At 60.5% G+C, this 225,445-nt stretch carries 223 protein-coding genes and 2 pseudogenes (2 of these 225 cut by a window edge); 121 read left to right on the forward strand and 104 right to left on the reverse strand.

The window, feature by feature from the left end; genetic code table 11:
- The 3 genes in view from N8H71_RS06230 to N8H71_RS06240 are tightly spaced (at most 33 nt apart) and all read right to left on the reverse strand, a layout consistent with a single transcriptional unit that may run on beyond the window.
- Positions 1-869, reverse strand: the 5' portion of a protein-coding gene (locus N8H71_RS06230) for a FecR family protein (protein WP_262193311.1). The gene continues 70 nt to the left of window position 1, outside the view; the window shows 869 of its 939 coding nt (coding positions 1-869); it begins with the start codon at positions 867-869; the stop codon falls past the left edge of the window.
- 33 nt (positions 870-902) lie between these two features.
- The gene (locus N8H71_RS06235; protein ID WP_011334580.1) at positions 903-1,454 is read right to left on the reverse strand and encodes an RNA polymerase sigma factor; all 552 of its coding nucleotides are present in this window, start codon (positions 1,452-1,454) and stop codon (positions 903-905) included.
- On the reverse strand, positions 1,451-2,125 hold the full coding sequence (locus N8H71_RS06240) for an STN domain-containing protein (protein WP_262193488.1): 675 nt from the start codon (positions 2,123-2,125) through the stop codon (positions 1,451-1,453). The genes N8H71_RS06235 and N8H71_RS06240 overlap by 4 nt, the downstream gene beginning before the upstream one ends.
- A 195-nt stretch (positions 2,126-2,320) precedes the next feature.
- Between N8H71_RS06240 and N8H71_RS06245 the strand changes: the two genes are divergently transcribed.
- Positions 2,321-2,635 (forward strand): hypothetical protein, encoded by a 315-nt coding sequence (locus N8H71_RS06245; RefSeq protein ID WP_262193312.1) that lies wholly within the window; start codon positions 2,321-2,323, stop codon positions 2,633-2,635.
- A gap of 133 nt (positions 2,636-2,768) precedes the next feature.
- On the opposite strand, the gene N8H71_RS06250 is transcribed toward N8H71_RS06245, so the two are convergent.
- Complete coding sequence (locus N8H71_RS06250) at positions 2,769-3,212, reverse strand: carboxymuconolactone decarboxylase family protein (RefSeq protein ID WP_262193313.1); 444 nt, start codon at positions 3,210-3,212, stop codon at positions 2,769-2,771.
- A gap of 310 nt (positions 3,213-3,522) precedes the next feature.
- On the opposite strand from N8H71_RS06250, the gene N8H71_RS06255 reads away from it, so the two are divergent.
- The 4 genes from N8H71_RS06255 (at position 3,523) to N8H71_RS06270 (ending at position 6,970) form a co-directional block, all read left to right on the forward strand.
- Positions 3,523-4,956, forward strand: coding sequence for a PLP-dependent aminotransferase family protein (locus tag N8H71_RS06255; RefSeq protein WP_262193314.1), 1,434 nt, complete (start codon positions 3,523-3,525; stop codon positions 4,954-4,956).
- A gap of 123 nt (positions 4,957-5,079) precedes the next feature.
- On the forward strand, positions 5,080-5,373 hold the full coding sequence (locus tag N8H71_RS06260) for a putative quinol monooxygenase (RefSeq protein ID WP_085690341.1): 294 nt from the start codon (positions 5,080-5,082) through the stop codon (positions 5,371-5,373).
- Between the two features lie 225 nt (positions 5,374-5,598).
- Complete coding sequence (locus N8H71_RS06265) at positions 5,599-6,018, forward strand: cupin domain-containing protein (protein ID WP_262193315.1); 420 nt, start codon at positions 5,599-5,601, stop codon at positions 6,016-6,018.
- A gap of 241 nt (positions 6,019-6,259) precedes the next feature.
- The gene (locus N8H71_RS06270; protein WP_262193316.1) at positions 6,260-6,970 is read left to right on the forward strand and encodes an ATPase; all 711 of its coding nucleotides are present in this window, start codon (positions 6,260-6,262) and stop codon (positions 6,968-6,970) included.
- A 93-nt stretch (positions 6,971-7,063) separates the two neighbouring features.
- Here N8H71_RS06270 and N8H71_RS06275 read toward each other — a convergent pair whose 3' ends face one another.
- Positions 7,064-8,362 carry a hypothetical protein gene (locus N8H71_RS06275; RefSeq protein WP_262193317.1) on the reverse strand — a complete coding sequence of 433 codons (1,299 nt, stop codon included), beginning with the start codon at positions 8,360-8,362 and terminating at the stop codon, positions 7,064-7,066.
- Between the two features lie 244 nt (positions 8,363-8,606).
- On the opposite strand from N8H71_RS06275, the gene N8H71_RS06280 reads away from it, so the two are divergent.
- Positions 8,607-9,020 carry a hypothetical protein gene (locus N8H71_RS06280; RefSeq protein ID WP_262193318.1) on the forward strand — a complete coding sequence of 138 codons (414 nt, stop codon included), beginning with the start codon at positions 8,607-8,609 and terminating at the stop codon, positions 9,018-9,020.
- Positions 9,021-9,082: 62 nt separating this feature from the next.
- Here the strand turns inward: N8H71_RS06280 and N8H71_RS06285 are convergent, their stop codons facing one another.
- Positions 9,083-13,969, reverse strand: coding sequence for an NAD-glutamate dehydrogenase (locus tag N8H71_RS06285; RefSeq protein ID WP_262193319.1), 4,887 nt, complete (start codon positions 13,967-13,969; stop codon positions 9,083-9,085).
- Between the two features lie 516 nt (positions 13,970-14,485).
- Between N8H71_RS06285 and N8H71_RS06290 the strand changes: the two genes are divergently transcribed.
- The 7 genes from N8H71_RS06290 (at position 14,486) to N8H71_RS06320 (ending at position 21,965) form a co-directional block, all read left to right on the forward strand.
- Positions 14,486-14,839, forward strand: a complete 354-nt coding sequence (locus N8H71_RS06290) for a hypothetical protein (RefSeq protein WP_262193320.1) — start codon at positions 14,486-14,488, stop codon at positions 14,837-14,839.
- Positions 14,840-15,119: 280 nt separating this feature from the next.
- Complete coding sequence (locus tag N8H71_RS06295) at positions 15,120-16,079, forward strand: AAA family ATPase (protein WP_085690337.1); 960 nt, start codon at positions 15,120-15,122, stop codon at positions 16,077-16,079.
- Between the two features lie 5 nt (positions 16,080-16,084).
- Entirely contained in the window at positions 16,085-17,029 is a 945-nt protein-coding gene (locus tag N8H71_RS06300) for a DUF58 domain-containing protein (RefSeq protein ID WP_262193321.1), read from the forward strand.
- Positions 17,026-17,523 (forward strand): DUF4381 domain-containing protein, encoded by a 498-nt coding sequence (locus N8H71_RS06305; RefSeq protein WP_262193322.1) that lies wholly within the window; start codon positions 17,026-17,028, stop codon positions 17,521-17,523. The genes N8H71_RS06300 and N8H71_RS06305 overlap by 4 nt, the downstream gene beginning before the upstream one ends.
- Positions 17,516-18,595 carry a vWA domain-containing protein gene (locus N8H71_RS06310; RefSeq protein ID WP_262193323.1) on the forward strand — a complete coding sequence of 360 codons (1,080 nt, stop codon included), beginning with the start codon at positions 17,516-17,518 and terminating at the stop codon, positions 18,593-18,595. The genes N8H71_RS06305 and N8H71_RS06310 overlap by 8 nt, the downstream gene beginning before the upstream one ends.
- The gene (locus tag N8H71_RS06315; RefSeq protein WP_262193324.1) at positions 18,592-20,328 is read left to right on the forward strand and encodes a tetratricopeptide repeat protein; all 1,737 of its coding nucleotides are present in this window, start codon (positions 18,592-18,594) and stop codon (positions 20,326-20,328) included. The genes N8H71_RS06310 and N8H71_RS06315 overlap by 4 nt, the downstream gene beginning before the upstream one ends.
- Complete coding sequence (locus tag N8H71_RS06320; protein WP_262193325.1) at positions 20,325-21,965, forward strand: BatD family protein; 1,641 nt, start codon at positions 20,325-20,327, stop codon at positions 21,963-21,965. Before N8H71_RS06315 ends, N8H71_RS06320 begins: the two co-directional genes overlap by 4 nt.
- 146 nt (positions 21,966-22,111) lie before the next feature.
- Here N8H71_RS06320 and N8H71_RS06325 read toward each other — a convergent pair whose 3' ends face one another.
- From N8H71_RS06325 to N8H71_RS06340, 4 genes are all read right to left on the reverse strand, one after another.
- Positions 22,112-22,414 carry a hypothetical protein gene (locus N8H71_RS06325; protein ID WP_262193326.1) on the reverse strand — a complete coding sequence of 101 codons (303 nt, stop codon included), beginning with the start codon at positions 22,412-22,414 and terminating at the stop codon, positions 22,112-22,114.
- A 215-nt stretch (positions 22,415-22,629) separates the two neighbouring features.
- Positions 22,630-22,935 (reverse strand): hypothetical protein, encoded by a 306-nt coding sequence (locus N8H71_RS06330; protein ID WP_262193327.1) that lies wholly within the window; start codon positions 22,933-22,935, stop codon positions 22,630-22,632.
- A gap of 301 nt (positions 22,936-23,236) precedes the next feature.
- Positions 23,237-24,037 (reverse strand): contact-dependent growth inhibition system immunity protein, encoded by an 801-nt coding sequence (locus tag N8H71_RS06335; RefSeq protein ID WP_262193328.1) that lies wholly within the window; start codon positions 24,035-24,037, stop codon positions 23,237-23,239.
- Complete coding sequence (locus tag N8H71_RS06340) at positions 24,034-24,531, reverse strand: hypothetical protein (protein WP_262193329.1); 498 nt, start codon at positions 24,529-24,531, stop codon at positions 24,034-24,036. Before N8H71_RS06340 ends, N8H71_RS06335 begins: the two co-directional genes overlap by 4 nt.
- Before the next feature lie 264 nt (positions 24,532-24,795).
- Here N8H71_RS06340 and N8H71_RS06345 point away from each other — a divergent pair, with 264 nt between their 5' ends.
- From N8H71_RS06345 to N8H71_RS06355, 3 genes are read left to right on the forward strand one after another with little or no spacing between them, the layout of a single operon-like run.
- Positions 24,796-26,040: an exonuclease SbcCD subunit D C-terminal domain-containing protein gene (locus tag N8H71_RS06345; protein WP_262193330.1), complete on the forward strand. Its 1,245-nt coding sequence runs from the start codon at positions 24,796-24,798 to the stop codon at positions 26,038-26,040.
- A complete protein-coding gene (locus tag N8H71_RS06350; protein WP_262193331.1) occupies positions 26,037-29,678 on the forward strand; it encodes an AAA family ATPase in 3,642 nt (1,213 codons plus the stop codon). Before N8H71_RS06345 ends, N8H71_RS06350 begins: the two co-directional genes overlap by 4 nt.
- A complete protein-coding gene (locus N8H71_RS06355; protein ID WP_262193332.1) occupies positions 29,675-30,259 on the forward strand; it encodes a glutathione S-transferase in 585 nt (194 codons plus the stop codon). Before N8H71_RS06350 ends, N8H71_RS06355 begins: the two co-directional genes overlap by 4 nt.
- Positions 30,260-30,264: 5 nt before the next feature.
- On the opposite strand, the gene N8H71_RS06360 is transcribed toward N8H71_RS06355, so the two are convergent.
- From N8H71_RS06360 to N8H71_RS06395, 8 genes are all read right to left on the reverse strand, one after another.
- Positions 30,265-30,522: a hypothetical protein gene (locus tag N8H71_RS06360; RefSeq protein WP_085603086.1), complete on the reverse strand. Its 258-nt coding sequence runs from the start codon at positions 30,520-30,522 to the stop codon at positions 30,265-30,267.
- Positions 30,519-30,731: a hypothetical protein gene (locus N8H71_RS06365; RefSeq protein WP_262193333.1), complete on the reverse strand. Its 213-nt coding sequence runs from the start codon at positions 30,729-30,731 to the stop codon at positions 30,519-30,521. The genes N8H71_RS06360 and N8H71_RS06365 overlap by 4 nt, the downstream gene beginning before the upstream one ends.
- Positions 30,732-30,986: 255 nt before the next feature.
- Complete coding sequence (locus N8H71_RS06370; RefSeq protein ID WP_011334602.1) at positions 30,987-31,166, reverse strand: hypothetical protein; 180 nt, start codon at positions 31,164-31,166, stop codon at positions 30,987-30,989.
- Between the two features lie 156 nt (positions 31,167-31,322).
- Positions 31,323-32,498: a lactonase family protein gene (locus tag N8H71_RS06375; protein WP_262193334.1), complete on the reverse strand. Its 1,176-nt coding sequence runs from the start codon at positions 32,496-32,498 to the stop codon at positions 31,323-31,325.
- Positions 32,495-32,803 carry a DUF5629 family protein gene (locus tag N8H71_RS06380; RefSeq protein WP_262193335.1) on the reverse strand — a complete coding sequence of 103 codons (309 nt, stop codon included), beginning with the start codon at positions 32,801-32,803 and terminating at the stop codon, positions 32,495-32,497. The genes N8H71_RS06375 and N8H71_RS06380 overlap by 4 nt, the downstream gene beginning before the upstream one ends.
- 165 nt (positions 32,804-32,968) lie before the next feature.
- On the reverse strand, positions 32,969-34,549 hold the full coding sequence (locus tag N8H71_RS06385; protein WP_262193336.1) for an aldehyde dehydrogenase (NADP(+)): 1,581 nt from the start codon (positions 34,547-34,549) through the stop codon (positions 32,969-32,971).
- Positions 34,550-34,558: 9 nt separating this feature from the next.
- The gene (gene araD1, locus N8H71_RS06390; protein ID WP_262193337.1) at positions 34,559-35,551 is read right to left on the reverse strand and encodes an AraD1 family protein; all 993 of its coding nucleotides are present in this window, start codon (positions 35,549-35,551) and stop codon (positions 34,559-34,561) included.
- A gap of 144 nt (positions 35,552-35,695) precedes the next feature.
- Positions 35,696-37,018 (reverse strand): MFS transporter, encoded by a 1,323-nt coding sequence (locus N8H71_RS06395; protein ID WP_262193338.1) that lies wholly within the window; start codon positions 37,016-37,018, stop codon positions 35,696-35,698.
- 193 nt (positions 37,019-37,211) lie between these two features.
- Here N8H71_RS06395 and N8H71_RS06400 point away from each other — a divergent pair, with 193 nt between their 5' ends.
- Both N8H71_RS06400 and N8H71_RS06405 read left to right on the forward strand, forming a co-directional pair.
- Positions 37,212-38,948, forward strand: coding sequence for an IlvD/Edd family dehydratase (locus tag N8H71_RS06400; RefSeq protein ID WP_011334608.1), 1,737 nt, complete (start codon positions 37,212-37,214; stop codon positions 38,946-38,948).
- A 186-nt stretch (positions 38,949-39,134) separates the two neighbouring features.
- The gene (locus N8H71_RS06405) at positions 39,135-39,854 is read left to right on the forward strand and encodes a FadR/GntR family transcriptional regulator (RefSeq protein WP_262193339.1); all 720 of its coding nucleotides are present in this window, start codon (positions 39,135-39,137) and stop codon (positions 39,852-39,854) included.
- 263 nt (positions 39,855-40,117) lie between these two features.
- On the opposite strand, the gene N8H71_RS06410 is transcribed toward N8H71_RS06405, so the two are convergent.
- On the reverse strand, positions 40,118-42,502 hold the full coding sequence (locus tag N8H71_RS06410; RefSeq protein WP_236195428.1) for an efflux RND transporter permease subunit: 2,385 nt from the start codon (positions 42,500-42,502) through the stop codon (positions 40,118-40,120).
- A 28-nt stretch (positions 42,503-42,530) separates the two neighbouring features.
- Positions 42,531-43,559 (reverse strand): WD40/YVTN/BNR-like repeat-containing protein, encoded by a 1,029-nt coding sequence (locus N8H71_RS06415; RefSeq protein ID WP_262193340.1) that lies wholly within the window; start codon positions 43,557-43,559, stop codon positions 42,531-42,533.
- Positions 43,560-43,883: 324 nt separating this feature from the next.
- Between N8H71_RS06415 and N8H71_RS06420 the strand changes: the two genes are divergently transcribed.
- From N8H71_RS06420 to N8H71_RS06450, 7 genes are all read left to right on the forward strand, one after another.
- A complete protein-coding gene (locus N8H71_RS06420) occupies positions 43,884-44,474 on the forward strand; it encodes an amino acid synthesis family protein (RefSeq protein ID WP_007957412.1) in 591 nt (196 codons plus the stop codon).
- Positions 44,475-44,507: 33 nt separating this feature from the next.
- The gene (locus N8H71_RS06425) at positions 44,508-45,341 is read left to right on the forward strand and encodes an alpha/beta fold hydrolase (protein WP_262193341.1); all 834 of its coding nucleotides are present in this window, start codon (positions 44,508-44,510) and stop codon (positions 45,339-45,341) included.
- Positions 45,338-46,819 (forward strand): aldehyde dehydrogenase, encoded by a 1,482-nt coding sequence (locus N8H71_RS06430; protein ID WP_262193342.1) that lies wholly within the window; start codon positions 45,338-45,340, stop codon positions 46,817-46,819. The genes N8H71_RS06425 and N8H71_RS06430 overlap by 4 nt, the downstream gene beginning before the upstream one ends.
- 12 nt (positions 46,820-46,831) lie before the next feature.
- On the forward strand, positions 46,832-47,317 hold the full coding sequence (locus tag N8H71_RS06435; RefSeq protein WP_085690313.1) for a flavin reductase family protein: 486 nt from the start codon (positions 46,832-46,834) through the stop codon (positions 47,315-47,317).
- Between the two features lie 132 nt (positions 47,318-47,449).
- The gene (locus N8H71_RS06440; RefSeq protein WP_262193343.1) at positions 47,450-47,839 is read left to right on the forward strand and encodes a carboxymuconolactone decarboxylase family protein; all 390 of its coding nucleotides are present in this window, start codon (positions 47,450-47,452) and stop codon (positions 47,837-47,839) included.
- Positions 47,840-47,897: 58 nt separating this feature from the next.
- Positions 47,898-48,650 (forward strand): GntR family transcriptional regulator, encoded by a 753-nt coding sequence (locus tag N8H71_RS06445; protein WP_085603063.1) that lies wholly within the window; start codon positions 47,898-47,900, stop codon positions 48,648-48,650.
- 1 nt (position 48,651) lies between these two features.
- Entirely contained in the window at positions 48,652-49,215 is a 564-nt protein-coding gene (locus tag N8H71_RS06450; RefSeq protein ID WP_085711336.1) for an NUDIX hydrolase, read from the forward strand.
- A 124-nt stretch (positions 49,216-49,339) separates the two neighbouring features.
- Here the strand turns inward: N8H71_RS06450 and N8H71_RS06455 are convergent, their stop codons facing one another.
- On the reverse strand, positions 49,340-49,636 hold the full coding sequence (locus N8H71_RS06455; protein ID WP_262193344.1) for a DUF1330 domain-containing protein: 297 nt from the start codon (positions 49,634-49,636) through the stop codon (positions 49,340-49,342).
- Between the two features lie 65 nt (positions 49,637-49,701).
- Between N8H71_RS06455 and ribBA the strand changes: the two genes are divergently transcribed.
- The 5 genes from ribBA (at position 49,702) to N8H71_RS06480 (ending at position 54,932) form a co-directional block, all read left to right on the forward strand.
- Positions 49,702-50,811 carry a bifunctional 3,4-dihydroxy-2-butanone-4-phosphate synthase/GTP cyclohydrolase II gene (gene ribBA, locus N8H71_RS06460; RefSeq protein WP_064380429.1) on the forward strand — a complete coding sequence of 370 codons (1,110 nt, stop codon included), beginning with the start codon at positions 49,702-49,704 and terminating at the stop codon, positions 50,809-50,811.
- A 166-nt stretch (positions 50,812-50,977) separates the two neighbouring features.
- Positions 50,978-52,003 carry an ABC transporter substrate-binding protein gene (locus tag N8H71_RS06465; protein WP_262193345.1) on the forward strand — a complete coding sequence of 342 codons (1,026 nt, stop codon included), beginning with the start codon at positions 50,978-50,980 and terminating at the stop codon, positions 52,001-52,003.
- Positions 52,000-52,944: an ABC transporter permease gene (locus N8H71_RS06470; protein ID WP_262193489.1), complete on the forward strand. Its 945-nt coding sequence runs from the start codon at positions 52,000-52,002 to the stop codon at positions 52,942-52,944. Before N8H71_RS06465 ends, N8H71_RS06470 begins: the two co-directional genes overlap by 4 nt.
- 6 nt (positions 52,945-52,950) lie before the next feature.
- Positions 52,951-53,760 carry an ABC transporter permease gene (locus N8H71_RS06475; RefSeq protein WP_262193346.1) on the forward strand — a complete coding sequence of 270 codons (810 nt, stop codon included), beginning with the start codon at positions 52,951-52,953 and terminating at the stop codon, positions 53,758-53,760.
- 17 nt (positions 53,761-53,777) lie between these two features.
- Entirely contained in the window at positions 53,778-54,932 is a 1,155-nt protein-coding gene (locus N8H71_RS06480) for an ABC transporter ATP-binding protein (protein WP_262193347.1), read from the forward strand.
- A gap of 141 nt (positions 54,933-55,073) precedes the next feature.
- On the opposite strand, the gene map is transcribed toward N8H71_RS06480, so the two are convergent.
- Both map and N8H71_RS06490 read right to left on the reverse strand, forming a co-directional pair.
- The gene (map, locus tag N8H71_RS06485) at positions 55,074-55,865 is read right to left on the reverse strand and encodes a type I methionyl aminopeptidase (protein ID WP_262193348.1); all 792 of its coding nucleotides are present in this window, start codon (positions 55,863-55,865) and stop codon (positions 55,074-55,076) included.
- The gene (locus N8H71_RS06490; protein WP_011334623.1) at positions 55,862-56,122 is read right to left on the reverse strand and encodes a ParD-like family protein; all 261 of its coding nucleotides are present in this window, start codon (positions 56,120-56,122) and stop codon (positions 55,862-55,864) included. The genes map and N8H71_RS06490 overlap by 4 nt, the downstream gene beginning before the upstream one ends.
- A 295-nt stretch (positions 56,123-56,417) precedes the next feature.
- On the opposite strand from N8H71_RS06490, the gene N8H71_RS06495 reads away from it, so the two are divergent.
- The 6 genes from N8H71_RS06495 (at position 56,418) to yecR (ending at position 62,331) form a co-directional block, all read left to right on the forward strand.
- Positions 56,418-57,353, forward strand: a complete 936-nt coding sequence (locus N8H71_RS06495) for a Ppx/GppA family phosphatase (RefSeq protein WP_262193349.1) — start codon at positions 56,418-56,420, stop codon at positions 57,351-57,353.
- A gap of 259 nt (positions 57,354-57,612) precedes the next feature.
- Positions 57,613-58,989, forward strand: a complete 1,377-nt coding sequence (locus N8H71_RS06500) for a cystathionine beta-synthase (RefSeq protein WP_262193350.1) — start codon at positions 57,613-57,615, stop codon at positions 58,987-58,989.
- Positions 58,986-60,164: a trans-sulfuration enzyme family protein gene (locus N8H71_RS06505; protein WP_207983022.1), complete on the forward strand. Its 1,179-nt coding sequence runs from the start codon at positions 58,986-58,988 to the stop codon at positions 60,162-60,164. Before N8H71_RS06500 ends, N8H71_RS06505 begins: the two co-directional genes overlap by 4 nt.
- Before the next feature lie 548 nt (positions 60,165-60,712).
- Positions 60,713-61,477 carry a hypothetical protein gene (locus N8H71_RS06510; RefSeq protein WP_262193351.1) on the forward strand — a complete coding sequence of 255 codons (765 nt, stop codon included), beginning with the start codon at positions 60,713-60,715 and terminating at the stop codon, positions 61,475-61,477.
- A gap of 179 nt (positions 61,478-61,656) precedes the next feature.
- Positions 61,657-61,971: a hypothetical protein gene (locus N8H71_RS06515; RefSeq protein WP_262193352.1), complete on the forward strand. Its 315-nt coding sequence runs from the start codon at positions 61,657-61,659 to the stop codon at positions 61,969-61,971.
- 51 nt (positions 61,972-62,022) lie between these two features.
- Positions 62,023-62,331, forward strand: a complete 309-nt coding sequence (gene yecR, locus N8H71_RS06520; protein WP_262193353.1) for a YecR-like lipofamily protein — start codon at positions 62,023-62,025, stop codon at positions 62,329-62,331.
- On the opposite strand, the gene N8H71_RS06525 is transcribed toward yecR, so the two are convergent.
- A complete protein-coding gene (locus N8H71_RS06525) occupies positions 62,303-63,940 on the reverse strand; it encodes an ATP-binding response regulator (protein WP_262193354.1) in 1,638 nt (545 codons plus the stop codon). The genes yecR and N8H71_RS06525 overlap by 29 nt on opposite strands.
- Before the next feature lie 113 nt (positions 63,941-64,053).
- Here N8H71_RS06525 and N8H71_RS06530 point away from each other — a divergent pair, with 113 nt between their 5' ends.
- Entirely contained in the window at positions 64,054-64,656 is a 603-nt protein-coding gene (locus N8H71_RS06530; protein ID WP_262193355.1) for a LuxR C-terminal-related transcriptional regulator, read from the forward strand.
- 15 nt (positions 64,657-64,671) lie between these two features.
- Here the strand turns inward: N8H71_RS06530 and N8H71_RS06535 are convergent, their stop codons facing one another.
- Complete coding sequence (locus tag N8H71_RS06535) at positions 64,672-65,670, reverse strand: bile acid:sodium symporter family protein (RefSeq protein ID WP_262193356.1); 999 nt, start codon at positions 65,668-65,670, stop codon at positions 64,672-64,674.
- Positions 65,671-65,755: 85 nt separating this feature from the next.
- Between N8H71_RS06535 and N8H71_RS06540 the strand changes: the two genes are divergently transcribed.
- Positions 65,756-66,544: an AraC family transcriptional regulator gene (locus N8H71_RS06540; protein ID WP_262193357.1), complete on the forward strand. Its 789-nt coding sequence runs from the start codon at positions 65,756-65,758 to the stop codon at positions 66,542-66,544.
- Between the two features lie 138 nt (positions 66,545-66,682).
- Complete coding sequence (locus N8H71_RS06545; RefSeq protein WP_262193358.1) at positions 66,683-68,395, forward strand: amidase; 1,713 nt, start codon at positions 66,683-66,685, stop codon at positions 68,393-68,395.
- Positions 68,396-68,431: 36 nt separating this feature from the next.
- Here N8H71_RS06545 and N8H71_RS06550 read toward each other — a convergent pair whose 3' ends face one another.
- On the reverse strand, positions 68,432-69,415 hold the full coding sequence (locus N8H71_RS06550) for a Dyp-type peroxidase (RefSeq protein ID WP_279309530.1): 984 nt from the start codon (positions 69,413-69,415) through the stop codon (positions 68,432-68,434).
- 159 nt (positions 69,416-69,574) lie between these two features.
- Between N8H71_RS06550 and N8H71_RS06555 the strand changes: the two genes are divergently transcribed.
- Complete coding sequence (locus N8H71_RS06555; RefSeq protein WP_262193359.1) at positions 69,575-70,564, forward strand: TerC family protein; 990 nt, start codon at positions 69,575-69,577, stop codon at positions 70,562-70,564.
- Positions 70,565-70,671: 107 nt separating this feature from the next.
- Here N8H71_RS06555 and N8H71_RS06560 read toward each other — a convergent pair whose 3' ends face one another.
- Positions 70,672-71,772 (reverse strand): polyamine ABC transporter substrate-binding protein, encoded by a 1,101-nt coding sequence (locus N8H71_RS06560; RefSeq protein ID WP_262193360.1) that lies wholly within the window; start codon positions 71,770-71,772, stop codon positions 70,672-70,674.
- Positions 71,773-72,024: 252 nt separating this feature from the next.
- Complete coding sequence (locus N8H71_RS06565) at positions 72,025-73,431, reverse strand: purine-cytosine permease family protein (RefSeq protein WP_262193361.1); 1,407 nt, start codon at positions 73,429-73,431, stop codon at positions 72,025-72,027.
- Between the two features lie 325 nt (positions 73,432-73,756).
- On the opposite strand from N8H71_RS06565, the gene N8H71_RS06570 reads away from it, so the two are divergent.
- Positions 73,757-74,242 carry a flavin reductase family protein gene (locus N8H71_RS06570; RefSeq protein ID WP_007950450.1) on the forward strand — a complete coding sequence of 162 codons (486 nt, stop codon included), beginning with the start codon at positions 73,757-73,759 and terminating at the stop codon, positions 74,240-74,242.
- Positions 74,243-74,309: 67 nt separating this feature from the next.
- Positions 74,310-75,353, forward strand: coding sequence for an LLM class flavin-dependent oxidoreductase (locus tag N8H71_RS06575; RefSeq protein ID WP_262193362.1), 1,044 nt, complete (start codon positions 74,310-74,312; stop codon positions 75,351-75,353).
- A gap of 75 nt (positions 75,354-75,428) precedes the next feature.
- On the opposite strand, the gene N8H71_RS06580 is transcribed toward N8H71_RS06575, so the two are convergent.
- Positions 75,429-75,875 carry a winged helix-turn-helix transcriptional regulator gene (locus N8H71_RS06580; RefSeq protein WP_262193363.1) on the reverse strand — a complete coding sequence of 149 codons (447 nt, stop codon included), beginning with the start codon at positions 75,873-75,875 and terminating at the stop codon, positions 75,429-75,431.
- 181 nt (positions 75,876-76,056) lie between these two features.
- Here N8H71_RS06580 and N8H71_RS06585 point away from each other — a divergent pair, with 181 nt between their 5' ends.
- The 7 genes from N8H71_RS06585 to N8H71_RS06615 all read left to right on the forward strand — a co-directional run bounded on the left by N8H71_RS06585 (position 76,057) and on the right by N8H71_RS06615 (position 83,286).
- Complete coding sequence (locus tag N8H71_RS06585; protein ID WP_262193364.1) at positions 76,057-76,875, forward strand: alpha/beta fold hydrolase; 819 nt, start codon at positions 76,057-76,059, stop codon at positions 76,873-76,875.
- Between the two features lie 259 nt (positions 76,876-77,134).
- Entirely contained in the window at positions 77,135-78,442 is a 1,308-nt protein-coding gene (locus tag N8H71_RS06590; RefSeq protein WP_262193365.1) for a flavin-containing monooxygenase, read from the forward strand.
- A 58-nt stretch (positions 78,443-78,500) separates the two neighbouring features.
- Entirely contained in the window at positions 78,501-78,917 is a 417-nt protein-coding gene (locus N8H71_RS06595) for a RidA family protein (protein WP_007950460.1), read from the forward strand.
- Between the two features lie 119 nt (positions 78,918-79,036).
- Positions 79,037-79,714, forward strand: coding sequence for a DUF1028 domain-containing protein (locus N8H71_RS06600; RefSeq protein ID WP_039766940.1), 678 nt, complete (start codon positions 79,037-79,039; stop codon positions 79,712-79,714).
- Positions 79,711-80,859, forward strand: coding sequence for an acetylornithine deacetylase (gene argE, locus N8H71_RS06605; RefSeq protein WP_262193366.1), 1,149 nt, complete (start codon positions 79,711-79,713; stop codon positions 80,857-80,859). Before N8H71_RS06600 ends, argE begins: the two co-directional genes overlap by 4 nt.
- A 288-nt stretch (positions 80,860-81,147) precedes the next feature.
- Positions 81,148-82,563 (forward strand): purine-cytosine permease family protein, encoded by a 1,416-nt coding sequence (locus N8H71_RS06610; protein WP_262193367.1) that lies wholly within the window; start codon positions 81,148-81,150, stop codon positions 82,561-82,563.
- Positions 82,564-82,662: 99 nt separating this feature from the next.
- Entirely contained in the window at positions 82,663-83,286 is a 624-nt protein-coding gene (locus N8H71_RS06615; RefSeq protein WP_262193368.1) for a glutathione S-transferase family protein, read from the forward strand.
- Between the two features lie 6 nt (positions 83,287-83,292).
- Here N8H71_RS06615 and N8H71_RS06620 read toward each other — a convergent pair whose 3' ends face one another.
- Entirely contained in the window at positions 83,293-83,790 is a 498-nt protein-coding gene (locus N8H71_RS06620; protein WP_262193369.1) for a winged helix-turn-helix transcriptional regulator, read from the reverse strand.
- 99 nt (positions 83,791-83,889) lie between these two features.
- On the opposite strand from N8H71_RS06620, the gene N8H71_RS06625 reads away from it, so the two are divergent.
- The gene (locus N8H71_RS06625) at positions 83,890-84,528 is read left to right on the forward strand and encodes an isochorismatase family cysteine hydrolase (protein ID WP_262193370.1); all 639 of its coding nucleotides are present in this window, start codon (positions 83,890-83,892) and stop codon (positions 84,526-84,528) included.
- Positions 84,525-86,090: an aldehyde dehydrogenase (NADP(+)) gene (locus tag N8H71_RS06630; protein ID WP_262193371.1), complete on the forward strand. Its 1,566-nt coding sequence runs from the start codon at positions 84,525-84,527 to the stop codon at positions 86,088-86,090. The genes N8H71_RS06625 and N8H71_RS06630 overlap by 4 nt, the downstream gene beginning before the upstream one ends.
- 57 nt (positions 86,091-86,147) lie before the next feature.
- Here the strand turns inward: N8H71_RS06630 and N8H71_RS06635 are convergent, their stop codons facing one another.
- From N8H71_RS06635 to ptrR, 6 genes are all read right to left on the reverse strand, one after another.
- Positions 86,148-86,576 (reverse strand): TOBE domain-containing protein, encoded by a 429-nt coding sequence (locus N8H71_RS06635; protein WP_007950468.1) that lies wholly within the window; start codon positions 86,574-86,576, stop codon positions 86,148-86,150.
- A gap of 115 nt (positions 86,577-86,691) precedes the next feature.
- Positions 86,692-87,354, reverse strand: a complete 663-nt coding sequence (locus N8H71_RS06640) for a M24 family metallopeptidase (RefSeq protein WP_262193372.1) — start codon at positions 87,352-87,354, stop codon at positions 86,692-86,694.
- A gap of 142 nt (positions 87,355-87,496) precedes the next feature.
- Entirely contained in the window at positions 87,497-88,813 is a 1,317-nt protein-coding gene (locus N8H71_RS06645) for a hypothetical protein (protein ID WP_262193373.1), read from the reverse strand.
- Between the two features lie 62 nt (positions 88,814-88,875).
- Positions 88,876-89,523, reverse strand: a complete 648-nt coding sequence (locus N8H71_RS06650) for a hypothetical protein (RefSeq protein ID WP_262193374.1) — start codon at positions 89,521-89,523, stop codon at positions 88,876-88,878.
- Positions 89,520-90,281, reverse strand: a complete 762-nt coding sequence (locus N8H71_RS06655; protein ID WP_262193375.1) for a hypothetical protein — start codon at positions 90,279-90,281, stop codon at positions 89,520-89,522. Before N8H71_RS06655 ends, N8H71_RS06650 begins: the two co-directional genes overlap by 4 nt.
- Before the next feature lie 118 nt (positions 90,282-90,399).
- Positions 90,400-91,287, reverse strand: coding sequence for a putrescine utilization regulator PtrR (gene ptrR, locus N8H71_RS06660; RefSeq protein WP_262193491.1), 888 nt, complete (start codon positions 91,285-91,287; stop codon positions 90,400-90,402).
- A gap of 103 nt (positions 91,288-91,390) precedes the next feature.
- On the opposite strand from ptrR, the gene N8H71_RS06665 reads away from it, so the two are divergent.
- Positions 91,391-92,782, forward strand: coding sequence for an aldehyde dehydrogenase family protein (locus tag N8H71_RS06665; RefSeq protein ID WP_262193376.1), 1,392 nt, complete (start codon positions 91,391-91,393; stop codon positions 92,780-92,782).
- Between the two features lie 118 nt (positions 92,783-92,900).
- Here N8H71_RS06665 and N8H71_RS06670 read toward each other — a convergent pair whose 3' ends face one another.
- Complete coding sequence (locus tag N8H71_RS06670; protein WP_262193377.1) at positions 92,901-93,731, reverse strand: oxidoreductase; 831 nt, start codon at positions 93,729-93,731, stop codon at positions 92,901-92,903.
- Between the two features lie 130 nt (positions 93,732-93,861).
- Here N8H71_RS06670 and N8H71_RS06675 point away from each other — a divergent pair, with 130 nt between their 5' ends.
- Positions 93,862-94,767, forward strand: coding sequence for a LysR family transcriptional regulator (locus N8H71_RS06675; RefSeq protein ID WP_262193378.1), 906 nt, complete (start codon positions 93,862-93,864; stop codon positions 94,765-94,767).
- Here N8H71_RS06675 and N8H71_RS06680 read toward each other — a convergent pair whose 3' ends face one another.
- Positions 94,768-95,937: a DUF1624 domain-containing protein gene (locus N8H71_RS06680; RefSeq protein ID WP_262193492.1), complete on the reverse strand. Its 1,170-nt coding sequence runs from the start codon at positions 95,935-95,937 to the stop codon at positions 94,768-94,770. It abuts the gene before it with no gap.
- A 115-nt stretch (positions 95,938-96,052) separates the two neighbouring features.
- The gene (gene ydiJ / locus N8H71_RS06685) at positions 96,053-99,082 is read right to left on the reverse strand and encodes a D-2-hydroxyglutarate dehydrogenase YdiJ (protein WP_262193379.1); all 3,030 of its coding nucleotides are present in this window, start codon (positions 99,080-99,082) and stop codon (positions 96,053-96,055) included.
- A gap of 159 nt (positions 99,083-99,241) precedes the next feature.
- On the opposite strand from ydiJ, the gene N8H71_RS06690 reads away from it, so the two are divergent.
- Entirely contained in the window at positions 99,242-100,126 is an 885-nt protein-coding gene (locus N8H71_RS06690) for a LysR substrate-binding domain-containing protein (protein ID WP_262193380.1), read from the forward strand.
- 108 nt (positions 100,127-100,234) lie between these two features.
- Here N8H71_RS06690 and N8H71_RS06695 read toward each other — a convergent pair whose 3' ends face one another.
- Together N8H71_RS06695 and N8H71_RS06700 are read right to left on the reverse strand one after the other, a co-directional pair.
- Positions 100,235-101,509, reverse strand: coding sequence for a glucarate dehydratase family protein (locus tag N8H71_RS06695; protein ID WP_007950478.1), 1,275 nt, complete (start codon positions 101,507-101,509; stop codon positions 100,235-100,237).
- Positions 101,510-101,531: 22 nt separating this feature from the next.
- Positions 101,532-102,899, reverse strand: coding sequence for an MFS transporter (locus tag N8H71_RS06700; protein ID WP_262193381.1), 1,368 nt, complete (start codon positions 102,897-102,899; stop codon positions 101,532-101,534).
- A 126-nt stretch (positions 102,900-103,025) separates the two neighbouring features.
- Between N8H71_RS06700 and N8H71_RS06705 the strand changes: the two genes are divergently transcribed.
- On the forward strand, positions 103,026-103,925 hold the full coding sequence (locus tag N8H71_RS06705; protein ID WP_064379392.1) for a LysR substrate-binding domain-containing protein: 900 nt from the start codon (positions 103,026-103,028) through the stop codon (positions 103,923-103,925).
- Positions 103,926-104,064: 139 nt separating this feature from the next.
- Here the strand turns inward: N8H71_RS06705 and N8H71_RS06710 are convergent, their stop codons facing one another.
- The 6 genes from N8H71_RS06710 to N8H71_RS06735 form a co-directional block, all read right to left on the reverse strand.
- Positions 104,065-104,670: a DUF6338 family protein gene (locus N8H71_RS06710; RefSeq protein ID WP_258711886.1), complete on the reverse strand. Its 606-nt coding sequence runs from the start codon at positions 104,668-104,670 to the stop codon at positions 104,065-104,067.
- Between the two features lie 123 nt (positions 104,671-104,793).
- Positions 104,794-106,407, reverse strand: a complete 1,614-nt coding sequence (locus N8H71_RS06715; RefSeq protein ID WP_262193382.1) for a GMC family oxidoreductase — start codon at positions 106,405-106,407, stop codon at positions 104,794-104,796.
- A gap of 174 nt (positions 106,408-106,581) precedes the next feature.
- Positions 106,582-107,799 carry a mandelate racemase/muconate lactonizing enzyme family protein gene (locus tag N8H71_RS06720; protein WP_262193383.1) on the reverse strand — a complete coding sequence of 406 codons (1,218 nt, stop codon included), beginning with the start codon at positions 107,797-107,799 and terminating at the stop codon, positions 106,582-106,584.
- Position 107,800: 1 nt separating this feature from the next.
- Positions 107,801-109,120, reverse strand: a complete 1,320-nt coding sequence (locus N8H71_RS06725) for an MFS transporter (RefSeq protein WP_262193384.1) — start codon at positions 109,118-109,120, stop codon at positions 107,801-107,803.
- Between the two features lie 82 nt (positions 109,121-109,202).
- Positions 109,203-110,627, reverse strand: a complete 1,425-nt coding sequence (gene aldA / locus N8H71_RS06730; protein WP_262193493.1) for an aldehyde dehydrogenase — start codon at positions 110,625-110,627, stop codon at positions 109,203-109,205.
- Between the two features lie 107 nt (positions 110,628-110,734).
- Positions 110,735-111,667, reverse strand: coding sequence for a LysR substrate-binding domain-containing protein (locus N8H71_RS06735; RefSeq protein ID WP_262193385.1), 933 nt, complete (start codon positions 111,665-111,667; stop codon positions 110,735-110,737).
- A 185-nt stretch (positions 111,668-111,852) separates the two neighbouring features.
- Here N8H71_RS06735 and N8H71_RS06740 point away from each other — a divergent pair, with 185 nt between their 5' ends.
- A complete protein-coding gene (locus N8H71_RS06740) occupies positions 111,853-113,031 on the forward strand; it encodes a hypothetical protein (protein ID WP_262193386.1) in 1,179 nt (392 codons plus the stop codon).
- Between the two features lie 202 nt (positions 113,032-113,233).
- A complete protein-coding gene (locus N8H71_RS06745) occupies positions 113,234-114,109 on the forward strand; it encodes a LysR substrate-binding domain-containing protein (RefSeq protein WP_262193387.1) in 876 nt (291 codons plus the stop codon).
- A gap of 39 nt (positions 114,110-114,148) precedes the next feature.
- Here N8H71_RS06745 and N8H71_RS06750 read toward each other — a convergent pair whose 3' ends face one another.
- From N8H71_RS06750 to N8H71_RS06775, 6 genes are all read right to left on the reverse strand, one after another.
- Positions 114,149-115,681: a hypothetical protein gene (locus N8H71_RS06750; RefSeq protein WP_262193388.1), complete on the reverse strand. Its 1,533-nt coding sequence runs from the start codon at positions 115,679-115,681 to the stop codon at positions 114,149-114,151.
- Positions 115,682-115,905: 224 nt separating this feature from the next.
- Positions 115,906-117,270: an MFS transporter gene (locus N8H71_RS06755; protein WP_262193389.1), complete on the reverse strand. Its 1,365-nt coding sequence runs from the start codon at positions 117,268-117,270 to the stop codon at positions 115,906-115,908.
- A 157-nt stretch (positions 117,271-117,427) separates the two neighbouring features.
- On the reverse strand, positions 117,428-118,861 hold the full coding sequence (locus N8H71_RS06760; protein ID WP_262193390.1) for an NAD-dependent succinate-semialdehyde dehydrogenase: 1,434 nt from the start codon (positions 118,859-118,861) through the stop codon (positions 117,428-117,430).
- Positions 118,858-119,892 carry an aldo/keto reductase gene (locus N8H71_RS06765; protein ID WP_207983053.1) on the reverse strand — a complete coding sequence of 345 codons (1,035 nt, stop codon included), beginning with the start codon at positions 119,890-119,892 and terminating at the stop codon, positions 118,858-118,860. Before N8H71_RS06765 ends, N8H71_RS06760 begins: the two co-directional genes overlap by 4 nt.
- A 10-nt stretch (positions 119,893-119,902) precedes the next feature.
- Positions 119,903-120,415, reverse strand: coding sequence for a formaldehyde-activating enzyme (gene fae, locus N8H71_RS06770; RefSeq protein ID WP_262193391.1), 513 nt, complete (start codon positions 120,413-120,415; stop codon positions 119,903-119,905).
- A 250-nt stretch (positions 120,416-120,665) separates the two neighbouring features.
- Positions 120,666-121,232 (reverse strand): MarR family winged helix-turn-helix transcriptional regulator, encoded by a 567-nt coding sequence (locus tag N8H71_RS06775; RefSeq protein ID WP_262193392.1) that lies wholly within the window; start codon positions 121,230-121,232, stop codon positions 120,666-120,668.
- Positions 121,233-121,349: 117 nt separating this feature from the next.
- On the opposite strand from N8H71_RS06775, the gene N8H71_RS06780 reads away from it, so the two are divergent.
- Genes N8H71_RS06780 through N8H71_RS06790 form a run of 3 tightly spaced genes read left to right on the forward strand, consistent with a single transcriptional unit; the run spans position 121,350 to position 122,630 of the window.
- Positions 121,350-122,090, forward strand: coding sequence for a hypothetical protein (locus N8H71_RS06780; RefSeq protein WP_262193393.1), 741 nt, complete (start codon positions 121,350-121,352; stop codon positions 122,088-122,090).
- Positions 122,090-122,347 (forward strand): DUF2024 family protein, encoded by a 258-nt coding sequence (locus N8H71_RS06785; RefSeq protein WP_262193394.1) that lies wholly within the window; start codon positions 122,090-122,092, stop codon positions 122,345-122,347. Before N8H71_RS06780 ends, N8H71_RS06785 begins: the two co-directional genes overlap by 1 nt.
- Before the next feature lie 4 nt (positions 122,348-122,351).
- A complete protein-coding gene (locus tag N8H71_RS06790) occupies positions 122,352-122,630 on the forward strand; it encodes a Rho-binding antiterminator (protein ID WP_262193395.1) in 279 nt (92 codons plus the stop codon).
- Between the two features lie 55 nt (positions 122,631-122,685).
- On the opposite strand, the gene N8H71_RS06795 is transcribed toward N8H71_RS06790, so the two are convergent.
- Positions 122,686-123,891, reverse strand: coding sequence for an NAD(P)/FAD-dependent oxidoreductase (locus tag N8H71_RS06795; RefSeq protein WP_262193396.1), 1,206 nt, complete (start codon positions 123,889-123,891; stop codon positions 122,686-122,688).
- A 338-nt stretch (positions 123,892-124,229) separates the two neighbouring features.
- Here N8H71_RS06795 and N8H71_RS06800 point away from each other — a divergent pair, with 338 nt between their 5' ends.
- Positions 124,230-124,778 carry an RrF2 family transcriptional regulator gene (locus N8H71_RS06800; RefSeq protein ID WP_262193397.1) on the forward strand — a complete coding sequence of 183 codons (549 nt, stop codon included), beginning with the start codon at positions 124,230-124,232 and terminating at the stop codon, positions 124,776-124,778.
- Between the two features lie 64 nt (positions 124,779-124,842).
- Here N8H71_RS06800 and N8H71_RS06805 read toward each other — a convergent pair whose 3' ends face one another.
- On the reverse strand, positions 124,843-125,178 hold the full coding sequence (locus tag N8H71_RS06805) for a hypothetical protein (protein WP_085602948.1): 336 nt from the start codon (positions 125,176-125,178) through the stop codon (positions 124,843-124,845).
- A 176-nt stretch (positions 125,179-125,354) separates the two neighbouring features.
- On the opposite strand from N8H71_RS06805, the gene N8H71_RS06810 reads away from it, so the two are divergent.
- Positions 125,355-125,594: a hypothetical protein gene (locus N8H71_RS06810; RefSeq protein ID WP_085687791.1), complete on the forward strand. Its 240-nt coding sequence runs from the start codon at positions 125,355-125,357 to the stop codon at positions 125,592-125,594.
- A gap of 59 nt (positions 125,595-125,653) precedes the next feature.
- On the opposite strand, the gene N8H71_RS06815 is transcribed toward N8H71_RS06810, so the two are convergent.
- The gene (locus tag N8H71_RS06815; protein WP_007950503.1) at positions 125,654-125,842 is read right to left on the reverse strand and encodes a hypothetical protein; all 189 of its coding nucleotides are present in this window, start codon (positions 125,840-125,842) and stop codon (positions 125,654-125,656) included.
- Positions 125,843-126,039: 197 nt separating this feature from the next.
- Here N8H71_RS06815 and N8H71_RS06820 point away from each other — a divergent pair, with 197 nt between their 5' ends.
- Complete coding sequence (locus N8H71_RS06820) at positions 126,040-126,402, forward strand: NUDIX hydrolase (protein WP_262193398.1); 363 nt, start codon at positions 126,040-126,042, stop codon at positions 126,400-126,402.
- Between the two features lie 3 nt (positions 126,403-126,405).
- Here N8H71_RS06820 and N8H71_RS06825 read toward each other — a convergent pair whose 3' ends face one another.
- From N8H71_RS06825 to N8H71_RS06835, 3 genes are all read right to left on the reverse strand, one after another.
- Positions 126,406-126,648, reverse strand: coding sequence for a DUF1652 domain-containing protein (locus tag N8H71_RS06825; protein WP_085687787.1), 243 nt, complete (start codon positions 126,646-126,648; stop codon positions 126,406-126,408).
- A 122-nt stretch (positions 126,649-126,770) separates the two neighbouring features.
- Positions 126,771-127,670: a polysaccharide deacetylase family protein gene (locus tag N8H71_RS06830; protein ID WP_262193399.1), complete on the reverse strand. Its 900-nt coding sequence runs from the start codon at positions 127,668-127,670 to the stop codon at positions 126,771-126,773.
- Between the two features lie 134 nt (positions 127,671-127,804).
- Positions 127,805-128,752: an ABC transporter substrate-binding protein gene (locus N8H71_RS06835; RefSeq protein ID WP_262193400.1), complete on the reverse strand. Its 948-nt coding sequence runs from the start codon at positions 128,750-128,752 to the stop codon at positions 127,805-127,807.
- A gap of 293 nt (positions 128,753-129,045) precedes the next feature.
- Between N8H71_RS06835 and N8H71_RS06840 the strand changes: the two genes are divergently transcribed.
- From N8H71_RS06840 to N8H71_RS06855, 4 genes are all read left to right on the forward strand, one after another.
- Positions 129,046-130,032 carry an aliphatic sulfonate ABC transporter substrate-binding protein gene (locus N8H71_RS06840; RefSeq protein WP_262193401.1) on the forward strand — a complete coding sequence of 329 codons (987 nt, stop codon included), beginning with the start codon at positions 129,046-129,048 and terminating at the stop codon, positions 130,030-130,032.
- A gap of 61 nt (positions 130,033-130,093) precedes the next feature.
- Positions 130,094-130,933: an ABC transporter permease gene (locus N8H71_RS06845; protein ID WP_262193402.1), complete on the forward strand. Its 840-nt coding sequence runs from the start codon at positions 130,094-130,096 to the stop codon at positions 130,931-130,933.
- Between the two features lie 53 nt (positions 130,934-130,986).
- Positions 130,987-131,667: an SOS response-associated peptidase gene (locus tag N8H71_RS06850; RefSeq protein ID WP_262193494.1), complete on the forward strand. Its 681-nt coding sequence runs from the start codon at positions 130,987-130,989 to the stop codon at positions 131,665-131,667.
- A 271-nt stretch (positions 131,668-131,938) separates the two neighbouring features.
- Positions 131,939-132,211 carry a hypothetical protein gene (locus tag N8H71_RS06855; RefSeq protein WP_262193403.1) on the forward strand — a complete coding sequence of 91 codons (273 nt, stop codon included), beginning with the start codon at positions 131,939-131,941 and terminating at the stop codon, positions 132,209-132,211.
- A gap of 46 nt (positions 132,212-132,257) precedes the next feature.
- Here the strand turns inward: N8H71_RS06855 and N8H71_RS06860 are convergent, their stop codons facing one another.
- Genes N8H71_RS06860 through N8H71_RS06870 form a run of 3 tightly spaced genes read right to left on the reverse strand, consistent with a single transcriptional unit; the run spans position 132,258 to position 133,454 of the window.
- Positions 132,258-132,404 (reverse strand): hypothetical protein, encoded by a 147-nt coding sequence (locus N8H71_RS06860; RefSeq protein ID WP_007950514.1) that lies wholly within the window; start codon positions 132,402-132,404, stop codon positions 132,258-132,260.
- 40 nt (positions 132,405-132,444) lie between these two features.
- Positions 132,445-132,756, reverse strand: coding sequence for an AzlD domain-containing protein (locus N8H71_RS06865; protein ID WP_262193495.1), 312 nt, complete (start codon positions 132,754-132,756; stop codon positions 132,445-132,447).
- Positions 132,756-133,454: an AzlC family ABC transporter permease gene (locus tag N8H71_RS06870; protein ID WP_045121617.1), complete on the reverse strand. Its 699-nt coding sequence runs from the start codon at positions 133,452-133,454 to the stop codon at positions 132,756-132,758. Before N8H71_RS06870 ends, N8H71_RS06865 begins: the two co-directional genes overlap by 1 nt.
- A 155-nt stretch (positions 133,455-133,609) precedes the next feature.
- Between N8H71_RS06870 and N8H71_RS06875 the strand changes: the two genes are divergently transcribed.
- A complete protein-coding gene (locus tag N8H71_RS06875; RefSeq protein ID WP_262193404.1) occupies positions 133,610-133,996 on the forward strand; it encodes a DUF2784 domain-containing protein in 387 nt (128 codons plus the stop codon).
- Here the strand turns inward: N8H71_RS06875 and N8H71_RS06880 are convergent.
- Positions 133,993-134,514, reverse strand: a complete 522-nt coding sequence (locus N8H71_RS06880) for a DUF3087 domain-containing protein (RefSeq protein WP_007950518.1) — start codon at positions 134,512-134,514, stop codon at positions 133,993-133,995. The two genes, N8H71_RS06875 and N8H71_RS06880, sit on opposite strands and share 4 nt — an antisense overlap.
- Positions 134,515-134,724: 210 nt before the next feature.
- On the opposite strand from N8H71_RS06880, the gene ppnN reads away from it, so the two are divergent.
- The 5 genes from ppnN to N8H71_RS06905 all read left to right on the forward strand — a co-directional run bounded on the left by ppnN (position 134,725) and on the right by N8H71_RS06905 (position 138,779).
- Positions 134,725-136,098 carry a nucleotide 5'-monophosphate nucleosidase PpnN gene (gene ppnN / locus N8H71_RS06885; RefSeq protein ID WP_007950520.1) on the forward strand — a complete coding sequence of 458 codons (1,374 nt, stop codon included), beginning with the start codon at positions 134,725-134,727 and terminating at the stop codon, positions 136,096-136,098.
- Between the two features lie 157 nt (positions 136,099-136,255).
- Positions 136,256-136,993: a response regulator gene (locus N8H71_RS06890; protein WP_085687766.1), complete on the forward strand. Its 738-nt coding sequence runs from the start codon at positions 136,256-136,258 to the stop codon at positions 136,991-136,993.
- Between the two features lie 152 nt (positions 136,994-137,145).
- On the forward strand, positions 137,146-137,523 hold the full coding sequence (locus N8H71_RS06895) for a hypothetical protein (protein ID WP_262193405.1): 378 nt from the start codon (positions 137,146-137,148) through the stop codon (positions 137,521-137,523).
- A gap of 161 nt (positions 137,524-137,684) precedes the next feature.
- Positions 137,685-138,419: a substrate-binding periplasmic protein gene (locus N8H71_RS06900; protein ID WP_262193406.1), complete on the forward strand. Its 735-nt coding sequence runs from the start codon at positions 137,685-137,687 to the stop codon at positions 138,417-138,419.
- Between the two features lie 108 nt (positions 138,420-138,527).
- Entirely contained in the window at positions 138,528-138,779 is a 252-nt protein-coding gene (locus N8H71_RS06905) for a hypothetical protein (RefSeq protein WP_262193407.1), read from the forward strand.
- A 64-nt stretch (positions 138,780-138,843) separates the two neighbouring features.
- Here the strand turns inward: N8H71_RS06905 and N8H71_RS06910 are convergent, their stop codons facing one another.
- The 3 genes from N8H71_RS06910 to N8H71_RS06920 form a co-directional block, all read right to left on the reverse strand.
- Positions 138,844-140,259: an FAD/NAD(P)-binding protein gene (locus N8H71_RS06910; RefSeq protein ID WP_262193408.1), complete on the reverse strand. Its 1,416-nt coding sequence runs from the start codon at positions 140,257-140,259 to the stop codon at positions 138,844-138,846.
- Positions 140,260-140,318: 59 nt separating this feature from the next.
- Complete coding sequence (locus N8H71_RS06915; RefSeq protein WP_262193409.1) at positions 140,319-141,722, reverse strand: LLM class flavin-dependent oxidoreductase; 1,404 nt, start codon at positions 141,720-141,722, stop codon at positions 140,319-140,321.
- Positions 141,723-141,938: 216 nt separating this feature from the next.
- Entirely contained in the window at positions 141,939-142,502 is a 564-nt protein-coding gene (locus N8H71_RS06920) for a helix-turn-helix domain-containing protein (RefSeq protein ID WP_262193410.1), read from the reverse strand.
- A gap of 85 nt (positions 142,503-142,587) precedes the next feature.
- Between N8H71_RS06920 and N8H71_RS06925 the strand changes: the two genes are divergently transcribed.
- The 7 genes from N8H71_RS06925 (at position 142,588) to N8H71_RS06955 (ending at position 149,672) form a co-directional block, all read left to right on the forward strand.
- Positions 142,588-143,526: a DMT family transporter gene (locus N8H71_RS06925; RefSeq protein ID WP_262193411.1), complete on the forward strand. Its 939-nt coding sequence runs from the start codon at positions 142,588-142,590 to the stop codon at positions 143,524-143,526.
- A 106-nt stretch (positions 143,527-143,632) separates the two neighbouring features.
- Complete coding sequence (locus tag N8H71_RS06930) at positions 143,633-146,533, forward strand: monovalent cation/H+ antiporter subunit A (RefSeq protein ID WP_262193412.1); 2,901 nt, start codon at positions 143,633-143,635, stop codon at positions 146,531-146,533.
- Positions 146,533-146,877 (forward strand): Na+/H+ antiporter subunit C, encoded by a 345-nt coding sequence (locus tag N8H71_RS06935; protein ID WP_003192163.1) that lies wholly within the window; start codon positions 146,533-146,535, stop codon positions 146,875-146,877. The genes N8H71_RS06930 and N8H71_RS06935 overlap by 1 nt, the downstream gene beginning before the upstream one ends.
- Positions 146,874-148,553, forward strand: coding sequence for a monovalent cation/H+ antiporter subunit D (locus tag N8H71_RS06940; protein ID WP_262193413.1), 1,680 nt, complete (start codon positions 146,874-146,876; stop codon positions 148,551-148,553). The genes N8H71_RS06935 and N8H71_RS06940 overlap by 4 nt, the downstream gene beginning before the upstream one ends.
- Entirely contained in the window at positions 148,550-149,038 is a 489-nt protein-coding gene (locus N8H71_RS06945; protein WP_007950533.1) for a Na+/H+ antiporter subunit E, read from the forward strand. The genes N8H71_RS06940 and N8H71_RS06945 overlap by 4 nt, the downstream gene beginning before the upstream one ends.
- Positions 149,035-149,313 carry a K+/H+ antiporter subunit F gene (locus N8H71_RS06950; RefSeq protein WP_003225959.1) on the forward strand — a complete coding sequence of 93 codons (279 nt, stop codon included), beginning with the start codon at positions 149,035-149,037 and terminating at the stop codon, positions 149,311-149,313. Before N8H71_RS06945 ends, N8H71_RS06950 begins: the two co-directional genes overlap by 4 nt.
- Positions 149,310-149,672, forward strand: coding sequence for a Na+/H+ antiporter subunit G (locus N8H71_RS06955; protein WP_262193414.1), 363 nt, complete (start codon positions 149,310-149,312; stop codon positions 149,670-149,672). Before N8H71_RS06950 ends, N8H71_RS06955 begins: the two co-directional genes overlap by 4 nt.
- On the opposite strand, the gene N8H71_RS06960 is transcribed toward N8H71_RS06955, so the two are convergent.
- Entirely contained in the window at positions 149,669-150,109 is a 441-nt protein-coding gene (locus N8H71_RS06960; RefSeq protein ID WP_262193415.1) for a DUF3995 domain-containing protein, read from the reverse strand. The two genes, N8H71_RS06955 and N8H71_RS06960, sit on opposite strands and share 4 nt — an antisense overlap.
- Positions 150,110-150,203: 94 nt before the next feature.
- On the opposite strand from N8H71_RS06960, the gene N8H71_RS06965 reads away from it, so the two are divergent.
- Positions 150,204-150,590 (forward strand): DUF2946 domain-containing protein, encoded by a 387-nt coding sequence (locus N8H71_RS06965; RefSeq protein ID WP_085602912.1) that lies wholly within the window; start codon positions 150,204-150,206, stop codon positions 150,588-150,590.
- Positions 150,591-150,683: 93 nt separating this feature from the next.
- Positions 150,684-152,816 carry a TonB-dependent receptor gene (locus N8H71_RS06970; RefSeq protein ID WP_262193416.1) on the forward strand — a complete coding sequence of 711 codons (2,133 nt, stop codon included), beginning with the start codon at positions 150,684-150,686 and terminating at the stop codon, positions 152,814-152,816.
- A 37-nt stretch (positions 152,817-152,853) separates the two neighbouring features.
- Here the strand turns inward: N8H71_RS06970 and N8H71_RS06975 are convergent, their stop codons facing one another.
- The 3 genes from N8H71_RS06975 to N8H71_RS06985 form a co-directional block, all read right to left on the reverse strand.
- The gene (locus N8H71_RS06975) at positions 152,854-153,867 is read right to left on the reverse strand and encodes an ABC transporter substrate-binding protein (protein WP_262193417.1); all 1,014 of its coding nucleotides are present in this window, start codon (positions 153,865-153,867) and stop codon (positions 152,854-152,856) included.
- 128 nt (positions 153,868-153,995) lie between these two features.
- Entirely contained in the window at positions 153,996-154,193 is a 198-nt protein-coding gene (locus tag N8H71_RS06980) for a hypothetical protein (protein ID WP_262193418.1), read from the reverse strand.
- Positions 154,190-154,660: a hypothetical protein gene (locus N8H71_RS06985; protein WP_007950541.1), complete on the reverse strand. Its 471-nt coding sequence runs from the start codon at positions 154,658-154,660 to the stop codon at positions 154,190-154,192. Before N8H71_RS06985 ends, N8H71_RS06980 begins: the two co-directional genes overlap by 4 nt.
- Positions 154,661-155,066: 406 nt before the next feature.
- Between N8H71_RS06985 and N8H71_RS06990 the strand changes: the two are divergent.
- Positions 155,067-155,297 (forward strand): annotated as a pseudogene (locus N8H71_RS06990) (hypothetical protein); the annotation flags it as partial.
- A 68-nt stretch (positions 155,298-155,365) separates the two neighbouring features.
- Complete coding sequence (locus N8H71_RS06995) at positions 155,366-155,602, forward strand: DUF2789 domain-containing protein (protein WP_262193420.1); 237 nt, start codon at positions 155,366-155,368, stop codon at positions 155,600-155,602.
- A 6-nt stretch (positions 155,603-155,608) separates the two neighbouring features.
- On the opposite strand, the gene N8H71_RS07000 is transcribed toward N8H71_RS06995, so the two are convergent.
- The 3 genes from N8H71_RS07000 to N8H71_RS07010 all read right to left on the reverse strand — a co-directional run bounded on the left by N8H71_RS07000 (position 155,609) and on the right by N8H71_RS07010 (position 158,162).
- On the reverse strand, positions 155,609-155,812 hold the full coding sequence (locus tag N8H71_RS07000; protein WP_262193421.1) for a hypothetical protein: 204 nt from the start codon (positions 155,810-155,812) through the stop codon (positions 155,609-155,611).
- Between the two features lie 113 nt (positions 155,813-155,925).
- Positions 155,926-157,530, reverse strand: a complete 1,605-nt coding sequence (locus N8H71_RS07005; RefSeq protein WP_262193422.1) for a methyl-accepting chemotaxis protein — start codon at positions 157,528-157,530, stop codon at positions 155,926-155,928.
- A 227-nt stretch (positions 157,531-157,757) separates the two neighbouring features.
- The gene (locus N8H71_RS07010; protein WP_262193423.1) at positions 157,758-158,162 is read right to left on the reverse strand and encodes a TraR/DksA family transcriptional regulator; all 405 of its coding nucleotides are present in this window, start codon (positions 158,160-158,162) and stop codon (positions 157,758-157,760) included.
- A 409-nt stretch (positions 158,163-158,571) separates the two neighbouring features.
- Between N8H71_RS07010 and N8H71_RS07015 the strand changes: the two genes are divergently transcribed.
- The 5 genes from N8H71_RS07015 to N8H71_RS07035 all read left to right on the forward strand — a co-directional run bounded on the left by N8H71_RS07015 (position 158,572) and on the right by N8H71_RS07035 (position 162,866).
- Entirely contained in the window at positions 158,572-159,177 is a 606-nt protein-coding gene (locus tag N8H71_RS07015; protein WP_262193424.1) for a glutathione S-transferase, read from the forward strand.
- Between the two features lie 2 nt (positions 159,178-159,179).
- Entirely contained in the window at positions 159,180-160,286 is a 1,107-nt protein-coding gene (locus N8H71_RS07020; protein WP_262193425.1) for a DNA alkylation repair protein, read from the forward strand.
- A gap of 222 nt (positions 160,287-160,508) precedes the next feature.
- Positions 160,509-161,630: an SMP-30/gluconolactonase/LRE family protein gene (locus N8H71_RS07025; RefSeq protein WP_262193426.1), complete on the forward strand. Its 1,122-nt coding sequence runs from the start codon at positions 160,509-160,511 to the stop codon at positions 161,628-161,630.
- Between the two features lie 342 nt (positions 161,631-161,972).
- Complete coding sequence (locus N8H71_RS07030; RefSeq protein WP_262193427.1) at positions 161,973-162,353, forward strand: DUF6632 domain-containing protein; 381 nt, start codon at positions 161,973-161,975, stop codon at positions 162,351-162,353.
- Between the two features lie 156 nt (positions 162,354-162,509).
- On the forward strand, positions 162,510-162,866 hold the full coding sequence (locus N8H71_RS07035; RefSeq protein WP_262193428.1) for a hypothetical protein: 357 nt from the start codon (positions 162,510-162,512) through the stop codon (positions 162,864-162,866).
- 65 nt (positions 162,867-162,931) lie between these two features.
- On the opposite strand, the gene N8H71_RS07040 is transcribed toward N8H71_RS07035, so the two are convergent.
- The 6 genes from N8H71_RS07040 to N8H71_RS07065 form a co-directional block, all read right to left on the reverse strand.
- Entirely contained in the window at positions 162,932-163,294 is a 363-nt protein-coding gene (locus N8H71_RS07040) for a DUF6124 family protein (RefSeq protein ID WP_262193429.1), read from the reverse strand.
- A 420-nt stretch (positions 163,295-163,714) separates the two neighbouring features.
- The gene (locus N8H71_RS07045; RefSeq protein ID WP_262193430.1) at positions 163,715-164,044 is read right to left on the reverse strand and encodes an antibiotic biosynthesis monooxygenase family protein; all 330 of its coding nucleotides are present in this window, start codon (positions 164,042-164,044) and stop codon (positions 163,715-163,717) included.
- Positions 164,041-165,036, reverse strand: a complete 996-nt coding sequence (locus tag N8H71_RS07050) for a zinc-dependent alcohol dehydrogenase family protein (RefSeq protein WP_262193431.1) — start codon at positions 165,034-165,036, stop codon at positions 164,041-164,043. Before N8H71_RS07050 ends, N8H71_RS07045 begins: the two co-directional genes overlap by 4 nt.
- Positions 165,037-165,099: 63 nt before the next feature.
- Entirely contained in the window at positions 165,100-165,402 is a 303-nt protein-coding gene (locus tag N8H71_RS07055; RefSeq protein WP_007950555.1) for an ArsR/SmtB family transcription factor, read from the reverse strand.
- Between the two features lie 115 nt (positions 165,403-165,517).
- A complete protein-coding gene (locus N8H71_RS07060) occupies positions 165,518-166,756 on the reverse strand; it encodes a DUF2599 domain-containing protein (RefSeq protein ID WP_262193432.1) in 1,239 nt (412 codons plus the stop codon).
- 75 nt (positions 166,757-166,831) lie between these two features.
- Entirely contained in the window at positions 166,832-168,523 is a 1,692-nt protein-coding gene (locus tag N8H71_RS07065; protein WP_262193433.1) for a DUF2599 domain-containing protein, read from the reverse strand.
- Between the two features lie 200 nt (positions 168,524-168,723).
- Between N8H71_RS07065 and N8H71_RS07070 the strand changes: the two genes are divergently transcribed.
- Positions 168,724-169,692 (forward strand): LysR family transcriptional regulator, encoded by a 969-nt coding sequence (locus tag N8H71_RS07070; protein WP_262193434.1) that lies wholly within the window; start codon positions 168,724-168,726, stop codon positions 169,690-169,692.
- A gap of 20 nt (positions 169,693-169,712) precedes the next feature.
- Here the strand turns inward: N8H71_RS07070 and N8H71_RS07075 are convergent, their stop codons facing one another.
- Complete coding sequence (locus N8H71_RS07075) at positions 169,713-170,174, reverse strand: RidA family protein (RefSeq protein WP_262193435.1); 462 nt, start codon at positions 170,172-170,174, stop codon at positions 169,713-169,715.
- 251 nt (positions 170,175-170,425) lie between these two features.
- Between N8H71_RS07075 and N8H71_RS07080 the strand changes: the two are divergent.
- Positions 170,426-170,515: pseudogene (locus N8H71_RS07080) on the forward strand (hydrolase); the annotation flags it as partial.
- A gap of 8 nt (positions 170,516-170,523) precedes the next feature.
- On the forward strand, positions 170,524-170,925 hold the full coding sequence (locus N8H71_RS07085) for a helix-turn-helix domain-containing protein (RefSeq protein WP_262193436.1): 402 nt from the start codon (positions 170,524-170,526) through the stop codon (positions 170,923-170,925).
- A gap of 123 nt (positions 170,926-171,048) precedes the next feature.
- On the opposite strand, the gene N8H71_RS07090 is transcribed toward N8H71_RS07085, so the two are convergent.
- Positions 171,049-171,264: a DUF4287 domain-containing protein gene (locus N8H71_RS07090; RefSeq protein ID WP_007950558.1), complete on the reverse strand. Its 216-nt coding sequence runs from the start codon at positions 171,262-171,264 to the stop codon at positions 171,049-171,051.
- 90 nt (positions 171,265-171,354) lie between these two features.
- Entirely contained in the window at positions 171,355-172,617 is a 1,263-nt protein-coding gene (locus tag N8H71_RS07095; protein WP_262193437.1) for an MFS transporter, read from the reverse strand.
- 252 nt (positions 172,618-172,869) lie between these two features.
- On the opposite strand from N8H71_RS07095, the gene N8H71_RS07100 reads away from it, so the two are divergent.
- Entirely contained in the window at positions 172,870-173,274 is a 405-nt protein-coding gene (locus tag N8H71_RS07100; RefSeq protein ID WP_262193438.1) for a carbohydrate-binding module family 20 domain-containing protein, read from the forward strand.
- An 18-nt stretch (positions 173,275-173,292) separates the two neighbouring features.
- On the opposite strand, the gene N8H71_RS07105 is transcribed toward N8H71_RS07100, so the two are convergent.
- Positions 173,293-174,177, reverse strand: a complete 885-nt coding sequence (locus N8H71_RS07105; protein WP_262193439.1) for a LysR family transcriptional regulator — start codon at positions 174,175-174,177, stop codon at positions 173,293-173,295.
- Positions 174,178-174,310: 133 nt separating this feature from the next.
- Here N8H71_RS07105 and N8H71_RS07110 point away from each other — a divergent pair, with 133 nt between their 5' ends.
- Together N8H71_RS07110 and N8H71_RS07115 are read left to right on the forward strand one after the other, a co-directional pair.
- Complete coding sequence (locus tag N8H71_RS07110) at positions 174,311-175,981, forward strand: GMC family oxidoreductase (protein ID WP_262193440.1); 1,671 nt, start codon at positions 174,311-174,313, stop codon at positions 175,979-175,981.
- A 130-nt stretch (positions 175,982-176,111) separates the two neighbouring features.
- Positions 176,112-177,734, forward strand: coding sequence for an MFS transporter (locus tag N8H71_RS07115; RefSeq protein ID WP_262193441.1), 1,623 nt, complete (start codon positions 176,112-176,114; stop codon positions 177,732-177,734).
- 214 nt (positions 177,735-177,948) lie between these two features.
- Here N8H71_RS07115 and N8H71_RS07120 read toward each other — a convergent pair whose 3' ends face one another.
- On the reverse strand, positions 177,949-178,317 hold the full coding sequence (locus N8H71_RS07120) for a DUF427 domain-containing protein (RefSeq protein WP_262193442.1): 369 nt from the start codon (positions 178,315-178,317) through the stop codon (positions 177,949-177,951).
- Between the two features lie 138 nt (positions 178,318-178,455).
- On the reverse strand, positions 178,456-179,862 hold the full coding sequence (locus N8H71_RS07125; RefSeq protein WP_262193443.1) for a serralysin family metalloprotease: 1,407 nt from the start codon (positions 179,860-179,862) through the stop codon (positions 178,456-178,458).
- Positions 179,863-180,140: 278 nt separating this feature from the next.
- Here N8H71_RS07125 and N8H71_RS07130 point away from each other — a divergent pair, with 278 nt between their 5' ends.
- Both N8H71_RS07130 and N8H71_RS07135 read left to right on the forward strand, forming a co-directional pair.
- Positions 180,141-182,084 (forward strand): DNA topoisomerase III, encoded by a 1,944-nt coding sequence (locus N8H71_RS07130; RefSeq protein WP_262193444.1) that lies wholly within the window; start codon positions 180,141-180,143, stop codon positions 182,082-182,084.
- 47 nt (positions 182,085-182,131) lie between these two features.
- Positions 182,132-182,635, forward strand: coding sequence for a GNAT family N-acetyltransferase (locus N8H71_RS07135; protein ID WP_262193445.1), 504 nt, complete (start codon positions 182,132-182,134; stop codon positions 182,633-182,635).
- Between the two features lie 12 nt (positions 182,636-182,647).
- On the opposite strand, the gene N8H71_RS07140 is transcribed toward N8H71_RS07135, so the two are convergent.
- Positions 182,648-183,019 (reverse strand): hypothetical protein, encoded by a 372-nt coding sequence (locus tag N8H71_RS07140; protein WP_052026217.1) that lies wholly within the window; start codon positions 183,017-183,019, stop codon positions 182,648-182,650.
- Between the two features lie 127 nt (positions 183,020-183,146).
- Between N8H71_RS07140 and N8H71_RS07145 the strand changes: the two genes are divergently transcribed.
- The gene (locus N8H71_RS07145; RefSeq protein ID WP_011334739.1) at positions 183,147-183,476 is read left to right on the forward strand and encodes a hypothetical protein; all 330 of its coding nucleotides are present in this window, start codon (positions 183,147-183,149) and stop codon (positions 183,474-183,476) included.
- A gap of 72 nt (positions 183,477-183,548) precedes the next feature.
- Here N8H71_RS07145 and cynR read toward each other — a convergent pair whose 3' ends face one another.
- Positions 183,549-184,427: a transcriptional regulator CynR gene (gene cynR, locus N8H71_RS07150; RefSeq protein ID WP_262193446.1), complete on the reverse strand. Its 879-nt coding sequence runs from the start codon at positions 184,425-184,427 to the stop codon at positions 183,549-183,551.
- A gap of 120 nt (positions 184,428-184,547) precedes the next feature.
- Here cynR and cynS point away from each other — a divergent pair, with 120 nt between their 5' ends.
- The 3 genes from cynS (at position 184,548) to N8H71_RS07165 (ending at position 186,004) form a co-directional block, all read left to right on the forward strand.
- Positions 184,548-185,012, forward strand: a complete 465-nt coding sequence (gene cynS, locus N8H71_RS07155) for a cyanase (RefSeq protein WP_011334741.1) — start codon at positions 184,548-184,550, stop codon at positions 185,010-185,012.
- A gap of 84 nt (positions 185,013-185,096) precedes the next feature.
- Entirely contained in the window at positions 185,097-185,333 is a 237-nt protein-coding gene (locus N8H71_RS07160; RefSeq protein WP_085687643.1) for a DUF2790 domain-containing protein, read from the forward strand.
- 11 nt (positions 185,334-185,344) lie between these two features.
- Positions 185,345-186,004 carry a carbonic anhydrase gene (locus N8H71_RS07165; protein ID WP_262193447.1) on the forward strand — a complete coding sequence of 220 codons (660 nt, stop codon included), beginning with the start codon at positions 185,345-185,347 and terminating at the stop codon, positions 186,002-186,004.
- Between the two features lie 48 nt (positions 186,005-186,052).
- Here N8H71_RS07165 and N8H71_RS07170 read toward each other — a convergent pair whose 3' ends face one another.
- The gene (locus N8H71_RS07170) at positions 186,053-187,555 is read right to left on the reverse strand and encodes an aldehyde dehydrogenase family protein (RefSeq protein ID WP_262193448.1); all 1,503 of its coding nucleotides are present in this window, start codon (positions 187,553-187,555) and stop codon (positions 186,053-186,055) included.
- Positions 187,556-187,624: 69 nt separating this feature from the next.
- Positions 187,625-188,533 carry a glutaminase B gene (glsB, locus tag N8H71_RS07175; RefSeq protein WP_102687036.1) on the reverse strand — a complete coding sequence of 303 codons (909 nt, stop codon included), beginning with the start codon at positions 188,531-188,533 and terminating at the stop codon, positions 187,625-187,627.
- Positions 188,534-188,895: 362 nt separating this feature from the next.
- Between glsB and N8H71_RS07180 the strand changes: the two genes are divergently transcribed.
- Entirely contained in the window at positions 188,896-189,099 is a 204-nt protein-coding gene (locus N8H71_RS07180; RefSeq protein WP_262193449.1) for an HvfA family oxazolone/thioamide-modified RiPP metallophore, read from the forward strand.
- Positions 189,100-189,156: 57 nt separating this feature from the next.
- Positions 189,157-189,672 carry an HvfX family Cu-binding RiPP maturation protein gene (locus N8H71_RS07185; RefSeq protein WP_262193450.1) on the forward strand — a complete coding sequence of 172 codons (516 nt, stop codon included), beginning with the start codon at positions 189,157-189,159 and terminating at the stop codon, positions 189,670-189,672.
- 3 nt (positions 189,673-189,675) lie between these two features.
- Here the strand turns inward: N8H71_RS07185 and N8H71_RS07190 are convergent, their stop codons facing one another.
- Complete coding sequence (locus N8H71_RS07190) at positions 189,676-191,280, reverse strand: L,D-transpeptidase family protein (protein WP_262193451.1); 1,605 nt, start codon at positions 191,278-191,280, stop codon at positions 189,676-189,678.
- 151 nt (positions 191,281-191,431) lie between these two features.
- Here N8H71_RS07190 and N8H71_RS07195 point away from each other — a divergent pair, with 151 nt between their 5' ends.
- The 4 genes from N8H71_RS07195 to N8H71_RS07210 all read left to right on the forward strand — a co-directional run bounded on the left by N8H71_RS07195 (position 191,432) and on the right by N8H71_RS07210 (position 194,637).
- Positions 191,432-192,145: a murein L,D-transpeptidase catalytic domain family protein gene (locus N8H71_RS07195; RefSeq protein WP_085687633.1), complete on the forward strand. Its 714-nt coding sequence runs from the start codon at positions 191,432-191,434 to the stop codon at positions 192,143-192,145.
- A gap of 147 nt (positions 192,146-192,292) precedes the next feature.
- Positions 192,293-192,550 carry a DUF2790 domain-containing protein gene (locus tag N8H71_RS07200; RefSeq protein ID WP_262193452.1) on the forward strand — a complete coding sequence of 86 codons (258 nt, stop codon included), beginning with the start codon at positions 192,293-192,295 and terminating at the stop codon, positions 192,548-192,550.
- A gap of 12 nt (positions 192,551-192,562) precedes the next feature.
- Positions 192,563-193,234 carry a heavy metal response regulator transcription factor gene (locus N8H71_RS07205; RefSeq protein ID WP_085687631.1) on the forward strand — a complete coding sequence of 224 codons (672 nt, stop codon included), beginning with the start codon at positions 192,563-192,565 and terminating at the stop codon, positions 193,232-193,234.
- Entirely contained in the window at positions 193,231-194,637 is a 1,407-nt protein-coding gene (locus N8H71_RS07210; RefSeq protein ID WP_262193453.1) for a heavy metal sensor histidine kinase, read from the forward strand. The genes N8H71_RS07205 and N8H71_RS07210 overlap by 4 nt, the downstream gene beginning before the upstream one ends.
- 54 nt (positions 194,638-194,691) lie before the next feature.
- Here N8H71_RS07210 and N8H71_RS07215 read toward each other — a convergent pair whose 3' ends face one another.
- Positions 194,692-196,083 (reverse strand): MFS transporter, encoded by a 1,392-nt coding sequence (locus N8H71_RS07215; RefSeq protein WP_262193454.1) that lies wholly within the window; start codon positions 196,081-196,083, stop codon positions 194,692-194,694.
- Positions 196,084-196,185: 102 nt separating this feature from the next.
- Between N8H71_RS07215 and N8H71_RS07220 the strand changes: the two genes are divergently transcribed.
- Positions 196,186-197,073 (forward strand): LysR family transcriptional regulator, encoded by an 888-nt coding sequence (locus N8H71_RS07220; RefSeq protein WP_262193455.1) that lies wholly within the window; start codon positions 196,186-196,188, stop codon positions 197,071-197,073.
- Here N8H71_RS07220 and N8H71_RS07225 read toward each other — a convergent pair.
- Positions 197,070-197,690 carry a cell wall hydrolase gene (locus N8H71_RS07225; protein WP_262193456.1) on the reverse strand — a complete coding sequence of 207 codons (621 nt, stop codon included), beginning with the start codon at positions 197,688-197,690 and terminating at the stop codon, positions 197,070-197,072. The two genes, N8H71_RS07220 and N8H71_RS07225, sit on opposite strands and share 4 nt — an antisense overlap.
- Positions 197,691-197,890: 200 nt before the next feature.
- On the opposite strand from N8H71_RS07225, the gene N8H71_RS07230 reads away from it, so the two are divergent.
- The 3 genes from N8H71_RS07230 to N8H71_RS07240 all read left to right on the forward strand — a co-directional run bounded on the left by N8H71_RS07230 (position 197,891) and on the right by N8H71_RS07240 (position 200,884).
- A complete protein-coding gene (locus tag N8H71_RS07230; protein WP_262193457.1) occupies positions 197,891-198,742 on the forward strand; it encodes a CAP domain-containing protein in 852 nt (283 codons plus the stop codon).
- Between the two features lie 216 nt (positions 198,743-198,958).
- Positions 198,959-199,957, forward strand: a complete 999-nt coding sequence (gene moaA, locus N8H71_RS07235; protein ID WP_262193458.1) for a GTP 3',8-cyclase MoaA — start codon at positions 198,959-198,961, stop codon at positions 199,955-199,957.
- Between the two features lie 27 nt (positions 199,958-199,984).
- A complete protein-coding gene (locus tag N8H71_RS07240; RefSeq protein WP_262193459.1) occupies positions 199,985-200,884 on the forward strand; it encodes a bestrophin family protein in 900 nt (299 codons plus the stop codon).
- Between the two features lie 53 nt (positions 200,885-200,937).
- On the opposite strand, the gene N8H71_RS07245 is transcribed toward N8H71_RS07240, so the two are convergent.
- The 3 genes from N8H71_RS07245 to N8H71_RS07255 form a co-directional block, all read right to left on the reverse strand.
- On the reverse strand, positions 200,938-202,224 hold the full coding sequence (locus N8H71_RS07245) for an ATP-binding protein (RefSeq protein WP_262193460.1): 1,287 nt from the start codon (positions 202,222-202,224) through the stop codon (positions 200,938-200,940).
- Positions 202,225-202,932 (reverse strand): winged helix-turn-helix domain-containing protein, encoded by a 708-nt coding sequence (locus N8H71_RS07250; RefSeq protein WP_262193461.1) that lies wholly within the window; start codon positions 202,930-202,932, stop codon positions 202,225-202,227.
- A 140-nt stretch (positions 202,933-203,072) separates the two neighbouring features.
- Positions 203,073-203,681 (reverse strand): tRNA-(ms[2]io[6]A)-hydroxylase, encoded by a 609-nt coding sequence (locus N8H71_RS07255; RefSeq protein ID WP_085602796.1) that lies wholly within the window; start codon positions 203,679-203,681, stop codon positions 203,073-203,075.
- Between the two features lie 158 nt (positions 203,682-203,839).
- Here N8H71_RS07255 and N8H71_RS07260 point away from each other — a divergent pair, with 158 nt between their 5' ends.
- Positions 203,840-204,703: a universal stress protein gene (locus N8H71_RS07260; protein WP_007958823.1), complete on the forward strand. Its 864-nt coding sequence runs from the start codon at positions 203,840-203,842 to the stop codon at positions 204,701-204,703.
- Between the two features lie 111 nt (positions 204,704-204,814).
- Here the strand turns inward: N8H71_RS07260 and N8H71_RS07265 are convergent, their stop codons facing one another.
- Positions 204,815-205,285, reverse strand: coding sequence for a DUF1289 domain-containing protein (locus N8H71_RS07265; RefSeq protein WP_262193462.1), 471 nt, complete (start codon positions 205,283-205,285; stop codon positions 204,815-204,817).
- Positions 205,286-205,754: 469 nt separating this feature from the next.
- Between N8H71_RS07265 and acnB the strand changes: the two genes are divergently transcribed.
- Positions 205,755-208,364 carry a bifunctional aconitate hydratase 2/2-methylisocitrate dehydratase gene (acnB, locus tag N8H71_RS07270; protein ID WP_262193496.1) on the forward strand — a complete coding sequence of 870 codons (2,610 nt, stop codon included), beginning with the start codon at positions 205,755-205,757 and terminating at the stop codon, positions 208,362-208,364.
- Positions 208,365-208,526: 162 nt separating this feature from the next.
- Here the strand turns inward: acnB and N8H71_RS07275 are convergent, their stop codons facing one another.
- The 3 genes from N8H71_RS07275 to N8H71_RS07285 all read right to left on the reverse strand — a co-directional run bounded on the left by N8H71_RS07275 (position 208,527) and on the right by N8H71_RS07285 (position 210,479).
- Complete coding sequence (locus N8H71_RS07275; RefSeq protein WP_039767145.1) at positions 208,527-209,807, reverse strand: HAAAP family serine/threonine permease; 1,281 nt, start codon at positions 209,805-209,807, stop codon at positions 208,527-208,529.
- A gap of 255 nt (positions 209,808-210,062) precedes the next feature.
- Positions 210,063-210,233: a hypothetical protein gene (locus N8H71_RS07280; RefSeq protein WP_167748742.1), complete on the reverse strand. Its 171-nt coding sequence runs from the start codon at positions 210,231-210,233 to the stop codon at positions 210,063-210,065.
- Between the two features lie 51 nt (positions 210,234-210,284).
- Positions 210,285-210,479: a hypothetical protein gene (locus N8H71_RS07285; protein ID WP_074688773.1), complete on the reverse strand. Its 195-nt coding sequence runs from the start codon at positions 210,477-210,479 to the stop codon at positions 210,285-210,287.
- A gap of 273 nt (positions 210,480-210,752) precedes the next feature.
- Between N8H71_RS07285 and N8H71_RS07290 the strand changes: the two genes are divergently transcribed.
- Together N8H71_RS07290 and N8H71_RS07295 are read left to right on the forward strand one after the other, a co-directional pair.
- On the forward strand, positions 210,753-211,136 hold the full coding sequence (locus tag N8H71_RS07290) for a tautomerase family protein (RefSeq protein WP_007958838.1): 384 nt from the start codon (positions 210,753-210,755) through the stop codon (positions 211,134-211,136).
- A gap of 172 nt (positions 211,137-211,308) precedes the next feature.
- Positions 211,309-212,277: a 2-hydroxyacid dehydrogenase gene (locus tag N8H71_RS07295; RefSeq protein ID WP_262193463.1), complete on the forward strand. Its 969-nt coding sequence runs from the start codon at positions 211,309-211,311 to the stop codon at positions 212,275-212,277.
- On the opposite strand, the gene tssA is transcribed toward N8H71_RS07295, so the two are convergent.
- Genes tssA through N8H71_RS07320 form a run of 5 tightly spaced genes read right to left on the reverse strand, consistent with a single transcriptional unit; the run spans position 212,274 to position 219,784 of the window.
- The gene (gene tssA / locus N8H71_RS07300; protein ID WP_262193464.1) at positions 212,274-213,362 is read right to left on the reverse strand and encodes a type VI secretion system protein TssA; all 1,089 of its coding nucleotides are present in this window, start codon (positions 213,360-213,362) and stop codon (positions 212,274-212,276) included. The genes N8H71_RS07295 and tssA overlap by 4 nt on opposite strands.
- Positions 213,359-217,180: a type VI secretion system protein gene (locus N8H71_RS07305; RefSeq protein ID WP_262193465.1), complete on the reverse strand. Its 3,822-nt coding sequence runs from the start codon at positions 217,178-217,180 to the stop codon at positions 213,359-213,361. The genes tssA and N8H71_RS07305 overlap by 4 nt, the downstream gene beginning before the upstream one ends.
- A complete protein-coding gene (locus tag N8H71_RS07310) occupies positions 217,177-217,941 on the reverse strand; it encodes a DotU family type IV/VI secretion system protein (protein ID WP_262193466.1) in 765 nt (254 codons plus the stop codon). Before N8H71_RS07310 ends, N8H71_RS07305 begins: the two co-directional genes overlap by 4 nt.
- Before the next feature lie 18 nt (positions 217,942-217,959).
- Positions 217,960-219,291: a type VI secretion system baseplate subunit TssK gene (gene tssK, locus N8H71_RS07315; protein WP_262193467.1), complete on the reverse strand. Its 1,332-nt coding sequence runs from the start codon at positions 219,289-219,291 to the stop codon at positions 217,960-217,962.
- Positions 219,292-219,337: 46 nt separating this feature from the next.
- Positions 219,338-219,784: a type VI secretion protein gene (locus N8H71_RS07320; RefSeq protein ID WP_262193468.1), complete on the reverse strand. Its 447-nt coding sequence runs from the start codon at positions 219,782-219,784 to the stop codon at positions 219,338-219,340.
- A gap of 228 nt (positions 219,785-220,012) precedes the next feature.
- Here N8H71_RS07320 and tssB point away from each other — a divergent pair, with 228 nt between their 5' ends.
- The 6 genes from tssB to tssG all read left to right on the forward strand — a co-directional run.
- A complete protein-coding gene (gene tssB / locus N8H71_RS07325) occupies positions 220,013-220,555 on the forward strand; it encodes a type VI secretion system contractile sheath small subunit (protein ID WP_007958861.1) in 543 nt (180 codons plus the stop codon).
- A gap of 29 nt (positions 220,556-220,584) precedes the next feature.
- Positions 220,585-222,069, forward strand: a complete 1,485-nt coding sequence (tssC, locus tag N8H71_RS07330) for a type VI secretion system contractile sheath large subunit (RefSeq protein ID WP_039767165.1) — start codon at positions 220,585-220,587, stop codon at positions 222,067-222,069.
- A gap of 76 nt (positions 222,070-222,145) precedes the next feature.
- Positions 222,146-222,643: an Hcp family type VI secretion system effector gene (locus tag N8H71_RS07335; protein ID WP_262193469.1), complete on the forward strand. Its 498-nt coding sequence runs from the start codon at positions 222,146-222,148 to the stop codon at positions 222,641-222,643.
- 15 nt (positions 222,644-222,658) lie between these two features.
- Positions 222,659-223,102 (forward strand): type VI secretion system baseplate subunit TssE, encoded by a 444-nt coding sequence (tssE, locus tag N8H71_RS07340; protein ID WP_262193470.1) that lies wholly within the window; start codon positions 222,659-222,661, stop codon positions 223,100-223,102.
- Positions 223,086-224,879: a type VI secretion system baseplate subunit TssF gene (tssF, locus tag N8H71_RS07345; protein WP_262193471.1), complete on the forward strand. Its 1,794-nt coding sequence runs from the start codon at positions 223,086-223,088 to the stop codon at positions 224,877-224,879. The genes tssE and tssF overlap by 17 nt, the downstream gene beginning before the upstream one ends.
- Positions 224,843-225,445 carry the 5' portion of a type VI secretion system baseplate subunit TssG gene (gene tssG / locus N8H71_RS07350; RefSeq protein ID WP_262193472.1) on the forward strand. Its footprint extends 423 nt past the window's final position, so 603 of the gene's 1,026 nt are visible here — the first part of the coding sequence; its start codon is at positions 224,843-224,845; its stop codon lies beyond the right edge, outside the window. The genes tssF and tssG overlap by 37 nt, the downstream gene beginning before the upstream one ends.

The raw sequence follows: 225,445 nt of genomic DNA on the forward strand, positions 1-225,445 counted from the left end.
CCTACGCCGGCCAGTTGATCGAGGGAGAAACGTGCTTGTACGCGGCGCTGGCCGAGTTCGCGGTTGAGCAGCAGCAACATGCCTGGGCGGTAGCGGTTGATCTCGTCAATCATCTGGCTGAGGGTCGCGCCGTTGAACACCAGCATTTGCTGGCGCCAGTTGGTTACTGCGGCCGTGTCGACGCTTTGCACGGTGCCGACCTGTTGCGCGTCATAGGTCAGTTGCTGGCCTGGTTCCAGGCGCAGGCTGCGACCTTCAACTTCCACATCCACCGCGCCATCGAGGCACGTCACGCACACCTGCTGATCGAGGTTGCGCAGGTTGAACCGCGCCCTGCTCGCCCGTAACCAGCCGCCACCGGCCTGCATCGCCATGGGCAACCGTGCGGTCTGCACTTCGACTTCGCCGCTGACCAGTTCAAAGCCTTGCACGCCCTCATCTACCGAACGCTGGTTGATGCGGGTCTGGGTGTTCAATTCCAGGCTCAAGCCATCGGCTGGTTCGACCCTGCGTTGCTGGCCGACTTCGGTGATGTAATCCGCGCCGAGCCCGGAGAATCCGCCCGGAATCGTACCGCGCACCACCAGGAATGCGGCCGACGCGGCAATCGCGCCGCCGAGAAACGCCCGGCGTCCAAACCTTCGTGGCGCTTGCGTCGCTTCGGCCGCCGGTTGCAGCAGGTGCCACAACGCCTTGCACTCTTCGAAGGCGCGGGCGTGTTCGGGGCTTTGCACGCACCACTGGCGCAACGCTCGGGCGTCGGCGACCGTGGCGCGGCCGGAGGTCAGCAGGATCAGCCAGTCGCGGGCTTCGCTTTGCAGACGCTCGGCAGGCGTGGGCTCGGCAGGTGTCAGACGGAAGATGTTCAAACGCGCAGGTACTCGACGGGTTGATCGGGAGCTTCATTCACTAGACGGTTTTCCGGCCCCGCGACCGAACCGCTGAAACACTTTTCTTTCCAGTTTGGCCGCGCAGTGTCCGAGGGCAGCCTTGATTTCCTTCTCGACCATGCGCGTGGAGATGCCGAAACGCTGGGAGATTTCCAGGTGTGGCGCTTCTTCCAGCCGTGCGGCGATGAAGATCCGACGCCGCCGGGCCGGCAGTTCGTAGAGGGCGCTGAGCAGGGACTGGATTTCCTTTTGGCCGCCGACCACGCGCATCGGGTCGAGCGCTTCGTCGCTGACTTGCAGCAGTTCTTCGACTTCGCTGCCAGTGAGCAGCCGCGCATCGGCCTGGCGGCGGTCGGCGGCGATGTTCAGGGCCATGCGATAGAGGTAGGCGTTGGGCCGCAGCAGGTTCGGCGGCGCCTCCATGCGGTCCACCCGCAGGTAGGTTTCGTGCAGCACGTCGTTGGCCAGGTCCTCCGAGCCGAGACGGCGGCGCAGGCGCACCCGAAAGTCCTCGTAGGACGTCAGGAACAGCTGGACCATCGAACTTTGTCCGGCGTCTTTCATCCCCCGGAAACTCCTTCCCATTGTGTGCATTCCATGCGCTTTCCTGACGATTCGGGTAACAACAGCAACGTGACTGGCTGGCGCAATGCGCCGGGTGTGGGCCGGTCGATCTTGAGCGTGTGAAAACTGTCTACCAGCGCTGCATCGCGCCGAACATCGCCGGTGGTGGTGACCAACCGGTTGTGCTGCACCACGCCGTCGCGGCCGATCCACAGCTGCAACACCGCGCGAAAACTGCCGGGCCGGGTCAGCGGCGAACGGCACAGGTTGCGTTCAATCGCGGCCTGCACCGCCGTGGCGTAACTGCGGTTGACGGCTGCGCTGGCGGGGGTCGGTTTCTCCGCCGGCAACGGCACTTCCTCGACTTGCGCCACCTGCAAGGTGAACGCGTCGTCGCGGCTGTACTTGGCCATCAAGCCGCTGCCGCCGAGCATCCGGCGCAACGCTTCGGCGGCGGTGAATTCGCCATCCACCGCCAACGAACGTCGACCGCGACTCAACTGGCTGTCGACCAGCACCGCCATGCCGGTGGCGCGGCTGAACTGATCGAGGGCGCGGGCCAGTTCCTGGGCCGGGATGTGCAGCGTCATGCGCATCGTCGCCGGCATCGGGTCGGCGCCGGCGCGGCTCAGAAACAAGCCAAGCAGCAGCCCCAGACAGAGCTGGCGCATGAGCGCTGAGCGCACAACATCCTCCCTGGCACGGCCTCGCTGCACGGCTGATGTATCCCTGAAAACCGTCATCCTGAGGGCTGTTTATGAATCTGGTGTGACGGCCACTGCAAAAAAACCATCACGGGATCGGCGCCGCCGTTGCACTAGACTCTTGAGCTAGAGCGGCCCCTTCGGGCCGGCCAGGAGGCAGGCATGGAATCAGTCTGGAAAGTCGTCTTCGGCGGGTTGTTGCTGACGGTGTTGGGCGGTGCACACGCGGAGGAGCCGCTGGGCTGTGTCGAGGTGACAGTAGGTGGTTACAAGGCGCCGAATTACGATTGCCTGAGCCAGCAAATGGGCAACAACCCCGACGGCGCGGCGGCTGCGCAGAAAAATCAGGAAGCGATGAATGTGCCCGTCAACAAGCGGCCGCCGAATCAGGTGGGGCTGGCGACGCCGGCGGCCACTAGTACGCGGATGGGCAACACGTTTGGCACGTCGGTGAAACCGCAGCGGCCACCGAACTGACTGATCTCCTCTGGGAGCGAGCCTGCTCCGGGCGGCGATCCGACGATAGCGCCCTGTCAGTCAACATCGATCGCGCAGACAAGCCGCCATCGCTAGCAAGCTAGCTCCCACAGGGTTTTGTGTTTGGCATTGATCAATGGTCTGCGGGGACCTGGCGAAAGCTCACCGCCAACCGATTCCAGCTGTTGATGGTGCTGATGGCCATGGTCAGGTCCACCAGTTCCGTCTCGTTGAACTGTTCCCGCGCCTGCTGGTAAACATCGTCAGGCACCCGGCTGTCCGCCAGCAGCGTTACCGCTTCGGTCCAGGCCAGCGCCGCCCGTTCGCGCAGGTTGAAAAAGCCGCTGTCGCGCCAGACCGCGATCGCGTACAGCCGCCGATCCGTCTCCCCTGCCCGCCGCGCTTCCACCGAATGCATGTCGGTGCAGAACGCACAGCCGTTGAGCTGCGAGGCGCGGATCTTGATCAGGTGCAGCAGCGGCGGCTCGATGCTCAGGCTGCTGGTCAGCGCTTCCAGGGCAATCATCGCTTTCATGGCTTTGGGTGAAGCGCTGTAGTAATCCAGACGCGGGGACATGGGCGGGTCTCGGGCAGCAGAAGAGTGATTTCACGGTAAGCGCTGGCTCGGCAACGTTACAGCCCCAATTTCACGAAAAAACGGCAGACCACTGAACCGAGCCAAACACGATACCTGTGGGAGCGAGCTTGCTCGCGATGGGGGCATTACATTCAACATTGATGTCAACCGAGACACCGCTTTCGCGAGCAAGCTCGCTCCCACAGGGCCCTATGCCAATTTTGGGGATTTGCACTGCGCAACTTCTGCCGGTACCGCATTCGGGAGTAATCTGGCCGGCACACTCAATCGCCCGGAGAGCCCCCTCGGTATGGAACTTCATGTCGTGATCAATGGCCGCAAAGACCTGGCCGGTCAGTTGTACCAGCAACTGCGCGGCGCCATTGAATCCGGGCGTCTGGCCGCCGGCACCCAGTTGCCGCCCAGCCGTTTGCTCGCCGAGCAACTGGGGATCTCGCGCAAGACCATTTCCGACACTTACGCGCAACTCACCTACGAGAATTTCCTCACCGGCGTGATCGGCAAAGGCACTTACGTCAACGCCCGCTCGACGCCGGTCCAGCGCAAGCAAAGCCATTCAGAGCTGGCCAGTTCCGAAGTAATCGAGAGCTGGCGCAATCTGCCGGTGTTTCTGCGGCATCCGACGCTTGAGGGCTCGCTGCGCTATGACTTCATCGGCGGCGCCACCAGCAAGGGCCAGTTTCCCCAGGATGACTGGCGCCGCTGCGTCTCTCACGCGTTGCGGCAGATGGCCAATTCCAAAGGCTTCTACAGCGTGCCGGAAGGCCTGCCGGCGCTGCGCAATGCGATTGCCCGGCACATCGCGTTTTCCCGTGGCGTGAACTGTCAGGACGAAGACATCGTGGTGTGCAACGGCGCGCAACAGGCGCTTGATCTGATCACCCGCGTGTTGATTCGCCCCGGCAGTCTGGTGGCGATGGAAGATCCCGGTTACCCGCCGGCGCGGCTGTTGTTCGGCACTCACGGGGCGACGGTGGTCGGCGTGCCGGTGGATGCCGAGGGCATTCAGGTCGAGCGGATTCCCGAGGGCACGCGGCTGATCTACGTGACGCCGTCGCACCAGTTTCCGCTGGGCATGCCGATGAGTCAGGCGCGGCGCGAGGCCCTGCTTGAGCGGGCCCATGAGCTAGGCGCGATCATCATCGAGGACGACTATGACAGCGAGTTCCGCTACAAGGGCCGCCCGACCGATTCGCTGCACAAGCTCGATCAGCGCGGCATCGTCGCCTACGTCGGCACCTTCTCGAAAACCCTGTTGCCGGAGCTGCGCCTCGGCTACGCCATCCTGCCGCCAGCGATCCTCGAAGCGGTGATCCGCGCCAAGCAGCTCACAGATTTACACGCATCCACCCTGCCGCAATGGGCGCTGGCCAAGTTCATCGCCGAAGGGTGTCTGCTCAAGCACATCCGCCGCTGCCACACCATTTATGCGCAGCGCCGCGAGCGGATCCTGGCGCGCATGGCCACCGACCTGTCGCCGTGGCTGGAGGCCGTGCCGCCCAGCGCGGGGTTTCACATGGCGGTGTTCTGCAAGGTGCCGATCGACTTGCCGCTGGTGATCGAACTGGCGAAAAAGGTCGAAGTCGGGCTGTACGCCATCGATGGCTTCTATTACCAGCAGCCTGCAAGAAGCGGAATGTACTTCGGTTTCGGCGCCATCGAGACCTTGGACATCGACATCGCGCTGGATCGCCTGCGCGACATTCTGCAACAGGTCGCCTGATAGATTGGTCTAACGGATTACCCGCCGATTGGTTATTGGTGATCCGGGGGTGCAGGCCTATTCTGCACAGGCGTTATCCCTCAATGAGCAGGATTCGTCCGGCCTGATTCAGGAGTGTGAGCAATGTCCAACGAAGTGATCAACACCGTACAGGTGCAGGCTGCAGCCGGCCGATCGGAGGAGCTGGGGAAGCAGTTGCAGAAGATCGTCGAAACCCTGCGCGAAACGCCGGGCTGCGATTCCTACATGGTCGACCGCTGCCCCGAGGACAGTCAGCGCTGGACGGTCAGCGCCCGTTGGCAATCGGAAGCAGCGATGCAGGCACATTTCAATCGCCCGGAAGCCCAGGGCTTCATCGACCTGATCGACAGTCGTCTGGCCAATAGCGTGGATTTCAACAGCTTTCCTATCGTCTGATCCGCCGCCTTCGCGAGCAAGCTCGCTCCCACAGGGTTTCGTGCAGTTCACTAATAATATGAACGACACAGAACACTGTGGGAGCGAGCTTGCTCGCGAAGGCGTACTCGAAAGCGCAGAATCCCCCAGATTGGTCACCCGAACTTCCCGAATATTGGCCGTTTGAATACCCCGGCCCGCGGACTACTGTGATTACCGACTCCCCCACTTGAACAGGTGATCACCATGAAACCCCTGCACTTGCTTGCCGCCCCGCTCGCCGCTCTGGCCCTCACCATCAGCGCTTCGGCACTGGCCCACGGCACCGATTCCCCGTCCGAGAAAATCTCGGTGCTGCAGGATCAGGTGCTGAAAAACGTCCCCGGCAAAAAAGCCATGATGATCGAAGTCGACTACAAGCCCGGCCAGTCCTCGATCGCCCACAAACACGACGGCACGGCCATGGCTTACGTGCTTGAAGGTGAGATCGTTTCCCAGGTCAAAGGTGAGCAACCGGTCACCTACAAGAAGGGCCAGTACTGGTACGAGCCGGCCGGTTCCGAGCATTTGATCTCGAAAAACGCCAGCAACAGCAAGCCGGCCAAGTTGCTGGTGTTCATGGTGCTGTCGCCGGACGAGCAAGTGCTGATCCCATTGAAAAACTGATGGTTGTTTAACCAGCCATAAATAAAAGGCGCAAATGACTGATTTGTGCCTTTTTTATTGCTCGCGGCAATTAATCAAAGATGCTTACAGCCAATAAAACTATTGCATGACAGTCATTCAGCAAATTGTCAGGTTGTTTTCAGTTTGGCGGGAGTAGTCTGAGGCAACTGTCGCCGGTTCCATTTAATCAACCCCGACACCTCTGACTTTCCGACTGAAGTTGCTTCACGGGAGACTCACCATGAAACTTGCCTTTGCCAGTACTTTGGCGATATCGGTTTTAGCGTTGTCAGCCTGCTCCGTTCCTACCGCTCCAAAAGCGGTTTCCTCCCTCGACACGCTGCTCACCCAACCGGTCGGCCGCAGCAGCGCCACTCAGGTCAAAAGCGGCCCCGGTGTCTCGCTGGGCGTGGTCTACAGCCCGAGCACCCAGACCAACCGCGAATACCTGCGCGAGTATCAGGCCAACGCCGGCACCGGTTTCGGCCAGAGTTTATTGGTGCAGCCGATCCACGACGCCTACGTCGCCACCTCGAAACCGGACATGGCGGTGGATTGGGTGAAAGCCTCGCTGCAACGCCAGTTCGGCTCGGTGACGGTGTACCCGGACATGCAGAGCTTGCGTGCAGCCAATCCGGACGTGGTGGCAATCGTTGATACTCACAGCCAGTTGATTACCTCGCGCAGTTCGGACATCAAGGCGGATGTGAGTGCGGATTTTTATGACGGGAAGTTCAACTATATCGGTACGGCCAAGGGGACGGACGCCAGAGCCTTGAGTCCGTTATGGGCAGATTACAAACGTTCGGAAGATATCGTGGCAGATATTAATGAACAACAGAATGTGCAAGTCCGGGCGCTGCAGAAGTTTGACCAGTCGCTGAACGAATTGGTATCCAGCGATTCTGTGAGCATTTCGATGGAGCACAGTAAAACAGTAAATACAATGTAAGGTTCCTGAATAGGCACAAGCGAAATCTTGACTACCTTGAGCCCCCCGCCTCCTCTTGAGGCGGGGGCTTCATTCAACCGAAATTGAAAAACCTCAAGCGATCAACCCGCTCCAGATCTTGTTTATACGGTTTGTTGCATAGCTCGAATAGTTATGAAACAACACCTTGCCAGGCATAAAAAATGTAGCAAAAGAACCATGACTGCTATCTGTATATTGCAATACCCCGTCCCCCCCAAGGCTCTTATCGAGTGACCCGTTTGGCAGAAAGCGCAGGAACACTGCATTGAGCTCATTACCTGAACTACTGTCTACGGAGCCGGCAACCAAAAGCTTTCCATCAGGCTGCATGTATCCAGCATGCGCGTCCGTATTGCCGAAATTTACCTGGTACTCCTGAGGCTTGCCTGAATTGAACTGAATATTAAACTTGCCGTCCGATTCGAGACTTAACATCAAGGCGCGAAGGGATGTCCCGTCGAAGCTGCCACCCGTTGCAAAAATACGGTTATTGCCTTGTTGAGCAAGATGAGAAACAGCAAAATTTCTGCCATTCGGATCGCTGACCACAAGTCGACCGCTGACCGCAAAGGAGTTGTCGGGTTTTCCAGCTTGATCGAACTTGACAAACAAGGCGTGGCCTACACCCGCTGAGTCCCACACCTCCCCGGCACACAAATAACGACCGTCCGTAGTCTGCATGACACTCGTCAACGCCAACTCTCCACCTGTTTCCTGAACTTCAATATAGCCAACACCATTGAACTTCGTATCCAGCGCACCATCCGGCTCCAGCCGCACAACGTAAGAAACATTCCCGGATCGATAAACGAGCAAGACCTTTTCATCTGGCAGCACGATCGCTTGAACTCCAGCACTTTCACTACTTGACTTACGCGCACTTGGCGGGCGCACGCTCCCCCTTCCTGCTGGCGATGCAGGTAAGTCATGCACAATCGTCCCTTTATTTCCGAACCGGAGATCAAGATCGCCATTACTATCAAGTCGGGCCACTGCCAACTTCGGCGCAGAGACATCTGGAACTTTGTACTCACCTGCCAACAGAATATGAAGAACACCTTGAACGGGTTGTAACAGAATACTCTCGACACGGGAGTGATCTCTCCCGCCAATACTGGAAAACTGACCCGAAGCAAATCCGCCGTTTCCAAATTTCGTCACCAGACTTCCATTCGGAGTCAAACAAAAACATCCGAACTCCCACGTACTGGTTAACAATGCGGTGCATCCATAATAGGTATTTCCGTTCGTATCCTGGGCAATGGATGACACACCGATAGCCGTTGCACCAAGACTATTAGGTACATCAGTCCAACCGTTCTGGCCAAAAGCAGGATCCAGTGGACCAGGCGCAAAGCTTTGAGCATTCATAAGTTCACTCCCTTGAAAACGTAAGCGGTTGTTTTACGACTCCCCCAGCTTCAACCGTATCCTTAACGCGTGCCTACTGACAGAACTGACAGTACCGACGAATGGCACATTTTCAATCCACTTTAAATGTCAACTGTCAATTTTGACAGTTGACGACCCCACCTGCTGACTTTATTGATGACCTGGCAGTTTTGATGCACGGAGAAAGATTTCCAACCCTTGTAAAAACCAGGAACCAGTAAACATGAATATCATCGATCCGAAAAACGCAACAGGAACGTTCAGTGTCAAATTAGACACGACGGATTTTGTTCCGGACAAAAAATTCATTGAAAATATCATTCCCCACTTTGCCATTGGATGCGGCAAAACAGAAAATCCTCACCACACTCAATTACAGTTTGTGATGAAAACTCACCCACAAATTGGACAAAATAAATATTCACACAACGAAATAAATTCACCAGTGTTCATCTTGACTGATCACTCCACAGGAAACCAAACGACCTACGACGTGACTGACGGGACATTGACTTTCGATTACACGTCACTTTCAGGACGCGACGCAGTTAAAGGAAATTTTGATCTCATTGTTAAAAAAAACGGGGCTCAAGAACCCTCGACAAGTTTGAAAGGTGCGTTCGATTTGAAACGATAGTCGCGGTTCAATAAAAAAGCCCCGCCTCTTTCGAGAGCGGGGCTTTTTCATTCAACGGCTACTCAAGCAAGCTCAAGCTCCGCAGTCGCCGCAGCAGGCACGACCGCCTGACCACTGAGCGCCACGTCGTTCAGCTCGCGGTTGGCCACCGCGTACATGGCGTAGTCGGTGCCGCTGGCGGCACGGATCTCCACCAGCATCGCGCGCCAGCGTTCGATCATGGCGTCGTTCTGCTTCATCCACAGTGCCAGACGGGTTTCCACGTCCGAATCACCGCCGCCTGCTTGCAGAACGGCGATGGTGATCGCGCGTTGCTGCCAGTCGACGTCGTCGCGGAACGCTTCGCGGGCCAGGGCTTGCCAGTTGTTTTCAACCGGCAAGGCGCTGATCTGCGAGATGTACCAGGTGATGTCCAGCGCGCTGCCCACGGCGAAGTACGCCTTGGCCACTTCGGCTGGATCCTGACCGGTCACGTCGGCCGCTTCGATGATCGGCAGCAGCGTGTAGAGGTGGGTTGTACCCGCCACCATACGCGCCAGCAGCTCCGGAACACCGGCGGCGACGTACGCCTGATAACGCTCTTGCCAGTTTTCGCGGATTTCGCCGCTCAGCAGCTCGTCCAGCTTCAGGCCCAGCTCTTTCAGGTGCGGACCGAAATGCGCGACGTCACGGGCAGCGTTCTGCTCGTTGCGGCGGGCACGCAGGAACCAGCGCGTAGCGCGACGGCCCAGACGCATCAGCTCGTCCATCAGCTCCAGTTGCACGTCAGCAGAGACCTGGTAATCCAGCGCTTCGATCTGACGGAACCAGTGCGGGAGGTGGAAGATGTCGCGCACGATCACATAAGCGCCCGCCACGTTCGCCGGGGTCATGCCGGTGGACTCTTTGAGTCGTTGAACGAAGGTGATGCCCATGTGGTTGACCAGATCGTTGGCGATCTGGGTGCTGACGATTTCGCGCTTCAGACGGTGACGGCGCATGGCTTCGGCGAACTTGCTGACCAGGGTCGGCGGGAACGCGGTTTCCATGTCGCGGGTCAGGTAGTCGTCGTCCGGCACCAGCGAGTCCAGCAGTTGCTGCTTGAGGTCGATCTTGCTGTACGAGATCAGCACCGACAGCTCCGGACGGGTCAGGCCATGGCCTTCGGCAACGCGTTCGGCCAGTTGCTCTTCGGTCGGCAGGTACTCGATGGCACGATCCAGCTTGCCACGACCTTCCAGATCGCTCATCAGACGCTTGTACTCAGCGATGCGTGCGTAGGCACGGCGGGCCGCCAGGGACAGGGCCTGAGTCTGCTTGTAGTTGTTGCCCAGCACCAGACCACCGACTTCGTCGGTCATGCTTGCCAGCAACTGATCGCGTTGCTTGCCGGTCATATCGCCAGCCTGAACCACTTCGTTCAGCAGGATCTTGATGTTTACTTCGTGGTCGGAGCAGTCCACGCCACCGGCGTTGTCGATGAAGTCGGTGTTGGAACCGCCGCCATTGAGACCGAATTCCACACGACCCAGTTGGGTCATGCCGAGGTTACCGCCCTCGCCCACCACTTTGCAGCGCAGTTCGTTGCCGTTCACGCGCAGTGCATCGTTGGCCTTGTCGCCGACATCGGCGTGGCTTTCGGTGCTGGCTTTGACGTAAGTACCGATACCGCCGTTCCACAGCAGATCCACCGGCGCCTTGAGCAAGGCGTTCAGCAGTTCGGTCGGGGTCAGCTTGTCGGCCTGAATGTCGAAGCGCTCTTTCATCTGTGGCGAGATGGCGATGCTCTTCGCGCTGCGCGAGAAGATGCCGCCGCCTTCGGACATGATGCTGGTGTCGTAGTCGGACCAGGCCGAACGCGGCAGGTCGAACATGCGCTGACGCTCGACGAAACTGGTGGCCGGGTTCGGGTTCGGGTCGATGAAGATGTGCATGTGGTTGAACGCGGCAACCAGTTGCAGCTTGTCGGACATCAACAGGCCGTTACCGAACACGTCACCGGCCATGTCGCCCACGCCGACCACCGTGATGCTGTCTTCCTGGACGTTAATGCCGCGCTCGCGGAAGTGGCGCTGTACGCCAACCCACGCGCCCTTGGCGGTGATGCCCATTTTCTTGTGGTCGTAACCTGCCGAACCACCGGACGCGAACGCGTCACCCAGCCAGAAGCCGTAGTCGATGGCGATGCCGTTGGCGATGTCGGAGAAGGTTGCAGTGCCCTTGTCCGCCGCGACCACCAGGTACGGGTCATCGTCGTCATGACGCACGACGTTGGCCGGCGGCACCAGTTTGCCGTCCTTCAGGTTGTCGGTGATGTCCAGCAGACCCGAGATGAAGATGCGGTAGCAGGCAACGCCCTCGGCCGCGATCTCGTCACGGCTGCCGCCCAGTGGCAGGCGACGCGGCAGGAAGCCGCCCTTCGCACCCACCGGCACGATGACCGAGTTCTTCACTTGCTGGGCTTTTACCAGGCCGAGGACTTCGGTACGGAAGTCTTCTTCACGGTCGGACCAGCGCAGACCACCACGAGCAACGTTGCCGAAGCGCAGGTGCACGCCTTCGACGCGTGGCGAGTAGACGAAGATCTCGAACTTCGGAACCGGCTTCGGCAGCTCAGGAATCGCGTGCGGATTGAACTTGAAGCTGAAGTACGACTTGTTCTGGCCGTTGGCGTCGGTCTGGTAGAAGTTGGTGCGCAGGGTCGCTTTGATCAGGTCCAGGTAACGACGCAGGATGCGGTCTTCGTTGAGGACTTGAACGTCATCCAGCGCGGTCAGGATCGCCTGTTCCAGACGCTGTTGCTTGTCGTCCAGATCATCGCTGCCAAGCTTGCGGGCCAGGTAGAAACGGGTCTTGAACAACCGGGTCAGTTCGCGAGCGATGTCGGTGTGGTTGTTCAGGGTGCTGGCGATGTAGCCGAGGTCGAAGCCCAGGCGGATCTGCTTCAGGTAGCGAGCGTAGGCACGCAGCAGTGCGACGTCGCGCCATGGCAGGCCGGCGGTCAGCACCAGACGGTTGAACGCATCGTTCTCGGCATCGCCGCGCACGATGTGGACGAACGCGTCCTGCAGGGTGTCATTGAGCTGCTGGATATCCAGGTCCATGCCTTCGGCGGCAGTGAACGCGAAGTCGTGGATCCAGAACTCGCGACCGTTGGTGTGACGCAGACGGTACGGGAATTCACCCAGCACGCGCAGGCCGAGGTTTTCCAGGATCGGCAGTACGTCGGACAGGGCCAGCGGGGTATCGGCGTGATACAGCTTGCAGTGCAGCTCGCGCGGGCCGGAGGCCAGCGGCTGGTAGAAGCTCATGGCCAGCGGCTTCTTCTCGCTCAGGTTCAGCAGGTGCTGCATGTCGACCACGGCCGAATGCGCGGCGAAACGCTCGCGGTAGCCCGCCGGGAAGCCTTTCGGGAAGTCCGCCAGCACGTTGGTGCCGTTGGCTTCGCCGAAAGTTTCGACAGTCAGTGCGGCGTAGTCGTCCTGCCAGCTGCGGCAGGCCTGGATGACTTCGTTTTCCAGTTGCAGCGGGTCGATGTCGATGCGGTTTTTCGGGTCTACACGCAGGATCAGCTGCACGCGGGCCAGCACGGACTCGGAGAAGAACGTCCAGAATTCGCAGTCGGAAGCCTTCAGACGCTCCATCAGCACTTGCTGAATCTTCTGGCGGACTTCGGTGGAATAGATGTCGCGCGGCACATAGGCCAGGCAGTAGCAGAAACGACCGTACGGGTCTTTGCGCAGGAACACGCGGATCTTGTTGCGCTCCTGGATCTGCACGATCGACATCACGGTGCTGAACAGTTCGTCGACCGGCGTCTGGAACAGGTCGTCACGCGGCAGCACTTCCAGAACCTGGGCCAGTTCCTTGCCCAGGTGAGCCTTGGACTGGAAGCCGGAACGGCGCTCGATTTCTTCGACCTTGCGGCGGATGAACGGGATGACCCGCACGCTTTCGCCATACACCGACGAGGTGTACAGGCCCATGAAGCGGTGTTCCTTGATGACTTTGCCGTCGGCATCGATTTCGCGGATCGACACGTAATCCGGATACGCCGGGCGGTGTACGCGGCTCGGGTGTGCGGCTTTGGCGAACGACAGCAGTGTCGGCTCACGCAGGTAGTTCACTGCGTAGTCTTCGATATGACGGTCTTCGTTGGTCAGACCGGTGCGCAGCAATTTGGTCAGGCCGAGGAACGAGTTCTGATCGTATTCGATGTGGCCGCCGTCGGCCTGATCGACAACGGTGAACTCTTCGTAACCGAGGAAGGTGAAGTGGTTGCCCACCAGCCATTCCAGGAAGCTCTTGATTTCGGTCTTCTCGTCGGCATCGACGGCAAATGCGCTGTTATCGAGCCTGGTGAGGATTTCCTGCACCTTGGCCTTCATCGGCTCGAAATCGGCGACCGCGACGCGGACCTCACCCAGAACCTGTTCCAGTTCCTTGCTCAGCACATTCAGTTCGGCCGCGTTGGCGCAGCGGTCGATTTCCAGGTACATCAGCGATTCGTGTTGCACACCTTCGCCGGTCGAACCTTTTGGCAGGATTTCCAGCAACTCGCCCTTGTCGTTACGACGCACACTCAGGACTGTGGTCTGCAGGGTGTGGATGCTGTAGCCGCGGCGGTTCAGCTCGGTACGCACCGAGTCCACCAGGAACGGCAAGTCATGGTGCAGCACTTCGACCGCGGTGTGGGTCGACTGCCAGCCGTGACGTTCGTAATCGGGGTTGTAGACGCGCACTTGCGGTTGCGCGTGATCGAAGCGCTCAAGCAGGCGCCACGCAGAAAGAGTACAGCCAGCGAGGTCGGAGAGGCGACGTTGGGTCAGCTCGTCCAGGGAAATGATGCCGAAGAATTGTTCAGCGAACAGCGCCACTTGTGGCAGTGCCTGTTCACTGATGTGCTGCGCCAGTGCCGCTTGCAGTTGGTGCTGGAAGTCGGCTTTGCTGGCTGCGGTGAAGAACGCCATCTGTGGTACTCCGCTTGGGCTTGTTATTGATGGAAAGCGTCGCATGCAAAACCCCTTTCGGGGCGTCCTGTCGCCCTGTTCCTGAATCTCGGGCAGAGGAAACAGGGTGACAGGTGGGTGAAGCTGGACGAGACACTCGGGTCACATTCACCTTCCATGAATGGGCATCTGCAAAAACGACTGCCGGGGGCCGCTTCGGGGCCTGCGGCAATGCCTTTACGGGTGCCCATCCGTTGCGCAGCTTAATGGCTGCGACAATGTGTCTGCTTGCGGTGCTGCGACATATTCGGTCATTGGCACGTAAACGAAGGCTTGCGCATCGATAAACACTAGCATTCATGGGGCAGAATGCCGGTCTGAATCCCCGTTTTTACGGTACATGCGTGCCAGGAATGACCATTGACCTGTGTCGCGTTCACGACACATCCTCTGACACTCTCACATGCAGAAATTCCCGGGGGCTGGCAGAATCGCGCCCAATTGCGACCAACAAGCCCGCCGAGGCAGGAATTCCCCATGCAAATGACCACCGCCCTTTTGATCGTCAACCCGTGCGACGACGAAGAAGACAACATGGCCATGCTCTGCTGCCACAGCGACAAGGGCGAAATGTTTCTGATGAGCCGCTACCCGGACGAGGACGAGCTGGAGATCACGCTGGATGGCGAGCCGTCGACCCTTGATGGCGTCAAGGTCACCCTGAGCAAAACCCTGTTGAAGATCGAAATCGGCGCGGCGGATGCCGATGCGCTGAATGGCGATGATGTGCTGGAAATCACCTTCAATCCGGACATGGTGGATCTGGCCGAGGTCGAGGAAACCCTGAAGAACATTCTTGATGGTACTGGCACTTACATCAGCCAGATTTGATGGTGTCGGCACTGGCCCCTTCGCGAGCAAGCTCGCTCCCACAGTGACCGCGTTCTGTCAGGAGAACATGGTTCATTGTGGGAGCGAGCTTGCTCGCGAAAGGGCCCGAAAGAACAGCGCACTTCCCCCGCCCTACAAAATTCCAACAATTGCCCCGGTCATTTCCCGCACTTTGCGCAAAATGCCGTTAGTCGCCACCCCCTGCGATGGATTAAAGTAACGCCCCCAGCCCCGGCGTTATCCGAACGCCTGTGGCCACCCTTTCCAGGAACAGTCATCGATGGAACATCGTGAAGCGCTGCTGGCGCTGCGAACCTTTCTTTCAACGCAGATTCTCGGCCAGGAAAAACTCATCGAGCGTTTGCTCATCGCCCTGCTCGCCGACGGCCACTTGCTGGTCGAGGGCGCTCCGGGCCTGGCCAAGACCAAAGCGATCAAAGAGCTCGCCGAGGGCATCGAAGCCCAGTTCCATCGCATCCAGTTCACCCCTGACCTGCTGCCGGCCGACATCACCGGCACCGAGATCTATCGCCCGGAAACCGGCAGCTTCGTGTTCCAGCAAGGCCCGATCTTCCACAACCTGGTGCTGGCGGACGAAATCAACCGTGCCCCGGCCAAGGTGCAATCAGCCTTGCTCGAAGCCATGGCCGAACGTCAGGTCAGTGTCGGACGCAGCACGTATGAGCTGTCGCCGCTGTTTCTGGTGATGGCCACGCAGAACCCGATCGAGCAGGAAGGCACCTATCCGCTGCCGGAAGCGCAACTCGACCGGTTCCTGATGCACGTGAAAATCGGTTTCCCGGACGCTGCCGTCGAACGCCGCATCCTGCAACAGGCCCGTGGTGAAGCGCTGAATGGCGAAACCAAGCCCGAACGCCGGGTCAGCCAGCAAGCAATCTTCGCCGCGCGCAAGGAAATCCTCGGCCTGTACATGGCGGACGCCGTGGAGGAATACCTCGTGCAATTGGTCATGGCCACGCGCAACCCGGCCAAGTTCGACCCGGAAATGGCCGAATGGATCGCCTACGGCGCCAGCCCGCGTGGCTCCATCGCCCTCGACCGCTGCGCCCGTGCCCACGCCTGGCTGGCCGGTCGCGACTTCGTCAGCCCGGAAGATATCCAGGCGGTGCTTTTCGACGTGCTACGTCACCGCATCATTCTGTCGTTTGAAGCCGAAGCCGCTGGTATCGATCAGGATCGGGTGGTGCAACGGATTCTCGACGTCGTAGCCGTCGCTTGACCCCGATGAACGCCTCTTTGTCATCCGAACCCGGTATCCGCATCAGCCTCGCCGAGCTGATCGAGATGCGTCACCGTGTGCGCGAAGTGCAGCTGTTTTCCACGCCGAGCCAGCGCAGCCCGCTGATCGGCCTGCATCACTCCAAGTTTCGCGGGCGTGGTGTCGACTTCGATCAGGTGCGGGTCTATCAGGCTGGTGACGACGTGCGCACCATCGACTGGCGCGTCACCGCGCGCACTCAGGAACCCCACACAAAACTGTTTCATGAAGAACGCGAACGGCCGATTTTCATCATGGTCGAGCAAAGCACGCGGCTGTTCTTCGGCTCCGGGCTGATGTTCAAATCGGTATTGGCGGCGCAGGTGGCTGCGCTGATCGGCTGGGCGGCGCTCGGTCACAACGACCGGGTCGGCGGGCTGGTGTTCGGCGACAACGAGCATTACGAAATCAAACCGCGCCGCAGCAAGCAGAGCCTGTTGCAACTGCTCAACCGGCTGGTGAAGGTCAATCAGTCGCTGCACAGCGAGCGGGAGCCGGATCGCGATGCGTTTGGCGTAGCGCTGCGCCGGGCCCGCGAAGTACTGCGACCGGGCAGTCTGGTGATCGTGATCTGCGACGAACGCGCACTGTCCGACAGCGCCGAGCAACAGTTGAGCCTGCTGTCGCGTCATTGCGATCTGCTGATGCTGCCGCTGTCCGATCCGCTCGATCACGCCTTGCCTGCCGCCGGGCTGCTGAGATTCGCCGAGCGCGGCGCGCAGCTGGAACTCGACACCCTTAATTTCGATCTGCGCCAGACCTACCGCGCCCAGGCCGAAGCGCGCATCGCCCGCTGGGAATTGCTCGCGCAGAAGCTGCGCGTGCTGCTGATGCCGCTGAGTACCCAGAGCGAAATGGTCGAACAAATGCGCGAGTTCCTTAACCCGCAACGCCCGGGGAAAGGTCGATGAACGGCCTCGAACAACTGCAACCGTTGATCTCCCCTCCACCGATTCCCTTCTGGCCGCCGGCGCCGGGCTGGTGGCTGCTGCTTTTGCTGTTGCCGGTGCTCGGCTTCGTGGCCTGGCGCTTGCGGCGCTTTATTCCGATCAAGAAGAAACCGATCGTGCGCGCCGAACTGCCGCTCGACCCGGTGCGCATCGCCGCACTCGCCGAACTGGCGCAGATGCCCAAACCCTACGACGGCGCCCCGGCCGGGGCCTGGCTGCAGCAGCTCAACGGCCTGCTCAAGCGCCTGTGCCGCAACCACTATCCCTACAGCCAGAGCCATACCCTCAACGGCCGCAAATGGCTGGCATTTCTCGACAACCGTTGCCCCGCCGCCGGCCTGACCCGCTGGATGGTGCTCGTCGAAGGTGCCTACAAACCCGAGTGCAAACTCGACGACAAAGCCATCGCCGGCCTGACCCAGGCAGTCGACACCTGGATCCGCAAACATGTTTGAGTTCGCCTGGCCGTGGATTTTTCTGCTGTTGCCGCTGCCGTGGCTGATGCGTCTTGTGCTGCCGGTGGCTGACAGCGGCGAACCGGCGCTGAAGGTGAGTTTTCTGGCGGATCTGGAAGGCCTGGCCCGACGTCGCGCCCGCGCCAATCTGCCGGCCTGGCGACAGCAGGCGCCGTTCCTGTTGTTGTGGCTGTTTCTGCTGATCGCGGCTGCGCGCCCGCAATGGCTCGGTGAACCGCTGCCGATTGCCGCCAGCGGTCGTGATCTGCTGGTGGCCGTGGACGTGTCCGGCTCGATGGATTTCCCGGACATGCAATGGAACGACGAAGACGTCAGTCGCCTGTCGCTGGTTCAGCATTTGCTTGGTGATTTTCTCGAAAGTCGCGATGGCGACCGCGTTGGCCTGATCCTGTTTGGCAGTCAGGCTTACCTGCAAGCGCCGCTGACGTTTGACCGACGCACCGTTCGGGTCTGGCTTGATGAAGCGCGGATCGGCATCGCCGGCAAGAACACCGCCATCGGCGACGCCATCGGCCTGGCTCTGAAGCGCCTGCGCATGCGTCCGGCCCAGAGCCGGGTGCTGATTCTGGTCACCGATGGCGCTAACAATGGCGGCGAGATCGACCCGTTGACGGCCGCCCGACTGGCTGCCAGCGAGGGCGTGAAAATTTATCCGATCGGTATCGGCGCCGATCCCGAAGAAAGCGGCACCACGGCGCTGCTCGGCACCAATCCGACCCTGGATCTCGACGAACCGGCGCTCAAGGCTATTGCCGACGTCACCGGCGGCCGCTATTTCCGTGCCCGCGATGGCAAGGAACTGCAGGCGATCAAGGACACACTCGACCAGCTCGAACCCGTGACACAACAACCCACCCAGGCGCGCCCGGCACAGGCGTTGTATCAGTGGCCACTGGCGTTCGCCCTGCTGCTGAGCCTGCTGCTGGTGGCCCGCGTGTTATGGCCCGACAACCCGCTGCAACGACTGTTCACCAATGAGCTGTACCTGCAAAGCCCCCTGCCTGACTGGCGCGACCGCCTGAAGCGACTGCGCTTGCGGAGGCGTCGATGATCGCCCTGTGGCCGCACTGGTTCCGCCCCTGGTGGCTTCTGCTGCTGCCGGTGCTCGGCTGGCTGATCTGGCAGCTCTGGCACCGGCAGAAACGTGCCGGGCGCTGGCAGATGATTTTGCCTCCGGCCTTCCATGCCACGTTGCTCAGTGGCGGCAGCGGTCGCGACAGCAAGTTGCCGTGGGTCGCCCTGAGCGTGGCCTGGCTGCTGACGATTCTGGCGCTGCTCGGGCCGAGCTGGGAGCGGGTTGAACAGACCAGCCAGAAACCTGCCGATCCATTAGTGGTGGTGCTGGAGCTGACCCCGGAGATGCTCGCCACCGACTCGCCGCCGACGCGACTGGAACAGGCCCGGCGCAAACTGTTCGATCTGTTGCAGGCGCGCAGCGATGCGCAAACCGCCATCGTCGTCTACGCCGGCAGCGCCCACACGCTGGTGCCGCTGTCGGATGACCTGGCGACCAGCCGCAATTTGCTCGATGCGCTGAAACCGTCGCTGATGCCGGAAAGTGGCCATCGTGCCGACCTGGCGGTCGGCAAAGCGCTGGCCCTGCTGAAACAGGGTGCGCTCGGTCAGGGCCGGATTCTGCTGATCGGCTCCTCGCTTGACGAAATGGAGCGCCAAGGCATTCGCCGCGCACTTGGCGGCCAATCGGCACAACTGTTGATGCTCGGCGTCGGCACCGCCGAAGGTGCGCCGATTGCCCAAGAGGACGGCAGTTTCCTCAAGGACGAGCAAGGCGCGATTCGCGTACCGCAACTCGACAGTCCGGGCCTGGCAACGTTTCTCAACAGCGTCGGTGGCGAATACCACCCTGCCCGCCTGGACGAAGGCGATCTCGGCGCCCTCGGCTTGCTCAACGGTCCGCGCAGCCTGCGCGACGACGGCCAGACCGTGCGTCTGGATACGTGGGCCGATCAGGGTTACTGGCTGCTGTTGCCATTGTTGTTGCTTGCCGCGTGCGCCGGGCGCCGCGGCTGGTTGTTCTGCCTGCCCTTGCTGCTGTGCCTGCCGCAACCCGGCTACGCTTTTGATTTTGAGGACTTGTGGTTGCGTCCGGATCAACAGGGCCTGCATCTGCTCAAGCAGAAGCGCCCGGCTGAAGCTGCACGACATTTTGACGATCACCAATGGCAGGGGGTGGCGTTGTACGAGGCCGGCGACTACAGTGGCGCCGCCCAGCGCTTTGCCGAAGGTAGCGATGCCCGCGCCCATTACAATCGCGGCAATGCCCTGGCGAAAAGCGGTGAGCTGGAAGCGGCGATCGATGCTTATGAGCAGGCGCTGGAACTGCAACCGGATTTGCGCCCCGCGCAGACCAACAAGGCGTTGCTGGAAAACCTGCTGAAACAGAAAAACGCCCCGCCGCCAGTTGAACCGGATAACAAGCCGGCGCAGCAGAACCTGCCGGGCGACGAACCACCGCCCCCGACGGCTCCGCCGCCCGCCGTCAAAAGCGAGACCCACAGCGAAACGCAAGCGCAAGAGTCGCCCGGCGAACCACCGCCCACCACCCCGCCGTTACCGGGTGCGAACGAATTGCCGGACAGCGACGCGGACAAGGAACAGAACACAGAGCCCCAGTTGCACCCTGACGAAAGCAACCTCGAAGGCGAGCAACGACAGGCGCTGGAACAATGGCTGGGCAAAATCCCGGACGATCCGGGCGAACTGTTGCGACGCAAATTCTGGTACGAACAGCAACAACATCAGGATCAGGAAAACATTCGATGACCCGTTTCACCGCTCTCTTGCTGCCCCTGCTGATCTGCACGGCCACCGCCCAGGCGGCCGAGCTGACAGCCAGTGTGGATCGCAGTCGCCTGAACTCCGGCGAGACGGTCGAACTCACCCTCGAATCCAACGATGTCACGCAGTTTGGCAAACCGGATCTGAGCCCGCTGGAGCCGCTATTCGAGGTGCGCGGCACACGTCAGGTCAACCAGTTGAATACGCTCAACGGTGACAACCGCGCGACTACTCGCTGGATCATCACCCTGCTGCCGAAACAGAACGGAAGCGTGGAAATCCCGCCGCTGAAACTGGGTGAAGTCGAGAGCCAGCCGATCACCGTACAGGTGGTCGAGAGCGATACCCGTGAAGAAAAAAGCGCCGGTGAACCGGTGTTCATCGAAGCCAGCCTCGACCAGACCAGCGTGTACGTACAGGCCCAGGCCATCCTGACTTTGCGCATCTACCATTCGGTGTCGCTGTACGACGACAGCAGCCTGACACCGTTGCAGATCGCCGATGCCCGTATCGAACAACTGGGCGACATGCGCACCTACGAAAAAGACATCAACGGTGTGCGCCATGGCGTGATCGAGATGCGCTACGCGATCTATCCGCAGCAAAGCGGTTTGCTGACCATCGCCCCGCAGACGTTCAGCGCAACGCTGGTCGACACCCAGCCTGCGCAGGACGCCACAGCGCAGGGACCGAAACCCGGCAAACTGATGCGGGTCAGCTCCGCAGCGACGTCGCTGACGGTCAAACCCAAACCGATGACCTATCCCAGCGATGCGCCCTGGCTGCCGGCCCGCAGCCTGACCCTGAGCGAAAGCTGGAACCCGGAGCCGGAGCACACTCAGGTCGGCGATTCCCTGACCCGCAGCCTGACCCTCAAGGTCGAAGGCCTGGCCAGCTCGCAACTGCCTGCCCTGCCCGCCACCGAAGCCAACGGCCTGCGTCGCTATCCGGATCAACCGGTGCTGAACAATCAGAGCAGCGACCGCGGCCTGATCGGCATTCGTGAGGAGCGCGAAGCGTTGGTGCCCAGTCGCAGCGGCTCGATCGAGTTGCCAACGGTGGACGTGGTCTGGTGGAACACCTTCGAAGATCACCTGGAACACACCAGCCTGCCGGCGCGCACCCTGCAAGTGGCGAACAACCCGAGCCTGCAAGTCGACACCCCGGCGGGCAATACACAACCGCTCTACGGCGCTGACAGCGAAGCACTGTGGTGGTGGAAACTCAGCACCTTCGCGTTCGCCTGTACCACCCTGCTCGGCTTCGGCCTCTGGTGGCGCGCCCGTTGGCAACCGGCAATCCTGCGCGCCGCACAAACCGGCCCGAGCCCGCGCACCCTGCTCGACGACATCAAGCGCGCCAGCCAGGCCAACGACCCCCACGCCACCCGCCAGGCCCTCGACGCCTGGGCCCGTCAGCAGCCGGAAACCCTGGCGGATATGGCGGCGCGGTTTGTGCCGCTGTCGGATGCGCTCGACGGACTGAATGGCGCGCTCTACAGCGAGACAGGGCTGCATTGGCAGGGTGAAGATCTGTGGCGGGCGATCCGGACGATTCCGACAGCGGAACGGGTGCAGGATCCAGTTGGGGATAGTGGGTTGCCGCCGCTTTATCCGAAATAGGATTGCGATAAGTATCGCTGAGGGCGGCAATTGAAAAGACTCAAAAAGAGGGCTTCAAATGCTGACCTCGCCTCATCGCAGGTCAGCATTAAGGACCAAAAAGGGGACAATTTAATTAAATAAATCTGCCCCCCTTTTCTACTCATTCAATAATTAAACTTCGTCCGCACCTGCTCCCCTTCACGATAAGACAGAATAAAAGACTTCCATAGCTCACCGCGCTTGATTGCATTCGCCCTTAATCGCTCCACCAAAAAATAGACCTTTGAATCATCAAAATCGGCTTCCGCACTCCAGCTTTCTGAACCATTTTTCTCAACACAAAGTTCTGTCTCCATATGGCTTTCACCAACTTCGACATGATAGTGAAATGCGTCATATCCTTGAACGATTCCAGCCTCAACGATCTCAAAAACCTCTTTGATAATTTCGAAGTCTTCAGCAATCAATTTATGATCTCCGGAATTTGATTGGCTTCATTTTTAAACACTACGGTTTTAACCTTGTCATCAATTGTGTAGCTCAGCCTCAACGAACCATACAAAGCGGGACCATACAAAGCGGGACAGATTTAAATTAAAAAGGGGACAAATTTATTAGATCAAAATAAATCCGCCCCCCCTTTTTTAGCCTAAACAAAACACCTGCTTCTTATATCCCTGCATCATTCATAGTTAAACTTAGTTGTGACTTGCCCACCTTCACGATAGGACATGACAAAAGACGACCATGGCTCACCACGCCGAACCGCATTGGCTTTTAGTTCTTTCACCAAAAAATACAGATCTGAAATATCAAAATCAATTTCCGCATCTATCACACTGACACCATCCTTTTCCACTGCCAGTTCGGCTTCCATATAGCTTTCACCCACTTCCACCTCGTAGCGAAATGCATCATAGCCATGAACCATTCCGCCTTCGACCATCTGAAAAATCTTTTTCACGATCTCTAAATCTTCCGTAATCACTCTATTACCTCTGGAATTCTTCGTATACAAAGGGGACTATACAAAGGAGACAGATTTATTTAATCAAATAAATCTGCCCCCTTTTGAATGTTAAGTAACCCCTCATTAAAGATGATATTTGTGAAGGGACCTGCATGGGTGTCAAAGTCAGAAAAGACTTGCCAAACACTACGACCGGCTTCATCTATTAAATAGATATTTCTCGAACACTCAGCCTCATCGAAAAGTGCATCCTGCCCAAGTCGATCAATCAACACAACACTCAGGAACTCTGCGACCTTAATTACTTTTGACGTCTTCATCAGGCGCGACAAAGCTCTACATACACCGCCTCGACGGTGGCGTCATCTTCTTCGAAGTCAGGCACGTAAAACTTCAAACCCATATCAACAACATCAAAACCCGAGTTATTGAACACCAGCGTTTCTCCTCGTCTTTTCAGAAACTGCTGAACCACCAGGGCATCTTCACCGACCAGTTTCTGATCTCCCCAGACAAGCTCACTCCACTTCAAAAACTCAGCACCAACGACAATAAAACTTTCATCAAAGTACATGTGAACGCCTAAACCGTCATAAGCATCCGTCGGTACTGCCGAATCTTCAGTCTTGAAAAATTCCTCAAACTTTCCACCAAGGGTCGCTCGTGACTGGTCTCGCGTCATACCAACGCGAATCAATCCCAGATCACCGCGACCCATCAAGCTAAAAATCATAGTCATATCAAGCAACCTGTCAGGGCTGAAGCAGCCTTTAACAGCCCCAGCGTCAGCACTCAAGCCATTCACCTCGGCCACTGCAACAACAGCCTTGCGGGATGCTTCGACGTTCTCGTGCCAATACAAAGTTCTCAAACCCGCCAGCGCAACCAGCAATTCCCCGTCATATTTATCGCCTTCCAGAACGTCTTTGGTCAGTAAAGCGATGCCGATGGGCAACAATTCCCGCACATGCAAATCCTGCCTCAATGCACGACAGACATCTCCCACACTCAAGCAATCCAAGGGCGTATCGCGCACGGACAAATACCATTCATCCAACGACGAGAGCTTTCCCGGGGTCCCGTAAACATCCGGTCCTTGCTCCAGATCCCGAAACCTCATGCCTCGGCTCCCGGACTCAACGATTCAACCTGGTAGAAAGTAATATCCGGGCCATAGTTCTGCTCCGAGTTCGACACCTCTACACAAAACACCTTCTCTGGAAATTTTTCTTTCAGCACCATGCGCCACGCAAAACCCATCACATTGCACAATTGAAGAAACACGTCATCCGAAACACCAGCAGCAACCTGGCCAAAGACGTCATAGATTCTCACAACATTCAAAAACTTTTCAGTCTTTGAAATATCACCAGAGGCAAGGCCAGAACACCTATCAAACACTTCAGTCGAGAAATTCCGCGCTAAAAATATGCCACCCTCTTTCACCACAAAATCCGGGAAGAGCATTTTTGAAAACAACAGAATATGTTCGGGCTGGCATTGATCGAAGATGTACGAATAAACGTCCAGTCCTTCCTGATTCGACCACTGTTTTTTCCAGGAACAATACGCTGGATTGTCAGTAACGGAAGGTATCGAATTAACCCGTTTCATTGCGCTTGCTCCAGACTCTATGTCTCTGTGAGCTATCGTGGCGAGCAGGTTGAAGCACGACGAGTCGCCAGCCCCCAAAAGCGATATCAATATAGTGGCGCGATGGTAGGTAACCGGTGCCGGGGCGTCAATTAACGGGCTCACCGAGATCGCACCCGCCACCTCCCGGACAAGCCTGTCGGTCGCAATAATCTGTAAACTCTCCCCTCTTTCGCCGCCCTCCCATCCCGGCGGCCATCACCTCTTTATATTGCGGAGTCAGCCTTGCGTCTGTTTCACACCTCCGACTGGCACCTTGGGCAGAACCTGCACGGCCAGGAGCGCGATTTCGAGCACGCCTGTTTTCTCGAGTGGCTGCTGCGCCAATTGAAGCTGGCGCAGCCGGACGTGCTGCTGATCGCCGGCGACATCTTCGACACGGTCAATCCGCCGGTCAAAGCCCAGGAACGCCTCTACGATTTCATCGTCAGCGCCCATGAACAGCAGCCGTTGCTGACCATCGTGATGATCGCCGGCAACCACGATTCCGGTTCACGGATCGAGCTGCCCGCGCCGTTGATGCGGCGTTTGCGTACCCATGCGCTGGGTCGGGTGTTGTGGCTGGATGACGGCCAACTGGATGCTGAGCGTCTGCTGCTGCCGCTGCCGAATGCGTCCGGCGAGATCGCCGCGTGGTGCCTGGCGCTGCCGTTCCTGCGGCCTGCCGAAGTGACCGGCGCACATCTGGGCGATAACTATCTGCGCGGCATTGGCCAGGTGCATGAATGGCTGATCGAAGCGGCCAACGCCAAGCGCCAGCCGGGCCAGGCGCTGGTCGCCATCAGTCATGCGCATATGGCCGGCGGCTCGGTGTCGGAAGACTCCGAGCGCAGCCTGATTATCGGCAACGCCGAAGCCCTGCCTGCCAGTCTGTTCGGGCCGAGCATCAGCTACGTCGCCCTCGGCCATTTGCACAAGCCGCAGAAGGTCAATGGTGAAGAACGGATTCGCTACAGCGGCTCGCCGATTCCGTTGTCGTTCTCGGAAATCGCCTATCAACATCAGATTCTCGACATCGTGCTCGACGGCGAAACCCTGGTCAGCGTCGAGCCAATGCTGATCCCCCGCTCCGTCAATCTGCAACGCCTCGGCCCTGCACCGCTGGCGGAAATCCTGTTGCAACTGGCCGACCTGCCGAATATCGACCTGCTGGCCGAAACCCAGCGCCAGCCGTGGCTGGAAGTCCGTGTTCGTCTCGATGAGCCACAGCCGGATCTGCGCCATCAGGTCGAAAGCGCCCTGCAAGGCAAGGCTGTGCGACTGGTGCGAATCGCCGCCGAATATGCGGGCAACCGTGGCGCTGACGGCGCCGAGGACGGTAGCGCGCTGATCGAACTGGACCAGCTCACGCCCCAGGAATTGTTCAGCCGCGCCTGGCTCGACAACTACGGCAGCGAGGTCGACGAGCAAACCCTCAAGGACTTCGCCGAGCTTCTGCAAGACGTACAAATGGAGGGCGAGCAGCCATGAAGATTCTCGCCATTCGTTTGAAGAACCTCGCGTCGCTGGCCGGCCCGTTCGAGATCGATTTCACCGCCGAACCGCTGGCCAGCGCTGGACTGTTCGCAATCACCGGCCCGACTGGCGCCGGCAAAAGTACTTTGCTCGATGCGCTGTGCCTGGCGCTGTTCGGCGCAGTGCCGCGTCTGAACAACACCGGGCGTGACGCCAAGGTGCCGGACGCCGACGGTGAAATCGCCACCGGCGACCCGCGCACCCTGCTGCGTCGTGGCACCGGCGAAGGTTTTGCCGAGGTGGATTTTGTCGGCGTCGACGGCCGCCGCTATCGCGCGCGCTGGGAAGCCAACCGCGCCCGGGAAAAGGCCGGCGGCAAGTTGCAGGCCAGCCGTCAGAGCCTGCGCGACATCGATCAGGACCAACTGCTCGCCAGCCAGAAAGGCGAGTACAAGACTCAGCTCGAAGCCGCGCTGGGCCTGAACTTCGAACAGTTCACCCGCGCCGTGCTGCTGGCCCAGAGCGAGTTCAGTGCCTTCCTAAAGGCCGATGACAACGACCGCAGCGAACTGCTGGAAAAACTCACCGACACCGCGCTCTACACCCGCCTCGGACGTCGCGCGTTCGACAAGACCAAAGAGGCCCGCGAAGCCCACAAGCAATTGCAGGATCAGGCCACCGGCGTGACCCCGCTGGCCCCCGAGGCTCGCGCCGAACTCGACGAGCGCTTCAATGCCGCCCAGCAACAACTGAAGTTGCAGCAGGCGCAGCTCAAGCAGATCGAGCAACAGCACGACTGGCTCAAGGAACTGCTGCGGTTGCAAGACTCGCAACAAGCCGCCGCCGAACAACTGCGCAGCGCCGAGCACGAGCGAGAGTCGCTGGCCGGTGAGCGTCTGAAGCTCACCCGCCTGGAACAGCTCGCTCCGCAACGACACCAGTTCGCCCGCAAAACCGAACTCGATGCACTGCTGACGCCACTCGCTGCACAGATCCACGCGCACACCCAACAGCAAGGCGAATTGGCTGAGCGCCAGACGCGCCTGGAACAGGATCTCGCCGCGGCGCAGATCGCCCTGACCCAGGCGCAAACGCAGCAAAGCGAAAGCGCACCGCTGTTGCGCCAAACCTTCGAGGAGCAAAGCACCCTCACTCGCCTCGCCAAGGACGTCGCGTCCGGCACCGAAGCGAAGCACGCGGCAGAGCAAGCCTGCGTCCTGGGCCAGAGCACAATTCAGACCCTGCTTGATCAGCAAAAACAGGTCGCCGACCGCTTGCAACGTATCGCCGCCGATCTTGAGCAAAGCGCTCATCTGGCACCGTTGAGCGAAGCGTGGAATGCCTACCGCGACCGCTTGCAGCAACTGATGCTGATCGGCAATCGGTTGAACAAAGGCCAAAGCGAACTGGCCTCTCTCGAAGAAAACGCCACCCGCGCAACCGATGCGCTTGCCACGCAAAAGCAGCAGCTGGAAGTGCTGTTCAAGGAGGCTGGCGCCGAACCGGACGCGGTCGCCGAACAGATCGGCATCCTCGGCAATCTGTTGCAGGACAACCGCAAGCAACTACGCGCCATCGAAGACCTGACGCGTCTGTGGACCAGTCGGCAGGATCTGGACAAACGCAGTGCCGAGTTGCAACAGCGTCAGCTCGATGCGCAACAGGAGCGTGAGCGCCTGATCCAGGACGGGGTGAAAACCAAGTCCGAGCTGACCGTCGCCGAGCAGACCCTCAACGTCACCCGAGAACTGCTCGAGCGTCAGCGTCTGGCCCGCAGTGCCAGTGTCGAAGAGCTGCGCGCGCAGTTGCAGGACGACCAGCCGTGCCCGGTTTGCGGCAGCAACGAACATCCGTATCACCAGCCGGAAGCCCTGCTGCAAAGCCTCGGCCGTCACGATGAAAACGAGCAGGCCAGCGCGCAGCAAGCGGTCGATCAGTTGAAGGAGAAACTGACCGAGCTACGTGCCAGTGTCGGTGGCGTGATTGCCCAACAGAAAGAGTTGCTGCAACAGCAGGAACAACTGGCGGCACAACAGCAAACGCTGACGCCGAGTATCGAAGCGCATCCGCTGGCTGCGTCGTTGTTGAATCAGGACAGTGACAAGCGCGCAGCGTGGCTGACCCGCCAGAATGAGCAACTGAACCAGAGCATCACCCAGGACGAACAGCGCCAGACGGCCCTGCTCACACTGCAACAGGATGCGGCTCGGCTGACCCAGCAATTGCGTCAGGCCGAGACGGCACACCAGCAAGCCACCCAGCACCTGAGCAATCAGCAACGCGAACTGAGCGCTGACCGCCAGCGTCTGGACGAGGAACTGGCAGCCTTCGCCACACTGCTGCCGAGCGACACCCTTGATGCCTTGCGCGCCGAACCGGCCTCGACCTTCATGCAGCTTGACCGACAGATCGCCGAGCGTCTGGCGCAAGTCGATCTGCAAAAGGAAGAACTGGCCGAGCAACAACAACGCCAGCAGACACTTGAGAAAGAACAGGATCGCCAACAGGGCCGTGTGCAGCAGCTGCAAAACGCTGAGCAGCAACTCAACACGCTGACCGAACAGCAATTCGCCAGCCAGCAGAAGCTGGCGCAATTGCTGGGCGATCACACCTGCGCCGAGCATTGGCAGCAGCAACTGGAGCAGGCCGTGGAACAGGCGCGCAACGCCGAATCCACGACGACTCAGGCGCTACAGGAAGCGCGTACGCAACGGGTGCAAATCGCCGCCGAGCTGAAAGCGCAGCAGGAGCGTCTGCAAGCGCTGGAAACCGAAGACCGCGATCTGGCCGGCAAGATTGCCGACTGGCGCGCGCGCCATCCGGAGCTGGATGACGGCGGCCTCGAAGACCTGCTGCGGGTCGATGATGCGCAAGTCGATGAACTGCGCGAGCGCTTGCAGCGCAACGAAAAAGCCGTTGAGCAGGCAAAGGTATTGTTGCAGGAACGCGAGCAACGCCTGCTCGACCATCAAGCCCAACACAACGGCCATCTGGATGCCGAACAACTCGCCAGTGCCCTCGCCGATCTGCAACACCAGTGCACGGCCAGCGAACAGCAATGCGCCGAACTGCGCGCCGAGCAAGCCGAAGACCAGCGGCGCCAGAACGCCAATCAGGCGCTCGCGCAGCAGATCGCCGACGCCTATGCCGAGTATCAGCGCTGGGCGCGGCTCAATGCGCTGATCGGCTCGGCCACCGGCGACACGTTCCGCAAGATCGCCCAGGCCTACAACCTCGACCTGCTGGTGCATCACGCCAACGTGCAGCTGCGGCAACTGGTCAAGCGCTATCGCCTCAAGCGCGGCGGTAGCATGCTCGGCTTGCTGGTGATGGACACCGAAATGGGCGACGAACTGCGTTCGGTACATTCGCTGTCCGGCGGCGAAACCTTCCTCGTGTCGCTGGCCCTCGCCCTCGGCCTGGCCTCGATGGCGTCCAGCACGCTGAAGATCGAATCGCTGTTCATCGACGAGGGCTTCGGCAGCCTCGATCCGGAATCCCTGCAACTGGCCATGGACGCCCTCGACGGCTTGCAGGCGCAAGGCCGCAAGGTCGCGGTGATTTCCCACGTGCAGGAAATGCACGAGCGGATTCCGGTGCAGATTCAGGTACAGCGCCAGGGCAACGGTTTGAGCACACTGGAGGTGAAATGAACACGCTGTATTCCTTCCGCCGCTGCCCGTACGCGATGCGGGCGCGGATGGCCCTGCGGTATTCGGGTGTGCCGGTTGAGATCGTTGAAGTCAGCCTGAAAGCCAAACCGGCGGAGATGCTGGCGATCTCGCCCAAGGGCACGGTGCCGGTGCTGGATGCGGGCGGTCAGGTGATCGATGAAAGCCTGGAGATCATGCGCTGGGCGCTGGCGCAGAATGATCCGGATGACTGGTTGCTGGGTGGCGATTCGAGAATCGCCGAGTTGATTGAAGCCAACGATCAAGTGTTCAAGATTCACCTGAATCGCTACAAGTACGCCGAGCGTTATCCGGAACAACCGATGGAGGCTCATCGCGCGGAAGGTGCGTTGTTCTTGCAAAAGCTCGATGACTTGTTGGAGGGTCGCGAATACTTGCTGGCCAATCATCCGAGCCTGGCCGATGTCGCGCTGTTACCGTTCGTTCGCCAGTTCGCCCATGTTGATCGCGACTGGTTTGCCCAGACGCCTTACGTGCGGTTGCAGGCCTGGTTACAGCAGTTTCTTGAATCGGAACTGTTCACCGGCATCATGAAAAAGTAGGCGCGTTACGCCAGCACTTCACACATGCCGATGGCCGAGCAATCCACTTCAAACGGGCCGAGAAAACCGCTGGGGGTTTTTACTGGCGGATTGCCGGCCAACAGCCCCAGCGCATTGGCCCGTTCGATGTTGTGAGCGATGCTGTGATTGGCCTCTATGGCCCGGGCCAGTCCTCCGACCGAGCCCTGACCGAATCCCAAAAGCGAAGCACCGTTGGTCATGAACGCGAGCCCGGCAATGACCCATAATCTGTAGCCTTTCATGCTCCGCCGACTCCCGCGAGTTCAGCTGAATCCACCGCTGCGCTCTGCGAGCGAAGTTCGAACTGGATGCCGGGATGTGCGACGTCGATCGGTGCTTCGAAGCTGTGTTGCGACTGCGACGCCAGACTGACAAACAGCACCATGACCAGGTACAGACCGATGGCCACGTAGGCGCCGCGTTTGGCGGAAGTGATGATTGAAGTGGCCATGATGTGTGCTCCGTGGACAATGTTTCGAGGTCCACAGAATCGATCAAAAAAGCCGGAGTAACCACTCAGGGTTTTCCATAGTAACCATCAGCTTCGTTGATTATTTAGCCGGTCTATCTCGCCGTTTGAAAATAGCTATCGCCGGTCATTACGTAGGCAAAAAACTGCCCAAGGCTGCGATCTTTTGATTTTGCTTTTTGGGAAACAAGATCAAAGGATCGCAGCCTTGGGCAGTTCCAGGGCGTGACGGAAATTTCAGTGTTGAGCTTTGTGATCCAGCGCGGCGTAGAAGTTGGCGCTTTGTTGCAGGTATTTCTGGGTGTAGCTCTGGGTGTGGGATTTTTTGTCGCTGATTTCAACGTTGGCACTGGCTGGCAACGCAACGGTGGCTGAGATGGCGGAAGCGGCGATGATCGAGAAGAGATTGAAGTTCATGGCGGTAACCCTCGTGTTCAATTGGCTTGCTTGCCCGGTTGGGCCGTGAAGCAAACTTAACGCTCGAGGGTTGATCGCTTGAAATGCTTTGCAACATTACCTGTTATCAGCAGGATTAATACAAAGCTTCAGGCCCCGTAGACCGGGGCCTGCGGCTTATTGACGCACGAGAAACTTGAGGTCGCTCGGGGCATCCATCGACAGCTTTTGCACGGTTTTTCCCAGCAGACCGGTCTTGCCGTCGCGCTCGACCACGACAATCTGGTTGCTTTTCTGGTTGGCAATCAGCAGGAATTTGCCACTCGGATCGAGGCTGAACTCACGCGGGTGATCGCCTTCCACCGAACGTCGTTGCAGTTCCTTGAGCTGGCCGCTGGCCGGATCGATAGCGAACACCAGCAGCTGATTGGCGGTGCCACGGTTGCTGACGTAGAGGAATTTGCCGTCGGCGGACGCGTGCAGCGCGGCGGCAGCTTTGTCCGCAGTCGGCTGGCCGGCAGCCAGATCGACCATTTGCGTCTGGGTCAGCACGCCGTCCTTGTAGTCGAATACCGCGACCTGGGCGCTCATTTCCATGGTCAGCCAGGCATGTTTGCCGTCAGCGCTGAACAGCAGATGACGCGGGCCGCTGCCGGCTGGCAGTTGCACCGACGCGGTTTTCGCCGGGGTCAGCGGCAGGTCCGGGTTGGCTTTCGGGTCGAATTGGTAGATGAAGACTTTGTCGGCGCCCAGGTCATTGGAGAACACATAACGACCGTCCGGCGAAGAGACCGTCGAGTGCACATGGTTCGAGGCCTGCCGCTCGGGATTGACCCGGCTCGCCGGGTGCGCACTCATCTGCACCACCGGTTTGAGCTTGCCATCGCTGCCGACCGGCAATACCGCGAGGGTGCCGCCCGGGTCTTCAACCACCGAGTAGTTGCTGACGAACAGATGGCTGGCGTCGCCGCTGAGGCTCGAATGGGTCGGCTCGTTGCCCAGGCTTTGGACTTGATTGATCAGGGCCAAGGCGTGGGTTTTCGGATCGATGGAATAGCTACTCACGCGGCCGACCGGATCTTTCTGGCCAGAGCCGTTTTCGTTGACCACGAACACCCGGTGCTGATCCTTCGAAAGGGTCAGCCACGACGGGTTTTCGCTCTTGATCACTTGCAGCGGTTTGGCGTCGATCTGGCCGGTGGCGCTGTCGAAGTTCATCCGGTAGATGCCTTCGCTGGTGCCGGCGGTGTAGGAGCCCACCAAAAACTGGAAGCTCTCGGCCGAAGCACTGGAAAGACCCATCGCGCCGACGCTGCCGGCCATCAGCAATGGCCAGAGTTTACGCATGTTCATTCGGTTTCATCATCGTCATCGGCGCTGCTGAGTACATCACCGAGGCAGACCAGACGGTGTTCGCCAACGGTTTTGGTGTCGCTGGCAAAACCGACGATCAGCCAGCTCTGCAGATCTTCATCAAACGTCGCCGCTGCAACCTGGGCCGGGGTGAACTCCCAATGCTTGGCTGCCCGGCCATCGATGCATTCGATGTGCAGGTTGTCGTCTTCGTCGAGGGCGAATTCGAAAGCGTGCAGGCCGTCGATTTCGACCATACCGCAGTGTTCGAGGGCGTTGAGAAGGGTGTCGGTTACGGCAGTCATGGCAATCATGTCTTTCAGGGGGAAAGGGCCAATGATAGCTCAATGTGGCCGCTGAGCTCCTGTGGGAGCGAGCTTGCTCGCGAATACGGAGTGTCAGGCAATCAACAAGTGACTGGACGACCGCCTTCGCGAGCAAGCTCGCTCCCACAGGGATCTCGGTGTGGCTTAGAGGGCGTCGCGCGATGGCTTGCCGTCGACCAGCCGCTGAATGCGTAGCGGGTTGGCGTTTTTCAGCGGTTCCGGCAGCAGACTGTCGGGGTAGTTCTGGAAGCACACCGGACGCAGGAACCGATCGATTGCCAAGGTGCCGACCGAGGTGCCGCGAGCATCGGACGTTGCCGGATACGGCCCGCCGTGAACCATCGAATCGCACACCTCCACACCGGTCGGATAACCGTTGAGCAGGATCCGTCCGACCTTCTGTTCCAGCAACGGCGTCAGCTCCGGGAAGCGTTCAAAATCCGCCTGCTCACCGATAATCGTCGCCGTCAGTTGCCCATGCAGGCCCTGCAATGCCGCGCTCAGCTGCGCCTTGTCGGCCACTTCGACGATCACCGTGGTCGGGCCGAACACTTCCTCCTGCAGCACTTCATCGCCGTCGATCAGCAGGCTGACATCCGCTTTGAACAACTGCGGCTGCGCCTGATTGCCCTGCTGCGGGTTGCCCGCCAGGTGCTCGATGCCGGTGTGCGCCAGGAGTTTTTCCAGGCCCTTGCCGTAGCTGCCGAGGGTGCCGGCATTGAGCATGGTTTGCGCCGGTTGATCACCGATCAGCGCCGCGACTTGCTCAACGAATGCCGTGAATTGCGGCGAACGGATACCGATCACCAGACCCGGGTTGGTACAGAACTGGCCGCAGCCTTGCACTACCGATGCGGTGAGATCCCGGGCAACGGTTTCCGAGCGCTCAGCCAGCGCCTGAGGCAACACGATCACCGGGTTGATGCTCGACATCTCGGCGAACACCGGGATCGGCTGAGGCCGTGCGGCGGCCATGTCGCACAGCGCCCGTCCGCCCCGCAGCGAACCAGTGAAGCCCACGGCCTGAATGGCCGGATGTTTGACCAGCCATTCGCCGACACCGCCGCCGTAGATCATGTTGAACACACCAGCGGGCATTGCGGTTTTCTCTGCTGCACGAATCAGCGCATCGGCGACAAGCTCGGCCGTGGCCATGTGACCGCTGTGGGCCTTGAACACCACCGGGCAACCGGCCGCCAGCGCCGACGCGGTATCGCCGCCAGCGGTGGAGAATGCCAGCGGAAAATTGCTCGCGCCGAACACCGCCACCGGTCCCAGGCCGATGCGGTACTGGCGCAGATCCGGACGTGGCAGCGGTTGACGATCCGGCAGCGGCAGGTCGATCCGCGCACCGTAGAAATCGCCACGTCGCAGGACTTTGGCGAACAAGCGCATCTGGCCGCTGGTGCGCCCTCTTTCACCCTGTATCCGCCCTGCCGGCAATGCGGTTTCGCGGCAGACCACGGCCACGAAGTCATCGCCCAGCGCGTCCAGTTCATCGGCGATTGCATCGAGAAACTGCGCGCGGCGTTCGGCACTGAGGCTTCGATACGCCGGATACGCCGCCGCAGCGGCCTTGGCGGCTGCATCCACTTCCGCTTCCGTGGCCTGAATGAAATCGTGAGGCAGTGCCTCGCCCGTGGTGGCGTCGACGCTTTGCAGCTTCACGTTTCCTGCCGCACTGCGACGGCCGCCGATGTAGTTGTGGCCGAGAATCTGAGTCATGGGATCTCCTTAAAGGGTGCCGATGCTGTCCGGTTCGAATGCCGCTGCGACCGGGGCGATGCCGTTGACCAGCGGTGCGCCGAATTCGGCCTGGCTGATCTCGAACACGTCGCCCGGCTGAGTGCGGATGCCATCGGCGAACGACAGGGTCGCGGTGCCGAAGAAGTGAATGTGCACGTCACCGGGACGCAGGAACTGGCTGTACTTGAAGTGGTGATATTCGAGGTTCGCCAGGCTGTGGCACATGTTGGCCTCGCCGCTGAGGAATTCGTTCTGCCACAGCACTTCACCGTCGCGCAGGATGCGGCTGGTGCCGGCCAGATGTTGAGGCAGTTCACCGACACGAAGTTCCGGGCCATAGCTGCAACTGCGCAGCTTCGAGTGAGCCAGGTACAGGTAATTCTTGCGCTCCATGACGTGATCGGAGAACTCGTTGCCCACCGCGAAACCGAGGCGATACGGCTTGCCGTCGTGGCCGATGATGTAGAGGCCGGCCATCTCCGGTTCTTCGCCGGCGTCTTCGGCAAACGGCGGCAGCGGGAACGGCTGACCGGGACGCACGACGATGCTGCCGTCGCCCTTGTAGAACCATTCTGGCTGCACGCCCGCCTGCCCCGCCGCCGGTTTGCCGCCCTCCACGCCCCACTTGAAGATACGCATGGTGTCGGTCATCGCAGCTTCGTCGCCGGCCTGCTGGTGCATTTTGTCCCGTGCTGACGCGCTGCCCAAGTGCGTGAGGCCAGTGCCGCTGACCAGCAGGTGCGCCGGGTCCGGGTGATCCAGCGGCGGCAGGATGCGCAGTTTGGCCAGCAGTTCGGCGTAATCGTGACTGATGCCCAGGCCGAGGGTTTGCACTTGCTGCGCGAGGGTGCTGCCGGCCTCGATCGCGGCCAGGGCCAGATCGCGGACCGTGCGCGCATCCTGTACTTCACGCACCAGACCGTCCTCGACCACCCCGACACGGCGCTCGCCGCTACTCAATTCGAATTGAACCAGACGCATGTTTTTCTCCTATTACCTCAAAAACACCGCTGATCCCTGTGGGAGCGAGCTTGCTCGCGAAGGCGGTGCATCAGTCACGACAAATATTGAATGTGCCGACCACTTCGCGAGCAAGCTCGCTCCCACAGGGTCGGTGATAGTCATTCAGGTACGGGTCGCACCACGGGCGCTGGCGGCGAACTGATCCACCGGCAATACGTGTTTACGCTCCAGCAAGCGATAGACGACGCCCGTCAGAATCAGCCCGAACACCATCACTCCGGACAGGAAGTACAGGCCCGACGCGAGGTTGCCGGTGTATTCCTTCAACGCGCCGATCACGAACGGGCCGATGTAGCCGCCGAGGTTGCCCACCGAGTTGATCAATGCGATCCCGGCCGCCGCGCTGGCGCCGGCGAAGAAGCGACCCGGCAGCGTCCAGAACACCGCCGTGCAGGAAAACAGCGCGAATGCCACCAGACACAACGCCGCCAGTTGCGCCGCCGGCAGCGCCAGCCAGGCACTGAGGAACAGGCCGATCGCGCCCAGCACATAAAGCACCGCCAGATGCCCGTAACGATCATTCAAACGGTCGGAACTGCGCGGAATGATCAACAGGCCGATGATCCCGAAAACGTACGGCACCGATGACACGAAACCGGTCACCAGATCGCTGCCGCCGAACTGTTTGATCAGGGTCGGCAGCCACAGGCCCAGGCCATAAATGCTCAGGGTCACCGGCAGATAAAACAGCGCCAGCAGCAACACGCGTTTGTCTTTCAGCGCATGCAGAGGATTGCCGTGACGGGTCTGGCCGTATTCCTGCAGGTCCTTTTTCAGCTCGCCGGTCAGCCAGTCTTTCTCGGCCTGATCCATCCATTTCACTTGCTGCGGGCCGTCCGGCAACCAGCGCAATACCGGCCAGGTCAGCAGGATCGCCGGGGTGCCGATGACGATGAACAGCCACTGCCAGCCGTGCAGGCCGAGGATGCCGTCCATGCCCAGCAAACCGCCCGAGACTGGGCCGGTGATCATCATCGCGATGGGTTGGGAAAGGATGAACAGCCCGAGGATCTTGCCGCGATGGCGCACCGGGAACCACTGAGTGATGTAGTACAGAACGCCGGGAAAGAACCCCGCCTCCGCCGCGCCGAGCAGAAAGCGCATCACGTAGAAACTGTGCGGGCCCTGGACGAAGGCCATGCCGATCGTGATCGCGCCCCAGGTAATCATGATCCGCGCGAACCAGCGCCGTGCGCCGAAGCGTTCGAGCATCAGGTTGCTGGGAATCTCTAACAGAAAGTAGCCGATGAAAAACAGCCCGGCGCCGAGGCCGTAGGCGGCATCGCCGATGCCGATGTCGGCGCCCATGTGCAGCTTGGCGAAGCCGACGGCGGAGCGATCCACATAGGCGATCAGGTACAGCAGGATCAGGAAGGGAATCAGTTTCAGCGTGATGCGCCGGACAAGCCGCAGTTCCTGGCTCATGAGATCGGTCTCCGATTGTTGTTTTTATGGAACCTCGGGGGACGCCTCTCGCGGAAAACCGCCAGGGCCATCCCTCCATCGAAATCGACTATATAGTAATACTAATTACGCAACAACACTTCCAAACAGTCGATTTTGCGCTTATGTTTAGACGAAGCTCGCAAACAATAGTCTTACAATAAGAGAATGGATCATGTCTGATAAGAAACCCACCCTGCGCTCCGCCCAATGGTTTGGCACGGCCGACAAGAACGGCTTCATGTACCGCAGCTGGATGAAGAATCAGGGCATCGCCGACCATCAGTTCCACGGCAAGCCGATCATCGGCATCTGCAACACCTGGTCGGAACTGACCCCGTGCAACGCGCACTTCCGCCAGATCGCGGAGCACGTCAAACGCGGGGTGATCGAGGCCGGTGGTTTCCCGGTGGAATTCCCGGTGTTTTCCAATGGCGAATCGAACCTGCGCCCGACCGCCATGCTCACCCGCAACCTGGCGAGCATGGACGTCGAGGAAGCGATTCGCGGCAACCCGATTGACGGCGTGGTGCTGCTGACCGGTTGCGACAAGACCACCCCGGCCCTGCTGATGGGCGCGGCCAGTTGCGACGTGCCGGCGATCGTTGTCACCGGCGGGCCGATGCTCAACGGCAAGCACAAGGGCAAGGACATCGGTTCCGGCACCGTGGTCTGGCAACTCAGCGAACAGGTCAAGGCCGGCACCATCACCATTGACGATTTCCTCGCAGCCGAGGGTGGCATGTCCCGCTCTGCCGGCACCTGCAACACCATGGGGACCGCGTCGACCATGGCCTGCATGGCCGAAGCGCTGGGCACTTCGCTGCCGCACAACGCGGCGATTCCGGCGGTGGATGCACGGCGTTATGTGCTGGCGCACATGTCCGGCATGCGTGCGGTCGAAATGGTGCGTGAAGACTTGAAACTGTCGAAGATCCTGACCAAGGAAGCCTTCGAAAACGCGATCCGGGTCAACGCGGCGATTGGTGGTTCGACCAACGCGGTAATCCACCTCAAAGCCATCGCCGGGCGCATCGGCGTCGAGCTGGATCTGGACGACTGGACCCGCATCGGTCGCGGCATGCCGACCATCGTCGACCTGCAACCGTCCGGGCGTTTCCTGATGGAAGAGTTCTACTACGCGGGCGGCTTGCCGGCCGTGCTGCGGCGCCTCGGCGAGGCCAATCTGATTCCGAATCCGAACGCATTGACCGTCAACGGCAAATCCATTGGCGAGAACACCAAGGACGCGCCGATCTACGGCGAGGACGAAGTTATCCGCACCCTCGACAACCCGATCCGCGCCGACGGCGGGATCTGCGTGTTGCGCGGCAACCTGGCGCCGCTGGGCGCGGTGCTCAAGCCATCAGCCGCCACGCCGGAGCTGATGCAGCACCGTGGCCGCGCCGTCGTTTTCGAGAACTTCGACATGTACAAGGCGCGAATCAACGACCCGGAACTGGACGTCGATGCCAACTCGATTCTGGTGATGAAGAACTGCGGGCCGAAGGGTTATCCGGGCATGGCCGAAGTCGGCAACATGGGCTTGCCGGCCAAGCTGCTGGCACAGGGCGTGACCGACATGGTGCGCATCTCCGACGCGCGCATGAGCGGCACCGCTTACGGCACCGTCGTGTTGCACGTCGCCCCGGAAGCGGCAGCCGGCGGGCCTTTGGCGGCGGTGAAGGAAGGTGACTGGATCGAGCTGGACTGCGCCAGCGGACGTTTGCACCTGGACATTCCGGACGCTGAACTGGCGGCGCGCATGGCGGATCTGCAACCACCGCAGCAATTGTTGGTGGGTGGCTATCGTCAGCTGTATATCGACCATGTGCTGCAGGCGGATCAGGGGTGTGATTTCGACTTCCTGGTCGGTTGCCGAGGGGCTGAAGTGCCGCGCCATTCCCACTAAAACCGCCGCCCCTGTGGGAGCGAGCTTGCTCGCGATTGCGATTTATCATTCAACATCCAGGTTGGCTGACACTCCGCTATCGCGAGCAAGCTCGCTCCCACATTTGCTTTGTGTATCCCCCTCAAGAATGAGCCATGCCTGCTATGATGCGCGGCATCTCCATCGCTCAGGATCGCGCCGCTCCCCATGGATTACCGCAAACCTTCCGACCGTAAAAGCATGCACTCGCGCATCGTCCAGGAACTGGGCATGCAGATTGTTTCCGGACGCTTTTTGCCTTGCGACAAGCTGCCCGCCGAAGCCTTGCTCTGCGAGGAGTACGCGGTCAGTCGACCGGTGTTGCGCGAAGCCACCCGAGTGCTGGTCGCCAAGGGCCTGGTGTATTCGAAACCGCGCGTTGGTACCGTGGTCAAGCCGCGCCGCGAATGGCACATGCTCGACCCGGACGTGCTGCACTGGCTGATGCAAAGCAGCCCGCAGAACGAGTTCTTCAATGTCCTGACCAGCGTGCGCAGCATCATCGAACCGGCCGCCGCCGCCCTCGCCGCCCAGCACGCGACCGATGCCGACATCGCCTCGATTGCCGAGGCTTACCAACGCATGGAAGCGGCGCCGACCCCGGAGGCCTTGCTGCAACCGGATCTGGATTTTCACAGCCGGATTGCCGACGCGACCCACAACGACTTGCTGGCGAACCTGTGCAACATGCTGTCGGTGGCGATTGCCGAGGCGTTGAAGCATTCGAACCAGCGGCCGAACCTGCATGAACTGGCGCTGCCTCGGCACAAGGCGATTTTGACGGCGATCGAGAATCGGGATGCGCTGGGGGCTCGGCATGCGACGTTGGTGCAGCTGGATGATGCGCGGAGTGCCTTGAGTGTTGTGCTTGGGGCGGATATTTCGTAGGTCGTTAGTCCGCCGGCCCTCACCCTAGCCCTCTCCCAAGGGGAGAGGGAACCGATTGGGGGATATTGGAGAGATACACCGACTTGAACGATCTGCCTTGAATCCATAATCGACTCGGTTTTTCAGGTCGATGTTTGACGAAGCACAACTCGGTCAGTCCCCTCTCCCTTTGGGAGAGGGCTAGGGTGAGGGGGCTTTTGATCTTGCCCCACAAAAAAAGCCGCAACCCTAAGGTTGCGGCTTTGTCGTTTCAGACGCCCGGATCAGTGAGCAAACAGCGAATTGCCCTTCTGCCCCGCCAGTTTCTCCGGCTTGATCAGGAACTTCGCCAGTGCCGGCAGCAGCCACAGCGCACCGAACATGTTCCACAGCAGCATGAAGGTCAGCATCAGGCCCATGTCGGCCTGGAACTTGATCGCCGAGAAGATCCAGGTGCACACGCCGATGGCCAGGCACAGACCGGTGAACAGCACCGCTTTACCGGTGGATTTCAGGGTCTGGTAATAGGCTTCCTGCAACGGCAGGCCGGCACGCAGGAAACTCTCCAGGCGGCTGTAGATGTAGATGCCGTAGTCCACGCCGATCCCCACGCCCAGCGCCACCACCGGCAGCGTCGCCACTTTCACGCCGATGCCCATGAACGCCATCAGCGCGTTGCCCAGCACCGAGGTCAGCACCAGCGGCAGCACGATGCACAAGGTCGCCGCCCATGAACGGAAGGTGATCATGCACATCACCGCCACGCAGATGTAGACCAGGATCAGGATGGTCAGCTCGGACTTCTTGATCACCTCGTTGGTGGCTGCCTCGATCCCGGCGTTACCGGCGGCGAGGATGAATTCCAGGCCTTCCTTGTTGTTTTCCTTGGCGAAGTCCTGCACCGCATGCACTGCGCGATCCAGGGTTTCGGCCTTGTGGTCGTTGAGGAACACCAGCACCGGCGCCAATGAGCAACTGTTGTTGTACAGGCCGTCGGCACGGGCGATGGAGTTGTTCAGCACGTCCGGGTTGCGCGACAGGGTTTCCCATTTCAGGTTGCCCTCGTTCATGCCCTTGATCATCTGCTTGGACACGGTCACCAGCGAGATCGCCGACTGCACGCCCTCGGTGTTCTGCATCTTCCACATCAGCTCGTCGATCGGCGCCATGGCTTCATAGCGCGAGCAACCTTCGGACTTGGTCTTGACCATCACCACCAGCACGTCGGAACTGGTCGAGTAGTTGCTGATGATGAAGTTGTTGTCTTTGTTGTAGCGCGAATCCGGACGCAGTTCCGGCGCACCCTGATCGAGGTCGCCGATCTTCAGGTTCTGGCTGTACCAGAGGCCGCCACCGAACGCGACCAGCGCCAGGGCGATGGAGATCGGGGCGACTTTCGGGTTGGCGAAGTTCGACAGCAGGCGCCAGAACGGGTGTTCGCGGTGCGCGTCCTTCTTGCTCTTGGCGATAGCGCGCTTGCTGATGCCGACATAGGAAATCGCCACCGGCAGCAGGATCAGGTTGGTGAACACGATCACCGCCACGCCGATGGAAGCGCCGATGGCCAGCTCGCGGATCACGCCGATGTCGATGATCAGCAGCGTGATGAAGCCGACGGCGTCCGCCAGAATCGCGATCATCCCCGGCAGGAACAACTGACGGAAGGTCCGCCGTGCGGCCGTCAACGCGTTGTCCGCCTCACCGGATTGCAGGGCGATACCGTTGATTTTCTGCACGCCGTGGGAAATGCCGATGGCAAAGATCAGGAACGGCACCAGCATCGAATACGGATCGAGGCCGAACCCGAAGAAGTGCATCAACCCGAGTTGCCAGACCACCGCCACCAGCGTGGTGCTCAACACCGCCACGGTACTGCGCAGGCAGTTGGTGAACCACAGCAGCAGGATCAGGGTGATGACGAAGGCGATGCCGAAGAACATCACCACCATCACCAGGCCGTCGATCAGGTCACCGACCTTTTTGGCGAAACCGACGATGTGGATCTTGACGTTGGGGTTCTGCGCTTCGAACTTGTTGCGGATCTTGTCTTCAAGTTCGTGGGAGAACTTGCGATAGTCCAGCGCCAGCAACTTGCCCTGGTCCTGCGGGTCCGGGTAGGACTCCAGCAGCGGGATGTCGACGATGCTCGATTTGAAGTCGTTGGCCACCAGACGCCCGACCTGACCGGACTTGAGCACGTTGTTGCGCAGCAGATCGAGGCTGTCCTGGGAGCCGTTGTAGCTCTGCGGGATCACTTCGCCGCCGGCAAAACCTTCCTCGGTCACTTCGGTCCAGCGCACGCTCGGGCTCCACAGCGACTTGAGGCCGGAACGGTCGACGCCGGAGATGTAGAACACCTCGTCGTTGATCTGACGCAGGGTCTCCATGTACTCCTTGGAGAAGATGTCGCCGTCCTTCGCTTCCACCGAAATACGCACGGTGTTGCCCAGGTTCGCCAGATCGTTGCGGTGCTCCATCATCTTTTCAATGAACGGATGCTTGAGCGGGATCATCTTTTCGAAACTGGTGGACGGGCGAATCAGCGTGGCCTGCCAGAACAGGAAAATGCTGACCAGCAGGCAGATCACGATCACTGCCGGGCGGTTGTTGAAGATCAGGCGCTCGAGAAACGTCGCCTTGTCCTGATGATGAGTGCTCAAGGAAGTCATAGCCCCGCCTTCTTATTATTGATTCGGCTCATTTGCCCAGCTCGGCGCCGTTCGCAGTCGTAACCCGAACGCCACCCTGCCCGCTCAGGATCAGATTGCCGTTGCCGGCGGCGGTGACCGACGACAACGAGATGCGATCCGGACGGTTGAACACGCTGAAGGTTTCGCCGTTGTCACTGCTGCTGACCACCGAGCCGCCGTTGCCGACAATGACGATGGAGCCGTCTTCGAGCAGTGTGGCGCCGGACAGGCCGAACTCCAGCGAACCGCGCGCGGCTTTCAGTTCGACCTGCTCCCAGGTGCTGCCAAAATCGGTGGAGCGGTAAAGGTTGCCGCGCAGACCGTAGGCCAGCAGGGTTTGCGGTTGCGCCGTGCCGATCACGCCGAACAGCGAACCTTCGTACGGGCCTTCGAGTTTTTCCCAGGTCTGGCCGTCGTCGGCGGAGCGGAACATGCTGCCCGACTCACCGACGATGAACAGGCCGGCGTCTTTTACGGAGGCGATGGCGTTGAGGTGGAACTGGTCTTCGTTGTCGAGGCGATCGCTGACGTCTTCCCAGTGTTTGCCGCCGTCGGTGGTTTCCAGCAGCGCGCCGTAGGCACCCACGGCCAGGCCGCTGTTGACGTCCTTGAACCAGACGTCGAGCAGCGGCGATTCACGCTTGAGGTCTTCGAACTGTTTGGTCCAGGTCAGGCCGCCGTCTTCGCTGGCGAGGATCTGCGCGTCGTGGCCGACGGCCCAGCCGTGCTTGTCATCGACGAAATACACGGCGGTCAGCAACTGGCGGCTCGGCACTTTGGCCTGAGTCCAGGTCTTGCCCTGGTCGTCGGAATAGAGAATGTGCCCGCGATCCCCGACCGCCACCAGCCGGGTTCCGGCGTGAACGACATCGAGCATCAGGCTTTTCGAGGCCTTGGCCGATTCGGTGGAATAGACCACATCGGCTGGCGCTTCGGCGGCGAGAACCGGCGCCGACAATGTGGCAAAGCCCAGCAGAGAGAGTGCTGTGGCCAGCAACGCGGTGTTGCGTAACGCCGGCGGGCGGCAACGACTCATAGACCTTCCCCTGTTTATTATTGTTGGTCATGGACCTTAAAGGGCGCCGCAAGGGTGCTCACGGTGACTGCCTGGTCACAGCATAGTCCTGAAACCCGCCATCCAGAGCCCCTTCGGAAGCTGGCTCATCCTATCGGGCATTCGAAACGTCTGACAATCGGCGCAACGTTATCTTTTGTTAACCGAAAGGGACTACAGCGGCAGCTGAATGCGCGGGCATTCGTCCGACTGATGGCAGGGATTCTTGCGAGGGGGACTTGCACGATCGGTATTATGGTATACCATCAGACGCACAGTCACTTTTTATCCCCTACGGAGCAGCTCATGAGTTTCGAAATTCGCAAGATCGTCAGCTATGTCGAAGAGACCTTCATCGAAGGCGGCAAGGCGTCCGACACCCCGGTGACCATGGTTGGTCTGGCTGTCGTGATGAAGAACCCGTGGGTCGGCAATGGCTTTGTCGAAGACCTCAAGCCGCAGATCCGCGCCAATTGCTCGGACCTCGGCGCAATGATGGTCGAGCGCCTGGTGGGCATCATCGGTGGTGCCGAGAAGATCGAGGCTTACGGCAAAGCCGCGGTGGTCGGCGCCGATGGCGAAATCGAACACGCGTCAGCGGTGATCCACACCCTGCGCTTCGGCAACCACTATCGCGAAGCGGTCAAGGCCAAGAGTTACCTGAGCTTCACCAACAAACGCGGCGGTCCGGGCACTTCGATCCAGATCCCGATGATGCACAAGGACGACGAAGGCCTGCGCTCGCACTACATCACCCTGGAAATGCAGATCGAAGACGCCCCGCGCGCCGACGAAATCGTTGTGGTGCTGGGTTGCGCCGACGGTGGTCGCCTGCACCCGCGCATCGGCAACCGCTACATCGATCTGGAAGAACTGGCCGCCGAAAAAGCCCAGTAATCACAATAAAAAAAGGCATTGCAGGAGCGCTCCATGATTCGGCTCACCGCTGAACTCACCCCGGCCGGCACCAGTTATCTGGCGACCGGCCAAGGCCAACCCGTGGTGTTGATCCACGGCGTGGGCTTGAACAAAGAAATGTGGGGCGGCCAGATCGTCGGCCTGGCCACGCAATACCGGGTGATCGCCTACGACATGCTCGGCCATGGCGCCAGCCCGCGACCGGCCAGCGGCACCGCCCTGCTCGGTTATGCCGATCAGTTGCTGGAGCTGCTCGACCACCTGCAATTGCCGCTGGCATCGGTGATCGGTTTTTCCATGGGCGGTCTGGTGGCCCGGGCGTTTGCCCTGCATTACCCGGAACGCCTGAAAAGCCTGGTGGTGCTCAACAGCGTGTTCAACCGCAGCGAAGAACAGCGCGCCGGGGTTATCGCCCGCACCGCGCAAGCCGCCGAGCACGGGCCGGACGCGAATGCCGAAGCGGCGCTGTCGCGCTGGTTCAGCCGCGAATATCAGGCGGCCAACCCGGCGCAGATCGCCGCGATCCGCCAGACCCTGGCCCGCAATGATCCGCAGGGTTACCTGACCACCTACGAATTGTTCGCCACCCAGGACATGTACCGCGCCGACGACCTGGGCAGCATCCAGGCGCCGACGCTGATCGCCACCGGCGAACTGGACCCCGGATCGACCCCGGAAATGGCCGAGCAACTGGCCGCGCGCATTCCCGGTGCGAAGGTTGCCGTGCTGCCCGAGCAACGGCATATGATGCCGGTAGAGTCGCCACGGCTGGTCAACCAGACGCTGCTGGAATTTCTCGACACCGCACACGCCCGACAAAACCATATAAAGGGGATCGTTGCATGACGCTCGCACGCTTCCAGATGTGCATCGGCGGAGAATGGGTCGACGCCCTCTCCGGCAAGACTTTCGAAAGCCTCAACCCGGCGTTGGCCGAGCCTTGGGCCGAACTGCCCGACGCGGATGAAGCCGACGTTGAACGCGCCGTGCAAGCCGCACAGACCGCTTTCGACAGCCCGGCATGGCGTGGTTTGACCGCCACCACGCGCGGCAAACTGTTGCGTCGTCTCGGTGATCTGATCGCCGAGAACAAGGAACAACTGGCGCAGCTGGAAAGCCGCGACAACGGCAAACTGATCCGCGAAACCCGGGGTCAGGTCGGTTATCTGCCGGAGTTTTTCCATTACACCGCCGGCCTCGCCGACAAGCTCGAAGGCGGCACTCTGCCGCTGGATAAACCCGATCTGTTCGCCTACACCGTGCACGAAGCCATGGGTGTGGTTGCCGCGATCATTCCGTGGAACAGTCCGCTTTACCTGACCGCGATCAAACTGGCGCCGGCGTTGGCAGCGGGCAATACCATCGTGATCAAACCGTCGGAACATGCCTCGGCGACCATTCTCGAACTGGCGCGTCTGGCCCTCGAAGCCGGGATTCCACCGGGCGTGGTCAACGTTGTCACCGGCTACGGCCCGAGTACGGGCGCTGCCCTCACCCGCCATCCGCTGATCCGCAAGATCGCCTTCACCGGCGGCGCGGCTACGGCCCGGCATGTGGTGCGCAGCAGTGCCGAGAACTTCGCCAAGCTGTCGCTGGAACTGGGCGGCAAGTCACCGAACATCATCTTCGCCGACGCCGATCTCGACAGCGCAATCAATGGCGCCATTGCCGGGATCTACGCGGCGTCCGGGCAAAGTTGCGTCTCCGGTTCACGACTGCTGGTGCAGGACGAAATCTACGACGAATTCGTCAGCCGATTGGTGGAGCGCGCCCAGCGCATCCGCATCGGCAACCCGCAGGACGACAGCAGCGAAATGGGCCCGATGGCCACCGCGCAGCAACTGGCGGTGGTCGAAGGTCTGGTGGCTGATGCGATTGCCGAAGGTGCGCGTCTGCGTCTGGGCGGCAAGCGCCCAAACGGTGTGGGCGATGGCTGGTTCTACGAACCGACGCTGTTCGAATGCGACCGCAATTCGATGAAGATCATGCAGGAGGAAGTCTTTGGTCCCGTGGCCTCGGTGATCCGTTTCAAGGATGAAGCCGAAGCGCTGGCGATCGCCAACGACTCGCAGTTCGGCCTTGCCGCCGGCATCTGGACTCGCGATCTTGGCCGCGCCCATCGCCTGGCCCGGGACGTGCGTTCGGGGATCATCTGGGTCAACACCTACCGCGCGGTGTCGGCGATGGCACCTATTGGCGGCTTCAAGAACAGTGGCTATGGACGCGAAAGCGGCATCGATTCGGTGCTGGCCTACACCGAACTGAAAACGGTGTGGATCAACCTCTCTCAGGCGCCGATGCCTGATCCGTTTGTGATGCGTTAGGAGTCCTGCGCCATGATCGAACCCGGCATTTACAAAGACGTCATGAGCTCGTTCCCGTCCGGGGTCACGGTGGTCACCACCCTCGACCCGGATGGCGCCATCGTCGGGATCACCGCCAGCGCCTTCAGTGCGCTGTCGATTGATCCGGCGCTGGTGCTGTTTTGCCCCAACTACGCCTCCGACACCTACCCGGTGCTGCGCGACAGCAAGCGTTTCGCGATCCATTTGCTGTCCGCCGACCAGACCGCCGAGGCCTACGCCTTCGCCGGCAAAGGCAAGGACAAGGCCAACGGCATCGAGTGGCATTTGAGCGAGCTCGGTAACCCGATCCTCGCCAAAGCCACGGCGATCATCGAGTGCGAACTGTGGCGCGAGTACGACGGCGGCGACCACGCGATCATCGTCGGCGCGGTGAAGAACCTGATCCTGCCGGAGCAACCGGTGACGCCGATGATTTATCACAAGGGCAAGCTCGGCGCGTTGCCGACACTGGCCTGACGGAACAATGCAAAACCCTGTGGGAGCGAGCTTGCTCGCGAAGACATAGTGTCAGTCGACATCAATGTGCAGGTGCTGACACTATCGCGAGCAAGCTCGCTCCCACGGGGAATGGTCGTGTGAGGGGTAATGATGAACAACGACAAGTATGAAAAGGGTTTAAAGATCCGCACACAGGTGTTGGGCGAAGCCTACGTGCAGCGCTCGATCGAGAACGCCGACGACTTCACCCGCCCGTTGCAGGAAATGGTCACCGAATACTGCTGGGGTCACGTCTGGGGACGCGACGGCCTGTCGCTCAAGGAGCGCAGCATGATCAACCTGGCGATGATCTCGGCGCTCAACCGCCCGCACGAACTGAAACTGCATGTGCGCGGCGCCTTGCGTAACGGCCTGAGTCGTGAGCAAATACGCGAAATTCTGCTTCAGGTCGGTATTTATTGCGGCGTCCCGGCAGCCGTGGACAGTTTCCGGCTTGCCCGTGAAGCCTTCGCCGAAGCCGACGCCGAGGCCTCCAGTTAACCCCTCGGCTGTTTTGATGCCCGTCTGGCATGGACAGCCACCTTAAAGAGCGGACCCCATGAAACGCCTGCCACTCGACGACAGCTTCAAGGTCAATCGCAACCCCGTCACCCTGCGCGAAATCGTGCTGGATAAACTGCGAAGCGCCATCATGAACTTCCAGCTGCTGCCAGGCGATCGCCTGGTGGAGCGCGATCTGTGTGATCGCCTGGGCGTGAGCCGTACGTCGGTGCGTGAAGCCTTGCGTCACCTGGAATCCGAAGGCCTGGTGGAGTTCGCCGACGCCAAGGGTCCACGTGTGGCCATCATCACCCTCGCCGATGCGGTCGACATCTATGAACTGCGCTGCGTACTCGAAGGCCTGATCGTCCAACTGTTCACCCTGCGCGCCAAAGCCAAGGACATCAAGGCCCTGGAAAAAGCCCTCGACGAGAACCGCAAGGCACTCAAGGACGGCGAGCTGCAGCAGGTGATCGACTCGGTGCAGGGTTTCTACGACGTGCTGCTCGAAGGCTCGGGCAACCATGTCGCGGCCACTCAGCTGCGTCAGTTGCAGGCGCGCATCAGCTACCTGCGCGCGACGTCGGTGTCCCAGGAAAACCGCCGCGGCGCCAGTAATCACGAAATGGAAAAAATGGTCGAGGCGATCAAGAGCGGCGATCCGCTGGCGGCGCATCAGGCGTGCGTCGATCACGTGCGCGCTGCGGCTGCCGTGGCCCTCGATTATCTGAAGCGCAAACAGGAAGAGACCGGCGCCACACCGCCGATCACCCTGCCCATCGCGCTGAAAGAACCGCGCATAGGTCACTGACATGTTCAGCCCGAGCTTTTGCCCGAAATGCGGTGGCGCCGACCTCGGTCAGCAAGTGCCGCCGGGCGATACGCACGAGCGCCTGATGTGCCGCGGCTGCGGCTACATCCACTATGTGAACCCGAAAATCATCGCCGGCTGCATCATCGAGCAGGACGGCAAATACCTCTTGTGCCAACGGGCGATTCCCCCGCGCCCGGGCACCTGGACCCTGCCCGCCGGTTTCATGGAAAGCGGCGAAACCACCGAACAGGCCGCCTTGCGCGAAGTCTGGGAAGAAAGCGGCGTACGCGCGGAAATCGTCTCGCCGTACTCGATCTTCAGCGTGCCGAAGATCAGCGAGGTCTACATCATCTTCCGCGCCCTCGCGCTTGAGATCACCGGCCAGTACGGCCCGGAAACCCAGGACTGCAAATTCTTCGCCCCGGAAGACATTCCGTGGGAGCAAATCTACTACCCGGCAATCCGGCAGATCCTCGAACGCTACATCGAGGAACGCCAGGCCGGGGTGTATGGCATGTACATGGGCAATGACGACAGCGGCAAGATTCATTTCATGCGTTGAAGACCCCATGCCCACTTGTGGGAGCGAGCCTGCTCGCGAAAGCGGTCGTTCATTCAACATTTGCATCGACTGATACGACGCCTTCGCGAGCAGGCTCGCTCCCACAGGGGCGTGGTGGTGTCTCTTAAAGTGACGGCACTCCCTCAACAATAATGATCTCCGCCCGCGCCCATTCCTCGCGGTAGCTCTTCGCTTCCTGATACGCCGCCGAGCGATAGCACGCCACCGCCTGCTCATAGCTGTCGAACTCGATCACCACACTGCGCTGTGGCGTCGCCCGCCCTTCCATCGCTTCGCTGCGCCCGCCTCTGGCTAAAAATTTCGCGCCGAATTCGGCGAACGCTTTCGGCGCGCGCTGGGTGTATTGGCTGTAGTGATCGGGATCGGTGATGTCCACGTGAGCAATCCAGTATGCCTTCATAGTGACCTCTTGGTTGATTTTGTATTATGGTATACCACGAATTTCATCCACATCGAGAGTACAGCATGGCCTTCAACAGCATCGAAGAAATCATCGAAGATTATCGCCTCGGCAAAATGGTGTTGCTGGTCGATGACGAGGATCGGGAAAACGAAGGCGACCTGTTGCTGGCCGCTGATCGTTGCACGCCCGAGGCGATCAGTTTCATGGCCCGTGAAGCTCGGGGGCTGATTTGTCTGACGTTGACTGACGATCATTGCCAGCGTCTGGGGCTAGAGCAAATGGTGCCGAGTAATGGCAGCGTGTTCAGCACCGCGTTCACGGTCTCCATCGAAGCGGCGGTCGGCGTCACTACCGGCATTTCTGCTGCCGACCGCGCTTGCACGGTGGCTGCTGCGGTGGCGCCCAATGCTCGCGCAGAAGACCTGGTGCAGCCCGGCCATATCTTCCCGCTGCGCGCGAAGGAAGGTGGCGTGTTGACCCGTGCAGGTCATACCGAGGCTGGTTGCGATCTGGCGCGTTTGGCGGGCTTTACGCCGGCCTCGGTGATCGTCGAAGTGATGAACGACGACGGCACCATGGCTCGCCGCCCGGATCTTGAGGTCTTCGCGCGCAAGCACGGGATCAAGATCGGCACCATTGCCGACCTGATCCACTATCGCCTGAGCACCGAACACACCATCGAGCGCATCGGCGAGCGGGAACTGCCGACGGTGCATGGCACGTTTCGTTTGATCACTTTCGAAGACCGCATCGAGGGCGGCGTGCACATGGCGATGGTCATGGGCGAATTGCGCCGTGAGGAACCGACGCTGGTGCGTGTGCATGTGATCGATCCGCTGCGCGATCTGGTCGGCGCCGAGTACAGCGGGCCGACGAACTGGACGTTGTGGGCGGCGCTGCAACGGGTCGCTGCCGAGGGGCATGGGGTTGTGGTGGTGCTGGCCAATCATGAATCTTCCCAGGCGCTGCTGGAGCGCATTCCGCAACTGACTCAACCGCCACGGCAGTTCAGTCGTTCGCAATCGCGGATCTATTCGGAGGTCGGCACCGGGGCGCAGATTCTGCAGAACCTGGGCGTCGGCAAGCTGCGCCACCTGGGGCCGCCGCTGAAATATGCCGGTTTGACCGGCTACGATCTTGAGGTGGTCGAGAGCATTCCGTTCACCGAATAACCCCGTTTGCCAGATAGCCGGTACGGCAAAGTGCTTGCACAAAGTTTGGAATACCATAATATGATATTCCATAGGCCGAACGACCTGAAAAACCGTCCAGCTACTGCTCCCGACAGGCGGGCAACAACGCAAGCCCGCTCAAAAACACAACAATGAGGGCGTAAAAATGGTGTTGAACAAAGCTGCAACCGCGATCTTTTTCGCGGGACTGCTGAGCGTGACCGGTCAGGCCGCGATGGCCGCCGAGAGTGTGAACTTTGTCAGCTGGGGCGGTAGCACCCAGGATGCGCAGAAACAGGCCTGGGCCGATCCGTTCAGCAAGGCCAGCGGCATCACCGTCGTGCAGGACGGCCCGACCGACTACGGCAAACTCAAGGCCATGGTCGAAAGCGGTAATGTGCAGTGGGACGTGGTCGACGTCGAAGCCGACTTCGCCCTGCGCGCCGCCTCCGAAGGCCTGCTCGAACCCCTCGATTTCAAACAGATCCAGCGCGACAAGATCGACCCGCGTTTCGTCAGCGACCACGGCGTCGGCTCGTTCTTCTTCTCCTTCGTCCTCGGCTACAACGAGGGCAAGCTCGGCGCCAACAAGCCGCAGGACTGGAGCGCACTGTTCGACACCAAGACCTACCCCGGCAAACGTGCCCTGTACAAATGGCCGAGCCCCGGCGTGCTCGAACTGGCCCTGCTCGCCGATGGCGTGCCCGCCGACAAGCTCTACCCGCTGGACCTGGATCGCGCCTTCAAAAAACTCGACACCATCAAGAAAGACATCGTCTGGTGGGGCGGCGGCGCGCAGTCGCAGCAACTGCTGGCCTCCGGTGAAGCGAGCATGGGCCAGTTCTGGAACGGCCGGATCCACGCCCTGCAAGAAGACGGCGCACCGGTCGGCGTGAGCTGGAAACAGAACCTGGTCATGGCCGACATTTTGGTCGTACCAAAGGGTGCGAAAAACAAGGACGCGGCGATGAAGTTCCTGGCCAGCGCCAGCAGTGCCAAAGGCCAGGCCGACTTCTCCAACCTGACCGCCTACGCCCCGGTCAACGTCGACAGCGTGGCGCGTCTGGACTCGACGCTGGCCCCGAACCTGCCGACTGCCTACGCTAAGGATCAGATCACTCTTGATTTCGCGTACTGGGCCAAGAACGGTCCGGCCATCGCGACACGGTGGAACGAATGGCTGGTCAAATGAAAATGGCGGCCACCGCGTCCCGTCCCTCCACTGCCACCGGGAGCGCCGCGAGCGCTGCCGGCCTGGCATCCGGCAAGGCGAGTGCAATGGCGCAAGCCCCGCCCCTCAAGCAACGCTGGCGCGGCGCCGGCAATCTCGCGCCGGCGCTGCTGTTCCTCGGTCTGTTCTTTCTCGCACCGCTGATTGGCTTGTTGCTGCGCGGCGTGCTGGAACCGGTGCCGGGCCTTGGCAACTATGAGCAACTGTTCGCCAACTCGGCGTATGCCCGAGTGCTGTTCAACACCTTTTCGGTGGCGGGACTGGTGACGGTGTTCAGCCTGCTGCTGGGCTTCCCGCTGGCCTGGGCAATCACGTTGGTGCCACGGGGCTGGGGCCGCTGGATCCTCAACATCGTGCTGCTGTCGATGTGGACCAGCCTCCTCGCCCGCACTTATTCGTGGCTGGTGCTGTTGCAGGCTTCGGGCGTCATCAATAAAGCCTTGATGGCCATGGGCATCATCGATCAGCCGCTGGAAATGGTGCACAACCTGACCGGCGTGGTGATCGGCATGAGCTACATCATGATCCCGTTCATCGTGCTGCCGTTGCAGGCGACCATGCAGGCCATCGACCCGATGATCCTGCAGGCCGGTTCGATCTGTGGCGCGAGCCCGTGGACCAACTTCTTCCGGGTGTTCCTGCCGCTGTGCCGGCCGGGTCTGGCGTCCGGCGGGTTGATGGTGTTCGTGATGTCGCTCGGTTACTACGTCACCCCGGCGCTGCTGGGCGGGGCGCAGAACATGATGTTGCCCGAATTCATCATTCAGCAGGTGCAGTCGTTCCTCAACTGGGGCCTGGCCAGCGCCGGCGCCGCGTTGCTGATCGTCATCACGCTGGTGCTGTTCTACGTCTACCTGAAGCTGCAGCCGGAATCCCCGGTTGGCGCCAGTAACGCGAGGTAAGCCGACATGCTCCTGACGCCCAATGCCATGAGTCGCCGGATGCGCTTCGGCCTGTATTTCACCACCGGGCTGATCGGCCTGTTCCTGCTGTTGCCGATCGTGTTCATCGTCCTGCTGTCGTTCGGCTCGTCCCAGTGGCTGGTGTTCCCGCCACCGGGCTGGACGCTGAAATGGTACGTGCAGTTCTTCTCCAACGCCGACTGGATGAGCGCAGCACTGGCCAGCCTCAAGGTTGCGGTGCTGACCACAATCTGCGCCGTCGCCCTCGGTTTGCCGACGGCGTTTGCGCTGGTCCGTGGACGCTTTCCCGGCCGGGAAGTGCTCTACGGTCTGTTCACCCTGCCGATGATCGTGCCACTGGTGATCATCGCGGTGGCGGTGTACGCGCTGTTCCTCAAGCTCGGCTACACCGGGACGATGTTCGCCTTCGTCGTCAGCCATGTGATCGTCGCGCTGCCGTTCACCATCATCTCGATCATCAACTCGCTGAAGCTGTTCGATCAGTCGATTGAAGACGCGGCGGTGATCTGCGGTGCGTCACGCCTGCAAGCGGTGTTCAAGGTGACCTTTCCGGCGATTCGCCCGGGGATGGTGGCCGGCGCCCTCTTCGCCTTCCTGGTTTCGTGGGACGAAGTGGTGCTCAGCGTGATGATGGCCAGCCCGACCCTGCAAACCCTTCCCGTGAAAATGTGGACCACCCTGCGCCAGGACCTGACGCCCGTGATCGCCGTCGCTTCGACGCTGCTGATCGGCCTGTCGGTATTGGTCATGGTGATCGCCGCCGCCCTGCGCCGGCGCAACGAAATCAGCGCCTGAGCGCCCAGGAGTACGACATGAGTGCCGTGATCAAAGACGCATCCCAGCAGAACGACAAACCTCTGGTCAGCCTGCGCAACCTGAACAAGCACTACGGCGATTTCGCGGCCGTGGACAACATCTCGCTGGACATCAAGGACGGCGAGTTCCTGACCTTCCTCGGCTCCAGCGGCTCGGGCAAAAGCACCACACTGTCGATGCTCGCCGGCTTCGAAACCCCGAGCAGCGGCGAGATCCTGGTCAACGGCCAGTCGCTGGTGAATGTGCCGCCGCACAAGCGCGACATCGGCATGGTGTTCCAGCGTTATTCGCTGTTCCCGCATCTGTCGGTACGCGACAACATCGCGTTTCCGTTGGCGATCCGCAAACTCGCTGCGGCTGAACGTGACAAACGCGTCGATGCGATGCTGAAACTGGTGCAGCTCGAACAATTTGCCCATCGCCGCCCTTCGCAACTCTCTGGCGGCCAGCAGCAACGGGTCGCCATCGCTCGCGCTCTGGTTTACGAACCACGCATTCTGCTGATGGACGAACCTCTCGGCGCGCTGGACAAGAAGCTTCGCGAAGACTTGCAAGATGAATTGCGCCAGCTGCACCGTCGCCTCGGCATCACCATCGTCTACGTGACCCACGACCAAGAAGAAGCCATGCGCCTGTCCCAGCGCATCGCGATTTTCAGTCACGGCAAGATTGTCGGGCTCGGCAGCGGGTATGACCTTTATCAGAATCCGCCGAATGCGTTTGTGGCGTCATTCCTCGGCAATTCGAACTTCCTTAAGCTCAAGGCACAAGGCAACGCTGCAGCTAGTTTTGAAGGACAGTCGCTGTCGATCCGTCTCACCTCTGGATTGCAGACCGGGCAGGATGTTTTGCTGATGGTGCGTCCGGAAAAGGCGTTGGCGTTGAGCGTGCAACAAGCGATTGACGAGCCGTTGGCGGCGGGTTGGAACGAGGTTTCGGCGAAGGTGGTTGAGGTGTTGTTTCTGGGTGAGAGCCTGACGTGCAGTGTGGTCACGTCGGGTGGCACGTCCATGACGGTGAAGGCACTATCGGCGGCCGGGATGCCGTTGAAGGCTGGGGATCCGGTGCAAGTACGCTGGGCGACGGCGGATGCATGCGTCTACACCGAGTGGTCCGAAAGCGACTTGAACAAAGCTGCCGGATCACACTAAGTTCTTCAGAAAACAACGGAACCCTGTGGGAGCGGGCTCGCCCCGGGCGGCGATCCGACGAATAGGCCGGCACATTCAACATCAATACTGAATATGCTGACGCCTTCGCGAGCAAGCTCGCTCCCACAAGTCTTGCACCAGTCAGTTGACTGGCGGATAGCCTTCGATCTGATCAGGCCAAGCCGTCAACACCTCAAACCCGTCCTCCGTCACCGCAATCATGTGCTCCCACTGCGCCGACAACGATTGATCCTTGGTCACCACCGTCCAGCCATCCGCCAGACTCTTCACATGACGCTTGCCAGCATTGAGCATCGGTTCGATGGTGAAAATCATCCCCGCCTTCAACTTCAAGCCCTGCTCCGGATAACCGTAATGCAGCACCTGCGGCTCATCGTGATAAACCTTGCCGATCCCGTGCCCGCAATACTCGCGCACCACGCTGAAACCTTCCTTCTCCGCCAACGTCTGGATGGCATGCCCGATGTCACCCAACGTAGCGCCCGGCCGCACCACGCGGATGCCCGCGCACATGGCGTCATAAGTGGTCTTGATCAGATGCCGCGCCTCGGGCGTCGACTCGCCGACCACGTACATGCGACTGGTATCACCGAACCAACCGTCCTTGATCACCGCGATGTCGAGGTTGACGATGTCGCCGTCCTTCAGCACGCGCTTGGAAGGAATGCCGTGGCACACCACTTCGTTGACTGACGCGCAGACGGTTTTCGGGAAGCCGTGGTAACCGACGTTGGCCGGAATCGCCTTCTGCACATTGACGATGTAATCGTTGCACAACTGGTCGAGCTGATCGGTGGTGACGCCAGCCTTGACGTGCGGCACCAGCATCGCCAGCACCTCGGCGGCCAGCCTGCCGGCCTCGCGCGATTGGGCGATTTCGGCCTGGGTGTTGATCTTGATCGGGTTTCTCATGCCTTTGCCGCCTCTTTGACCGAGGCGTTCTGCGCGGCATCCGCGAGTGCGCAGACTTGCTGCAGATCCAGACCGCCCGACTGCTCGGCGCGAATCAGCAACCGGCAGATGGCGTGGTGATCCAGGTCGGGATACAGCTCGGCGAGCATGCCGATGCGCATCCAGTGTTCGGCCTGCGCGTTGATCGAACGGCTGAGTGCGTTGCTGGAGATGCGCAGATTCTCGTGCATGTCCTCTGAAATCTTTACGATGCCCATGGCAGTATCCGATACGAAGTGTATATGGATCGTATATTAATCGCGCATCGTTCGGGATTGCAAATTTTGCGCATCCGGTAAATCGCAGGCAAAAAAAAGCTGCCCGGAAGGCAGCCGAATCATGAAAAGCACGCGATGTATTGGGACCAAGTATGGGCAGCCGATAATGACAGTGTCATGACAGCGATGAATTCACTGAACCGCCGCGCCCGCGTCATCAGGTTGTCATCGAACCCACGGCAGAATCCTCGCAAACCGTCCCGCGCCTCCCGACGGATGATTTGCAAGGATTCCCATGAAAGAAGACACCTCGCTGTTTGCCGCCATCGACCTCGGTTCCAATGCCTTTCGCATGATGATCGGCCAGTCGGTGCGCAGCAGAAAGGGCTTCATGATTCAGGAGGTCAAAACTTTGCGCGAGCCGGTGCGGCTGGCGGAAGGTTTCGACGGTCGGGCACTGGATGAAATGGCGCTGGATCGTGGCTGGCAGGCGCTGGCGCGGTTCGGCAAGAAATTGCGCGGTTTCGAGCCCGGTCGCGTGCGTGCGGTGGCCACCAGCGCGGTGCGCGAGGCGGACAATGCGCAGCTGTTTCTGGCCAGCGCGGAACGGCATCTGGGGTTTCGCATCGATGTGATCTCCGGGCATGAAGAAGCGCGTCTCGTGTATGCCGGTGTGGCCCACACCCTGCCGGTCGCCGATGACATGCGTCTGGTGGTCGACATTGGCGGCGGTTCCACCGAACTGATTCTCGGCCAGGGCGCGCAACCGCTGCTGACCGAAAGCATCGCCATTGGCAGCGGTACGTTGAGCGCACGTTTCTTCCGCAACGGTGAGATTTCCCCCGGTGCGCTGCAAGAAGCCGAACGGGTAGCCATTCTGCAATTCGAAAAAGTCGCCCGGCGTTATCGCGCCCAAGGCTGGCAGCAGACCATCGGTTCTTCAGGCACCGCGCGGATGCTCGCCAAAGTGCTCAAGGCCAATCGCCTGAACGATCATGGCGAGAGCGGCATCACCTACGGCGGTCTGTTGCGCTTGTCCCTGCGCTTGCTGGAGGTGAGCAACGTTCAACACCTCAAACTGGCCGGCCTGCAACCCCATCGCCAGAGCATCCTGCCCGGCGGCCTGGTGGTCATGCTGGCAGCGTTCAAAGTGTTCGGCATCTCGCAAATGGTGCCATCCGAACCCGGCTTGCGACTGGGCGTGCTGCACGGTCTGATGAGCAATCACTGAGCAGTTTTCGCTGCAGGATTTTCACTGCCGGATCAAGCGCTTCGTGACGCTGAAGACGCCCTTTCAATACTCGATGACGCCTGCGTATAAACCCCTGCAAATCTCTTCCTTCCCCTCTCCGGTTTCGTTCTATCGTTAGATCGAAATGGCTGTATTTCCGGCCGTTTAAAGGTTGCGACAGCTCAGGTCTGAGCCTATGTTGCACGCGAGCTTTTTCCCCGCGAATGGAACGCGATCAACACCACAAAGAGGTGAAGAGATGTCAAAGGATTCACGCCCTGCCGTACTTGGGCTGATCGGCAATACGCCGCTGGTACAAGTCACCCGCTTCGATACCGGTCCCTGCACCCTGTTTCTCAAACTCGAATCACAGAACCCCGGCGGTTCGATCAAGGACCGCATCGGTCTGGCCATGATCGACGCCGCTGAGCGCGATGGTCGACTGCAACCGGGCGGCACGATTGTCGAGGCCACCGCCGGCAACACCGGTCTGGGCCTGGCCCTGGTCGGCCGCGCCAAGGGCTACCGCGTCGTGCTGGTGGTGCCGGACAAAATGTCCACCGAAAAAGTCCTGCACCTCAAGGCCATGGGCGCCGAAGTGCACATCACCCGCTCCGATGTCGGCAAGGGCCATCCCGAGTATTACCAGGATGTCGCCGCGCGTCTGGCCAAGGACATCCCCGGCGCGTTCTTCGCCGACCAGTTCAACAACCCTGCCAACCCGCTGGCCCACGAGTGCAGCACCGGGCCGGAAATCTGGGCCCAGACCGAGCATGACCTGGACGCCGTCGTGGTCGGTGTCGGTTCGGCCGGCACACTGACCGGCCTGACCCGTTTCTTCAAACGCGTACAACCGGATCTTGAAATGGTCCTGGCCGACCCGGTCGGTTCGGTGATGGCCGAATACAGCCGCAGCAAGCACTTGGGCACCGCCGGATCCTGGGCGGTGGAGGGCATCGGCGAGGACTTCATTCCGTCGATCACTGACCTGTCGAGCGTGCGCAGCGCCTACTCGATCAGCGATGAAGAAAGCTTCGATCACGCCCGCCAGTTGTTGAAGGCCGAGGGCATTCTGGGTGGTTCGTCCACCGGCACCCTGCTCGCCGCCGCGCTGCGTTACTGCCGCGAACAGACCGAGCCCAAACGCGTGGTCAGCTTCGTTTGCGACACCGGCACCCGTTATCTGTCGAAGGTCTACAACGACCAGTGGATGACCGATCAGGGCCTGTTGCAGCGCAAGCGCTACGGCGACCTGCGCGACTTGATTGCCCGACGTTTCGAAGACGGCAAAGTCGTCAGCGTCGGCCCGGACGATACGCTGATGACCGCGTTCCAGCGCATGCGCCTGGCAGACGTTTCGCAACTGCCGGTGCTGGTGGATGGCAAGCAACTGGTCGGTGTGATCGATGAATCGGACATTCTGGTGCGGGTACACGAAGACGCCTCGCTCTTCAGCAAACCCGTCGCCAAAGCGATGACAGACAAGTTGCAAACCCTCGCCCCCGCCGCCACGCTGGCTGAACTGGAAGCCGTGCTCAGCAGCGGCCTGGTGGCCATCATCGCCGACGCTTCAGGCTTCCACGGCCTGATCACCCGCGTCGACATGCTCAATCAACTACGGAGATCCCTGGCATGAGCCAGCATGACAAGAACGCCCGTCAACAGGGCTTCGCCACCCGCGTGATCCACGCCGGGCAAACGCCGGACCCGACCACCGGCGCGCTGATGCCGCCGATCTACGCCAACTCCACCTACCTGCAAGACAGCCCCGGCGTGCACAAGGGTTTCGACTACGGCCGCTCGCACAACCCGACGCGTTTTGCCCTGGAGCGTTGCGTGGCGGATCTGGAGGGCGGCACCCAGGCGTTCGCCTTCGCGTCCGGGCTGGCGACGATTTCCACCGTGCTCGAACTGCTCGACGCCGGCTCGCACATCATTTCCGGCAATGACCTGTACGGCGGCACGTTCCGCCTGTTCGACAAGGTGCGCCAGCGCAGTGCCGGGCATCGTTTCAGCTACGTTGATCTGGCGGATCTGTCGGCATTCGAAGCGTCGTTGCAGGACGACACGCGCATGGTGATTGTGGAGAGCCCGACCAACCCGCTGCTGGGTCTGTCCGACCTCGCTGCCATCGCGCGCATCTGCAAGGCGCGCGGGATCCTCTGCGTGGCCGACAACACCTTTGCCAGCCCATGGATCCAGCGTCCGCTGGAACTGGGTTTCGACATCGTGCTGCACTCGACCACCAAATACCTGAACGGTCACTCCGACGTGATCGGTGGGATCGCAGTGGTTGGCGACAATCCTGCGCTGGCCGAGCGCCTGGGCTTTCTGCAGAACGCTGTCGGCGCCATCTCCGGCCCGTTCGACGCGTTCCTCACCCTGCGCGGCGTGAAGACGCTGGCGCTGCGTATGGAACGTCATTGCAGCAACGCGCTGGATCTGGCGCGCTGGCTGGAACAGCAGCCGCAGGTCAAACGCGTCTACTACCCGGGTCTGGAATCCCACCCGCAGCACGAACTGGCCAAGCGTCAGATGCGTGGTTTCGGCGGGATGATTTCCCTGGATCTGAACAGTGATCTGGCAGGCGCTCGTCGCTTCCTGGAGAACGTGCAGATCTTCGCTTTGGCAGAAAGCCTCGGCGGTGTGGAAAGCCTGATCGAGCACCCGGCGATCATGACTCACGCGACCATTCCGGCCGAAACCCGTGCCAAACTCGGCATCGGTGACAGTCTGGTGCGTCTGTCGGTAGGCGTCGAGGACATCGAAGACCTGCGTGCGGATCTGGCGCAGGCGCTGGCCAGTATCTAAAGTCCGAAAACGTCAAAGCCCGCACGAGGCGGGCTTTGGTGTTTGAGTAGGCGGCCAGTGCTGGTCTCTGGCTTACGAGGTTTCTCAGGACTCCCACAGTACAGGCAATGTGCTCTGCTGCTTCACACGGCGTAAGGGCTGGAACCCAGCGCGGGGTTCTTTCTAACCGTGTACCCTTCGGAACGCGCCCAACGCTTCCTCGCTATCCGCTTGCGCATCAGTCTGCGTCTTCGCCTACATTCTTGAGCCTAGCAAACACGCCGCTTTGCGCTACGCGGTTTTTAGACTGTTTGTTTTCTAGCACGGGCCTCCAAGGAAGCTAACCGACTATCGGCTTCCAAGCCCTTCACCCTGCCCCCCGCCAAGGGCGAACTATACTTTTCAGTTCGCTGTCCAGATTTCATGTAAACCGTCGACACCCGAGCACCCTCCGGTGCCCCCGTGCCACTCACCAATCTGATTGACCCCGGGCCGACGAGCCTTCCGTCAAGCAACGAATGACGGGTAATGCTCGGTTGCTGTGTGGCTGATGGGGCGTGGAGAAAATCATGAAGCACACGCTTTGGCCGGGCCTCGTCCTGGCAGTTGCGGCAACGGTGGCAATGCCCAATGTCTGGGCGGCGAAGGCGCAGGCATTGGCGTCGGATGGGGCGGATCATGTGGGTGCGGGGGCGGTGGCTTCTGATGGTGCGGATCATGTTGGCGCCGGTGCAGTCGCTTCTGATGGCGCGGATCATGTAGGTGCTGGCGCTGTCGCCTCTGACGGTTCCGATCATGTCGGCGCTGGTGCCGTTGCTTCTGACGGCTCCGATCACGTAGGTGCCGGTGCCGTTGCTTCTGACGGCTCCGATCACGTCGGTGCCGGTGCAGTCGCATCTGACGGTTCCGATCACGTCGGTGCAGGCGCCGTCGCCTCTGATGGTTCCGATCACGTCGGTGCAGGCGCCGTCGCCTCTGACGGTTCCGATCACGTCGGTGCAGGCGCCGTCGCTTCTGATGGTTCCGATCATGTTGGCGCCGGGGCAGTTGCTTCTGACGGGGCGGATCACGTCGGTGCAGGCGCCGTTGCCTCTGACGGGGCCGATCACGTCGGCGCAGGCGCCGTCGCCTCTGACGGTTCCGATCATGTTGGCGCCGGGGCAGTTGCTTCTGACGGGGCCGATCACGTCGGCGCAGGCGCCGTCGCCGCCGATGGCGCAGACAAGGTCGGTGCCAACCGACTTGCCTATTCCCGCGCAGGCGTCGGCTCGGACCAGGTGGCTTCCGCCCTCATGAGCGGCAGCTATTCCGACCAGTTCAACAGCCCTCAATGACCGCTATCGGCGCAATCAGTTAACCGCTGATTGCGCCGCACTAGCACATTTGTGCTAATCGACCACCCCGTTCCCTGGCGTTATATTCCTTCGCAACCCCCGACGCACTTGAACATGGCCGCTGAGCCGTGCACGGGATCGTTGCGCCTGGAAAAACAACAACACCAAGGAAGAACACCATGAAACAGCTCCAGCTCCTCGCCAGACTCACCGTGTTTGGCGCACTGCTCATCGGCGCCACCGGTTGCCAGACCGTAAAACCTACCGAAGACAGCATGAAAGAACGTGCGCAGACGGTCATCGGTCAACCCGTCAGCAAAATCGCCAACGTGCGAAACGACAGCACCCTCACCTATTACACCGCCTACACCGCCGCCGGCGAATACAACTGCGAGCAGCCCAGCGGCGTAATCATGGCCGTCGCCAGCATGGGCATCATGACACCTCCTTTGTCCTGCCTGCCCAAAGGTGCATCGCCGATTCCGGTGCAATGACCCATCAAACGCCAACGATTTATCTCACCCGGTAAAGGACTTCGTTAAACCATGAAAACCCTCATCGCAACCCTCACCCTCGCAACCGTCATGCTGACCGGTTGTGCTACCCCAAAACAATGGGAAGCCACCGGCGGCAGCAAGACCGACGGTGTTGTCCAGGTCTCCTATGAACTGGGCCAGTTCGAGAGCGGGCAGACCTCCGCCGCCCAAGGGTTGGCCACTGCTGAAGGCCGTTGCAAGGTCTGGGGTTACAAGAGCGCCGAAGTGTCGGGCTCGGAGAAAAACATCTGCCGCACGATGGGTCAGTACAACTGCCTGCAAACCACCATCACGCAAGACTATCTGTGTAAGCGCTGACCACTTCGGTCTGCCGGTCGCGCAGCGCACGCAAGGTCGCGCGCAGCTCGGCTGGCCGTACCGGCTTGGACAGAATGGCAATCTGGCGGTCATGCAGGGCCGCCTGGATTTTTTCGATGTCATGGCCGGTGATGATCATGGCCGGCACCGCATAACCCCGCTGACGACGAACTTCATCGATGCACTCGATGCCGGTGCTGTGCGAACCGAGGTCATAGTCGGCAACGATGATGTCGCAGTCCGTGACCAGATCATGCCCGCTGAGTTCGGCCTGCACGATGCAACCCCAGCGCTCGAGCAACGCAGAAGTTGCCAGCAGAACGTTACGGTCATCCTCCACCAGACACACCTTCAACCCGGTCAGCAAACCGACTTGCCGAGCCTCCTCACGATTGACCGGCATTTGCGGCGATGCCAGCGGCAGCCCATACAAGGTCACCGCCGTGCCATGTCCCAGCCGTGAGCGGATCGCAACGTCGACACCGATCAACTGCCCCAGACGCCTGACAATCGACAGCCCCAAGCCCACGCCTTCAACGTCCTTGTCGCGCAGCTGGCGAACCCGATAAAACTCCTCGAACACCTTGGGCAAATGCTCTTCGGCGATCCCGTTGCCGCGGTCATAGATCGCGATGGCCAACCCCGCGCCGCGCTTGCGCACACCGATCAGCACCGGCCGCTGGGCGCCATACTTGAAGCAATTGGAGAGCACGTTCTGCACCATGGTTGCCAGCAGGGCCGGATCGGTGCGCACCCAGTATTCGCACGGCCGCAAGCGCAACTCTACCCCGGCCCAGCGAGCGGCCTCGGCGTTCTGACGGATCAGGTCCGTCAGCCACTTACCCAGTTCCAGTGTCTGCAATCGGGGCAGAATCCGTCCGTTATCCAGGGTGTAAAGGTCCAGAATCGAGCGAAACAACTGCGAGACGTTCAACAGCGAACGGTCGATGCTGTCCACCAGCCGCCGCTCCTCCTCACCCAGCCGCGACTCGCGCAGACATGCGGTAAACAATCCGATGGAGTGAATCGGCTGACGCAGGTCATGGCTTGCCTGAGCCAGGAACCGGGATTTTTCAAGATTGGCGGCCACCGCCTCTTCCGAGGCCTTGCGCGTGCGCTCCAGCAAAAGATGCGCGTAAAACGGAATCACCGTGCTGGTGATCATCAGCATCAGCACCATGAACGGTTGCGCCTGCCAGTACGGCGTCAACCGATAGACCGCCAAAAGCGCCAGCAACGCCAGTGCCGTGGCAATCGCCAGGTAGCGCGAACCGTAGCGCATACCGTTGCCGAGATTGACCCAGACCATCACCGCGTAGAGTGGTAATGCGGCCTCACCGCCGACCACCATCCCGAAGCACGTCCCGGTGTAATCGTGGACCATGCCGAAAATCCGTCGCGCAGGGTAATGCCCCGGCCAGCGCACGATGGCCTGACGCAACCCGATCGAGGCCAGCAAAAACAGGAAGATGTAAACAACCACCGGCAGGTAGGTATCGAAACGCTGGCCGGGCAGAAACCCGAGGACGCTGATGTAAACCACCGCGATACTGGCGATGATGATGCGCAGATTGGCCTGATCGAGTTCGGTGTTTTTCTCGAACTTCATGGTGGAACGTCCTTGTGCGGTGGTCGTCATATTCAGCACGAACAACAGGCAATGCCTTCGCCCGGTGCTAAGGTGCATGCCTTGAGAATGCCTGACCCAGGGAGGGTTCGACCATGACGTGCCGAATCATCATAGCCGACGATCACCCAATGTTTCGCGAGGCGATGCTGCGGACCGTTCAGCGTCTGCTGCCTGAGGCGTGCGTCGATGAGGCGGGCGATCTCGACGCCGTACTCGCACTGCTGACCGGTGAAGAGCCGGACACACTGATTCTGGATTTGCGCTTTCCCGGACTGACGTGCGTCAGCCAGCTCACCGGGTTGCGACAGCGCCTGCCGCGAACCACCCTGATCGTGGTTTCGATGGTCGATGACGAGGCGCTGATCAGTGAAGTCATGGCGGCTGGCATCGATGGTTTTATCGGCAAGAACATCGCGCCGGACGAGATCGGACAGGCCATTCTGGCCATCCGTGAAGGTGAGGTGCTGGTCAGGTTTACGCCGTCAGGCCTGTTGCCGCTGGAGTCGGGCACCACCCTCACCCCGCGCCAGCAGGATGTCCTGCGGCTGATCGCACAAGGCAAGACCAATAAGGAAATCGCCCGTGAACTGGATATTTCGCCGTTCACGGTGCGGATTCATGTGTCGTCGTTGCTGCGTACGTTGAATGTGCCGTCGCGAGCGGCGGCGGCAGTCAAGTATTCAGGCGTGGGATAGCTCGCAAAATCGGGATCAAGGATCAACCTGGGCCATCAGTTCAGGCACCGATTCCTGCCGCTTCGCATACCGCTGCGCCAGCACCGCGCAGACCATCAACTGAATCTGATGGAACAGCATCAGCGGCAGAATCAGCACGCCAATCGTGCTGCCGGCAAACAACACCTGCGCCATCGGCACACCGGTGGCCAGACTCTTTTTCGAGCCGCAGAACAGAATGGTGATGCGGTCTTCCAGATTGAAACCGAACAGTTTGCCCAGCAGCGTGGACGCCAGCAGCACCAGCGCCAGCAGGATGCAGCAAACCACCACCAGCCCCAGCAGTTCGATCACCGGGATCTGGTGCCAGATGCCCTCGTTAACCGCCTCGCTGAACGCACCGTAGACCACCAGCAGAATCGAGCCCTGATCGACGAATTTCAGCCAGTTCTTGTTGCGACCGACCCACGCGCCGATCCAGCGACGGGCGATCTGACCGGCAATGAACGGCAGCAGCAATTGCACGCTGATTTTCACGATCGCGTCGAGGGTCGAGCCGCCGTCGCCGTGGACGTTGAGCAGCAGCGTCACCAGCAGCGGCGTGAGGAAAATCCCGAACAGACTGGACGCAGCCGCACTGCAGATCGCCGCCGGAATATTGCCCCGTGCCAACGAAGTGAAGGCGATCGCCGACTGCACCGTGGCCGGCAGCGCGCACAGGTAAAGCATGCCCATGTACAGCTGATCGCCGATCAGCGGCGACAACAGCGGCTTGAGCGCCAGTCCCAACAGCGGGAACAGGACAAACGTCAGGCCGAACACCAGCAAATGCAGGCGCCAGTGGCCGGCGCCGGCGATGATCGACTCGCGCGAGAGCTTGGCGCCGTGCAGGAAAAACAGCAGCGCGATGGCGATATTGGTCAGCCAGCCGAAGCCGACTGCGACCTGACCGCTGGCGGGCAGGAAGCTGGCCAGCAGCACCACACCGACCAGGGTCAGGGTGAAGTTATCGGGCAAAAATCGTGGGCGCGTCATGGTTTGCTCATCCGGGGGGTTGCCAGTACGTGGAAGCGACTCTAACGTGACTGGAAATTACCGACTAACGCCGAAGAACCCACAGATGCCGCCAAAAAGACACGACAAGAGCGTCAGACGCAGCATTCCCGGGCTGCCCAGCCTGCCGCGTCCGCTGTACGGGCGCACCGAATCGCTGCCCAATCGCGCGCTGACCCGCCGTCACAGTCATCCGTGGGTGCAGTTGTCCTACGCGATCCAGGGCGTGCTCGAAGTACAGACCGCCGTCGGTCGTTTCGTGGCCCCGCCGGAGCGGGCGGTGTGGATTCCGGCGGGCGTGCCGCATCGGGTATTCAGTTCGCCGCACACCGAAATGCGCAGTCTGTACATCGATTGCAGCGTCGCCAACTGGGCACCGGAGCGTTGCCATGTGCTCGGAGTCAGTGATCTTTTGCGAGAGCTGATTCGGGCCTTCAGTCAGATTCCTGTCGAATATGACCAGAGCGGTCCGCACGGACGTCTGGCGCAGGTAATCCTCGATCAGTTGGCCGATGCCCCGACCATCGATCTGATGCTGCCACTGCCGCAGGACAGTCGCTTGCGCCAGATCTATCAGAGTCTGGAGCAACATCCGGAACAGCAGACCACCCTGGCGCACTGGAGTGAAAAATTCGGCGTGACCGAGAAAACTCTGACTAGGCTGTTCCTGCGCGACACCGGCTTGACCTTCCGCACCTGGCGCCAGCGCTTGCGTCTACTGGGTGCGCTGACACCGCTGGAACGCGGCGAACGCGTCACCGACGTGGCTTTGGCCTGTGGTTATGACTCGACGTCGGCGTTTATCGCGGCGTTTCGCCAACAGTTCGGCGAGACACCGGGGGAGTTTTTCCGATGAAATTAACCGATATTTATCGACTTTATACATGCCATTGGGCAAATTTCAGGGTAGAGTTTCGCCCATCAAGAATCTTTGACATCTTTCGACGATAACAATGATCAACCACCCTTTAGCGAACCTGTCGGCGGTAACAGCATGATCGAAGTCACTGAAGTTTCCATTGCCCAATTGCGCGCGGCGCTCGAATCCGGCCAGACCACGGCGGTTGAACTGGTCCAGGCCTACCAGGCGCGCATCGACGCCTTTGACGGCCCGGACACCGCCACTGCCTTGAACGCAGTGATCGTGCGCAACCCTGAAGCGCTGAAAGAAGCGCAGGCCTCCGATGCCCGTCGCGCCAAGGGCGAAACCCTTGGTCCGCTGGACGGCATCCCCTACACCGCCAAGGACAGCTATCTGGTCAAAGGCCTGACCGCCGCGTCCGGCAGCCCGGCCTTCGCCGATCTCGTCGCCCAGCGCGACGCGTTCACCATCGAACGCCTGCGTGCTGGCGGTGCGATCTGCCTGGGCAAGACCAACATGCCGCCTATGGCCAATGGCGGGATGCAGCGTGGCGTCTATGGCCGCGCCGAAAGCCCGTACAACGCTGATTACCTGACCGCGCCGTTTGCTTCCGGCTCGTCGAACGGTGCCGGTACCGCCACCGCTGCCAGCTTCTCGGCATTCGGTCTGGCGGAAGAAACCTGGTCGAGCGGTCGCGGCCCTGCGTCGAACAACGGCCTGTGCGCCTACACGCCGTCGCGCGGGGTGATTTCGGTACGCGGCAACTGGCCGCTGACGCCGACCATGGACGTGGTGGTGCCTTACGCGCGCACCATGGCCGACCTGCTGGAAGTGCTCGACGTGGTGGTTGCCGAAGACGCCGACACCCGTGGTGACCTGTGGCGCCTGCAACCGTGGGTGCCGATCCCGAGCGTCGCCTCGGTGCGCCCTGCTTCCTATCTTGAACTCGCCGTGAAAAGTGATGCGCTGGCCGGCAAACGCCTGGGCGTGCCGCGCATGTACATCAACGCCGACCCTGAAGCCGGCACCAGCGACGAGCCGGGCATCGGCGGCCCGACCGGGCAACGCATCAACACCCGCCCTTCGGTGATCGATCTGTGGAAACAGGCGCGTCAGGCCCTCGAAGCCGCCGGCGCCGAAGTGATCGAAGTGGATTTCCCGCTGGTCTCCAACTGCGAAGGCGATCGTCCGGGCGCGCCGACCGTGTTCAATCGCGGCATCGTCTCCAAAGAGTTCATGCACCACGAACTGTGGGACCTGTCGGCCTGGGCCTTCGATGATTTCCTGCGCGCCAACGGCGACCCGAAACTCAACCGTCTGGCAGACGTCGACGGGCCGAAAATCTTTCCGCACGACCCGGGCACGCTGCCCAACCGTGAAGGCGACCTCGCCGCCGGCATGGACGAATACGTGCGCATGGCCGAACGCGGCATCACCCCGTGGGATCAGATCCCGACGCTGCCAGACGGCCTGCGCGGCCTGGAGAAGACCCGCAAGCTCGACCTCGAAGACTGGATGGATCGCCTCGGGCTCGACGCCGTTCTTTTTCCAACCAACGCCGACGTGGGCCCGGCCGACGCCGACGTCAACCCGGTCTCGGCGGACATCGCCTGGAGCAACGGCATCTGGGTCGCCAACGGCAACCTCGCGATCCGCCACCTCGGCGTGCCGACCGTCACCGTGCCGATGGGCGTGATGGCCGACATCGGCATGCCGGTGGGGCTGACGTTTGCAGGGCGGGCCTATGACGATTCGACGTTGCTGCGCCTGGCGGCGGCGTTCGAGGCGACCGGTTCGAAACGACTGGTGCCGCCACGCACGCCAGCACTGGCGGCAGGCAAGTAAATGCAGAACGGCGGGATCATTCGATCCCGCCGTTTTTTATCGTTCTGCCAGTTCTTCCAATAAGTCCGCCGAAGGCACGAAAAACAAACTGCCCGTGACTGCCGTGCTGAAGTCCAGCAACCGGTCGTAGTTGCCCGGCGGCTTGCCGACAAACATGTTCTCCAGCATCTGCTCCAGCGGCTCCGGCGAACGCGCGTAGCCAATGAAATAAGTGCCGAACTCGCCCGCGCCGGGCCGGCCGAACGGCATGTTGTCGCGCAGGATTTTCACCTCTTCGCCGTCCTTGGTGATGGTCGTCAGCGCGCTGTGGGAATTGCTCGGCTTGACCGCGTCGTCCAGCTCGATATCGGACAGCTTGGTGCGCCCGATCACCCGCTCCTGCGCTTCGACCGGCAATTCGTTCCACGCCTTCATGTTGTGCAGGTACTTCTGCACCAGCACATAACTGCCGCCACTGAACGGCTGATCTTCATCGCCCACGAGGGTGAAATGCTCGGCTTTGCGACCGACCGGATTTTCCGTGCCGTCGACAAATCCGATGATGCTGCGCATGTCGAAATAGCGAAAACCCTGCACCTCGTCGGTCACCGTCACAGCGCCTTCCAGCGCCGACATCAACTGCGTCGCCAGTTCGAAACACAGGTCCATCTGATCGGCCCGAATGTGCAGCAGCAGGTCGCCAGGCGTGGAAACGGCGCGCCGCCCTTCTACGCCGAACTCGCGAAAATCATGCAGGGACGCCGGTCGCGGACTGCCAAACAGACGATCCCAGGCGCTGGAAGAAAACCCGCAAACGCAGGACAAGTTTCCAGAAGGGACGCGCTTGCCGACCGAACGTGTCAGGCCGGCGATATCGGCGCACCAGCCGCGGACTTTTTCGGCGGCCTCGGCCTCGGCGTTAAGGGTCGCCACGATGAATATGGCGGCGCTGGTGATCGGGCTGCAGACGGCTTGAGGATCTGGCGTGTCGATGATCGTAGCTCCCGGTGTGGTGGACTGACTCGACAGCGAGGTTAGCAAAGAAGTGTTGAATGAAGTATTACCCGCGCCCTGCCCATGTCGTCCGACACTTCGCTATTAACGAACAATACCCACGAAATAAACGATTTTTCTTTGTCGGAAGGCTCCTACTAGCATGGCCCCGTCTACCCCGAAAAACATAAAGACAGGGAGAACGGCATGCACCCCATCAACATCGGCGAACCCTGGATGTGGGTCGCCTTCATCGTTTTTGTCCTCGCCATGCTGGCCGTCGACCTGTTTGTCTTCGGCGGACGCAAGGCGCATCGGGTCTCGGTACGTGAAGCCTCATCCTGGGTGATCGCCTGGTGCATGCTGGCGATGGTCTTCGCCGGGTTGCTCTGGTGGTATCTGAACGGCGAATTCGGTCCCGAAATCGCCAAGGTCAAGACGCTGGAATTCCTCACCGGCTATCTGATCGAGCAGTCGCTGTCGATCGACAACATGTTCGTCTTCGTGATGATTTTCAGCTACTTCGCCGTACCGCCTGAGTTGCAGCGCCGGGTGCTGCTGTACGGCGTGCTGGGGGCGATCGTGATGCGCGCGGCGATGATCTTCGCCGGGGTGTGGCTGGTGTCGCAGTTCACGTGGCTGCTGTATGTGTTCGGCGTGTTCCTGATCATCACCGGGATCAAGATGCTGATGTTCGCCGAGCAGCAACCGGACCTCGATAACAACCCACTATTGCGCTGGGTGCGGGGGCATTTGCGGATCACCAACGGTTTTCACGGCGAGCGTTTTTTTGTGCTGCAGAACGGTGTGCGCTGGGCTACCCCGATGTTTCTGGTGCTGGTGCTGATCGAGGCCAGCGACCTGATGTTCGCGGTCGACAGCATCCCGGCGATCTTCGCGGTCACGACCGATCCGTTCATCATTTTCACCTCGAACATTTTCGCGATCATGGGTCTACGAGCGTTGTACTTTTTGCTGGCGGACATGGCCGACCGTTTTCATCTGCTCAAGTACGGACTGGCGCTGGTGCTGGTGTTCATTGGCGGGAAGATGACAGTGATGCCGTGGTTTCACATGCCGGTGGAGTGGTCGCTGGCGATTGTCGGCGGGCTGATTCTGGCGTCGGTGTTGCTGAGTCTGATGCTGACGAAGGACAAGTCGCCCGGGAGCGAAACGCAGGAAGGTCAGGCGAAGTAAAATTTGTGGGAGCGAGCTTGCTCGCGAAGGCGTCATGTCAGCCAACTAATCTGTTGAATGACACAACGCTATCGCGAGCAAGCTCGCTCCCACAGTGATGTGAACTGCTACTTATCGGATTTGATGCTGGTCCATACCCGGGTCCGCACCCGCTCCAGTTTCTGTGGCAACGGTTGCACCACGTACAACTCCTTCAAGGCCTCGCTGGTCGGTGTCAGGTTTGGATTGTCTGTGATTTCCTTGTTGATCAGCGGCAACGAATCCTTGTTGGCATTCGGATAGCCAAGGAAATCACTGATCGAAGCGATGACTTTAGGCTCGAGCAAGTTGTTGAGGAATTCGTGTGCCTCGTCGACGTTCTTCGCGCTCTTCGGAATGGCGAAGGTATCGAACCAGATCGGCGCGCCGCCCTTGGGCAAACGCCAGTCGACCACTACGCCGTTTTTCGCCTCTTTGGCACGGTTGCCGAACTGATAAAAGCTGCCGGAATAACCGATGGCCACGCAGATGTCGCCGTTGGCGATGTCGGTCATGTACTTGGCCGAGTTGAAGTAAGTCACGTAAGGACGAACCTTGAGCATCAGGTCCTTGGCTTTCTCATAGTCGGCCGGGTTCTGGCTGTTGGGGTCCAGGCCCAGGTAATGCAGGGCCAGCGGCAGGATTTCCGAAGGTGAATCAAGCATCGCCACGCCGCAGGATTTGAGCTTTTCCATGTTCTCGGGCTTGAACACCAGATCCCAACTGTCCACCGGCGCATTCTCGCCCAGCGCAGCCTTGACCTTGGCCGGATTGAAACCGATCAGCACCGTGCCGACCATGTAAGGCACGCCGTACTGGTTGCCGGGATCGTTGGCATCGAGCAACTTGAGCAACGTCGGGTCCTGGTGACTCCAGTTCGGCAGTTTGGACTTGTCGAGTTTCTGGAACACACCGGCCTTGATCTGGGTTTCGAGGAACTGGTTCGACGGCACCACCAGGTCATAGCCAGAGTTACCGGTGAGCAGCTTGGCTTCCAGGGATTCGTTGGTGTCGAAGGTGTCCCAGGTCACTTTGATGTTGCTTTTGGCGGCGAAGTCCTTGGGCACCGACGGCAGGATGTAATCCGCCCAGTTGTATACCCGCAGTTCGCGCTGCTCGGCCTGTACGGCGCTGGCCAGCAGCGTCAGCCCACATACAGTGGCGCCCAGAATGCGTTTCATCGTGACCATGTTGTGTTTCCCCGAATGCAGCGTGAGTCGATGGTTTTTATGTTCTGTACACGGCAGCGGCTTGCAAATCAGCCAAGGGCAAGGAAGGTGCAGCATTTAGTTGTGACTTTGATTCTTGCTGACAGCGTAGACGCAGCACAGTAGACGACTGGCCAAAAGGGGATCGAAATGGCCAACTTGCGTGACCGCCGGGATGCGGAAACAACAATGCCCGGCGAAGTGCCGGGCATTGTCTGAACAGCCTGCGAACGCTCAGTCGGTAAAACCCAACCGCGCCGCCCTGCTCTGCTGCGTCTGCCCACGGGTGGCGAGGCAGTAATACAGTGGGCATGTCACGATCAGCCCGACCAGCCACGACAGGTCCGCGCCTTCCACCAGATTGGCGTACGGCCCGACATACAACGATGTGTTGGCGAACGGCAGTTGCACGATGATGCCGATGAAATAGGCAATGATCGCGTGCAGATTGAAACGACCGTAGATGCCACCGTCAGCGCGAAAGATCGAGGCGATGTCGTAGTGACCGCGCTTGATCAGGTAGAAGTCGATCAGGTTGATCGACGCCCAGGGTACCAGCACCAGCAGCAACGCCAGAATCAAACCGATGAACTCGGAAATGAAATCCGCCGAAGCGCCCAGCGCCACCACACAGCAACCCGTCAACACAATGCTCGACAAGATCACTCGCACCTTGATGCTCGGCGTCCATTGGCTGGCGAACGTCTGGATCGAGGTGATGATCGACAGCACCGCGCCATACAGATTCAGCGCGTTGTGACTGATGATATTGAGCAGGAAAAGCACCATCAGAATCGGCCCCAGCCAACCGGTAGACTGCTTGACCGCCGCCATCGCTTCGGTGCCTTCCGGGGTCGCCAGCACCGCCACCGCGCCGAACGTGAACGACAGAATCGTGCCCAGCGTGGCGCCCAGATAAGTGGCGATAAATGGCTTGCCGATCCCGATGTCCGCCGGCAGGTAACGGGAATAGTCGGATACATACGGTGAGAAACTGATCTGCCAGATGATTCCCAGCGATACCGTCGCCAGCCACCCGGACAGATTGAAACTGCCACGGGTGAAGAAGTCAGCCGGCAACTCGTGGGCAAAGATGTAGATGAACCCGGCCAGCAGCGCGCTGCCCATCACCCAGGTGCCGATGCGGTTGAGCGTATGAATGAAGTTGTAGCCGATCACGCCGATGGCTGTGGCACTCAGGGCACCGATCAAAATGCTCAATGGTGCCGGCACCGACGGCGCAATGCCGACGATGGACTTGCCGGCCAGCACAATGTTGGAGATGAAGAAACCGATGTAGATGATCGCCGCGAAGAACACGATCAGCAGCGCACCATAACGCCCGAACTGGCCACGACTCTGCACCATTTGCGGAATGCCCATGCGCGGGCCTTGCGCCGACGCCAGGGCGATCACCACGCCGCCGATCATGTGCCCCAGCGCAATCGCCAGCAGCCCCCAGAACAGATCGAGATGAAACACCTGAACCACCATGGCGCCGGTGACGATGGGCAGTGGCGCAATGTTGGTGCTGAACCAAAGGGTAAAAAGGTCGCGGGCCTTCCCGTGGCGTTCCGCGAGTGGGACGTAGTCGACCGTGTGATTCTCGATCAACGGATCTTGCCGGGACATCTGGGACATATGAATGAACTCGATTGGGTCTGTTCTTATCGTTGTATGAAGCCAAACCGGAGGCGCTTCGTGGCCACCCCTCAGATGAAGACCATATTATGGTATTCCAACATTTTCACAAGACTGATCCGCTGTTTGCGACGGCATCTGATCCGGCATCCTCACTGATAGGCCACGTTCACGACTATAGAAAAGCCCCGTAAATGCTGAGTTTCCGACGAATGCACCACGTTTATCGTTTCACCAAAAAAGCACTTGCAATCGATGTATTACGGTATACCATCAGGCCAACAAACGAATAAAAACACGCTTCACCGCACTCGAGGATTGACCAATGATCGATGCTGCCGTCTACAAACAAGTCATGGGCTCGTTCCCGTCCGGCGTTACCGTCATCACCACGCTGGATGACGACGGCCAGATCGTCGGCCTCACCGCCAGCGCGTTCAGTTCGCTGTCGATGGACCCGGCCCTGGTACTGTTCTGCCCCAACTACAGCTCCGACTCCTATCCCGTCCTGATCAAAAACAAACGCTTTGCCATTCACGTGCTGTCCGGCGGCCAGCAGAGCGAAGCCTACGCCTTCGCCCGCAAAGGCAAGGACAAGGCACAGGGCATCGAGTGGACGCTGAGCGAACTGGGCAACCCGATTCTGGCGAACGCGACAGCTATCATCGAGTGTGAGCTGTGGCGCGAATACGAAGGCGGCGACCACGCGATCATGGTCGGCGCGGTGAAAAACCTCATCGTCCCTCAGCAGGACGCCGGCCCGCTGGTGTATTGCCACGGCAAGATGGGCGCCCTGCCCGCCTTCGCCTGATCCGCACGATTGCACTTAAACAGGCCGGCAAGCGACCGGCCGACCACAAGAGATTCGAGGTAGCGTCATGAAATTTTCCCTGTTCGTACACATGGAACGCTGGGACGAAAGCGTCAGCCACCGTCAACTGTTCGAAGACCTGACCGAACTGACGCTGATGGCCGAGGCCGGTGGTTTCAGCACCGTGTGGATCGGCGAACACCACGCGATGGAATACACCATCTCGCCGAGCCCGATGCCGCTGCTGGCCTACCTCGCGGCCAAGACCACCACCATTCACTTGGGCGCCGGCACCATCATCGCGCCGTTCTGGCATCCGCTACGAGTCGCTGGTGAGTGCGCATTGCTCGACGTGATCAGCAATGGCCGGATGGAAGTTGGTCTGGCGCGCGGCGCCTACCAGGTGGAATTCGATCGCATGGCCGGCGGCATGCCCGCCTCATCTGGGGGCCAGGCGCTGCGGGAAATGGTCCCGGTAGTGCGCGCGCTGTGGCAAGGCGACTACGCTCACAACGGTGATATCTGGAAATTCCCCATTTCCACCAGCGTGCCGAAGCCGATTCAAAAGCCGAACCCGCCGATGTGGATCGCCGCCCGCGACCCGGACTCGCACAACTTCGCCGTGGCCAACGGCTGCAACGTCATGGTCACGCCGTTGATGAAGGGCGACGAAGAAGTCCTCGACCTGAAGAACAAGTTCCAGACTGCGCTGGACAACAACCCGGAGGTGCCGCGTCCACAATTGATGGTACTGCGTCATACCCACGTGCACTCGGCGGATGACCCGGACGGCTGGAAGGTGGGCGCTAAAGCCATTTCACGTTTCTATCGCACGTTCGATGCGTGGTTCGGCAACAAGGAAACTCCGGTGAACGGCTTCCTCGCCCCGAGCCCGGAAGAGAAATTTGCAGGGCGGCCGGAGTTTGAGCTGGAGAGCCTGCACAAGACCGCCATGATCGGTACGCCGGAAGAAATCATTCCGCGGATCACGTACTACCAGGAACTGGGGGTGGATGAGTTCAGTTTCTGGTGCGACAACAGCTTGCCGCATGCGGAGAAGAAGAAGTCGCTGGAGCTGTTTATCAAGCATGTGGTGCCGGCGTTTCGTTAAATACGCCAAGCGCCCCTGAATGCAGAGCGCCCCGAACAGAACGTCGGGGCGCTTTTTTTTCGTCTGACGCAGGTGTCAGTAAGCAGTCGAAGTTGTCGCGATATCTTCCGGCGCCAAATGGCGACCATCGGCCGACAGCAGCTCAAGTTTTTTGATCGGCTGGCGCTTTTGCGCATCGACCATCACCGACCCGGGTTCGCCAGGCTCGAACATGAACTCCCCACCCCACTGCGACAACGCAACGATCACAGTTTGCAACGCCCGGCCCTTTTCAGTCAGCACGTACTCCTTGTAAGCGCTGCCATCGGACGCCGGCACCAGGTGCAGGATGTCGCGCTCCACCAGCCCTTTGAGCCGGGTGCTCAGCATGTTCTTGGCAATCTCCAGGCTCTTCTCGAAATCGCTGAAACGACAAATGCCTTCCAGCGCATCGCGGATGATCAGCAGCGACCACCAGTCACCGATCAGGTCGAGTGTCCGGGCGATCGGGCAGGTATTGCCCGCAAGGCTTTTGCGCTTCATTTCGGGTATCTCCGGCAAAACGGCAGGTTCAATGCGGTTGCATCTTACAACTCATGCCGCCAAACCGTTAACGCTTGCACCACGAAACTTAGCACCTGCGTACAAGTGGCCAATGCCCGTTGTCGCGATAGTGAACGCTGCCATCACGGCATCCACGCAGGCCCATACCCAAGGAGTTTTCATGAGCACATTCCAGACCCAAGACGGCACCGAGATCTATTTCAAGGACTGGGGCAGCGGCAAGCCCGTGCTGTTCAGCCACGGCTGGCCACTGGACGCTGACATGTGGGAATACCAGATGGAATACCTGAGCAGCCGTGGCTATCGCACCATCGCCTTCGACCGTCGCGGTTTCGGCCGTTCCGATCAGCCGTGGACCGGTTACGACTACGACACCTTCGCCGATGACATCGCGCAACTGATCGAACACCTGGATCTGCGTGACGTGACCTTGGTCGGCTTCTCCATGGGCGGCGGCGATGTCAGCCGTTACATTGCACGCCACGGCAGCGAGCGCGTCGCCGGACTGGTGTTGCTGGGCGCGGTAACCCCGCTGTTCGGGCAGAAACCGGACTTTGCCGAAGGCGTCGACAAGTCGGTATTCGACGGGATCAAGGCCGGCCTGCTGAAGGACCGCGCGCAGTTCATCGCTGACTTCAACGCCCCGTTCTATGGCACCAATCAGGGCCAGAAAGTCTCCGATGGCGTGCTGACGCAAACCCTGAACATCGCCCTGCTGGCCTCGCTCAAAGGCACTGTGGATTGCGTCACCGCATTCTCGGAAACCGACTTCCGCCCGGACATGGCGAAAATCGATGTGCCGACGTTGGTGATTCACGGCGATGGCGACCAGATCGTTCCGTTCGAGACTACCGGCAAACAAGCGGCCGCGCAGATCAAGGGCGCCGAGTTGAAAGTCTACGCAGGCGCGCCACACGGCTTTGCGGTCACCCATGCACAGCAATTGAATGAAGACCTGCTGGCGTTTCTCGATCGCTGAGTCCTGCTGATCTGAACGCGCCTTGAAAAGGGCCGTCGACAACCCTGTCGGCGGTCCTTTTTTTCCTTGTCCCAGATTATGGTGCCAGGACGAAACCCCGTATTTACGGGCCTTTCAGGCCTCTGCATCACGTTTTTATCTTCACATGCCAGCTTAATAATATTTTACCGATAACCACCCCCTCCCTAGTCTGATCCCAAGCACAGAGAACAGGTCGACAGCGACCTGAATCCAACGGCCTCGTGAGAAGGGATCAGAGATGACCACTGAAATAATAAAAACAGACACGCTTGTTGTCGGCGCCGGTCAAGCGGGTGTGGCCATGAGTGAACACCTGAGCAAACTCGGAGTGCCGCACCTGGTGCTGGAGCGCAACCGCGTTGCCGAACGCTGGCGCACCGGGCGCTGGGATTCGCTGGTGGCCAACGGTCCGGCGTGGCACGACCGGTTTCCGGGGATGGAATTCGATGACGTCGATCCGGACGGTTTCGCCCACAAGGAGCGCGTCGCCGATTACTTCGAAGCCTATGCGAAGAAATTCAACGCGCCGATCCGCACCGGCGTGGACGTGAAGAGCGTGGTGCGCAATGTCGGTCGTCCGGGCTTCACCGTCGAGACATCCGAAGGCGTGATCGAAGCCGCCCGGGTTGTCGCTGCGACTGGCCCGTTCCAGCGTCCGGTGATCCCGGCCATTGCGCCGAAGGATGAACGCCTGTTGCAGATTCACTCGGCCGACTACCGCAACCCGCAACAACTGCCGGCCGGCGCAGTGCTGGTGGTCGGTGCCGGTTCGTCGGGCGTGCAGATTGCCGATGAATTGCAGCGCTCGGGCAAGCAGGTTTACCTCTCGGTCGGCGCCCATGACCGCCCTCCTCGTGCTTACCGCAATCGTGATTTCTGCTGGTGGCTCGGCGTGCTCGGCGAGTGGGATCAGGCCGCGATGAAACCCGGCCGCGAGCACGTGACCATCGCCGTCAGCGGCGCCCACGGCGGTCGCACCATCGATTTCCGTGGCCTGGCCCATCGCGGCATGACCCTGGTCGGCGTCACCGAATCGTTCAGCGACGGCGTGGTGACCTTCAAACAGGACCTGCGCGACAACCTCAAGCGTGGCGACGAGAACTACCTCGCGCTGCTGGATGCCGCCGACGCCTACATCGAACGCAACGGCCTCGATCTGCCGCTGGAACCGGAAGCCCGTGAAACGTATCCGGATCCTGAATGTGTGAAAAACCCGCTGGCCGATCTCGATCTGGCCGCCGCCGGCATCACCTCGATCATCTGGGCCACCGGGTTTGCCGTGGACTATTCGTGGCTGAAAGTCGCCGCGTTCGACGACAACGGCAAGCCGCAACACCAGCGCGGCGTGTCCAGCGAAGCGGGCGTGTATTTCCTCGGTCTGCCGTGGCAGTCGCGACGCGGCTCGTCGTTCATCTGGGGCGTGTGGCATGACGCCAAACACGTGGCCGATCACATCGCCACCCAGCGCAAATACCTCGCTTATCGCGATGCCGAACAACGCGAAACCGCGCTGCACAACAACGCTGTCGACACCGTCGACGCTTGATTTCCCTCTTCCATACCGGCGCCTGTCGCGCCGGGTTCGATTTCGTCAGGAGCCGCACATGAGTCAGCCAACCCACACCCGCATCCGCATGTTCAACACCAAGGACACTTACCCGAACCAGACCCTGGACAACGATTTGTGCCAGGCCGTGCGTGCCGGCAACACCGTGTATGTCCGTGGTCAGGTCGGGACCAATTTCGACGGTGAACTGGTCGGCCTCGGCGACCCACGTGCGCAGACCGAACAGGCGATGCGCAACGTCAAGCAACTGCTCGAAGAGGCCGGCAGCGACCTGAGCCATATCGTCAAGACCACCACTTACCTGATTGACCCGCGCTACCGCGAGCCGGTGTATCAGGAAGTCGGCAAATGGCTGAAGGGCGTGTTCCCGATTTCCACCGGGCTGGTGGTGTCGGCACTGGGTCAGCCGCAGTGGCTGATGGAAATCGATGTGGTGGCCGTGATCCCTGAATAAGTCGGCAGACCGAGTCGCGGCCATCGCGAGCAGGCTCACTCCCACAGGGAAATGCGTTCCAAATGTGGGAGCGAGCCTGCTCGCGATGAGGCCAGCTCAGACAAACAAGGAGTAAAGACATGACATTTTCCATCGCCGCCCGTTGCCCCGAAACCGGTCAGTTCGGCATCGCCATCAGCTCTTCCAGCATCGCCGTCGGCGCCCGCTGCCCGTGGCTGCTGCCGGGTGTCGGCGCGGTGTCGAGCCAGAACATCACCCTGCCGTCGCTCGGCCCGGAAGTGCTCGCCTTGATGGAGCAAGGCCTGGCGCCCGAGGCGGCGCTGGACAAGGTGTTGACCCGTAACGGCTACAGCCAGTACCGGCAGATCACGGCCATCAATCACCTCGGCCAGACCGCGCATTTCAGCGGTGCGCAAACTCTGGGCGTGCACAACGCCGTGTCCGGCGAGCAGTGCGTGGCGGCGGGCAACATGCTCGCCGGGCGCTCAGTGATCGAAGCCATGGTCAGCGCGTTCGAAGAAGGCGAAGGTCAATTGGCCGATCGCCTGATCAAGGCCCTGCACGCCGCCCAGGCCCTGGGCGGTGAAGCAGGCCCGGTGCATTCGGCAGCCGTGGTCGTGGTCGGTGAACTGACCTGGCCCATCGTCAACCTGCGGGTGGACTGGGCCGATGAAGACCCGATCGGTCAATTGCAAAAACTCTGGGACGCCTATCGCCCGCAGCTGCAGGACTACATCGACCGCGCCCTCGATCCGGCCAAGGCGCCGGGCTACGGAGTTGCCGGAGACGACCGATGAGCGACAGCGTCGCGTTGCTCAAGACGCTGGTGGGGTTCGATACCACCAGCCGCGAGTCCAACCTGCAATTGATCGACTTCGTACGCAGCTTCCTCGAAGGTTTCGATGTGCCGTGCGAGTTGATCTACAACGATGAGCGCAGCAAGGCCAACCTGTTCGCCACGATAGGCCCGTCGCATCAGCCAGGCATCGTGCTGTCGGGTCATACCGATGTGGTACCGGCCGATGGCCAACCGTGGACGCTGCCGCCGTTCGAACTCAGTGAGCGCGACGGCAAGCTTTACGGTCGCGGCACGGCGGACATGAAGGGCTACATCGCCTGCGTGCTCGCACTGGTGCCGTCGTTGATCGAAGCGCCGTTGCGCCTGCCGGTGCACATTGCCCTGTCCTATGACGAAGAGGTCGGCTGTCTCGGCGTGCGCTCGTTGCTAAAGGTGCTGGAGCAACGTCCGGTCAAACCGCTGCTGTGCATCATCGGCGAGCCGACCGAACTCAAACCGGTGCTCGGGCACAAGGGCAAACTGGCGATGCGCTGTGATGTCCAGGGCCACGCCTGTCACTCGGCCTACGCGCCGCTTGGAGTGAACGCCATCGAATGCGCCGCCGAGCTGATCGGCGAGTTGGGGCGCATCGGTCGGCAACTCAAGGATGAACACCTCGACCCGCGTTTCGACCCGCCGTTTTCCACGGTGCAAACCGGTGTGATCAGTGGTGGAAAGGCATTGAATATCGTCCCTGCCGATTGCCGTTTCGACTTCGAAATCCGCGCCCTGCCGTCGCAGGATCCGGCTGTCGTCGCCCAGCAACTCAAGGTTTACGCCGAGCAGCAGATGCTGCCGCGCATGCGGGCGGTCAGTGAGCAGAGCGATATCCGCTTCAGCGAATTGTCGGCGTATCCGGGGCTGGCGACGGATGCCCGAAGCCAGGCTGCGGAACTGATCGCCAGGTTCTGTGGCTCGGACGATTTCGGTACTGTGGCGTTCGGCACTGAAGGCGGTTTGTTCGACGCGGTGGGGATTCCCACGGTGGTGTGCGGCCCCGGCAGTATGGATCAGGGCCACAAGCCGGACGAGTTCGTCAGCGTCGATCAGCTCACGGCCTGCGATGCGATGCTACAACGGATGCTGGCGTCTATTCGCCTTTAAAAAACGGTCTGGCTGCCGGATTCAAATCCGCAGCCGAGCCGCAATAACACCGACCGACAGCTGCTCCAATGGAGGTCAGCTGCGTTGTCGCTCATGGCGCTGAAACACCCGAAACAGAGCGTTTCCAGCTGACCGGAGAGCTTCGTTTTTTTAACGCCTGAAGCAACAAAACTACTAATTTATCTCTCCCCTTTCCTTGCCCATGATCAATCCCAACAAGAAATGCGCCGTCCGTGCCGGCGCTCACTGAAGTACGTCCACGTACTCGTCCTTGCCTTGGAGTTCGTCATGGCCACCTCTGCAACAACGTCCGCACCGCTTATTGAAAAACACACGATCGGCTATGTGCCGCCCGAAGATCGCCACGGAAAGGTTCGGGATCTGTTCACCCTCTGGTTCGGCGGCAACATCGCGCCGTTGCCCATCGTCACCGGCGCCCTCGGCGTGCAGCTGTTTCACCTGAATCTGGTGTGGGGCATCGTCGCCATTCTGGTCGGCCACCTGGTCGGCGGTGTGCTGATGGCGCTGCACTCGGCGCAGGGCCCGCAGATGGGCATTCCGCAGATGATCCAGAGCCGTGCGCAGTTCGGCTCCCTCGGCGCGCTGTTGGTGGTGCTGATTGCCGGCGTCATGTACATCGGTTTCTTTGCCTCCAACATCGTGCTCGCCGGCAAGTCCCTGCATGGCGTGGTCGACAGCGTTCCGGTGCCAGTGGGCATCGTGATCGGTGCGCTGGGCTCGGGGATCATCGGCATCATCGGTTACCGCTTCATCCACGTGCTCAACCGCATCGGCACCTGGGTGCTGGGGATCGGCATCGTGGTCGGATTCGGCTACATCCTCACCCACATCCAGACCGATGATTTCCTCACTCGCGGTAGCTTCAACATCTCGGGCTGGCTTGCGACGGTGTCGCTGGCGGCACTGTGGCAGATCGCGTTTGCGCCTTACGTCTCGGATTACTCGCGCTACCTGCCGGCGAATGTGCCGGTGGCGGCAACTTTCTGGACGACCTATCTAGGTTCGGCGCTGGGTTCGAGCCTGTCATTCGTGTTCGGGGCCGTCGCCGTGCTGGCAACCCCGGTGGGCATGGACACCATGGACGCGGTGAAACTCGCCACCGGCGCCATCGGCCCGTTGATGCTGGTGCTGTTCCTGCTCAGCGTGATCAGCCATAACGCGCTCAACCTGTACGGCGCGGTGCTGTCGCTGATCACCCTGGTGCAGACCTTCGCCTACCGCTGGATTCCGACTGCCAAAAGCCGCGCGGTGATTTCGATCATCGTCCTGCTGGCTTGCTGCTTCGCTGCGGTCGGCGCCTCGTCAGACTTCATCGGCCACTTCGTCGACATGGTGCTGGTGCTGCTGGTGGTGCTGGTGCCGTGGACGGCGATCAACCTGATCGACTTCTACGCCATTCACAAAGGCAAGTACGACATCGACTCGATCTTCAAAGTCGACGGCGGCATCTACGGCCGTTACAACCCGCAAGCCTTGCTGGCGTATGCGATCGGCATCGCGGTGCAGATTCCGTTCATGAACACGCCGCTGTATGTCGGGCCGGTGTCGGCGCACATCAACGGCGCGGACCTTTCGTGGGTGGTTGGATTGCTGGTGACTTCGCCGCTGTATTTCTGGCTGGCCAGTCGTGACAGTGCTTATCGTCGGCGGCTGACATCCGGGAAACTGGCGGGCAGTCTCTGAGATTGACTCGATGCACCACCAAGGTCCGCCCTGTGCGGGCCTTCTGCTTTGCGTTGTGCTATTTCTTTACGCCCGACGACAACCGGAGATGGAAATCCAATGCTGCGAATTCTGGGCAAAGCCTCATCGATCAACGTGCGCAAAGTGCTGTGGGCCTGTGCTGAACTGAACCTTCCCTTCGAACGCGAGGACTGGGGCTCAGGTTTTCAATCGACGTCGACGCCGGAGTTCCTCGCACTCAATCCCTGCGCGATGGTGCCGGTGATTCAGGACGATGACTTCACGCTGTGGGAGTCGAACTCGATCATTCGCTATCTGGCGTCGCGTTATGCCGGCGAACAACTTTACCCAATCGAGGCACGCGCCCGAGCGCGGGTGGATCAATGGATCGACTGGCAGGCTTCGGAGTTGAACAAGTCCTGGTCTTACGCGTTCATGTCGCTGGTACGCAAGTCACCCGCGCATCAGGACAGCGTTGCTCTTGCGGCCGGTTGCCGGGAGTGGACAAGGCACATGGAGATTCTCGACCGGCAGCTGCAAAAGACCGGCGCCTATGTCAGCGGCGAGCAGTTTTCCCTCGCCGACATCCCGATCGGCCTGTCGGTCAATCGCTGGTTCGAGACGCCGCTGGAACATCCGCACTTGCCGGCGGTGAGCGCTTATTACGAACGTTTGAGCCAGCGCCCCGCTTACCGGTTGCACGGACGCAACGGCACCCCGTGATGCCGGTCATTTGTTTTTGAAAGCCTCACGCCGCGCCTGTCGTTCGGCGGCGTATGCCTCCTGCGGCTGGCTGATCAGATCCTCACGACGCAACACTTCACCGCAGTGATCGCACAACGGCCCAAGGCCCGCGCTGTGGTTGCAGGTCTTGTGGGTCATGTTCACGGCCAGCCCTTCCTCCGACGACTTGCACCAGGTTTCGCCCCAGGCGCGTAACGCAATCACCACCGGGTAAAACGCCTCGCCTTTTGCGGTGAGGTGGTACTCGTAGCGTTTCGGCCGCTCGTTGTACAAGCGGCGCTCGACCAGCCCGTCCGCCTCCAGGCTTTTCAGACGGGCGGCAACCATCTGCGGCGTACCGCCGGTCTGGGCCAGGATCTCGTCGTAACGATGGCTGCCCATGAACAATTCGCGCAAAACCAGCACCGTCCAGCGGTCGCCGACGATCGACTCGGCCCGGGAAATCGGGCACAGCGTATCGGGAAGACTATCGTTTACAGCCATCAGGGCTTGCCTCTTTCACAGTTACTATGATTATCATATCAACACGATGCGGGAACAAGCCCTGAGCATCGATCACTCTCATTGCCGGAGTACATCGTCATGTCGAAACCTCTCTATCCGCTCGACAGAACCGCCTACCTGCTGGTCGATCCGTACAACGATTTTCTCTCCGACGGCGGCAAGATCTTTCCGCTGATCAAGCCAATGGCCGAGCAGAACGGCCTGCTCGACAACCTGCGCAAACTCGATCACGCCGTGCGGGCCCTGCCGATTCCGGTCGTCATCGTACCCCATCACCGCTGGGTCAAAGGCGACTACGAGAACTGGGATAACCCAAGCCCGACCCAATGCAAGATCATGCACATGCACCACTTTGCGCGCGGCGAATGGGGCGGTGAATGGCACCCGGATTTTGCGCCGAAGGACGGCGACATCGTGGTTCAGGAGCACTGGGGGTCCAGTGGATTCGCCAATACCGACCTGGATTTTCGCCTGAAGCAGCTAGGCATCACCCACGTGATCATCGTCGGCCTGCTGGCCAATACCTGCATCGAAGCCACCGCCCGTTATGCCTCGGAACTCGGCTATCACGTCACGCTGGTGCGCGACGCTACCGCCGCATTCAAAGAGGAAATGATGCACGCCGCCCACGAACTCAACGGCCCGACGTTCGCCCATGTCATCACCACCACGAACGAACTGATCGCCAACCTTCAGTCGCAAGGTGACGCGAAATGAGTCTGACCGGCCACCTGCTGATCGGCGCCGCTGAGGTGCCCGCTTCCGAGGGCACGATGAAGGCGCTGAATCCGGCAACCAATACGCTGATCGAACCGGAATTCGCCTTCGGCGGTGCAAAGCAAGTCGATCAGGCGGCAACCCTCGCCGACGCGGCGTTCGACAGCTACAGCCACACTTCGCTGGCCGAACGTGCGGCGTTTCTGGAAAGCATCGCCGACAACCTCGACGCCGTGCGCGAGGAGCTTGCAGCCCGCACCGCACTTGAAACCGGTCTGCCTCAGGCGCAGCTCGAGGGCGAAGCCGCCCGGGCCGCGACCCAGTTCCGTCAGTTCGCCGAGGTGGTGCGCAAGGGGCGCTTCCTGCAACTGGCCATCGACCCGGCGCAACCTGATCGCCAGCCACGTCCGCGGATGGATCATCGCTTGCAGAAAGTCGCCATCGGCCCGGTGGCAATTTTCGGTGCGAGCAATTTTCCGATCTCCTATTCGGTGGCCGGCGGCGACACCGCATCGGCACTCGCGGCCGGTGCGACGGTGATTCTCAAGGCGCATAACGCGCATCCCGGGGCCTCGGAAATCCAGGCTCGCGCCATCCGTAAAGCGGTGCAGATGCATGGTTTGCACGAAGGGGTTTTCTCCATGGTGCGCGGTGGCGGTAATGCGATCGGTGAGGCACTGGTCGATCATCCTTTGATTAAAGCGGTGACGTTCACGGGTTCGGAGGTGGGCGGCATGGCGCTTTATCGTCGCGCGCAGTTGCGGCCTGATCCGATTCCGGTTTTCACCGAAATGACCAGCGTCAATCCGACGTTCATCTTGCCCGCAGCGCTGTCCGCACGTGGCGACAAGATCGGCGACGGATTTATCGAGCGGATGCTGGTCAACGTCGGTCAGGCCTGTCTGTGTCCGTCGATTCTGATTGCGGTCGAAGGCGAAGGTCTGCAAGCGCTACGTAGCGCCATGATCAAGCGGGTCAGCGAAGCGCCGGCGCGTACGATGCTGACGCCGGGCATTCACGGTTCATACGTCAACGGACTGGCGGCAATGGAAAGCCTGGGGGCAAATCGGGTGGCGGTCGGCGCGCCGGCGCAGGGTCAGTTTGAGGGGCGCCCGGCGTTGCTGGAAGTTGACGGTCAACGCCTGCTCACCGAACCGGCGCTGGCCCATGAAGTGTTCGGCCCGGCGGCATTGTTGGTGGCGGTCAACGATGAGGAAGAGTTACTGGCAGTTGCCCGTTCATTCAAGGGTCAGCTCAGCGCAGCCATTCACCTTGAAGACCGCGATCTGGATCTGGCCCGGCGTCTGCTGCCGATCCTCGAGCGCCGCACCGGACGCATTGTGGTCAACGCTTTCGCCCATCCGCAGGAAGTGACTTTCGCCACCGTACATGGCGGGCCGTTTCCGGCCACCTCGGACAGCCGCTTCACCTCGGTCGGCATGACCTCGATAGAGCGCTTTTTGCGGCCCGTGGCGTATCAGGGCTTTCCCGATGCGTTGCTGCCGCAAGTGTTGCGCGATGCCAATCCACTCGATTTGCCTCGCAGCATCGACGGCCAATAAAAAATGCCCGGTTCGGCAAATCACCGAACCGGGCATTTTTTCGAGTCACGGGTTTGATCAGGCCGGCACACCCAGAATGATGTGCGAAGCCTTGATCACTGCCGTCGCGCTGACGCCCGCCGCCAGACCCAGTTCGTTCACCGCGTCGCGGGTCACGATCGAATAAACTTTCGAACCGCCAGCCAGCTCGATCACCACTTCAGCGTTGACGGCGCCATCGGTCACGCTCAGCACCTTGCCTTGCAGGCAGTTGCGGGCCGACAGGCGAATGTCGCTGGATTCGGTCATCAGCATCACCCAAGGCGCCTTGACCAAGGCCACGGCTTCTTTGCCCACCGCGATGCCCAGGCTTTTGAGGCTCGCCAGGGTCACGACCGCAACCAGCTTCTCGCCGCCCGGCAGGGTCAATACGACTTCCGCATTGACCGAGCCTTCCTGAACCTGGCTGACCTGACCTTTAAAAACGTTGCGGGCACTGACTTTCATGATGGACGTCCTTTTTTTTGACTTTGGAGTTAGGAAACGGCGCACATCATCGGAGCAAGCGCTATGTAGTTACAACTATAGCGCTGCACCTGAATGAACATTGCCCCCCCTGACTCTAGATCAACAAGTCCTCATAGAACGCACCGTACGGAAGCTCGGGGTGTTCGATCTGGATTTCCAGAATCCAGACTCCGGCATTCGGAGCCTGATCGAAGTCACCGAGATTGCCACCGCGATAAATCGCGTGAGGAAAATCGCTGACCCGGTGCCCCTTGATATCCAGGTTCAGCTTCCAGCCCATGGCCTCAGCCTGATCGGTGGCGTAACGGTACAGTTCGACACCGGTCACGCCCTGACGCCAGAAGGCCTCGACCTTGTCGAAAAGCTCTTTGGAGGCCGCCGCACAGGCGATCATTTGCGGATCGGAACCGGTAACGAACGTCGCCCCGGCATCGCCTTCGTGGCCTTCCCAAACCACGCCCATGTCGATGAAGAAAATGTCGCTTTCGCCCAGGACCGGATCGCCGTCGGAACGCTCCTTGAAGGTCTTCAACGTGTTGGCGCCGAAGCGGATCAGCAGCGGATGCCAGATCCGGTCCATGCCCAGTTCGACGAGGATTTCCTTGCCCCGTGCATGGGCTTCGGATTCACGCATACCGGGTCTGATCACCTTGGCGATCTCATCCACCGCCTTCCAGGTCAATTGCTGGGCATGGCGCATGGTTTCCAGCACAAAACGCTCACCTACCGCTTCTTTCCCGCTCAAAGTGGCACTCATCCCTTACTCCTCTCGGCATCCAGCAGACGCAGTCGCTATATAGGAATGTATATTGCGATATCCCATAACAAAGCGATAGACGTGGACTTGTACGACTGCACTCATCACAGAATGAAACGCCAATGATCCTTGCGACCAGCGCTTAAAGGCCATCCTGTTTCTCGACTTCACCCTTGAGCAGCGCCGCCATATCGATCCGTTCAGCTTGCACGAACTCACTGAAGTTCAGGGTCCATGGCTCGTGCCGGCCCGGAATGCAGCTGAACACCCCCAGCTCATGCAACACCGCCGCGAGTGCGCTGGATGCAGGGGGATTTCCCCGTTCGTCAGTCGCCTGAAAATAGGCGGTGCCGATTCCGTGACGGCTTTTTCTGGCGCGAACGCCTGTCGCACTGTTAGCCAACGGGAACGCACCCGCACCGAACCGTTCGATCAGAATCCCCAGCATTCGATTGATGACGTCCAGCGGAAAAAAGCGACCGTCCTGGAGGCGAATTCCGGCCAACTCGATCCGATAATGAAACAGCTTGCCCTTCGCTACCGTGTAGCACTCCGTCCAGTCTCCTTCAGGGCTGACATTCAATTCAGCGCCCTCACGGAGTCGGTGACCGTTCAGAGGCAAGTCATAACCAATCATGAACAAAGCCGCCTCCAGCTGCCGAAGCGCAGGTACGCTGGAAGTGTTTTCGAACGAATTGTGCGCAGCACCCGCCAATACCTCGGCGAGTATCCAGCCAGCCTTCAGATTCCAGATTGCATGCAGCTCGCCGGAGATCAAGCGCGGAAAGTGATAGTTGCCCAGGCCAGGGTCGCGGTTTTTCGGGAGCCGCGCCGTTGCACCCTCCTTGGCCGGAGCCCAAGGAAAAGCAAGCTCTCTGGGCACGGCCGATAACTTTCTGTCCTGGCAGTACTTCACGACAATCCATCCCAGCGCCGCCGCGACGCGACTGTCGTAGATGATGAAGTCATTAACCAGCAACGAGTAGACCTTGGTCATGCCCGCATTGAAACGCAATGGCTGATGACCGTTCAGTAACGGGTGGCTCAAATTATCGCTGGCCAGCGCGGCGCAGACCGAAGCGATCGTCTGCGCAAGTCCTTTGGCATTTGCTGCCAACCAACGGACATTTCCCGCCTGCACACCACCCCACGCCATCACCTCAATGCTGGCTTCGAGCGTCTGGCTGTCGTTTCCCGAGTTGATCCCCCGTTGCAGGGCATTGCGAAGCGAGTTCAGCGCAACATCGTTGCTTTGCAGGCATGAGCCTGCCGGCGCTGCGAATGCGCCTTTATGTTTCCAGTGGTACCGCTCGCAGGCATCAAACAACGTGGAGAACTTCAGCGTGCTGTCTGCCCGCCGATCAATGTATGAATGAGCAAAAAGGGACGCATGGTCGAGATGGCTGGCGAACCAGTCAATGAAGTCGCTGACGCTGTGCAAATACTGTTGGCGATGCATATCCGTATCCTCGGCTCTGGTGCGATAAAGGATGCCCGTAGCCGTCCGGGCATCTACGGATTTCAACGAGGCAGAACCCGGTATTGGCCCTCATCACCGACTTTCTCGTAACGCACTGCACGTGTACCAGCGAGTGTCTTCGCTGCATCATGCCCCAGCAACAAAGCTTTCAACGGCTTGACAATGGATGCCTGAACATCCGCCGGACTGTTGATCTCGGCCAGGTACAGGCTATAGGTCCACTCATTGTCATACTGAGAATGAGCCCAATGAAACTGCCGATCGCCTTCGAGCGTGAGGTTGAATCCGCTGTCGAGCCCGATCGGGAATGACATGAGAAACTCTTCAAAATCGATCGGTGCTCCCCACCAGCCGATATGGACCAACGGTTCGTGATTATCTTTCGCCTCGATCCCTGCCCCCGTGAGACTGATTTGCACCACGATATAGCCACCGACAGAACGCTTCGGTTTAACAATCACCGGCAGGGAGAAACCCATCTCGGTGTAGACCCAACCGTGTTCATCATTGGCGAATGTTTCGATCCATTCGCCACCTGCCCGGTAGCGCTGGGCAATGTCGGGCGCCAGCAGCGCGCTGCTCACTTCCTCCCGGATCAACTTGGCCAGATGATCACATTCCGCACCCAACCTGGACACGAATCGAATGTTCTCGGTAATCGCCTTACCGATGCTGGAAGGATTGTTCATGATGCAGGATTCCAAAAACAGGAGGATGACGGGTTATCCAGTGAAGGAATGGTGGGGGGCTGCAGCTTGGTGAATCCATTCAACGGACTCCAGAACACCGTTGAGCTTGCCACTACCGGGGGAGCTGAAAGTGAATCGAATCCTTGAAACCGGAAAATCCCGAGCTTGCCAAGAAAACACGCCACTTGGGACTTCCACATCTCCAGTCCGGTGAATCCTGACACACTCATGCTCCGCACAATGTGCAGCACACCGAGCCAGGAGTGGAGTATCAATTGACCGCTCCAGACGTCCTGCTCACTCAGCGCGTTGAGACCCGCACTGATTTCGGGGGCGATAAAGAGGTGATAAGCGACCTTCCGCTCAGCGGGCGTCAGGAACTCCTGCCATTGACGGTGCAATTGGTCTTTGCCACTCAACGGCGCTTCCCATTTGAATTCGATCAATAGAATGCGCCGCTCACCGTTAGGCCAACCCAAGTCGACCACCAGGTCCGGCTCTATTCCCTTGCGTGGCCAAAAACGCATCCGCGCGCTTTCTACCGGCCCCGCTGGAAACGCCGGATGGACAATGTGACGACCTCGTTCAATCAGGCTGCGCCAGAAAAGACCAGCGGCTTCGGCAGGCAGGTAATCCAGAGGGCCCATGATCAGGGCGGTGATTTCGTCTTCTGCGCAGACACGTTTCTCTCCGACTTCGCGATGTCCGAGGTAACGTCTGTACAGAGAGCTTTTTCCTTGGTTGAAGGCGTGCAACATTCCCTTGGCTCGCTACTGAAAAGACCGGAGCGATGATGGCCTTTAGCCTTGATTTTTGCCAGCACGACTTAAGTCCAAGCCCCACAAACGCTTGAAGCACAGGTTTCAAACAGTCGGATCACGCGACCGGGTCATTTGCACGCACCACGCCGCGCTCCTCAAGCAAGCGCACAAACATGCTCAGACTGCGCGACACCGTGCCCCGCCGCCATACCAGCCACGTCGTCAGATAGCGGAAATCCGACGTCAGCGGCCAGACACTCACCGTCGCGCAACCGGGCATGCTCTGCAGCATGCTGCGCGGCATCAAAGCCAGACCGGCACCTGCGCTGACACAGGCGAGCATGCCGTGATAGGACTCCATTTCAAAAATCTTGCCCGGTACCGCAGCGTCGGTGCTAAACCATTTTTCGAAGTGATGGCGATAGGAGCAATTAGAGCGGAACGCATAGATGTTCTCGCCATTCACGTCTGCGGCGCGCTGGATCGGCCCATGATGAAGCGGCGAGATGATGACCATCTCCTCTTCAAACGCCGGAATGCCTTCCAGCGCCGGGTGCAAGACCGGGCCGTCGACGAACGCGGCCGCCAGGCGACCGGAAAGCACACCGTCGATCATTGTCCCGGACGGGCCGGTCGACAGGTCCAGATCGACCTTCGGATGTTGCTGGTTATAGGTCGCCAGCAAACCGGGAATGCGTACCGCCGCCGTGCTCTCCAGCGAGCCCAGCGGGAATGCGCCTTGCGGCTCCTCGCCGGCCACCGTGGCTCGCGCTTCCTGTACCAGGTCGAGAATCCGCCGCGCGTATTCAAGAAAACTCCAGCCGGCCGGCGACAGGCGCAAGCGGCTTTTCTCGCGGATGAACAGGTCGACGCCCAGATCTTCTTCCAATTGCTTGATGCGGGTCGTCAGGTTCGACGGCACGCGATGGATCTGCGCCGCCGCAGCACTGATGCTGCCGTGCTCGGCAACGGCCTTGAAGATTTCCAGTTGCACCAGATCCATATTCATTCTCCAATCGTGAAAGAAACGCTCTTTATTATTCAGTTTCCAGAAAAAAAACACCAGCCTACTCTGAGCACATCCACTGACCTCGCAGGACGATGCCATGAGCCCGATTTCCAGCCAGACCCACGCCATCTCGATCAACCCCGCCACCGGCGAGCAGATCGGTCACTACGCTTTCGAATCCGCCGAAGCGCTCGACGCCGCGCTGACCCGTGCCGCGTTCGGTTTCGGCAAGTGGAAACGCAAGCCACTGCAAGACCGCTCCCGCGCCTTGACCGCGCTGGCCGGTGCGCTGCGTGACAGCAGCGAAGCCATGGCGACCATGATCACCCGGGAAATGGGCAAGCCGATCGCCCAGGCCCGTGGCGAAATCGAGAAATGCGCCAAGCTCTGCGAGTGGTACGCCGAACACGGCCCGGCCATGCTCAACGCCGAGGCGACCCTGGTCGAAGGCGGCAAGGCGCGCATCGAATACCGTCCGCTCGGCCCGATCCTCGCCGTGATGCCGTGGAACTTCCCGATCTGGCAAGTACTGCGCGGCGCCGTTCCGGCACTGATCGCCGGCAACACCTACGTGCTCAAGCACGCACCGAACGTGATGGGCAGCGCCTATCTGCTGCGCGACGCCTTCACCCGCGCCGGTTTTGCCGATGGCGTGTTTGAAGTGATCAACGTCACCCCGGAAGGCGTGTCCAGCGCCATTGCTGACCCGCGTATTGCCGCCGTAACCCTGACCGGCAGCGTCCGCGCCGGCATGGCCATCGGCGCACAGGCCGGTGCCGCGCTGAAGAAATGCGTACTGGAACTGGGCGGCTCCGATCCGTTCATCGTGCTCAACGACGCCGATATCGATGAAGCTGTGCAAGCGGCGGTGATCGGCCGTTACCAGAACTCCGGGCAGGTCTGTGCCGCCGCCAAACGCCTGATCATCGAAGAAGGCGTGGTCGAAGAATTCACCCGCAAATTCGTCGAAGCTACCCGCCAGTTGAAGATGGGCGATCCGTTGTCCGCCGACAACTACATCGGCCCGATGGCCCGTTTCGACCTGCGTGACGAACTCGACCAACAAGTGCGCGACACCCTCGAAGAAGGCGCCACCCTGCTGCTCGGCGGCGGCAAGGCCCAGGGGCCGGGCAACTACTACGAGCCGACCGTACTGGCCGACGTCACCGACCGCATGACCTCGTTCAAGCAGGAACTGTTCGGCCCGGTAGCATCGATCATCACCGCCCGCGATTGCGCTCACGCCGTGGCACTGGCCAACGACAGCGAGTTCGGTCTGACCGCCACGATCTATACCGCCAACGTCGCCCTGGCCCAGCAACTGACCAGCGAACTGGAAACCGGCGGCGTGTTCATCAACGGCTACTCCGCGAGCGATCCGCGCGTGACCTTTGGCGGCGTGAAAAAAAGCGGTTTCGGCCGTGAGCTGTCGCACTTCGGCGTGCGTGAGTTCTGCAATGCGCAGACGGTGTGGCTGGATCGCAAATAATCCAATAGCCCAAAAACCAAGTGGGAGCGAGCTTGCTCGCGATGACACCTTCACAATCAACATTGATGTTGAATGTCAGGCCGACATCGCGAGCAGGCTCGCTCCCACAGTTTTTGTGTCAGTCCTTGAAATCCGTGGACAGCGCCAGCTCATTCCACTCGGCCAACTCCTGCGCCACCACGCGGTTCTTCGCTTCGATTCGCACAATCGTGTCGCTACCCAAAGCCAGCCGTTGCGGGGGGTTCGGCGCGTTCACCAGCACCAGCATCGCTTCGGCAAACTTCAGCGGATCACCCGGTTGCGCGTGGTTGGCCGCTTCGGCAAACGTGCGCATCTTGCCGACGGTTTCGTCATAGTCCGGCAGAACCAGTGCGGTCTTGATCAGCGACTGTTCGTCGAGGAAGTCGGTGCGGAAGAACCCCGGTTCGACCACCGTGGCATGAATGCCAAGCGGTGCCAGTTCCTGATGCAGTGCTTCGCTGATGCCTTCTACCGCGAATTTGGTCGAGCCGTAGACACCCCAACCCATGTACGCCTGATAACCACCAATCGACGAGATGTTGATGACCCGCCCGCTGCGCCGGGCGCGCATGTGCGGCAGGACAGCGCGGGTGACGTTGAGCAGACCGAACACGTTGGTGGCGAACAGGCGCTCGGTTTCGCTGGCGCTGGTTTCTTCAACGGCGCCCAACACGCCGAAACCGGCATTGTTGATCAGCACGTCGATGCGACCGAAACGCTTGATGCCTTCTGCCACTGCTTGGTGGGCTTCCTCTTCGCGGGTGACGTCCAGCCGCACGGCCAGCAGATTCGGGTGATCGCCGAGGCGGTCGGTGATGTCTTGCGGGTTGCGGGCGGTGGCAATCACCGCGTCACCGGCACGCAGGGCCTGCTCGGCGATAAGGGTGCCAAAACCACGGGAAGCTCCGGTAATCAGCCAGGTACGCATATCAACTCCTCCTGTCGGTGACCCTGGCGAGATTGCCGGGCCTTCTTGATGAGTTGAGTCGACTTTAAAGCCGTGCTACTGATGTGATAATCCCAACAAATTTGCATGACTTTGTGAAAGGTGTTCACAAATGAAAAACCCTTCCACGGCGGATCTGTCGATCTTTCTGTGCATTGCCCAGCATTTGAATTTCAGCCGTGCGGCGGTGGATCTGGGCCTGACACCGTCGGCATTGAGCCATTCATTGCGAGCGCTGGAAAATCGCCTCGGCGTACGCCTGTTCAATCGCACCACCCGCAGCGTGGCGCTGACCGAGGCTGGTGAGCGGTTATATGCGCGGCTGAAACCGGCGTTTCGCGACATCGACGACGCCCTCGAAGACCTCAACCACTTTCGCGACAAACCTTCCGGCAATCTGCGCATCACTGCCGGGCGTCAGGCATGCGAACTGGTGCTGCTGCCGATTGCCGGAGCATTTCTGCAGGCCTATCCGGACATCCGCCTGGAAGTGGTCGAAAGCGATGCGCTGCTTGATATCGTCGCCGCCGGATTCGATGCAGGCGTACGTTTCGGCAATCGGTTGGAGGCGGACATGGTGTCGTTGCCCATCGGACCGAATCTGCGCTCGGTGGTGGTCGGCTCACCCGGCTTTTTCGAACGACATCCCGCACCACAAAAACCTGAAGATTTGCATGCCCTTCCCTGCATCCGACATCGGTTCCCGAGCGGTTCGATGTATCGCTGGGAATTCGAACGGGGTGGTATAGAACAGGAAATCGAGGTCAACGGCCCGCTGACCCTGGGCGATGTCAGCCTGATGATCGGCCCGGCGTTGCAGGGCCTGGGACTGGCCTATGTATTCGAGGACATGGCCCGCGAGCACTTGGCAAGCGGGCGGCTGGTACAGGTGCTGGCGGACTGGTGTCCGTACTATCCTGGCCTGCATTTGTACTACCCGAGTCGGCGCCATGTACCGGCGCCGCTCAAGGCTTTCATCGACTTTGCCCGCAACGTTCGCGAGGGTAAAACGGGCTAGTTACAGATACTTCAACCAGGCGATGTCCCGTCGCCGGGCCTTCAGTGCGGAGAACCAGCGCACCGCCGGGAACAGCGCAACCGCCAGCACCATCGCCGCCAGCCACACCGCCGTCACCGACGAGAAACCGAAATAGGTGCCCTGATTGAGCCCGAACAACGCCACGCCAATCAGGTACAACATCTTCAGCGCATACAGGTGCAGCAGGTAGAAAAACATCGGCGCCGAACCGAACACCGTCAGCCAGCGAATCCAGCGCCGATCCTGCGCACGCTCGAACACCAGCAACAGCAGCAGCCCCACACTCACCGTCAAGGTGATGAACAACAGCGACGGCGGGTATTTGGTGATGTTGAAAAAGCTCATCAGGGTTTGCAGACCGCTGTCACCGAAGGCCCAGTACTTCTCGCCATAACCGTTGACCAGCCGCAGTGCCACAAACCCCAGCAGCCCGGCGACACCACCGATCAACAAGCGGCGCTGGCGCACGCCTGCATCGGCAGCGCGGCCGAACCACGGCCCCAGCGCGTAACCCAGACCGATCACGCCGATCCACGGCAACAGCGGGTACGAGGTGCGCAGACGCAAGGTCTCGCCCACCTCGATCCAGCCGCGGTCATGCAGGATCGCCCACGGCACGTGCAGTGCCGACTCGGTTGCGAAGTGCAGTCCGTCGAGCAGGTTGTGCCCGGCGATGATCGCCAGGCTCAGGGTCAACAGCAGCCAGCGTGGCAGCCAGACCAGCAGCGACAGCGCGATCATGCTCAGGCCGATCGCCCAGATCACTTGCAGATAGATCACGGTCGGTGGCAGCTGGAACGTCCAGGCGAAATTCACCAGGGTGAATTCGAGCGCTACCAGAAACAGTCCGCGCTTGAACAGGAAGGCACTGACGTCAGCTTTGCCGTCGTACTTCTCGCCGAACAGCCACGCCGACAACCCGGTCAGCAGCACAAACACCGGCGCGCACAGATGCGCCAAAGTGCGGCTGAAGAACAGCGCCGGCTCGGTGCTGGCGATGTCCATCGGGTCGGTCACCTGACGATGCAGCAGAAAGGTTTCGCGCACGTGGTCCAGCAACATGAACAGAATGACCAGGCCACGCAGCGCATCAATGGACAGCAACCGGCCAGTCGCCGAGGGGGCAGAACGGGAAACCGCAATCGTCATGGAGGTATCGCAATCGAAAGGTTGATCGATGCGACCGCCCGAAAGCGGCCGCATAATTTGCGTTACCTTATAACACAAAAAACCGATCCAATCGCTAGCGGTTCTCAACCAGCGATCACGCTGTACGCAGGGTTTCCAGCACAACCTGCAACGGATGACGCAGCAGTTGATCGGCCTGGCGCTTGACCTGACTGCGGCAGGAGTAACCGGTGGCCAGCGCCTCGCCCTTCTCCACCGGCGCCTCGATCTGCTTCGCCCAGGATTGCTCGTAGATCACCGCCGAGGTTTCGCGATTGCGCGCTTCGTGTCCGTAAGTGCCGGACATGCCACAACAACCGGTGGCCTGGGTCGCCAGCTTCAGGCCGACACGCTCGAACACCTGCTCCCATTGCCGGGTCGCGGCCGGGGCGTTGGTTTTTTCGGTGCAGTGCGCCAGCAGGCGGAAGCTGTCGTTGCGGCGCTGATCGGTCTGCTCCGGCATGACCTTGAGCAACCACTCCTGCACCAGCGCCACCTCCGGGCATTTCTCCATCCCCGGCACTTTCAAATATTCCTGGCGATAGACCAGGGTCATGGCCGGGTCGAGTCCCACCAACGGCACGCCGATCTCGGCCAGTGCGCGCAATTGCCCGGCATTGCGCAACGCCGCGCGATTGAACGCCGACAAGAAACCCTGCACGTGCAGCGGCTTGCCGTTGGCACTGAACGGCGCCAGATAAACCTGATAGCCGAGGCGCGAAATCAGCTCGATCAGATCCGCCAGCAGCGGCGCCTCGAAGTAACGGGTGAAGGCATCCTGCACCAGCACCACGCTACGCTCGCGTTGCGCCTGGGTCAGCGCCGACAACACCTCGACCGACGCCGGCTGAACCTGCCAGCGGCGCATCGCCGCATGGAAATCGAAACGACTGAGCAACGGCACATCGACCATGCCACCAAGACGCTCGATCAAGCGCCGGCTGAACGAGGCGCCCATCAAGCCGTTGTAGAGCAACGGAATCCGCGCCATGTACGGAATCGTGTACTCCAGCGAGGCAATCAGATAATCCCGCGCCGGCCGCAGGTAACGGGTGTGGTACAGCTCGAGAAACCGCGAGCGGAAGTCCGGCACGTTGACCTTCACCGGGCACTGCCCCGCGCAGGATTTGCACGCCAGGCAGCCGGCCATGGCGTCGTACACCTCGTGGGAGAAGTCCTGTTCCTGCGCACGGCTGTTGCGCCAGCGCTGCAGCAACGTGCTGAAGAACGGCGGACGGCGGCTGGCATCGGCCAACACATCAACACCCGCCTCGCCCTGCAACCGCAGCCATTCGCGAATCAGCGAAGCACGACCCTTTGGCGATTGCGCACGCTGGCGAGTGGCTTTCCACGACGGGCACATCGCATCGTCAGGATCGAAGTTGTAGCAGGCGCCGTTGCCGTTGCAGTGCATGGCCGCGCCGTAGTCCTGCCAGACCTTTTCGTCGATCTGCCGATCGAGCTCGCCGCGCAGGGTCACTTCGTCGATCTTCAGCAATGCCGCGCCGGGAGTATTCGGTGTGGCGATCTTGCCGGGGTTGAACTGGTTGAACGGATCGAACGCTGCCTTCAAGGCTTGCAGCGCCGGGTACAACGCGCCGAAGAAGGCCGGCGCGTATTCCGAGCGCAGGCCTTTGCCGTGCTCGCCCCACAGCAGGCCGCCGTAACGCTGGGTCAGTGCGGCGACGCCGTCCGAAACGGGGCGCACCAGTGCAGCTTGTTGCGGATCCTTCATGTCGAGAATCGGCCGCACGTGCAGCACGCCGGCATCGACGTGGCCGAACATGCCGTACTGCAATTGGTGGCTGTCGAGCAGGTCGCGCAACTCGGCGATGTACTCGGCCAGGTGTTGCGGCGGCACGGCGGTGTCTTCGACGAACGGCTGCGGCCGCGCTTCACCGGCGACGTTGCCGAGCAGGCCCACCGCGCGTTTGCGCATGCCGTAGACGCGATTCACCGCCGCATGCCCGACGGCCAGCGTGTGGCCCAGGCGCTCGACCGTGGCGTCGGTGCCCAGGTGCTGGACAAAAGCCTCGACCCGGCCTTGCAGCTCCTCGGGATCGTCGCCGCAGAATTCCACCAGGTTGATCCCCAGCGTCGGCCGCTCGGCGCTTTCCGGGAAGTATTCGGCGACGCCGTGCCAGACGATGTCCTGCATCGCCAGCAACAGCACTTTGGAGTCGACGGTTTCGATCGACAACGGCTTGAGCGCCATCAGCGCGCGGGCATCGCGCAAGGCATCCATGAAGCCGGCGTAGCGAATGTTCACCAGCATCGTGTGCTTGGGGATCGGCAACACGTTGAGTTTGGCCTCGACCACAAATCCCAGCGAACCTTCTGCGCCGCACAGCACGCTGTTGAGGTTGAAACGATTGTCGGCCTCGCGCAGGTGCGCCAGGTCGTAACCGGTCAGGCAACGGTTGAGGTCGGGGAAGGTTTCCCGGATCAACTCGCCCTGCTCATCGATGATCTGCCGCGCGCAGCGATACACCTCGCCGGCCCGGCCCTCACGGGCGCATTCCGCTGCCAGCTCGCTTTCTTCCAGTGGACGACCGTGCAAGCGCTCGCCACCGCGCAGAACCATGTGCAGCTCCAGCACATGGTCGCGGGTCTTGCCGTAGGTGCAACTGCCCTGGCCGCTGGCGTCGGTGTTGATCATGCCGCCGACGGTGGCGCGGTTCGAGGTCGACAGTTCCGGGGCGAAAAACAGCCCGGCGGATTTTAGTGCCGCGTTGAGTTGATCCTTCACCACACCGGCCTGCACCCGCACCCAACGCTGTTCGACGTTGATTTCGAGGATTCGGTTCATGTGCCGCGACAGGTCGACGACGATGCCGTCGGTCAACGACTGGCCGTTGGTGCCAGTGCCGCCACCGCGAGGGGTGATCACCACTTTCTGGTAAGCCGGTTCGGCGATCAGGCGCGCGAGCAGCGCCACGTCGTCGGCGTCGCGCGGAAACACCGCCGCTTGCGGCAAGCGCTGATAGATCGAGTTGTCCGTGGCCAGCACTACGCGGCTGGCGTAGTCGGCACTGATTTCGCCACGAAAACCGCCGGTTTCAAGGGCTTTGAGAAACTGCTGGTAATCGGTGTTCAACGCGGTAGAAGGCGACAGCTGGGCAATCATCGGAAGGGCAATCTCGGTCAAAAACGGGCCGTGTGGCGGTGAACAGTTGTAAGCAATGAATGATTACGTCACGCTCCCGCCATCTCATAGGCCTTATGTTCAGTGCAGAGTGATGTCGGGACAACCGTAAAATCGATCCGCAATCCATGACTAAAACGAATGAATCCGCGAACCCTCACTCCCTCGATGTCGTTGCTGCTGGCGTTTGAAGCCGCCGCACGCCATGAAAGCTACACCCGCGCCGCCCACGAACTGTCGCTGACCCAAAGCGCGGTCAGTCGTCAGGTGCAGATTCTGGAAAAGATGCTCGGCATGCGCCTGTTCAGCCGTGAAGGCCGGCGGGTGATCCTTACCGACGTCGGACGCATGTATCAGCGCGAACTGTCCGAGGCCCTCGGCCAGATCCGCAGCGCGACGTTGCAGGCCATGGCGTTTGGCTCGGGGATTCACAGCCTGCGCCTGGCGACCTTGCCGACCTTCGGCTCGAAATGGCTGCTGCCACGCCTGAAGGATTTCTACACCGCGCACCCCGGCATGACGGTGCACCTGCATTCACGCATCGAAACCATCGACTTCGACACCAGCGAAATCGACGCGGCGATTTGCGTCGGTGGCGGCGACTGGCCGGGGCTGACAGCACACCGCCTGCACACCGAAGAACTGGTGGTGATCGCCAGCACGCAGCTGTCCGATGCCGAACGCCGTGCGGCCGACAAGGACATCGCCGGGCAATTGCTGCTCAACGTCAGCAGCAATGCTCAGGCCTGGTCCGAGTGGTTCAGCCATCACGCCCTGCCCCATCGCAGTATGCGCATCGGCCCGAGTTTCGAGATGACCTCGCACCTGATCCAGGCCGTACGCGCCAACATCGGTATCGGGCTGGTCCCGAGGATTCTGGTGGAGGATGAGTTGCACAACGGCGAGCTGCTGCAACTCGGCGAACCGATCAGCAGCCGGCGCAGCTATTACCTGGTGTACCCGGCGCGCAATGAGTCGCTGGCGTCGCTGAAGGCGTTTCGCGACTGGCTGATGCGCACGCTCTGAGTTTCTACATCGCCAGATCAATTGCCATCGCGAGCAGGCTCGCTCCCACATTGGAATACTTATCTCTGTGGGAGCGAGCCTGCTCGCGATTGCGCCAGATCGGTGAACTCAGAACCGCGGCTTCAGCGCTTTCCAGTCCGGTTTGTAGCGCTGCATCTGCCGCACATCATCGCGCTGGCGGATGCCGCAGGTCAGGTACTGGTCATGCAGCTTGCCCAGTTGATCGTGATCCAGTTCCAATCCCAATCCCGGTGCACGAGTGATCTTCACGCAGCCGTCGACGATCGGCAGCTTGCCGCCCTTGATCACTTCTTCATCCGGTTCCTGCCACGGGTAATGGGTGTCGCAGGCGTAATCCAGATTCGGCACGGCGGCCGCCACGTGAGCCATCGCCATCAGGCTGATGCCCAGGTGTGAGTTGGAATGCATCGACACGCCGAGGCCGAAGGTGTCGCACATTTTCGCCAGGGTCTGGGTGTCGCGCAGGCCGCCCCAGTAATGGTGATCGGCGAGGACAATCTGCACGCTGTTCAACGCCACGCTGCGGCGGAACTCGTCGAAATCGGTGACCACCATATTGGTCGCCAGCGGCAACCCGGTGCGTTTGTGCAGCTCGGCCATGCCGTCGAGGCCCGGGGTCGGATCTTCGTAATACTGCAGATCATCACCCAGCAACTCGGCCATGCGGATCGAGGTTTCCAGCGACCAGTTGCCGTTGGGATCGATGCGCAGCGGATAACCGGGAAAGGCCTTTTTCAGCGCCTTGATGCACGCCACTTCGTGCTCCGGCGGCAGCGTGCCGGCCTTGAGCTTGATGCTCTTGAAGCCGTAAGCCTCGATCATTCGCGCGGCCTGGGCGACGATCTGCTGCTCGTTCAGCGCCTCGCCCCAGTTATCCGGTTTGTACGGTGAATCGACGTGCTGCGCGTACTTGAAAAACAGGTAGGCACTGAACGGCACCTCATCGCGCACCGCCCCGCCCAGCAGGTCCACCAGCGGCACATTCAAATAGCGAGCCTGCAAGTCGAGAAACGCCACTTCGAATGCCGAATACGCGTTGCTCACAGCCTTGCTGGCGTGGGAACCGGGCGCGAGTTCAGCGCCCGCCAGACTGGCCGGTTTGTTGGCAGCGACTGTGGCCTGAACGATCCGACGCAACTGATTGAGGTTGAACGGATCGAGGCCGATCAACTGCGACTGCAACTGTTGCTGGATCGCCAGCGCCGGGGCATCTCCATAGCTTTCACCGAGGCCGATGTAGCCGTTGTCGCTTTCGATCTCGATGATCGAACGCAGGGCGAACGGTTCGTGGATGCCACTGGCGTTAAGCAGTGGCGGATCACGGAAAGCGATCGGAGTGACGGTTACGCGAGTGATTTTCAAAATGACGCTCCTGTTGTCGGAATCAGTGGCTCGCCACCGGGTTGGCCGTCGGCGCAACGGCGGTCTCGGGTTCAGGCTTTGCCGGGGTTTTGCCTTTGGCGCCGGGCGCCATGCGGGCGAAGAAAATCACTACCGCCGCTACCAGCGAAGTCGCGGCCAGGCCATAAAGACCGCCCTCAATGGAGCCGGTGGTCTGTTCCAGAAAACCGAACGCGGTCGGCGCAACGAAGCCGCCGAGGTTGCCGATGGAGTTGATCAGCGCGATCACCGCCGCTGCGATACGCGCATCCAGATAGCTTTGCGGAATCGGCCAGAACAGTGCCGAAGCCGCCTTGAAGCCGATGGCCGCAAAACAGATGGCCACGAAAGCGAAAATCGGCCCGCCGGTGGTGGACATGAACATGCCGAACGCGGCGATCACCAGGGTCAGCGCGACCCACGCCTGCTGGAATTTCCACTTGCCGGCCAGCGCCGCAAAGCCGTACATCGCGACGATGGAAATGATCCACGGCACCGAGTTGAGCAGCCCGACCTGGAAGTCGCCGAGGTTGCCCATTTTCTTGATCATGCTCGGCAGCCAGAACGTGGCGCCGTAGATGGTCAGGGCGATGGAGAAGTAGATGAAGCAGAACAGCGCGATCTGCCGGTCCGCCAACAGTTTGAACATCGATGGTCTGGCGACGTGAGTTGCTTCCCGGGCACGCTGCTCCTCGGCGATTGCCGTCACCAGCGCTTCACGCTCCTCCTCGCTCAGCCACCTGGCCTGACGGGGGTGGGATTGCAACCAGAACCAGACAAACCCGCAGAGCACCACCGACGCAGCACCTTCGATCAGGAACATCCACTGCCAGCCGTGCATGCCCAGGCCGCTGATATGCAACAGCGCGCCGGACACCGGGCCGGATATCACCGAAGCAATCGCCGAACCGCTGAGAAACACCGCCATGGTCTTGCCACGTTCAGAAGCCGGCAGCCATTGGGTGAAGTAATAAATGATCCCCGGAAAGAACCCGGCCTCGGCAGCGCCCAGGATGAAGCGCAACACGTAGAAACTGGTTTCACCCTTGACGAACGCCATGGCCATTGCGGCGGCGCCCCAGGTGAACATGATCCGCGTCAGCCAGGCGCGCGCGCCGTAGCGTTGCAGAAGCATATTGGACGGCACCTCAAACAAGGCGTAACCGATAAAAAACAGACCGGCACCGAGGCCGTAAGCGGCAGCGCCGATACCCAGATCGGTTTCCAGATGACTGCGCACGAAACCGATGTTGACCCGGTCGATGTAGTTGACGATGAACATCACCACGAACAGCGGCAGCACATGGCGCTTGACCTTGGCGGCGGCGCGGGCGAGTACCGTGATGTCCGGCGGACTCTGGAGGGTATTCAAGGGGCGACTCCCGTTCTTTGTTTTTGTAGGGATAGCAGTGGCCTTTGAGGCGTAAAGCGATCATGGACGGGGCAATTGATCCCGTCTAATCTAACTTGGCATTCGATTGATACCCGGATTAGATCAATGTTCGAATTGACCCAACTGCGCTGCTTCACCACCGTCGCCACCGAACTCAACTTCCGCCGTGCCGCCGAGCGGTTGAACATGACCCAGCCGCCACTGAGCCGGCAGATCCAGTTGCTGGAACATCACCTGGGCGTCGAACTGTTTACCCGCAGCACGCGCAGTGTGGCGCTCACGGCGGCCGGCCGGGCGTTTTTCATCGAGGCGCAAAACCTGCTCGAACGCGCCCAGCAAGCCGCCGTCACCGCCCGGCGTTTTGCCGAGGGTGATATCGGTTCGGTGAACATCAGTTTTGTCGGCAGCGCGGTGTATGAATTCCTGCCCAAGGTCATCGCCGAGGCGCGCCTCAAGCAGCCGCAGGTGAAGATCGACCTGACCGAAATGAACACCTATCAGCAACACGAAGCCCTGCGCGCCCGCCGCATCGACCTGGGCATCGTCCGCGCACCGTTGCTGGAGCCGGGTTACGCCACCGAATGCCTGGTGCGTGAGCCGTTTGTGCTGGCGGTGCCGAGCGGCCATCGACTGGCCGAGGCTGACGATGTGTCAGTGAAGGATCTGGATGGGCAGCCGTTCCTGATGTATTCCCACGCGGCCTATCCGCCGTTCAACGAACTGCTGACCGGCATGCTGCGCTCGGCCCGGGTCGCTCCGGATTACGTGCAGTGGCTGGGGTCTTCGCTGACGATTCTGGCGCTGGTCAATGCGGGCATGGGTCTGGCGCTGGTGCCGCGTTGCGCGACCAGCGTGGTGTTCAGGAATGTGGTGTTTCGCGAGATTGATCTGGGCGAAGGGGTGCAGAGCGAACTGCATCTGATCTGGCGGGAAAACAACGACAACCCGGCGTTTGCGATGCTGCTGGAGGGCATTCGCCGGGCGGTGAAGGATGGATGGGGTTAGCGGGCTTGCGGGGATGGGGGGTACTTCAGCGGTGGGGGTGCCTTTGGGCCCGTGATCAATGGTTTCTCCAACAGCTTCCCGTCGGGCCCTACGAAAAGTCGCTCCAGATGTTGTGGCATTGGTTGCGGTGCTCTGGCGGTCATGATGAACCCTCTGATGCCGGGCTGAATTCAACCCATTTAACCTTCGCGGAATCTATCAGCAAAAATTCGGCGCCAATAGGATCCAATTTGCCATCTTCGTTGAGCCAGCGTGGAAACCTCATCAAGAACTGTCCGGTGTTCGACTCCGGTGGCCACTCGACTGGCCAGCCTAGAACGCGCCTTTCATCCTCCAGATGAAGGGTGATGAATCGGTCATATTGAGCGAAAGCGCAGAACCATTCACTGGGATAGGAAGATTGTTTCGTTACGTTTCTACTGCGCAACCACCTATGCAATTTGCCATTGGTTGCCAGACAACAAGCCATCAAACCTAGCAGCAACGAAGCAGAAAATGCCCAGCAAGCCTCCGCCTTCGCATCCCACTTTCCTACAGAAAATCCCTTCTCCCCCACCCACACACAAACCGCCCCAACCCCCAGCACCATCCCGTGAATCACAAACGTGAAAATCAGCGCCTGCACAATCTGCCCGAACGTATCCGGCCGCTTGAACGCCGTCAGGGTGTAGAAAATCCAGGCCGAGACAAACCCCGGGATCAGGTACTGCAACAGCGGAATCACTTCTTTCACCAGATCATCCATGATCGGTCGCTCCTTGAATCAGAAAAACAATCCTCCAGAAACAGCAATGCCGGCCCGTAACGGGCCGGCATTCAAAGCCTAGTGCACGCTGGAAAACCGCCCGCGATCAAGTGTCACTGCACATTACGCGTCCTGCAGAATCAGATCCGCGCCCTTCTCCGCCACCATCAGCACCGCCGCATGGGTGTTGCCCGACGTCACATTGGGGAAGATCGACGCATCGACGATCCGCAACCCCTCGAGGCCATGCACCTTGAGGCGTTTGTCGACCACCGAACTCTGCTCGTCCGAGCCCATCGCGCAGGAGCCGCACAGGTGATAGATCGAGCCGCAGTTGTCGCGAAAGTACTGCAGCATCTGCTCGTCGGTTTCCACTGCCGGCCCCGGCAGAACTTCATCGACCGTAATGCCCTTCAATGAAGGAGCGCCCATGATCTTGCGCATCAGGCGACTGCCCTGGATCACCTCGTCGATATCCTTTTGCGTGCTCAGGTAGTTCGGGTCGATCAGCGCCGCATCACGGGGATTCTTCGAGGCAATTTCGATGTGCCCGCGACTGGTCGGGCGGCACGGATTGAAGCACAGCAGGAAGCCTGAATACGGCTCGGGCTTGAGGCTGGCCTTGTTGTTTTTCGGGATCTGGTACGACAGCGGGTTGAAGTACAGCTGCAGGTTCGGATGGCTCTGCTCCGCGTTGCCCCGGAAGAATCCGCCGGCCTGATTGACGCTCATCGCCAGCGCGCCCTTGCGGGTCAGCAGGTATTTCACGCCGAGTTTGAACTGGCCGAACAGCGAGCTCAGCTCATCGTTCAGGGTCGGAATATTGGCCTTGTAGTAGTAGCTGACGCACAGGTGATCCTGCAGGTTTTGCCCCACCGCCGGCAGGTGTTTCACCACCGGAATCTGATGCTTGGCCAGCAAGGCGCGATCGGCCACGCCGGACAGTTGCAGGATCTTCGGTGTGTCGACCGCACCAGCGCACAGGATCACTTCCTTGCGCGCCGTGAACGTTCGCACCACACCATGCTGGGTGATGGAGATGCCAGTGGCGCGCTGTTGAGTCTCATCGAACAGCACTCGATCAACCAGCGCGTAATGCTCGACCGTCAGGTTCGGCCGGCTCAGCGCCGGGTGCAAATGGGCGAAGCTGCTGGAGCTGCGCTGACCGTTGCGGGTGTTGACGTCGTAGATGCCCGCGCCTTCGAATTTCGGCCCGTTGAAATCGTCGCTGCGCGGGTAGCCGAGTTCATCACAGCCCTTGAGGAACACGTCGCAGATCGGGTGGGTCTGGCCGGCCATCGGGGTGATGCTGATCGGGCCACTGCCGCCGTGGTATTCGCTGTCGCCCAGCGGATGGTTTTCCAGTTTGCGGAAGTACGGCAGCACATCCTTGAAGCCCCAGCCATCGTTGCCGTTCGCCGCCCAGTCGTTGAAGTCATGGGCCTGACCGCGCACGTAGATCATCGCGTTGATCGAGCCCGAACCGCCCTGGACCTTGCCGCGCGGGGCGTAGATTTCACGATTGCCCAACTGCTTCTGCGGCTGGCTGTAGTACATCCAGTTGAAGGTCGGGTTGTAATACATTTTGGCGAAGCCGACCGGGATCTTGAACCACAGGGAACTGTCCTTGCCGCCCGCCTCCAGCAGCAGCACCGTGTGTTGGCCCGAGGCCGAAAGCCGATTGGCCAGCACGCAGCCAGCGGCGCCTGCGCCAGCGATGATGTAGTCGTATGTCATGCACGGTTACCGCGTAAGTCGTTGTACAAAGAATGCCTGTCAGCCAGGCACTATCCTTGTGGGAGCGAGCTTGCTCGCGATTGCGGTGCCGCATTCAACATCGATGCTGACCGAACTGACGCTATCGCGAGCAAGCTCGCTCCCACAGGTCTTGCGGTTGGGTTAGAAACCTCGTCAGCCCTTGGCCGGCGATGTGTCTTTGACGTCGGCCGGAGTCGGGGCCATTTGCAGGTGCAGGCGTGAACCGGTGTACGGCGAATGCTTGCGCACCACGTCCATGTTCAGCTCCACGCCCAGGCCCGGCTCGGTGGACGGAATGATGTAGCCGTCCTCCCACTGCAACGGCTTTTTCAGGACCTCGGCATGGAAGCCGCCCCAGGTCTCGATGCTTTCCTGGATCAGGAAGTTCGGCGTGCAGGCCGCGAGCTGGAAACTCGCCGCCGCACCAATCGGCCCGTTGTAAAGATGCGGGGCGATTTGCGCGTAATAGGCCTCGGCCATGCTGGCGATTTTCTTGCCTTCGAGCAGACCGCCGCAGCGCGCCACGTTCATCTGCAGAATCGACGCGCCACCCGCCTGCAACAGCTTGAAGAACTCGTACTTGGTGGTCAGGCGCTCGCCGGTGGCAATCGGAATGCTGGTCTTGGCCGCGACTTGCGCCATGGCCTCTTCCTGACCCGGCGGCACCGGCTCTTCGAACCACAGCGGATCGTATTTCTCGAGGCGCTTGGCCAGACGAATCGCCGAGGACGGCACCATTTGCCCGTGAGTGCCAAACAGCAGATCGCACTTGTTGCCCACCGCTTCGCGGATCTTGCGGCAGAAGGTTTCGCAGCGCTCCAGCACTTCCAGCGAAATCTGATGCCCGGAGTACGCGGTATACGGCCCGGCCGGGTCGAACTTAACGGCGGTGAAGCCCTTGTTCATGTTTTCAACGGCGCATTCAGCCGCCAGGTCCGGGTCGTCGTAGTCGTACTCGCCACGGCTGTTGACCGGGTACAGGTAGGTGTAGGAACGCAGGCGTTCGTGAACCTTGCCACCGAGCAGTTCGTAGACCGGCTTGTTCGCAGCCTTGCCGATGATGTCCCAGCAGGCCATTTCCAGACCGCTGACCACGCCCATCATGGTCAGGTCGGGACGCTGGGTGAAACCGCTCGAATAGGCCTGACGGAAGAAGCGCTCGATGTGGTGCGGGTCCTGATTCAGCAGGTAGCGTTCGAACACGTCTTCGATGATCGGCAGCATGGCTTTGGGGCCGAATGTCGCGGCGTAGATCTCGCCGACGCCTTCGATGCCGCAGTCGGTCTTGAGCTTGACGAACAACCAGTACATGCCGCCGATGTGCGGTGGCGGTACGGCGACGATATGGGTTTCAAGGGCGACGATTTTCATCTCAGGCACCTGCTTTATTCAAAGATTTGCGATTGATCCGGGCACGCAGGGTCACGGCAGCCAGGGTGCCGATCAGACCGATGGCGGCGATGTAGCCGAAATAGAGCTTGTAGCCGAGGGCGCCGGGGAAATGCTCAGTGAGGTAGCCGTTGATCAACGGGATAAAGGCATCCGGCATGTAACCGACCACCGAGACGATGCCGATGGCCAGTCCGGTGATGCGCAGCGGAATGTTGCAGCTGTCGAGGATCGCCCAGTACAGACCGCGAATCGCGTAGGTCATCAGGCCGATGAAAATCACTGTCGCGATCAGCAGCCCCATGCTGTTGAGCGCCGGGAACACGATCAGGCCGACAATCGCCAGACTCGCCAGCAACAGCGCAACGATCAGCACCGAGATGTTCGAAAACTTGTCCCCCAGCCAACCGCCACCAATGCCGCCGATCGGGCGCATCCACAGTTTGATGGTGGTGATGGTGCCGGCCATGACGGCGGTCAGGCCGCTGCCTTGCAGGTAGTCCGAGAAGCTGTAGGTGGCCCAGAAGATGTGATAACCGCAGAACACGATCGCGGTGACCAGCCACAGTTCAGGGATCTTCACCAGGGTCGCCAGATCAGTGAACAGATTGAACTTGCCCTTCTCCACTGGCGGCGTGTCCTCCATCGACTTCGGGTCCTTGATCAGCACCAGCACACAGCCGATGGCGATACAGGTGAAGGCGTAGAGGTAAACCACGTGCCTGAAACCTTCGGCGGTGGACTCGCCACGGGTTTCAGTGGCATAGGCGAACAGCCCCAGCGCAACCGTTGCCAACAGCGCTTCGACCAGTCCGCGACCGCCATCGAGGATGCCGAAGAAACGGCCCTGTTCGGTGTGATGGGCAATCATCTTCACGCGCTTGAGCACCGAGGCCCAGAACGTCAGGCCGGTGGTCAGACCCCAGCAACCGAAGATGATCATCAGCCCGGTCATCGACGGCGCGGTCGAATACCACAGGCCCAGCGCGCCAGTGGCTACCAGCGAGAAGAAAATCAGGAAACGCGGCGCGATGCGGTCGGCCAGCCAACCGCTCGGCAAGTAGCTGAGCAGGAAAATCGTCCCGAGCATCGAGTACAGATAACCCAGCTCGCTGTGGTTGATCTGGAACACCTCGAGCATGGTGGTCTGATAGACCTGGCGCAGATACAGAATCGGATAGATCGCACCGGCGGCGAGCACCAGCAACATCAGTTGGAAATAGCGACTTCCCTTGTCGCTCCGGCTTTTCGAAGCCGAGTTGGAACCCTGAACAGCGGCAGCAGAGGATGCATGCTTGGACATTGAAGTGACCTCGGGCGACCCGTGCTCCGGGCGCCCCTGATAATTGTTTTTATAGGTGTAGCGTGAGGCGTGATGCGGTGGATCAGTACTTCATGACCACGAGTCGGGTCTGGGTGAATTCGAGCATGCCGTGCTTGCCGTCATCGCCGCCCAGGCCCGAGCGTTTCCAGCCGGCGTGGTAGCCCTGGTACGGATCGGCCGGCGTGCGATTGACGTACAACTCGCCGGCTTCGATGGCGTTGGCGACCTTCTGCGCGGTGCGGTAGTTCTCGGTGTACAGCACCGACGACAGGCCGAACTGGTGGTCGTTGGCCATGGCCAGCGCTTCGTCGATGTCGCGGTACTTGAGCACCGGCAACACCGGGCCGAAGATTTCTTCCTGGACGATTTCCATGTCCTGGCGGCAACCGCTGAGCAGCGTTGGCGGGTAGAAATGTCCCGGGCCTTCGGGCAGCACACCGCCGCTTTCGAGGACGGCACCTTCTGCAATCGCGCGCTCGACCATGGCGTGAATGTTCTTCTGCGAACTGGCGTTGACCAGCGGGCCCATCAGGCTCGCGTCGGTGGCGCGGTCGCCGAACTTCACGGCGGCGATCTTCGCTTTGAGCAATGCGAGGAAGTGGTCGTGAACGCTTTCCTGCACGTAGACCCGCTCCACCGCCGTACACAACTGGCCGCAGTGAGTGGTCTTGGAGGCGATGATTGCGCTGGCGGCGGCTTCAAGATCGGCGTCGGCCTCGATGATTGCCGGAGTCTTGCCGCCCAGCTCCAGCGACGGCTTGGCGATGTTGGCCTTGCAGTAGTCGAGGACGATGCGCCCGGCGTTGACGCTGCCGGTCAGGGTGATCAGGCCCACGGCTTTATGGGTGCAAACCGCTGCGGCGGTGGCGTGATCCATGGTCAGGATATTGATTACACCAGCCGGCATGCCCGATTGCTCCACCGCTTTGGCAATTTCGAACGCCGACGTCGGGGTGTTGTTGCTCGGACGCACCACCACGGTGTTGCCGGCAATCAGCGCCGGCGCGATTTTGCGCAACAGGGTGTAGACCGGATAGTTGAACGGAATCAGGCACGCAACGACGCCAATCGGCTCGCGGTGCAGGAACAGGTTTTCGTCAGGGCTGTCGCTGGGAATGATCTCGCCTTCGATGCGGCGCGCCCATTCAGCGTGGTAACGGGTGATCTGCGCGGCATAACGAGCTTCGTTGCTGGCGTCGCTCAGGCTTTTGCCGGACTCGGCGGCCAGGGCGGCGCCGATGGCTTCAGCGCGATCTTCAAGGGCCACCGCAAACGCTCGCAGGTGCTCGGCGCGTTCGATGCTGGTGAGTTTGCCCCAGACTTTCTGCGCTGCTGCGGCGGCATCGACTGCCGCCGTGGCCTCTTCGGCAGTGGCGGCCGATACCTGGCCGATCAACGCTTCGGTGGCCGGGTTGTAGACCGCGATCAGCGCCGCGCTGGCCGGCTCGATGAAGTGGCCGTTAACAAAATTTCGCTCGACTCGCATGTGCATCGCCCATCGTTTGTTTTTATCGATGGCGCCAGTCTTGTCATCGACAGCGGGTTCAACAAACGATTTATCCGGCGATCAAACATTCGAAAAAGGCACGTTACTCAGAAAATCGCCTTCGAAGGCTCAAGCTGGCGCTGCGCCAGCCAGATTTCTTCCTGCAACCACTGACTGAACGCCTGTAATTGCGGCATCTGCGTCTGTTCCGGACGAGTCACCAGCCAGTAGGACTGGTGCCCTTCGACGTGGACGTTATGCACCTGGGTCAACTGCCCGCTGGCCAGCTCCGAGGCGACCATGTGCCAGTCAGCAATGGTGATCCCCAGACCATCGACCGCCGCTTGTATGGCCAGGTCCAGCAGGTCGAATTCATAACCGCCCTGGGTATCGACACCCGTGATGCGCGCCGCGTCGAGCCAGTGCTTCCAGGTCAGGTAGCGCTGATCCTCCCGGGCCAGCACATGCAGCAGGGTCAGGCGATTGAGGTCGATGCCCTGCTCGCCGCCCTCCCGCGCATACAGAGTCGGCGCGCACACCGCGATATGCCGTTCCTGAATCAGCAGCGAACTGTCGAGCCCGTCCCACTCGCCGTCGCCAAAACGGATCGCGCAATCGAGGGTGCTGGTTTCCGCGAGGCTGTCCTGCAAGCGTGTGGTGATGCTCAGTTCCAGTTCCGGATGCTGCTCGCGCAAGCGCCCGAGGCGTGGCATCAACCAGCGGCTGGTGAAGGTGGGCGGCGCATTGATGTGCAGGCGATTGGCGTGGGTTTTCTGCTGGATGCTGCGCACCGTCAGCTCGATCTTGTCGAACGACTGATGCAGCGCCCGCAGCAGAATCTTGCCGGCACCGGTCAGTTCGAGATGGTGATGACGGCGTTCCAGCAGGCTCTCGCCGAGCTGTTCTTCCAGCTGCCGCACCTGACGACTGACCGCGCTCTGGGTGACATTGAGCAACTCGGCGGCGCGGGTAAAACTGCCGGTGCTGCCGGCCACTTCGAATGCTTTGAGTGCATTCAGGCCGGGCATTTTGCGTTTCATACAAGGCACTCGAAAACCACTGACAAGGCGCAAAGCATCCCACGACATTGGCGAATTGTCCTACAGGATTTTCCGAGTAACATGCATTCGATGCAGGTTTCCCCACCGTTTTTATCGTTTGTTCAACCTGCGGCGGATGGCAAAACTGCGCGGCATCTCTAATAAAAACAATCGAGAGCCGCTCCATGCCCTTCCCTGCATCTTTGCGCCTGCGCACCACCTCCATCGCTCTGTTCTGCAGCTTTGCCGCCCCGGCCATGGCGGTCCAGGTCACCGACAATCTCGACCTTGGCGGCGCCATTCGTGCCCGTTGGGACGTGGACCCGGATCGCGATATTCAGAAGTTCGGCCTCGACACGGTGTTCCTCAGCGCCAAATACAACTCCGACACCTGGATCGGCGAAGCGCAATACCGCTTCTACGGTCGCTCCTACCCGTACCAGTACACCAAGGACTACGGCGATATCCGCTTCGCCAAGTTCGCGTGGGTCGGCTACAAGCTCAACCCGGATCAGCAAGTGCAAGTGGGGCTGAACACCGTGCCGTTCGGCTTGCAGCCGTACTTCGGCAGCACCTTCTACGAAACCCTGGGCAATGTCATCGGTCTGGAAGACGTGCAACAGGTCGGTGCCAAGTACATCCAGCAAAGCGGCGACTGGAACCTTCAGGCCGGTTATTACCTGCGTCCGGCCTGGCAAGGCAAAGGCACCAGCAAAGGCGTCACCTACTCCAGCGTCGTGTCGGGTGCCGACAGTTACGTGGCCGACGGCAGTGACAACCAGGAACGCAACACCGTGGTGCTGCGCGTGGCCAGGTCGCTGGATCTGGGGTCGTGGAAATCCGAAGTCGGGATCTCCGGCCTGACCTCGACCCTCGAAAACAAGGACACCGACAACGATGGCCGACGCAACGCCGTGGCCGTGCATTACCTCGGCAAGAACGGCCCGTGGGGCGTGCAGTTGCAGGCGGCGCGGCAGCAGATGTCGCCACGCAACGCCGGCACCGATGAACTGGTGACGCTCGGCGGTTACGACGGCACTTACAACGTCGCCAGTCGCGGCAATCTGTATGTGGCTGATCTGAGTTACGACGTGGGTGGAAAATACCTGTTCGACCAGATCAGCGGGATCAAGCTGTACGCCAACTACAGCGCGTTCGACAAGTCTGCCAGCGGGTTCAAGACGTCTGAACGAATGATCCTTGGCACCTCGTTTTCCGTGAGTAAATTGTGGGTTGCCACGGAATGGCTGTTCGGCAAGAACGATCCGTACATCGGGGGCAGCAGCTACACCCAGAGCCTTGGCGCGGGTGGGCTGGATCAGTGGGAAAACCAGTTATATGTGAACGTCGGTTACTACTTCTGATCCAGCTTCGTTTTCGCCCTTCAAATTGCTATCGCGAGCAAGCTCGCTCCCACAGTGGATTTGTGTTGTACACAGAACCTGTGGGAGCGAGCTTGCTCGCGAATGCGCCTGCCCAAACAACACTTGCATCCGCCCATCACCGATAGTCAGATAGGCCCATCTCAAAACAACAAAAAACCGCCCGATCCGGAGTCCCGCCTCCATGCGCCAACTGCCCTCGCTCAACACCCTGCGCGTGTTCGAAGAAGTCGCCCGTCATCGCAGTTTCAGCCAGGCCGCCATCGGGCTGAACGTCACCCAGGGCGCGGTCAGTCGCCAGATCAAACAGCTTGAAGACTACCTTGGCGTTGCGCTGTTCGTGCGCACGCCTCAAGGGCTGTCGCTGACCGAAGCCGGCAGCAATCTCTCCCCGCACCTGGCCGAAGCCTTCGACCACATCGAACGCGCCTTGCAGGCCGTGCGCGTGCCCAATCTGCGCCAGCGTTTGAAAGTGCTCGCACCGCCGACCTGGGCCACGCGCTGGCTGTCGCCGCACCTGCGTGCGTTCTGCCAGCGTTACCCGGACATCAACCTCAGCGTGACCAACCAGATCGGCCACGACAGCCTCACGGAAGTCGATTGCCACATCCGCTTCGGCCTCGCGGCAGCGCCCCACTGCGCCAGTCAGTTGCTGGTGATGGAACGGCACATCGCGGTGGCCAGCCCGGAGCTGTTCAACGGCGATCAACCGCCGGACCTGCGGCAATTTCCAATGCTGCACATCCTGCACGACGGCAAGCGCTTGAAGGTCTGGGAGAACTGGTTGGCGGCCATGGGTCGGGATGACATCGATGCCGGGCAAGGGCTGGAATTCAGCACCCTGGATCAGGTGATCCATACCGCACTGGCCGGTGGTGGCCTCGCGGTAATCGACCGGCAGATGATCGAAAAGGAACTGGCCAACGGCAGCCTGCTGCCGATCACCCCGATTGAGGTGATCGGCCCTTACGGGTATTGGCTGGATGTGGCGAATGACAAGCAGGGGTTGTCGAAAGTCAGGCTGTTTACCGAGTGGTTGAGCCTCGTCAGCAATCCTTGACACACAAACCGATGTCTCTCGAAATCTGAAAGCTGGGTGTTACTCATCGCCCGGCAGTTCGATCCGCAGGTATTCCAGCCTCAATCGAAACTCATCATTCAATCGCTGCAGAAATTTTTCAGTGACCGGATCAAGTTCAGGCTCGGCGACAATAACCAGTTTTTCCGGTTCAAATCTGCCGGACCGAAAGGCGTACTCGAGTAGCTGTCCCATCGCCTGTCGAACGGCGCTGGCGGCGGTCAACGCGACTTTGATTTCATACAGGATGCATTGACTGTCGCTCAGGCGTACTAAGGCATCCGCATATCCGCCCGATCCGGTTGCTTGCTCCGTTTTGACGAAGCCCCGCCCATACTGCGCAGACAACAAGCCGTACAGGTGCGTTTGAAGCCGGTTGTGGCGCAACAGAACCTGACGCGAAGTGGCAGGCAAGTCGACTATTGTCGACTCAGGACGCTCTCGATGGCCTGGAGTGAACGGAACTCTCTGATTCGCATCACCCAGTTGCTCATAGACAAACCAGGGAAACATGCTACGAAAAATGTTTTCACCGTCAAAGGTATCGATCAGATTCATATGGGACATTAGTGCCTGAGCTTTTGATGCCCAATTCCCACCAGGCATGGTCAATCCGGTATGGAAGCTGAACCATCCAAGCACCTTTTCCAGCTTTTCCTCTACGACCAATGTGGGATAACGCTCTGGATGAATAGCCGCAAATGCTCGGGCAATCAGCAACATTGGCAGCTTTGGAATCATCTTTTCATCACGCCACTCCTCCATCATGGTCACCACCCTGTAAAAACTCTCAGGGCTGCCGTCCATTGCAATGTCATGAGTCAGTGCCTCAAATTGCGCGCGCAAAGCATGAATCACCGGTAATCCAAGTACGCCCTGAGCCGCGTTACTGACGCCGTTGTCTCCCTCAGACCAAATCAGATCGACCACATCTGCAACTTGCCCGCTCAACAACGCCTGCCGAATAGTGCTGATCGTGTTGGCGTAATGCGGTCGCCAAACACTCTGAAATCTATTTGCAGGGTCTTTGAAACCTTCAATAAGCATGAGCGCTTCGGCGTCAGGAAGAGGCATACCCGTGCTGATTGAACCCCCATTGACGGGACCGTGCCAGTCGCGTCTGACGCCAGCAAGCCGAGCTCTTGCTGCGGTGACGGCCCGATCAGAAAACTCTTGCGGAAATCGATCAATAATAGCTTCGAAACTTTGCGCTCCAAGCCCTGCCTCCGATAGCACCGTATATCCAATGGATGGATTTGGGGCGAGCACCATGCGCTCGGCAGCAAGCAGAGCCCCATGATCGCGCATCATCTTCCGGGTTCGACTCGCCCGATATACTTTACCGCTCACCTTTCCTTGCTGATCTTCATAGGCATAGAGAGCTAGTGCGATGGCAATCTCAGCAGGCGTGGAATATCCATCTTCTCGCGCCTGTAGCTCCAGTGCGCGGTCGAGCGCCTTAGCTTCAGCGACAGAATCGCCAAGACGCTTGGCATTTGCGGCAAAAACTTTCGCTTCCCTTGACGTTTTAATTCGAGCAATGGTTCCGTCCAAAACATAACTCCTGCGAATGGCAAAGCGTTGAAATCCGACGGTGCCAACGTTACGCCTTTATGAGCAGCCCTTGCAGTTGAATTTTGTGATCATCACGAGTTCCACGAACGGTGCAGATTTGCAGCAGTGAAATTGCCCGCAAAAGGGTGTGTCAGTCAGTATCCCGTCAACTGAAGCACTGCATTCGCGAGCAAGCTCACCCAATAGGGACTTATGCTATTTGTTTAAATCGGAACAGCAGCCTTGGTAGCTACGACCATGGATCCCTCCACCGGACTCTGCGCCTTGCACGCCTGACTCAACGTCAACGACTTGGTCTCCGGCGCCCACGCCCAGGACAGCAACGCGCCAATCGCCAGGATCGCCGCAAGAATCCCCATCGTCGGGCTCAAGCCAATCCCCGCCACACTCACCGGCAACAGGAACGTACTGACCGCCGAACCCAGACGACTCACCGCCGTCGCCAGGCCAATTCCGCTGGCCCGCACTTCCGTCGGGAAGCTCTCCGCCGGGAACACACCCACCAGGTTGCTTACCGCCGACAGCACCAGGGTGAACACGCCGAACACCAGCACCATCAGCCATGCCGCGCTGCCCGGCAACACCGCCAGCAGAAACAACGCCACCGCCAGAATGATGAACGAATTGATCAGGAACCCGCGCCGGGTGAATTTGATCGTGCACCAAATGCCGATCAACGCGCCGAGGATCAGCAGCATGTTGAGCATCAGCTCGGTGCCGAAGCCTTCGGCCAGGCCCATCTTCTGCAGGATTGACGGCAGGAAGGTGTAGATGGCGAAGTACGGCATGACGATGCAGACGAAGAACAGGCAGTTGAACGCTGTACGCTTGCGGTATTCGCGGCTGAACAGCACCGCGTAGCCCGAGCGGGTTTCGCTGGAGCGGGTTTCATCCAGCTCGACGTTATCGCCCAGGTGTTTTTTGACGATGGCGCGGGCTTCGGCCACCCGGCCCTGATTGACCAGCCAGCGCGGTGATTCCGGCGTGCCGATGCGGGCGATCAGAATCAACGCGGCAGGGATCGCCGACGACGCCAGCATCCAGCGCCAGGCATCGTCACCGAGGCTGAGCATGGCGGTGCCGACGAAGGTCGCTGCAACATAGCCGAAGGTCCAGATCACGCTGAACGAACCCAGCAGCACACCGCGATGTTTCTTCGGCGCGAACTCGGCGAGCATCGCGTGGCCGACGCTGAAATCACCGCCCAGACCGATGCCGATCAGCACCCGGCAGAGAAACAGGCTCATGGCGGTTTCGACGTAGAACTGCATCACCGAAGCGATAGTGATCAGCACGAAACTGACCAGGAAGATTTTCTGCCGGCCGACCTTGTCCGAGATCCAGCCGAAAAACAGACTGCCGAGAAACAGGCCGATCAACGCCGATGCGCCGATCAGGCCCTGCCAGAACGCATCGAGCTGCATCTGCGGGCTGAGCAAGGTGAACGCGATGCCGATCAGGCCAAGGATGTAGCCGTCGGTGAAGTGCGCGCCGAAGGTCAGGCCAGCGATCTTGATATGGAAGCGCCCGATGGGCAGGTCATCGATCTTTACGGGTTGAGCGGACATGTTCGTCTCCAATTGTTGTTATTGACGGAGAAACGGAAAGCTCTTGCAGTTCATTGTGGGAGCGAGCCTGCTCGCGAAGCGGAGTGTCAGCTGACAGAAGTGCCAACTGACCCGACGCCATCGCGAGCAAGCTCGCTCCCACAGGATTCGGGCAGGCTTACAAACCACCCATCAACAGGTATTTGATCTCCAGATAGTCATCCAGACCGTACTTCGAACCTTCACGCCCAAGGCCCGATTCCTTGATGCCACCGAACGGCGCCACCTCCGTGGAGATGATTCCTTCGTTGATGCCGACCATTCCGGCCTCCAGCCCTTCGGCCACGCGCCATACGCGGCCGATGTCGCGGCTGTAGAGGTACGCCGACAGACCGAACGGCGTGTCATTGGCCCGCGCCAGCACTTCGGCTTCGTCCTTGAAGCGGAAGCACGCGGCCACCGGACCGAAGGTTTCGTCCTGGGCGATGAGCATGTCGCCGTTGGCTTCGGTGAGGATGGTCGGTTCGTAGAACGTGCCGCCCAGCGCATGACGACGACCGCCGCACAACAGCGTGGCGCCCTTCTCCAGCGCATCGCTGACGTGGGCTTCGACTTTGGCCAACGCGGCGGCGTTGATCAGCGGACCTTGCTCGGTCTCACCGTCCAATGCACTGCCCACGCGCATCGCCGCCACGGCTTCGGCGAGTTTGCCGGTGAAGGCTTCGTAGACGCCGTCCTGAATGAAGAAGCGGTTGACGCACACGCAGGTCTGCCCGGTGTTGCGGAATTTCGAGGCCATCGCGCCTTTCACGGCCGCGTCGATGTCGGCGTCGTCGAAGACAATGAACGGCGCGTTGCCGCCCAGTTCCAGCGAGACCTTTTTCAGGGTGTCGGCGGCCTGACGCATCAGCAGTTTGCCGGTGCGGGTCGAGCCGGTGAACGACAGCTTGCGCACCACGCTGGACGCTTGCAGCGCGCCGCCGATGGCCACCGCGTCGCCGGAAACGATGTTGAACACACCGGCCGGAATCCCGGCCTGCTCGGCCAGCACCGCCAGAGCAAACGCTGACAGTGGCGTTTCTTCCGAGGGTTTCAGGATCATCGTGCAACCCGCCGCCAGCGCCGGGCCGACCTTGCGGGTGACCATCGCCAGCGGGAAGTTCCAAGGAGTAATCGCCGCAACCACGCCAATGGCTTCCTTGGTCACGATGATCCGCGCATCGGCCTTGTGGCTCGGGATCACATCACCGTACGCACGCTTGGCTTCTTCACCGAACCACTCGAGAAAACTGGCGGCGTAGACCACTTCGCCCTTCGCCTCGGCCAGTGGTTTGCCTTGTTCGCGGCTGAGCAAGGTCGCCAGTTCCTGCTGGTTGGCGAGCATCAGATCGCTCCAGCGTTTCAGGCGCTGGCTGCGCTCCTTGGCGGTGAGTTTGCGCCACGCCGGCAGGGCGCGATTGGCCGCTTCAATGGCGAGGTTGGTTTCCTCGGTACCGGCCTTCTGAACATCGGTGATCAACTCACCATTGGCCGGATTGCGCACCGGATAAGTCGCGCCGCCGCTGCCCCACTGGCCGTCGATGAAGTTGCCGTGACGAATCAACCCGCTCATGCCACCGCCCCCTGCAACGTGAAGCGCTCATGCCCCGGACGGGCGGTGCGCAGGATGCGTTTGCCGGCGGTGTAATCGTTGATCACGTCGCACGGGGTGTAGTTGCGTTCCAGCTCGTGCAGCTCTTCGGCATCCAGTTTGGTTTCCAACGCCGCCAGTGCGCTGTCGAACTGCGCGGTGGTGTCGGCGCCGACCAGCATGCAGTCCACACCTGGGTGATTGGCGACCCAGGCCTGGGCGATCTGCGCGTTCGACACTCCACGGGCACGGGCCACGCGCTGTACCGAATGAGCGATTTCGAACGAGGCTTCGTCGCTGTACATCTGCTGGGTGAAGAAGTCAGTTTGGTTGCGAGTCGATTGCACATCACCGGTCAACAGGCCACGGGCCAACGGGCTGAACACCGAAACACCGATGCCCTGATCGCGGCAGAACGGAATCATCTCGCGCTCTTCTTCGCGGTAGGCGCAGTTCAGTTGCAGCTGCATGTTGATCGGCTTGACCCAACCGTTGCGCTCGCAGGCCATGAGGATTTTCGCCAGTTGACCGGTGAGCATGGTCGAGACGCCGATATAGCGCGCCTTGCCGGAACGCACGATGTCATTCAGTGCGCCCATGGTTTCCTCGACCGGGGTGTTCACGTCGAAGTAATGCAGCATGAACACGTCGACGTAATCCATGTCCAGACGCTTCAGCGAGGCATCAATGCTGTCCATGATGTGCTTGCGCGAATGGCCGCTGGCATTGATGCCGTTGCGGGTGCCGTAGCCGACCTTGGTAGTGATCACCAGGTCTTCACGACGGGCCAGACGCTTGACGATGCGCCCCACCACTTCCTCGCCGACACCGGCGGAATAGAAGTCCGCCAGGTCGATGAAATTCACGCCGTTGTTCAGCGCGTGAGCGACGATCGGCTCGCTCTGTTTTTCATTGAAGATCCACGGTTTCCAGTCCGGGGTGCCCATGTTCATGGTGCCCAGGCACAGGCGGGAGACTTGCAGGCCGGAGTTGCCCAAACGAATGTATTGCATGGCGCGGACCTCAGGCTTTTGGCGTGTAGAAAGGGTTGCTGATGTGGTTGACCACATCCTTGAGCTGCGCGGTTTCCGGCTTGCAGGTCAGGGCGGCGCGTATCGCGGTGCGGCAGGCGTTGTAGTTGTTCAGGTAGACCGCATCGAGGTCGTCGCAGGCCGGGTTGACCCAGTTGGCGGTGACGATCGCCCATTCGTCTTCGGCTTCCGGTGGCAACGTGCCGTCGAGCAGCGCTTCGAGCACAGCCTTGGCGATGCCGGCCTGGGAAGCGCCCCACGTTGCATTGCCGTGCAAGTCGCTGCTGATGGCGGCCTTGTTGACGTACAGGGTCATCGGCTTGACCGGAATGTTCGGCTGGGCGATCACCATGAATGGGCAATGGCCCTGGCTCGGCGACGCCAGACTGTTGGCGAACGCCTGCCCCGCCGGACCATTACGCGGGCCGATCAGGATATTGATGTGCGCGGCGTTCACGCCCGGGCCTTCGAAACCTTCACCGATGTACAGGTCGAGTTCTTTCATCAGTCATTACTCTTTGCGATGCAGAGGGATTTTTTGGGGTGATCGACAGCTCACGCGGACCGAATGGCCAACGGGATCAATAACGGACGTGGGGAGACGCGAAGGGAGAATCGGGACATGGCTGCAAACGCTCTCTGGTTGTTATTGATGAGCTGTGTTTGCGATTTTTTAACACCGGGGATCGGGCCGGCCGTAACCATTAAAAATCATGGGGCAATGACTTTTAGTCATAGCCCCGGCGGGAGAGGATTCAGGCGGAGGTTTCGTCGGGCAGGCGATGCTCGCGACAGATCAGTTCGATTTCCGGCGGGGCCAACGCTTCGCCGGTCAATCCGCAGACGGCACCGGCAGTCGATGTCTGGTGGAAGCGACAAGTCCGGCAAAGCCCGTAACTCGGCACGTTTTCGCTGCGTTGAATGTTGCGCAGCAACTCCAGCAACAAGCCCTCCAGATCGCCGGCACGCGCGCCCATGCGTTGCGCGGCATTGCTCAGGAAATCCGGCGGCATCACTGCGTCGATCAGTTCGCGCGCAGCGGTCGTCAGTTCCAGATGCACGCTGCGCTTGTCTCGGGCGTCCGGAACCTTGGTCAGAAAACCATGGGTCTCCAGCGCCTTGAGCGACTGCGACACGGTGCCCTTGGTCAGGCCGAGGTAATCGGTGACCGCCAGCGGCGTATCCGAATAGCGGTTGCAACGCGCCAGGTAAAGCAGCGCGCTGAGTTGAATCGGTTGCAGTTCGGCCAGCAACGGGTGCTCGCGAAACCACACGCGGGTCAGGCTCGACAATCTTTCCAGCAGGTCAAACAACACGGTCATCGCCTGTTTCAATGGGATCGATAAATAGTATCGTTTAAAAACCTTATTGACAAAAAACAGTGCCACTTTAGGATTGCGGTGTCGATTCGAAACTTAAACCGCACATCGAGGCATCCCATGAAAAGCGCATTGGCATTGACCATCAGCACGCTTCTGGCAACACAAGCCTGGGCCCACGGACCAGAAGGCATTCACAGCGAACCCGGTAAAACCGAGGCCGCGTTCGACCTGGTTCACACTCGTGTTTTCAAGGACGGCAACACCCTGGTCTTCGAACAACTGGTCGATGGCAAGGCCGGCAGCCGCGTGCCGACCGCCAAGGGTTCATTCGCCGGCGCCGAGGTCTACAGCTACGTCTGGCCCACCAGCCTCGACAGCGGCGCCGTCGGTTTTGAAGCGAACTCCGGCATCCTCGCCCTCGCCTTGACCTCACACCCGGACTTCGATGACACCCCGCAGCTGGATGAAAACAAGGACGGCAAGAAGGACAACGATGGTGGCCTCTGGCACTCGCACTGGGTGGTCCTGAGCAAGGATGAAAGCTGCGGCCCCGGCGGCCTGAAAGTGCGCGATATCCCCAAGGACGCCAAACCGAAACTGCCTGCGACCTGGCCCGGCGCGCCGATTTACATCGACTCCCCCGGCTACGACCTGAGCGTGAAACAGAACGCCGCGCAGATCCGCGTGCCGCTGGCTGCCGTCGGTTTCCCGCAAAGCTTCAACTATGACGGCGTCACCGCAGCGTTGAAGGTCAATGCCGACCTGCACAACCCGTTGCTGTGTGTCAGCAGCGTCTACGACATCGCCTCGGGCAACCTCTCGCTGCCCGGCACCTGGAAAATGCAGGAGAGCCAATAATGTTCGTCAAAGTATTCGATACCCACGTGCGTACCAAAGATGGCCGCTATCTTCATTTCGACGTGCTGACCGATCGCGAAGCCGAAGCGGCGAAGGCTTACGCCCGGCAGTTCCTGATGGACAACGGTTTGCAGGACGAAGACATTTCCCAGAGCCAGTGCCTGTTCTGTCACAGCGAGCCGGCCAATCCGCAGGTCGCCGAGGCAATCGCCAAAGACGGCTATTTCATCATCACCCTGCAAGGTTTCGAGGAGTAACGCCGTGACCCGTTATCAGCCGTTGAACTGTGATCTGCACGACTACCTGGAAATTGCCTGCCTGCGCGGCTATCAGCTGGACATCGAGCTGGTCGACGGCCATCGGCTGATGGCCCGGGCCGTGACCACGCGAACCAGCAGTGACAAGGAAGAATTCCTGGTGATCGAGCAACACGGCGCGCAACAGGAAATTCGCCTGGACCAACTACTCGCCATCACACCTCAGGAGGCCAACGCCGAGTTCGGTCGGGTGGTTCTTGCCGGAGGGGTTTGCGGAATCTGAACGAAAAAAATCCCGCCCGGCATCAACCGGGCGGGATTTTCTGTAACACGCCGTTTTACGCGACGACGGGGATCATCGGATCCGCAGCGGCCAGCGCGATGGCACGGTCAGCCGCCGGTGGGTAGATCCATTGGGTATTGATCTGGGTCTTGAGCGATTTACCCTCCTCCTTGACCAGTTTCACCTGACGATCCCAGCCTTCGGTGTAAACCGCACCCCAGGCACCGAGGTCGAGACAGGTCACGTACTTCGGCTGGCTGTACGGCGTCGGGTCGACACCCAGAATCTGCGCCGCGACGTTGTTGCCGGCGTGACGACCGAGGGAAATCGCGTGCTGGCACGTCATCAGGGCGAAGTTGCCGATGTCGTCGGTAGCCGCGTAAGCCACGTCGCCGGTGGCGAAGATGTCGTCCTGGCCGATGACTTTCAGGTTGGCATCAACGTGCAGACGGCCCTGGCGATCACGCTCGGCAGGAATCTGCTCGGTCAGGGAGCTGGCACGCACACCGGTGGTCCAGACCACGGTTTTTGCCTCGATGCGCTGGCCGTCCGACAGGGTCACGCCGTTTTCATCGACCGACAGCACCGACACACCCAGTCGCCATTCGACGCCCAACTCTTCGCTTGCTTCGGCAATCGACACGCTGATCGCTTCACCCATGGAGGCGCCGACTTTCTGTGCACGGTCAACGATGATCACTTGAATGTCCGCATCGTTACCCAGCACGGCCCGTAGACGCGCCGGCATTTCAGTGGCGGTTTCGATCCCGGTGAAACCACCGCCGGCGACGACCACAGTGTTGCGTGCCTTGCTTTCAGGCTGACCGATCAGCGACTCCAGGTGGCTTTCCAGGCGGATGGCGGCTTCGATCTGATCGACGTCAAACGCGTATTGCGCCACGCCCGGGGTATCCGGCAGGGCCAGACCGCTGCCGGAGGCCAACACCAGCTTGTCGAAGTTGAACACCTGTTGCACACCGGCTGCGTCGGTGTAGCCCACCGTTTTTGCCTGCACGTCGATGGTGTTCGCCGCGCCTTTGATGAAGTTGACGCCGACCGCGTCGAACAGATCGCCCAAGGGCGCTGCCAGCGTGTGGGCATTAGGCTCATAGAAACGTGGGCGAACGCGCAGCTCGGCTTGCGGCGCCAACACGGTTACGTCGATGTTGTCCCGATTGTGAATGTCGACCAGACGCGTGGCGCTCAACGCCGTCCACATGCCACCGAAACCTGCGCCGATTACCAGAATGTGCTGTTTCATTGTTCTCTCCAGGCACGAAGCCAAGTCACTGAATGAGGTTGAAGGATTCACATCATCGGGAGCGGACACGTCTGTATTTTTTCAAGAACGCGGAGGGCTGCTCACCTGATAACGGCGACTGTATTGGTCGCCGTTATCTTCGACAAGTCAGATTATCTGATAATTACCATCGAGAAACTCGATAACTAAAACCAGTGTTCAATGAACTACACAGCCCATTGATCTAGCTAACAACCAATAAAACGTGGACTATCCGGGCAAAACGATAAAGGTGCTCTCGATTTGTTTGCTACCAACAATCCTGATAACATCGGCGACAAATACAGTCGGAGATAGCTATGTCGCTTTACAGTGCGGGGGTCGAATACGGCATTCATTGCCTGGCCTTTCTGGTGGGCAGCGGCGGTGACAGCCGAGAAGCCAGCGTGCGCGATCTGGCAGAGCTGCAAGGGGTGCCACTGGATTACCTGGCGAAAATCTTCACCAAACTGGCCAAAGGCAAACTGGTGGAATCCACCGGCGGCGTGCGCGGCGGCTTTACCCTGGCGCGACCGGCGGATGAAATCACCCTGCTCGACATCGTCAATGCCATCGATGGTCGCAAGAACATTTTCGAATGCCGGGACATTCGCGGACGCTGCGCGCTGTTTGACGGCTCGCCGCCGGACTGGGCGCTGGAAGGCACCTGCTCGATTCACGCCGCGATGATGACCGCGCAAAAGCGCATGGAAGAAGCCCTCGCCCAGCAGACCATCCTCGACATCGCCAGAAAGGTCGGGCGCAAGGCGCCGGCAGGGTTCAACAGCCAGGTGGAAGACTGGATGCAGGATCGCCGGGAAAAGAAGACCGGTGGCGCCGGCATTCCGCTCACCGACATCTCGGACTGAACTCGACCAGCAGGCAAAAAAAAGCAGAAACCGATCACCGGTTTCTGCTTTTTTTATTTCGACCTTACAGGCAGTCGCGCACCGCTTTGCGCAACGACCCGGACTTCGCCCACGGCGGCCCCTGATACAGGGAAACGCGGCTGCCGTCCTTGTACTTGACCACATCCAGAATCTCGTCGGCGGTGACGATGCTCGGCGCGGTGATCCGGTAGCCATTGGAAATCGCTGTCTGGGATGTCTTGGCAACGTCCTGCTGCCACAGTGGCAGTACACACGCGGCGTAGTCCTTGGGAGTCTTGCCGCTGATCTTGCTGACATTCGGTTCGCCCGGCACCAGTGACGCAGGCAGCGAACAACCGGCCAATGCCGCCATCAGCATCCCCCCGATCAACATCCGCATGGTGATTCCTTCTTCTGAAAAAACGCGAATGTACCCTGTAACTGTTCGGACATCCATCGTAGCGCTCTGCCTGTACTCCCCGAAAACCGGGCCATTCAGCTCACTGACAGAAGACCTTGCCCCACACCGGAAAAATGCGGCTACTCTGTTTTACCGAGAATGTTCCGGAGGTGATCATGCGGCTCAATGAATACGAACACGAACTTCAGCGTGACTTGCAAAGCGTTGCATCGGACCTGAGATGGTCGGCGGTCGATCTCAAGCGCATCGCCGATCAGTTGCGTAAATCGGGCAACGAAGCGGACGCTCAGGCGGTGCTCAGATCCTGCGAGGTGCTGCAAAGCGATGAAGAACGCCTGCAACTGTATGCCCGGGAAGTGAAAGCCCGCGCCATCAGCCGAACCAAAGTCCACTGAGCATCACCCTGCCCACAGCAAAAAGCCCCGGACAACCGGGGCTTTTTCTTCACAGACCTTCAGTCTGCCTTACGACCGCGTGCGCGGCTTTTGTACCCCGGCAGCGCGGCGGCGTACGCCAGCGCTTCCTCGCGACTGGCAAACGAAGCGAGCCGGTCACCCTGCGTGCAGACCCGCCACGGTCCGTTGTTCACGCTGAGTACGTCGTAGCCATTCATGTGCATTTTGTTCAGCATCGCCATGCTCATAGGCACCTCCTGTTTGCTGACGAACTTTTCCACCTTACACCCGCAACGCGCTGCCGTGCCGACCGGACGTCGCACCGTGGCCGCGTCAAGTCTCCGGCACTTTTGCCGCTGCCAGGCACTCAGAAGCTCTAAACCGGTAGCGGCCCAAATATTGCTAATTCATGACAGATTTATGACAACCGGCAATCGGGTAACACATGAAAGTACGAGCAACCGTCATCTGCGAGCAGGATCGACACATTCTCCTGGTGCGCAAACCCAGGTGCCGCTGGACGCTTCCGGGAGGCACCGTCGAACCGGGAGAAACCCGCGCACAAGCCGCCGCCCGTGAGCTCCAGGAAGAAACCGGGCTGGACAGCGATGACATGCTTTATCTGATGGAATTACAAACCGGCAGCACCCGCCACCACGTGTACGAGGCGTCGGTGCTGAACATCGATCAGGTTCGGCCGCTGAATGAAATCGTCGACTGTCTCTGGCACCCGCTGGATGCGGTGCAGAATCTGAACGTCAGTGACGCCACGCTGAGCATCGTCCGCGCCTTTCAGCGACGCCTTTGACCCTCAGCCGGCAAACGCCCGGCGCCCGGCATTCATTTCCGTGCGCAGCTCACCAATGAAATTGGAGATGTCACGAATGGTGACCAGATGCTCCGGAGAAACTCCGTTGAGCAACAGGTCAACACGCCCGCTGCCGGGTTCGTAAACCTTGATCTGCAAGAGCCCCTGCGCCGTTTCGGTGCAATCGCAATACAACGGCGAAAAGCCGGATTCGACGATGCGGCAAATGTCGGCAATGGCAATCATGGGGACTAGCCTCACGGGTGTTGGCTCGGGCGACCCGTTGAGCATAGATGAGCTCTTGTCGCCCTGCTCCCGCCGCCCACTGAAAAATTTGCCAACGGCATCACATCTTCAATTCGCCGCACTCAGTGGGCGTCATGGTCCCAGATCCAGTTCCAGATTCCCGGCAGATTCACCGGTTTCGACGACTCGCCCACCGTCCGCGCCAATGCGGCTTTTTCCAGCGCCGCGCGATCGTCATAGAACGGTTTGTCTGCCAGTCGCACACCGGTGGCGGCGGCGCTATCAAGCAGAATCTGCAGGTACTCGCGGGCGTGACGGGCGGTGTAGCGATTGAGATCGTGGAAGGTCACTACCACTGGAGTCGCCCCGTCCACCGTTGGCAATTCGCCAAGGGCAATCCGTTCCCGGACTTCCGACAATTGACGCAGCATGTTCGCCCGCCGCCGGGGGCTGGCGTTGAAGCCCCAGATCTTGCCGTCGTTGGCGCTCAGGTCGGTCAGCAACACCTGCATGTGGTGCTGCTGATAGGCGGCGAAGGTGCGTTTGTCGTAGTTCCAGAATGGCGGACGCAGCAACGTCGGCGGCGCGCCGGTGATCGCCGCGATGTCCGCCGAGCCGTTGGTCAATGAGGTTTCGAGCTCATCCGGGTCGAGCAATCGATGATTGGTGTGCCAATGGGTGGCGGTGTGAAAGCCCAGAATGTGCCCCTCAGCGTGCTCGCGGCGCATGACTCGCCGACCGATGTCGCTATTCCCCGCTCGGGGCGCGCCGGTCTGGACAAAAAACACCGCTTTGATGCCCGGTTGCAGAGGGTTGTCCTTGAGGCTGTCGAGCACGGTGTCGGTGGGGTTGAAAAAGCTGGAGGCGCTGGGCCCGTCATCGAAGGTCAACAGAAAGCGCACAGGCGCCTGCTCTTTGAGCCGGGCCTCGGTCTGCGCGGTCATTTCGATGGGAGCGGCGATGCATCCGGCCAACCCGACGGCAACCGCCATCGCGCAGAGAAGCTTGAACCACTGTTTCATGTTTTGCCTTGAGCCCGACCGTTGCGGTCATGTTGTCGATTGGCAAAACTCCTTCGCCGCTGCTGCCTCCCTGCGACCCAATGAGATGGGCCGAGGTTGGATAAAGATACACAGGGTTTGGTTCCGGCGCTCGTTCAGCGTGCCAGCGCCTGTTGAAACGAAGTGTCGATGATGCCTGCCGTGGCCAGCGGAGCCGGCAGCGCCTTGACCTTGAACAGGAAGTCGGCGGTGCTTTGCAGGTCCGCCGCGGCTTGCTGATCCACCGGGCCGACCGTCATGTGTGCCTGGCGCAACCAGTGTCGCGAAACCTGCTGATCGAGGTTGGCTTTCTTCGCCCACAGGTCGGCGTATTCGTCGGTGTGGCTGTCGACCCAGGCCCGGGCCTGCTTCAGGCGCCCGAGGAAATCGGCGATCGCTTCGCGCTTGCTGTCGATGGACGGCGTCGATGCCGCAATCGCGCTCAAGCCCGGCATCAGGTTTTTCGCCGTGAGAATCGGTCGTGCACCGGAGAAAACGATCTGCTGGGAAATGTAAGGTTCCCAGACCGGGAACGCGTCGATGCTGCCTTGCGGTAGCGCCGCCGCCGCATCAATCGGCATCAGCTTGACGAAGTCTACGTAATTTTCCGGCAAACCGCCCTGCTCCAGCGCCCGCAAGGTCAATTGCTGACTCCAGGCACCTGGCCAATAGGCGACTTTTTTGCCCTTCAGGTCCTCGATGGTTTTCACCGGAGAATCCTTGGGCACCAACAGGGCGATGGTGTCCGGGTTCTGTCGCGAAACACCGATCAACTTCACCGGCGTCTGCTTGGCGGCCAGAAACAGAAATCCCGAATCCCCCAGAAAACCCAGATCCAGTGAACCGGTCTGCAACGCCTCGGCCAATGGCGCGGCGGCCTGGAAGTGTTTCCAGTCAACCGTGTAAGGCGCGTCCTTCAACACGCCGGACGCCTCTATGGACGCGCGGATGTTGTAGTAATTCTGGTCGCCGACGTGCAGGACCAAAGGTTCGGCAGCGTAGGTCAATGGCGTGGCAAATAGTGCGCTGGTCAACGCGGCACGTAGGAAACGTGTGAGCTTCATGGCGAGTCCTGCAGAAGGGATTTTTATAGACCATAACGCTCTTACAAATCAGATTTGAAATTCGATTAGCGCATAAGCTCAGCACCTTCCCGCCGCACTGTTGGCCGAGCAACAGTGGCTCGGCACAGTGTTTTCCCTGCAACACTTCAAACCTGCAAAACCGGCGTCAAACCCCGTAAATACGCGACAAAGCGCACATGGCACAGAGCCTGCAATATTCCATTCATGCAGGAAGCATTCGATAAAAATATCTTTTTGGACATAAGAATCTGTTGCCTTGCCGGAGCGTGCCCATGAAATCCCTTTTACCGTTTTCCCGCGTCAAAACCCTGCTCGCGGCCTGCGCAGTAGCCCTGAGTCTGCAACCGATCACCCACGCCGCTGAAACGCCGCCGGCCGAGGTGCATCTGGATTACGCCTACTACTCGCCGGTCAGCCTGGCGCTCAAACATCTGGGCTACCTGGAAAAAGCCCTGCCCCAGAGCAAAGTCAGCTGGGTGCTGAGCCAGGGCAGCAACCGTTCACTGGAATACCTCAACAGCGGTGGCGTGGATTTCGCCTCATCGGCCAGCCTCGCTGCCGTGCTCAGCCGCGCCAATGGCAGCCCGATCAAATCGGTCTACGTCTACAGCCGCGCCGAGTGGACCGCGCTGGTGGTGCGCAAGGACTCGCCGATCCAGTCCGTCACCGACCTCAAGGGCAAGAAAATTGCCGCCACCAAGGGCACCGATCCGTACCTGTTCACCCTGCGCACCCTGCAACAGGCCGGGCTGAAAAAGGACGACGTGGAACTGGTGCACCTGCAACACCCGGACGGCCGCACCGCGCTGGAGAAAGGCGATGTCGACGCCTGGGCCGGCCTCGATCCGCACATGGCCGCCAGTCAGGTGCAGGCCGGTTCGCGCCTGCTGTACCGCAATCGCGACTTCAACAGCTACGGCGTGGTCAGCGTCACCGAGCAATACGCAAAGGAACACCCGCAAACCATCGACACCGTGATCAAGGCCTATGAGCAGGCCCGCGAATGGTCGGTGAAGAACCCAGACGAATTGGCAAAATTGCTCGCCAGCGAATCCGGCCTGCCACTGGACGTGGCCAAGCTACAACTGTCGCGCACCGATCTGAGCAGCCCGCAACTGACCGCGAGGGACGTGCTGGCCTCGAAAGCCGCCGCGCCGATTCTGGTCTCCGAAGAACTGGTGCGCCGTGGGGTGAATGTCGATCAGGTGATCGATCAATTGATCGACACCGGTTTCCAGCAAGTCGCCACCGCCCAGTAATCGATCAGGCTCACAACAACTCCGCGCCCGTCGCGGATTTGTCGTGAGCGGAGAACCGTCCATGAGCAACGATTTGCCCACCCGCATCGCCTTGTCGGCACCACGACGAAAACTCCCACAGCTGAATCCGCTCTGGCGCCGGCGCCTTAAAGGCCTGACCCTGCCGCTGCTGATTGTGATCGCCCTGGAATTTATCGTACGCATCGGCTGGCTGCCGTCCTACCAGATGCCCGCGCCGAGCGAGATCGCCCTGACCCTCACGGATCTCGCTGAAGGCGCCTTGTGGAAACACATCGGCGCCAGCCTGATTCGCGTGCTGTTGGGGTTCGCCATCGGCGCGAGTCTGGCGCTGGTGTTTGCCGCGTGGGTCGGTCTGAGCCGCGAAGCCGAGGCTTATCTGGAACCGACCTTCGCCGCGCTGCGTTCGATTCCCAGCCTGGCCTGGGTGCCGCTGTTGCTGCTGTGGCTGGGGATCGACGAGACCTCGAAAATTGTCCTGATCGCCATCGGCGCGTTCTTCCCGGTGTACGTCAACGTGGTCGCGGCGATCCGCAACATCGACCGCAAATTGGTGGAAGTCGGGCATATCTACGGCTTCAGCCCGTTGCAACTGGTGCGACGTATTCTGTTGCCCGCCGCCCTGCCCGGTCTGTTCACGGGATTGCGCAGCGGCATGAGTCTGTCATGGATGTTTCTGGTGGCGGCCGAATTGATCGCTGCGACCAAAGGTCTGGGTTATCTGCTCAGTGACGGTCGCGAAACCTCGCGACCGGACATCGTGCTGGCCGCGATTATCGTCCTGGCGCTGCTCGGCAAACTCAGCGACGGTTTGCTTGCGGTGCTGGAGCGTCGCTGGCTGGTCTGGCGCGATGCGTTCACCGGGCAGGGCAGCAAGGATTGATCGGCGCAACTAAGCTGAAACCTTCAGGCAAGTGTTCGCCGGAGGTTCGGTCGATGTGCGGAAGACTTTCGCAATATCGCGGCATCCATGACTTCGTCGCGGTGCTGAGCATTCCCGATGCGCTGATCAATCACGTCGGCGAGGCGCCGCTTTGCCATTACAACGCCGCCCCCACTACGTCGCTGGCGATCCTGCATCAGCATGACGCGCGTATATATGCCGACAATTTGCGCTGGGGCTGGCGCCCGCACTGGGCCACGGATCGCGCCGCACCGATCAACGCCAGGCAGGAGAAAGTCGCTCACAGTCCGTTTTTCCGCGCGATCTGGCGACGCCGATTGATCGTTCCGGTCGACAACTGGTTCGAATGGGTCGACGCACCGGACAATAGCCGACAACCATGGTTGATACGTAGGGCCGACGGCCAACCGGTATTCTGCGCGGCGATCGGACAATTTCCGACACCTACCAATCAGGCAAGGGACGACGACGGTTTTGTCATTATTACCGCCGACAGCGAAGGCGGCATGCTCGACATCCATGACCGACGCCCAATCGTACTGTCTGCCACAAGCGCGCGAGAATGGCTCGATCCCGCGACGCCCGTAGAGCGCGCCGAACAAATGCTGCTGTTCGAAGGCGAGCCCAGTGAAACGTTTCAGTGGCACAAAGTCAGCAAAGCAGTAGGGAACTCCCGAAATCAGGGCGCCGAACTGATTGAAAAAGTCCTTTAAATAGATGCGTCGGTGGCGCGTTATCAGGAATAAGATTCACAAGATGTGAATCTTTTGCGTTACAAACAGTGTTTCAACGACGAGACAGTTATTTTGAAACGTACGTTCGAGCGAACTAACCGCCTGTCTGACATTTCAATCGTCATACATACATTTGCAAACTCAACGGATAGCATGCGCGCCGCATTTCCAGTTGGCATACCAGTTGACCAAAGAGTCAGCAAAACCAGGAATATCCCCACAAACTTTACAAGCCTTGCAGAGAACTAAGTTGCGCGACGATTTTGCAATCAAACAGGTCAGCGGCCTGGAGTGTATTCATCTGTCCTCGACAGAACGCTTTCAACTCGACTGTTTTATCGGCCACTACATAAAGACTCGAAACCTGCGTGACGTACCCGGTATCGACCGCATCCTGCGCGCCACCCTCGAAAACTATCCCTGCCACCCGCCGGTGATGGTCAACGAGCTGAATGCCTGGATCGACAAGACCTTGGGTTATCGGGCCTCCCACCCCGATTTCACGCAGCTGGAAGATCTTTGATGAAACGAAAAAGCCCCGCAATCGCGGGGCTTTTTCGTTGTGGCGTTCAGGGTTTCAGCGGGCGTTCCTGATCACGGTCGGACAACTCGCGGCTGTCGTCATGCTTCCAGGTCTGCTCCTTGTGTTTCTCCCGCTCGATCTCTTCTTCACTCGGTTCGTCATCTTCTTCAGGACGTTTCTGCTCGGTTGCCATGTTCACCTCGCTAATGGAATTCATCCATTAAGCGTAGAACTTAAAGCCACCAGCGCAATAGAAAGAAGAACGCCATGCTCAATAGCATGCTAAGCAATGTATTACGCGTGTAGATCACCAGGCCGATTGCCACTAGTGAACTCAGCAGATAAGGGTTATCCCACTGCAGATTCAGTTGTTTGTCCGGCATGAATACAATCGGCCCGCAAATCGCGGTCAACATGCCCGGCACGGCAAAACCGAGAAATTGCCGCGCGTTGCTGCTCAAACGCACCGGCAAGCGCGGTTCTAGAAACACGTAACGGTTGAGGAACACCAGAATCCCCATGCCGACAATCACTGCCCAGACCATCATGTGCGCTCCCGATACAACTTGTTGCAGATAAACCCGGCAGTCATGCCGGCCAGGCCCGACAGCACCAGCGCCGAACCCCATTGCCAGTAGCTGAACAACACCGAGCAGAACAGCGACACCGCCACGCAGACCACCGTCGGCACATTGCGCACCACCGGGGTGATCAGGGCGATGAAGGTCGCAGCAATCGAGAAGTCCAGCCCCAGGTGTTCAAGCCCCGGAATGCTGCTGCCAAGCACGATGCCGGCCAGGGTGAAGAGGTTCCAGGCGATGTAGAACGTCAGGCCGACGCCCAACGCGTACCAGCGGTTGAATTGCTGACGATCATGCTGACTGGTCAGGGCAAACAGCTCATCGGTGAGCAAAAAGCCCAGACCGATTCGCCAGCGACCCGGCAACGGCGAAATCACGTGGCGCATGCTCATGCCGTAAAGCAAATGCTGCGAAGTCAGCAACAGCGTGGTCAGCAGAATCGAGAAAATTCCCGCGCCGCCCTTGAGCATGCCGATCGCCACCAATTGCGCAGCGCCGGCGAACACGATGCTCGACAGGCCCTGCCCTTGCAGCGGCGTGAGGTTGGCTTCGATCGCCATGGAGCCGGCCAGCAGCCCCCACGGCGCGGTGGCCAGGGATAACGGCATGATCGCCGCGGCTCCGCGAAGAAAGGCACTGCGCGGCATTAATGAGTCAGACATAACACTCTTCAACCGTGAGACAAGACCCCGGACTCTGCCAGCAAACGCCCGTTCATGGCTTGAACAATCTTGCGCAGTTGGCGCAAATCCTTCCTTCGGTCAGTCGTTTACCGGCGTAACATGGCAGCCATTCACACACGCGTCAGGGAGACGACATGCTGTATCGAATAGCCGCCGACGGGCTGGTGCTGTTTCATCTGCTGTTCATTCTGTTCGTACTGTTCGGCGGGCTGCTGGTGCTCAAGTGGCCGCGGCTGATCTGGCTGCATTTACCGGCGGCGGCCTGGGGCGTGGCGGTCGAGGTGTTGCACCTGACGTGTCCGCTGACCTATTGGGAAAACCTGATGCGCCACGCTGCCGGGCAGACCGAATACGCGGGTGGCTTCATCGAACATTACGTCTGGCCGATCATCTACCCGGCCGGCCTGACGCCGCAGATCCAGCTGGTGCTGGGCAGCGTGGTGCTGGTGGTCAACCTGTTGGTCTTTGGGCGCCTGATTCGCCGCTGGAAACTGCGGCGCGCCGCGCGCATTCCGTTTTAACGAGCTTTCAGGGTTTCCAGCCAGGCCGGATCGAGGCGCGTTTGATCGGTGTCCAGACCGAGCGCCTCCATCCGCGCCTTGTGTGCTTCGACTTCCCGGTGCAGTTGCGCATGATCGCTGGAGTTGCCGTCCAGTTCATGCATCTGGGTCAACCCTAGGTGATAAAAGCGCAGCACCTTCATCGCCACCGGATCACCCTTCTCCACCGCCGCCGTCACCTGATGCATGACGTTGGTGACGCTCATCAAACTGCGTTTGAGCCGCCAGCCGTACACCGCCGGGGCCATCCAGGTCTGATTCCAGAATCGCCCGCGCAGTAATGCCGCCGTCAGCAGAAATGCGCCGAACACTCCGCCGACATTGAATCGCAGATTATCCCCGCCCGGCTCGCCGAACAGCGCCACCGCCGCCGTCGAAAATGCCATCGCCAGCACCAGAAACAGCACCGCAATGATCAGCGTGCTGCGCCGGGTCTGCTGGCGATAAGTGATGGCATCGATCGGTTGAATCTCGAACATCGCGACAGGCTTCCATGGCTTGAGTTAAAAAGAGGCTGCGCATTATCGCCTCTGAGGCGGATTTAGCTATGCTGGAGCGCCTTTTCATCTTTTCAACGTCCAACGGGGACATGGCGATACCACGCAGATCGTGCCATCTTCATTCATGGATACACACTATTCGGATGCCATTGGCCATGCCGGCAATGACATCGTTTTAAGGATCACTGCATGACCCAACGACACGTAATCAATGCCTCGGTCAGCCCAAAAGGCAGCCTCGAAACCCTTTCCCAACGTGAAGTTCAGCAACTGAGCCAGGCCGGAACCGGCAGCACCTACACCCTTTTTCGCCAGTGCGCCCTGGCCATCCTCAACACCGGCGCCCATGTCGACAACGCAAAAACCATCCTTGAAGCCTACAAAGACTTCGAAATCCGCATCCACCAGCAGGATCGCGGCGTTCGCCTGGAACTGCTGAACGCCCCGGCCGACGCCTTCGTCGACGGCGAAATGATCGCCAGCACCCGGGAAATGCTGTTCAGCGCCCTGCGCGACATCGTCTACACCGAAAACGAACTCGACGCCCTGAGTATCGACCTCAGCACCTCCCAGGGCATCAGCGACTACGTCTTCCACCTGCTGCGCAACGCGCGCACCCTGCGTCCGGGCGTCGAGCCGAAAATCGTGGTGTGCTGGGGCGGCCACTCGATCAACACCGAAGAATACAAATACACCAAGAAAGTCGGCCACGAACTGGGCCTGCGCAGCCTCGACATCTGCACCGGCTGCGGTCCCGGCGTGATGAAAGGCCCGATGAAAGGCGCGACCATCGCCCACGCCAAGCAGCGGATTCACGGTGGCCGTTACCTCGGTCTGACCGAGCCAGGCATCATCGCCGCCGAAGCGCCGAACCCGATCGTCAATGAGCTGGTGATCCTGCCGGACATCGAAAAACGTCTGGAAGCCTTCGTCCGCGTCGGCCACGGCATCATCATCTTCCCGGGCGGCGCCGGCACCGCCGAAGAGTTCCTGTACCTGCTGGGCATCCTGATGCACCCGGACAACGCCGGCCTGCCGTTCCCGGTCATTCTGACCGGGCCGAAACACGCTGCGCCGTACCTGGAACAACTGGACGCTTTCGTCACCGCCACCCTCGGCGAAGCGGCGAAGAAGCACTACGAGATCATCATCGACGATCCGGCCGAAGTGGCACGGCAGATGACGGCGGGCCTCAAGGCCGTGAAGCAGTTCCGCCGCGAACGCGCCGACGCATTCCATTTCAACTGGCTGCTGAAGATCGACGAAGGCTTCCAGCGCCCGTTCGACCCGACCCACGAAAACATGGCCAACCTCAAGCTGCACCGCGACCAACCGCCCCATGAGCTGGCGGCCAACCTGCGCCGCGCGTTCTCCGGGATCGTCGCCGGCAACGTCAAGGACAAGGGCATTCGCCTGATCGAGGAACACGGGCCGTATCAGATCCGTGGCGACGCCGCGATCATGCAACCGCTCGACCTGCTGCTCAAAGCCTTCGTCGCCCAGCACCGGATGAAACTGCCGGGCGGCGCGGCGTATGTGCCGTGCTATCGCGTGGTGTCCTGACACCATCAATGCATAAGCCTGGAGACCCGTTCTTCAGGCCATCCCATAACACTGTGGGAGTGGGCTTGCCCGCGAAGGGGCCATCGAACTCAGCATCATTGTTGACTGACAGACCGCTTTCGCGAGCAGGCTCGCTCCCACAAAAAGAGTGTGAACCATGGATCACATCAACCACATCCTGATCGTCGACGATGACCGCGAGATCCGCGAGCTGGTCGGCAATTACCTGACAAAGAACGGCCTGCGCAGCACCGTGGTCGCCGATGGCCGGCAGATGCGCAGTTTTCTGGAAGCCAACACCGTCGATCTGATCGTGCTCGACATCATGCTCCCCGGCGATGACGGGCTGGTGCTGTGCCGCGAGTTGCGCGCCGGCAAGCACAAGGCCACGCCGATCTTGATGCTCACCGCCCGCGACGACCAGACCGACCGCATCCTCGGCCTGGAAATGGGCGCCGACGATTACCTGACCAAACCCTTCGCCGCCCGCGAACTGCTGGCGCGGATCAACGCCGTGCTGCGCCGCACGCGAATGCTGCCGCCCAATCTGCTGATCACCGAAACCGGACGTCTGCTCGCCTTCGGCCGTTGGCGCCTGGACACCACTGCCCGCCACCTGCTCGATGAAGACGACACCATGGTTGCCCTCAGCGGCGCCGAGTATCGCTTGCTTCGGGTGTTTCTCGACCATCCGCAACGGGTGCTCAGCCGCGACCAGTTGCTCAACCTGACCCAGGGCCGCGACGCCGACCTGTTCGACCGCTCCATCGATTTGCTGGTCAGCCGCCTGCGTCAGCGCCTGCTGGACGACTCCCGCGAGCCGACCTACATCAAAACCGTACGCAACGAGGGGTATGTCTTTTCTTTCGCCGTGGAGATGCTCGCCGAATCCTGATGGATTTGTATCGCTCTGTATAAATTCGCCGCGCAGATACGTAACCCGTGTTTTCGGGCCGCAACACCACATATCAGCGATACACCCTCGCGTTTGAATGAACCCACCAGAAAGCACTGGTTCACTCATCATCAAACGCAAGGAGAAGCACCATGTTCAAGTCCTCGAAATCCCTGGTACTCGCACTCAGCCTGCTCGGCGGCCTGGCTATCGCCGATCTGGCGTCCGCAAGCTCCCAGCCACTGGTTGCCGAATACGGTTCGGAAAACCTGCAGAAGGATCGCGTAGCCGAAGGTGGCGCGGATCGTTTGCAGGAGCTGCGTGAACGCGTGGCTGAAGGCGGTGCTGACCGTTTGCAAGAGTTGCGTGAACGTGTAGCTGAAGGTGGCGCCGACCGTTTGCAGGAACTGCGTGAACGCGTCGCCGAGGGTGGTGCCGATCGCTTGCAGGAACTGCGTGAACGTTCGGCCCGCAGCGTACTGGTCGCCGAGAACCGTCCTGAGTTCGGTTCCAAATACCAGCGCTACTGATCGCCAGCCACAGCCGATATCGATTCCTGCCGGGGGTGTTCTGCCCCCGCAGCAATCACTACCGATAAGCCTTGTTCTCTGACACAAAAGCCCCGCTGATTCCTCACGACAGCCACTGCTCACCGTAATAAGCTGGCGCCAGTTTTGTTCAGGGATGATCCATGAAACGATTTGCCGCCTGTCTGCTGTCCATGCTGGCCCTATCGGCCACCGCGGCGGATCTGCAACTGCTCACCGACAACCATCCGCCCCTGCATTTCATGCAAGGCAATCAGCTCGCAGGATTCGGGGTGGACGTGGTGCAGGCCCTGGCGACCCAGACCGGCGACCGCATCCATCTGCAGCAAGTCCCGCTGTTGCGCGCCCTGCACATGGCCAGCGACACCCCCGACACCGGCGTATTCACCGTACTGCGTACCGACGACCGCGATAATCGCTATCAATGGGTCGGGCCGCTGATCGAAGTCGAAACCGCGCTGTACGCCCGCGACAATCTCCAGCCTCCCGTGCACAGTCTGCGTGAAGCCGATCACCTGGGCCGGATCACCGTGCCGCGCAAATGGCTGGTCTACAGCTATCTGCAAGGGCAAGACCTGAACAACCTCTACGGCGTGGAAACCCCGGAGCAGATGATGCGACTGTTCAGTCTGGGGCGTACCGATTTCGTGGTTTCCGATACCTGGTCCAAGGCCGCCCTTGCACGCGAACAAGGCATGGAGCCGGGACGCTTGCAGTACCAGATCCCGTTGATGAAACAGAACACCTACATTGCCTTTTCGCCGCAGACCGATCCGAAACAGGTCGCGCGCTGGCAGCAGGCGCTGGATACATTGCGGGCTGACGGCCGTCTGGAGCAGCTGCGCCAACGCTGGCTGAGCGATACTTTACCGCGCTGATCGGGCATCAACGCCTTCGATAACGACTATGCGCAAGGGTGTTTTCACATCAAAACCCTCCAGCACTAGAGTGGGCTCCATCTTCTCCCCACTCTCTGGAGCAACATCATGAAAGACATCATCGCATTGGGCTTCATCGTTTCCCTGATCGGCGCCACCTCTGCCATCGCCGCCCCACACGCCAGCGCCCCGGTTGTCGCAGCTGCGACCGTTGGCCAGTCCGGCACCCTGAACGTCGACACCGTCAGCATCGATGCCGAACACAAAGACAGCCTCAACCTGCAACAGAACGCCGAACAGACCAAACTGTACGTCGCAGAAAACCGTCCGGAATTCGGTTCTAAATATCAGCGCTACTGAGTGATCGGTTTGAGCTGCCAGAAACAGGAAACCCCGCCGAAGCGGGGTTTCTTGCATTTGGGCGTCAGCGAACCAGACGCGCTGCCAGTGCCTTGGCCTGCGACGCCACGTCGGTGACAGCGGTGCTTTCCCACCACATGCCGCGTAACGGCGGGCCCATGGTGAATAACCGTTCCGACTCCCGCCCCTGTGCATCGAGTACCGCGCCATCCGCCGCCGCCGCAATTCCCAGCGCCAACGGCCCCGGTTTTACCATCCCATGGGCCAGCAGTTGCTGCGGCAGAGGCCGAGCAACACGGCGCCAGTCGTATTCGATGCCGCTGGAGTTGATCAACGCCGCGCCCTGCACCACGCGGATTTCAGCCTCACCGCGAGGGCGAATGCGGATACTCACGCCCTCGCCCGACGCCGGCTCAAGCCCCTTGTAAGACGCCGCATGAATGCACAACCGTCCTTCCCGGTGCAGACGCTCGACCAGCTCCGCACTCAGCGGCGGCGAACGATGGTGATGACTTTCCCACCACGGCCGCACATGGCGCACGAACTGCCGGCGCTGCACATCGCTGGCCTGGCTCCATAACCGGCCGATGTGCGCGCGCACGGTGTCGAGCGGCGCCTGCCAGTCGATGCCTTGTGCAATGGCGTCGCGGCAATGCCGGCGCAATTCGCGCAGTAACTGGCGTGGCGTGCGGATGCTGTGATCCTCGGCGAGGAAGTCCACCCACGCGGGCGGTTGACGACGCACATGGGGCAGCAGCCCGTGGCGAGAAAACACCTCGATCGGCCCGCGATGCCCGGCCTGCTCCAGCGACACCACGGCATCGACCATGGTCAGGCCGGAGCCGATGATCAACACCGTGGATTGCGGATCGAGCTTACGCATGGCTGCGACATCCCACGGATCGAGCGCCGCCGCGTTGAGGCCGCTGGACTGCTTTTGCGGTGTGCGCGCCGCCGGGAACATGCCCGTCGCCAGCACTGCAAAACCGCCGTGCAATTGCTGACCGTCACTCAAGGTGAGCTGTACGGAATCGCTGGAAGCCTGAACATCGACCACTTCGGCACGCACATGCTCGACCGTCGCCCCCTGTTGCGCGCCCACCTGCTGCGCTTCGGCCAGACGCTGCTGCACGTACACGCCGAACAGCCCCCGAGGCGGAAACAGTTCGCTGACCGGTACATGTTGCTGATCCGACTCCGGCCAGCCACCGCCGGCGATGTGATCGGTCAGCCATTGGGTCAGGTCATCGGCATTGTCCGGGTCAACGCTCATCCGCGCCGCGTTGCCATTGAGCGTGTGGCCCAACTCCACCGCGCTGTACGCTTCGCCCCGGCCCAGTTCGGCGCGGGGCTCGATCACCAGAATCTTTCTCCGTCCCGGCAAACGCAGCAATTGCACCGCCAGCATCGTGCCGCTGAGCCCACCGCCGACAATCAGGATGTCGGCGTGACGCAGGGCGGTCGTATCGGTTTGAGTCATGCCGTTCTCGCAGCTGAGGATATGCTCGGGCCAGTGTCATTCAGACGCCGCAAAGGCGTCTAGACGGACGCGACTTTTTTCTCCTGCCGATGCAGCTCGCCGAGGTTCCGATAGCCGCTGCCCGGATGAATCTCCGGCAGTCTCGGCCCCTCGCCAAACAGCTTCTCGCGCAAGGTCCCCGGCGCATATTCGGTCTTGTAGACACCGCGCTTCTGCAACTCCGGCACCAGCAATTCCACGGCGTCGATGAAGGTTTCGTGGGTCAGCGCGTAGGCCAGGTTGAAGCCGTCGACGTCGGTTTCGTCGACCCACTCCTGCAACAGGTCCGCCACGGTTTCCGGGCTGCCGACGAACAACGGGCCGAAACCGCCGATACCGACCCAGTCGGCGAGTTCGTTGGGGGTCCAGACCTTGTTCGGATCGGCCGTGGAGAAAGCCTCGACTGCCGACTGGATTGCATTGGTGTGTACGTGCTTGAGCGGTTCGTCTGGTTTGAAGCGGCTGAAGTCGATGCCGGTCCAGCCCGAGATCAATGCCATCGCGCCTTCGTAGCTGACCCAGGATTTGTATTCTTCGAACTTGGCTTTGGCCTTGGCGTCGGTTTCGCCGAGGATCACGGTTTGCAGGTTGAATATCAGGATTTTCGACGGATCGCGCCCTGCCTCTGCAGCGCGGCGGCGAATGTCAGCCACGGTTTTCTTCAGCAGCACCTTCGACGGCGCGGCGACAAATACGCACTCGGCGTGCTCGGCGGCAAACTGCTTGCCCCGACTGGACGCGCCCGCCTGATAGAGAACCGGCGTGCGCTGCGGCGACGGTTCGCAGAGGTGAATGCCCGGCACCTGGAAGTGTTTTCCGTGATGGCGAATCTCGTGGATCTTGTTCGGGTCACTGAAAATCCGCCGCTCGCGATCCCGCAGAATCGCGCCCTCTTCCCAACTGCCTTCCCAGAGTTTGTAGCAGACCTCCAGGTACTCCTCGGCGAAGTCGTAGCGCGCGTCGTGTTCGGTCTGGGCTTGCTGGCCGATGTTTTTCGCGCCGCTCTCCAGATAAGAGGTGACGATGTTCCAGCCCGCACGGCCCTTGGTCAGGTGATCGAGAGTCGACAGGCGTCGGGCGAAGGGATAGGGATGCTCGAAGGACAACGAAGCCGTCAGACCGAAACCCAGGTGTTCGGTGACCAGCGCCATCGGTGGGATCAGTTGCAACGGATCGTTGACCGGCACCTGCGCCGCCTGCCGGATGGCCGCTTCGCCGTTGCCGTTGTACACGTCGTAGATGCCCAGCACGTCGGCGATGAACAAACCGTCGAACTTGCCGCGCTCGAGGATTTTCGCCAGATCGGTCCAGTACTCCAGGTCCTTGTACTGCCAGGAACGGTCGCGAGGGTGAGCCCACAGGCCAGGTGATTGGTGGCCGACGCAGTTCATGTCGAAGGCGTTGAGACGGATTTCACGAGCCATCAGACGGCACTCCCGATGTTCAGGAGGCGTTTAGAGGTTTGATTTAATGCGGTCATGTGAGGCGACTCCGTGGTTTCCGGATGAGGATCCAGATCTCTAAGCAGAAGTCATGCCCGAATATATTTCCTTTATTTATCAATAGATTGAGATAACAACCTAAAGCAATCTGCAGGAAGAATAGAGCAAACTGTTTATCCGCTGTCGGCCCCGCAACAGTCAGATCACCACATTACGTACGAAGCGCGCTGCCACTTCCCCGTCATTGCGATAGGTGTGCGGCTGGTTGCTGGCGAACATGAAAAACTCGCCTGCTGAAATGTGATGGGGTTGGTCGCCGAGCATCAGCGTCAGGCAGCCTTCGAACACGAAAATCTGCTCGCTCCAACCTTCGGCGTCCGGTTGCGAGGGATAGACCTCGCCCGGTTGCAGGCACCATTCCCACTGCTCCACCGCGCGGGTGGCGTTGGCCTTGGACAGTAAAACGGCTTTGCTGCCGGGAATGCTGCCGGCCCAGGCGAGTTCGTTAATGCGGCCCGGATCGCGATTGTCCGGGGCCTGGATCAGATCGCTGAAGGCCACTTCGAGGGCTTCGGCGACGCGGTCGAGGGTGGTCAGGCTGACGTTTTTCTCGCCGGCCTCGATCGCGACCAGCATCCGCCGGCTGACCCCGGACTTTTCCGCGAGGGCTGTCTGGCTCATATCGGCGGCGTGTCGCAAGCGCCGGACGTTCTGGCTGACGTGTTGCAGGACCGAAGCCCGCTGAACGGAATCTTTGTGCACTATATTGCTCACTGGCTGGGGTTGGGCAGTATACTGCGCAACATTTGGCGCATTGTGCGTCCCCTCCTCAAAAGTGCGCAAGGTCATGACGTCAGCCAACTCCCCTCAAACTCCCCTGCGGTTTTCCCGGTTCAGCAAAGCCGAGTGCGTGCTGGTGCTGATCACCATGCTCTGGGGCGGCACCTTCCTGCTGGTTCAACACGCCATGACCGTCAGCGGCCCGATGTTTTTCGTCGGTCTGCGCTTCGCCGCAGCGGCGAGCATCGTTGCGCTGTTCTCCTGGAAACACCTGCGTGAACTGACCCTGTTCGAACTCAAGGCCGGTGCTTTTATCGGCGTGGCGATCATGCTCGGTTATGGCTTGCAGACCGTCGGTTTGCAGAGTATCCCGAGCAGCCAGTCGGCGTTTATCACCGCGTTGTACGTGCCATTCGTGCCGCTGCTGCAATGGCTGGTGCTCGGTCGGCGCCCGGGTTTGATGCCGAGCATCGGCATCATGCTGGCGTTTACCGGGCTGATGCTGCTTTCCGGGCCGTCCGGCGCTTCGCTGAATTTCAGCCCCGGTGAAATCGCCACGCTGATCAGCGCCATTGCGATAGCGGCCGAAATCATCCTGATCAGTAACTATGCCGGCCAGGTTGATGTGCGTCGCGTAACCGTGGTGCAACTGGCGACGACTTCGGTGCTGTCGTTTTTGATGGTGGTACCGACCGGCGAGGCGATTCCGGATTTCTCGTGGCTGTTGCTGAGCACCGCCCTGGGCCTGGGCGCGATGAGCGCGGCGATTCAGGTGGCGATGAACTGGGCGCAGAAAAGCGTTTCGCCGACCCGTGCGACCTTGATATATGCCGGTGAGCCGGTGTGGGCCGGGATTGTCGGGCGCATCGCGGGAGAGCGTCTGCCAGCGATTGCATTGGTGGGTGCGGGGCTGATCGTGGCGGCAGTGATCGTCAGTGAATTGAAGACCAAGGGTAAGGAGACACAACCGGTCACAGAAGAACTGGAGCGCGAAACCGAAGGCTGAACATGGATTTAGCAGCTACTTTGTAGGATTCAGAGACATCCTCGCGTTTGGCGATCCGGGAGCTGGCACGTATGATGCTTCACAAACTTCCGCAGATTAGAAGCCTATGTCCCTGATAGTTCTACTGCTTCTGCCTTTCTTGGGCAGCTGTCTGGCAGCCGTGCTGCCGCACAACGCGCGTAACGCCGAATCCCTGCTGGCAGGTCTGGTCGCACTGATCGGCACAGTCTCGGTCGCGATGCTGTACCCGCAGATCGCCCACGGCGGCGTGATCCGCGAAGAATTCACGTGGCTGCCCAGCCTGGGCCTGAACTTCGTCCTGCGCATGGACGGCTTCGCCTGGCTGTTCTCGATGCTGGTGCTGGGCATCGGCACCCTCGTTTCCTTGTATGCCCGTTATTACATGTCGCCGGACGATCCGGTGCCGCGTTTCTTCGCGTTCTTTCTGGCGTTCATGGGCGCCATGCTCGGGCTGGTGATCTCCGGCAACCTGATCCAGATCGTGTTTTTCTGGGAGCTGACCAGCCTCTTTTCGTTCCTGTTGATCGGCTACTGGCACCACCGCCACGACGCGCGCCGCGGCGCCTACATGGCGTTGATGGTCACTGGTGCCGGGGGATTGTGCCTGCTGGCGGGGGTCATGATCCTCGGCCATGTCGTCGGCAGCTATGACCTGGACAAGGTCCTGGCCGCCGGCGATCTGATTCGCGCACATGCCCTCTACCCCATCCTGCTTCCCCTCATTCTTATCGGCGCTCTCAGCAAAAGCGCCCAGTTCCCGTTCCACTTCTGGCTGCCCCACGCGATGGCGGCACCCACACCGGTTTCGGCATACCTGCACTCGGCGACCATGGTCAAGGCCGGGGTTTTCCTGCTCGCACGGTTATGGCCGTCGCTATCCGGCAGCGAAGAATGGTTCTACATCGTCAGCGGTGCCGGCGCCGCCACGCTGTTGCTCGGCGCGTACTGCGCGATGTTCCAGAACGACCTCAAAGGACTGCTGGCCTACTCGACCATCAGTCACCTTGGCCTGATCACGCTGCTGCTCGGCCTGAACAGTCCGTTGGCCGCCGTGGCGGCTGTGTTCCACATTCTCAACCATGCGACCTTCAAGGCTTCGCTGTTCATGGCCGCCGGGATCATTGACCATGAAAGCGGCACCCGCGACATCCGCAAGCTCAACGGTCTGTTCAAGCTGATTCCGTTTACCGCCACCCTGGCGATGGTGGCCAGCGCCTCGATGGCTGGCGTGCCTCTGCTGAACGGTTTCCTGTCAAAAGAAATGTTCTTCGCCGAAACCGTGTTCATCAATGCCACTGCCTGGGTTGAAACCAGTCTGCCGATCGTCGCGACCATCGCCGGCATGTTCAGCGTGGCCTACTCGCTGCGCTTCACCGTCGATGTGTTTTTCGGCCCGACTGCCACCGATCTGCCGCACACACCGCACGAGCCGCCACGCTGGATGCGGGCGCCGGTTGAACTGCTGGTCTTCACCTGCCTGCTGGTAGGCATTTTCCCGGCTCAAATCGTCGGCCCGCTGCTCGCCGCTGCGGCATTACCGGTGGTCGGTGGCGTGCTACCGGAATACAGCCTGGCCATCTGGCACGGCCTTAATGCTCCGATGATCATGAGTCTGATCGCGATGTCCGGCGGCATCGTGTTGTATCTGCTGCTGCGCAATCAGCTCAAGCGCGGGCGCTTCAAGTACCCGCCATTGGCGGGGCGCTTCAACGGCAAGCGAATGTTCGAGCGCAGTCTGGTAGCAATGATGCGTCTGGCCCGACGGCTGGAGCGGCGGATCGGCACCAAGCGCCTGCAAACCCAGCTGTTCCTGATGGTATTGGCGGCCGTGCTCGCCGGGCTGATCCCGATGCTGCACAGCAGCCTGAGCTGGGGCGACCGGCCGAAGATCCCCGGTTCCATAGTGTTCGTGACCCTGTGGCTGCTGGCAATCGCCTGCGCCCTCGGCGCCGCATGGCAGGCCAAGTATCACCGTCTCGCCGCCCTGACCATGGTCAGCGTCTGCGGCCTGATGACGTGCGTGACCTTCGTCTGGTTCTCGGCGCCGGATCTGGCCCTGACGCAACTGGTGGTCGAAGTGGTGACCACGGTGCTGATCCTGCTCGGCTTGCGCTGGCTGCCACGGCGGATCGAAGAGGTTTCGCCGTTGCCAAGCAGCCTGCGCAAGGCGCGTGTACGGCGTCTGCGCGACTTGCTGCTGTCGATTGCGGTTGGCGGCGGCATGGCGTTGTTGTCCTACGCCATGCTGACCCGGCAGACGCCGAACGATATTTCCTCTTTCTACCTGAGCCGAGCCCTGCCCGAGGGCGGCGGCAGCAACGTGGTCAACGTAATGCTGGTGGATTTCCGGGGCTTCGACACCCTTGGCGAAATCACCGTGCTCGCCGCCGTGGCACTGACCGTGTTCGCCCTGCTGCGTCGTTTCCGCCCGCCGAAAGAAAGCCTGCAACTTCCGGCTCAGCAGCGACTGCTCGCCCCCGACGTGGTCACCGACCTGGTCAACCCGCGTTCGGCCAGTGACACAGCGCTCGGCTTCATGATGGTGCCGGCGGTGCTGGTACGCCTGCTGCTGCCAATTGCGCTGGTGGTGTCGTTCTACCTGTTCATGCGCGGGCACAACCAGCCGGGTGGCGGCTTCGTCGCGGGTCTGGTGATGTCGGTGGCGTTCATCCTGCAATACATGGTCGCGGGCACCCAGTGGGTCGAGGCGCAAATGAGCCTGCGGCCGCTGCGCTGGATGGGCACCGGCCTGCTGTTCGCTACCGTCACCGGCCTCGGGGCGATGGCGGTGGGCTATCCGTTCCTGACCACCCATACCTGGCATTTCAGCCTGCCGCTGCTGGGTGACATCCATATCGCCAGCGCGCTGTTCTTCGATATCGGCGTCTACGCGGTGGTGGTCGGCTCGACCTTGCTGATCCTCACCGCCCTCGCCCACCAATCGGTCCGGGGCCACAAAACCGCTGCCGCCAAAGGAGCCGTCTGATGGAAGAAGTCATCGCAATCGCCATCGGCGTGCTCGCCGCATCCGGGGTCTGGCTGATTCTGCGGCCACGGACGTTCCAGGTGGTGATGGGCCTGTGCCTGCTGTCCTACGGCGTCAACCTGTTCATCTTCAGCATGGGCAGCCTGTTCATCGGCAAGGAGCCGATCATCAAGGACGGCGTGCCGCAGGATCTGCTCAATTACACCGACCCGCTGCCCCAGGCGCTGGTGCTGACGGCCATCGTCATCAGCTTCGCCATGACCGCATTGTTCCTGGTGGTGCTGCTGGCCTCACGGGGCCTGACCGGCACCGACCACGTTGACGGAAGGGAGCCCAAGGAATGACGGCGATGACTCACCTGATCGCCGCACCGATCCTGCTGCCGCTGCTGACCGCCGCCATCATGCTGATGCTCGGCGAGAAGCACCGTCCGCTGAAGGCGAAAATCAACCTGTTCTCCAGCCTCCTCGGCCTGGGCATTTCCGTGATGCTGCTGCAATGGACCCAGACCACCGGCGTGCCCGGCTCCATCGGCGTGTACTTGCCGGGCAACTGGCAGGTGCCGTTTGGCATCGTGCTGGTGGTCGATCGCCTTTCGGCATTGATGCTGGTACTGACCGGGATCATCGGCGTCAGCGCCCTGCTGTTCGCCATGGCCCGCTGGGACGGCGCCGGGTCGAGCTTTCACGCCCTGTTCCAGATTCAGTTGATGGGACTGTACGGCGCGTTCCTGACGGCGGATCTGTTCAACCTGTTCGTGTTCTTCGAGGTATTGCTGGCCGCGTCCTATGGCCTGTTGCTTCATGGTTCGGGTCGGGCGCGGGTGTCATCGGGGCTGCATTACATCTCGATCAACTTGCTGGCCTCGTCGCTATTCCTGATCGGCGCGGCGTTGATCTACGGTGTGACCGGCACGCTGAACATGGCGGATCTGGCCCTGAAGATCCCGCTGGTGCCGGAGGCCGACCGTGGCCTGCTGCACGCCGGCGCAGGGATTCTGGCCGTGGCCTTCCTGGCCAAGGCCGGCATGTGGCCGCTGAACTTCTGGCTGGTGCCGGCCTACTCGTCAGCCAGCGCGCCGGTGGCGGCGATGTTCGCGATCATGACCAAGGTCGGCGTCTACACCCTTTTGCGTCTGTGGACACTGCTGTTCTCGGGACAGGCCGGCGCTTCAGCGTATTTTGGCGGTGACTGGCTGATCTACGGCGGCATGGCGACCATGGCCGGCGCGGGTGTGGCGATCATCGCCGCGCAACGCCTGGAACGCATGGCCAGCCTGAGCATTCTGGTGTCGGCGGGGATTTTGCTGTCAGCCGTAGGTTTCGCCCAGCCGAACCTGATCGGTGCGGCGCTGTTCTATCTGGTCAGCTCGACCCTCGCGTTGAGCGCGCTGTTCTTGCTGGCCGAGTTGATCGAACGCTCGCGCACCGCCATCGAAGTGCCGCTGGAAGACGAAAACGAGCTGCTACCACGTCCGCAGGAATGGCAACGACCGGTCAAGGGCATCAACCTCGATGACGATCAGAAAGCCGTCGTCGGTCAGGTGATCCCGTGGACCATGGCGTTCCTCGGCCTGAGCTTCATTGCCTGCGCGCTGCTGATCATCGGCATGCCGCCGCTGTCCGGGTTTATCGGCAAGCTGAGCCTGATCGGTGCGCTCCTTAATCCGCTGGGCCTCGGGGCCAACGAACCGGTCTCTAACGCCGCCTGGGCATTGTTGGCCCTGCTGATCCTCACCGGGCTTGGCTCGCTGATGGCGTTCTCGCGTCTGGGCATCCAGCGTTTCTGGTCGCCTGAAGAGCGCCCGTCGCCGCTGCTGCGCAAACTGGAATGCACGCCGATTTTCCTGCTGTTGGGTCTGAGCATTGCGCTGACCTTCAAGGCTGAACCGCTCATGCGCTATACCCAGGCAGCGGCCGACGCCCTGAACAATCCGCAACAATACGTGATGGCGGTACTCGGCACCCGAGCCGTGCCGAGCCCGGAAGCCAAGGCCGCGCTGCTGGAGGTGCAACCATGAAGCGTCTGTTTCCTGCTCCGTGGTTGTCGCTTGCGCTGTGGTTGCTGTGGCTGGTACTGAACCTGTCGGTCAGCCCGGGCAACCTGCTGCTCGGCGCCGTACTTGGATTTTGCGCCCCGCTGATGATGCGCAAACTGCGCCCGCAGCGGATCCACATCCGCCGCCCGGGCACCATCCTGCGATTGTTTCTGCTGGTCGGGCGTGACGTGATCGTCTCGAACCTGCAGGTGGCCTGGGGCGTACTCAACGCCGGTCGTCGGCCACTACGTTCACGCTTCATCAAGGTGCCGCTGGACCTGCGCGATGCCAACGGTCTGGCGGCGCTGTCGATGATCTGTACGGTCGTGCCCGGCACGGTGTGGTCCGAGCTGGCGCTGGATCGCAGCATTCTGTTGCTGCACGTCTGGGATCTGGATGACGAGGCGCAATTCATCCAGCACTTCAAGGTCACTTACGAGCGGCCGTTGATGGAGATTTTCGAATGAGCCCGCTGCTGTCGAACGCGATTCTTCTGACGCTGTTCCTGTTCTCGCTGGCGATGGTCCTGACGCTGATCCGGCTGTTCAAAGGCCCGTCAGCGCAGGATCGGGTACTGGCGCTGGACTACCTGTACATCGTCGCCATGCTGATGATGCTGACTCTGGGGATTCGTTATTCCAGTGACACCTACTTCGAAGCGGCGCTGCTGATCGCATTGTTCGGCTTTGTCGGCTCGTTTGCACTGGCGAAATTCCTCCTGCGTGGCGAGGTGATCGAATGAATGCTGAACTGTCTCTGTGGGTGGAAATCCCGGTGGCGATCCTGTTGGTACTCAGCGGCGTATTCGCCCTGATCGGTGCTGCCGGGTTGCTGCGAATGAAGGATTACTTTCAACGCATGCACCCTCCGGCGCTGGCCTCCACGATTGGCGCCTGGTGCGTGGCGCTGGCGTCGATCATCTGTTTTTCCGCGCTCAAGTCCGGGCCGGTATTGCATGCGTGGCTGATACCGATCCTGCTGTCGATCACCGTGCCGGTCACCACGTTGCTACTGGCGCGGGCGGCGTTGTTCCGCAAGCGCATGGCCGGGGATGACGTGCCGGCCGAGGTCAGCAGCCGGCGCACCGAAATCGGCAACTAGATCCAGGCGACGGCCAACAGCCCGGCTCCCAACATCAGACACAGCGGCGAGTAAACCCAAGTGTCGAGCCGGGCGAACCGCGATCCCTTCACTTCCTTGAAAAAACCCACCAGCTCCGAATCGCCAATTGCCCTTGCAAACATCAACAGCGCAATCGCGCTGATCACCCACTGCAGTGTCCAATGATGAACTGCGGGCAACCACCACCCCACTCTCATACATACAAGTGCGGCGATCAGCAGCAGGGCCGCAGCCACAATCAACGTGATCCAGCCTGAAGGCTTGAACGCCGGCCTGAGCGTCAGCCCGCCGCTATCTACCGGAACCTGCGGCACCACCGCCACGGCCGCCCACTGCCCACCCATCGCCCAATACACATGCATCAGGCTGATCACCGCAAATATCGTCACCAGCCATTGAGCCAACACAAAGGTCATGGTCGAGAATCCTTGAAAGGGATTTGAACAAAATATCCTAGTCGGCATTTTTCCATGTGCACGACCGGTCGGCGGTGCGGTAAAGTGCCGCCCCATGAAATTCACCCGTACCGATCGCTCACTGCTGGCCTGGATGCTCTATTGCTGCGTCCTGTTCAACGTGTTCGCCTGCAGCATCGGTCACGGACAAATGGTCGGCATGCAGCTCAACGGTATTGGTGGCCAGTTCTGCGCCGTCGACCCAAGCACCCAGGCGCCGCTCGCCTCGAATCCCGCTGAAGAAAAACTGCCGACCCTGGCCAAAGCTTTCGGTTGCCCGCTGTGCTCCACCGGCGGAATGGGCCCGGCGTTCAACTCCAGCCTGACCCTGGCGATCCTCCCGGAACAACACAGCCCGCCGCTGCCGGTCATCGTCAGCGCCGACCTCCCTGCCCGCTTTATCTGGCCTTCAGCCAACCCTCGCGCCCCGCCGCTCGCCTGAGTGTCCTTGCCTTTTTGATTTGCCAGCCCACTGCGCCAACGCGCGGCGTTCGCCTGTGCGCTGACTCCTAGACAAGCCTTCAGGATTCAATCGATGAAACAACTTACCTTGCTGGCGAGCCTGTGCGGCTGCCTGTCCGTCAACGTCTGGGCGCAATCCACCGTAGATCTGGCGCCGATCACCATTGACGGCGAATCCGGCGCCGAACCGGGCCTGAGCCTCGACCAGTCCAGCGGCATGGCCTCGCGCCTCGGCCTCAGCGTGCGCGACACCCCGGCTTCGGTGGCCATTGCCAACCGCAACGACATCGAACGTCACGGCTCGCAAAACTTCCAGGACGCTGCCAACACCTTGCCGGGTGTGAACGCCAGTGCACCGCCGGGCTTTGGCGGGTTCGTCTCCTATCGCGGTTTCACCAGCAGCCAGATCACCCAGATGTTCAACGGCGTTAACGTTTCCGGCGGACTGGCGCGCCCCGTGGATTCGTGGATCTATGACCGGGTAGAACTCGTCGGCGGCCCGTCGTCGCTGATCAACGGCGCAGGCTCGGTCGGTGGCTCGCTGAACTACGTGACCAAACTGGCCACCCGCGACGAGCAGGCCGCAGAAGGTCGGGTCAGCTACGGCACCTACGACACCACCGAAACCGCATTCGGCCTCAACCACGCGCTGACCGAACCCGGTGCCGACGTGCAGCACTACGCGCGACTCGACGTCAGCCACAATACCAGCAACGGTTACATCGACCGCCAGGAACGCGATGCCTGGAGCGTGGCGTTCTCGTTGCTCAGCGACCTGACGCCAAACCTGTCGCACACCCTGGCCCTGGAATATCAGGATGAACACGAAGACAGCCCGTACTGGGGCACACCGGTGCTCAACCCCAAAGCCGGCGAATTGAAGATCGATAAGCACAATCGCTTCAACAACTACAACGTCGAGGACGGCCGGTACGAGCAGCGGACGATCTGGGTGCGCTCGATCATCGATTACCGGATCAACGACAGCACCACCTTGCGCAACACCCTCTATCACCTCGACAGCCAGCGTGATTACCGCAACCTGGAAACCTATCAATACAACGCCGACAACAGCGCGGTGAACCGCTCCACCGCGTATCAGGTACGGCACCAGGGCGAGCAGAACGGCAACCAGTTCGAGCTGCGTCACGACAACACCCTGTTCGGCCTCGACACCACCTGGTCCGGCGGTTTCGAGTACAAGGTCAACCAGACCACCAACTCGCCGCTGAACGTGAAAGGCGCCAGCACGGTGAACCCGAATAACTACCGACCGGGGCATTTCTATGACATTCCCGGAACCAAGCCGGGTTTCGTCAGCGACAAGACCAACGAAGTCACGACCAAGGCGCTGTTTGCCGAAAACCGCCTGGCACTGACCGACAAACTTTCGTTGCTCACCGGCCTGCGCTATGACGACATCGACCTCGACGTGACCAACCATCGCACGGTGACCACGAGCAACCCGCGCCATCTCAAGCGCAGCTGGGAACCGGTCACCGGGCGCGTCGGCCTGACGTATCAATTCATTCCATCAGCCAATGTGTACGTGCAATACAGCACCGCCGCCGAGCAACCCAATGGCACCCAGGACTTCGATGTCTCGACCGGCAAGCAATGGGAAATCGGCAGCAAGTTCGACTACCTGAACGGGCGCGGCTCGGCGACAGTGGCCGCCTATACCATCGAGCGCAAGGACTTCGCGGTGACGGATCCACTGGACCCGACCAGCAGCATTCCGGTCGGCCAGCAGACTTCGAAGGGTATCGAGATTGCCAACTCGTTACGGATCACCGACAAGTTGCTGGCCGAAGGCAACTTCGCCTGGGTCGACGCGCAATACGATGAGTTCAACGAGAAGAACGCCGCCGGTGTAGTGGTTTCCCGCAAGGGCAACACACCGACCAACGTGCCGGACCGGGTCGGCAATCTGTGGCTGACCTATGATTTCTCGCCACAATGGCAGGGCGGGCTCGATGCGCGATACGTGGCGTCGGTGTTCGCCGACACTGCCAACACCATGACCGTGCCGTCATACACGCTGTTTGGCAGTTTCCTCAGCTACAAGGTGGATTCGCACACAACCGTGACCGGGCGGGTACGCAACCTGACGAATGAGGTATACGCCGAGTTCGCCCATGTTTCGCCGGCGTATTACCTCGGCACACCGCGTACATTCGAGCTGGCAGTGCAGACGCGGTTCTGACCCACTTCGGCGAGGGCCTGATGCCCTCGCCACACCGCTACAGACCTGCCTGAACCTTCTGCGCCACGTCTTCCGGCAACCACGCCTGCCACACATCCGGATGCGCCTTCATGAACGCCACCGCTGCGTCACGAGGCGCCGTGTGTTTCTCGCTCATTTCCGCCAGCGCCTTGTTCAGGTCATCAATCGGAAAATCGACCTTGCTGAAGAACTCGGCAATCTGCGGATACTGTTTCTGGAACGGCGTGGACACCCCGATCGACAGCTTAGAAGCCAGTGAACGGGTCGGTTTCGGATTAGGGTTATCGGCGTCGGTCAGGGTTTTCCAGGCTTCGGCATCGAACGGCGGCTCTTCCAGTTGAACCAGTTTGAACTTGCCGAGCAAAGGCGTCGGCGACCAGTAATAGAACAGCACCGGTTTACCCCGGCGGATCGATGAGCTGATTTCGGCATCGAGTGCCGCACCGGAACCGCTGCGGAAATTGACGAAATCATCCTGCAAACCGTAAGCGGTGAGCTTCTGCTTGTTCACCACCTCTGACGTCCAGCCAATCGGGCTGTTGAGGAACCGGCCCTTGCTCGGGGTTTCCGGGTCCTTGAACACGTCCTTGTACTTCTTCAGATCGCTGACGCTACGCAAGTCCGGTGCCAGTGGCTTGATGCCTTTGGCCGGGTCGCCCTTGATCACGTACTCCGGCACCCACCAGCCTTCGGTGGCGCCTTTGACCGTGTCGCCCAGGCTGGCGACCTTGCCTTCAGCCTCGGCCTTCACCCACACCGGACTGCGCCCGGCCCACTCTTCGCCAATGACCTGAATGTCATTGTTGGCCAGCGCGGTTTCCAGGGTAATCGTGGTGCCCGGCAAGGTGTCGGTCGGCAGGCCGTAGCCCTTCTCGACGATGATGCGCAGGACATCGGTGATCAGGCTGCCGCTTTCCCAGTTCAGGTCGGCGAAGTGGATCGGCGCCTGTGCCGCGCTCACCGCAGGCACCGCCGTCATCAAGCCGAAGGTGGTCAGGCCAGCGGCCAGCAACCGTCGAAATCCGTTCATGCTTTTGCACCTCGTGCTGTTCACAGCAATAGCAGGATGGCCTGACAGAAGACCGCAAGCCTCTGAATACTCAGTCAACTGACTGTAGACGAGGTTCCTGCTTTTTCAGGGGCATGACACGGACGAGGCTACTTTTCAGAAATTTCCTGCAGGCTCTTCAGCTCGCGTCTGACCATGCTGGCGTATTCCGCCGGCTGCAAGGTATAGATCTGCGACGCGACCCACCCCAGCCAGGCCCCCTTCAATTCAGCCTTTGCAGCGAACAACCGAAGGGCTTCCTCGCGGGCGCTGTCGAGGTTCTGCAAATGGAAATCGGCGCGACTCACTCGCTGGCCTTGAACGTCACCAGTTCGCCCTTGCGCCACTTGGCGGCTTTGGCGGTGACGGCCTTCAGGGTTTTAGTCAGGCCTTCCTGTAACTGCTCGTTGGCGGCGAATACGGTGACCGCACTGTGGCCTTCCTTGAACACGATGGCATGGCCGTCGGCCGTGGTGACAAACGCGTAGTCGCCAAGACCGTACACGGTCATTTTTATTTCGCGAAAACGGATGTCCATCTTGCCGCCTTCGCGGCTGGGCAGCACCGAGGCACTGAAATGGTCACCGACCTTGAGCTTCAGGCCGGGTTTGTCGTCGACAACCAACGCCGACTCCGTGTCGATTTCGGCGACGTAAATGCCTTCGGCATTCTGCTCGGTGATGTAAACAAAACGCGATTGAAACTGCTTGACCAGCTTTGCCCGCAAATCACCCAGCACGAACAAAGCATGCATATCGAGGTTACTGACTGCCAAAGAAACATCCCCACACTTGAAAAGAGTGCCGCACGCGCAAAGCGCGCACGACCATAAATACGGACTGGCCGATGGTACTGCGCAAAGACTCGAATAAAACCTGAGCGAGCAAAGTGCTCATTCAACGCGAGGTTCTCAAGACTACTGGAATGCCACTCGCGAAACCTGCAAAGAGATTCTCCAAATGTTGAAGGAAAACGCCTTGAGGTCGGCCGAAGAAAACTGACTACGAACTTTAGGGAAAAATCTCACCAAGAAAAGCACCTTTCCGACATATCGCACGCAAAAAATTGCTTTAGATAACGCCATGCCGTCAACAGGTGTTGGCGATTCTAGAGCAGCGACGCTGTTCGCGACTACCCGCAACCGTCTGTAAATGCGGGTCAATCCATGAAAAGGACTTCATATGTGCACTTTGACGCATTTTGCCGCTGCCCACGACCAGCCCTTTGTCTTGAATGCACCGAGCCTGTGCGTTTCATGTGCGACACAAGTATCTGGGCAAGATCCACTGTTTCAGGTGATCCCGGCGGGCAACTCGTTTTTCCATATCAGAGAAAAGTCGACAGGTCGTGTCAGAGGATTCCGTGAGAATCACAACGCAGCCTGTGCGCTTGCCCGCTTGCTCGAATCACGAATCGAACTCCTGGCCAGTGCCCCCCCTCATATAAAGAGAGTGATCGTCCCCATTTCAAGGAGCACACCATGGAACTGCCTGCCTACAACCTGACAACCCTGTTCGATCAATTAGGGCTGCCTTCGGAGGAAACCGCCATCGACGACTTCATCGAAGCCCATCCGCTGGAAGCCGATACCAAACTGATCGACGCCGACTTCTGGAGCCCGCAACAGGCACAGTTGCTCAAAGAGTGGTTACGTGCCGACGGAGAAGAAGCAGTGATGGTGGATGAGTTGAACGTGCGCCTGCACCGCGGAAAATAAAAGCGATCAGTGCAGGCTGTCTCTGGATCTGGCGCCCAACTGCGCGAGCCACGCGGCCCTGCACTCCTCGGCTTCGTCACGACTGGCGAAAGCGGTGCCGCGCTGCTCACCATTGAGCAGCACTACCCAGCAAATACTTTGCCCCATCGCGCGCAGTCCGGCGGGTACGCCACTACCGATCATCACCGCGACATCGACCCTGCATTGCATGCTGACCTCCCAATTTCATTAGCCACCTAACTATGTAGGCATGTTAAGGATTTGGATCAAGAGGAAACAGCGACGCCAGTGCACAGCTTAATTGCAGTTCCGGCAACAATGCCTCAGCGTGGATTCTCCGGTTTGTAGCCCAGACGCAACCCGCCCCAGTGGCGACCCTTGACCATGATCGGCACCGACAGGTCGTGCATCAACTCGCCGGTATCGCGGGTGTAAGTCTGCAACAGCACCGGTTGCTGATGGCTGCCGCAGCGGATGCCGGTGCGGTCGGCGAATTTGCGTTTGGTCCGATTGTTGACGGTGTCGACCTGTGCATCCCCGGTCAGCGGCTGGCTGAACGCCTGATTGTGGGTCGGCACATAACCCTGCTGCGTGCAGGCGATGGCGAACACCAGGCCTTCGTGGCGCGGCAACAACGGCTCCTGAATCGCCGGCAAAACCTGATCGGTATAACGGTCGAAACGGGTCTGGTACTTGGCCGGCTGGGTGTCGGGGATCGGCTGATACTGGCGGTCGAACAGGTCTTCAAGGCTGATGCGCCCTTGCTCGACATCGGCCTCGAACTGCGCGGTAATCTGGCTGGCCCCTTCACGAGCCAGATCGTAGATGCGCTGGTGATAATCATCCAGCCCGACTTCGGCCAGGCGTTCGCTGATAGTTTCTGCCTGCCCTTCCATCTGCACCGCGGCGTCGGCCAGGCGTCGGGTCTGTTGGTCGCTGATCGCCAGATCGCTGCGCATTTGCTCGATGGCAGTGAACAGGCTGTCTAGCTGCTCTCGATTGGTTTCTGCACCCCGTGCAATTTCGCCAACCTGGGTTTCCACCCCGGCAGCCAGTCGCGCAATGTTCTCCAGATGCTGACCGGTGTGTTCAACCTGCTCCACCCCCGTGTGCAAATCGTCGGAGAGCTGACGAATCTGCTCCACCACCTGCGCCGTGCGTTGCTGGATGTCGGCAACCATCTCGCCCACTTCGCCGGTGGCCGTCGCGGTACGGGCCGCCAGACCGCGCACCTCATCCGCCACCACCGCAAAACCACGACCGTGCTCTCCGGCTCGGGCCGCTTCGATGGCGGCGTTCAATGCCAGGAGGTTGGTCTGGCTGGCGATGGACTGAATCACCAGCGTCACACGTTGTATGTCATCGCTTCTCTGACTCAAGGCTTCGATCAGTTCGCGACTGGCATTGGCGCGCTGGCTGAGCTGATGCATGCGCGAGATCGAATCCACCAGTTCGGTGCGCCCCGCCGCGCTGCTGTGATGGGCTTCGCTGGCAGCGCCCAACGCTTCACGGCTGAGCTGTGAAGTGGCCTGCTCAGTGGCGATCATGACTTCAGCGTTGTTGACGATCTGTGCGGCGGCGTCGAGTTGCGATTGCAGCTTGCCGGCCAGCTCTTTGACGGAGAAAGCCACGCCAGCGGCTGACAGCGCGTTATGACTGGTGGTGTAGGAAAGATCGCGAGTCAGCTCGGACATCGCGCTGTTGCTATCGACTGGTTGAACATCGGGGATCGCCCGGGAGCGCAGGCGCGGCAGCCAGATAATCAGCATCGCCAGCGGCATGCCGACGTACAAGGGCCATTCGCCCAGAGTCATCCCGGCCAGCAACAGCACCAGGGCAATGCTTTGCAGGGTCGGCGCCAGCCAGCGATTCTTTGGCAAAACAACTGGTGCAGGCAGAGCCGCAACCAGAGATCCATCTCTCGTCATTTCGTTACCCCACGCTTGTTCTCATTGTTGTGAGTGCATTAAACGCCACTACAACGCCATTATCCATGGTCCGTTAGTCGTGGGTCTGTGGCAGGTCAATGGAATAGTGCGGGGATTTTCTGACAGACGAGAAAAAGCAAAGATCGCAGCCTTTTGCAGCTTCCGGAGAAACTGCAAAAGGCTGCGATCTTTTCGCGACGACCCGCATTGAAGGGTCGCCTCAGGAATCAGGCCTGACGCTGGTGCTTGTCGATCTGCTCGTGACGCTCTTGAGCTTCGATGCAGTACTTGGTGGTCGGGCTGATCAGCAGGCGTTTCAGGCCGATAGGCTCACCGCTGTCGTCGCACCAGCCAAAGCTGTCTTCCTTGATGCGCTCAAGGGCCTGCTCGAGTTGCGGCAGCATGCGCTGGTCGCGATCGATCGCGTTCACCAGCCAGGTGCGCTCTTCTTCCACCGATGCGGCGTCCGCCGGGTCAGCCGGGGTGTCCAGGCTTTCGATGGCAATACGGTTCTGCTCAATGCGCTCATGGGTTTCGACTTTCATGTTCTGCAACAGCTCGTTGAAGAAAGCGTGTTGCTCGGCATTCATGTAGTCATCTGCCGGCATGGCCAGCAACTTGTCCTTTGTCATTGATATCTCTATAAAAAACGTGCATTAAGGCGAATTAGGGAGCGTTCCGGCGAACCGCCTGCGGTCATCGGAAAGGCATCGTTTATTGCAAACGCCACCCGGCACTCAATTTACGAAGGGGCGGCAGTCTAAGGCCCGTTTGAGGCCTCAGCAACTGTAAATACCGGGAATTTGTCCGACAAGGCCCGGAAACTGCTCTGACACAGGCTTCACAGCGCTCATCGGAGTGCGTTTATAGCAAGAAATTCAGTCGAGCGGCTGTATATAGAAGACAAACGGTGGACGAGCGGCTCTTTGTCGCAATTCGTTACGGTCGTTGACGGCGACACCAGCTCTTCCCAAAGACTGACAAATCCCCCCTACCTCAGCTACGTTATGCCCTCCCCGGTTCGACTTGAAGGAACGTGTCATGAAACTGATCGGCATGCTGGACTCCCCTTACGTGCGCCGCGTGGCGATTTCCGCCAAGTGCCTGGGGATCGAACTGGAACACGATCCGGTGTCGGTGTTCCGTCACTTCGAACGCTTCCAGCAGATCAATCCGGTGGTCAAGGCGCCGACTCTGGTGCTCGATGACGGCGAAGTGCTGATCGACTCGACCCTGATCCTCGACTACCTCGAAGCCCTGATCGGCAAAACCCTGCTGCCCGTCGACCTGTCGCAACGGGTAAAAGCCCTGCGCCTGATCGGTCTCGGCCTCGCCGCCTGCGAAAAAGCCGTGCAGCTTTACTACGAGCGCAACCTGCGCCCGGCCGACATTCAATATCAACCATGGGTCGAACGCGTCGAAGGCCAACTCGCCGCCGCGTTTACCGCCCTCGAACACGAACTCGAAAAACACCCGCTGGCCACCGACGGCCCGCTCCAACAGGACGGCATCACCCTCGCCGTCGCCTGGAGCTTTACCGGGCTCGTCGTCCCCGACCAGATAGACGCCGAACGCTTCCCGCGCATTGCCCAATACACCGCGTACGCCGAAAGCACCCAGGCGTTCATCAGCACCCCGATGACCTGACAATGAGCACCACCGAAACCGCCGCCCCGGCCCTCAAAGAAATCTTCAATGCCGAACGGCTGCAACACATCGCCACAGAAATGAGCGCCGTGTACCCGGCGTTCAAGGCCAAGGCCTTTCTCAAGCACGCCAACGACGGCCTAGCCGACCTTTCGGTCATGCAACGCATGGCCCGCGTCAGCGAAAGCCTGCACGCCGTGCTGCCACTGGACTACGCCGATTCCCTCGACGTACTACGCGAACTCGCTCCACGCCTGAACAGCGGCTTCGTCAGCATGTGCCTGCCGCACTACGTCGCGAGCTACGGCGCGCACGCGTTCGACACTTCCATGGAAGCCCTCAAGTACTTCACCACTTTCGGCTCCTCCGAATTCGCCATCCGCCACTTCCTGCGCAACGACCTGGAACGCTCGCTGGAACTGATGCACGACTGGACGCGAGACGAAAACCACCACGTCCGAAGACTCGCCAGCGAAGGCAGCCGCCCTCGCCTGCCGTGGTCATTTCGGCTGGAACCGGTGCAGGCTGATCCGCTGTTGGCTGCGGGGATTCTTGACCGGTTGAAGGCCGATGAAAGTTTGTACGTGCGCAAGTCCGTGGCGAATCATTTGAATGATGTGACCAAGTCACATCCGGAGTGGGTGCTGAATACGGTTGAGGGATGGTCGCTGGAGAACAAACACACGGCGTGGATTGCCAAACATGCGTTGCGGAGTTTGATCAAACAGGGGAATTCGCGGGCGCTCACGGTTATCGGCGCGGGGGGAAAGGCTGAGGTTGAGTTGCTGGACGTGAAGGTGGAACCGGCGGTTGTGCGGCTTGGGGAGACGATCACTTTGTCGTTTACCGTGCGATCGTTGGTGCCAGCTGAACAGCGGTTGGTGATTGATTATGCGATTGACTATGTGAAGGCGAATGGCGGGACTTCGGCCAAGGTTTTCAAGTTGAAGACGTTGGCGTTGGCAGGGTTTGGCAATGAGGTTGTGGCGCGTAGGCAGGTGATCAGGGATTTCACCACGCGCAAGCATTATGCGGGGGTGCATGCGGTGCATGTGATGGTTAATGGGGAGCAGTTGGCGAGTTCTGCCGTCGAAATAATCACTTCATAGCGTCAAAACCGGCTGGTTACCCATCTACAAATTGAAAGGCGTTCGTATAGTCATAACGTCTGCTACCGCTGTGAATCCACCGGTCGATGCAACAGAATGGCTTGGCCGTTCACTAGCGCTCACCACTGCATACGGTCCGTACGCAACGAATAACTTGTACGATGTCCTACCACGAGGTATTACTAAGTCTCCCAAAAAAAATAAGATTACGGAGATCGCTACATGGACTCATCCCTGTCCGCCAGGACTGAAAACGCTGAGCGAGCGAAGGGCAATACCCGCCGCAGCTTCCTGCAAAAGTCACTCGCTGTTTCGGCCACGCTCGCTACCATCGGCAGCACTGCACTGACCCGACTCTCCGAGGCTGCAGAACCCTTGAGTCAGCGCTATCCTGATCCGCTGATTCACATACTCGACGACAGCTTCCTCGAGCTGCGTATTTTCAACGCCAGTGTTGAAAAACTTGCCACCGGTATGCGCTGGGCCGAAGGGCCCGTGTGGGTCGGAGATGGCCGCTATTTGCTGGTCAGCGACATTCCCAATAATCGCATCATGCGTTGGGACGAAATCACCGACACCTTTACCGTGTTCCGCGAACACTCAAACTTTTCCAACGGTATGTGCCGGGATCGCCAAGGTCGTCTGATCGTCTGCGAAGGCTCCACCACCACCAACGAAGGGCGCCGTGTCACGCGCACCGAACGCAATGGCACGATCACCGTTCTGGCCGACAGCTTCGACGGCAAACCCTTCAACTCGCCCAACGATATCGTCTGCAAAAGTGACGGATCGATCTGGTTTACCGACCCGCCATTCCAGACCAGCAACAACTATGAAGGCCACAAAATCACTCCGACCCAACCCCACGCGGTGTATCGAATTGACGGCGAGAGCAAAAAAGTCAGTCGGGTCATCGACGACCTCAACGGTCCCAACGGCCTGTGTTTTTCTCCCGATGAAAAAAACCTGTACGTCGTCGAAGGTCGCGCCAAGCCCAATCGTCTGATCTGGGCGATTACCGTAAATGACGACGGCACGCTTGGCGAACGGCGCAAGCACATCGAGGGGCTCGACTATGCCGCAATCGACGGCATCAAATGCGACGAAGCGGGCAATCTGTGGTGTGGCTGGGGCGGCAATGGTGACCCAAAAGCCGACCTGGAAAAACTCGACGGTGTGCGCGTTTTCAATCCGCAAGGCAAGGCGATAGGACACATTTCGCTTCCAGAGCGTTGCCCGAATTTGTGCTTCGGGGGGCGCGAAGGGAATCGGTTGTTCATGGCCAGTAGTCACTCGATCTATTCGCTTTTTGTGAATACTCGTGGGACTACGTTTGCGTTGTAAAAGCGAAACTCGTCTCGCAATAGTTTCGTGAGTATCGAAACAATATCCTGCCGCGCATCTGAGGATGCGTGGCATTGAAACCATTTACTTTCTTCGCCTCGCCGGACCTTGTGGGCCTGGCTGTTCGAAATAGTAATGAACGGCCCTTCTGGGATTCGGCCCAGTTTTCTGCCTCATACGGTTGGCTATCTTGGATCGCTTGCCAATTGAGTAGCTATGCTAGATGTACTGCCAAATCGAACAAATCGGGCGTTGCGTCCATGGCGTGTAAATCCCTTCTATATTCCTCCGACTGTAGCGAAGCCCGGGCTGGTCAGGGGTAGACCCAAAGAGGATTCCTCCATGACCGTAGTCGATCGCTTCAGGTTTTTGCGCGTCGTTCTGGTTCTGGCCGGCCTCGCGTGCCTTGCTCTCTATCCACTCATGGTGTTCTGGCCGTCTGGTTGGGCCTGGCACATCGGTCACTCAGACTACCCGCTGATGATCGTTGGCATCTACGCCACATTGGGCGTGTTCTTGATCCTGGCCGCACGTGATCCGTTAGCCAATCTGAGCCTGATCTGGTTCACCGTGTGGTCCAGCGCCGCGCACGGAGCAATCATGGCCGTCCAGGCGGCCACCCAGCCGGGCCAAATGGGACACTTGGCAGGTGATGTGCCGGCGCTCTTCATCGTGGCGATTGCCTTGGCAATCTTGACGCCCCGCTCGCAACCGGTCGCTTAGTGCAGGATAGGCCACGGGGCCTGGAGCCGGTTTGAGCCTGCTCCAAGACACTGGAGACCAGGAAAAAGCTATACATTTGCGCTCTACCCTCGCCTGCCTTGGTGCCACTGAGTGCCGAATGATAATGTTCAGCCTCAAAATCACGGACGACACCTCGTGCACAAACAATGCCTTGCAGCAGCAGTAACCTTCGCCTTCAGTTTTTCCGCTCTTGCCTCTCCTGTGCCGCAGGAAGAGCTCGAAGAATGCCAACGAATAGAAAACTCGGCCAAACAGGTCATGAAAACCAGGCAGCAAGGCGTGCCCATGGCTTCGGTGTTGGAACTGGCCGAAGCGGCAGGTAAGCAGAACGACTATATAGGTGAAGTGTTCAAGACGTTGATCCGCGAGGCGTACGCGATTCCGCAGTACTCAAGCGAGAGCTTGCAGCAGAAAGCGATCAGCGATTTCCATTCCAATTTCTACAAGGCTTGCATCGTGACGGCGGAAAAGAGAGCAAACGCCAACGGCTGAACTCAATAAAAAAAAGGGAGCAGATTCAGGTAATGAATCTGCTCCCTTTTTACTGAAGTACAGCCTTAAGTTTTCAGTTCGACGTTATCCAACGCCTGATTCACCGCCAATTCCCCGAGCATCATAATCTGCGCAATCCCTATCGCGGTCTTACGGTGAGCGGGCTCCAGCGTAGCGGCAAAGTTGTTGAGCATTTCGCTGGCCGAACCTAGGGATTCGCTGGCATTGGCGAGCAGTGATTCGGTGTCATACGCCGGATTGGCCAGGTACATCGGATCGTGTTTGTGATGACTCCCCATGACCCGTTGCTGCGGAGTGAGGTAATGGTCGAGCGCGCGTTCGGCTGCCTCGTTCAGGGTTCGGGAATCGGGGAATTTGTAGGGGGAAACCGGATCGGTTTCCGGGGGATTCGGTGTAGGTTTGATCATGGTGAAACTCCTGATTTTGATTAGGAGCTACCAGCATCACTTGCAGATGATGGGTGGCAGCCATGTGCGGGTCTGCAAGACCGGGAAACCAGGCACCCGGCAGACCCAAGGGTCTCCCGCACAAAGCCGCCATTGAGCGGACGCGAACGAGCGTCCTTTTGGCAGGCTGTGCGACTGGTTTTTCCGGCGGGCTTGCAGACCCGATCACTGATGGGCAGTGACGGGAATCAAGTTACGGTCGGAGGTCCAGACGCACAAGCCGGCGGATTCTGTCTTAGGTGTAGGGGACGGCGCAAGGCACTGTGGGCATCCGGGCGTGACAGTAGGACTGATTTAAACACCCCATGCGCACCACGTTTAACTCCGGACAAAAGCCGGACTGTCGCCCAGTCCGGCCCTCCCTCGTCACAAAAGCGTGTTTCAGTTTCGGGGCCAAAGCCCCCCATCATCTTCACCCGCAGTAAAAGCCGCCCCCTCAATGTGATAAACCTGCGGCTCCTCCGAAAAATACCCCTCCAACCCCAACATAAAGACCCTGTGATCCTCCCCCGCCTCAAAATCCGTGTGAGCCTCAAGCGACTCCCACCGCACGATCAAATTGAACCGCTCCGGCGTTTCAATCCCCTGCGCAAGCATGTGCCCGCCATACCCATTCGCGCGGCGAAGTAGAGGCGCAACCTCGGCAAATGCACGCCGGAACTCATCAACACGTTCCGCGTGAACAGGCAACAAAGCGATCTCATAAATCATGACGCATCCCCCACAGAACCCGCCCGAAGCGACGGTTCGACCGCAATCGCAATTTTCCCTTGAAGACCATTGTCACGACTCTCCAGCCGCGCATGGGCAAGCGAAATCTCCGCAAGCGAATACACCGCACCAACATATGGTCGCAGTTGACCGCGTTCCACCAGGGCACTCAACTCATCGAGCTTGCCGCGGTTCTGGCGAGTAAAAACGAAGTGATAACTCGCGTTCTTGCCCCAGGCCTGAACGAGGTTTTGTGGCTGGGCGATGTCGACGATCGAGACCACGCGGCCAAGTTGTGCAAGAGCATCTGGGCTGCGCGACAGGGTGTCGCCGCCGATGGTGTCGAACACCACGTCCACTCCGAGGCCATTGGTTTCCCGCAAGATGGCGTCGACGTAGTCGTCCTTTTCGTAGTCGATGATCACATCGGCGCCCATGCGCCGGACGAACTCGGCGTTTGCTTCGCGCGCGGTGGTGAACACTTTGGCGCCCATCGCCTTGGCGAGCTGGATGGCGACGTGTCCGACGCCTCCCGCGCCGCCGTGGATCAGAATGCTCTCCCCCACTCTGAGCGCTGCCCGCACGATCAGGGCTTCCCACGCCGTCCCGCCCACCAGGCTCAGACTGGCCGCTTCGAGATGGCTCAGCGAGGAAGGCTTTTTGCCGATGATGCTGGCGGACGCCACGTGGTATTCGGCATAGCTGCCGGGGCCGTCGAAGATTTGCGGCGTGTACCAGACTTCGTCTCCGGGGGCGAAAGCCGTCACGCCGGGGCCGACCGCTTCGACTACGCCGGAGACATCATGTCCGGTGATGGCTGGCAGTTGCACCAAGTCCGGATAGTCGCCGCGTCGGACCTGGTAATCCAATGGATTGATCGAGGTGGCGTGTACCCGGACCAGCACCTGTCCCGCTTCCGGCACGGGCTTGGGTACGTCGCAGAGTGTGAACGATTCCGGGTTGCCAAATGATTCAAGCAGCATCGCTTTCATGGTAAATCCTCGTATCGACAATAAGGGATATCGAGATATCTCGATATCATGCGGTAAATTTTTTTACAGCTCTTTCCCTATGACCTCGGCCAAAGCGCTGATGTTGGCTTCATTGCGCTTGTAATAGGTCCACTGACCGATGCGCCTGACTTCAACCAAGCCCACGCGCTGCAGCGTTGCAAGATAACCGGACACCGTTGACTGCGAGAGTCCGATGCCCTCTTGAATACTGCTCACACACACGCCCACCGTGTGAACGTCGCCCTCATCCTGCGGGGGGAAATTCTTTACGGGGTCTTTCAAGCCTTTCAGGATTTCAAGCCGTACCGGGTTTGAGAGTGCTTTGAATACTTCGATCAGGTCCATGCGGCGAGAATATCGAGATTATTCGATATGTCAATACGCTGATTGACCAGCGGAAAACAGAACGGTCTGCCGACACCCACGGCATCAGCAGACCGGACTTCATCGCAAAAAAACCTCAGTACGGATTACACCGCTGCGCCACCGCCGTCGCCTGATCCACATACGGCCGCGCCGGTTCAAGGTTCCACTCCGGCTTGTTCCTCACAGGCTTGCCATCAAACGTCGCTGCCAGATGACAAACCAGCTGCCGACGCAATGACCCGCCGTTGACGCTGTACTGGCGCCATTGCTCGTCGTTTTTGTGTTTGTTGTACAGCTCGGCAAACATGCGGTCGGTCTGGTCATCCTTGATCGTGCGACCGCAGGCGGTGGGCACGACTTCCAGTGACCAGGTTTCCGGCCCGAGTTTCGGGTCGTCCCGTTGGACCCAGGTGCTGGACTCGATGTACTTGTCGCAGAACTGTTGCGCCGGTGGCGCTGCCGTCTGGATGCACGAGAACGTGGCCTTGGCGGTCGGGGTTCTCGGGAAGTCGATCTTGACGATATTGCGGTCCTTGCCGGTTTTGTTTTTGTAGTCGCGCTGGTTGGCCAGCGCATCGTTCAAACCCCGGGAGTCGCTGTAGAAAAACGCCAGGATTGGCAGCTCATCGGTTTTCGGGTTGCCCAGGCGCAGTTCGGTCTGGGTCTGGAACTCGCGGGTGTTGATGACGCGCCGGGCACCCATGAAGTTCTGGAACGCTGTGACCCGATCCTGGCTACTCATCGGGTTGCGCATGTTGAAGCCGCATTGCAGCTGATCCTGCTGACGGTTGTTGTTGAACTTGGTGAAGTGCGCGACCCACGCGTTGACGTTGGTGATCGGCGGCGCCATGGCCTGGCAGACCGCTTCGGTCGGGCTGGTGTTTTTGTTGTTGCCGCAGCCGCGATCATCGCGAAAGTCAGTCCAGGCATCGTTGGGAAATGCGCAGTAAACATGCACCGGATTTTCGGGATCGCGCACCATATCGACCGGGGTGATGATGTAGCCGTTCTGCGTGCTCATGCCGGGGTCTTCGTAGCTGATGTTGTCGGCACGCATGTAGGACGCAGCAAACGTACCCAGCTCTACGGCTTTGGGGCTGGGGTTCCAGACATCCCACTTCTGCCCTTTCGCCGGATCGGCTCGGTGGGTGCCCCGGATCAACAATCCGGAGCAGTCCGACGCCGGGTCTTTGCCACAACTGGCGACGGTGTTGTTGTACAAGCCTTCAACGCGCTTGAGGGTTTCTTCACAGGACTCGGCACTGGCCGATGTCGCGTGCAGAAACAATGGAACTGCGAGTAACGGGACGATCCTGTTCCAGCGCTCTTTCATGACGTGTTTCTCCCTGATGGTGCTTCTGACCTTCCCTGCTCAACCCGATGCGACGTCCTGCTGCATCGGGCGGGCTTAACGCGGAACCGGGTTGCAACCTGCCGCACGAGTTTCGCTGTCCGAGAGCGCAGGCCGGAACGGTTCAAGATTCCACGGCGTCTTGGCGCGGTAATTCACCAGTACGCAATTCAATTGCTGGCGCATGCTGCCGGCGGATTTCTCGTTGTCACGCCAGTTGCCATCGGCGCCTCTGAGGGCGAACAACTGCTGGTACAAGGCGTCGATCTGCTCGTTGGGCAAGGCACGTCCGGCGGCTGTCGGCACGACGCTCAAGGTCCATTCATCCTGACGGGTGCCCGGGTCGTAGCGTTTGACCCAGTCGGCAGATGCAATGTATTGCGGCGCCTTGACCGGCAGCGGGTTGCAACCGGCTTTCGCCGCTTCCTGAGGGGTGACCACGGGGCGAAACGGCTCCAGATTCCACTCGGTCTTGCCGGGGTAGTTCTGCACCAGGCAGCTCAGTTGCTGACGCATGCTGCCGGCGGATTTTTCGTTATCGCGCCACTGGCTGTCGGCACCGCGCAGCGCGAACAACTCTTTGTACAGAGCCTCCTGATCGCTGACCTGAATCGCCTTGCCCTGAGCGGTGGGCGTGACATTCAGGGTCCACTCGTTCTTGCCTGTGCCGGGGTCGTGGCGTTCGACCCAGTTGGCCGAGGCGATGTAGCGAGGCGCCGGAGCCGGCGTGGTTTGCCCGTTGCCAGCGGCTGCCAGATCAATCGCCTGATCCGCCGCGACGTAGCTGAAACGCTGCTCCGGTGGTTTGGTGAAGTCCAGGCGCAGGACCGGCACGCTGTACCCCTGAGCCTGGAGTTTCTTCTGGAAGTTGCGCGCACTGTTCAAGCCGTTTTCCGGTTTCGGCGGCGCCTGATCGCCGCGGGTGGCGAAGTTCTGCGTGCTGTTGACGTTGTAGATGAAGGCATCGATGTACTTCATGTTTTCGCTGCCGTCGTTGGTCGACGAAGCGTTCTTCAGCATGAATTCGTTGACCTGCGCACTGAAGGCGAAGGGGTCTTTGTTGGTGGTGTTCACCCGCGATTCGTGGACGCGGATCATCGCATTCCAGTCGCTGGGCTTTTCTGCGTTCCAGGAGCACTGGCCGTACTGGATCGGCCCTTTCATCAGGCCGGTGTACTTGTTGGTCCACTGTTCGGCGGTGGTCACGCCGGCTTCCGCGCAGGTGCCATAAGCCAGCGCGGCGTTTTTGTTGTTCATCGTTCCCTGAGCGTTGCGCGGCGGCTCGCGGCTGTCGAAAAAGCCGCAGCCATACCACTTGCGCTCGGGCCCGGTGCCGCCATCGAAGGCGTAGATGCAAGTGAAACCTTGCTCCTTGACCGGCAATTTCAACGCCACCGCATCAGTGGGATTGCGCAGGATGAAACCGGCCGGGTGAATGAGGATGCGGGTGCTCAGGTCCTTGCGGATCCACGAGTAGGACGTCGCGCCAATCTTGATCGCGTAAGGGCTGTAGTCCCACGGGTTGAACGGCCCGTCGTTGACCATGCGCAACGTCACGCCGCTGCAGTAATAGAGCCCGCGAGCGGCGCCGGTGTCGGGCTCCTGGCAGGCATCTTTGAGGGTGTTGTAGTTGCGGTTGATGCGGTTGACGGTTTCGACCGGGTCGAGCTGTGCGGGAGCTGCGACCGCGCCGAACGTCAGAGGCAGGAAAACGGACAGAATGAAGGACGAACGAATGGCTGCATGCATGACGACGACTCCTTGTCGCGCGAGATGAAACTTCCATGAACAGCAGCGTAGTAAGCGCAACCCGGACGGTCAAACCGATGGCGCGATCAGGCCCATGGCAGCCAGCGCAAAAATCGTTTTCAACCTGTCGCCGGAACAAGTGGCTGCTTCACCCAACCTCTTCTCGTATCATCAGCGCCTTCGCATCTGGAACGAACTGTGTGAAATCGCCAACTGAAAAAGCTCTGGCTACCCCTGACGGAACGAAGTGGGACGCTAGCGAGGCTGCCAATCAGCTCTCGTGGGACGACTTGCGCATCATCAAGACGCTCAGTGACTGCGGCAATCGTGCGGCTACGGCCAAGAAGCTTGGCATCAATGTATCCACCGTTTCGCGCCGGGTGACTCAAGTTGAGCGCACGCTCGGCGTCGCGCTGTTCGATCACCGCAAATCAGGGTATCTGCTCACCGCCGAGGGTGCTGAATTGCGGGCGCTCGCCGAGCGAGTGGAGCTGGATATTGTCAGTGTCACGCGGCGTGTTTCACGTGCGGGCCAGGGCCCCCTCGGAAAACTTCGAATTACTACCAGCGATTCGTTGTTGCTGTATTTTTTCACCCCCATCATCGCGGACTTCAAGGCACTCAATGAGGGGATCACCATCGAGGTGCTGGTAGGAAATGAAACCCTCAGCCTCGCCCGCGATGAATCGGATATCGCCATTCGGGCGACAAGAAAACCCGCGGAAAGCCTGGTGGGCCGCAAACTGGCAAACATTGCCTGGGCACCTTACTGCTCTGCCAGACAAATGACCGCCTCGCCGCTATTCGAAGAGGGCCAGGCATGGGTGTCCTACTCCGCAGCGCTCTGCGGTTTGAGGGCGACAAGTTATGTCGAAAGCAGGGTCGCTGCCGAGCGCATAGCGTACCGCACCGATTCCGTTGCGGCGGCAAGTGCTGCGATCGCGGCGGGTCTGGGATTTGGATTCCTTCCCTGCATGCTGGGCGACACCACCCCAGGGTTGGTACGCGCCGGTCCGGTGGTGCCTGAACTTCAGGATGAGTTGTGGCTGCTGACTCACCAGGACATTCGAAAATCCTGGCGAGTCAAGGCATTCATGACCTTCTGCGCCGCTGCCGTGGCCAGTCAGAAGCCCTTGGTCGAGGGGCAGTTGGTACTCCCGGTCACCTAGATCGAAACCGGGAGTGTCGCTCAGATGTTTCGGGCGCCGATCACGGCCTTGCACACGATCTCGATCAGCTGCGGACGCTGGGCAAGTCTCGACACTCCAATGATGTTGCTCGCGCACTGGGGTCGCTCAGTGCCATAGGCCGCCTTGCGCACTTTGCCGACAACCGCGAACGCAGCATCCATGTCCAGCACGTAGAGCGTTTCCTCGACGACGTCTTGCAGGGTTGCGCCATACAAGGCGAGCAACTTCGAAATGTTGTCGTAAGAGACTCGCATCTGCTCTCCCATCGAAGAGAAATCACTAGGCTTGCCGTCGGCGTCCAGCGGCGCCGGGGCGACCAGATTTCCTTCCTCATCATGGTTGAATTGACCTGACACGTAGATCTCGTTTCCTACCCGCCTTGCCTGCGGATAGCCATAGGCTTCTTCCCAGGGGACGCCCCAGTAGGCGGTCTGCTTGTCGAACGGTTGTGAAGCTGCCATTGCATTCTCCTGCACATCAAGGATCGGGCTGATCCGTATGAGTGGGCGAATGCTAGCAATGAAATCACGCCTCCGATGGCGCATAAATGAGCCCAAAGGAGCGCATAAATGCCCCACCGATAAACATTTTGTTTCGTTATCTTTTGCTCGCCCTCAGCAATGACGCTGGGGAGCGCACTCGTGGCTACGGGGATACTTGAGGGACCCGAGACCTGTGCGACTGAACAGCATCGAGCCGAAAGGAAACAACAATGAACAATCCTGAAACTGAAGTCCTGACTCCACTCACGAGCCGACTGATCTTCATCGACCACCCGCCTCAGATGGCCTTCAGCGTTCAGGGATGTGTATGATCATGGACAAATCTACCGTGGTGGCGACTCTCACACTGGCTTTGACAGGACAGCTCAAACCCTGGCAGATCAGAACGGCCAAACAACTGATGCTGGAGAGGCTGGATTCCGGTATTACCGTGACTGAACTGGCCGAAGCCTGCGCATTGTCGCGCAGCCACTTCTCCCGCATGTTCAAGGAAAGTACCAGGATGTCCCCGCAGCAATGGCTGCGTGAACAGCGGGTCATGAAAAGCAGAGCGCTATTGAAGGATTCCACGATGCTGCTGACAGAGATCGCACTGGAATGCGGCTTCTGCGATCAATCTCACTTCTGCCGCACATTTGTGAAAGCCGAAGGCATGTCACCGAAAGCCTGGCAGCAACGAGCGATCAGCCCGATTCAGGCCGTTGCCTGAAAGGGAAACGCACCACTAGCGCGCGAGCGGCTTTGGCTTGGTTATCGACCTGAATATCAATCTGTCAGGGCTGAAGCAAGCCGATGCACAAGCGTTAGTGGGGGCGGCCCATCACGTGTGCCCTTACTTCTTGCCACTGGCCAAATGATGGGCGACCAGCGCGTTCGCATGCCCGTGGCCCATTCCGTGCTCGGTCTTGAGCCAGGCGACCAGCTCCATGTGTTTTTTGTCGGTGATGCTGGCGAGCAGGTTCAGCCAGTGGTCGATGGGTTGGCCGTACTTCTTTTCGATTGAAGGAAAGTAGGATGCCGGGCCTTTTACTTTTGCGTCTTCGCTCATGCTGCAAGCTCCCTGTTTGCGATGGAATTTCATGACCCACAGATTGAAGGCCAGAACATTCACGCAGTCCAGTACAGACATGCCAGGACGTCAGGGCGCAATGACCGGCGGCACGGGAGTTTGCATCCCGGCGGGTTCAACACCAGACCGCGATACCGTCTCCGGCACCGCCACCCAAAGCAGCACCAGCGCCGCCATGGCCACCCCCGCCAAGGTCAGGAATGCAGCGCTGTACCCCGCCTCCTGAACCACAATCCCCGCCAGGCTGTTGCTCAACGCTGCGCCCAAACCGAACACCGTCGAAATCGCCCCAAGGCTGACATTGAAATGCCCGGTGCCCAGCGTCAGGTCTTTCACCACCACCGGAAACAGCGCGCCGAAAATCCCCGCGCCAATGCCATCGAGCAACTGCACCGAAACCAGCCACCACGGGTCGTTAGACAGCACATACAACATGCCGCGCAACGGCAGGATCAGAAACCCCGCCAGCAGCAACGGTTTGCGTCCCCACAGATCGGCCTTCGCTCCCACCAGCAGCGCAACCGGCACCATCACCAGTTGCGCCGCGACGATGCAGGCGGACGTGAGTGGCGTGGCCATCTGCAGATTGGCCTGGGCCAGTTTCTGACTCACCAGCGGCAACATCGCCGCGTTCGCCAGATGAAACAGCGCACAGCAAATCGCGAACATCAGCAGCGGTCGGTTGGTGAGCAACACGGACAAGCCCGAAGGCTGCTTGCCCTGCCCCGTTGCGCTGGGCTCCAGACCTCGGGCGAGATCGTGGTCAATCGCGTCGGCCGATACGAACGAAACGGCAATCACGCTGGCCAACGCCATCACTGCCATCAGATAAAACACCGCGACCGGGCCGAACAGGTACGCGGACAAACCGGCCAACAACGCGGCGCAAGCGTTGCCCGCGTGATTGAAGGTTTCGTTGCGTCCGGTCCTTCGCGTGAAGGCACGAGGCCCGGCAATGCCGAGGGTGATCGCACAAATGGCCGGCGCGAAAATCGAAGCAGCAGCGGCGCTGATGGCTTGCGTCAGCGCCACCAGACTGAACGACGTCACAAACGGCAGCAGCAGACAGCTTCCGGTGACCACCAACGCGGCAATCGCTATCAGCGCCCGTTTGAAGCGTGTGCTGTCGACCAGCGCGCCTGCCGGTGTCTGCGTAATGAGCGCGGCGATCCCGGCAATGGTCATCACCAGACCAATGCTCGCCGGCTCCCAGTGGTGAACCGCCAGCAGGTAGATCGCCAGATAGGGACCGAGCCCGTCACGCACGTCGGCGAGGAAGAAATTCAGGCTGTCGAGGGACAGGCTATTGCGGCGATCGAGGTGAGTGGCCACGGGTAACGTCTTCGTTGTCGAGGTTCTGCGAGATGACTCAACCTCCGCAAATCGAATGACCTTTTGCCGGGCGTTTTAGTTGCATGGATTGGCGGGGCGAATTTGCCCCAAAGGCAGTGCATTGCAGAAGAATTGACGAGATCCTGGTGACACTATCGCCAAGCGCTCTAAAGAACTGTCAGTTCTGTCAGGTTACTTGCCGTCTGGCCCAGTTTACGCTGACCTCAACGACAGTGAACCGAGGCGTTCAACATGTTCCGGATTCGTCATCTACTGCCACAAGGCGTTCTCTTGCTGGCAATGCTGAGCCTGCTCAGTGCTGCACAGAGCGCCACCTTCCCATACACCCTCTATGTGGCTTTTCAGTGCGATAACGGCCTTACAACACAGGGTTACAGCGTCTATGTGGTGGGCGCGCAGCCCGAGTTAGGCAGCTGGGATCCGGCCAAAGCCGTAAAACTCGCCCCCACTTCCTATCCGTCATGGACCGGCACGATAACCTTCACCAGTGCGAAACCCGGTGATGACGTGGCATGGAAATGTATCGTTCGGAACGAGACCGATCCAACCTATGTACAAATGTGGCAGCCTGGCTCTGATAATCACGTAGTGCTCGCCTTCAGCAAGACTCCGCCAAAGAGTATCGGCAGCTTCTGAAGTGACCAGCGCTCCCTTCTAACCCATCAACAACTGGCGTTCGCCTTCGCAAAGGCCCACGACATAATCCCAGACGACTCGAAGTCTGACCGACTTGTGCAACTCCCGCCGCGTGCTGATCCAGTAACTGCGCTCGATACTCTCATCCGGAAGCAACGCCACCAGATCCGGGTCCGACGCGGCCATGTAACAAGGGAGAACCGCGATACCGAGTCCGGAACGCGCCGCCTGCTGCTGGGCGATCACGCTGGTGCTGTGAAACACCACCCGTGGATTGCGGCAGAAGCTGTTGAGAAACATCAGCTCCTGACTGAACAGCAAATCATCGACGTACCCGATCCACGCATGCCGTCCAAGATCTTCGCGACTGCGCAGCGGCGGCGAATTGTCGAGATAGGCGCGGCTGGCATAGAGCGCGAGTCGGTAATCGGTGAGTTTGCGGGTAACCAGCATGTCCGCCGCCGGCCGTTCCAGGTGAATGCTGATTTCCGCCTCGCGGTTGAGGATGCTGACGAAGCGCGGCACCGCCACCAGTTCCACTTCCAGTCCCGGATAGCGCTCGAACAACCCGATCATGCGACTGGCCAAAAACATGATGCCCAGCCCTTCCGTTACGCCGACGCGGATCTTGCCCAACGGTGCCGTCGATTGGGTGATTTCTTCCTGAGCGAGCAGCGCGACGTTTTCCATGGCTTCGGCATGTTTAAGCAACGCTTCCCCCGCCGGAGTCATTTCGTAGCCCTGTGCGTGTTGCACGAACAGCGCGGTGCCGAGGCTTTTTTCGATGGCCTCGATATGCCGGGCGACGGTGGCGTGGGTGGTGTTCAGGCGGCGGGCGGCGGTGAGCAGTCTGCCGCTACGTTGCAACTCAAGAAAGAACCGCAGGTCGTTCCAGTCGAACATGGCTTGTCCTTGTCGGCTATCGTCAGGGAGCGCTGTTTGAAAACGCACAGCGGCTGCGCAAAAACTAACATTCTTTTGACGAAAGCTAACAACTAGGATGACCGACAACAAAAACAATAAGCGAGGTCAGGGAATGCAGACTTCCCTCGATGAATTCGATTACATCGTGGTCGGCGCCGGGCCGGCCGGGTGTTTGCTGGCCAATCGACTGTCGGCGGATCCGCAGCAGCACGTGCTGTTGCTGGAAGCCGGCGGGCGCGACAACTATCCGTGGATTCACATCCCCGTGGGTTACCTGTTCTGCATCGGCAACCCGCGCACCGACTGGTGCTTCAAGACCGAAGAACAACCGGGTCTCAATGGCCGTGCGCTGAGTTATCCGCGCGGCAAGGTGCTGGGCGGTTGTTCGTCGATCAACGGCATGATCTACATGCGCGGCCAGGCCAACGATTACGACAGCTGGGCCGCCGAAGGCAATCCGGGCTGGGCCTGGAATGACGTGCTGCCGCTGTTCAAACAGAGCGAAAATCACTTTGCCGGCGCGGCGGACTTTCATGGCGACAAGGGTGAGTGGCGAGTCGAACGCCAGCGCCTGTCATGGCCGATTCTCGATGCCTTCCGCAGCGCTGCCGAACAGAGCGGAATCGCCAGCATCGATGACTTCAACCAGGGCGACAACGAAGGTTGCGGCTACTTTCAGGTCAATCAGAGGGCCGGGGTGCGCTGGAATGCGGCGAAGGCGTTTCTGAAGCCGATTCGCGATCGGGCCAATCTCACGGTGCTCACCGAAGTCGAGGTTGATCGCGTGCTGTTCGAGGACGGCCGCGCCTCGAAGGTCAGCGCCCGTTGGCAGGGTCAACAGAAGAGCTTCAAGGCGCGCAAGGAGATCGTGTTATGCGCCGGCTCCGTTGGCTCGCCGAGCATTCTGCAACGCTCCGGAATCGGGCCGCGTCCGCTGCTGGAAAAGCTCGGCATCGGCGTCTCGCATGAGCTGCCGGGCGTCGGCAGCAATCTGCAGGATCACCTGCAATTGCGGCTGATCTACAAACTGGAAAACGCCCGCACCCTCAACCAGATCGCCGGCAGCGTGTGGGGCAAGATGGGCATGGGCCTGCGTTATCTGTACGACCGCAGCGGGCCGTTGTCGATGGCGCCGAGTCAGCTAGGCGCGTTTGCCCGTTCCGGGCCGGAACAGACCTCGGCCAATCTCGAATACCACGTGCAGCCGCTGTCGCTGGAGCGCTTTGGCGAACCGCTGCACAGCTTCCCTGCGTTCACCGCGTCGGTGTGTGATTTGCGACCGCAGAGCCGGGGCCGGGTCGAGATCCGCTCCGCCGATCCGCAAGCAGCCCCGCTGATCCAGCCCAACTACCTCAGCCATCCCGAAGACCTGCGCGTGGCCGCCGACGCGATTCGCCTCACCCGGCGTATCGTCAGCGCTCCCGCCCTGCAAGCCTTCAACCCGGAGGAATACCTGCCCGGCGCGAGCCTGCAAACCGAAGAACAACTGCACGAAGCGGCGGCGAAGATCGGCACGACGATTTTCCATCCGGTCGGCACTTGCAGGATGGGCAACGACGCGGACGCGGTGGTCGATGCTCAGTTGCGGGTACATGGCGTGCCGGGGCTGCGGATTGCCGACGCGTCGATCATGCCGCGCATTACCTCCGGCAACACTTGTTCGCCTACGCTGATGATTGCTGAAAAAGCGGCACAGCTGATCCTCAACGCTTTACAAGCGACACCGATCCCTGTGGGAGCGGGCTTGCCCGCGAAAGCGGCGGATCATTCAGCAGTGAGTTGAATGGCACACCGCCTTCGGGAGCAAGCTCCCTCCCACAAATGACCCGCATCAGATTCAAGGACATCGCGCATCACCCGGACACGCAACACCAGTGGAAACAACAAAAACAATCACTGTGAGGGATACCGATATGTCAGAACACGTTCAGCCGCTGGACGCCGCGAGCAGCACGGACGCCAGCCCCGATACCCGCAAGGTCATCTTCGCCTCGTCTTTGGGGACGGTGTTCGAGTGGTATGACTTCTTTCTCTACGGCGCCCTGGCGTCGGTCATCAGCAAGCAGTTTTTCGCCGGGGTCAACGACACAACGGCGTTCATCTTCGCGCTGATGGCGTTTGCCGCAGGCTTTATCGTGCGGCCGTTCGGGGCGCTGGTGTTCGGTCGGTTGGGGGACATGATCGGGCGCAAATACACGTTCCTTGCGACCATCATTCTGATGGGCGTGGCGACCTTCGCCGTGGGCCTACTGCCGACCTATGCCAGCATTGGCATCGCCGCACCGATCATTCTGGTGATACTGCGCATGCTTCAGGGCCTGGCCCTCGGCGGCGAATACGGCGGCGCCGCAACTTACGTGGCAGAACACGCGCCGATCGGCAAGCGCGGCTTCCACACCAGCTGGATTCAATCCACCGCGACCCTCGGTCTGCTGCTGTCGCTGCTGGTGGTGCTCGGCTGTCGCTACTTCACCGGTGACCAGTTCGAAGTCTGGGGCTGGCGCATTCCGTTCCTGCTGTCGATCGTGCTGCTGGGGATTTCCACCTGGATTCGCCTGAGCCTGCACGAGTCGCCGGCGTATCTGAAAATGAAAGAGGAAGGCAAAACCAGCAAGGCGCCGATCCGCGAATCCTTCGGCAAATGGGAAAACCTCAAGGTCGTGCTGATCGCCCTGTTCAGCATCAACGCCGGGCAAGCGGTGACCTTCTACGCGGCGCAGTTCTACGTGCTGTTCTTCCTCACCCAGTTCCTGAAAATGGACCCGGCGGTGGCCAACAGTCTGCTGATCATCAGCGTGGTGATCGGCGCGCCGTTCTTTATCTTTTTCGGCTGGCTGTCGGACAAGGTCGGGCGCAAACCGGTGCTGATGCTCGGCCTGCTGCTGGCCACGGCACTGTACTTCCCGATCTTCAAGTCCCTGGCCCACTACGCCAACCCGGCCATCGACCATGCCAGCCAACAGGCACCGATCACCGTGGTAGCCGACCCGGCTACCTGCACCTTCCAGTTCGATCCGGTGGGCAAGGCCAAATTCGACAGCCCGTGCGACAAGGTCAAGACCTTCCTGGTCAAGCAAGGCCTGCCCTACTCCAGCGTCGCCGCCCCGGCGGGCAGCGCGGTGCAAGTCAGCGTCGGCGATGTGAAACTCGACGGCTTCGACGAGGCGGCACTGCGCGGCGCCATCACCCTCGCCGGCTACCCGCAACAGGCTGACATGCAGCAGATCAACAAACCGATGATCGTGGCCCTGATCGTCGGCCTGATCATCATTTCCGCCATGTGCTACGGCCCGCTCGCGGCGCTGATGGTCGAACTGTTCCCGACCCGCATCCGCTACACCTCGATGTCTCTGCCGTATCACATCGGCAACGGCTGGTTCGGAGGTTTCCTGCCGACTGTGTCGTTTGCGCTGGTGGTGTACACCGGGGATATTTTCTATGGGCTGTGGTACCCGGTGCTGATTACCGGGGTGAGCCTGGTGGTGGGGATGATCTGTCTGCGTGAGACGAAGAATATTGATCTCGACAAGAACTGAGAGGCGAAGTCAGCACGAACACTGAAAGTCATCACCCGTGGCGAGGGAGCTTGCTCCCGCTGGGTCGCGAAGCGGCCTCAAAGATGCAATTGCGCTGACCAGGATTGCATGGTTTGCGACGGCTGCGCCGCCGAGCGGGAGCAAGCTCCCTCGCCACAATAGTTCGAGTTCCACTTCGAAGCCCACCTGCAAGGCTGGGTAGAAAGCCCGGGGGTCAGACCTCCACGTCCAGCAATTCAAACTTCACTTGATCGGGATAGAACGCAACGTAATCCTTGATCTGGCTGACCGAGATCTTCGGTTGTTCGTACGTCCACACCGCGTTCGCGCCCTCATGCCCGGGCACTTGCAAACTGAAATAATTGGCGTCGCCCTTGTACGGGCAATAACTCGTGTGGTCGGTGCGGGCAAAGTATTTTTCGTCGATGTCTTCGCGGGGGATGTAGTAGACCGGCGGGTAGTTGGCTTCGAGCAGCACCAGTGCTCGGGCCGAGGCGGCGACTTGTATGCCATGGAATTTCACCAGCAGGCAGCCTGGCTGCTCGGCAATGGTGATGACGGGACTGGGACCGGAGGTTTTCATCGGTTTCTCCTGACAGCAGCGAAGGGAGCGCTTCAGGTATAACCCATGCGGCCGGATCTCGTCGGGTTCGCAGCCGAACGGTTTTATCCGCCCATAAAAAACCGCAGCCGGCGAAGGCTGCGGTTTTCCGTTTTCAGATCACGCGACGATATCGGTCGCCACGGCCTGCCCCACCACACCGACTGCGAAGTCCACCGAGCCCTGGCCGGTCAGGTCGATCATCAGGCTGGTCTGGTTGGTCTGTTCGAAGTAAGTGAGGATCGCATCGCCCGCGTGCCCGGTGAAGCCGCTGACGAAATTCAGCGAGGCCGCGCCGGTGGCGAACCCGGCGATGCCCGACAGGTCGATCTTGTCCAGGCCGCTGGTGAAATCCATGATCCAGTCCGGAGCGCTCATGGTCGAGTCGCTGGCCGCGCCGAACACGAAGGTGTCTGCGCCTTCACCGCCCCACAACGAATCACCGCCGCCACCGCCATAAATGATGTCGTTGCCGGCACCGCCAATCAGGTCGTTGGCCGCCGCGTTGCCGATCAGCAGGTCATTGCCCGAGCCGCCAATGGCATTTTCCACGGTCACGCCGTGAGCGATGGACACGTTGCCCACCAGACCGCCGACATCGGAGAACGAGCCTTCGTTGAGGTTGATCTTCTGGTTCTGGCTGAAACCGGAGAAATCCAGCGTGTCGTTGCCGCCGCCGTCCCACACCGAGAACACCACTTTCGACGTGTTCGACGTGGCGCTGTAGAAATCGCGATCGGCGTTGGAGTTGAAGCCGTACACGGTGTCATCGGCGCGGGTTTCGAAGTTGGCACCATAGAGTTTCTGCACCGCGACGATGTCGTCCATCAACGGTGCCGAGGCGTAGGCGCCACTGCCGTCCTTGCTGAAGTTCTGGTCGGTGTTGGCTTCGCTCCAGTAGCTCATCAGGCTATAGCCACGGGTGTCTTCGGCGTATTTGGCGTCACCGTAGGTCGGGTTGCCATTGCCGGCGTTGTAGGCGCCCGGGTGCGACAGGCCGAGGGTGTGGCCGATTTCGTGGGTCAGCGTCTGACGCCCGTAGTTGTTGGTGTCCGGGGTCTTGTTGACCTGGTACTGATCGTTGATCAGGTACCACGACTGGCCGTCGTAGCTGCTGCCCTGCGGCAGATAGGCGAACGCGGCGCCGCCGGTGCTGACGTCGTAGTTGCCGAAGGTCATGTGACCGTCGCCACCCTTGCCTTCGGTGAAGGTCACGTTGGCCACGTCCGACCACGATTGCATCGCCAGCACGGCCTGCGCTTTCTGCTGGGCGCTGAACTCGCTGAAGTTGCCAAGTTTGGGGTTGTAGTTCGACGGTTTGTCGGTCAGGAACGTGTAGGTCAGATCAATCTTGCCGTCGGCATTCTTGTCCTGCCACGACATGCCCTTGCGCAGGATTTCGTCGGCAGCCTGGTCGGCGGTGAACGACGGTTTGCCGTTGACGGTCCCGGTGCCACGGTCATACAGGTGACTGAAAGTGTCGACGGCGGTGAAGGCGCTGCTGGCCTGGGAGGAAGGTTGAGACATGGTGTACGTCCTTGTTTCTAAAAAGTCAGTGTCAGACAGAAAAACGGCGATCTTCTGGCGAGATCGTCCTGTCACTCGCCCTGTTAGGCAGATTGAACCTGCCACAGCCGCCAACGGGGGCGCTAATCAATTTCTCGATAGCGTCCCGGTTTGCCCCGACGCGGACTGTCATGACCGGCAATCTTTTTATCTGTATATCCATACAGATAAAAGTTGCCCGATCGCCCGAGTCAGGCCATCCTGTGCGCCTCTTCGGGTAATGATCGACGACGGTGGTTATGCGGCTGTACCTCTGTGAAAAACCTTCCCAGGCCAAGGATATTGCGGCCGTGCTCGGCGCAAAGCGTCGGGGCGACGGCTGCTGGCTGGGAACGGACGTCACGGTGACCTGGTGCATCGGCCACTTGCTGGAAACCGCCCCGCCGGACGCCTACGACGCCAAATACAAGCGCTGGGTGCTGGCCGACCTGCCGATCATCCCGGACAAATGGAAAATGACCGTCAAGCCGCGTACCGCCAGCCAGTACAAGGCGGTCAAACGCCTGCTCGGTGAGGCCAGCGAGTTGATCATCGCCACCGACGCCGACCGTGAGGGCGAAATGATCGCCCGCGAGCTGGTGGAGCATTGCCGCTATCGTGGGCCGATCCGGCGCTTGTGGCTGTCGGCGCTGGACGAAGCTTCGATCCGCAAGGCGTTGGCGGCGCTCAAACCGGGGGCTGAAACCTTCAGCCTGTATCACTCGGCACTGGGGCGCTCGCGGGCGGACTGGCTGATCGGGATGAACATGAGTCGCCTGTTCACCCTGCTCGGCCGGCAATCGGGCTATCAAGGCGTATTGCCGGTGGGCCGGGTACAGACGCCAACGTTGCGGCTGGTGGTGGATCGCGACCGCAGCATCGCCGATTTCGTGCCGGTGGCGTACTGGGCCATCGATGTGCAACTGCTGCACAACGACACGCCGTTCACCGCGCAATGGCGTGCACCGGGGGATGCCTGTGACGATCAGGATCGCTGCCTCAATCAGGCCCTCGCCCAGCAAGCGGCCGCCGCAATCAGCAGCGCTGCCAGCGCCCGGGTGGTCAAGCTGCGCACCGAGCGCATGCGCGAAGTGGCGCCCCTGCCTTTCGATCTGGGCACCTTGCAGGAAGTCTGCTCGAAGAAGCTCGGCCTTGGCGCCCAGGAAACCCTCGACATCGCCCAGGCCCTCTACGAAACCTACAAAGTCATCACCTACCCGCGCAGCGATTGCGGCTACCTGCCCCTGAGCCAGCACAGCGAGGCACCGGGGATTCTTGCGGCGCTGCGTCAGGCCGACCCGAGCCTCGAAGCGCTTCGCGAGCATCTGGAGCCGCAACGCCGCTCCCGCGCCTGGAACGACGCCAAGGTCAGCGCTCACCACGGCATCATCCCGACCGCTGCCGCAAAGAATCTGGAACGCCTGACCGGCAAGCACCGCGCGGTCTACACGCTGATTCGCGCGCGGTATCTGGCGCAGTTCCTGCCCAATCACGAATACGACCGCACCCAGGCCGATTTCGATTGCGCCGGGGAAGCCTTGCGGGCGGTTGGCAAGCAGATCATCGAGCCGGGCTGGAAACGCGCGTTGCCCGAAGCGCTGGCCCCGGCCAAGGGTCGTGAAGCCCCCGCGCCACAGACGCTACCGAAACTGACCCAAGGTGCCGAATGCGCCGTGGCGGACGTGAAGCTCAAGGACCTTTGGACACAGCCACCCAAGCCCTACACCGAGGGGGACCTGATCAAGGCGATGAAGAACGTCGCCAAACTGGTGGAAGATCCACTGCTCAAGCAGAAACTCAAGGACACCACCGGCATCGGCACCGAAGCCACCCGCGCCTCGATCATTCAAGGGTTGCTGGATCGCGGTTATCTGGTGAAGAACGGCAAGGCGCTGTCCGCCACGCCCGCCGCGTTCAGCCTGATCGACGCCGTACCGCGCGCGATTGCCGACCCCGGCACCACCGGGATCTGGGAACAGGCGCTGGACATGGTGCAGAGTGGCGAGATGAGTCTGGAAGAGTTCGTCACCAAACAGGCGGCGTGGATGAGCAAGCAAGTGACCCGTTGTGCCGGGCTGAGCCTGACCATCAGCGGTCCGCCGCCTTCCGGCAAGGCCGCTGCGCCGTGGAAGAACAAGCGCAAGACCACTCGGCGCAAAACCACCGGAACCAGCAAGCGCTCGGCGAAACCGGCAGCCAAATAGCCCGCTGCGCGCTACTGTTTCTGCAGTGATGGTCAGGAGGCAGCGGCATGTCTGTCATCGAACTGCGCATCGCCCGGCGCGACGAACTGGAAACCCTCGAGAACCTGATGCAGTTCTACACCTATGACTTCAGCGAGTGGCTGCCGCTGAAGCTTGGCGGGCATGGTTTCTTCCCGATCCAGTTGAAAGACGATTACTGGCGCCAGCCGGCGACCCAGCCATTCCTGATCCATGTGGACGGCGAACTGGCGGGATTCGTGACCGTGGATGACCACCTCCTCATCGAAGGCGCCGACTACAACATCGGCTACTTCTTCGTCAGCCGACGCTGGCGTGGCCAAGGTGTCGCGCAGTTTGTCGCCTCTGCCCTCTTGAGCCACTTGCCCGGTCGATGGCAGATTTTCCATGTCGACGCCAACCTGCCTGCACAGCGATTCTGGGCCCGGCTCATCCCCGAGCTGAGCGGCGGCGACTTTACCCGCCAGACCAAAACAGTGGACGGCTATCCCTGCACGTTCTACTGCCTGCGCAGCCTTTCTCCCGCTGCCTGAACGCCGCTTTTTTCATTCCAGAATGACTTTGTCCGACAATATGTAGTGACCAAAAATAATCACTACAAAACCGTTGACGGCGTCGTTTTGCTTTTGCATGATGCAGACGTCTCCCCGATCGGGAGCACTGGCAACACGCTTGAGCAAGCTCGTCTGACCGCCGAGCTGTTTTTTCCGGATACACGCTGCCCACAAGGCAGATTGAAGAAGCTGACCTGGCCTGAACGTCCAGTACAAGGACGAGAAGCGCTGGCGAAAATTCTCAAGACGCTTGTGGTCGACCCTGAAAACGTCGTCAAGGAGCCTCCCGGTTTTCGCTGCTTCTCCTCGTTGTGACGCTATTGCGTAGCAGTTATTCAACACGACTACATGCAACAGACGCATGACCCCGTACTTCACACGGGCGACCGCTGACGTCCTGGTTCCGGTGCCAGGGATCAACTAACCGATGGGCTACCTGTATTAGCGAATCAACTTTGAAAGATCACCAGACTGGTCAAGGGGCAATATCATGAATCTGAACAATCAACCTACTATCGAAGAACTGGCTCGTATGTTCGCTGCGCAAAAAGACAGCCACGACAGCCATATTCTGTGGATCAGCAAGTCGGGTCAGGTCCATATCGACTGCCTGTCGCCCCATGCTGGTGAAGAAGAGTTCGACCGGAACAACCAGAACCTGCTGGCCCGCCTGAAGATGTACCGCCGCGGCCACGGCTATGTCGGCAAGAAAGCCGCAGCCGACAAGGACTTCATCGGTAATGTTCTGCAAACGCTGAAACAGGCGTGGGACTCGATGCAGAACAACAACGAAGTTCGGGTGATTGATCGGTTCTGCTAAGTTAAAACTTCACTAGACAAAGGGCCTGCTTCGGAAACGAAGCAGGCCCTTTTTATTGCTCGCAAACAATGCTCATAAACGAGTTTCAAGTACCAGCTTCATGAACGCCTCCGCCGCCGCACTGTGATAGTTGTTCTGGCGCCGCAACAACGCCGCTCCCCGCTGCGGCGCCTCGCTCTCGACACACAACCGGCGCAGTGCCCGATCCTCGGTCGCAATCGCTTCCGGCAACATGGTCGCGATCGGCGCATGCCGGATCACTTCCAGCAACGTGCTTACAGAATTCACCTCGATCTGCACTTTGGGAGTAATCCCGTGCTGACGGAAATATTCGTCAATCGATACTCGCGTGATGAAGTCCGGCGCCAGCAAGGCAAAATCCAGCTGCGCGATGTCACCCGGCGTCAGCACTGAATCGCTGTCATACAACGGATGCTCACGCCCGACCATCACCCCCAATATCTCGACAAACGCCGGAATGCACTCAATGTCCGGATTGCGTACCGGCGTGAAGGCAATCGCGATATCCAGCGAGTCATCCGCCAGCCCGCCCTCGATGTCATCCATCGACAATTCGAAAATCTCCAGGTGAATCCCCGGATACCGAATCACGTAATCGCGCACCAAAGGCCCGACCAGGTACGCCATGAACGTCGGCGTCATGGCCAGCCGCAACGAGCCTCGGGACAGATCTTTCACGTCATGCAACGCGCGCTTGCCCGCCTCCAGCTCAACCAGCACCCGCCGTGCGCACTCGATATAGGCCTGACCGGCATCAGTGGGTTTGACCGAGCGCGAGGTGCGATCGAACAGATCCACCCCGAGGCTTTCTTCCAGTTGGCGGATCTGTTGCGACAGGGTCGGCTGCGACACGTGCAGCGCCTCGGCCGCCCGGGTGAAGCCGCCGTGATCGGCCACGGCCAGCAGGTATCGCAAATGTCGCAGCAGCATGGGACGCTCCATCTATAGGCAGTGCTTATGCTTTGCATTGTATATCGGTCTTGGACGCTATGGATCAATCGGCAGAAGATGAATCCCACACAGCAAGCCAACCCCGAAAGGAGAAGCACCATGCAATCCCAAGCCTACAACGACAGCCGCATCGCCCTGACCACCCGCGCCCTGGATGCCAAGGCTCAGAAAAACCTGTCGTGGCAGGATCTGGCCGACGGCACCGGCCTGAGCCTGGCCTATGTCACCGCCGCCCTTCTCGGCCAGCATCCACTGCCGAAAGCCGCGGCCGAAGTGGTCGGCGACAAGCTTGAGCTGAGCGCCGAAGACGTCGCCGCCCTGCAAATCATCCCGCTGCGCGGCAGCCTCGACGGTGTGCCGACCGACCCGACCATCTACCGCTTCCACGAGATGATCCAGATCTACGGCACCACCCTCAAAGCCCTGGTTCACGAACAGTTCGGCGACGGCATCATCAGCGCGATCAACTTCAAGCTCGACATCAAGAAAGTCGAAGACCCTGAAGGCGGTTCCCGCGCCGTGGTCACCCTCGACGGCAAGTTCCTCCCGCTGCGTCCGTTCTGATCCATCCCGGGCCCGCACCCCGCGTGCGGGCCCCTCCAAACCTGAATCGCCAAGTCGTCACCACATCTGTCTGGAGGCTGCCCCATGCAAAAAATTCTGTTGACCCTGGCCCTGCTCGCCGGCCTTGCCGCCCAGGCCCAGGCTGATGAAGAGGCCGTCGCCTATCGCTACGGCATGTCTCTGGACATCGCTGAAGTCGTGAGCATCACCCCGGTCGCCGACATCTGCGGCGTGGTGCCGGTCGAGATGACCTACCTCGACAGCCACGGCGCAAAACACATTCTTCAATACAGCGAATTCGGCACCGGCTGTTCGAACTGAGAGGACACACCATGAAAAACCTGATCGAAGGCTTCCTGAAGTTCCAGAACGAAGCGTTTCCACAACGCACCGAGCTGTTCAAACACCTGGCGACTACCCAAACCCCGGGCACCTTGTTCATCACCTGCTCCGACAGCCGCGTCGTCCCGGAACTGCTGACCCAGCAAGAACCTGGCGAGCTGTTCGTGATCCGCAATGCCGGCAATATCGTGCCGTCCTACAGCCCGCATCCGGGTGGGGTTTCGGCAACGGTGGAATACGCGGTAGCCGTGCTCGGCGTGACCGACATCGTGATCTGCGGCCACTCCGATTGCGGCGCCATGACTGCCATCGCTCAGTGCAAATGCATGGATCATCTGCCCGCCGTCAGCGGCTGGTTGCAACACGCCGAGTCGGCGAAAGTGGTCAACGAATCGCGGCCGCACGCCAATGATGCGGCCAAGCTGAGTTCAATGGTGCGGGAAAACGTGATCGCGCAACTGGCGAACATCCAGACTCACCCGAGCGTGCGCCTGGCCCAGGAGAAACGCCTGCTGAATCTGCATGGCTGGGTCTACGACATCGAGACCGGTTCCATCGACGCGCTGAGTGCCGACCGCCGTACCTTCGTCTCGCTGGCGGAGCAACCGTCAACGTGCGCGGTGTACGGTCAGGCAGTCGATGCTGCTTGAAAACACAACGCCGCGCCCGTCATTGCGACGGGCGCGGCGTTGTTCTGTTCAGCGTTTTACGCCCAGATCGATCTGCGTCATGCGGCTGCGTACGGTGAACACACCGTCGCCGGAAAGGATCGCGCTGCGGGCAAACAACCGGCCGCTTTCCCAGTTCGAAAGGCCCAGTTCCGGCTTGTTCAGCGCGTACTGACCATCGACCCAACGGGTGATCCCGTTACCCACGAACGGCGCGTTGACCGCGCTGTAGAAGCGCTCCTGGACCGCCGCGTCTTCACTTATCAGCGATACAGTGAATTGCGGGCTGTAGCGATTGAACAGCGCGATGGCCTGATCCAGATCGTCGACGATCATCAGGCTGGTTTCCGGGGTTTCTTCCCATTCCCACTCGCGGCCCAGTTGAGCTTCCGGCAAAGGTTCGGCCAGGGCTTCGGTCTGGTAACCCTCGGCGCGATAGACCTCGACCGTCGCGTTCCGCCAGTCGCTCGGCAGATAGCTTTCGCTGCCTTCGACGATGTGCAATTTGCAGCCCTGACCGCGCGCGGCACCGGCCTGCTGCAAGGCGTCGAGGAACAGCGGCACCAGTTCGGCAGCACGGTCACGCTGGATCAGGCAGACGTTCAGCGTGTTGCAAACCTTGCGATCCAGCGAGTTGCGCACCACAGCGGCGAAGCGTGTGGCGTCGGCATCACGATCAGCGATCAGCCACGCACCACCGGTGCCGTGCAGGCTGACGGCGGTGCCGGCCTGCTGGGCGATGCTGCCCAGCTGACTGACAGCACGGCCAGAACCACGGGCCACCGCCAGCGACAGACGCCGGTCGGCAAACATCGCCCAACCGGCGGCGTGGTTGACGCTCTCCACCAGCGACACCGCACCCGCCGGCAGACCGGCATCGGCCAGCGCCGGGTTCAGGGCGTGGGTAACGATGGCTTGCGCGGTGCCCAGCGCATCGCTGCCAATCCGCAGCACGGCGGTGTTGCCGGTGCGCAGTACGCCAGCAGCGTCAGCGAAAACATTCGGTCGACCTTCGAACACGAACGCGACGATGCCCAGCGGCGACACCACTTGCTCGACCTTCCAGCCGTCATGCTCGACGCTGCTGATTACTTTGCCACGGGTGGCCGGCGCATCACGCCAGGCGCGCAGACCGGCGATCATGTCGCGGCGCATGCGCTCGTCGGCGAGCAAACGGGTGGTGGAACGACCGCGAGCCTTGGCCCGCTCGATGTCGGCGAGGTTGGCGGTTTCGATCAGCGCCCAGGCGTCCGGGTTTTCCAGGCGTTGGGCGAACAGATCGAAGAAGCGGCTGATGGCCTCATCCGATACAGCGGACAACGCGGTAAACGCCGCCGCTGCGCGCTCTATCGCCACCGACGCCGCCTGTTGATCCACCACCGGAATCAGCAACAGCTCGCCGCTCACCTGCTCCACCAACAGATGGTCGCCGGGTCGGAAACGCTCGGCCAGTTCGGGGCTGACCACGGTGACGCGGTTACCGGCGAAAGGGATAGCCGTGCCAGCGACGAGACGTTCGAGCGCGAGAGACATGGAGCGGATTCACCATATTGAGGGCGGCCGGAAAATGTATAGGTTGGCCTCCCTCAAAGCAACATGGCCTCAGAACACCGACCAGCCAATCCGCGAACTGAGCATTTCCAGCGCTGCCATCCCCGCCAGCGAATTGCCCGCCGTGTTCAGCTCCGGCGACCACACGCACACCGTGAACTGCCCCGGCACCACTGCGACGATGCCGCCACCGACGCCGCTCTTGCCCGGCAAGCCGACGCGGTAGGCGAAGTTACCGGCCTCGTCGTAAAGACCGCTGGTGGCCATGATCGAATTGACTTGCTGGGTCTGGCGGCGAGTAAGTATCTGCTCGCCGCTGTGCTTGCAGAACCCGTCGTTGGCCAGGAAACAGAACGCCCGGGCCAGATCGATGCAGCTCATGCGCAACGCGCAGTGGCTGAAATAGCTGCGCAACACCGCTTCGACATCGTTGTGGAAATTGCCGAAGGATTGCATCAGGTACGCCATCGCCGCGTTGCGCGCGCGGTGCTGGTATTCGGAGTCGGCGACCTTGCCGTCGACCATCACCTGCGGGTTGCCCGACAGCCGCCGCACGAAGTCGCGCATCGACAACGCCGGCGCCGCAAAGCGTGACTGGTTGATGTCGCAGATCACCAGCGCGCCGGCATTGATGAACGGGTTGCGCGGACGGCCGCGTTCGAACTCCAGCTGCACCAGCGAGTTGAACGGCTGGCCGGACGGCTCGTGGCCCAGGCGTTCCCAGATCGCCTCGCCGGAATGTTCAATGGCCTGCACCAGGCTGAACACCTTGGAAATACTTTGCACCGAGAACGGCGTCTCGGCGTCGCCGGCGCAATACATCTCGCCGTCGTTGCCATACACGGCGATGCCCAATTGATTGGCCGGCACGGTGCCGAGGGCGGGAATGTAGTCAGCCACCTTGCCCTGCCCGATCAGGGGCCGGACAGCGTCAAGGATCTCGTTCAACAGCGCTTGCATGCCGGGTTCCGAAGTCTCGCCCCATGGGATTGCGGGGACACCGTGGCTAGACGCTGCGGGTCTGAGGCAAATCACACATTCGGAATAATTGGAGATCCAGTGTGGGAGCGAGCCTGCTCGCGATGAGGCCAGCACAGCCAGCAGCCTCGGTGCCTGACCCACCGCTATCGCGAGCAGGCTCGCTCCCACTGTTTTTGCGCATGCTGTGTATCGCAGTGTGTACGGCCCGACGCCCGACACATCCCGCGCACAAATCCGGCCCTCTGCGACACATCACCGATACAGCCCGGCGTTCAAATGAACCTGTCGATCGGCAGCCCCGATCAAGCCTTTGAACTCACACATCGCATCGGAGATTCACCATGACCAAGCGCTCGAAAACCTCCCTGACTCTGGGCCTGCTGCTTGCCGGTGGCCTGGCCCTGTCCAACGCCGCTTCAGCTTCCGAAGCGTTCAGCGTCAAGCAACTGGATCACGGCTACAGCCAGACCCAGGCCAAGGCCGACACGGCGGAAAAAACTTCGGAAGGCAAATGCGGCGAAGGCAAGTGCGGCGCTGGCGAGTAACCCTTTTCACGGGGCACGTTGGTGCCCCGTTTTCTTTTGAATGAATGGAGCCTTCCCATGACCACAGCTCTCTCGTCGGCCGTCAAAGGCCTGCACCTGAACCTCGACCGCGCCGGCCAGTGGCTCGCACCGCTGACCCTGCGCCTGTTCATCGCCTGGGAATTCTTCGAATCCGGGCTGGAGAAACTCAACGGCCAGAACTGGTTCGAAGACATCCAGGAGCGGTTCCCGTTTCCCTTCGATCGCCTGCCGGCGACGCTGAACTGGGAGCTGTCGATGTGGGCCGAGCTGATCTGCGCGCTGGCGATCCTGATCGGATTCGGCACGCGGATTTCGGCGATTTCGCTGATGGTCGTAACCGTCGTCGCCACCGCAGCCGTCCACTGGCCGGCGGACTGGTCATCGTTGAGTGAGCTGGCCCAGGGTTACGCGATCACCAACAAGGGCTTCGGCAACTTCAAGCTGCCGGCAATCTATCTGGCTGCGCTGGTGCCGCTGGTGTTTGCCGGGGCCGGCAAGTTGAGCGTGGATGCGTGGCTGGCGCGGTTCTTCTGGAAACGCGCCAGCCGCTGAGGATCAATGCGCCCGGTCCAGCCCGGCCAGCAACGCGCTGTCGCGGCTGTAGATGTCCGGCGCGTAGAGTACGCGGCCCTGACTGTCGACCTGCGCCGTCCAGTAGGTCATCAGGATCGGCACCGGGTTGCTCAACCGGAACTCGTGAGTGGTGCCGGTGGCGAGCAAGGTGTCGGTGCGGGCAATCTCCGCCGGGCTTAACAGGAAGTCGCGCAGCTTCATCGGATGCTCGACCCGCACGCAGCCGGAGCTGAACGCCCGTGGCCCCTTGTCGAACAGCGCCTTGCTCGGCGTGTCATGCAGGTACACCGAGAACGGGTTGGGGAACCGAATGACCATCTGCCCCAGCGGGTTGCGCGGCCCGGCGTCCTGACGCAGAAGGATGTTGCCGGGGTTGTCCCAGTCGATGTCGGCGGCGGCCAGCGGCTGGCCGTTGGCGTCGAGCACTTGCAGATTCTGACGGCTGAGGAAGGTCTGGTCCTTGCGGATCTCCGGCAGTTTGTCTTCCTTCCAGATGGTCGGCGGCACGGTCCAGGTCGGGTTGAGTGTCAGACGCGTGACCCGGGATTTGAGCAACGGGGTCTGGCGTTCGGCGCGACCGACCTGGGTACGGGTCTGCCACACCGGCAGGCCACCCTGATACAGCGTCAATTCGGCAGCGGCGACGTTGACCAGCAAACCGTCCGGCTCCATGTCCTGAGCCATCCAGCGGAAACGTTCGAGATTGACCCGTAGCTGTTCGCGTCGGGTCAGCGGACTGATGTTGAGTTCGGCAATCGTCCCCGGCCCCACCACCCCGTCAGCCTGCAATGAGTGAGTGGCCTGAAAACTTTTCACCGCCGCGACCAGTGCGCCGTGATAGGCGTTGTCCGGCGTGGCGACTGCACTGCTCAGATAACCTTCACTGTGGAGCCGCCGAGCCAGTTCCGGCACACGCTTGTCTTCCATGTCCGGACGCAGCAACGGGCCGTTGCCCACCGACGTCCATTGGGGCAAGGCTTGCAGGCGCTGCGCCGCATACAGGTGGCGCAGATTCTGATATTGCGCCAGACGCGGACGGGCCAGATCGAAGGCGGCTGGAATGTTGCGCATGCCCGGCACGGCGATGGCAAGCAATTCAACCTGACGGTCGCGTGGCGTTTCGTCGGAATGCCACAAGGGTTCGAAGTGTGATTGCAACAGGCGCCCGTAATGCAAATCCTGCAAGGCCTGGAGGTAGTAGCGGCTGATCTCGATGTCGGCGCACAGCTCGCCGTCGTGCGGCGCGGTGAGCGCCACCGGATAACGTGTCGGGTTCAAGCCATCGTCGGCCAACAGCTGCAATTGCGCATGCAAGGCCGGCAATTGCCCGCCATCCGCCCACACCGGCATCCAGTCCTGTTGCTGATAGAACGCCCGCAACTGATCCAGCGCCGGTCCATTGAGACGGGTGCCGATTGCCGGACATGCCAACGGCAGATCGAGCAAAACGGCCTGCAGCGGACTTTGCGGCTCGACCGGCATTTCAGCCGGCGGCACCGGCAATGGCGCAAGCGGCTCCTCGGCGCAAGCGACAAACGGCGCAGCGAGCAAACAAATGCTCAAGTAGCATGCATACTTTTTGAACAACTGCTTTACTCCAATCCATGGCCGTCCTGATTGACGGTCAACCTTACCTCAGGTGCGGTGAACAGTCAGGCCCGATTCGCGGGCCTGCCGGGGACGACTGGACGTCAGGAGCCTAAGTGCCAAACAAGTAGCAAGTGGAGACTCACTTTAAATGTTGACGTTTTTGCGCCGACTTCTGCTGACTGCCACCGCCATTGGCGTGCTGACCAGCCCCGTTTTTGCCGCCGGCACCTCTTCGCCGGTTCTGTACACCAGCCTCGCCCACGCCGCTCCGGAACTCAATCCCCAGGCGCTGAAAGGTGCCTTGAACGCCATGCAATGTGCGATCAACAACGGCGCGAAGCAGTCCCGTCATCTGGCGATCATCGACTACTCGCAGCCGTCCACCGAACGCCGCTTGTGGATCTTCGACCTGACACGCAAGACATTGGTGTTGCGCGACCTGGTGGCCCACGGTTCGAACTCCGGGGAAAACTTCGCCACCCGCTTCTCCAACCGTGAAGGCAGTTTTCAATCCAGCCTCGGCCTGTTCCGCACCCAGGAAAGTTACCAGGGCACTCACGGTTACTCGCTGCGCATGGACGGTCTGGAGCCCGGCGTCAACGATATGGCCCGTGACCGCGCCATCGTGATCCACGCCGCCGACTACGTGAACCCGTTCTGGAGCAAACGTACGGGCCGCCTGGGCCGCAGCCAGGGTTGCCCGGCCGTGCGGCCACAGGTCGCCAAACGGGTGATCGACAGCCTGAAGAATGGCCAATTCATGTTCTCCTGGTACCCGGATCAGCAGTGGCTGAAATCCTCGCCGTACCTCAACTGCCAGCCACAACAGATCGCGAGCATTCTCAGCACCCACGCCAGCTGAATACTCTGTGGGAGTGCGCTGGCTTCCACAGGTTCGGTTTATTACAGATTTGTCATCGAGTTGTCGGTTTGCCGAGCGGATCGCCCGGTAGCTTGAAGTTATCCCGGCCAGAACGCCGATCAACTTCAACGACTCGAGTGACCCATCATGAAAACCCTGATCCTCGCCTTCACCGCCCTCCTCGCCACCGGTTCCGTGTTCGCCGCGCCAGCACCGGACGCTGCCGTCATTCATGACAAAACCGGCTTCTTCGTGCACCTGGATGTCGACAAAGTCATCTCCAGCACCGATATTTCCCAGGCTTGCGGCGTGATCCCCGCGCAGCTCAACTACCTCGACCACCAGGGCCGTGAACATGTGCTGGACTATCAAGTGCAAGGCAGCGGCTGCATCAATGACAATTGAGGCACAGTGCCCATGAATATCCTTGTTGTCGAAGACGAACCCAAGGCCGGCAATTACTTGCTCAACGGCTTGCAGGAACTGGGCTACAGCGTGAGCCTGGCGCGAGACGGCGCCGACGGTCTGCACCTGGCGCTGGAGTTCGACTTCGACGTGATCGTTCTGGACGTGATGATGCCGAAAATGGATGGCTGGGAAGTCCTGCGCCGGCTGCGCAAGGAAACCGACACGCCGGTGCTGTTCCTCACCGCCCGCGACGACATCGCCGACCGGGTCAAGGGTCTGGAACTGGGCGCTGACGATTACCTGATCAAGCCGTTTTCCTTCGCCGAACTGGTGGCGCGCCTGCGCACCCTGACCCGGCGCGGGCCGATCCATGAAGAAGAGCAATTGCAAGTGGCCGATCTGCAGATCGACGTGCTCAAGCGCCGGGTCGTTCGCGCCGGCAACCGGGTCACCCTGACCAACAAGGAATTCGCGTTGCTGCAACTGTTCGCCACCCATACCGGGCAAGTGCTGTCGCGTTCGCTGATCGCCTCGCGGGTGTGGGACATGAATTTCGACAGCGACACCAACGTGGTCGATGTCGCCGTACGCCGCCTGCGGGCGAAGATCGACGATCCGTTCCCGCTCAAGCTGATCCACAGCGTGCGCGGCATCGGCTACCGCTTCGATACCCAGCCATGAAAATCGCCGGCACGTACTCCCTGACCTTGCGTCTGGCGCTGGTCTTCGCCGTGCTCGCCTTCGCCGCACTGGCTGGCCTGGGCGCGGCACTTTACAACCAGCTGGAAGAGCAACTGACTCGCCGCGACGACATCCAGTTGGTCAGCCGCATCGATCAACTGCGCACCATCCTCAACGACAGCAACACGCTGGAATTGATCAAGACCAAACCGGCGCTGTTTCAGAACATGCTGGGCAACCGCGAAGCGCTCTTGACCATCAGCGCGCCGGGACAACCACCCTTGTTCGTGGTCAACCCCAGCGACCTGGCACTGCCGAGCGTGCCCGCCGTGCCGGTCGACCATGTCATGGCGCTCAACGACGTGCAGCACCTGCCAAGCATCAACGGCGTGCCGTTCTCGGCGGTGGCGGCCAGTATCGACTCTGGCGACCAGGGCAATCTGCAGGTACTCATCGCCAAGGTGATGAGCGAGCGCACGGCGATGCTCGCCAATTACCGGCTCAGCGTGTACGGCCTCGCGTCACTGGCGGCGATTGTGCTGGCGCTGGTCGGCTGCCTGCTGGTGTATCGCGGCTTGCTGCCGCTGCGGCGGATTGCGCGGCATGCCCACGGCATCGGCATCGCCAACCTTGGCGAACGGCTCGACAGCCAAGGCACGCCCCGGGAACTGCAGCCGATGATCGAGTCTTTCAATGCGATGCTGGACCGGCTCGACAAAGGGGTTGCGCAACTGAGCCAGGTCTCCACCGACATGGCCCACGAACTGCGCACGCCGATCAACAACCTGCTCGGCGAGACCCAGGTCGCCCTGCAACAGAACCGCAGCGTCGACGCCTATCAACAGTTGCTCGCCTCCAACGTCGAAGAACTCGAACGGCTGGCGCGGATGCTCGACAACATGCTGTTTCTCGCCCGCACCGACCCTGCCAGCGCATTGAGCCAGCGGCAGGAGCTGGACGCCGGCGATGAGATGCAGCGCATTGCCGATTACTTCGAGGGATTGGCGGCGGACGTCGGCGTCACTATCGAGGCCAGTGGCAGCGGTGTGATCTGGGCCGAGCCGATGCTGCTGCGTCGGGCCCTGGCCAATCTGTGCGCCAACGCGATCAAGTACGGCGCGGCGGATTCGACGTTGCAGGTCGAAGCCATCGCCGAAGCGGACGGCAGCTACCTGCGGGTACGCAATCAGGGCGCGACCATTCCTGCCGAGCATCTGTCGCGACTGTTCGAGCGCTTCTACCGTGTCGATCCGTCCCGCGAGCGCTCGGCCCAATCCAACGGACTGGGCCTGTCGATTGTCGCGACCATCATGCAGTTGCATCAGGGTCGCTACAGCGTCAGCAGTGCCGACGGCATTACCTGCTTTGAACTGTTCTTTCCGGCCCGACAACTTCGGGATTGAGTGCCCTTTGTGGGAGCGAGCCTGCTCGCGATAGCGTCGGATCAGCCAGCTTAATCAGCGCCGGACACTCCGCATCGCGAGCAGGCTCGCTCCCACAGGGCTGCAGCCAAGGCCGAGGGCAGCGATCATTAATGCCGTGGCAACGCCAAAAGTGACATGTAATCCGCTGGCAATCACTTCAGTCGATGCCTGAGTCGGATCGTCCGTGGCCAGTGCAAACACCGCACCCATCGCCGCCGCCCCGGTGATCAGCCCCAGGTTGCGCGACAGCCCGAGCATGGCCGAGACCACGCCGCGCTGATCCTGAGCAACGCCGGACATCAACCCGGTGTTATTGGCAGCCTGGAACAGCGCATAACTCAAGGCCACCACCGTGATCGGCAGCACGTATGCAAGCACTCCGAAACTCACCGGAAACAGCGCCAACAGACCACATCCGCAGGCCAGGCCGAGCAACGCACCCGGCACCATCCGCCGCGCACCGAAACGATCCACCAGACGCCCGGCCGGTACGCCGCTGAACGCCGCCAGCAACGGCCCGATCGACAACACCAGTCCGACCTGCGTGCTGGTGAGGCCCAAGCCTCGGCTCAGGTAAAACGGCCCAACCACCAGCGTGGTCATCATCACTGTCGTGACCAGCAAGGTCAGCGCCAGACTGCTGCTGATTCGCGTGTCGGTGAACAATGACAGGTGAATCAGTGGCGCCTTGCTCCGTTTCTCGACCAGGATGAACAAGCCCACGCCCAACAGGCTGAGCAACAACAACGTCGGGGTTAGTCCTTCGATTGTCATCGCCAGCGCATAGGCCGCCAGCGTCAGCATCAGCACGGCGGTGCCGGGATAATCAAATGCAACACCCGAGCGTGCGGTTCGATCCTTCGGCAAATAGCGATAAACCAACCACGCATTGAGCAATCCCAACGGCACGTTGATCACAAAGATCGACTGCCAGCCGACATGCGCCATCAACAGCCCACCGAGCGACGGCCCGAGAGTCGTGCCGGTCGCCGACATCGTGGCCAACAACCCCATCGCACTGCCGGCCCGGGATTTGGGCACCGCATCGGCGACCAGCGCCACCGTCAATGCGAACATGATCGCCGCGCCAAGGCCTTGAACCGCCCGCGCACCGATCAGCCAGGCAAGGTTCGGCGCCAGTGCGCAGGCCAGCGAAGCTGCGGTAAAGATGCCGATGCCGATCAACAGCAAGCGCCGCCGACCGAAGCCGTCACCCAACCGCCCGACGCTGACAATCAACGTGGTCACCACCAGCAGATAGGCCAGCACGATCCACTGCACTTGTTGAAACGTCGCATCGAACGCCGCCGCCAGCGTGGGCAATCCGGCGTTGGCGATGCTGGTGTCGAGTGACGGCATCAACATCGACAGCGCCAGACTGGTCAGCGCCCAGCGGGCTGAAGGGCTCAGGGGTTCTCGGTGCATGGGGGCTCACAGGGCAGAAGTCATGGGGCATAGCCTGAGCCTCGACAATACGAGGCGCAAGACGCATGCTTTGCACTTGATACCTGCATGGAACGCCATGTCATGAATGCACCGGATCTGAACCTGTTGATCACCCTCGACGTGTTGCTGAGCGAAGGCAGCGTCGCCCGTGCCGCCGAGCGCCTGCGGCTGAGCCCTTCCGCCATGAGCCGGGCGCTGGCCCGGCTGCGGGAAACCACCGGGGATCCGCTGCTGGTGCGCGCCGGGCGAGGACTGGTGCCGACCCCGCGCGCGCTGGAGCTGCGCGACCGGGTCAGTTACCTGGTGCAGGAAGCCGAAGCGGTTTTGCGCCCGGCAGAAGTGCTCGATCCCGGCCAGTTACGGCGCACCTTCACCCTGCGCAACACCGACGGCTTTGTCGAAACCTTCGCCGCCGCCCTGCTCGCCCGCATCGCCGAAGAGGCGCCCGGCGTGCGCCTGCGCTTTGTGCAGAAAGCCGACAAGGACAGCACGCTGCTGCGCGTAGGCCGGGTGGACCTGGAAACCGGCGTGGTCGACGACAGCACCGACCCGACGCTGCACAGCCGCATCCTGTTCCGCGATCAATGGATCGGTGTGGTGCGCGAGGGGCATCCGTTGAGCAGCGGCAAAGTCAGCGCAAAACGCTTTGCCGCAGGCCAGCACATTCTGGTGTCACGACGCGGACGCAGCAGCGGACCGGTGGACGAGGCGTTGCTTGCCTTGGGGCTGACGCGGGACATCGTCACCTCGTTCGGCGGGTTTTCGGCGGCACTGACCCTGGTCCGTGAATCTGACCTGATCGCCACCGTCCCGGAACGTCACACCAGCAAACTGCGAACGGGTCTGCACAGTTTCGCCCTGCCATTCCGGATGCCGGACATCAGCGTGTCTATGCTCTGGCACCCGCGCATGGACGCCGATCCGGCGCACCGCTGGTTGCGCAATTGCGTGCGGGAAGTCTGCGCCTAACGCGCATCCCCGCCGACGGGTTTATAGAACAGGAATTTTTTGGTCTCGGCGGTCTTGGTGTATTCCTTGGCCCAGCTCGGGTGAACGTTGCGGTCGTGGAAATACAGCGCGCCGTGAGTGCGGTCAGTGAGCTGACGGTTCAGCGCCTTGCCAGCGATTTCCTTGGCCAGCGCGTATTCAGCGTCTTCCTTGACCTGATCCGGACGCCCGTCGCACCACCAGGAAAACTGGCAGCTCCTGGTTTCCGAGCCCTGCTTGACTACCGCGCATACGGTGTCCGGAAACCCTTCATGGCCGAGCCGGTTCATCACCACGTTGGCCACCGCTTCCATTTCCGGGTTGTCCTTGCCCTTGGCTTCCCAATAGATACTGCGCGCCAGACAGGTGATCGGATCGTCCAGCGGCGCGGCGCCGGCCGGGTCGACCGCTTGCGCTTCGGTCGGGGTGATCGCTTCGGATCTCGGCGCCGGTGCTGCGCTGACTTTATCGGCGGCTTTTTCTTCCAGCACCTGAGCTTTCTCTTCGGCCTTCTCCTTGATTGGAGCTTGCTCGGTCGCTGATGCGGCACCACTCACCAAGGTAAACACGAGGCAACAAAACAAAGCCTTCAATCCCATGATCGATTCTTCCGGCAGCGCCCGTCGCGGGCAAAGTGTTATGTGGATGAAACGCCCGGATTACGGGGGCTTCGCAGAGTGTAGACGGCAAAAACCCCAGCAACGTTCCGTACTGAAATCCGCGTTATAAAGAAAAAGACATTGCACGAACCGGGGCCCTTTCGCGCATGATGTGCGCACTCAGCCCAAGGGAGATTTCCATGCGCTTCATGCCATCCGTTCTGCGACTCGCCGCGTTGTCCATGGGCGTCGCGCTGGCCACTTCGGCCATGGCCGCCGACGAGTCGCAATTGATTGAATCGATCAACAGCTACCGCAGCCAGCCGCAGCGCTGTGGCACTCAAGCGTCGAGCGAACTGCCGCCGCTGTCGGCTGATCCGCGCCTGATTCTGCCGGCCAGCGGCGTGGTGGATTTGCAGCAAGCGATGTCCAGCGCACGCTACCCGATGGTCAACGTGCAGGCGATTACTCTGAACGGGCCACGGGATGCGGCGTCGGCGATGAAGGCGATTCAGGAAAGTTTCTGTCAGGTGGTGCTGGATCCGCAGTTCGTCGATATCGGCGTCAGCCGGGCTGATCGTGACTGGCGCATCACCCTGGCGCGACCGCTGCTGTCCGCCCGTCTGGGCGATGGGCAAGCCGAAGGCCAGAAGCTGCTCGAACAACTCAACGCTGCCCGCGCCCAACCGCGCCAGTGCGGCGGTCAGGCGTTCGCAGCGACTGCGCCGCTGGCGTGGAATGCCGTGCTCGGCGGCGTCGCCCAGGAACACAGCCGCGAAATGGCCAACAACAATTATTTCGACCACAAGGACCGAGACGGCCGCACCCCCGGCGACCGCGCCGAACTGGCCGGTTACAGCGGTCAGCAAGTCGGCGAGAACATCGCCGCCGGGCAGGACACGGTGCAGAAAGTCGTCGCCGGCTGGCTCGCAAGTCCCGGCCATTGCGCCAACCTGATGAACCCGCAATACCGCGAACTGGGCGCGGCCTATGCGGTAGATCCGAAAAGCAGCGCAGGCATCTATTGGACGGCAATGTTTGGCGCCGAGTAATGCTCGCCGCGCAAAACCGCCGGCAGTCGCTGAAATCTTCAGGTGGGGCCCGGTTCGGCAACCGCCCGTCAAAGGTGTCTGATCGCTAAAGATGAACACCTCATCGACAGCATCAATCAGCCGGTCATTAATAGTGATTGGACACCCCTGAAAGTTGCCCATAACCTGCGCCGTCCCCTGCCGTTGATGTCGGCTTTTCATCCCGTTGAGGCTGCCATGTCAGAGCGCGTGCTGATCGATGGTTACAACCGGCGCGTCGACTACCTGCGCATGTCGGTCACCGACCGCTGCGACTTTCGCTGTGTGTATTGCATGGCCGAGGACATGCAGTTCCTGCCACGCCAACAGGTGCTGACCCTCGAAGAGATCTACCAACTGGCGCAGAGCTTCGTCGCACTGGGCACCCGCAAGATTCGCCTCACCGGCGGCGAACCGCTGATCCGTCCCGGCGTCGTCAAGTTGTGCCAACAGATCGCGGCCCTGCCCGGCCTTCGCGAACTGTGCCTGACCACTAACGGCTCGCAACTCGGCAAACTGGCCGCCCCGCTGTTCGATGCCGGGGTCAAACGCCTGAACATCAGCCTCGACAGCCTCGATCCCGCACGCTTCAAACAAATGACCCGTACTGGCGACCTGGCTCAGGTGATCGACGGCATCGACGCGGCACGCAAAGCCGGATTCACCCGCACTAAACTCAACTGCGTGGTGATGCAAGGCCGCAACGATCACGAGATCAACGATCTGGTGCAGTTTGCCATCGAGCGGGATCTGGACATTTCCTTCATCGAGGAAATGCCACTGGGGATCATCAGCGAACACAGCCGCGCCGAGTCATTTTTTTCCAGTACTCAGGTGCGCGAGCGGATCGCCGAGCGCTACACCCTGGTCGATTCCGCCGAATCGACCCAGGGCCCGTCGCGCTACTGGCGGCTGGCCGAAGCGCCGCACATTCGCCTGGGGTTCATCTCTCCCCACAGCCACAATTTCTGCGGCACTTGCAACCGGGTTCGGCTGACGGTCGAGGGGCGTTTGCTACTGTGTCTGGGTAACGAACACTCCGTCGATCTGAAGGCCGTGTTGCGTGCACATCCAGGGCAACCGGAACGGCTTGAGAAAGCGATCATCGAAGCCATGAAGCTCAAGCCCTATCGGCACAACTTCGAAGTGAGCGACGACGTGCAAGTGGTGCGTTTCATGAACATGACCGGTGGCTGACCCGCCACGTTTTCAAGGCAGAGCCGCATGATCATCAGGCCCAAGGTCAATCAATTCGCCATTCTCTTCACCCTCAAGGGCTCGATTGCCAAACGCATTGCCCTGCGCGCCCTGATGGTCACGCTGCTGGCGTCGGCCATCGTGCTGGTGGAAATGCTTCACCCGAGCAATTTCACCAAGGTCAACGCGACACCGTTCACCCTGCTCGGCCTGTCACTGTCCATCTTCATGAGTTTTCGCAACAACGCCTGCTACGACCGCTGGTACGAAGCGCGCAAGGCCTGGGGCGAAATCATCGTGCACGTGCGTTCGGTGATCCGTGAAACCCATGTCATCCGCGAATCGAGCGAACGGCGGCCCATGCTGCTCAACCTTTGCGGTTTCGCTCATGCCCTGAATGCGCGGCTGCGTCGGGAAGACGAAGCGGCTGCAAGTGCCGAATGGATCACGCCGCAGCACGATGCTCAGGTGCCGGACTACAGCAGTCGGATCCTGCAAACGGTCGGCCAGCAATGTTCGCAGTTGCATGAGGCCGGTGAACTCAACGAGTGGCGCTATATGCTGCTGGCCAATCACCTGACCAGCCTGACGCAGGCACAAGCGGTGTGCGACCGGATCAAGAACACCCCTTTGCCGTTCCCCTACACCTTGCTGCTGCATCGCACGATTTACCTGTTCTGCATCCTGCTGCCGTTCGCCATGGCCGAGCCGCTGGGCTGGCTGACGCCGCTGTTCACGGCGATTGTCAGCTACACCTTCTTTGGGCTGGATGCGATTGCCGATGAACTGGAAGACCCTTTCGGCCGGGATGAAAACGATTTGCCGACCGATGCGCTGGTACGCAGCATCGAACGGGACATTCTGGCGGAGTTGGGGACCGAGACGCTGCCACCGGCACTCAAGCCAGTCGATTACATACTCAGCTGAAGCTGATGCACCACTGGCTCCCACAAAGGGCATGTGGTGTTTTCTGGATCGGGTCAGTCCAGATGCGCCCAGGTCATGCGAAACGACGCTCCACCCCACGCAGAATCACCGACCTCGACCTGCCCGCCATGGGATTGCGACACTCGCCGCACCAGCGCCAGACCAAGCCCGAAGCCGCCCGTGCGACGGTCGCGGCTGGCGTCCAGGCGCGAGAACGGTTCGAAGATTTTCTCCCGCCCCTCCAGCGGCACCCCCGGCCCGTCATCGTTGACCTGCACTTCGTATTGATCATCAATGCGCACCAGCGACACCTCGACCCGGTGCTCGGCATACCGAATGGCATTGCGCAAAAGATTGATCACTGCCCGCGCCATGAACCGCGGTTCGATCCGCACCTCATCGACCCGGCAATCGACGATCAACAGCTGCACCCCGGCCGCCTCAGCCTCCAGCGCCACGCTGCCGACCACACTGTCGAGCCAGTTGGCAGCCTGGATATTCTCGCGGGTTATCACCGTCGCGCCACGTTCGAGGCTGGCGTAGGTCAACAGTTCGGAAACCATTTCCTCCAGCTCGCCGAGGTCGGCGTACATGTCGGCGATCAGTTCGCGATTCTGACTGGCATCCGGTTGCTGTTTGAGCTGATCAAGTTCGAACGAAAGCCGAGCAATTGGCGTGCGCAGTTCATGGGACACGGCGTTGGTCAATTCGCGCTGATTGGCGATCAGGCCTTCGATGCGCGCCGCCATCAGGTTGAAGTGTCCGGCGAGGTCGCGGATGTTTGAACGCTTGGACAGCTGGATCCGAACAGAAAGGTCATTGTCGCCAAATCGTTCGGCTGCCAGGCGCAGTTTTTCCAGGTCGCGCCAGTGCGGACGCACCCAGAAGAACAGCACGATGCCGATCATCACCGCGATCATCAAATACGCCCCGGCGATGTAGAACGGCATCAGGCTCGGCTCGGCCGGCAGCTTGATACTGAGCAGTTGCGGACCGCCGTCGATCGAGGCGATGTATTGCGTGTACTTGTCGCGAATCACCAGCAGGCCCTCGGCCAGCTCGGCTTTTTCCTTGTCGTTCAGGGCCAGTTGATCGGCCTGAACCAGTGACAGCCCCAAACCATAGTGCGGGCGGATTGCTTCCAGTTGTCGCTCCCGGGCCGGGCCGTCCAGATCGCGCAGTTGCTCACCCAGGGTCCAGGCCTGACCGCGCACGGCTTCGCGGTTGTAATCCTGCATCTGATAATCGAGCAACGCGTCAAACGTGCGCTCGACCGTTTGCAGCGCCAGTACCAGTCCGACCGTCATGACCAGAAACAGCCCGAAGAATAACCGCAGCATCTACAACTCCCACGCGAACGGATTGAACAGGTAACCCTTGCCCCACACGGTCTTGATACACACCGGTTCACGGGGATTGTCCTTGAGTTTGTTACGCAATTTGCTGATGTACACGTCGACGCTGCGGTTGAGTCCATCGAACGCGATACCGCGCATGCGGTTGAGAATGTCATCGCGCGAGAGAATCTTGCCGGCGGCGCTGGCCAGCAGCCACAGCAATTCGAACTCCATGGTGGTCAGCTCGATCAGTTCGCCCGCCAGTCGGACTTCACGGCAACTGCGGTCGATGATGAGGTTGCCGAACTCCAGCATGCTGACCACGCCGCTGTCCGGCAACTGGCGACGCTGCAGGGCACGCAGGCGTGCGAGCAGAACCGGCGGCTTGATCGGCTTGATCACGTAGTCGTCGGCCCCGGACTCCAGACCCAGAATATGGTCAAGGTCGTCTTCCTTGGCCGTCAGGATGACAATCGGCGTGTCCGACACGCTGCGGATTTCCCGGCACACATGCAGGCCGCTTTGCCCCGGCAGCATCAAGTCGAGCACCACCACCTTGGGCTTGAATTCGAGAAACGCGGCCACGGCCAGATCGCCGCGATGCACCGTGCGCACATCAAAGCCGTGTTGTTCGAGAAAGTGGGCGATCAGCGCGGCCAGCCGCTCATCGTCTTCCACCAGCAGGACTCTGCCAAAACCCAGGTTATCCATAACAACCGCCGCCAACCGCTTTGTGAAGTGGGCGACATTATGCGGGCATTCAATGGCGAGTCGTTTACGCCAGACAGCAAAAACCGGCCTCTGGGGCCGGTTTTCGTTGATCTTTCATACTCTTAAGAGTTTTTAACAATTCATGCCGCGACGGGTACGCCACTGTGGAAACGGAATTCCTCGTCCGGCGATTCGATGAGATCCTGTTCGGCGGCGCGGACTCTCTCGATCACCTGGGCGATATCCTTGGCATCACCGTATTGGTAGGCCAGTTTCAGGTAACCCTGGAAATGCCGGGCCTCGCTTTTCAGCAGGCCGAAGTAGAACTTGCCGAGTTCTTCGTCCAGATGCGGCACCAGCGCTTCGAAACGCTCGCAACTGCGTGCTTCGATGAAGGCGCCGACCACCAGGGTGTCGACCAGTTTCACCGGTTCGTGGCTGCGCACCACTTTGCGCAGGCTCGAGGCATAACGGCCGGCGTGGAGCTGACGCAGTTCGATCTTGCGCCGCTTCATGATGCGCATCACCTGTTCGTGGTGCACCAGTTCTTCCCGGGCCAGACGCGACATCATGTTGATCAGATCGACGTGGGAATGGTACTTGGCGATCAGGCTCAACGCGGTGCTGGCGGCCTTGAACTCGCAGTTCTTGTGGTCGATCAGCAGGGTCTCCTGATCGGCCAGCGCGGCTTCAACCCAGGCGTCAGGCGTGCGGCAACCAAGGAATTCGTGGATTTCGGGAAGGATCATGGGGCTCACGGTCAAAGGTGTTCGAGCGAAGGGCGCCGATTATACCGGCCTGCCCGCAGACCACCAGCGCCAGCCCTTGATATGCATCAAGTCGCAGGCGCATCAGCAGCAACTATAGTTGTGCAACGCCGTGCCTTTTCATTGCTGGAGACTCACTCATGCAAGCCATTCGCAGCATTCTGGTGGTCATCGAACCCGAACACGCGGAAAGCCTGGCGCTCAAGCGCGCCAAGCTGATCGCCGGGGTGACCCAGGCCCATCTGCACCTGCTGGTCTGCGACAAGAAGCACGATCACGCCGGCATGCTCAGCGTGCTCAAGGCCGCGCTTCTGGCGGACGGCTACAGCGTCACCACCGAACAGGCGTGGAACGAGAGCCTGCACGAAACCATCATCGACGTGCAGCAGGCCGAAGGCTGCGGGCTGGTGATCAAGCAGCACTTCCCCGACAGCTCGCTGAAAAAGGCCCTGCTGACCCCGGCGGACTGGAAACTGCTGCGCCACTGCCCTACTCCGGTGCTGCTGGTGAAAACCGCCGGTTCATGGAAGGACAAGGTGATTCTGGCGGCGGTCGACGTCGGCAATGCCGATGGCGAACACCGTCATCTGCATACCACCATCATCGACCATGGCTTCGACATCGCCAGCCTGGCCAAGGGGCATCTGCACGTGATTACCGCTCATCCGTCACCGATGCTGTCGGCGGCGGACCCGACGTTCCAGCTCAAGGAAACCATCGAGGCGCGCTATCGCGAGCAATGCCGGGCGTTTCAGGCTGAGTTCGACATTGATGACGCTCACCTGCACGTCGAGGAAGGCCCGGCGGATGTGCTGATTCCGTTCATGGCGCACAAGCTGCAGGCGGCAGTGACGGTGATTGGCACCGTGGCGCGCAGCGGGGTATCGGGGGCGTTGATCGGCAATACGGCCGAACAGGTGCTGGATCAGCTGGAGAGTGATGTGCTGGTACTTAAACCGCAGGAGGTCGAGGATCATCTGGTAGAGCTGGCGGTCAAGCATTAAGGCCTGCGGTGCCTGAACCGGCCCCTTCGCGAGCAAGCTCGCTCCCACAGTGGTTTTGTGAACGACATTAATCCAATGTGGGAGCGAGCTTGCTCGCGAAGCTTTTGACCTTCAGTCGCCGAGGGCATCCTTGAGGAAACCGGGCGCGATGTAACGCTGATAGTGCGCTTCCGACAGCAGGAAAAATTCCCGATCAATGGCATCGCGCAGTTCCGGAAGGTTCCAGTCGCGAAATTCCGGCAGCAGCACCATTCCGTAGGCTTCCAGATTAATGATCACCCGCGCGCCCCGGGCGATCAGCTGATAGGCCCAGCAATATTCCGACTGATGCGGCACGAAGCGGATCTTGCGCTGTTCCAGTTGCAGACGCAGGCGCGCCGGATCGAAGACCTCGACCTTGCTCGCCATCACTTGTGACAGCAATTGCTCGAGACGCAGCCAGACCGCGCGCTTTTCTTCCTCGTTGTAAGCGTTCCAATGGATCACTTCGTGGTGGAAACGCTTGCAGCCACGGCACACCAGATCACCGTAAACGGTGGAGCAGAGGCCGACGCAGGGGGTCTTGATGGTCTGATTGGGCATAGAATGGGCAAAACACTTGAAACGCGGAACAGGTCGGCATGTTAGCCCTTTGTCCGCCATTCATCACCCCTCAAACGTCAGGGACAAGCGCTGGATCAAGGTTTGCCCTACCCGTACACAACGCCACCAAAGTCCAATAGAGCGCGACTTACCTTTAAATTTTTTTTGCCGTAGAATCAGCCAGCCTTTTTAGGCGCCAATGTCCGTTAGAAGCTGTTTTCAAAGCGTCACGAGCACAGTCGTTCCTTCAGAGCGGTGTTGGCGTAAGGTTTTTCCAGCGGGGAAAAGCCAAACGCCAACCCTCATCAGCTCCCCGTTCTGCAGGCGTAAAACTTTGAAAGCAGCTTCTGTAAGGAATTGCCGGTAATTCTGGCCGAACGACCCACAACGTCGTGAGGAGCATGAGTACGGCAATTTCGGGATGAGCGTCCCGGACACCCATTTGGGACCACTGATGAGGGTAATAACTGTGCTTGAAGCCTACCGCAAACATATCGAAGAGCGTGCAGCCCTGGGTATCGTTCCCCAGCCGCTTAACGCCGAACAAACTGCAGGCCTGGTCGAGCTGCTGAAGAATCCTCCGGCTGGCGAAGAAGCTTTCCTCGTTGACCTGATCACCAATCGCGTACCACCAGGAGTGGACGAAGCCGCCTACGTCAAGGCCGGTTTCCTCTCCGCACTGGCCAAGGGCGAAGTCTCCTCCCCTCTGCTGGACAAGAAGCGCGCTGTAGAACTGCTCGGCACCATGCAGGGCGGCTACAACATCGTGACCCTGGTTGAACTGCTGGACGACGCCGAGCTGGCGCCAGTGGCTGCCGAAGAACTCAAGCACACCCTGCTGATGTTCGATGCCTTCCACGACGTGGCTGAAAAAGCCAAGAACGGCAACGTTCACGCCAAGGCCGTGCTGCAATCCTGGGCTGACGGCGAGTGGTTCAAGAAGCGCCCTGTGCTGGCCGACAAGATCAGCCTGCGCGTCTTCAAGGTGACCGGCGAGACCAACACCGACGACCTGTCCCCTGCTCCAGACGCCTGGTCGCGTCCTGACATCCCGCTGCACGCCCTGGCCATGCTGAAAATGGCCCGTGACGGCATCGTTCCGGACGAGCAAGGCAAGACCGGCCCGATGAAGCAGATCGAAGAAATGCGCGGCCAGGGCTTCCCTATCGCCTACGTCGGTGACGTGGTCGGTACCGGTTCCTCGCGTAAATCGGCGACCAACTCGGTTCTGTGGTTCTTCGGCGACGACATCCCTTACGTGCCGAACAAGCGCGGCGGCGGTTTCTGCTTCGGCAGCAAAATTGCTCCGATCTTCTACAACACCATGGAAGATGCCGGCGCACTGCCAATCGAGTTCGACGTATCGAACATGAACATGGGCGACGTGATCGACCTGTACCCGCACGCTGGCAAAGTCTGCAAGCACGGTACCGACGAAGTCATCACCACCTTCGAAATGAAGACCCCGGTCCTGCTGGACGAAGTCCGCGCCGGCGGCCGTATCCCGCTGATCATCGGCCGTGGCCTGACCGAGAAGGCTCGCGCCGAACTGGGTCTGCCAGCGTTCGACCTGTTCAAGAAACCTGAAGCACCGGCCGAAAGCACCAAGGGTTACACCCTGGCGCAAAAAATGGTCGGCAAGGCTTGCGGTCTGGCAGAAGGCAAAGGCATCCGTCCTGGCACCTACTGCGAACCGAAGATGACCACCGTAGGTTCTCAGGACACCACCGGTCCAATGACCCGTGACGAACTGAAAGACCTGGCGTGCCTGGGCTTCTCCGCTGACCTGGTGATGCAGTCCTTCTGCCACACCGCGGCGTATCCAAAGCCGATCGACGTGACCACCCACCACACCCTGCCTGACTTCATCATGACCCGCGGCGGTGTTTCCCTGCGTCCGGGCGACGGCATCATCCACTCGTGGCTGAACCGTATGCTGCTGCCGGACACCGTGGGTACCGGTGGTGACTCGCACACCCGTTTCCCGATGGGCATCTCGTTCCCGGCCGGTTCCGGTCTGGTCGCGTTCGCCGCTGCCACCGGCGTCATGCCGCTGGACATGCCGGAATCGATCCTGGTGCGCTTCAAAGGCAAAATGAAACCTGGCATCACCCTGCGTGACCTGGTTCATGCCATTCCTTACTTCGCCATTCAGAACGGTCTGCTGACCGTCGAGAAGAAAGGCAAGAAAAACGCCTTCTCCGGCCGCATCCTGGAGATCGAAGGCCTGGAAGGTCTGACCCTGGAACAGGCGTTCGAACTGTCCGACGCCTCGGCCGAACGTTCGGCTGCCGGTTGCACCATCAAGCTGTCGAAAGAGTCGATCACCGAGTACCTTAACTCCAACATTACCCTGCTGCGCTGGATGATCGGCGAAGGCTACGGCGATGCGCGTACTCTGGAACGTCGTGCTCAAGCGATGGAAGCCTGGGTTGCCAACCCTGAGCTGATGGAAGCCGATGCAGACGCCGAATACGCCGAAGTCATCGAAATCGATCTGGCCGACATCAGCGAGCCTGTACTGTGCGCGCCGAACGACCCGGACGACGCCCGTCTGCTGTCCAGCGTTGCTGGCGAGAAGATCGACGAAGTGTTCATCGGTTCGTGCATGACCAACATCGGTCACTTCCGCGCTGCCGGTAAACTGCTGGATCAGGTCAAGGGTCAGCTGCCAACCCGTCTGTGGCTGTCGCCGCCGACCAAGATGGACGCTCACCAACTGACCGAAGAAGGCTACTACGGCATCTACGGCAAGGCCGGTGCGCGCATGGAAATGCCAGGCTGCTCGCTGTGCATGGGTAACCAGGCACGCGTCGAGCCGAACAGCACCGTGGTGTCGACGTCGACCCGTAACTTCCCGAACCGTCTGGGCGACGGCGCGAACGTCTACCTGGCTTCGGCTGAGCTGGCGTCCGTTGCTTCGATCCTGGGTCGCCTGCCGACCGTCGAGGAGTACATGGAATACGCTGGCAAGATCGACAGCATGGCGGCCGATGTTTACCGCTACCTGTCCTTCGACCAGATTGCCGAGTTCCGTGAAGCTGCTGCGAACGCCAACATTCCGGTCGTTCAAGCCTAACGCTGCAACGCAATGAAAAACGCCGCCCATCGCGAGATGTGCGGCGTTTTTTTATGCCTGCTGAACGATCAATTACAAACCATACCGGCACAAAAAAGGCCGACCTGCGAGGCAGATCGGCCTTTCTGTTTCACAAGATCAAACGGGATCTTGTGTTGAACCTCAAGCAGTCAGCGAGTAGATCAACGCCGAAATCGCCACCAGACCCACTGCGGTGACAAACACGTTCGACATCTGCCCACGATAACGGGCCATCGCCGGCACTTTGCGGATCGCGTACATCGGCATCAGGAACAGGATCGCCGCGATGACCGGGCCACCGATGGTTTCGATCATGCCGAGAATGCTCGGGTTCAGGGTCGCCACGATCCAGCACACCACCAGCATGAACGCTGCGACGATGCGATCCAGAGCCTTGGCGCCTGGACGCTTGCCGCTCTTGACGATCAACCCCTTCAGGCCTTCGCTGGCACCGATGTAGTGGCCGAGGAACGACTTGGAGATAGCCACGAACGCAATCAGCGGTGCCGCGAACGCGATGGTCGGGTTGCTGAAGTGGTTGGCCAGGTACGACAGGATCGACAGGTTCTGCGCCTTGGCTTCCGCCAGTTGCTCTGGCGACAGGGTCAGCACGCAGCTGAAGACGAAGAACAGCACCATCACCACCATCAGCAGGTGGGCGCGGGACAGGATCTGCGAGCTACGCTCGTCGGCGTGGACGCCGTAACGACGCTTCTGATCCACCGCAAACGCCGAGATGATCGGCGAGTGGTTGAACGAGAACACCATCACCGGAATCGCCAGCCACAACGTGTGCAGCAGCGCCGACGGTGCCGGCACCTGCGAAGCGGTGGTCAGGATGCCGCCGTTCCAGTGCGGAATCAGGTACACCGCCAGGAACAGCAGCGCGACGATGAACGGATACACCATCAGGCTCATGGCCTTGACGATCACTTGCTCGCCGCAGCGCACCACAGCCAGCAGGCCGAGGATCAGCACGAACGACAGCAGCGCGCGCGGTGGCGGCGTGATGTGCAGTTGGTGTTCGAGGAAACTGGCGACCGTGTTGGTCAGGCCGACGCTGTAGATCAGCAGGATCGGGAAGATCGCGAAGAAGTACAGCAGAGTGATCAGCGCACCGGCCTTGATGCCGAAATGCTGTTCCACCACGTCAGTGATGTCGGCGCCTTCGCGACCGGAAAGCACGAAGCGGGTCAGACCGCGGTGTGCGTAGAACGTCATCGGGAAGGCCAGCAGCGCGAGGATCACCAGCGGCCAGAAGCCCCCCAGACCTGCGTTGATCGGCAAAAACAGGGTACCGGCGCCGATGGCCGTCCCAAACAGTCCCAACATCCAGGTAGTGTCATGGCGATTCCAGCTCGACAGTTCGGCTGGTGCTGCCGCTTCAAAGCGTTGTTCGACGCTATTGGCCTGATCATTCATCCGGTCGGATCTCCGCATTCCGGTCACTTGCCACTCGGTCAGGACGCGTCGGAAAAAACCGACAGACATGCTCCGGCCGAAACAGGGGCGCGATTCTCCGCGATAAATGAGCAGAAGCAAAGACTTAGCTGAGGAATGGTTGTACGGAGCAGATTGGAGGCTTGTCGTTTTTGGGAAAAACTCTGTCGGCGCCAGATACGCCACATGTCGTTTTATGGCATGTACCGGCGCCAAATGAGCCATGGGAAAGCCCGATCAGATCGATCGGGCCAATATGAAGCCAAGGGACATGCAGAAGATGCCGAAGCCAAACAACCCCAACATCGGAAGCATTTCACCTTTGTGTTTGATGCGCATTCTTTCGACCCACTCATCGTGCTCTCGCTCTGAGCGTTCCATTCTGGCCTTGCGGTCATATGTACTCATGTTGATCTTCCTTTGAAGTTCATGGGCCTGACTGTTTTGAAAGGCGAACACTTAAAATTTGAAAAAAAATCCTGCTACTGCAGTGAATGCGGTCAACACCCCACCAAATACCGCGACTGGATACAGGTTCGCCTCCCACCTCAGCTTCTTTTCCTCCGCCAGCAGCTTTTGTCTTTCAGCCACGAGCTTTCGTGACTCATGTTCCAACCTGTCGAGTTCCAGGCTTTCACGATCGTTATGAAGCATTGGCCTTCCTTGGCTGATGGCAATTTCCGTCCGGGTTGCCGCTCCGTCCTGAAGAGCGCATCCCATCCTGCTCTCTATGGTTTCGCGCTTCTCACCCCGCCGCATAGCGGATGAATCCGGCAACACTCGTAGGCAACATCCGTAAATCCCGCAGGACGGTGCGTCCATTTCCTAACGTTTTTAAACAACCTCACCGTCTGGCATTTTTCGGCTATACCCAATGGCGAATTGACTGACATCCCCGTCCAGTCCCCTCGCCTGTGGAGCCATCCCATGCCTCTCGTCCGCGTCGACATCAAGAAAAACCCGGACCCGACGTTCGCCAAACGCATTGGCGAAGTGATTTACGCTGCCCTGCGCAGCGAGATCAATGTGCCGGAACACGACAATTTCCAGGTGCTGGCCGAGCACGACGACCAGCACTTCGTCTATGACCCGCAATACCTGGGGATCCAGCGCAGCGACGGCATCGTGTTCATCCAGCTGACCATCAGCGAAGGTCGCACCGTGGAAATGAAACAACGGCTGTTCCAGACCATTGCGCGCAACCTGAACCAGCAGTTGGCCGTGCGTCAGGAAGACGTGTTCATCAATCTGGTGGAAGTGAAAAAAGAGAACTGGTCGTTCGGCAACGGCATCGCCCAGTACGTGACCTGATTCTGTAACTGCCAGCGCCGACCTCACCTTCTGACGAAGCACCCGCGCGCTCCCCGCATCAGCTCCTACACTGCCTGATGCGGGGCCGTGCCAGCCATTGCCAAACCGCTCTGGAATCAGCACTCTGAACCGACTTTTGCGCCCGAAGACCGACGATCACAGGAGCCGAGCAATGCCCGCCACCGTTCTGGTACTGGTTGAAACCATCAATGACTATTTGCCGATTCTCGAACGTCAGGGTTTTCACCTGATTCTTGCGCCGACGCCTGCCGAACGCGCGCAAGCCATCGCCACCCACGGGGCACGGATCGACGCGGTGCTGACCCGTGGCCCGCTGGGTTTATATGCTGAAGAAATCGCCGCGTTGCCCGCGCTGAAAATCATCTGCGTGATCGGCGCCGGTTACGAACAGGTCGACCTGCAAGCTGCCAGCGACCGTGGGCTGACCGTAACCAACGGCGCCGGGGTCAATGCTTCGTCGGTGGCCGATCACGCCATGGCCATGCTGCTGGCGCTGGTGCGGGACATCCCGCGCTGCGATGCGGCGGTGCGTCGGGGCGAATGGCCGAAGATCATGCGCCCGTCGCTCGCCGGCAAACGCCTGGGGATTCTCGGGCTGGGTGCGGTGGGGATGGCGATTGCCAAACGCGCGGGCCTGGGCTTCGACATGGAGATCAGCTACCACAACCGTCAAGTGCGCAGTGACGTGCCTTACGCGTTCTGCTCGACCCCGACCGAACTGGCACGGGCCTCGGACTTTCTGGTGGTCGCCACACCCGGCGGCATCGGCAGCCAGCATCTGGTGACCCGCCCGGTGCTCGATGCCCTGGGACCCAATGGTTTTATCGTCAACATTGCCCGCGCCAGCGTGATCGCCACCGCTGACCTGATCAGCGCGCTGGAGCAACGTCGAATCGCCGGCGCAGCACTGGATGTTTTCGATCACGAGCCGCAAGTGCCCGATGCGCTGAAGGGCCTGAGCAATGTGCTTCTGACCCCGCACGTCGCCGGACTGTCACCTGAAGCCACCCAAGGCACCGTTGAGCTGGTGGGCAAGAATCTGGTGGCGTTCTTCTCCGGCCAACCGGTACTGACGCCGCTCCAGCTGCCGCCCAGACTCAATAACCAGCGCGTGCACTAAAGCACGCCGAGCAAAGTCCACAAACGCCGGGATTCGGCGTCCGCCGAAATCAGCTCGCCGAGCAATTCGCTCAACGGCTTGTTGCCCCACTCCACCCCGCGCCGGATCAGATACGGCACCGGGCTGTGGGGTTCGGTACGGGCCAGGTACTCGGCGATCAGCAGCAATTGCCGATAAGCCTCTTCACGACTGGCCGGTTCACGCGGCACTGGCGCGGCTTCGGGCGTGACCGTGACCGCCGCTTCAACCGGCGAGACCGCGACCGGCGCAGGCGGCGGTGCCGACAGCGGTTGTTGTGGGTGCATGGCGATGAACTCCTGAACCAGTGTCAACAACGCTTGAAGGGTGTCCTGCAACGGCCCGAGCCCCGGCCCCTGATGACCCAGAAACGCATCGCACCAGGCATCCAGACGCTGCAGGTGTTGCAGGCTCAGCAGCAGATTGCCTTGATGGCGCAGCCAGAACGCCATGGGCGTGGCCCGCACCTGCTCAATGAGTTTCTTGTGTTCGCTACGCGCAGTTTCGGCCGACGCCTTGGCACCTTTGGAGTCATTGGCCTGTACCTGCTGCACCTGAATCCGTCGCCAGGTTTCGAGGGTGTAACCCTCAAAATCGCTGTTGTTCGCGCCGAATAAAGGCACCCGGGTCAGCAGCACTTCGCTGTAACGACGCACCAGCCACTCCAGCGGAATCGCCCGCCACGACTGGTCACCGTCGTCGGCCTGCGGATGCAACTGTTCGGGATAGCGCTCACACAGACCGGCGATCAGCGCCAGACTGCCCGGCAGTCCATCGAGTGCCTGCAAGTGCAGCCAGGCCTCGCCCAGCCAGGCGCTGAGCATCAGATCCTTGCTGCGTTCGAGCAATAACGTGGTGGTGAGCCGCTCGACTTCCGGCCAGTTGGCCCGTTTCAGGGTCGATTGCCAGACGCCCGTGGGCAGACTCGCGTCGTCCTCGCGGCGAAGATCGCGCAACTGGTCGTACTCGCGCTCATAGCGCAGATCCGCACCACAGGGTGCATCGTCGCTGATGGGCGCGAGCAACTGATCGATCAGGTCCGGCAACGGGGTCGAGGGCAGGCTCACAAATCCTCCTTCTGCGCTTCAAGGGCGGCGGTGGTGCCGGTCACCTGGAACGGTGAACGCGGCGCGCGGGTCGGCAAAGGCGGAATCGACAACGGCAGCTTCGAGCCCTGGCTCATCAGCGACACGCGCACGAACATCCGGGTGAATTCGCTGGTGACGCTGTCGTTCTGCGCAGTGACCGGCAGGCGCAGGCTCAACGGAAAGTCGGTGTAATCCATGCTCGGCTGGCGCTGCACCGAGAAGTGTGCGCGCATCAGGCGCAACAGCGACCACGGCCCGCCATACTCCCAACCGGCCTCCAGATCACGCACCACCAGGTTCGGTTGCAGCGGATCGTTGACCGGACGCTCCTTGCCGTTGCGCGCCCAACGCAGGGTCAGACGAATCGGCTGGCCGGGCATCCAGCGCAGGTTTGGCTGATCGGCAGCGGGATAGCTGATCTGCTGATTGCCGGCCAGCATGCCCCAGGCAATCACTTGATCGGCGCCCTTCTCTTCTTCACGATCGGTGCGCCAGCGCACGTCCAGCTCGACGCCGAGAATGCCGCTCTTGTCGCGCACGAACAGCGGCGTCAGCCAGACGCTGGCCTGCTTCACCCGGTTGAGAAAATCTTCTGCCGCCAGCCGTTCCGGGGTCTGGCTCAGAACCAGTCCGGCCTGGGCCACCGGCAAGCGCTTGTCGATGATTTCCAGAAAGTGCTGGACCCTTGCCGGATCGGCATCCTGCGCCTGCACGCCATTGGCAAACGGAAAGCGGTCGGCCAGGTATTGATTGAAGTAGCCGGCCAGTTCGTTCCACGCAGCCGCCGCCTGTTGCTGTTGCAGAAACTGGCAGCGTTGCAGGGCCGACTGTTGCAACTCCACCGCCCGCATCGCGAGAGTGCCGCGTCCACCGGTCAGATTGGCGGTCTGCAACACCTGCACGCAGGAGCCGGTGTCCATTTCAATGAAATCGCGGCTGACCAGTTGCTCGATCTGCGCCGGCGAACTGGCGGGGTTGGAATCCTTGTACTTGAGCAATTCGTCGTTGAGTGCGCTGAACTGGGTCACACGCTCGTAATCCAGCGCCGACAAATTACCCTGCTGGGTCTTCAGCCATTCCAGGGCCGGTGCGCGACGCTCGGTGATGCCGAGCATGGTGTTGAATTGCTGCTTGAGGCTCAGCTTCAAATCCTGCACATCGCTGGCGCCGTAGAGTTGCAGACCAAGGTTTTTCGAGCCGTCCCACTGGCTGATTTCCGTGCGGCCACCGAACAGCGGCTGCGCGGTGATTTCATCCAGCCCGCCAACAATCTGCGCCATCGCCCGGCGGTTCAACGCCCCTTGCAGACGTGCCGCCAGATCACCGCGATGGACCTCGACAAAGGCCTTTTGCAGGTTCATCGCCTGCACGGCCTGCACGTTGAACACCTCATAGGGATGAGTCTGGTCATCGTGATCCTTGAGGCTCAACCACATCGCTTGCGCGGCAGCGGTCTCGGCTGCTTTCAGCAGTGCTTCGCGATAGGCCGGCGGAATGCGCGGCAACTCTTCGGCGACGTAACTTTTGTAACTGGCGAAATAATTCAGCGACTCGTTAAGGTCATCGCCGTCCACGGTCTGGCCTTGCCGGTTGACGCTGTCCTGGCTGGCGCGCAGGGCAGTCGAGACGAAGTCACGCTTGAACAGCGCCTGCACCGCATTATTGAGCTTGACCACCTGTTCCTGCAGCGCCAATTGCCCGCTGCCCTGCTGCACCAGCAGATTGCCCCGCGAGCCCACTTGGGCAATCCATTGATCGCGAAAACTCTGCTGCAACTTGCCGGCCTGTGCATCAAGCTGCTGTTCGACGGCCGGGCCGAGCAATGAACTCTTGCGCACCTTGTCGAGAAACTCGCGGTAACCCGGTACCAGCTCCTGACCCTTGCCGCGACTCCACGTCGAGTTGGTCAGGGCGATCGCCGCTTGCAGGTCATCGATCAGCGCACGCAGGTCTTCCAGTTCGGGCAGGCTGTTGCCACTTCCGGCTTCAAGTTGTTCCAGGTGCAACTTGAGGTAGCCGGCCTTGCTGACGAAGTTATCGGCCAGAAAATACTGATCGAGCCAGCGCTCCATCAGCCCGGTGAAATTGCTCACGATAAGCGGCCGCTCGACGCTCAGATCCAGCGCCTGCAAGTCACCGCCATCACTGACCGCCAGTAAACGGTTGTAGTAGGCGGCATGGGGCAAGGTTGCGGCGTTGAGGTTGAGCGACAGCGCGCTGTTGCTCAGTTGCGCCAAGTCTTCCAGCGGCGCCCGCTGATTGTTCTGCACCTGGGCGAACAACTGATTCTGTTGTTCCAGACGCAAGGCTCGCTCGACCAGATCCGTGGCCTTCTGATAATTCTGCCACTGCGCCGGGTCTTCGCTTTCGACGCTGGTGCGCCGGTCGGTGGCGCGGATCGCCTTGATTTTCGCCAGCTCCGCGACCAGCAGATCGTGCAGCGGTTGCAGCATGTGGCGCTGGGTCGACCTGAACACTTCCTGTTCGAGGCGTCCGTCCAGCGAAGAAAACCACGATGTCGGAAAGGCCAGCGAAACGTAGTGCCAGTGCGGTGCCCGTTCCAGCACCCGCCAGAAGTTCTGCACGTTGCGCCGGGTCGGCTCGACCCGATGTTCGTCGTCGGTAACCGCCACGTAATTCTTCTGCGCGCCTTGCAGCAGCCGCGCCAGTTCATGGGCGTCCTTGACCGACGCCTGCCAGACCCAGAGCATCGCCACCGCCCAGACCACCCCGACCACCAGCGCCACCCCTGCAGTCACTCGTTGCCAGCGCTGGCGCAGGCGCAACAGGCGCGGCACGCCTTGGGCCAGCCCGCGTTCGCCGACGATTCGCTGGCGCCACAACTGCCGGACAAACGCACTTTGCTGCAGGCCGCTGTCATCGGCAGAAAAACCGTCCAGCGCATCGTCGGCCGGTTGATTGGCCGTCAGGTAAACCCCGCGAAAGCACGGCGCCTCGCCCTGAGCGTTGCCTTGAAACACCGGTTCGAGCACGTTCTGCAAACCACGGCGCAGGGTTTCCAGTCGTTCCGGCAAGGCGTACAGATCCGCACTCAAATGCCCGGACAAGGTGCCGATTTCGATCACCGCTTCCGCCACCGCACGATGCAACCGATCCAGCGCCTGATCGCTCCATTGCCCCTGCCACACCGCATCGCGGGCATAGGGCGACGACCAGCCCAAGGTGCGATCGCGGGCCTCGTCCGGCAAGGCGCTGATCAGCTCCTGAAACCCCGGCAGTTCTTCCAGCCCGGTGATGACCACATACACCGGCAGGCTCAAGCCAAAACGCTGCAACAGATCGATGAAACGCCGACGCGCCGCCAGACCGAGTTGCGTGGCCTGTTCCAGATTACTCAACCGACTGACCGGTACCGTCCAGATCACCCCGTCCAGCGGACGCTTGCTGCGCAGGCGCAGGATCAACCCGAGCAGGCGCCACCAGCCGCCGCGTTGCAGGTGCATGCCGTCTTCCGGCAGAAACAGCGCCTGGGGCACCACCAGCACCGCGCCTTCGGAATCCGACCACCAGCGACCGAACCACGCCGGTTTATCGGTGGGTTGCAAACGCCACTGAGTGGCGAGTTGCGCGCCCTGGGTTTCATCGCCAAGCATCAACAGCCAAGGCATCTGATACCGGTCGTGGGCGCCCTGCTCCTGTTCCATGTGCCGCACGGCGGCGTAGAAACTGCGGATCGCTGCGCCGCTCTGGGTACGCAGCCACCACACCGCCACCGCGATGATCACCAGCAGCAAAAGAATGGCGACCACCCAGGCCACGATCGTCAGGGTACTCATGAGTCATGCTCCGACGCCGTCAGCGTGTCGGGCGCCTGCAACACCGGCTCCAGTTCCTGACGGATGTCGCGCCACAGAAACTGCCCGAGCCCGGTCAGCAGCAGAATCATCGCCAGAATGCCCAGCGCCAGACGAAAGCCATCGGGCAACGCCGTGCGTACCGGCAACTGCAAGGGTGTCGCCAGCGAAGGCTGTACCAGTCGCTGACTGACAGCGGCGTAATCGGCCTCGTCCTGCCAGGCAAACGTGAACAGGGCCCGCCGCCATTTTTCCCGTTGCACCTGACCCTGCTCACCGCGCAGGCGTCCGTGGAAACCGAGGATCAGGCACTGCAAATACACGTTGGCCAGATCGCGGGTGGTGGGCTGCTGTTCATCGAGCAAAGTCTGGATCGCCGCCGGCACTTGCTCGCCGGCCTGACGGCTGGAATACAGTCGCGACTCCAGGGGTTTTTCCTGCCAGGCGCTCTGGCCCGGCCACGGGCTGAACAACAGGGTTTCATCAACCAACGCGACAAAGGCATACACCAGCGCCTTGACCTGTTCGGTCGCCGAGTCGCCGACCCGCGCAAACGCGGTGCGCCACAGCCGTTGCGAAGTCTGGGTCGAGAGCTCGACCACGGTTTCGACCAGCGCCGCTTCGTCCTCGCTGTCCTTGGGCAACTGACTCCAGTCCTGCGACCACTGCTGCCACGTCTGGCGGAACGCACTGCTCAGCGGAGCGTCCTGCAACCCGAGGCTTGCGGCACTTCCTTGCGACATACGACGTTCCTTGTATGGTCAGGCACGTTCACTGTTCTGGGCGACAAACAACACCACTTGCCACGGACTGCTGGTCAGTTTGGTGGCCGGCGCTGCGATCATCAGCGGCAGTTGCGCGTCGAACCAGCTGCCTTCGGCGGCCACCACGAACAGCGGGGTGTCGTCGCCGACGCTGTAAGCCACCTGCTCGCTGCGGCTCATGGCCTGATGCGTCAGACCGCTCATGCGCTGGCGGCTGAGCAAGGCAATGTGCGGCGCCGAGGCGATGATCGCGCCCCGCAACCATTCGCCGGCCGCCTGCTCGCTGGCGCCGTTGGGCATGCGCAGGCCGATGACCAGCCGCTGGCTCGGTTGCTCGTCCGGCAACTGAATGGAAAAACTCTGCTCGCCGCGCTCGAATGCGATGCTGCGGTAACCGGCGCGGATCAGTTCCAGGGTGTTTTCCAGCCAGTCGAGCAGTGGTTCGTAACCGCGCTGCAATTCGAGAAAATCCAGTGGCGCAAAAGCCGGCACACCCGCCAGCGGATCCAGCGCCGACCACGCACCGGCGAGTCCCAGCAGTTGCACATAAATGCTTTGCGGATGAGCGACACGACTGATCAGCGCCCCTTCCACTTCCGGCAACCGCGCCCACAACGCCGTCATCTGCCGACGGATTTCCAGCGCGTCATCCTGATTGCCGGCCTGCTGTGCCTGGCGCAATCGCCCGCCGAGAAACAGGCACTTCTCCCGAGCCCGCGCACAGAGCCCGGCTACCCGCCGACCCAGTGGCGATTCCGGCAATAGAACCGGTGTCGGCGGCGTGTAAGGCAACGGCAGGAAACCGCCACCCTCCTTGCGGATTTTCAGCAGCGGCAGGCAGATTGAATCGGCCTTGTTCAGTTGTGTGCACAGCCGTGGATTGGGACGCCACACCGTGATCGATTCAGGAAATTCGCCACTGGTGAGATCCGGCAATGCTTCGCCGACCACCGATTGCAGACGTCCCTTGAGCGGCAGCAATTGACCCGCGCGCCAAAGCGGACTGATCGCCAGGTAGACCGTCACCGTCGCATCATCCGTGGCGTCGATCGCGGCAGCGACGTCCAGCTCCAGCGTCGGGTCGACGCCGACTTGCAGATTGACCGGCAGACCGTCCGGCATCGTCCCCTGCAACGACAGCATCCGCACCACCCCGGCGCTCATCGCCGACGGATCGAACTCCATGTAGCTGACGCCGAAGAACCACGGATTGCACGCCTGAGCCAGATGCGCGCCGAGCGCCTCGGCCCGCAGGCCCTGTAACTGAAAATGCTGTGGCAGCAATTGCATGCCTTCATGCCAGCAGACCGCGTCAGGTAGCAGACTCATACGACTCCCTTCGACTGCACCGCGAACCGGCGGCGGACGGTGTGTTTCAGTTTTCCTTGCTGACCAGGCTCATCTCGCGACTGTCGAACTTGAGCCATGCGTCGCTCTGATCGTCCAGCCGCAGGCGGTGCGCTCCGGGAGTGTTATAGCTGGCGAAGACCAAAAGTCCAGCCGCCCGCTTGCCCCCCAGCGGGAACGGCTGGCGGTCGATGAATTGCCCCGGCACCAGCTCCAGTCCCCACACGCTCATCAGCTGACGATAGTCGCGCTGATACTGCTCGCGCTCGGCAAACCACTGACGGGCACTGATGCCCGACAGTTGCTTGAGCAGATCCGGATCGTTGACCGCGATGAAATCCACGGCGATCGGGGTGTCGTCATTGGCCTTGGGCGCGACGTCGAGGGTCAGGCTGTCGAGATCCACTCTCGGCCCGAAAAATGAACAGCCGGCGAGCAGCGCAAACCCGATCGTTAGAAAAAGTCGTGCAGACAAAATGAATTTTCCTTTTCGCCAGTCAGTCCAAAAAAGTTTTTCGCTTGCATTTTTATAGACCTGTTCTAGCGTCTTGGGTAGTTCGGTTCCTACAGCCGAATGAGGAAGGTTTGTCAAAGGAACGACAGGTCATCTGCCACCCTTTCTAACCTGTGGTCCAGCAAGGGAAAGCGATGAACGGGCCTCCCCGATGCATTGCGCCCGCTCATCGCATCGGAGTCCGCCGACATGGCAGAAAGTACCCAGCACAAGCTCGACCGGGTTCGCCCGCCCCGAGTGCAAATCACCTATGACGTCGAAATCGGCAACGCCATCGAGAAAAAGGAATTGCCGCTGGTGGTCGGCATCCTCGCCGACCTCTCGGGCAAGCCGCTCGAACCATTGGCAAAACTGACCGAACGCCGTTTCACCGAAATCGACCGTGACAACTTCAACGACGTCCTCGCCTCCATCGCTCCCCGCGCCACGCTGCAAGTCAACAACACCCTCAGCGGCGACGACAGCAAGCTCAACATCGAACTCAACTTCAAGCACATCGATGACTTCGACCCGGTCAAGGTGGTGGAGCAAGTCACGCCGCTGCGGCGTCTGTTCGAAGCCCGCCAGCGCCTGCGCGACCTGCTGACCAAACTCGACGGCAATGACGATCTGGACAAGCTGCTGCGCGACGTCATCGCCAACACCGAAGGCTTGCAAGAGATCAAGTCGGCCCGCCCGGACACCGCTGTCCCGGCCGCTGACGCCGAAGCTCCGGCCGAACCGCAAGCCTGATCGTCCACCTGACCGAGGAAGAATTCGCCATGCCCGCCGCCGCCCAGAATCAAGCCAGCGAAAATGCTGCTGCCGAGACTTTATCCCTGCTCGACCGGATCATCGCCGAGGGCCGCATGGCCCATGACGACAGTCAGCAGGATTACGCCCGCGACATGCTCGCGGAATTCGCCACCCAGGTGCTCGACGAAGGCATGGCCATCGACAAGGACACCGTGGCGATGATCAACGACCGCATCAGCCAGATCGACGAGCTGATCAGCGCTCAGCTCAACGAAGTGCTGCACCACCCGGACCTGCAGAAACTCGAAGCGTCCTGGCGTGGCCTGCACATGCTGGTGCAGAACACCGAAACCAGCACCCGGCTGAAACTGCGCCTGCTCAACGTGACCCAGAAAGAGCTGCAGAACGATCTGGAAAAAGCCGTCGAGTTCGACCAGAGCGCCCTGTTCAAAAAGATCTACGAAGAGGAATACGGCACCTTCGGTGGCCATCCGTTCAGCCTGCTGGTGGGTGACTACACCTTCGGCCGCCACCCGCAGGACATCGGTCTGCTGGAGAAACTGTCGAACGTCGCTGCAGCCGCCCACGCGCCGTTCATTGCCGCCGCCAGCCCGCGCCTGTTCGACATGAACAGCTTCACCGAACTGGCGGTGCCGCGTGACCTGTCGAAAGTGTTCGAGAGCCAGGAGCTGATCAAGTGGCGCTCGTTCCGCGAAAGCGAAGACTCGCGTTATGTCTCCCTGGTGCTTCCGCACTTCCTGCTGCGCCTGCCCTATGGCCCGGACACGTCGCCGGTGGAAGGCATCAACTACGTCGAAGACACCAACGGCACCGACCACAGCAAATACCTGTGGGGCAACGCCGCGTGGGCGCTGTCGCAGCGCATCACCGAGGCCTTTGCTAAATACGGCTGGTGCGCGGCGATCCGTGGCGCTGAAGGCGGTGGTGCAGTCGAAGGCTTGCCGGCGCATACCTTCCGCACCAGCTCCGGTGATCTGTCGCTGAAATGTCCGACCGAAGTGGCGATCACCGACCGCCGCGAGAAGGAACTCAACGACCTCGGCTTCATCGCCCTGTGCCACAAGAAGAACAGCGACATCGCGGTGTTTTTCGGTGGCCAGACCACCAACAAGTCCAAGGTCTACAACACCAACGAGGCCAACGCCAACGCACGGATATCGGCGATGTTGCCGTACGTGCTCGCGGCCTCGCGTTTCGCCCATTACCTGAAGGTGATCATGCGCGACAAGGTCGGCAGTTTCATGACCCGCGACAACGTGCAGACCTACCTCAACAACTGGATCGCCGACTACGTGCTGATCAACGACAACGCACCGCAGGAAATAAAGGCGCAGTACCCGTTGCGTGAAGCGCGGGTGGACGTCACCGAAGTCGCCGGCAAGCCCGGCGCCTATCGCGCGACGGTGTTCCTGCGGCCGCACTTCCAGCTCGAAGAGCTGACCGCATCGATCCGCCTGGTCGCCACCCTGCCGCCTCCGGTAGCAGCCTGACCTGCCTGTGCCCGCAGGATTTCCTGCGGGCGCTCCCCCGTTTGTCTAGCGCGACAACCTTCAGGAGTTTCAAGCGATGGATGCAATCATTCTCGACCTCGGCGGCGACATCAAAGGCGACAGCCTGCTCGAGGGCTACAAGGACAAGATCGAAGTCATGTCCTACAGCCACAACGTGGCGATGCAGGTGACCAACGACGTCAGCAACTCGGAGCGAACCTCTGGCCGGCCGCACATCGGCGAGTTCACCCTGACCAAATTCGTCGACAGCTCGACGCCCTCCCTCAACGAATACTGCTGCGCCGGCAAGCCGATCCCGGAAGCCAAGATCACCATCGGCCGCAACGCCGCCGAAGGCAGCGGGCAGATCATGCCGTTCATCATCTACACCCTGACCAATGTGGTGCTGTCCAACGTCAGCGTCAGCGGCGGCACCGGTGGCAAACCGGTGGAAACCATTTCCCTGAACTTCACCAAAATCAAATGGGAGCTGACCGCGCAGAAGGACGACGGCACCAAGGAAGGCACTGCCGGCACGGTATGGGACCTTGCAGCCAACAAGGCCAGCAAGTAACCGGACGCAACGGCCATGGCAGGCACGGGGATTCTCCCGCCGCTGTTCGAACGCCTCGCGTCCAGCGAGGCGGATGGCGTGCAGGCGTTCGATCGCCAGGGCCTGCTCGACTCGGTGCACACCGAACTGGCGCGCCTGTTCAACACCCGCCGTGGCCCGCGCACCCTGACCTCCCCGCCCAGCGTCATCGACTACGGCATCGCGGACTGGAGCGCCCTGCAACAACAGCGCAGCGATGACCGTCGCCGTCTGGCGCGGGATATTCGCGAAGCCATCACCCATTTCGAACCGCGCCTGCTGCTTGGCGAGGTTCAGGTCAATCCCCTGCCCGAGCACCCGCAGCGCCTGAGCATTCGCCTGCTCGGCGAGTTGCGCAGCGGCACGCAGCACTGGCCGGTGGCGTTTGTCATCGAGCCCGGCAACGAAGGGCTGGAGGTGCGCCATGAGCGACTCGATTGACCCGCAACTGCTCGACTATTACCAGCGCGAACTGACCTGGCTGCGACATGCCGGCGGACAGTTTGCCGAGCGCTATCCGAAAGTCGCGCGACGGCTGGAACTCTCCCCCGGCGAATGCCCCGATCCGCACGTCGAACGTTTGCTGGAAGGTTTCGCCCTGCTCGCCGCACGCCTGCAACGGCGGCTGGATGACGACTACGCCGAATTCAGCGACGCATTGCTCGAACAGCTTTATCCCCTGGCCATGCGCCCGTTGCCTTCGTGCGCGATTGTCCAGTTCGAGCCGGACCCGAGCAAAGGCAACCTCGACGGCGGCTATCCCCTGCCCCGGGACACGCCGTTGTTTGTCACCACCAGCAAGGGCGAAAGCATCCACTTTCGCACCAGCGCCGCCGTGCGCTTGTGGCCGGTCGAAGTCAGCGAGGCCTTGTTGTTGGGCAGCGATGAAGCGCAGGCCCTGACCGGTGTGGCGCAGTCCCGTTCGGCGCTGCGGCTGAGTCTGCGTTGCCTCGGCGACAGCCAGTGGTCCGAGCTTGGCATCGAACATTTGCGCATTCACCTGGCCGCATCACCGGTAATCAATGCCAGCCTCTATGACTTGCTCGGTGCCCATGCGGTGCAAGTGCTCGCAGGCTCGCCAGGGAGCATTCCCGCCAGCGTGAAGGGCCTGCCGAAAATCGTCGGTTTCGCCGACGACGAAGTGCTGCTGCCGGACGAAGACGGCGTGCATCCGGGCATGCGTCTGCTGGCCGAGTACTTCGCGTTCCCGGACAAATTCCACTTCTTTGATCTGCCACTGTCCGGCGTGTCGAGTGACAGCCAGATGCTGTATCTGTACATCGTTTTTGACCGGGCCCCGGCCGGCCGATTGCACTTGCAGGCCAGCGATGTAGCCCTCGGCTGTGCGCCGGTGATCAACCTGTTCCCGCGCACTTCAGAGCCGCTGCGCCCGGACGGCACCCGCAGTGAATACCGCTTGATCGCCGACAGCCACCGGGAAAACAGCGTCGAGATCCACAGCATCCGCAGCGTACGCGCCAGCTCCGCCAGCGGTGTGCAGCGGCTGCCGGCGTATTTCGGAAGCCAGCACAGCAGCGGTGACCGGCAACGTTACTGGCACGCGCGACGGGTCAGCGGACAGACACCGAACCGGCTCGGCAGCGACCTTCTGGTCAGCGTCGTCGACACCCGTTTCGAACCGCAGACCGACCTGCCCGATTACAGCCTCACCGCCGAACTGCTCTGCACCAATCGGTATCTGGCCCAGAGCCTGCCCGCCGGTACACCGCTGGGTTTCGAACGGCCGGGCCCGGTGGCGTGGGCGCGCCTGCGCAATCCGCCGAGTCCGCAAAGCCTGCCGCGTCTGGACGGTGATTCGCGCTGGCGGCTGGTGTCGCAACTGACCCTCAATCATCTGTCGCTGGTCGAAGGGCCCCAGGCGCTGGATGCGCTGAAGGAAATCCTGACCCTGCACAACCTGCGCGATGAGGCCAGCGCCCTGCGTCAGATTGAAGGCCTGCTGAGCCTCGGTTGCGAACGGGTGATCAGCCATGTCGGCGCCGACGCCTGGCGCGGTTGGCGCAACGGACTTGAAGTGCAATTGCAGCTTGATCCGCAGCATTTCGTTGGCAGCAGCGCCGTGTTGTTTTCAGCAGTGCTCGCGCAGTTCTTTTCGGTGTACGCCACAGCCAATCGCTTTGTGCGCACGGTACTCATGCAGGCAGACAAGGAGGTCAAGGCATGGCAACCCCAAGCCGGCATGCCCCTGTCGCTCTGACCCTGAGCCAGCGCCTGCGCCGCGATCCGCAGGCATTCGAATGGTTGCAGGCGTTGCTGTTGCTGGAGCGCGAACAGCCCCAGGCCGACGCCCTCGGTTCGGGCACATCGCCACAGGCCGAAGCGCTGAAATTGCGCGGGCCGCTGACGCCGTTGTTCGCCGCCAGCCAGATCGAAAGCCTGGAGGAAAACCCCGGTGAACCGCTGACCCTGAACTCGCCGATGTTCGGCCTCGGCGGCCCCGACGGCCCACTGCCTTACGCTTATCAGGAATGGCTGCAACAGCGTGCGCGGGCCAAGGATCACGCGCCCGCCGAGTTCCTCGACCTGTTTCAGCATCGGTTGCTCAGCCTGCTGTACAAGGTGATGCGCAAACACCGGATCGCCCTCGGGTTTATCACGCCCGGCGCCTCGCCGGTGCAGGCCCAATTGCGGGCGCTGACCGGGTTGTTGCCCAAATCCCTGCAAGAACGTCAGGCGATTCCCGACTGTGCCGTTCTGGCCTGCACGGCGTTGTACGCCGATGGCCGCCGGTCGTTGGCGGGGTTCGCGGCAATTGTCCGCGAG

It is taken from the genome of Pseudomonas koreensis (assembly GCF_025447595.1).
GTDB lineage: Bacteria > Pseudomonadota > Gammaproteobacteria > Pseudomonadales > Pseudomonadaceae > Aquipseudomonas > Aquipseudomonas koreensis_H.

Bases quoted from the DNA above. Each gene is read 5' to 3' on its own strand.
- N8H71_RS06590 (WP_262193365.1), top strand. From the start codon at position 77,135: ATGACCACTGAAATAATAAAAACAGACACGCTTGTTGTCGGCGCCGGT.
- N8H71_RS07170 (WP_262193448.1), bottom strand. From the start codon at position 187,555: ATGTCTCTCGCGCTCGAACGTCTCGTCGCTGGCACGGCTATCCCTTTC.
- N8H71_RS06560 (WP_262193360.1), bottom strand. From the start codon at position 71,772: ATGGTCACGATGAAACGCATTCTGGGCGCCACTGTATGTGGGCTGACG.
- N8H71_RS07130 (WP_262193444.1), top strand. From the start codon at position 180,141: ATGCGGCTGTACCTCTGTGAAAAACCTTCCCAGGCCAAGGATATTGCG.
- N8H71_RS06425 (WP_262193341.1), top strand. From the start codon at position 44,508: ATGATTCGGCTCACCGCTGAACTCACCCCGGCCGGCACCAGTTATCTG.
- N8H71_RS06335 (WP_262193328.1), bottom strand. From the start codon at position 24,037: ATGAGGTTTCGGGATCTGGAGCAAGGACCGGATGTTTACGGGACCCCG.
- N8H71_RS06575 (WP_262193362.1), top strand. From the start codon at position 74,310: ATGAAATTTTCCCTGTTCGTACACATGGAACGCTGGGACGAAAGCGTC.
- N8H71_RS06715 (WP_262193382.1), bottom strand. From the start codon at position 106,407: ATGACATACGACTACATCATCGCTGGCGCAGGCGCCGCTGGCTGCGTG.
- N8H71_RS06510 (WP_262193351.1), top strand. From the start codon at position 60,713: ATGAAGCACACGCTTTGGCCGGGCCTCGTCCTGGCAGTTGCGGCAACG.
- N8H71_RS06545 (WP_262193358.1), top strand. From the start codon at position 66,683: ATGATCGAAGTCACTGAAGTTTCCATTGCCCAATTGCGCGCGGCGCTC.
- N8H71_RS07000 (WP_262193421.1), bottom strand. From the start codon at position 155,812: ATGCAATGCAGGGTCGATGTCGCGGTGATGATCGGTAGTGGCGTACCC.
- N8H71_RS06270 (WP_262193316.1), top strand. From the start codon at position 6,260: ATGAAACTTGCCTTTGCCAGTACTTTGGCGATATCGGTTTTAGCGTTG.
- N8H71_RS07180 (WP_262193449.1), top strand. From the start codon at position 188,896: ATGACCAAGCGCTCGAAAACCTCCCTGACTCTGGGCCTGCTGCTTGCC.
- N8H71_RS06250 (WP_262193313.1), bottom strand. From the start codon at position 3,212: ATGTCCCCGCGTCTGGATTACTACAGCGCTTCACCCAAAGCCATGAAA.
- N8H71_RS07090 (WP_007950558.1), bottom strand. From the start codon at position 171,264: ATGAGCGAAGACGCAAAAGTAAAAGGCCCGGCATCCTACTTTCCTTCA.
- N8H71_RS06415 (WP_262193340.1), bottom strand. From the start codon at position 43,559: ATGAGTCGTTGCCGCCCGCCGGCGTTACGCAACACCGCGTTGCTGGCC.
- N8H71_RS07110 (WP_262193440.1), top strand. From the start codon at position 174,311: ATGCAGACTTCCCTCGATGAATTCGATTACATCGTGGTCGGCGCCGGG.
- N8H71_RS07265 (WP_262193462.1), bottom strand. From the start codon at position 205,285: ATGCCCAATCAGACCATCAAGACCCCCTGCGTCGGCCTCTGCTCCACC.
- N8H71_RS07160 (WP_085687643.1), top strand. From the start codon at position 185,097: ATGCAAAAAATTCTGTTGACCCTGGCCCTGCTCGCCGGCCTTGCCGCC.
- N8H71_RS06950 (WP_003225959.1), top strand. From the start codon at position 149,035: ATGAGCCCGCTGCTGTCGAACGCGATTCTTCTGACGCTGTTCCTGTTC.
- N8H71_RS06970 (WP_262193416.1), top strand. From the start codon at position 150,684: ATGAAACAACTTACCTTGCTGGCGAGCCTGTGCGGCTGCCTGTCCGTC.
- N8H71_RS06805 (WP_085602948.1), bottom strand. From the start codon at position 125,178: ATGCGGATGTTGATCGGGGGGATGCTGATGGCGGCATTGGCCGGTTGT.
- N8H71_RS06385 (WP_262193336.1), bottom strand. From the start codon at position 34,549: ATGACTCAGATTCTCGGCCACAACTACATCGGCGGCCGTCGCAGTGCG.
- N8H71_RS06675 (WP_262193378.1), top strand. From the start codon at position 93,862: ATGAAAAACCCTTCCACGGCGGATCTGTCGATCTTTCTGTGCATTGCC.
- N8H71_RS07305 (WP_262193465.1), bottom strand. From the start codon at position 217,180: ATGAGTACCCTGACGATCGTGGCCTGGGTGGTCGCCATTCTTTTGCTG.
- N8H71_RS06235 (WP_011334580.1), bottom strand. From the start codon at position 1,454: ATGAAAGACGCCGGACAAAGTTCGATGGTCCAGCTGTTCCTGACGTCC.
- N8H71_RS06470 (WP_262193489.1), top strand. From the start codon at position 52,000: ATGAAAATGGCGGCCACCGCGTCCCGTCCCTCCACTGCCACCGGGAGC.
- N8H71_RS07045 (WP_262193430.1), bottom strand. From the start codon at position 164,044: ATGATTTATGAGATCGCTTTGTTGCCTGTTCACGCGGAACGTGTTGAT.
- N8H71_RS06600 (WP_039766940.1), top strand. From the start codon at position 79,037: ATGACATTTTCCATCGCCGCCCGTTGCCCCGAAACCGGTCAGTTCGGC.
- N8H71_RS06780 (WP_262193393.1), top strand. From the start codon at position 121,350: ATGAAAAGCGCATTGGCATTGACCATCAGCACGCTTCTGGCAACACAA.
- N8H71_RS06620 (WP_262193369.1), bottom strand. From the start codon at position 83,790: ATGGCTGTAAACGATAGTCTTCCCGATACGCTGTGCCCGATTTCCCGG.
- N8H71_RS07135 (WP_262193445.1), top strand. From the start codon at position 182,132: ATGTCTGTCATCGAACTGCGCATCGCCCGGCGCGACGAACTGGAAACC.
- N8H71_RS06280 (WP_262193318.1), top strand. From the start codon at position 8,607: ATGAATATCATCGATCCGAAAAACGCAACAGGAACGTTCAGTGTCAAA.
- N8H71_RS06480 (WP_262193347.1), top strand. From the start codon at position 53,778: ATGAGTGCCGTGATCAAAGACGCATCCCAGCAGAACGACAAACCTCTG.
- N8H71_RS06340 (WP_262193329.1), bottom strand. From the start codon at position 24,531: ATGAAACGGGTTAATTCGATACCTTCCGTTACTGACAATCCAGCGTAT.
- cynR (WP_262193446.1), bottom strand. From the start codon at position 184,427: ATGCTGCTGCGACATTTGCGATACCTGCTGGCCGTGGCCGATCACGGC.
- N8H71_RS07075 (WP_262193435.1), bottom strand. From the start codon at position 170,174: ATGGCAGCTTCACAACCGTTCGACAAGCAGACCGCCTACTGGGGCGTC.
- N8H71_RS06420 (WP_007957412.1), top strand. From the start codon at position 43,884: ATGAGTTTCGAAATTCGCAAGATCGTCAGCTATGTCGAAGAGACCTTC.
- N8H71_RS07010 (WP_262193423.1), bottom strand. From the start codon at position 158,162: ATGACAAAGGACAAGTTGCTGGCCATGCCGGCAGATGACTACATGAAT.
- N8H71_RS06555 (WP_262193359.1), top strand. From the start codon at position 69,575: ATGCACCCCATCAACATCGGCGAACCCTGGATGTGGGTCGCCTTCATC.
- N8H71_RS07085 (WP_262193436.1), top strand. From the start codon at position 170,524: ATGATCATGGACAAATCTACCGTGGTGGCGACTCTCACACTGGCTTTG.
- N8H71_RS06255 (WP_262193314.1), top strand. From the start codon at position 3,523: ATGGAACTTCATGTCGTGATCAATGGCCGCAAAGACCTGGCCGGTCAG.
- N8H71_RS06430 (WP_262193342.1), top strand. From the start codon at position 45,338: ATGACGCTCGCACGCTTCCAGATGTGCATCGGCGGAGAATGGGTCGAC.
- N8H71_RS06865 (WP_262193495.1), bottom strand. From the start codon at position 132,756: ATGGTCTGGGCAGTGATTGTCGGCATGGGGATTCTGGTGTTCCTCAAC.
- N8H71_RS06240 (WP_262193488.1), bottom strand. From the start codon at position 2,125: ATGCGCCAGCTCTGTCTGGGGCTGCTGCTTGGCTTGTTTCTGAGCCGC.
- N8H71_RS06405 (WP_262193339.1), top strand. From the start codon at position 39,135: ATGGATTACCGCAAACCTTCCGACCGTAAAAGCATGCACTCGCGCATC.
- N8H71_RS06365 (WP_262193333.1), bottom strand. From the start codon at position 30,731: ATGGCCACTTCAATCATCACTTCCGCCAAACGCGGCGCCTACGTGGCC.
- N8H71_RS06860 (WP_007950514.1), bottom strand. From the start codon at position 132,404: ATGGCAACCGAGCAGAAACGTCCTGAAGAAGATGACGAACCGAGTGAA.
- N8H71_RS06355 (WP_262193332.1), top strand. From the start codon at position 29,675: ATGAACACGCTGTATTCCTTCCGCCGCTGCCCGTACGCGATGCGGGCG.
- N8H71_RS07055 (WP_007950555.1), bottom strand. From the start codon at position 165,402: ATGGACCTGATCGAAGTATTCAAAGCACTCTCAAACCCGGTACGGCTT.
- N8H71_RS06295 (WP_085690337.1), top strand. From the start codon at position 15,120: ATGGAACATCGTGAAGCGCTGCTGGCGCTGCGAACCTTTCTTTCAACG.
- N8H71_RS06465 (WP_262193345.1), top strand. From the start codon at position 50,978: ATGGTGTTGAACAAAGCTGCAACCGCGATCTTTTTCGCGGGACTGCTG.
- N8H71_RS06655 (WP_262193375.1), bottom strand. From the start codon at position 90,281: ATGTTGCACGCCTTCAACCAAGGAAAAAGCTCTCTGTACAGACGTTAC.
- N8H71_RS07255 (WP_085602796.1), bottom strand. From the start codon at position 203,681: ATGATCCTTCCCGAAATCCACGAATTCCTTGGTTGCCGCACGCCTGAC.
- N8H71_RS06315 (WP_262193324.1), top strand. From the start codon at position 18,592: ATGATCGCCCTGTGGCCGCACTGGTTCCGCCCCTGGTGGCTTCTGCTG.
- N8H71_RS06765 (WP_207983053.1), bottom strand. From the start codon at position 119,892: ATGCAATACATTCGTTTGGGCAACTCCGGCCTGCAAGTCTCCCGCCTG.
- N8H71_RS07015 (WP_262193424.1), top strand. From the start codon at position 158,572: ATGAAACTGATCGGCATGCTGGACTCCCCTTACGTGCGCCGCGTGGCG.
- argE (WP_262193366.1), top strand. From the start codon at position 79,711: ATGAGCGACAGCGTCGCGTTGCTCAAGACGCTGGTGGGGTTCGATACC.
- N8H71_RS06610 (WP_262193367.1), top strand. From the start codon at position 81,148: ATGGCCACCTCTGCAACAACGTCCGCACCGCTTATTGAAAAACACACG.
- N8H71_RS06435 (WP_085690313.1), top strand. From the start codon at position 46,832: ATGATCGAACCCGGCATTTACAAAGACGTCATGAGCTCGTTCCCGTCC.
- N8H71_RS06635 (WP_007950468.1), bottom strand. From the start codon at position 86,576: ATGAAAGTCAGTGCCCGCAACGTTTTTAAAGGTCAGGTCAGCCAGGTT.
- N8H71_RS06580 (WP_262193363.1), bottom strand. From the start codon at position 75,875: ATGAAGCGCAAAAGCCTTGCGGGCAATACCTGCCCGATCGCCCGGACA.
- N8H71_RS06840 (WP_262193401.1), top strand. From the start codon at position 129,046: ATGAAATCCCTTTTACCGTTTTCCCGCGTCAAAACCCTGCTCGCGGCC.
- N8H71_RS07245 (WP_262193460.1), bottom strand. From the start codon at position 202,224: ATGCTGCGGTTATTCTTCGGGCTGTTTCTGGTCATGACGGTCGGACTG.
- N8H71_RS06720 (WP_262193383.1), bottom strand. From the start codon at position 107,799: ATGAAAATCGTCGCCCTTGAAACCCATATCGTCGCCGTACCGCCACCG.
- N8H71_RS06935 (WP_003192163.1), top strand. From the start codon at position 146,533: ATGGAAGAAGTCATCGCAATCGCCATCGGCGTGCTCGCCGCATCCGGG.
- N8H71_RS07225 (WP_262193456.1), bottom strand. From the start codon at position 197,690: ATGGGATTGAAGGCTTTGTTTTGTTGCCTCGTGTTTACCTTGGTGAGT.
- N8H71_RS06690 (WP_262193380.1), top strand. From the start codon at position 99,242: ATGAATCCGCGAACCCTCACTCCCTCGATGTCGTTGCTGCTGGCGTTT.
- N8H71_RS07020 (WP_262193425.1), top strand. From the start codon at position 159,180: ATGAGCACCACCGAAACCGCCGCCCCGGCCCTCAAAGAAATCTTCAAT.
- ptrR (WP_262193491.1), bottom strand. From the start codon at position 91,287: ATGGATCTGGTGCAACTGGAAATCTTCAAGGCCGTTGCCGAGCACGGC.
- N8H71_RS06740 (WP_262193386.1), top strand. From the start codon at position 111,853: ATGCCCTTCCCTGCATCTTTGCGCCTGCGCACCACCTCCATCGCTCTG.
- tssF (WP_262193471.1), top strand. From the start codon at position 223,086: ATGAGCGACTCGATTGACCCGCAACTGCTCGACTATTACCAGCGCGAA.
- N8H71_RS06895 (WP_262193405.1), top strand. From the start codon at position 137,146: ATGTTCAAGTCCTCGAAATCCCTGGTACTCGCACTCAGCCTGCTCGGC.
- moaA (WP_262193458.1), top strand. From the start codon at position 198,959: ATGTCAGAGCGCGTGCTGATCGATGGTTACAACCGGCGCGTCGACTAC.
- N8H71_RS06775 (WP_262193392.1), bottom strand. From the start codon at position 121,232: ATGACCGTGTTGTTTGACCTGCTGGAAAGATTGTCGAGCCTGACCCGC.
- N8H71_RS06945 (WP_007950533.1), top strand. From the start codon at position 148,550: ATGAAGCGTCTGTTTCCTGCTCCGTGGTTGTCGCTTGCGCTGTGGTTG.
- N8H71_RS06665 (WP_262193376.1), top strand. From the start codon at position 91,391: ATGAGCCCGATTTCCAGCCAGACCCACGCCATCTCGATCAACCCCGCC.
- N8H71_RS06320 (WP_262193325.1), top strand. From the start codon at position 20,325: ATGACCCGTTTCACCGCTCTCTTGCTGCCCCTGCTGATCTGCACGGCC.
- N8H71_RS07185 (WP_262193450.1), top strand. From the start codon at position 189,157: ATGACCACAGCTCTCTCGTCGGCCGTCAAAGGCCTGCACCTGAACCTC.
- N8H71_RS07065 (WP_262193433.1), bottom strand. From the start codon at position 168,523: ATGCATGCAGCCATTCGTTCGTCCTTCATTCTGTCCGTTTTCCTGCCT.
- N8H71_RS06285 (WP_262193319.1), bottom strand. From the start codon at position 13,969: ATGGCGTTCTTCACCGCAGCCAGCAAAGCCGACTTCCAGCACCAACTG.
- N8H71_RS06565 (WP_262193361.1), bottom strand. From the start codon at position 73,431: ATGTCCCAGATGTCCCGGCAAGATCCGTTGATCGAGAATCACACGGTC.
- N8H71_RS07285 (WP_074688773.1), bottom strand. From the start codon at position 210,479: ATGCTTCATAACGATCGTGAAAGCCTGGAACTCGACAGGTTGGAACAT.
- N8H71_RS06845 (WP_262193402.1), top strand. From the start codon at position 130,094: ATGAGCAACGATTTGCCCACCCGCATCGCCTTGTCGGCACCACGACGA.
- N8H71_RS06835 (WP_262193400.1), bottom strand. From the start codon at position 128,752: ATGAAGCTCACACGTTTCCTACGTGCCGCGTTGACCAGCGCACTATTT.
- aldA (WP_262193493.1), bottom strand. From the start codon at position 110,627: ATGCGAGTCGAGCGAAATTTTGTTAACGGCCACTTCATCGAGCCGGCC.
- N8H71_RS07200 (WP_262193452.1), top strand. From the start codon at position 192,293: ATGAAAACCCTGATCCTCGCCTTCACCGCCCTCCTCGCCACCGGTTCC.
- N8H71_RS06905 (WP_262193407.1), top strand. From the start codon at position 138,528: ATGAAAGACATCATCGCATTGGGCTTCATCGTTTCCCTGATCGGCGCC.
- N8H71_RS07145 (WP_011334739.1), top strand. From the start codon at position 183,147: ATGAATCTGAACAATCAACCTACTATCGAAGAACTGGCTCGTATGTTC.
- yecR (WP_262193353.1), top strand. From the start codon at position 62,023: ATGAAAACCCTCATCGCAACCCTCACCCTCGCAACCGTCATGCTGACC.
- N8H71_RS06815 (WP_007950503.1), bottom strand. From the start codon at position 125,842: ATGAGCATGGCGATGCTGAACAAAATGCACATGAATGGCTACGACGTA.
- N8H71_RS07295 (WP_262193463.1), top strand. From the start codon at position 211,309: ATGCCCGCCACCGTTCTGGTACTGGTTGAAACCATCAATGACTATTTG.
- N8H71_RS06245 (WP_262193312.1), top strand. From the start codon at position 2,321: ATGGAATCAGTCTGGAAAGTCGTCTTCGGCGGGTTGTTGCTGACGGTG.
- N8H71_RS07280 (WP_167748742.1), bottom strand. From the start codon at position 210,233: ATGAGTACATATGACCGCAAGGCCAGAATGGAACGCTCAGAGCGAGAG.
- N8H71_RS07205 (WP_085687631.1), top strand. From the start codon at position 192,563: ATGAATATCCTTGTTGTCGAAGACGAACCCAAGGCCGGCAATTACTTG.
- N8H71_RS06395 (WP_262193338.1), bottom strand. From the start codon at position 37,018: ATGAGCCAGGAACTGCGGCTTGTCCGGCGCATCACGCTGAAACTGATT.
- ribBA (WP_064380429.1), top strand. From the start codon at position 49,702: ATGGCCTTCAACAGCATCGAAGAAATCATCGAAGATTATCGCCTCGGC.
- N8H71_RS06525 (WP_262193354.1), bottom strand. From the start codon at position 63,940: ATGAAGTTCGAGAAAAACACCGAACTCGATCAGGCCAATCTGCGCATC.
- N8H71_RS06375 (WP_262193334.1), bottom strand. From the start codon at position 32,498: ATGAACATGCGTAAACTCTGGCCATTGCTGATGGCCGGCAGCGTCGGC.
- N8H71_RS06275 (WP_262193317.1), bottom strand. From the start codon at position 8,362: ATGAATGCTCAAAGCTTTGCGCCTGGTCCACTGGATCCTGCTTTTGGC.
- N8H71_RS07210 (WP_262193453.1), top strand. From the start codon at position 193,231: ATGAAAATCGCCGGCACGTACTCCCTGACCTTGCGTCTGGCGCTGGTC.
- fae (WP_262193391.1), bottom strand. From the start codon at position 120,415: ATGAAAGAACTCGACCTGTACATCGGTGAAGGTTTCGAAGGCCCGGGC.
- cynS (WP_011334741.1), top strand. From the start codon at position 184,548: ATGCAATCCCAAGCCTACAACGACAGCCGCATCGCCCTGACCACCCGC.
- N8H71_RS06930 (WP_262193412.1), top strand. From the start codon at position 143,633: ATGTCCCTGATAGTTCTACTGCTTCTGCCTTTCTTGGGCAGCTGTCTG.
- N8H71_RS06490 (WP_011334623.1), bottom strand. From the start codon at position 56,122: ATGGGCATCGTAAAGATTTCAGAGGACATGCACGAGAATCTGCGCATC.
- N8H71_RS07060 (WP_262193432.1), bottom strand. From the start codon at position 166,756: ATGAAAGAGCGCTGGAACAGGATCGTCCCGTTACTCGCAGTTCCATTG.
- N8H71_RS06830 (WP_262193399.1), bottom strand. From the start codon at position 127,670: ATGAAACAGTGGTTCAAGCTTCTCTGCGCGATGGCGGTTGCCGTCGGG.
- N8H71_RS06615 (WP_262193368.1), top strand. From the start codon at position 82,663: ATGCTGCGAATTCTGGGCAAAGCCTCATCGATCAACGTGCGCAAAGTG.
- tssE (WP_262193470.1), top strand. From the start codon at position 222,659: ATGGCAGGCACGGGGATTCTCCCGCCGCTGTTCGAACGCCTCGCGTCC.
- tssK (WP_262193467.1), bottom strand. From the start codon at position 219,291: ATGAGTCTGCTACCTGACGCGGTCTGCTGGCATGAAGGCATGCAATTG.
- N8H71_RS07290 (WP_007958838.1), top strand. From the start codon at position 210,753: ATGCCTCTCGTCCGCGTCGACATCAAGAAAAACCCGGACCCGACGTTC.
- tssC (WP_039767165.1), top strand. From the start codon at position 220,585: ATGCCCGCCGCCGCCCAGAATCAAGCCAGCGAAAATGCTGCTGCCGAG.
- N8H71_RS07005 (WP_262193422.1), bottom strand. From the start codon at position 157,530: ATGACGAGAGATGGATCTCTGGTTGCGGCTCTGCCTGCACCAGTTGTT.
- N8H71_RS07335 (WP_262193469.1), top strand. From the start codon at position 222,146: ATGGATGCAATCATTCTCGACCTCGGCGGCGACATCAAAGGCGACAGC.
- N8H71_RS07115 (WP_262193441.1), top strand. From the start codon at position 176,112: ATGTCAGAACACGTTCAGCCGCTGGACGCCGCGAGCAGCACGGACGCC.
- N8H71_RS06445 (WP_085603063.1), top strand. From the start codon at position 47,898: ATGAAACGCCTGCCACTCGACGACAGCTTCAAGGTCAATCGCAACCCC.
- N8H71_RS06400 (WP_011334608.1), top strand. From the start codon at position 37,212: ATGTCTGATAAGAAACCCACCCTGCGCTCCGCCCAATGGTTTGGCACG.
- N8H71_RS07220 (WP_262193455.1), top strand. From the start codon at position 196,186: ATGAATGCACCGGATCTGAACCTGTTGATCACCCTCGACGTGTTGCTG.
- tssB (WP_007958861.1), top strand. From the start codon at position 220,013: ATGGCAGAAAGTACCCAGCACAAGCTCGACCGGGTTCGCCCGCCCCGA.
- N8H71_RS06725 (WP_262193384.1), bottom strand. From the start codon at position 109,120: ATGTCCAAGCATGCATCCTCTGCTGCCGCTGTTCAGGGTTCCAACTCG.
- N8H71_RS07105 (WP_262193439.1), bottom strand. From the start codon at position 174,177: ATGTTCGACTGGAACGACCTGCGGTTCTTTCTTGAGTTGCAACGTAGC.
- N8H71_RS06810 (WP_085687791.1), top strand. From the start codon at position 125,355: ATGCGGCTCAATGAATACGAACACGAACTTCAGCGTGACTTGCAAAGC.
- N8H71_RS06710 (WP_258711886.1), bottom strand. From the start codon at position 104,670: ATGGATGATCTGGTGAAAGAAGTGATTCCGCTGTTGCAGTACCTGATC.
- N8H71_RS06440 (WP_262193343.1), top strand. From the start codon at position 47,450: ATGAACAACGACAAGTATGAAAAGGGTTTAAAGATCCGCACACAGGTG.
- N8H71_RS06965 (WP_085602912.1), top strand. From the start codon at position 150,204: ATGAAATTCACCCGTACCGATCGCTCACTGCTGGCCTGGATGCTCTAT.
- N8H71_RS06380 (WP_262193335.1), bottom strand. From the start codon at position 32,803: ATGACTGCCGTAACCGACACCCTTCTCAACGCCCTCGAACACTGCGGT.
- N8H71_RS06360 (WP_085603086.1), bottom strand. From the start codon at position 30,522: ATGAAAGGCTACAGATTATGGGTCATTGCCGGGCTCGCGTTCATGACC.
- N8H71_RS06505 (WP_207983022.1), top strand. From the start codon at position 58,986: ATGAGCCAGCATGACAAGAACGCCCGTCAACAGGGCTTCGCCACCCGC.
- N8H71_RS06300 (WP_262193321.1), top strand. From the start codon at position 16,085: ATGAACGCCTCTTTGTCATCCGAACCCGGTATCCGCATCAGCCTCGCC.
- N8H71_RS07250 (WP_262193461.1), bottom strand. From the start codon at position 202,932: ATGGATAACCTGGGTTTTGGCAGAGTCCTGCTGGTGGAAGACGATGAG.
- N8H71_RS07260 (WP_007958823.1), top strand. From the start codon at position 203,840: ATGCAAGCCATTCGCAGCATTCTGGTGGTCATCGAACCCGAACACGCG.
- N8H71_RS06925 (WP_262193411.1), top strand. From the start codon at position 142,588: ATGACGTCAGCCAACTCCCCTCAAACTCCCCTGCGGTTTTCCCGGTTC.
- N8H71_RS06800 (WP_262193397.1), top strand. From the start codon at position 124,230: ATGTCGCTTTACAGTGCGGGGGTCGAATACGGCATTCATTGCCTGGCC.
- N8H71_RS06745 (WP_262193387.1), top strand. From the start codon at position 113,234: ATGCGCCAACTGCCCTCGCTCAACACCCTGCGCGTGTTCGAAGAAGTC.
- N8H71_RS06500 (WP_262193350.1), top strand. From the start codon at position 57,613: ATGTCAAAGGATTCACGCCCTGCCGTACTTGGGCTGATCGGCAATACG.
- N8H71_RS06825 (WP_085687787.1), bottom strand. From the start codon at position 126,648: ATGATTGCCATTGCCGACATTTGCCGCATCGTCGAATCCGGCTTTTCG.
- N8H71_RS06530 (WP_262193355.1), top strand. From the start codon at position 64,054: ATGACGTGCCGAATCATCATAGCCGACGATCACCCAATGTTTCGCGAG.
- N8H71_RS06900 (WP_262193406.1), top strand. From the start codon at position 137,685: ATGAAACGATTTGCCGCCTGTCTGCTGTCCATGCTGGCCCTATCGGCC.
- N8H71_RS06650 (WP_262193374.1), bottom strand. From the start codon at position 89,523: ATGAACAATCCTTCCAGCATCGGTAAGGCGATTACCGAGAACATTCGA.
- N8H71_RS07240 (WP_262193459.1), top strand. From the start codon at position 199,985: ATGATCATCAGGCCCAAGGTCAATCAATTCGCCATTCTCTTCACCCTC.
- N8H71_RS06475 (WP_262193346.1), top strand. From the start codon at position 52,951: ATGCTCCTGACGCCCAATGCCATGAGTCGCCGGATGCGCTTCGGCCTG.
- N8H71_RS06795 (WP_262193396.1), bottom strand. From the start codon at position 123,891: ATGAAACAGCACATTCTGGTAATCGGCGCAGGTTTCGGTGGCATGTGG.
- N8H71_RS07040 (WP_262193429.1), bottom strand. From the start codon at position 163,294: ATGATCAAACCTACACCGAATCCCCCGGAAACCGATCCGGTTTCCCCC.
- N8H71_RS06645 (WP_262193373.1), bottom strand. From the start codon at position 88,813: ATGCATCGCCAACAGTATTTGCACAGCGTCAGCGACTTCATTGACTGG.
- N8H71_RS06975 (WP_262193417.1), bottom strand. From the start codon at position 153,867: ATGAACGGATTTCGACGGTTGCTGGCCGCTGGCCTGACCACCTTCGGC.
- N8H71_RS06670 (WP_262193377.1), bottom strand. From the start codon at position 93,731: ATGCGTACCTGGCTGATTACCGGAGCTTCCCGTGGTTTTGGCACCCTT.
- N8H71_RS06850 (WP_262193494.1), top strand. From the start codon at position 130,987: ATGTGCGGAAGACTTTCGCAATATCGCGGCATCCATGACTTCGTCGCG.
- ydiJ (WP_262193379.1), bottom strand. From the start codon at position 99,082: ATGATTGCCCAGCTGTCGCCTTCTACCGCGTTGAACACCGATTACCAG.
- N8H71_RS06370 (WP_011334602.1), bottom strand. From the start codon at position 31,166: ATGAACTTCAATCTCTTCTCGATCATCGCCGCTTCCGCCATCTCAGCC.
- N8H71_RS06535 (WP_262193356.1), bottom strand. From the start codon at position 65,670: ATGACGCGCCCACGATTTTTGCCCGATAACTTCACCCTGACCCTGGTC.
- N8H71_RS07215 (WP_262193454.1), bottom strand. From the start codon at position 196,083: ATGCACCGAGAACCCCTGAGCCCTTCAGCCCGCTGGGCGCTGACCAGT.
- N8H71_RS06625 (WP_262193370.1), top strand. From the start codon at position 83,890: ATGTCGAAACCTCTCTATCCGCTCGACAGAACCGCCTACCTGCTGGTC.
- N8H71_RS06260 (WP_085690341.1), top strand. From the start codon at position 5,080: ATGTCCAACGAAGTGATCAACACCGTACAGGTGCAGGCTGCAGCCGGC.
- N8H71_RS06960 (WP_262193415.1), bottom strand. From the start codon at position 150,109: ATGACCTTTGTGTTGGCTCAATGGCTGGTGACGATATTTGCGGTGATC.
- N8H71_RS06760 (WP_262193390.1), bottom strand. From the start codon at position 118,861: ATGAGCGGGTTGATTCGTCACGGCAACTTCATCGACGGCCAGTGGGGC.
- N8H71_RS06680 (WP_262193492.1), bottom strand. From the start codon at position 95,937: ATGACGATTGCGGTTTCCCGTTCTGCCCCCTCGGCGACTGGCCGGTTG.
- N8H71_RS06540 (WP_262193357.1), top strand. From the start codon at position 65,756: ATGCCGCCAAAAAGACACGACAAGAGCGTCAGACGCAGCATTCCCGGG.
- N8H71_RS06910 (WP_262193408.1), bottom strand. From the start codon at position 140,259: ATGACTCAAACCGATACGACCGCCCTGCGTCACGCCGACATCCTGATT.
- N8H71_RS06875 (WP_262193404.1), top strand. From the start codon at position 133,610: ATGCTGTATCGAATAGCCGCCGACGGGCTGGTGCTGTTTCATCTGCTG.
- N8H71_RS06785 (WP_262193394.1), top strand. From the start codon at position 122,090: ATGTTCGTCAAAGTATTCGATACCCACGTGCGTACCAAAGATGGCCGC.
- N8H71_RS07195 (WP_085687633.1), top strand. From the start codon at position 191,432: ATGTTGACGTTTTTGCGCCGACTTCTGCTGACTGCCACCGCCATTGGC.
- N8H71_RS06955 (WP_262193414.1), top strand. From the start codon at position 149,310: ATGAATGCTGAACTGTCTCTGTGGGTGGAAATCCCGGTGGCGATCCTG.
- N8H71_RS06940 (WP_262193413.1), top strand. From the start codon at position 146,874: ATGACGGCGATGACTCACCTGATCGCCGCACCGATCCTGCTGCCGCTG.
- N8H71_RS07125 (WP_262193443.1), bottom strand. From the start codon at position 179,862: ATGTCTCAACCTTCCTCCCAGGCCAGCAGCGCCTTCACCGCCGTCGAC.
- N8H71_RS06350 (WP_262193331.1), top strand. From the start codon at position 26,037: ATGAAGATTCTCGCCATTCGTTTGAAGAACCTCGCGTCGCTGGCCGGC.
- N8H71_RS06915 (WP_262193409.1), bottom strand. From the start codon at position 141,722: ATGGCTCGTGAAATCCGTCTCAACGCCTTCGACATGAACTGCGTCGGC.
- N8H71_RS06820 (WP_262193398.1), top strand. From the start codon at position 126,040: ATGAAAGTACGAGCAACCGTCATCTGCGAGCAGGATCGACACATTCTC.
- N8H71_RS06290 (WP_262193320.1), top strand. From the start codon at position 14,486: ATGCAAATGACCACCGCCCTTTTGATCGTCAACCCGTGCGACGACGAA.
- N8H71_RS06585 (WP_262193364.1), top strand. From the start codon at position 76,057: ATGAGCACATTCCAGACCCAAGACGGCACCGAGATCTATTTCAAGGAC.
- N8H71_RS06515 (WP_262193352.1), top strand. From the start codon at position 61,657: ATGAAACAGCTCCAGCTCCTCGCCAGACTCACCGTGTTTGGCGCACTG.
- ppnN (WP_007950520.1), top strand. From the start codon at position 134,725: ATGACCCAACGACACGTAATCAATGCCTCGGTCAGCCCAAAAGGCAGC.
- araD1 (WP_262193337.1), bottom strand. From the start codon at position 35,551: ATGCGTCTGGTTCAATTCGAATTGAGTAGCGGCGAGCGCCGTGTCGGG.
- N8H71_RS07230 (WP_262193457.1), top strand. From the start codon at position 197,891: ATGCGCTTCATGCCATCCGTTCTGCGACTCGCCGCGTTGTCCATGGGC.
- N8H71_RS06995 (WP_262193420.1), top strand. From the start codon at position 155,366: ATGGAACTGCCTGCCTACAACCTGACAACCCTGTTCGATCAATTAGGG.
- N8H71_RS06570 (WP_007950450.1), top strand. From the start codon at position 73,757: ATGATCGATGCTGCCGTCTACAAACAAGTCATGGGCTCGTTCCCGTCC.
- N8H71_RS06305 (WP_262193322.1), top strand. From the start codon at position 17,026: ATGAACGGCCTCGAACAACTGCAACCGTTGATCTCCCCTCCACCGATT.
- N8H71_RS06735 (WP_262193385.1), bottom strand. From the start codon at position 111,667: ATGAAACGCAAAATGCCCGGCCTGAATGCACTCAAAGCATTCGAAGTG.
- N8H71_RS07050 (WP_262193431.1), bottom strand. From the start codon at position 165,036: ATGAAAGCGATGCTGCTTGAATCATTTGGCAACCCGGAATCGTTCACA.
- map (WP_262193348.1), bottom strand. From the start codon at position 55,865: ATGAGAAACCCGATCAAGATCAACACCCAGGCCGAAATCGCCCAATCG.
- N8H71_RS06450 (WP_085711336.1), top strand. From the start codon at position 48,652: ATGTTCAGCCCGAGCTTTTGCCCGAAATGCGGTGGCGCCGACCTCGGT.
- N8H71_RS07275 (WP_039767145.1), bottom strand. From the start codon at position 209,807: ATGAATGATCAGGCCAATAGCGTCGAACAACGCTTTGAAGCGGCAGCA.
- N8H71_RS07030 (WP_262193427.1), top strand. From the start codon at position 161,973: ATGACCGTAGTCGATCGCTTCAGGTTTTTGCGCGTCGTTCTGGTTCTG.
- N8H71_RS06705 (WP_064379392.1), top strand. From the start codon at position 103,026: ATGTTCGAATTGACCCAACTGCGCTGCTTCACCACCGTCGCCACCGAA.
- N8H71_RS06755 (WP_262193389.1), bottom strand. From the start codon at position 117,270: ATGTCCGCTCAACCCGTAAAGATCGATGACCTGCCCATCGGGCGCTTC.
- N8H71_RS06880 (WP_007950518.1), bottom strand. From the start codon at position 134,514: ATGTTCGAGATTCAACCGATCGATGCCATCACTTATCGCCAGCAGACC.
- N8H71_RS06595 (WP_007950460.1), top strand. From the start codon at position 78,501: ATGAGTCAGCCAACCCACACCCGCATCCGCATGTTCAACACCAAGGAC.
- N8H71_RS07100 (WP_262193438.1), top strand. From the start codon at position 172,870: ATGTTCCGGATTCGTCATCTACTGCCACAAGGCGTTCTCTTGCTGGCA.
- N8H71_RS07165 (WP_262193447.1), top strand. From the start codon at position 185,345: ATGAAAAACCTGATCGAAGGCTTCCTGAAGTTCCAGAACGAAGCGTTT.
- N8H71_RS07120 (WP_262193442.1), bottom strand. From the start codon at position 178,317: ATGAAAACCTCCGGTCCCAGTCCCGTCATCACCATTGCCGAGCAGCCA.
- glsB (WP_102687036.1), bottom strand. From the start codon at position 188,533: ATGCAAGCGCTGTTGAACGAGATCCTTGACGCTGTCCGGCCCCTGATC.
- N8H71_RS06870 (WP_045121617.1), bottom strand. From the start codon at position 133,454: ATGTCTGACTCATTAATGCCGCGCAGTGCCTTTCTTCGCGGAGCCGCG.
- N8H71_RS06455 (WP_262193344.1), bottom strand. From the start codon at position 49,636: ATGAAGGCATACTGGATTGCTCACGTGGACATCACCGATCCCGATCAC.
- N8H71_RS06410 (WP_236195428.1), bottom strand. From the start codon at position 42,502: ATGACTTCCTTGAGCACTCATCATCAGGACAAGGCGACGTTTCTCGAG.
- N8H71_RS07310 (WP_262193466.1), bottom strand. From the start codon at position 217,941: ATGTCGCAAGGAAGTGCCGCAAGCCTCGGGTTGCAGGACGCTCCGCTG.
- N8H71_RS06495 (WP_262193349.1), top strand. From the start codon at position 56,418: ATGAAAGAAGACACCTCGCTGTTTGCCGCCATCGACCTCGGTTCCAAT.
- N8H71_RS07025 (WP_262193426.1), top strand. From the start codon at position 160,509: ATGGACTCATCCCTGTCCGCCAGGACTGAAAACGCTGAGCGAGCGAAG.
- N8H71_RS07140 (WP_052026217.1), bottom strand. From the start codon at position 183,019: ATGCGTCTGTTGCATGTAGTCGTGTTGAATAACTGCTACGCAATAGCG.
- N8H71_RS06630 (WP_262193371.1), top strand. From the start codon at position 84,525: ATGAGTCTGACCGGCCACCTGCTGATCGGCGCCGCTGAGGTGCCCGCT.
- N8H71_RS06890 (WP_085687766.1), top strand. From the start codon at position 136,256: ATGGATCACATCAACCACATCCTGATCGTCGACGATGACCGCGAGATC.
- N8H71_RS06265 (WP_262193315.1), top strand. From the start codon at position 5,599: ATGAAACCCCTGCACTTGCTTGCCGCCCCGCTCGCCGCTCTGGCCCTC.
- N8H71_RS06640 (WP_262193372.1), bottom strand. From the start codon at position 87,354: ATGAGTGCCACTTTGAGCGGGAAAGAAGCGGTAGGTGAGCGTTTTGTG.
- N8H71_RS06310 (WP_262193323.1), top strand. From the start codon at position 17,516: ATGTTTGAGTTCGCCTGGCCGTGGATTTTTCTGCTGTTGCCGCTGCCG.